The sequence below is a fragment of the Streptococcus sp. Marseille-Q3604 genome (genome assembly GCF_916619785.1).
Lineage (GTDB): Bacteria > Bacillota > Bacilli > Lactobacillales > Streptococcaceae > Streptococcus.
The window spans coordinates 230,685-461,370 of record NZ_CAKAKM010000002.1 but is presented as its reverse complement, the minus strand read 5'-3'; the positions used below and the strand labels follow the sequence as shown (position 1 = coordinate 461,370).

Sequence of the window (230,686 nt, the reverse complement as noted above, 5' to 3'; positions counted from 1 at the left end):
ATTCAGTGGGTGAGACAGGGCGTTACGGTGCACCAGGTCGACGTGAGATTGGTCACGGAGCCTTGGGTGAACGTGCCCTTGCTCAGGTTCTCCCAAGTGTCGAAGAGTTCCCTTATGCTATCCGTTTGGTAGCAGAAGTCTTGGAGTCAAATGGTTCTTCCTCACAAGCTTCTATTTGTGCAGGAACCTTGGCTCTTATGGCTGGTGGTGTACCGATTAAGGCACCTGTTGCAGGTATTGCCATGGGACTTATCTCAGATGGTACTAACTACACTGTCCTAACTGATATTCAAGGTTTGGAAGATCATTTTGGAGATATGGACTTTAAGGTAGCTGGTACACGTCAAGGAATTACAGCTCTTCAGATGGATATTAAGATTTCGGGTATTACACCGGCCATTCTCGAAGAGGCTTTGGCTCAAGCAAAGGTAGCTCGTTTTGAAATTCTTGATGTTATTGAGTCAGCAATCGCTGAGCCACGTCCAGAATTGGCACCAACAGCACCTAAGATTGATAGCATTCAGATTCCTGTTGACAAGATCAAGGTTGTCATCGGTAAAGGTGGCGAAACTATTGACAAGATTATCGCTGAGACTGGTGTCACAATTGATATTGATGAAGAAGGTCTTGTTCAGATTTTCTCTAGTGATCAGGATGCCATTAACCGTGCTAAAACCATCATCTCTAATCTTGTACGTGAAGCTAAGGTTGGTGAAGTTTACACTGTACCCGTTGTGCGTATTGAAAAGTTCGGTGCCTTTGTCCACCTTTTCAATAAGACAGATGCTCTCATCCATATCTCAGAACTAGCTTGGGAACGTACTGAGCATGTCGAAGATGTGGTTAAAGTTGGGGGTACGGTAACTGTTAAGATTATCAAAATCGATGAAAAAGGACGTATCGATGCCTCAATCAAGGCCTTGCTTCCTAAGCCTGAAAAACTTGAGGATGGGGAAAATGGAGGAGAGTATCGTCACCGCCGTCGTTCTCATCATAAACCACGCCACCATAATGAAAGTGGTGAAGCACCGAAAAATCCTGATAAATCAGAAACGAAAGAACAGGCAGAAGAATGACAGAAAATCAAGAATTGCAAGCTTTTGATGAAACTCTAAAAGAATTTTTAAAGGAACCAGACCACTTTTTGACTAGTCTGGCTTTGGTTAATCATCTACAACGTACTCCCGTCTTGGCTGCCCAAGACCTCTACGCAGTTGAAGTGGAAGGAAAGAAGGTTGTTCCTGTCTTCACCAACGAACAGGACCTACAATCTTTCAAATCTACTCAAGAGAGTGCTCGAGAGCAAACTTGGGTAGAACGTTCGAGCTTAGATGTTTTAACACAACTGGTTCAGGCAGAGCTTTTTGGTCTTGCTTTCAATTTAAAAGAGGATGGTGACTTCTCGAATACCACTCTTTTTGCAAGCAGTGAACTCATCCAGTTTATCAACTATTTCACTCAGACCCTTAATAATCTTTTGGGCGAGGAAAATCAAAAGGCAGATCCTAAAGATAAGATTTATCTTGTTCCAGCCTTCATTCATAAACGTGAGGAAGATGGCCAGGATGACCGTCTCTTTGCGACCATGTCGAATGCAGAGGGACAGAGTTATGTGCCTGTGTTTACGAACTTAACGAGCTTTGCAAAATGGTACGGGAACGAGACTTTTGGCCTACCTTTCCGTAAGGCTAAAGGGACGATTTTGCAATGGCCACTGTCAGAAATTTATCAGCCTTCAACAGGTGAAAATGAGTTGGATAAGGTTCAAGGTATTGTCATCAATCCGTTTGATGAGCAGCCTGAGTTAGTCGACTGGTCTTATTTTGAAGGGGATAGCGAGTAGACCTAGTGTTGGTAGCTTTCCACTTTAAAGAATAATAGGCCACAGCAAACAATAATAACAATAATGATGTAAGGAGTGACCTAAATGGGTTGGTGGAAAGAAAGTATTGATATAGTAAAGAAAAATGACCCGGCAGCTCGGACGAGTCTAGAGGTTCTTTTAACCTACCCTGGATTAAAAGCCTTGGCTGCCCATCGTATCTCACATTTTCTCTGGCGCCACCATTGTCGACTCTTAGCGCGTATGCATAGTCAGTTTTGGCGCTTTTGGACTCAGATTGAGATTCACCCAGGGGCTCAGATTGCTGAAGGTGTCTTTATTGACCATGGCTCTGGCCTTGTCATTGGTGAGACAGCTGTTGTGGAGAAGGGGGCTATGCTTTACCACGGTGTCACTTTAGGTGGTACTGGTAAAGATGTCGGAAAACGTCACCCAACCGTTCGTGAGGGTGCCTTGGTTTCAGCCCATGCTCAGGTCATAGGCCCTATTGAGATTGGAAAGAATGCTAAGGTGGGGGCGGCAGCCGTGGTTGTTGCGGATGTCCCAGAAGATGTTACAGTCGTTGGTGTTCCTGCTAAGGTTGTGCGTGTTCATGGTCAAAAGGATGAAGAAGTTATCCACGATATTGAAGAAGGCCGTGAATACTATAGTGAAAAGCTAGAAGACCTTCTAAAAGCAGCTAGCTTCCACTCATCACGTCTATAAGGAAAGGAAACGATGAAACTCTTTAGTTCAAAGGTGACTCGATTGACGGTTGTGGGTCCTCTTGCTCTTGTTTACATTGCTTTACATAGAGCAGACTATAGCATGGCCGCCTTATGGTTTTGCATTGCTCTTTTATGGGCCGGTCTGGTTTTTAAGCAACGACACAAGTGAGATTTGAGTAATGAAAAAATTCTTCAAGGACAATCCTTTTTTGGTCTTCTATATAGTTGGGAGTTTTCTTTCAGCTATGTCTCTCTTGGCTCAAGGTCAGCTAGTTGCGGCTATTTGGATTATCATTCTCGTTATACTCTTGTGTTTGTACCTAAACCATATCAAGGATAAAAAATAGTTTCCAGTTAATTGAAAGGAATCTCAAGTGATTAAAATTTATGATACGATGACGCGTTCGCTCCGTGATTTTGTACCTTTGACAGAAAATGTTGTCAATATGTATGTCTGCGGACCAACAGTTTACAATTATATTCATATCGGAAATGCCCGTTCAGCAGTAGCTTTTGATACTATTCGTCGTTATTTTGAGTATTGTGGCTATACAGTCAACTATATTTCCAACTTTACGGATGTAGATGATAAGATTATCAAGGCAGCTAATGAAGCTGGTATTTCAACTAAGGAATTGTCGGACAAGTTTATCGCGGCCTTTATGGAAGATACCGGACAACTTGGCATCAAACCAGCGACACAAAATCCTCGTGTTATTAACTATATGGATGAAATCATTGCATTCGTGTCGACCTTGGTTGACAAAGGATTTGCCTATGTCTCTGAAGGTGATGTTTACTTCCGAGTAGCTAAGTCAAACAACTATGCTAAATTGGCTAACAAGACCTTGGAAGATCTTGAAATTGGTGCAAGCGGACGTACGGATGCTGAAACAGAACGTAAGGAAAATCCTCTGGATTTTGCCCTTTGGAAAGCTGCCAAAGAGGGAGAAGTTTCTTGGGACAGCCCATGGGGACCTGGTCGTCCTGGTTGGCACATCGAATGTTCTGTAATGGCGACTGAAATCCTTGGAGATACTATCGATATTCATGGTGGAGGGGCAGACCTTGAGTTTCCACACCATACCAATGAAATTGCCCAATCAGAAGCCAAAACTGGCAAGACCTTTGCTAACTACTGGATGCATAATGGTTTTGTCAATGTGGATAATGAAAAAATGTCAAAATCCTTGGGTAACTTCGTGACCGTTCACGATATGCTTCAAACGGTTGATGGTCAAGTGCTTCGTTTCTTCCTAGCGACACAACAGTATCGTAAACCAATTAACTTTACAGAAAAAGCTATCCATGATGCTGAAGTTAATCTTAAGTATTTGAAAAATACCCACAGTCTTCCGTTGACAGAACAGGTGAATCAAGCTGAGTTGCAAACTTATCTTGACACCTTCCAAGAAGCTATGGATGATGACTTTAATACGGCAAACGGAGTGACTGTTCTGTTTGACATGGCCAAATGGATTAATTCAGGCAATTATGATCAAACCGTTAAGGATGCTTTTGAAAAAATGCTCCAAGTCTTCGGTATTGTTTTCGAAGAAGAAGTCCTTGATGAAGATATCGAAAAACTCATTGAAGAGCGTCAAGCGGCGCGTGCTAACAAGGACTTTGCGACTGCAGACCGCATTCGTGATGAGTTAGCTGCTCAAGGTATCAAACTTCTTGATACCAAGGAGGGCGTGAGGTGGACACGTGACTAAACATCTTGATGTCAACCTTCTTAACGGCATTGCTCTCGCCTTTGAGGGAGATGCTGTTTATTCCTTGTACATTCGCCGTCACCTGATTTTTCAAGGTCAGACCAAGCCAAATCAACTGCACCGTCTAGCTACACGCTATGTTTCAGCTAAGGCCCAGGCTAGTCTCATTGAAAAAATGCTAGAGCAAGAGCTTTTGACTGAAAAAGAGCTAGACATCTATAAAAGAGGGCGTAATGCGAATAGCCATACCAAGGCTAAAAATACAGATGTTATTACCTATAAAATGTCAACAGGCTTCGAAGCAGTCATGGGCTATCTTCATATGACAGAGGATATCGCTCGCTTAGAGGAACTGATTGCTTGGTGTATTGACGAAGTTGAAAAAGAAATCTAAAAATTCTGCCGAGAGCAGGATTTTTGTTATTGTCTTACGAAAACCACTAGCTGTGCTAGTGGTTCCGAAAAGCTTTTAGCGATGTATCAAAAAAAGTCCCCCTAAAGTGTTATATTAGATAAGGTTTCCCGACCACTAACTAATATACTAAAGGAGGACCCCTGATGAGACAGGATAATAATAGTTTAGCACATACTACATGGAATTGTAAGTATCATATTGTTTTCGCCCCAAAATATAGACGTCAGATAATCTATGGGAAATACAAAGCAAGTATTGGTCAAATCTTACGATTATTATGTGAAAGAAAAGGTGTTGAAATTCATGAAGCAGAAGCTTGCCCAGATCATATTCACATGTTAGTGAGTATACCACCGAAACTAAGTATTTCTTCATTTATGGGATATTTAAAGGGCAAAAGTAGCTTAATGATATTTGATCGACACGCAAATTTAAAGTATAAATATGGGAATCGCAAATTTTGGTGTCGAGGCTTTTATGTTGATACGGTTGGGCGAAATCAGAAGCGAATTGAAGAATATATTCGTAATCAATTACAAGAAGACGTGGTAGCAGATCAGCTTAGTCTGTTTGAGGAGTATGATCCGTTTACAGGTGAGAAGAATAAAAGAAAGTAATCTTAAAGAGACCCGCTAGACGGGTCAGCTAGCAAAGGTGGTGCTGAAGGGAAACCATTCGGTAGGCCTTTAGGCCTCGGCCGGTAGCAGAGGCTTTCAGCCGAAGAGCAAGCCACCCGTTCTCACGGGTGGTTTTGACTTAAAGGCTATAAAAATTGTAACAGTTAGCCAGAGTTTTAACATTTAGATTATTTGAGAATCAAAGTAATTCAGCGTCTTGATAATGAAAAATAAGATGAAACTAATATTTAGCACCTTGAAAATGAGAAAGTTAAGGGGTGTCTGACACGTGTAAAACCCCGATATTATAGCGTTTTTTAATAAAACTAATTTGACAGAAAGTAAAAAAAAAGTCTATAATATTAATAAATGAGGCCATCTAAAAAATGAGGAGGTGAATGGAAATAGCTAAGAAAAAAGTTTTCTATACAACTTTTGCTGCTTTGATTTTATCTAGCTTTACGCTTCAAACAGGTAAAGCAGATGAAGTTCAGGTAAAACCTGATGAAGCTAAAATAGATTATGTTAATAGTGAGGCACCGGCTCCAGTTGCTCCTCAGGCTGATTTTTCATCAGTAGGAGCTAAGGCAGAGCCAGCGAGTCAAGTAGGTTCAGTAGTGACCTCAACATCACTGATGGTTGTCTCTTCAAGTGAGACAGATGAGGGGCTTCTTGAGGTACATTCTCAAGTTGATATCGTGGAGACTAGCGTTTCTACGACGACACCTCATTCAGAAGAGGCTCGTGCCCAGGCTTTTGGTGAGGATCGATCAGTAGCGGCATCTGAACGAGGAGATGCAAACCCAACATCTGATTCTGAACAAGCAAAACCAAATATTGTGCTTACTTATGATAAGTCTCGTGAGGCTACAGCGACTGCAGAGTCTCAAGCTGTGACTTCAATGTATAAGAGTGAAAGCACCCTATATACATCTGAACTTGCTGGAAATACACATGCAGTTATTGAAAAATCAGAGTATTCTTCACTGGATTCTCATACGACATCTGTAAGTGCGACTCCTACTAGCCAAGCTATTGCAACTTCTGAAGTCGCTTCTGAGTCTGCAAGTACTGCAAGCTCTCTTGCATCTACGGCTCCAGAAACGAGTCAGTTAAATAATAATTCAGAAGATAGCTTAACTGTCCTTACGGTTGGCTGGAAAGATTCATCATCAACTTCTGAGGTCTTTAAAACTTCTGAAGTGGTTTCTATGTTGCAAAGTGAGAGTTTGACCTATTCGTCAGAGGTAACCTTTACGGATGGACTCATCTCAGAAATCTTAGCGACTCCAATCACTTCTGAAGTATATACCGTTGTTCCAAAACGAGACAGTACTGGAGCGCTTCTTGAAGATCAACCTGCTGTTACAGGGAATACAGATATTCTTTATTTAGCACGTGGTGAAATCTTTAACGTCAACTTTGATGTTAACAAGATGGAAGGTAAGAAGATTAAGGGCCTTAATCTAGTCCTTGATGGCAAACAAATTCATCATAGCTACTTTGTTGAAGGAACTCTGGATGAGGTCAATGCTGGTTTGAGTGCCTACCATTTGGCAGAGCAAACGACTGGTATTCATAAAATGACCTTTGAGTTGATTGATACGAATAACAATATTCATTACCTGACACAGACTTTTAGCGTCTTCAATGAAGGCGAGCGTCCAGTGACACCGGATAGTTACCGTAGGAATCAGTATTCATCAACAACGACAACAACGACTGTACCGGTTACTTATAATACCAGTGCAAATAGCTACACTGAAACCGCCAATCATATACAAGCTACGGCTGTCAATGAGTTGGCTGAGACAACTAGAGCGCTAACACAGCAATTGGCAGAACAAATTGCTGAGGTTTTGAGTGGTTGGTCTTCAGCGATTTCTGGAAATAGTTCAACAAGCACAGGTTCAATTGATATCTTCCAAGCAGCAGGTAAAACCATTACTCAAGCTGCGAGAAAGATTGCAGAATCAATCTCAGATCCAGATACAATTGGTAAGCAAGCTTTGGCTGCTGCAACTGTTGTTCTCGTTCTTCTAGTGCTTTACCTAGCAGCAATTACATTTATTTAACATGCTTTGCCCTCGTAAGAGGGCTTTTTTTATGATAGAATTAGCTTATGAAAACAACTAAAGAATTAAGTCTAGACATTGTTTATGGTGTGCATGCCGTAACAGAGAGTCTGGAAGCAAATACTGGAAATAAACTCTATATTCAAGATGATCTTCGAGGAAAAAATGTTGATGCCATTAAGGCCTTGGCAGCTGAAAAGAAGGTTTCCATCTCTTGGACACCTAAGAAAACCTTGTCTGATATGACAGGTGGAGCTGTGCATCAAGGTTTTGTTCTTCGTGTGTCAGAGTTCGCTTATTCTGAGCTCTCAGTTATTATGGATAAGGCTGAACAAGAGGAGAATCCTCTAGTCCTCATTTTAGATGGACTCAACGATCCTCATAACTTTGGTTCTATCCTACGTACAGCTGATGCTACTCAGGTGACAGGAGTTATTATTCCTAAGCATCGTGCTGTGGGGGTAACACCTGTCGTTGCCAAGACATCAACAGGGGCTGTGGAGCATATTCCCATTGCCCGAGTGACCAATCTTAGCCAAACTCTTGATAAGCTTAAAGAAGCAGGCTTCTGGGTATTTGGTACGGATATGGATGGCACCCCATCTCATAAATGGAACACAGCTGGAAAGGTTGCCCTTATCATTGGTAATGAAGGTAAGGGAATCTCTGCTAACATCAAGAAACAAGTGGATGAGATGATTACTATTCCTATGAGTGGTCATGTGCAGAGCCTTAATGCCAGTGTGGCAGCTGCAGTTCTCATGTATGAGGTTTATCGAAACCGATTGTAACTATGAAAAAAAGAATACTTCTAGTTGATGGTTATAATATGATTGCCTTTTGGCAAGAAACCCGTCAACTCTTTAAGACCAATCAGCTTGATCAAGCTCGTGAAACCTTGCTTCGTAAGCTCAATCATTATGCTAACTTTGAACATATTGATATTATCTGTGTGTTTGATGCTCAGTTTGTTCCAGGGAGTCGTCAACGTTATGATCAATATCGTATCAGTGTCATTTTTACTGAGGAAGATGAGACAGCAGATAGCTATATTGAGCGCGCAGCATCTGAGATGAATACTGTTCAAAATCTAGTTGAAGTAGCAACTAGTGACTTAAATGAACAGTGGGCTATCTTTTCACAAGGAGCTTTACGTGTTTCGGCGCGTGAGTTGGAAGAGCGTGTCAATACCGTTAAGTCTGATCTAGACAAGATGTCGGCACATATTGACTTAAAGACACCAAAACTACGTCCATGGGACGATGCGCAATTAGGGAAATTACAGGACCTTTTAAATGAAATAGAATAGAGGGACATATGACATTTAACATTTTGACAGATTCCACAGCAGATCTAGATGAAAAATGGGCTCAGGAGAATAAGATAGAGCTCGTTGGTTTGACCATTACGCTTGATGATATTGCCTATGAGACCGTTGGTCCTAACCGTTTAACGAGTGACCGTCTCTTAGAACGTATGCAAGAAGGCAGTCAGCCAACCACAAGCCAGGTGAATGTTGGTCAATTTGAAGAGGTTTTTCGTCGTCATGCTAAAAATGGTGATGCTCTTCTCTATATTGCCTTCTCATCAGTGCTTTCAGGTACTTATCAAAGTGCTGTTATGGCACGTGACATGATTTTGGATGAATACCCAGAAGCTATCATTGAGATTGTAGATACTCTGGCGGCAGCAGGTGGGGAAGGTTATCTCTCTATCTTGGCGGCAGAAGCTCGTGACCAAGGTAAGAGCTTATCTGAAACAAAAGCCATGATTGAGGACATTCTGCCACGTTTACGGACCTATTTCTTAGTTGATGATCTCTATCATCTCATGCGTGGGGGTCGCCTTTCTAAGAGCTCAGCCATTATTGGTAGTTTGATTAATATCAAACCCCTTCTTTGGTTGGACGCTTCAGGCAAGTTGGTTCCTCTGGCCAAAATCCGTGGACGCAAAAAGGCCATTAAAGAAATGGTCCTACAAGCTACCCAGGATATTGGACATAGCACAGCAATTGTTGCTTATGCCAATGATATTGAAGCGGCGGAGAATCTAAAAGAACAATTGTTAGCAGTTGACGGTATTGAGCAAGTTCTCATTATGCCACTTGGACCAGTCATCTCTACCCACGTCGGACCAGATACCTTAGCCGTCTTTACGATTGGTAAAGAAGCTAGATAGAAAAAGTGTCAGATAGGATTTCCTATCTGATTTTTTGTTTTCGGAAATGATATATTAATAGAAAATAAAAAGATAATCCATACAAAATGAATGATATATTTGACATGGTGTAAAATAATGCTATAATAAATCTAGAAAATGGAGGAAACAAAATGAAAAAGTCACAGAAAAAAGTAGCTAGCACGATGGATGAGCGTGCTCAGTTGATCAGCGGAGAATCTTCTGCTAGAGGTTATTGGGTAGCCATGCTTGGTATATTTGTAACGATTATGGTTGCTAGCAAGACACACTCCGTCGAATTAGTGCAGTCACTATTAATCATCACTTTCTTTGGTTCTATGTGCCTAGTATTAGTTCACAGCGTATCACGTAATGGGCATCCATGGTTGCTAGACAAAAAACTTGAAAAGAAGATGTTCGTATTATCCTGGGGCATGCTACTTATTGGCATTTTTATGTCGCTAATTGGTCTATTAAGTTTAGTACAATCGTTTAAGATGGGGAAGAATCTTATAAGTAGTGTGGCATTTATGACATTGGGTTTGACTCTTATTTGTGACGGATGGGTTATCATTAAAAGAATCAAGAAGAACCGTCTGGAAGAACTAGAAGACGAAGAATAGGATTTTTGAATGAAAAATTTAAAAATGAAGTCGGCACGTGTGGCAAAAGACCTCACTCAACAAGGCTTGGCAGATGCTATTGGAGTATCTCGTCAGACCATCTCAGCTATTGAAAAAGGTGATTATAACCCTACTATAAATCTGTGTATTGCTATCTGTAAGACGCTAGATAAAACCTTAGATCAGCTTTTTTGGGAATCTGAGGATTAGTTTTGATCTCTTTAGTGGTTATTTAGGCATGATTTCTAGTCTTACACCTTATAAAATGAGAGACTAAAAAAATACAAAAAATAAAAGAAAAACACCTCCAAATGACTTGCCTTGGACGTGTTTTTTTGATATTATGTTAAACGGTATTGTTTACCCCATTTGAAAGGCCCCGGAACCTTCCAAATACTTTTCGATGGGAAGGAACACCCATCACTCGTAAACAAAAATCGAACTATATATAGGAGAAATCATGAACAAAACAACATTTATGGCTAAACCAGGCCAAGTTGAACGTAAATGGTATGTCGTTGACGCAACTGATGTGCCACTTGGACGTCTTTCTGCAGTAGTTGCTAGCGTACTTCGCGGAAAAAACAAACCAACTTTCACACCACACACTGATACAGGTGACTTCGTAATCGTTATCAATGCTGAAAAAGTTAAATTGACTGGTAAAAAAGCAACTGATAAGATCTACTACACTCACTCAATGTACCCAGGTGGATTGAAACAAATCTCAGCAGGTGAACTTCGTTCTAAAAATGCTGTTCGTTTGATCGAAAAATCAGTTAAAGGTATGCTTCCACACAACACTCTTGGACGCGCACAAGGTATGAAATTGAAAGTCTTCGTTGGCGGTGAGCACACTCACGCTGCACAACAACCAGAAGTACTTGATATCTCAGGACTTATCTAATTCTAAGAGGAAAGGAGCACTAATATAATGGCACAAGCACAATATGCAGGTACAGGACGCCGTAAAAACGCCGTTGCACGCGTACGTTTGGTTCCAGGTACTGGTAAAATCACAGTTAACAAAAAAGATGTAGAAGAATACATCCCACACGCAGACCTTCGTCTCGTTATCAACCAACCTTTTGCAGTTACTTCAACTGAAGGTTCATACGACGTACACGTTAACGTTGTAGGTGGTGGATACGCTGGTCAATCAGGTGCGATCCGTCACGGTATCGCTCGTGCACTTCTTCAAGTAGATCCAGATTTCCGCGATTCATTGAAACGCGCTGGACTTCTTACTCGTGATGCACGTATGGTTGAACGTAAGAAACCAGGTCTTAAGAAAGCTCGTAAAGCTTCACAATTCTCAAAACGTTAATCAATACGATTATATCAACGTTTCAAGACATTCAAGAGATTTCTCTTGGATGTCTTTTTTTAGCCTAAAAACTAAAGTTCACCCCAAAATTCACCCCATATTCACCCCATATTCACCCCATCATTATTTTAAGCTACGAAATGCGATGTCACCTACAGTCTGATTGACGGTATCTTTAGTATTAACATAAATCTTTGTAATTTCTTTGTCACTATGAGTTAGGGCTTCTGAAATTATTTCTAACGAAACCCCAGCTTGTTTTGCGAGTGTCGCACCAGTATGTCTTAGTTTGTGTGGGGAAGCTGGTGCTAGTTCAGGGTGCCTGCGTCTGACTGATTTCATTCTATAATTCAGATAATCTATATGGAGTGGTAAGTTAATATTGTTTGAACGATCATTATAGGTGAAAACAAACTGTTTTTGATTTTGTCGTAGACCAAATAGCTTAAGTTCTTCTTGTTGCTTCACTTTCCAATTTGCTAATAATTCCATCAATTCAATTGGAGCCTTAAAGAGAGTTTTTTTGTTGCCTTTTGTTGATTTTATATTACCAAAACGGTCTAAAGCCTGTTCTATGAGTATTTCTCCAGTAGAAAAATTAATGTGTTTCCATTGTAGAGCATAGCTTTCTGATTTTCTATCAGATAAAAAGAATGTCGTATAAAAGAGAGTGTAGTCTTTTAGGTCAACAAGTCCTTTCTCTAAGTCTGTGTCAAAAGCTTGTAGCCATAATTTCAGCTCTTCTTTATCGAGAGAAAGATCCTCCTCTCTTTTACTCTCTCTAAGGAGAATCTTTTTATTAGCTTTAATTCTACTGATTGTTTTTCGGAGTTTATTTGATGGAATATATTCAAGTTCCTCAGCCCAATCGAAAACAGAATTTACATAGCTCCTAATTACCTTGAAATTAGCATAGCTATTTGCCTTGGGAGTAAGTAGTGATAGTACAAGTTGTTTATTATTAATTAAATATTCTATTGAGTAACTTCCTAAAATTGGAATAATATGTAATCTGAATAGATTTTCTGTCTGAAATACAGTTGCTTTGGTTGGAGGTTTTAGAGTAGTAGTAGTTTGACCTGCTTTATATGGTTCTAGCCAAATTTCTTGGTAAAAGTCTTTGAATAATATACTTCCTTTATCTTTAGATAAAGTAGGTGTTTTACCCGCTCGTGCATTTTCAATATCAATAGCTAACTTTATTTCTGCTTCTTTTGCTTCTCTACGAGTTTTAAACCGTTTCTCGTACCGTCTTCCCATACCAAGTTTTCCTTGGACTTCGTCAGGAATGTAGACCCTAAGCCTATATGAACCATTCTTTGTTTTCTTTATAGACATATTTACCTCCTTATGCGCTGATTTCTAATCTTGTCATCCATTGATTGATACTTTCCTTGTTAAAACGAATAGATTTTCCAATTCGGATATAGGGCAGTCCCATTGCGATCCAAATATCAAGTGTATTATTAGAGACTCCTAGATAGTTACAAGTCTGTTTTTTGTTTAGAAAAGGGCTATCAGCCCCAATATCTTCTTTAAAATGATGAATTTCATTCTTTAATAGTGTTGCAATCATTTGCTGAATTTCTTTTGTTTGTTCTTGTGGTAATTGTACTAGCATATATTATTCTCCTCTCAAAAATAAAAAAGAAGAGTAAAATACTCTTCTACTGTCAAAAAGATTAATTCTTTTTATCTGTTTGTGTTTTGATAAGACCTAGCAAAGCAAGCCCAGATATTCCGAGTGCCCATTGTTTGCATGTATTACGACATGAATCACAAATTGGTATTCTTGTAGGTGATGAGATTGTTTTTTTACAAGTTTTACATTCCTTCGTTTTTAGTGTCATTTTTTTTCTCCGTTTCGATTTTTGCTGTTTCAGTATTACTTAAATTAATGTTACTAGCTTGTTGGAATTCAATTAATTTAGTATTTACATTAATAAATAAGTCCCTATTGTTTTTTGAGTAGCTGTAATGATTATGAATTAATTCTAACAAACTTACTTTTGGGATACTATTATTCTTTATCCATTTTGATTCTTTTACATAAGGAAGTTTTTTTGCTAGTTCTTTCAAAGAATTTGTTTTGTATGGAATATTTTGTTTAGAAACTAATTCCATCGAACCTTGAAAAGATAGTAGCCGATCATGGGCCATCCCCTCATTATTTAGTGTTAAATCGATATAAATTTGTATACCAACAATTTTAGTCATAATTTCTATGTCGTGAAGTAAAAAATCAGCATGCTTTTGTAAAGAAGATTGAAGGTATGTCGGTTGGTTGATTTTCTTAATAATTTCATCTCTATTTGAAATTATATCGGATTTAATAGCACTTACTGATTCTTCAAATAATGTATTTGCCTTCTTTAGTAACTTAACTTTTTCTCTGAAATCTTTGCTATTGTTAGCTTCTATAACTTTTGTTCGAGCTGAAAAAAATGGACGTAGTATACTATTGTTTCGATCCCATCTAATCTGATAATCTTGACTTTCTTTGATATCTAACAGTAAGTTATAGATTTGTTTAAGTTGAGCTTGAGCGATTAAATCATTAGGAACTAGATTTTCGTTGTTATTGGTCGCTTTCCTTAATGTCAAATCTTCAACACGATTCTTATGATCAGTTGTGTCTACAATTACAGCCCTAAGATTTCCCTCTACTTTTCTAGATTCACCAATTTTATAAGTGCCGTCTTGAAGTTTTGCTTTGGTCTCAGGAGTTAGACTGTCAAAGTCAACCTCATATAGAGTAGCATTATTGGAGTCTAGTATTTTAGTGTTAGGATTAAGATATTGGTTTGAAAAGTTGAATAAGGCGTTTCCCTTAGTATCAAATAAGTTTGAGATATCAAAGGGGAAACTTTCATCAATTATGTTGGGGGGAGCTTGTTCAAAAGGGCTGCTTATTTCAAAGATATTATGTGATTTGATATCTGTCTTATTTTTAAATAAATCAAAAGATTGTAAATTTTTTTTGATTGATTCTTCTTTTTGTTTTTCTGATTTAGCAACTTCGTTCATTAGATCACCTAGTCATTTTTGTATTAATTATAACATTTAGTATTGATTTTACACGTATCTACACTAAAAATATTAAAAATTAATATTATTAAAACTATCATTAGTGTCCAATAACATAACTAAATTGTTTTGCTGTTTCTGCATCAAAAGTGCGGTAGCTAACGACTCCTAGTCCCTTGACGTTTGATTCAGAGATAAGAATGGAGCCATCTGATTTGACTTGTTCCACAAAGGCAATGTGACCATAGGTTGGATCTGCCCCAGCTTGTCCTGGGCTAAAAGATAGTGCGGAGTGTTCGGTTGGGGTATGAGTTGTCTGATAACCAGGGGCATTCATCCATTGGCCACCATTTCCCATATATTCTCCAAAGCTAACACCGACCTCTTTTCCTCGGTTATAGACAAACCAGGTACATTGTCCCCAGGGATAAGACAGTCCTGTATAGCTTGAGGTATTGATTTCTTTGGTGAGGCTATAGTCTTGTGGGACATCCCCAGTTGTGACACCGCCTCCGTCTCTCGTTTTTCCTGTCGTTTGTTCAGGGGCTTTTGGTGTGCCACCATGCTCATCGATATAAGTATCGAGTTTTTGCATGGCTTCAGCACGCCTTTTTCCTGAGCCAGAGGTATCGGTGAAGTAGACTCCACCATCTGTTGACGTATTGAGAGAACCGCTCGCAAATTTTTGCGCTTTGTCATCTTGGACTTTGAAGGTTTCATTTTTATTGCCAATGATGGTCTGATTGGTGAGTCCAACAACGGCTACTTCATCGTTAAAATTATTGGCGTTTTCTGGATTAGAGTCAAATGCCCCAAAACCAAACATGTTGGAACCAGGATTTGTCGCAACTCCAGCTGTTCCAAGTGAGCTTTCATTTAAGGCAATCGCTACAATGGCACGAACATCTAGATTAGACTTAGCCTCCCAATCTAGGAGCTTTTTTCCATTGATGCGTTTCTTGTCATAGGAAATTCCTAAAGTATCTAAAAAACCGTCCAATTGCTCTGCTTTAATACCATAGCGATGAACGAGTAAATTATGGGTATAGGGGTCTCCATTTGACCAGTGGTCCGTGTAGGTTGCCCCATTTGGTGATTGAGAAGAGCCACCAGTGCTACCTCCTCCGACGGCTCCCATAATGATGATAATGATAAAGACAGGAAAAAAGAGAGGAATAAGACTAGATAATAGATACCATTTTAGTTTTTTCATTGGCTCTCCTTTCTACTTAATGTCTGATATAGGCTGTAAATAGAACAGTCCCAAAGCGCCATTTGGCATCTAAGACGACGGAATGGGCTTTTGTTTGTGCAATGATTTGGTCTTTATCTTTTTTTGAGACTGGAAATAAAAGAAGGAAATCGACGGAGCGTTTCCCTTCTTGGTAAGCCTTAAAAAGTGTTTCTTCAAGCATTCTTGGAAAGGCTGTTCTTGAGCGTATTTTAGTATTCATTCTATTCTCCTCTCAATTGGTTTAGGCGTTGTGTTAAACGATCTCGTCGCTCGATATTGGCTCTTATTTTATCGTCTCGTGTCATGGTCTTACGATAAGCACGGGTGAAGGCATTGGAACCTTGGGCTTTATACATGGCTTGAGGATCCTTGTAAGCATCCAATCTACGTTCTAGGGTATTGATACGGTGTTGTTTGAATGGCGAAATCCACTCTTCTTTGAGCGTTTGGAATTCGTCTTCTGAACTAGGTATTACTTCTGACATGATTGGTGAGTCACTTGGAGGTGTTGGGCTCTCTTGTTCAATTGGCTTGAAGTTATCAGGTGGTGTCTGTGTTGGAGGAATGATTGGTTCTGGAGATTCTGGCGTTATTGGAGCTTCTGTTGGACCAGCTGGCATGACTGTCTCTGGTTGGCTTGGTTCTTTACGTGTGAAGAAGGAGCCTGCATTTTGGAAATGGCTCTTGGCATTCATCATTACTCCAGTCCCAAAACCAGCACCAGCCAATGTAAAGTTTCCCAGGTGTTGAGCTGTCGCAAGGCTTCGTGTTGGGACCTGTGAAGCAACCTCTTTGGTCTTTGTGACGCCATGTTCCACTTTAGTCCCAATATCTGTCGCAACCATTCGAGCTTTGGAGCCAAGAATAAATTGGAGGAGTTGTCCTTTAAATCTCCAAATGAGGAAATAAATGACACCTTTAGAAACTACCGATACTAAGAGTTTGAAGACAAGACCAAATAAGAGAAGGGAAGGTAAGGTTTTTAGAACACCATCAAACCCATTTGTGACCAGGTTTTCTATCATTTTTTCAATATAGAAAATAAGGAGTGTTAAGAGAGTTGTCATTGCTGGAAAAATCAAGCCTCCAAACATAACTTTAAGCACCCCAAAGACCAACTCTTGCATCCTTGGAACGAAAGACATGAGAAGGACTACTGGAAAAAGTAGAATCATGGTGAGGACAAGGATTTGAGCCACCACATTTAAGAGCTGGATAAGAATAATGGGGACGGCTAATACAAAGGCTTCTACAATTTTAAAAATCACATAGAACATCCGAGTGAAGATGAAGTCTGGCATAGCTGATACCCAACGGTTCTTTTCACCATCATCGTTGGCTCCGTCTCCTAAATCATCTAAATACTTGGAACGGTCTTTGGCTTTGACTGCCTTAAAGTTGCCATTCTTATCACTAGTCCCAAGAACTTTACTATCGTCAAAGGCTTCTTCTTTCCCATCTTGACTGTTCTTGTATTTTCCATTTTCTTGGCCAGTATTGACAAAGACATAGGCTTTATAGGACGTTTCTGCAATGTAGCTATCTGACATCGATTTTCCAATTTTAATGGACTTGTCTTTGGCATAGTCCACCTTAATGCCTGCAATCTTTTTGGTAACATCTTTAGAGACGTTATTAACGGTATCAAGGAGATAGAGACCACCAGAAGTTCCAGCAACAGTCCCAAAGTACCCCAGAGCTAATAGGAGTACTAGACAGACGTGGAGGAGTGTTCTTGAAAAAGAGCCTTTTGAGAAGAAATACTGATAGAACAGGTAGAAAGCTAAAACCAAAAGCAAGGTGCCTACAAGTGATTTGTTGGTAATGTTACCAGTATTAGAGCCCGTAAATCCGTGCCAAATACTGCTTGCTCCATGAAAGACATAGGTTTTATAGGTGGCGTAGAGATCAATCTTTTCTAGAATACGAATGAGGAGGGAAAAGAAGCCAACGACGGCATTGAGAATGAAAAAGAAGAGGTTAACGAAGAGTTCATTAATCAGAACCCAAGCTCCATTAAAGGAGCCAAAGTTGGTTGGTTCCATGTAGGACTTTAGGGAGAAGATATCCACTCCCTTTAGCTTGGCAAAAGCTTCTTGCATTGGTTCACCTCCTAACTAGCGTATTTATTTTCAAGACTTGAAGAGACTGTTGCTTTCATAGGTTTTAGAAGCATATCAATATCTTCAAAGAGATTGTGGACGGAAATCATATTGAGATTACCGTAGACATCGTAGTAAAGGCACTGACCAGAAATCATATTATCAATCCATTCGAGGTTACTTTCAGTGACTTCAAGATTGACGTGTCTGAGGATATCTTCACGTTCAGATTTTTCATAGAAGGCAAAGATGGTCCCAAATCCAGTCGTGTCATCGTCATTTTCTGCATCATGCACAGATTGTGTAATCAGTGCTAGGGTATTGTTTTTAGAGCGTCCAATACGTCTCATATTTTTGATAACGGCTTTTCCCTCTGCGGACTTCATGAGAATCCAAGCTTCGTCAAAGAACTCAATGGTATCTTCATTTTCATTGCGTTCGCCAAAGTGGGTACAGAAGGCCCCAAGCGCAAACATGAGAGCAATGGAGTTTCGTTCGTGGTCTGAAATCTTTGTGGAGTCATCCTTTGGGAGCTTGAGGTTATTGACTTCTAGGATAGTGACTCGGGACTCATAGTTAAGTCCTGGGGTTGTGCCATCTGAGAAGGCGAGTTCCAAGATGGAGTTTGTCACAATGGACGTCAGATAGCGCCCAACGGAGGCAATCTCAGAAGAGGAAGCCTTTCTTAAGACTTCTAGGACATGTTTAAACCCGACGTTCTCACCAGCTACTCGACGTTCCACGATAGCATTGATGGCTTCTGTGATGGCTGTTTTCTGGTCCATCGTCACGTCATCGACAGCTTGTAGTAGAAACTCGAGCATGTTCTTTGCGACCTCTACAGCTTGTTCCTTATCAAGAACCACAATGGGGTCTAGGACTCCGTGGTTTGATGGCAGTGAGCTATCTAGTGTTACAAAGTTAAAGTGTTCAATCTGTTTTTTTCGTTCAGGGTAGCGTCGTGCAAATTCAGGAGAGTTGATTACTTCCTGATAGTGATTTCTGAGTTCTCGTTTGGGGTCAATATAGAGGGTTTTGACATTTTGTAAAGCCACACTTAAAAAGATAATCTGAGCGAGGAAAGATTTTCCTTGTCCTGTCGCACCCGTAATAATGATATGTGGGTTCTTGGTAATCTTTCCAGCGATATCTTCTTTATTACCGACTGTGGCATTGTAGAGGACGATGTTTTTAGAGGAATCAATGGCTTTAGCGATAGAGTCCCAACGTCCCGTCCAGTTATCCACTCGGCCGATATACCAACCGATACGGTTCCCTGAGGATGTATTGGTAAAGGGCATAAGTTCTGAAAATCCACGAGCTGTGACCATATGTGTCCAAGTGCGTGTTTTCTTTTGGAGGTTTTCCCCGTAGAGTAGGGCTTGAAAGAGGTAAGGACCATCTTGAGAGGCTTCACTGATTTCAACACCCATATCATCAAAATAGTTGAGAACTACTTGTCGTCTTTGACGAAGTTGATTGACACTAGAAGCAGAGACGATGAGATAGGCGCCATATTCGATGATATCTTCCTTGTTTCCGACTTTCTTCATCAAATCTTTTAAAGAGATAGAGCCCATAATGATTTCATCTTGTTGGACGGTGTCTGTGTTTTCAGCTTCTTCCATGATGTTTCGATAACGGGTATTGGAGCGTCCCATTCTCCCCTTGATTTTGTTGGTATCAATAAATTCTGCTTTGATACGCAGTTCTACGGGAAAGTTCAAGCGTTGGACGAATTCGCCTAGGTGAAAGCCGTTGAATTGCACAGGAAACTTTCCAACAGGAAGAATGGTCACAAAGGAAGACCCATAAGGACTTTCGAGCTTGAGGAAGCCTCCTTTTAGGACTTTAATTAGGGTATCTGTGATGTTAAATTGGGAGCGATTAGCGAGGACCTCCTTCTTGTAGTGGGGAATGTAGCGGAGGTATTGCATCCGCTGGTAGTAGAAGAGCTCTTCATTGGTCAGACGTTTGGCACGTAGGACGGAAAAAGCTTGGAAAATAGTGAATTCGTCACTTCTGTAATCGTCATACCAGGTAGGACTCAATGCGTATTCGTAGCCAAGACCTTTTGCGATTTTCTCCGAGAACTCATTAAAACTCTCATAGGCCAAGTCTTTCACCGTTGCCCCTTGATTTTGTTTGCGTAAGATCACGCCCACAACCCAATCAAACTGATAAGGAATTTCCATTTCATCTGTGAGACGGTCAACCGTGTAAAGAAGGAGCTCTTCTCCCAGTTCACGGCTATCATCTGCCAATGCTTCCGAAAAGTCCCTCATTTTCTCTTCTAAGAGATAGTCTTTGGGAATGAGTGAAATCTCAAAGAACTTGTTTTTCTGGAGCTTTTTCATCATCTGAGCAACTGTAATCTTGTGTTTGCCCTTTTTCTCTTCATCTGTAATGGTGATGGGAGTATTGGGAATACGGTAATAGGCTACCACCGTTCGATCTTTTTTGAGGGCTAGATTTTCATGGGTTTCCCTAATAGGATAGGTTAAGGTAATACTCATAGGACCTCCTCTTCTATAGATTTGTTTTTTCAAAGACAATTTCTTCTACAGGCTCTATGCGGTCTTCATGGTAGATCGCTTTTTTATTGAGCTTGAAATCCCAGAAGTAAATCAGGTAGTCTCCGATGAAAACGTGCATCTTCTTACCGTGTGGTTCGTACTCGGTGTAGAATTTAGCAAGTTTATAGGGGAGGTACCAATAGAGCAGTAGTGAAATAGAGTGTGTGAATTTTGCGAGGGGAACCAGGATGAATCCTCCAAAGAGCAACATCGCTACAAAAACGAAGGTAAAGACAATGAAAAAGGACAATTGCATCGGTGTTGCGAAGTACCAGAGGCGAGTCCCTTTTTTTGTCTTGATTTCCTGGATCCAATAGGGGGCGTTTAAGCCCTTACTGTAGTCATAGAGTCTTTCGTCAGCCATACTTAAAGTCCTGAATCAATACCAAAGAGTCGTAGGAACCAGCCGACCACTTTTAGGATATCTTGTCCTTTTGCGATTGAGACGATGACGGCGTAGAACCCAACAACTGAGAAGAGTTGAAGCCAAGAACTGTTTCGCCAAGCTTTGATAGCTAACAAAACAGCGATAGCGGTGAGAATCCAAATCCCATCGCCTTGGAGGAAGGTACGTAGATTGTCTGTATTCATAGAGTTCTCCTAATCTTTATCGTTTGCGTAGTTGAGAGGAATGGTGTGTTCTAGTTTTGTGACATAGTAGCTCTTGTCTTTTTCTGAGAGGGTGAAGGTGAAGTTTTCAGAGTGTGTTGTTCCTCCTACCTCAAAGGTTGCTTGGACATAGGCAATGAGACTAGCCCCATCTTTCTTAAGATAGGTATAGTCAATCGTTTTAAAGGTGGTGTTGGCTACGATAGCAACGTTCTTGGCAATGAGGTTGAGGTTGTCTTGGTTAGTGGTATAGTTGGTAAAGAAAACCTTGAGAAACTTTTCAACCTTCTTGTGTTGACTGTCTGAGACGTGGTCATTAGCTGTGAGTTGGAGTTGATCGTCTTCGCTAAAGTGTCCAGCTTGTGAAGAGTCAATGGCTGAGAACCAAGGGAGTCCAGAAACGTAGTATTTCCCTTCTTTTTCATCAAAGGGAATATTAAATCCCGTTACCAGTTCTTTTTCCTCGGTGTCTTTGTCATGTTGGATGATTTCCTTGTATTTGACCTTGTAGGTGGCTACCTTGCCTTCTACCGTGACTAATTGTGAGTAGAGCAAGGTACTTGGATTACGCACTTGGCCTTGTGCTTTGACATCTGGGACGAAATTATAAAAGCTGTTAAGGTGTTCGACTTGTGCTTGTTGTTTATCCCCTTCTTGTGGTAGGGTGAAGTAGGCGTAGACATAGTCATTGAGGTAATACTGGAGCTTGTAGTCATACTTACGATTGGCGTCCACAGGTTGTGTTTTCTGTTTTTGACTTGCTTCCACTTGAGCTTGTAGTGTTCCCACTTTATTTGAGAGCGTGATGGCACGGATGGCACCCGTAAGACCAACAAAAAGGAGGAAAGCAATTCCTCCGATAACAACTAGATTGACGGTCTTTTTCGTAGTGACTTTTAGCTTTGGTGGGCCACCCTTTTTCTCCACCTTTTTAAAGTTTGAGAGGTATTCCCTTGCTTTTAGTAAGTATCGTTTAGCTTTTATCATAGGTCCTCCTTCTAGAGACTAGCGAGTTCAATGAGTTTGGAACCTTTGGCATAGAGGCGCTTATTAGCCTTTTCAATCTCACTGTTGATGTAGTAGTAGCCTCGTAACTCATTATGGAGTTGTTCGACTAACTCAGGTTTTAGGTCTTTGGCTTCTTCTTTTTTAAGAAGAGCATTTAGTTCTCCAGCCTTGGTCCAAGCTTGTTTGTAGTCTTTCTTTTTGAGTAATTCTCCGAGTTCGTTGGTAACTTGTCCAACTTTGGTTTCAAAAATCGTTTTAGTAGCCATATCAATTTCCTTTCTAAATGTGTCGTGATTGTTTTTGATGGTCTGTTGAATATAGGCAATGAGAGAAGGACGCATCCGTTTATTGAGAGTCAGAACCTGACCGTCTAGTGTGAAACAGGCATGTTCATAGTCGTAGAAGCCCCTATCATCTGGAAGTTTTTCGGTACATCTTCCAGCACATTCATAGTAGAAGTCCTTCCCTTTCCTAAGGAGGATATACATTTTCCAGAACTCCTGATCAGGAAGAAGGAGGAAGTCTGCTTGATAGATTTTTTTGAGCATGAATTAGCCCTCTAGGAGGTCCTCGTAGCCTAGTGCCTGGTAAATAAAGTCTGTATCAAACCAAAGCCAATCATTAATTTGAGTGTCGGTGGGGGTATCCCCGGAAAAGAGGTCTTCACAGATAGTGGTTAGGGTATCTATCCCACCACGTTCACGGACAGTGTTTAAGGTACTTAGTCCACCAGACCAGGCTTTAAAGTTGTTTAGTGAATTGATTTCGACTTTGTATTCCATAAGGGATTTCCTTTCTAGTGTTCATAGTGTTTGTTGGTTTTGAGGAGTCTTAAGATAGCCTCCCCACGATCAGTAATTTCACCGCTATTTTGAATCATCTTCATGTATTCTGTTTGCATGATTTTGTCTGCTTCAGAAACGAGTGCAAGAGAATTTGCGACTTGATAGGTTAACCAGCGAATGGTCCGTTCGATACTATAGGGCTGTGGACTGGTTGAGAGTTTCAAGGGTTCGACCCCTCCAAAGAGTCTTTGCCATTTTTCATCGGGCTTATAGGCTCCAAAACGGGTGACACCATCATAGACTTGGATTTCCTTGTTCACGATACCTCTTGCGATTTCTCCGAGATCCACACCGTTGATGTATTCCTCCACAACCCCTTGGGCTTTCTGGTCTGAAAAGCGTAGTTCGTAGCGGTTCCAGATACCAAAAATCTCCAAGGATTCTTCCAAGGAGATATTTTCCATACGAGCGATTTCGTATCGCTTTTCATAAAAGTTGAAGTAGAGCTGACTTTGTCGGCTCCCAAAGTAAAGGGAAAGACCGTGATTGGCTTCCATGTCCTCGTTATCGGTGAAGGATCCCCCACCTGTGATATTCCATTTTCGAATGGTATCTAGGACAATTTCTTTGGCATAGAGCTTCTCAATGAGCTTTGGGATTTGGACATGTTCCTCCTCGTGCCCATAGCCTTTATAGAGTTCGTCTAGAGCGATATCGAGGCGTTTTACCCTGACATCCTGGTAGGCATAGAGAATAGTTTGAAGAAAGGTTTGCCAAGAAATCCCCTTGTGTTCTAAGAGGAGTTCCATCTCCCGACAGCCCTGACCAGAGAGTTGAAGACACGTTTGGTAGTTATTGGTCGCAGACTTATCAAAGAAATCGAAAATCCAAATGTTTCCTCGTTGCCACAAGTGGGTATAATTCATGAGCCGTGTTTCTTGGTCGGTAAATTCGCTTAAGTGACAAAAAAGAAAGTTCTCACAGAAAGCCTCTAAATCTCGTAGACTTGGGAAGGCTAATCGTAAATAGTCGATGTGAGCCCTGAGATTGTTTTTGTGACACTCCTGATAGTAACCAAGTTTTTCTTTGAGTTCTCGGAACTTGTCAATGGTGAGTCCTCTTTCTCCTGATTCATAGGAGCGGTAAGTTCTTACGGGTAAGTCAACGGCTTGTGCAAAGGCTTTTTGGCTGAGGCCTGTTTGTTTTCTGAAGTTTTTGATCTGAAAGGGACTCATTTTAGTCATTCATGGGAACACCTCCTTTTGATTAAGTGACACACTTTTTGGACCAAAGTGACACACTTTCTAAATCTTGAAAACTCAACTCCCACAAGGAATGAGGAGGGGTGGACGTGGCACTTTGGCCAAATGTAACCCCCCTATTAGAAATCGGGGGTTGAAGTCTCATCATGGCCTAGGAACTTCGGGCTACGGTCTGCGCCTGACCTGTGGTCAGGCTTGCCCTTGCCCTTGTCCTAGCCCATGATGACTAAGCACCGCTTCAACGGCTCTTGGATAAGATTTGCGTCCCTCCTCCTCAAAGTGGATAAGAATTTCAAGAAGGAGCTCTTCTTGAAAAGGGTCGACTAGAATGGCAGAGTCCGATCGTTCAAAATCAATCCCCTGTTCTTGTAAGAGATAAACGATCTTTCGAAGTGTCGCCATTTTAAGGTCCTGTTCCTCCGCAAATTCTTTGAGCGGACGTTGGTTAGTATCAGTGTTTAGAGTATCTTCATCCTCTATTGATTCAATCGTTTCTGGTTGAGGTCGGACTTCTTCAAAAACTTCAAATTCTTCGCCATCATATTCCATAATAGGGATTTTTGCGTAGGCATCATAGAAAGAGAAGCCTTGATCAAGTGGCACGTAAGGGGAGAAGAATTCGCCAGCCAAGTCGCCATTATTAGCGATATAGCCTCGACCTTTAACCTTGACGCCATTGATTTCATCGAGCTTTTTAAATTCTTTGGTTTTGTTAGCATCTCCAAACATCATGTCGTAACCCGTTGATTCCAAGTGACCAACTGAGAGACGCTTCATAAAGTTATCTCGAAGAGCTGTTTTGATAAATTCTCCATCAGGCCGTTGCATGGCAAAGATGATAAAGACGCCAGCTTGACGCCCTTCTAGGACGAGCTGAGAGAGGTATTCCATGAGTTCCGACTGAAGGCTATAGTCACGGTCAATCTTGGCCATAAGGGCTGCCCACTCATCGACAAGGATGAATTTGGGTGTCATGCCGTAGTGCGTAAAGTTCTTCCCAGCTTGAAATTTGGGTGAGGTAGACATAAGCTCGTAGCGTTTTTCCATGAAGGCGACGTTTTCTTTAAAACATTGGATGATATCTTCTTTGCTTGTATAGACACGACCATGAAAGACGGGAATCTTTTTGAGTCCAGCTAGGTCAGAGTTCTTTGGATCACAGATATCAACAAAGCCAATCTTAGCGAGTGCATAGATAATAGTCATAAGGACTACGGTTTTACCGCCACCAGTTCCTCCACCAATGAGTAGGTGAGGCTCTTCAATATAGTCCCAAGTGACGTCTGTCATAAGTTGGAGTTTAGATCCCTTGACCTCGACCTCGTTAATGGTGATACGGCTATCAATGCGGTTGATAGCAATGTCATAGGTGATAAACCGTTTATCGAAGGTTTTATTACGAAAGTCCCCATTAAACATGACTTCAAGAGTCGACCCAAGATTGAGAAAACGGTCCTGAAATTTATTGCCTTCTAGAATAAAATGGACTTCAATCTTGTAGCGAGACTGTTTTAAATATACTTGAGGAAGGATAATCTTTTCAATCGTTTTGTTTTCACGCCTGATATTTTTAATCAAATAGAGGTTGTTTTCGATCAGGAAGCGAGACAAAATCCGTAGGCTATTGAGCTTTTGGAAGAAGACGATTTTCTCGTAACACATGCGATTCAGTAGGTAAGCCACCAAACAAGAAGCAACAAGGACACCCCCGATAAAGTAAACTTGTGGTAAGGGATGGTCCTTCAATTCTTCTAGGTTAAGATAGCAATAATGTCCAATAGCTAACAAAGAAGGGAACCACCAGATAAACCAGGTAATTCCCCTAATATGACGATAAAAGGCCCTAACTCTTATCCCACGATAGGTAAAGAGTTTCATAGTGCATCACCTCCTAATTATCCTTTTTGTTGTCTAGAGGTTTGTTTTCCTTGATAGGTGTCCCTCCATTTTTTTTCTTGATTTTAGAAGCAAAGAGCTTATAAATATCATTGCGGTTAACGTGAGTATGGGTGATCACAATATCTTCTAGCTCTACCTCTTCTCGGTATTTAATCCCAAGGTCTTCAATTTCAGACTGAGCCATATCAGCAATGGTGAAAAAGAGAGTTTCGTGCTGGACAGAAGAATGAATTGCCACAACAATCCCACGGATTTCTCCAGTGTTAACTTGAACAAATGAGCCATCAGGGTTGCGTTGGGTACGGTCTTCTTCAAAGATGATATCAGGGCCTTCAATGCCACGGAAAGATAGTTTTCCAAGGACTTCAGGCACATTAAGACCATCTGTAATGACACGATAGGTCTTGTCTGCAATTTGTAGTTTTTCTCCGTAGTTTAATCCGATTTTAGCCATATGTATTTCTCCTTTACTTTCTTATTTTTTTAGGACTAATTTTTCCGCAAAGACATTGAGAGCTGGGGCAACTGAATTACCGTTTAGAGCCGTATCTGAGAGAAAAATCGGATTGATTGCTTCTACGAGAGCATCTTCTGGGAAGACCGTTGTAGAAGCAGGTGTGATAACGTGGAAGGCCCCATGTTTTTCGCTATTAAGAATATGACGTTGGTATTTACCTTCTTTGCCAAAGATAAAGCGAGGGGCATTCCCTAGTTTTTCATAGTAAGCAGGGCCGATAAAGTCAGGTTTCATGACAAGTGTTTCTGGAATCATAGATTTTTCCTTTCTGATTTTGAGCAAAAGAAAAAGAGTTAAGCTAGTTGCTTCACTCTTGAGTAATAGTGGGTAAATAATTTACGTTTAAACTGTCGACTATAGAACTGAATATCACCGCTAGGATAGCTATTTCTACGGGCTTCTTGAACTAAATGGTCTAAGTCAAGAAGAGCTTGTGTATAGAGTTTAGCTTGTAGTTTAGGCGAGTAGCTAAACATGCCATAGGTGAATTCATAGTTATCGTAGAGGCGTTTACATTGTAATGCGAAAAAAGTTTGTCATAGGGTTCTCCTTTATTGTAAGCGTAAAAAAGCTACTAAGATAAAAAAGACTTAGTAGCTTGAGAGTAAGTCCATCTCAAAAGATAGACAGCAGTAAAGAAAAGTTGTTTGGTTGGAAAGATTCCTCTTTCCACGGTGGCAACGTTTAGCAAGGTGCTTTGCGTCAATTACCATCGCTTGCCCGGCCAATCTCTTCAGGTAGTCATTATCATGCCCATAAGATTCTCTTACGCCTTTTGGTGAAGCCAGTTCACTTTACTATTCGGAAAAGTGCTAAAGTCCGAAATGCGTGTGGATCCACAAAAATAGTTATTTTTTGTTTTATATCCCAACTTCAACCATGAACGGACTTGACTTTACCTATCAAATAGATTACAATAAAGATACGAAGTTTAGTGTAGTTTGATAGTCAGTCCTCTGGTTGTCAGACGCACTTTTTTATTCAATTTTCAATGATCGTAATGCCTTAGTTGATTGGCGTTATTATTTTTAAAACCAATATAACTAATAGCTATATTTAGATTATATAACCATAGGTTATATTTGTCAAGGGATTATTGGAAAAAATTTAAATTTTTTGAGGAAGTAAATATGGGGTTCTCGGAACGCTTAAAAGAATCACGAAAACAAGCTAGATTGACCCAAGTTGAAATAGCTGAAAAACTAGGAATTTCGCAACCAGCCTATGCTTCTTGGGAACGTGGGACTAAAAAACCAACCCAAGAAAATCTTGTTAAGATTGCTCAAATTTTAAACGTAACAATTGATTATTTAGTTGGTAACTTTGATGAAGAAATTACGAATAATAAGTTAGAGGATATTGAAATCCTCTTCCGTAAAAATTCAGAAGGCTTAACTGATGAAGAGAAATCTCTTTTCAGACAAGAGTTAATTGCCTTTATGGAGGAACGGAAAAAGCTCTTTGAAAAGGATGACTAAAGACAATGGGACTAAAAGAATTGAGAAAAGCAAAAGGAATTACAGGAATACAGCTGGCAAAAGAACTCGGAGTCTCTGAAAGAAGTATCATAAGATGGGAGAAAGAGGGACTTAGAAACGCTAGTTTTAAACATGTTGTGAAGATATCGCAGTTATTCGAAGTGGATTTGAATGAACTAGGAAATAGGAGTGAAATCAATGGGTAATGATAGATTTTATGAGAAGATTTCTGAAAGAATATCTCAGTCAGATGAGTACTTGAACTTACGAAATACTTTAAAAGAGTTGACTCAAGAAATTGAGGGGACTATTTATGTTATTGAGAACCCCCTATATAGTTTGAATGGTCAACAATCAGAAGATTCATCTGGATCGTTCTCTATTTTAATACCGAAAACGAATATTATCTTTACACATTTGAGTAATGTAAATGAAGATGATTTTGATGACTACGTTGGTAATTATATAGATTCTATAACAACTCTTAGTGAAATGTTTGAATTTAAAAAGAAAGTAGGGAATAGCCGTAGATGGAATCATCTAATTACTGATGATTTGGAGATTTCACAAATAACAAAGCAAGTAATAAGTGATTATTGCGTCGAAGGTGATGATAATGACACTTTAAAGATTTTAGTATCCTTGATTACAGGATCTATCAATACCCCTGATAAGGGAGGACCTGTTGAAAATTTACTAGATGCTGTAAAGAAAAGAATTGTACAATTTGATGGGGATCAGACAAGATTTGTTTATGATAATCTGAAGAAAAAAAGAATTTCAATTCAAGGACTAGCTGGAACAGGTAAGACGGAACTTTTGTTTCATCGTCTAGTGAATTTGTATACGCAGACAAAATCAAATATAGCCTTCACATGTTATAGTAAAGTACTTGCAAATGATATTGCTAAACGAATTCCTGTCTTTTTTGATAGAATGAAAATATCAGAACGTTCAGATATTGATGAACGTGTTAAAGTTATGAGTAGTTGGGGATCACTGTATAATCCAAATTCAGGTTTTTATCGTTATATTTGTGCAAAGTATAAAATTGATTTTATCAATTTGAATGATTCAGGTTATATGGGGTTTGATGGTGTTTGTAGACTTGCTGTTGATCAAATAAAGAAACTACAACAATTGGGAGATTTTGAACCGTGTTTTGGTTATGTGCTAGTAGATGAAGCACAGGATTTTCCGGATTCTTTTTTTGAACTCTGTCAGTTGGTTGCCTCGGAACAAGTAATTCTTGCAAGTGATATTTTTCAAGAAATATTTAAACGCAAATCAAAAACGATACAAAAACCTGACTTTACACTAAATAAAGTTTATCGTACTGATCCGAGAAATTTTATGTTTTCACAGTTTTTAGGTTTTGGGATAAAAGATAAACCAATAATAAAATGGTTGGAAGATGATGCTTGGAAAACTTCTGGATATACGATTAAAAAAGATGAAGAAGGCAAGAATCAGTTTTATAATTTTAGCAGAGAACCACTTAATCGATTTAGCGATATAAATAGTGATACTGTTGTTCCCACTAAATTATTTTTAAAGAAAGATAATGATTCAATAGTTTCTTTAGTGAAGCAAATTATAGCTGATATAAAAATAAAATTTCCAAATGTCGAACCTGGCGATATTGGTATAGTTTTCTTATCAAAACAAAATATTGGGTATGAATTAGCCAATATGGTTAGTACAATGATTATAACCGAATTTGGTTGGAGAACTCAAAAAATTTATGAAAGTAAAGATAGGACTCGACGACAAAAGAGGGTTTTTATAAGTAACCAAAATAATGTTAAAGGGTTAGAATTTTCATTTTTAATTGGAATTGTACTTGACAAGATAACTGATGATGTAAATGTTCGAAATACAGTATACATGATGATGACAAGATCATTTCTAACTTCATATTTAATTCTAGGTTCATCAAACAGTCAAATATATCAAGAGTATAGTCCATTATTAGAGGAGATTTTAACTACAGGAACAGCAAAAATAAAAAAACCATCTTCAGAAGAAGTTATCAATGAAGAAGATTTAAAAAATATGGTTGAGAGTTCATTGACATTTGAGCAGAAGGTAGAAAAAGTTCTAAATGAGCTTGGTTTGTTAAATTCAGTTAACCTAAAACAAGCGAAGAATCTTGTAGCTGTTTTAAATGGTGATACAACAGCAACAGTAAATGAAATTCAAGAAATAATCGAAACTAATAGGAAACATTTTGAATGAGTAAATGTTGTACATTCTATATTGATAGAGAATTAAGTTATTTATTATCAAAGCCATTTCGGAATAGGAAAGATATAATACTGATTCTTCTAAAAACTGTCGAAAAATTACTGACACCTAATTCTCTTACCTTGCAACAACGCATAACTACAGAAGAGTCAAGAGATGTTTTTAAAGTGTTTCAACCTGATACGAGTGGGGAGAGTCAGCAAAGAGTATTCTATTATAATCTATATGAAGATGATAGCTATGCAGAAATGTATACAATACATTCTTTTCATTTTCCATTCACGATCAATGTAGAAGATGATCCTATTTTAATACGTTACAAACACTCGAGTATTGATAAGGAAATTAATGCCTATTTTCTATCAAGGTTAACCTTTATAATTAATCTAATTGATAGTGGCGACTATGACTGGGGAGATACTTGGTTGAATGAAATGTTGGAAATATATTATTCTACAAACGGAGAAGATAATAGAGATCTCTTTTATATGGTTAATGATTTACTATCAATGGATTTTGGATATATTCGTTATGATAATGATCCCAAGCATGAGAAAGAAAATCATCCTAGACATCACTTTGATATAAATCTGGATAAAAGAGTAACATTTAAGATAGGTCTAACCGAGTCGCTAAATATCGATAATTTTGCAAAAATAATTGATAATAATAGTGAAGTGAAATCAATTAGATAATTTATACTGTTTTTGAAGTGAAAGTAGACATTCGTCTACTTTTTTTATATAATAAATTTAACTAAATGGTTAAATTTTGTATTTCCAGAGAAAAAAGGAGGTACAAGTTGGAAGATTTGTATGTAGAGACTCAACAAAGAGCTAAGCAACTACTGTATCAATTGATAAAGAATAAAGATATTCCTTTACTGAATTATACCTTTCGCTTTTTCTTTGACTATTATGTAGGAGAAAATGAAATCTTGGTGCTTCCCCACCACTTTTCAGGTCGAAAAATTGAGGGATTGACAGTCATTGATGAATTGGGTGTTAGTATTTCTTACGAAGCAGAAAACCCAATTACAAAACAAAATTTTACGCTTTGTCATGAGCTGGGACACTTCCTTTTAAAACATGAAGGTGGCTATTTTGCAGAGTCAGTTGATAGTAAGGATAGTCAGATTGAGAGAGAAGCTAATATCTTTTCAGCGTTTATACTTATGCCAGATATCGTTCTTCTTTCTAAAATTTATTATGCTTGCCATACTTTTGAAGAAGTCCAAATCTCATTAGGAGTGTCTAAAGAGGCTCTTTCTTACCGTCTTATTGATTTGCTGAGAGAATATCATCTTGGATTGGAAGCAGAAATTAGAAGAGCAGTCGACGAGTACATTGGTGGTCAAAATACCAGTATTCACCATTGTTTTCACAAGATAAAAGATCAGATTGCGGATGACTTTAATCAGTACCACACCTCTCCGATTGAGTCAGTTATTCAGAAATTGAGCAAGAGTGGTTTTGTAACCAGTGAGGAAGTTTCTGAGCTATTAAATCAAGATTTGTGGTCAGAGATTATAGAAAAGGAAAAGTATGTCAAGATTTGGTTGCTGTACAACAAAGGAAAAAGTATTGCTTATGCTTGGGATAAGAGCAAGTTATCTGAAGAACAAGCCAAAAAGAAAGCAGAGTTTAAATTATTATTGATGTGAGGTGAGAGTATGTATCAGCCAGAGAAATTAAAAGCAAGGCGAAAAGAGTTGAAAATGACACAGCTTGATTTAGCCAATAAACTCGGTATTTCTATTCCAGCAGTATCATATTGGGAGCGTGGAGTAAAGGAACCGACTGAAGATAATATGAAACTATTGGAGAAAATATTAGAGGTACCCAAGGGCTATTTCACTGAGATTGATATTGTCCGTTATTACAACATCCTGTCCCCCGAAAACAAAGAAAAGGCAACACACTACGTCAAAGCTCTAGCAGAGAGTGAGCAGGAAAAAATTGTTTCTATCACAGAAAAGCGGATTGCCTATCGTGTATACGAAGAAATGTCAGCTGGTATTGGATCTGCAATCTATGACGATAAAAATTATGATATGGTTTATTTCACCGAAGAGTTAGCCCATGACTTTGCTTCTTGGGTGTCTGGAGACTCTATGGAACCTAAGTATGAAAATGGTTCAGTGGCCCTAATTCGAGAAACAGGTTTTGATTATGATGGAGCTGTCTATGCAGTTGTTTGGAATGGTAAGACCTATATCAAACGAGTTTATCGTGAAGAGGAAGGGTTACGGTTGGTTTCTATCAATCCTAAGTATAAAGATATGCTAGCTCCTTATAAAGATGAACCACGTGTTGTCGGTCTGATTGTGGGAAACTTTATGCCTTTGGAGGATTAGGTTATGGGGTACTTTGATTACTCGAGAGAACCTCAAAGTGATATTGCCTTTATTGATATGAAGTCCTTTTATGCCAGTGTTGAGTGTGTAGAGAGGGGTTTGCACCCTCTAAAAACGTCTCTATGTGTTATGAGTCGAGCAGATAATTCAACAGGGCTTATTCTAGCATCTTCTCCCATGTTCAAAAAGGTCTTTGGAAAATCCAACGTAGGGCGTTCCTATGACTTACCTTTTGATATTCAGACAAGAAAGTTCTCCTACTATAATGCCAAACGACAAGGATTACCAACAACCCCTGAATACGTTCGCTATATTGAAGAATGGGCGAAAGTGACAGTAATTGTACCACCACGAATGGATGAGTATATCAAGGTCAATATGCAGATACAAGAAGTCCTAAACAACTACGGTAGCCCAGAGGACATTTATCCCTACTCTATTGATGAAGGCTTTGTAGACTTGACCTCATCCCTAAACTACTTCATTCCTGATAAGAATATATCCCGTAAACATAAATTAGATATGGTGTCTGCTAAAATACAAAAGGATATTTGGCGAAAAACTGGTATCTACTCCACAGTGGGGATGTCTAACGCAAACCCTTTATTAGCCAAGTTGGCTTTGGATAATGAAGCTAAAAAGACTCCAACTATGCGTGCTAACTGGTCTTATGAAGATGTTGAGTCCAAAGTCTGGGCTATCCCTAAAATGACTGATTTTTGGGGAATTGGAAATCGTATGGAAAAACGTCTAAATAATCTAGGTATCTATTCAATCAAGGATTTGGCTAATTTTAATCCCGATATCTTGAAAAGTTCATTAGGTGTTGCAGGAGTGGATCTTTGGTTTCATGCTAATGGTATTGACGAAAGTAATGTTCATAAGCCATATAAGCCTAAATCAAAAGCATTAGGGAATTCACAGGTTTTACCACGTGATTACACAAAGCAAAGAGATATTGGAATTATCATGCGTGAGATGGCGGAGCAAGTCGCTATCCGACTTAGAAGAGCCCACAAGAAAACAATGTGTGTCTCAATCTCTTTAGGCTTTTCAAAATCGGAAAACAGGCGTTCGCTCCAGGCACAGATGACTGTTGAACCAACTAATAATACAGATACATTGATAAACCATGTCTTGGAATTATTCCATAAAAAATACACTTCGGGAGCAGTCCGAAGTGTAGCCGTTAACTATTCAAAGTTTGTAGATGAGTCTTTTGGGTTCATCTCCCTATTCGATGATGTCGAACAAATAGAAAAAGAAGAAAGGCTCCAATCAGCGATTGATAATATCCGAAATGAGTTTGGTTTCACTTCCCTTTTACGAGCTAATGCTTTAGAAGAAGCATCCAGAAGTCGAGCACGAAGCAAACTCATTGGTGGACATTCAGCTGGTGGATTAGATGGTTTGAGATGATTGATAGAAGTTATCTCCCTTTTCAATCTGCTAGGGAGCACCAAGACAGAGGTATGGCTAAATGGATGGGTTTCTTCCTATCTGAGCATACAACTTCACTTGTAGATGAACGTAACAAGGTAGATTTATCAACTGACCTGACCATGGCAGATAAGCTCATGCTACTAGGTCAACTCTATGTAGGCAAACTCAGAGCTAGATTAGTTGTCAAAAGTAAGCAACAAAGGCTTTCACTGTATGGCGAAGTTGTCGGAGTATCGTCATCAGATATTTCCTTTAAAACTAAGGATGGATACCAACGAATCAATATTGATGATATCCTGCGTATCAATCTAACAGAAGAGGTTGAGTATGAGTAGAAAAGAATTGTATGAAGATAAATTGCAAATTGACTACTTCTCAGATAGCTATATCAAGTTTGAAGAAGATTTCCAAAAATATTCAGCTATGAATACTCCACTTACTTTTCTCATTGATGACATACTTCGAACCATGGCGATGAATCAGACAAACTACTTCAGGTTGAATAAGGAAAATGCCAAGGATGGACGAGATCATTATTTTTATTTTGAAGTGAGAGTAGAAAATCAGTTCAATCAGGTGAGATTTTTTAAGTATATTCGACATGAATTTATTAGAATATAAAAATTCAGAAAAAAGAAGAGGTTTTGCCTCTTCTTTTTATTGAAACATGTTAAAATAGTTATAAGTTTTGAATATTTTGTAAAGAATAGTAAACTGCTCTTGCAATATGCCAAGCCATGACAGGAGGGACAGCGTTACCAATAGCTTTATAGGCTGAAGATGCACTAGTGGTAAAGTTGAATGAGTCAGGAAATGATTGCAATCGAGCACACTCCCGGACACTCAGTCTTCTCCAGGTCTCCATATCATCAGAATGGAGTTCACCATTTATATTACGATAGTGTGCTTCTATGTTACCATGATGTTCAGCTCTAATGGTTGGAGAGGGTCTATCTGGAGAAATTTGATTGTTTCCTTGCATTTTTTTACCTGGGTAGAATTTTGCCTTGGATATATCTCGTATTGTATGATTAGGGATAGTAGGATCATTGATCTTATCCCAAATATCATCAATCCCATCTAAAGAAGTTCGCCATGGACGACCAGTCTGCGTCCCTGTTTCATCAAATAATTGTAAGGGATAGTATTGAGACGATAGGTCACCTAGGTCACTTCGTATTCCGAATATTATTACACGTCGTCTATTCTGTGGAACTCCAAAATCAGCTGCATTTAGAACTTTATATTGTACTGTATAGCCGTACTGTGTAAAATCATCTAAGATTGTATCCAATGCAGATTTATCAACATCTTCTCCGATTTGATTTTTACGTGAATTTCGTATACCGTCCACATTTTCGGCTACAAAAAACTTTGGTCTATAATAATCCAGGACTTTTATCATTTGCAAATATAATTGTCCTCTTGGGTCGCTAAGCCCTCCTCTTTTCCCAGAGTAGCTGAATGTTTGACATGGAAATCCTCCTAAAAGAACATCTATCTCAGGAACTTCTAGGGAATTAGCATTCTCTTTAATTTTGCGGTCGATATCACTTTTATTAAGATCAACAATACTTTTTCTTTCAACACTATGTTCAAAATTTGTTTCATAAACATCTACGGCTTGTTTAAAAATATCATTTGCGAATAATAGATTGAATGGATTTTGAGAATAGACTTCATTTAAGAATTGAAATCCTCCACGAAATCCCAAATCCATTCCCCCAGCACCTGAAAATAAGCTAAGTACATTAAACTTCGGGGTATCATCTGCAATTTGAATATCAAGTGTATTAATTGTATTGGTATTGTCGTGAAAATAAGTCATAGTCATGTAAGTTCTTTCTAAAAAGGAGTATGATAATGAAAATAATCAAACTATTAGACCGTCTATCAGAGGAATTAGAGAATAGACAAAATCTTACAAGTAAGTATACAGTTAGCAATGGCACTAACAACGGCTTTGAAAAGCTAGTCCCAGAGGTGTTAGATACTCTTAAAGATGAGTTAGAGTTTTCATATAATATTTTTTATGGTCATCACTTTCCAGACTTAGAGATTGTGATTGGAAATGAAAAATATGGCCTTGAGTTAAAAAGTAGGAAGAAATCACAGTGGACAACTAATGGAAACTCTGTCTTTGAAAGTATTACAGATGAAGATTATTCGGAAATATATTTATTGTTTGGTAGCTTAAATAATGATGAATCAGCTTATCAAGTGCAATACAAGCCTTATTGGGAAGTTACAACTGGTATTGCTGTTACCCATAGTCCACGATTTAAAATAGATATGAGAGCAGAAATAACCGACTCAGTATTCAAAGATTCAGATGAATATTTCAAATTAAGAGAAATGACAGAGCCTGAGCGTATTGCCTTTTTGCAGGAATATCTAAAAAGAAGTACGGATAAGGCCAAGTGGTATATTCCACAAGAAACTGAATCTGTTAAACCTATCCAGTTTAAAGATTTGACGGAGGAAGTTAGAAATCAGGTGTTGGCCGAAACTTTTGTTTTATTCCCCCATGATTTAATTAAGCGTTATCCTAGTGGGACATTTAGGGGGGAATATGGAAGAAGTACAGAGTATCTACTGGGAGAGTATTTTTACTTCACACCTTCTTTGCGCGATTCATACTCTGCTGGTGGAAGCTTTGAATATAATTCAACTATTTTTCCTAAAGTTATTGAGAAACTGTTATCCTTGAAGGAGAATATAGAGTATATCCTTGACAATGCTAGTCACGATTTTCAAGAGTTAGCATATGATACCTGGGAAGAGCTTGGAGTTGATTTAGACAGGAGTATTTTTCGTAAAAACTATTACCTAGTATTGGATAGGATTGGACAAAGCCATCTAAAAGATGAACTTCAAGAAGCAAACTTGAATAGTCTTTCTGTACTTTATCAACTATATTAATTGTAACAAAAAAAATATGGCGCGTCAATTTACGCGCCGTATCATTTAGATGAAAAATGAAAAAAATATTAAATAATAAAGTGAAGTATCTAAATAATGTACGTTTCTTAACTATCAGTGTATATTCTTGGATAGTGCTAGCTCTTGATATTTCTCTAGGTATTTTAGCTGTTCTCTCATCGAAATCTGGATTTAATTTGGATGGATGGCAACTACGGTTAATGATTGGCATTACAGTAATTGATCTCATTATGAAATATTACAAGGAACATTTGGAAAAGAATACTATTAGCGAACTCAATACTAAATTTTTAGAACAAAAAAAGGAAAATGATTTCATAAAAAAATGGAGGGTATCTCCAGAAGTTATATTTGAATACTTTTGCGATTATATTGAACTTCAAGGGAAATTAAAAGCCACGTTATATGTAGTTGAAGATGAAGAGGTATTTCCTGTCAACAATGGTGTAACTAAGTTGGATTCTCTAAGGTGCGAGTTGGAGATGTCCTATCCAAGAAACCATCTAATACCCGCTTTGGATATAGATTCGTTTGATTTTTTCAAATTAAGACGAAAAGAAGGTTTATATTATCAACCCTTAGAAGACAAAATTGGTTTTTCGAAGGACTTCTCTTCTAAGCATAAAATTGATTCATATGTTTGGTTTGTAAAAATTATTAGAAGTAAGTCAAAGCCAGAAGCTGTGCTATTAATTGAGTCTCAAGAAGAAACGTTTACTTATCACAATAGTGAGGAAACAATCACGGTTGATGTAAATGATAGAGAAAGCGCAGAGCATTTTAGTAATTACATAGATCAATTAGGGGTGTTGGAAACTATAGCTCAAAAAGAGTAATGTATTTTATAATTAAAAAATGGTTTTCATTAATTTTTTCAAGGTACTACGTCACGAGTTTGAACCTCACTCAAAAATAAAATTTATTGTCTAGCTTTGTGTGAGATTCAATTTTTACTCTCTTTTATTCAAAGGTAAGTAGTTCACTTTTTGTTGGCTCGATAATGTCTCGGAAGAAAGATTCGACCTGGCTAATCAGGTAGGCTTTTGCTTGATTTTCTACCTTATTGAGTAGTTCATTAAATGAATTCAGATTCATTAGGTCTGATGCTGTGATATTGAATTTTTTCGATTTACAAAGAGAGATGATTTCATTCCCAAATACCTTTATTTCATCGGTATATTGGTTATGAAAGACATTCTTTTGAATCAGGATTTCGAAATTTCTGACGAAAACATAAAGATTTTCGTATAGATCATCTAAGTTTGTCATTATTATATCTCCTTTTAGTTATATCCATTTTCTTTTAAAGCTTTATTGTATGCTTCGCTATCTTTTTTATAATAGGTTCGTTCAGTACCAGTCAAATTAGTAGTGATCGTGCTATTTTTGAGCTCATATTTTACTGTAGAGTTAGAGACATCACTTCCCGATAACTCAAAGGTACTGTTTGCTTCATCTACTGTAAAAGTGTCCGCTTCTCCTCTTTGGATCGTACCCTTACCGTCTTTAATAGTAAAGGCAGGTTCGTTTCGTTCACTAGAGATCCAATAATAGTCCCCATCTAAAGATTGTTTGTTTTGACTAGAGCAAGCGACTAAAATGATTGTAGTTAAAGCTAAAAGAGTAATACTTATAAATTTCTTCATGATAAAATCTCCTTTCTTTCAATTTTATCAAGGTAGTATTACAAGAGCGAAACAACGAGTTTCCATTATAGTGGTAAAAGTGGAAAATATCTATTATAACGGAATTCGAGTTTCGAGAAAATAAGTATTTTTCGGAAAATCGTTGTTATGGTGAAGATTATTTATCTAAATTGGTTGGAATATTCAAGTAACTTAATATAGGTTGGTAGCCTGTGAACCTCAATTTTTTCTAGGTATTTAAAGCCTGCAGGGGTGAATGTGAATAGAATGAAATAGTCGTTACATTCGGTAACGATATATGATTCAAATTTTGGAACAGAGCGACTTCGGTACATTGCTAATTCAATAAAGTCATTTTCTAGAGCTTCTTTGACAACAAGTGTTAATCCATCTTGCTTTATTTCTTGTTTAGTAGAGAACCTATAAGGGAAGAAAAGTAGTAAATTTTTTTCTGTTTCTATTGTATTCAAGACGTCTAGAATATCAATTTCATCACTTAGAGGTTTTTTGTTTTGATTTGCTCGTAAATACAGCATATCATCGAGTGTTAAGGATCTAAATATTTTATGAATCTCGCCAACTCTAAAATTTTTATTCGGTTCTCTAGGTGAGCTGTAAGCTGTTACACCTTTGCATGGAACTGATACGTTTGGGCCAGCTAATCGCAGTCCTCTGAGATAGGATCTTGAAGCTAGAAGTTTAAAGTCAATTTCGTAAGAAGGTGAGGTTGCATCGGGTTCAGAATTGCTTTCACTTAAAGGGTGTTCATATACATGATGTTCTGATTTTTTTTGAAAGAATAGGGATTGATTGAGATATTCCATTAGGAAGTACTCATAGTTTGAATAACTTTCGTTATCAACAAAGTTATTTAATAAAACCGTTGCAGGCATAATATTAGCCTTTAGTTCTTCATATATCATTATTGACCTCCGTTTTCTTCTATTATATACTATAAATATTAGTATTAGTAACGTTTTAGGGGCAAATGATACATTAGTATAATGTGAAGTGATAATTTCCCTGATTCAAACTGATTCATTCAAATTTATTGAAATCTTTTCCGATAGTGGTATTAAAGAATGTTGTGATAGAAGCTTTTTGAAATTAAAAGAAAAGAGTCCTTGTCAAACCAGGTCTTAAGAAAGCTCGTAAAGCTAGCCAGTTCTCAAAACGTTAATTCGTTACTGGACAGCAGAGTACAAACGAAAACACTTTGCAACTTGCAAGGTGTTTTTTTGTATGAGAATTAGCGGTGCGCAATTAGGATAGCTCTAGCGACTTTAGTCGCATAGAGATATGCTATGCACAGTTGCCCCAAGAAAACAAGCGAAGCTATGTTTGATTGGGTGGCAACCACTGCACTCAAAACGTTAATCAATACGATTATATCACCCTTTCAAGACATTCAAGAGTTATCTCTTGGGTGCCTTTTTTTATCAAAAAATCTATAGTTTCCCTGAAATTTCCCTGACCTAATTTTTAAGATTCCTAAATGCAATTTCACCAACAGTTTGATTTACTACATCTTTAGTATTAACATAAGTCTTTGTAATTTCTTTGTCACTATGAGTTAAGGTTTCAGAAATTGCTTCTAGTGGAACCCCAGCTTGTTTTGCGAGTGTAGCAACAGTATGTTGCTTGTGAGGTGTAGCGTGTTTTATCCTAGGATGCCGTCGTTCAACTGACTTCATTTTGTTATTCAAGTTTAAACTCAATGGGCATCAGTGACTCTCCGTCTCTAATACTAAGATGTTTCCTTAAATCAAGGTGATTTTTCAAATTAATATCTCCTACGATAAAAGTTTCATCTTCTTTTTTGATGATTCCAAAACAAGCGAACCAGTCTCCATAACTAGAAATGGGAATCATTTCATCATTAAAAAATGCCTCTATATTTTTTCCATGAAGTGTGTGACGTGGATCAGCAATAACGAGAATATCATGACCAAAAATGAATTCAAATTCTTGTCCTTTTGCTATGTGTTCATCTAGCACTGGGAAAACGATGTCTGTATCTGAATAGTCCAAAATAATATCTTCCGCAATGATATTTTCTTTATTAGTTTGAATTAATAAAATATGAGGATTGTTCATAAAACCTATTTGTGCCATATTGGTTACTCCTCTATTAAAACCTTAGCTATTACAGCCTTATGGTCTGATTCAATAAAATTTTCATGTATTGCTTCTATAACTTGTTGATTTGTCAAAATGTGATCAATATGAGTTCCGCATTTAGGTAGTGTAATTTTACTTCCTTTGGATATCTCTGCAATATTCCAAGCGGAGTATTTATTGACTACATTTTTCCATTTAGTACGAAGGCTGTCCCAATTATATTGTGAAGAAAAATCTTCCTGATAATCGTAAAAGAATCTTTCTGCATCACAGTTTGTATCCCCCAGTAGTATTTTTACTTTGTTACTTGAAAAGAAATTAGTAATTTTTTCCAGAGCAATTTCTTTGTTCCATTGATTAGGTGAACCAGTAGGGATATATACTGAGCAAATTTCAATATTAGAACCTGTTAAGTAACAATTTCTATATTGAAGGGGATTCTCAGAAAGAAAAGGTTGGGACTGTTTAAGACTATATTTTTTTACTATTGATTTTTTAATAAGCAAAGCTGTTGTGATTTGCTTAAAAGAAATATTTTTTAAAGCTAATGGACTAAATAATTTATAGTTTTCCGTATGCTGAAGTTTAGAAAGGTTGTAATTCCAAATCTCTGATATTGAGATAATATCAAAGTCATGATTCAATAGTTTTAGAATATTAGTAGTGTTATTTTGAGCAGAACAATAATCGTTAAAATTTATTTGTATTATTTTTAGCATAAAGTCTCCTTTTATAATTTATTAATCAATAGTAATTCTATTTTTTATAACACCTCCAAACTATCAATGAAATACTATATACTTGATAGTCAAAGGAATAAAATAATATGATAGTATTACTATCATTATTATTTTATTCCAAGTACAGGACTGGAAACATTAGTTCTATAAACATAAGTTTTTTTATCTTCTAGCTGATGTCTATTGAGCATACCTTTATTAAACATAGCTATTAATAATCTAGCAACATTAGGAGATTGCCAACCAAGGTGAGCACCAATCTCTTTAGAAGTATGCTCCGATTCATAGCAAAAAATAACAACATTCATTTCAGATTTGCTCAGATTATTATTTCGCGACAAGCTTCTATAAAGTTCTAGTTCGGTCATTTAAGTTTCATCCTATAATTAATATCAAGTTGATACTATCATATTAAAACTAATAAAGGTATTTGTCAAGTGATAATACTAAAAGATTACTAAATTTATAAGATTATCATTTTAAACAATAGGGCAAACTTGGATATTTTGACTCGATTTATATATTATAATAGGAAGAGTTTGCCCTATTTAGATAAAATACTCTAAAAATAGATGAAAATTTGTTAGCTATGTACTGGTAGAAAATCAAAAAGAAATGGTATTCTGAAGACTATAGAGATTTAGGCAGTTCAAACCAGGTCTTAAGAAAGCTCGTAAAGCTAGCCAGTTCTCAAAACGTTAATTCGTTACTGGACAGCAGAGTACAAACGAAAACACTTTGCAATTTGCAAGGTGTTTTTTTTGTATGAGAATTAGCGGTGCGCAATTAGGATAACTCTAGCGACTTTAGTCGCATAGAGATATGCTATGCATAGTTGCCCCAAGAAAATAAGCGAAGCGACGTTTGATTGGATGGCAACCACTGCACTCAAAACGTTAATCAATACGATTAAATCAACGTTTTAAGCTCATCAAAGCTTTGCTTTATGGCTGCCTTTTGGTAAGGGATTCTGAAAAAAATGACTTAAATGTTATTTGTGTTTTGTCTTCATCTTGAAATTCTTATAACAATGTGATATATTTATAACAGACAGGGTGTGATATATTTATAACATACTAAAAAGAGGTGACTAAAATGAAAATGTCGAAGAACTTAAAGATAATCCTTTATATCGCTAGCGTGCTTATTGTTGTATGTTTAGTATTATTGCTGGGGAATCACCTACCGATTCTAGCGAAAGGTGCTATTATGACGACGGCTTGGCTTCCTTCGTATTTGGTTTGTACGATGCTATCGGTCCTCTCAAAATCAACCTATCAAAAGAAAGAGAAAAAAATGTTTGGGATTACTGCAAAATTATATACAGTGCTTGTATTTCTCTCGTCCTCAATCTATACTATTGGAGTTTGGCTTCTAACTCCTGGTTCTTTGATTAAGAATATAATGTTAGGAATTGGATTAAGTGTTCAATTGTTATTAATGTTTTACTTCTTATTCAAGAGAATTAATGAAGAACCTGATGAACGATTCTATAGAAATATTGCAAAGTCCTCTTCCATTTTGTTTACAATAGCAATCTTTATATTATTGGGAATTGCAACATTGATAGCCGTCTGCAAAGTTTTTGTTTTAAATGCTGGATTTCTTTATATTTTGGTGGCTTTTTTACTCTTATTATTTGCCATTACTTACTTTATCACTGAAAAAAGGGGATGAGATATGGCGAAAGAAAGTAAAATAAAGACTAACTTGAAAGAAGTAAGGGAAGCTTATGGTATGACTCAACAAGATTTAGCAGATCAAGTAGGAATACGGAGAGAAACGATTGTTCACTTGGAAAATAACCGCTACAACCCTTCGTTGGAAATGGCTTTAAAAATAGCACAAGTCTTAAATAAACAAGTGGAAGAACTATTTCGTCTGAAATAAGAGAAGTAAAACAATCCAATTGATTTGTGTATCAGTTTTTGGAAACTTGTTATTCTGAGACGAGGTATTGATAAGAAAGAGTATTTTCAAAGGAGTTATTTTTGACTACATCTTAATTAAAACGCTTTCAAAAATAAGATAATAGTTTATTTTTCAAGCATTTTAACCCAATAATAGAACTTTTTAGGCGGAAATGCTCTCAAAAACGCTAATGTTTCTCTAATTTATTCAGGTTTGAGGTCCTGTATATTATGTAGTTGTCATACAAAAACGCTAAAAGTGCATGAATACATTTATTTGAAAGATAATATTGTTATATACTTCAAACATATTATCAGTAAAGGCTTTTATACGTCTATTAAATATCTTTTGATTTTTAGTCAAAAAACTGCACATAATAATGAATGTATATTTTACAAATTATGCTTTTATATATGATTTGTATTTGTATTTAAACTTAGCAGAGGACATAATAAATTACCTAAAATAACATTAAAATTAAAAATGATTAATTATTACTATTTGGTAACACACCTCAAACCCCCTTTGTTTGTAGGAATTGTAGGATATATTAAAAATTTAAAAAAGTTTTTAAAAATTGTTGACATATCTCTAAATAGTGTTATAATCTATAGATGTCAGGGAGGTCCTGATACTAAATATATAATAATCCATTAGAGGAGAAACAATTATGAAAAAAGTATTGCTTACATCAGCTGCAGTTCTTGCAGTATTCGCCGCAGCAGCTCCTGCATTCGCTAACAACGAAGGTAACGTTCACACAGGAAACCTTGATAACAAAACAGAAGTAACTGGTAAAGACTTCTTCTCAAACGAGACTGATGGTCTTACTCAAGCTGCTAAAGATGGTCTTAACAACGTTGATGCAGATTCAACTAAACAAAAATTTGAAGATGCTGGTGAACACATCGAACCAAAACGTGATGCTAACGGAAACATCATCAAAGACGAATTTGTAGTTACTGATAAAGCTAACGCTAACAAAGACGCTAAAGAAGAAGCTAAAGCTGTTAAAGCTGCAGAACAAAAAGCTCCAGCAGCAGCAAAAGCTGACGCTAAAGCTCTTCCAAACACAGCAGCTGTTAAATAATTAACTGCTATTGCTAAAAAGAATATCACTGGGGCTAGGGCTTCGGTGATATTTTTCTATGGATAAAGAAAAGGATTTGACATTTCATGAGTAATCATAATCGTAAATCTACTGGATCTCGCAAAAAACTGATTGCTGGGATTTCGGCCTTAGTCATTGCTGCTTTGGCTATCTTCCTTGGCTTCCAGTTTATGTCACCAACAGCATCATCCTCTAATGGTGTTAAGAGTGTTTTAACGACTAAAAAAGCAAACACTTATAAAGTTTCAGATGAGGAGAAAGCCTACCTCAAAAATAAATTTGATGGTCTTGAGGCGACAAACCCTGATACTATAGCTTATGTCTATGCACCAGGGACTAAATTGGATGAGCCAGTTGTTCAAACAACGGACAATTCAACCTACTTAGATAAAACATTTGATGGAGGAAACGTTCCATATTTGGGAACGGTCTTCATGGATACAGACAATAAGAAAGATTTTAGCGATCGTTTGACTTGGCTCTTCGGTCATGCTCGAGGAAGTAAGGTTGCTGATAGTCGTATGTTCAACGATGTTAACTACTATAGTGATCAGTCATTCTTTGACAAACACAAATATGTTGTTATTGAGACGCCTCAACGTAAGTATTATTATGAAGCGCTTGCTATGGTAATTGTGCCTGAAGACACAGCTTTCTATCGTACATCATTTGAAAGCGATAAAGACTTTAAACAACAGTTGGATATTATCTATGATCAAGCAAGTGTTAAAAACAAGGATTTGAAGGTTAGTGCTTCAGATAAATACCTCGTTCTTTCTACTTGTCGTGAGGAAGATGAAACGATTCGTGCCAATCTCTACTTGCGTCAAATTCCAGATTCTGAAATGTCTGATTTTGTAGCTAAACATGGTAAAGATTTGGAATACACACCAACACGTTAATCATTAACAGAACTCTACTTCAGTATGAAGTAGAGTTTTTATCTTGTCTAAGAAAACTGACCTTTTCAATCGTCGTGGAATTGAGATGTAACCGTTTATTAATCTTTTTTATCATCAATGGATAAGTTTTTTTGGTACACTAGAAGTATGAAAAAGGAGAGTATTATGAAACAGAGCCAGGCTAAAAAGCGTGACAATGCGATGACTAATAAGATTTTGATGGGGTTAATTGCTCTTGTCTTAGGTTTGCTTTTTCTTGAGATTTTAATTGTTCATAGTAAGAACGAACAGCAAAAGAATGCCTCGAACCAGGTACAGACAGCACGTATCATGGCTAATGGGGACTTGCTCTATCACGACGGTCTCTATATGAGTGCCCTGCAGGCAGATGGTAGCTATGATTTCACGGAGAATTTTACTTATGTGAAGCCGTGGTTAAAGCAGGCTGATTTGGTTTTGGGTGATTTTGAGGGAACTATCAATCCTGATTATCCTTTGTCAGGCTATCCTCTGTTTAATGCTCCTCAATCAGTGACCGCAGCTATTAAGGATGCTGGCTATGATGTTATGGATTTGGCTCATAATCATATCTTGGATTCTGGTTTAGAGGGAGCTTTTACAACAGCTGATGCTTTTAAAAAAGTAGGAATTGATCCTGTTGGTGTTTATGAAAAGCCGGTGCGTGATAAGGCACCACTCCTCATCAAGAATGTTAATGGTATCAAGGTTGCAATACTTTCCTATGCTTATGGTTACAATGGCCTAGAGTCGAACTTAACGGATAAAGAGGTTGCAGACCACTTATCGAATTTGGATGAAAAACGTATGAAAGCTGAGATTCAGCGTGCGGAAAAAGAAGCAGATATCACGGTTATCATGCCTCAGATGGGTGTTGAGTATCGTTTGGAACCGACAGATGAACAGGTTAAACTCTATCATAAGATGATTGATTGGGGTGCCGATATTATCTTTGGAGGTCACCCCCATGTGGTTGAGCCTTCAGAGGTGGTTAAAAAGGATGGGCAGCAAAAACTTATTATTTACTCAATGGGGAATTTTATCTCTAACCAGCGCATAGAGACTATGGATGGTGTGGATAGTGCAGAGTGGACAGAGAGAGGTGTCTTAATGGATGTGACCCTTGAGAAAAAGAATGGTCAAACCACGATTAAGACAGCTCAAGCACATCCGACTTGGGTTAACCGTACGCCTAAAGGAACAACTTCACCAGAGGGGTATCCTTTGTATACTTACCAAACTTATATTTTAGAGGATTTCATTAAAGGTGGTAAATATAGAAATAAACTAGATGAAGAGACCAAAGAACGTATCGATACTGCCTATAAAGAAATGAATGCCCATGTTAATTTAAAATGGAAATAAAGCTAAGATATCGCCTAAATTTGGCGGTATTTTTTGTTTATCGACAAGTTACCAACAGACTTATCCACAGGTGTGGATAAGTCTGTTAACTGTGTTGAATATTGATTTTTCAAGGTTTTAAAAGAAGGAAATTATTTAGGTTGTGAACAAGTTTATCCACAGGTAGTTGGGTCAAAGAGAGGATGTTTTTATAAACAATAATGATTAAATGTTGCTGAAACATTCGTCTTTTTCAAGAAAAAAGAGGCATTTTTCATAAAAAATAGCATTTTTAATCAAAATATGCTAAAATTATACAAAATAAAATGATGGAGGCTTCTCATGAAAGCAATTATTACAGTTGTAGGTAAGGACAAGGCAGGTATTGTTGCGGGTGTTGCGACTAAGATCGCAGAACTTGGTTTGAATATTGATGATATCACTCAAACAGTCCTTGATGAATTCTTTACCATGATGGCGGTTGTATCATCGGAAGATAAGAAAGATTTTACACACCTACGTGCTGAATTAGAAGCTTTTGGTGAATCATTGAACGTCAAAATTAACATCCAAAGCTCAGCGATCTTTGATGCGATGCACAACTTGTAAGATAGGAGTAGTTTAAAATGGATATTAAACAGGTTACAGAAACCATTGCCATGATTGAGGAACAGAATTTTGATGTTCGTACCATTACCATGGGAATCTCACTCCTAGACTGTATCGATTCAGATATCGATAAGGCAGCGGAAAAAGTATATAACAAGATTGTATCTAAGGCTAAGGATTTGGTAACTGTTGGCGACGAGATTGCGGCTGAACTAGGTATTCCGATTGTTAATAAACGTGTATCTGTTACTCCGATTTCAATCATCGGTGCGGCAACAGATGCTACAGACTATGTACCTTTTGCGAAGGCGCTTGACCGAGCAGCTAAGGAAATCGGCGTTAACTTTATTGGTGGTTTCTCTGCGCTCGTTCAAAAGGGTTACCAAAAAGGTGATGAGATTCTTATTAATTCTATTCCACGTGCGCTTGCAGATACTGATTTTGTCTGTTCGTCTGTCAACATTGGTTCAACAAAGACCGGTATTAACATGACAGCAGTACGTGACATGGGACGTATCATCAAAGAGGCTTCTGAGGCAGATCCAATGGGCCCAGGTAAATTGGTGGTCTTTGCTAATGCGGTTGAAGATAATCCATTTATGGCAGGTGCCTTCCACGGTGTTGGTGAGGCTGATGTTGTAATCAATGTTGGGGTTTCAGGTCCAGGTGTTGTGCAACGTGCAGTTGAGAAAGTTCCAGGCGAAAGTTTTGATGTTCTAGCTGAAACAGTTAAGAAGACCGCCTTCAAAATCACACGTGTTGGTCAGTTAGTTGGTCAAATGGCCAGCGAACGTCTTGGTGTCGAGTTTGGTATTGTAGATTTGTCTCTTGCGCCAACACCAGCAGTTGGTGATTCAGTAGCCCGTGTACTTGAAGCGATGGGTCTTGAAGTTGTTGGTACGCATGGTACTACTGCAGCTCTAGCTCTTCTTAACGACCAAGTTAAAAAAGGTGGTATCATGGCATGTAACCAAGTTGGTGGTTTGTCAGGTGCCTTTATTCCAGTTTCTGAAGATGAAGGTATGATTGCTGCGGTTCAATCTGGTCATATCAACCTTGAAAAATTGGAAGCCATGACAGCTATCTGTTCTGTTGGTCTAGACATGATTGCTATTCCTGCTGATACGCCAGATACAACAATCGCGGCCATGATTGCTGATGAAGCAGCTATCGGTGTCATTAACCAGAAAACAACAGCTGTTCGTATCATTCCTTATGGTAAGGAAGGTGACATGTTGGAACTTGGAGGTCTTCTTGGTTATGCACCAGTAATGAAAGTAAACAAGGCTTCATCGGCTGATTTCATTGCGCGTGGTGGTCAAATCCCGGCTCCTGTTCACAGCTTTAAAAACTAAGCGGATGATAAATGCTTTGCCAATTGGTAAGGCATTTTCTGATGGTCTCGCTGGCTAGATAGTCGAGGGGATTTGTGCTATAATGAATTCAAAAATGACGGAAAGAAGGGGCGCTATGAGTAAGGTTAAGTTGTATATTGCTAGACACGGCAAAACGATGTTTAACACCATTGGTCGTGCACAAGGTTGGTCTGATAGCCCTTTGACCCCGTTCGGTGAAGAAGGTATTCGTGAATTGGGGGTAGGTCTGAAAGCAGCAGGTATCCCTTTCAAGGCTGCATATTCTAGTGATTCAGGTCGAACGATTCAAACTATGGATATCATTTTACGTGAGACGGGTTTAGAAACTATTCCTTATAAACGTGACAAACGTATTCGTGAGTGGTGTTTTGGTAGTTTAGATGGTGGCTATGACGGTGAACTTTTCTACGGTGTGCTACCGAGAACAGATGCTTTTCAAGGTAAGGATTTGCATGAGGTAACTTATCCTGAGCTTGCACAAGGTATCCTTGATGTGGATACGGCTGGTTGGGCAGAGCCTTGGGAAGTGCTCAGAAAACGTATTATAGAAGGGTTTACAGCTATTGCTGAGGATCTTGAGAGGTCTGGTGGTAATGCTATCGTTGTTAGTCACGGTATGACCATTGCAACCTTTGCTTGGTTAATTGATCCTTCTGTCGAGCATCCTTCATTGGACAACGGTTCGGTTACTGTTGTTGCTTATGAAAATGGTAAATTTACATTAGAAGCACTTGGCGATATGACTTATCGTCAGGTTGGGCGAGAGATAATAGAAAAAGAAAATGGTAAAAAATAACTATCCAAGTCGCCGTCAGGCGAAAAAGCAGACCAACTGGTTTTTGGTTATCAGTAGTGTCTTGATTGCAGTTCTTTTAGTTGTAGCAGGACTTTATTCAGTATTTGGTGTCAGTCGTACAGTCCAACAAACCGGTGGATCGTCAATAACAAAAAGTAGTAAACAAGCTACCGATGCGACTCGAAGCAAGGATGCAAAGGGACTACCTGATGTATCGCCTAAAGACTGGCAATTGCTTTTGGTAAATCGAGATAATAAGTCTAAAGAACTTAATCCTGAGATTGCTGATGTCGATGGTGTTTCTGTAGATGCGAGAATTGCTAAGAATGTTAAGGAGTTTTTAGCAGCTGCTCAAGAAATTGATCCAAGTTACCACTTGATATCAGGTTATCGTAGTGTTGCTTATCAGACAGAACTTTATAACAGTTATGTTCAGCAGGAAATGGCTGCTGACCCAAGTTTGACGGAGTCTCAGGCGGAGAAAAAGGTTCAAACCTATTCACAACCACCAGGAGCGAGTGAACACCAGACGGGTCTTGCGATTGATATGAGTACTGTAGATAGCTTAAATGAAGCAGATCCAGATACAGTAGCTAAAGTTAAAGAGTTAGCGCCGAAATATGGCTTTGTTCTTCGTTTTCCAGATGGTAAAACATCGTCAACAGGTGTAGGTTACGAGGATTGGCATTTCCGCTATGTTGGTAAAGAGTCAGCAGAGTATATGACTGAACATAATCTTACTTTGGAGGAATATTTGGCATTATTAAAGGAGAAAGCTAAGTGAGACGACGTTTTAAACTAAAAGCCTTCATAACCTTAGTTGCTGTTTTCGCTTTAGGTATTGTCTTACCTTTGATTCTTCATGTCTCTACAGATGATAATGCTCGTTCGGTAAAGGTTGCTTACACGCAGCAAGAGTTTATTGAGACCTTAGCTCCAACAGCTCAAAAGATGTCCAAAAACTATGGTGTGCCTGCGTCTATTCTCCTTAGTCAAGCTGCATATGAGTCGAATTATGGTAGCAGTCTTTTATCTGTTAAATACCATAACATCTACAGTCTGGCAGCTCAGCCGGGTCAAGAACGTATTCGTTTAAAGGATAGTATCTACAGTAAAGGGAAATGGCAATACCAAAAGGTGGATTTTGCAGTTTTTAAGGATTGGTCAAGTTCTATGATGACTTATTTAGAAGAACTTCGTCAAGGAACGTGGGGCGAGTCAACCTATAAAGAGGTGGCAGGAACGACTAGTTATAAAGTTGCGGCAGAAAAACTACAAGCTGCGGGTTTTAGCAGTGATCCAGATTACGCCAAACACCTCATATCTATTATTGAGACCTATCATTTGTCAAAATATGATCGATAAGATTAGAGCACCTCGGAGGTGCTCTTTTTTGCTTCTCTAGGTCTTGAGATGTATTTTTAGCACTCTCTCAAAAAGAGTGCTAATTTTTGTCTTACGAAAACCACTAGCTGTGCTAGTGGTTCCGAAAAGCTTTTAGCGATGTATCAAAAAAAGTCCCCCTAAAGTGTTATATTAGATAAGGTTTCCCGACCACTAACTAATATACTAAAGGAGGACCCCTGATGAGACAGGATAATAATAGTTTAGCACATACTACATGGAATTGTAAGTATCATATTGTTTTCGCCCCAAAATATAGACGTCAGATAATCTATGGGAAATACAAAGCAAGTATTGGTCAAATCTTACGATTATTATGTGAAAGAAAAGGTGTTGAAATTCATGAAGCAGAAGCTTGCCCAGATCATATTCACATGTTAGTGAGTATACCACCGAAACTAAGTATTTCTTCATTTATGGGATATTTAAAGGGCAAAAGTAGCTTAATGATATTTGATCGACACGCAAATTTAAAGTATAAATATGGGAATCGCAAATTTTGGTGTCGAGGCTTTTATGTTGATACGGTTGGGCGAAATCAGAAGCGAATTGAAGAATATATTCGTAATCAATTACAAGAAGACGTGGTAGCAGATCAGCTTAGTCTGTTTGAGGAGTATGATCCGTTTACAGGTGAGAAGAATAAAAGAAAGTAATCTTAAAGAGACCCGCTAGACGGGTCAGCTAGCAAAGGTGGTGCTGAAGGGAAACCATTCGGTAGGCCTTTAGGCCTCGGCCGGTAGCAGAGGCTTTCAGCCGAAGAGCAAGCCACCCGTTCTCACGGGTGGTTTTGACTTGGTTTTTTGGGTTGACATGTTCAAGTTTAGGTGTATAATAGAATCATAAGTTAGCAGTCGATGCATTAGAGTGCTAACGAATAGAAATGAGGTGACATCGTGATTACGCAAAGGCAAAACACTATTTTGAATTTGATAGTTGAGATGTTCACTCGTACACATGAACCGGTTGGTTCTAAAGCATTACAAGAATCAATTGATTCGAGTTCAGCGACTATTCGTAATGACATGGCCAAGCTAGAAAAAATGGGCTATCTTGAAAAAGCTCATACTTCTAGTGGGCGTATGCCAAGCCGAGCAGGTTTCCAGTATTTTGTCGCTAATTCTTTGAATCTTGATACGATTGATGAACAAGATGTTTATCAAGTGGTTAAAGCTTTTGACTTTGAAGCTTTTAAACTTGAAGATATCTTGGATGCAGCGGCAAAGCTGCTGGCAGAAATGACAGGATGCACAGCAGTGATTCAAGATGTGGAACCGACACGACAACGTCTGACTGGATTTGACATTGTTCATCTATCCAATCACGACGCTTTAGCGGTTCTTACTCTAGATGAATCTAAGCCTGTGACAGTTCAGTTTGCTATTCCAAAGAATTTCTTGTCTAGTGATTTGGAAATTCTTCATAAGCTTGTTCAAGAACGTTTTTTGGGAAACACTGTCTTAGATATCCATTACCGATTGAGAACTGAGATTCCTCAGATTGTGCAAAAGTATTTCAAGATAACAGATAATGTTCTAGATTTGTTTGATTATATCTTTTCACAACTTTTTAAGGAATTGATTTTCATCGAAGGTAAGGTTGCATCACTGACCTATGCCGACTTAAAAACCTATCAATTTTTGGACAATCCACAACATGTGGCACTTGAGCTTCGATCAGCTATCTCCGATGATGAAGTGACCAAGATTTCGGTTGCAGAATCAACTGAAGAAGCGCTTGCAAATGTCACAGTTATGAGTCATAAATTCCTGATTCCTTATCGTGGGATGGCGCTCATGCATGTGATTGGCCCAGTTGAAATGGATTATCGTCGCATGGTTAGTTTGGTCAATGTTATTAGTAGAGTTTTGGTTATGAAGTTGACGGATTATTACCGTTACCTCAATAGTAACCATTATGAAGTTAGCTAAGATATAACATTTAAAAAGTATAGAAAGAGGTGTATGCCTTGACTGAAGATATTAAAAAAGAAGAAGTGAAAGAAGAGGAAGCTACGGGGACAACTGAAGAAGTTGTAGAGGAAGTAAGCGAACCTTCTGAACTTGAAGAAGCCCAAGCGCGTGCCGAAGAATTTGAAAACAAATACCTTCGTGCCCATGCAGAAATGCAAAACATTCAGCGCCGTTCTAATGAAGAACGTCAACAATTGCAAAAGTATCGTAGCCAAGATTTGGCAAAAGCAATTTTGCCATCACTTGATAACCTTGAACGCGCTCTTGCCGTTGAGGGCTTGACTGATGATGTCAAAAAAGGTTTGGAAATGGTGCAAGAAAGTTTAGTGCATGCTCTTAAAGAGGAAGGGATTGAAGAAATTCCAGCAGATGGTGATTTCGATCATAACTTCCACATGGCTATTCAAACAATGCCTGCAGATGATGAACATCCAGCAGATACGATTGCACAAGTTTTCCAAAAAGGGTATAAACTCCACGAACGCGTCTTACGCCCAGCTATGGTAGTTGTATATAATTAATTGAAAACTTGTCCGAAATGACAGAAAACTATGAATGAAAGATAAAAAAGCAAAATAGAAATTAAGTAAAAAGGGGAAAAACATATGTCTAAAATCATTGGTATTGACTTAGGTACAACAAACTCAGCAGTAGCAGTTCTTGAAGGAACTGAATCAAAAATTATCGCAAACCCAGAAGGTAACCGCACAACTCCATCTGTTGTGTCATTCAAAAATGGTGAAATCATCGTTGGTGACGCTGCAAAACGTCAAGCAGTAACAAACCCAGATACAATCATCTCTATCAAATCTAAGATGGGTACTTCTGAAAAAGTTTCTGCAAACGGTAAAGAATACACACCACAAGAAATTTCAGCAATGATTCTTCAATACTTGAAAGGTTATGCTGAAGATTACCTTGGTGAAAAAGTAACCAAAGCTGTTATTACAGTTCCTGCTTATTTCAACGATGCTCAACGTCAAGCAACTAAAGACGCTGGTAAAATTGCTGGTCTTGAAGTAGAACGTATCGTCAACGAACCAACAGCAGCAGCCCTTGCTTATGGTTTGGATAAGACTGATAAAGAAGAAAAAATCTTGGTATTCGACCTTGGTGGTGGTACATTCGACGTCTCTATCCTTGAACTTGGTGACGGTGTCTTTGATGTATTGGCAACTGCAGGGGATAACAAACTCGGTGGTGATGACTTCGACCAAAAAATCATCGACCACATGGTTGAAGAATTCAAGAAAGAAAATGGAATCGACTTGTCAACAGACAAGATGGCTCTTCAACGTTTGAAAGACGCAGCTGAAAAAGCTAAGAAAGACCTTTCTGGTGTTACTTCAACACAAATCAGCTTGCCATTCATCACTGCTGGTGAGGCTGGACCTCTTCACTTGGAAATGACATTGACTCGTGCGAAATTCGATGATTTGACTCGTGATCTTGTAGAACGTACGAAAACTCCAGTTCGTCAAGCCCTTTCAGATGCAGGTTTGAGCTTGTCAGATATTGACGAAGTTATCCTTGTCGGTGGTTCAACTCGTATCCCTGCCGTTGTAGAAGCTGTTAAAGCTGAAACCGGTAAAGAACCAAACAAATCAGTTAACCCTGATGAAGTAGTTGCCATGGGTGCTGCTATCCAAGGTGGTGTTATCACTGGTGATGTCAAAGATGTTGTCCTTCTTGATGTAACTCCATTGTCACTTGGTATTGAAACAATGGGTGGAGTCTTCACAAAACTTATTGACCGCAACACTACAATTCCAACATCTAAGTCACAAGTCTTCTCAACTGCAGCAGACAACCAACCAGCCGTTGATATCCACGTTCTTCAAGGGGAACGCCCAATGGCAGCAGATAACAAGACTCTTGGACGTTTCCAATTGACTGATATCCCAGCTGCACCTCGTGGTATCCCACAAATCGAAGTTACTTTCGATATTGATAAGAACGGTATCGTATCTGTTAAAGCTAAAGACCTTGGAACTCAAAAGGAACAAACAATTGTTATCCAATCTAACTCTGGTTTGACAGATGAAGAAATTGAAAAGATGATGAAAGACGCTGAAGCAAATGCTGAAGCAGATGCAAAACGTAAAGAAGAAGTAGATCTTCGTAACGAAGTTGACCAAGCTATCTTTGCAACTGAAAAGACAATCAAAGAAACAGAAGGTAAAGGCTTCGACACAGAACGTGATGCTGCTCAATCAGCCCTTGATGACCTTAAGAAAGCTCAAGAATCAGGCAATCTTGATGACATGAAGGCTAAATTGGAAGCTCTTAACGAAAAAGCTCAAGCTCTTGCAGTTAAACTTTACGAACAAGCTGCAGCAGCACAACAAGCTCAAGCAGGAGCAGAAGGTGCACAAACAGCAGATAATTCAGGCGACGACGTTGTAGACGGAGAGTTTACGGAAAAATAAAATAGTCCACTGGACTATTTTATCCCGAGCTTGAAAATCAGGAGAGCGAGGTAGTTAAGAATGACTAATTACTAAAGTGATTGTCATTCTACGGCAATCGCTATGGCGACTTGCCTAAACGCCCCACTAGTTCAAAAACAAAGTATAATCGACTTTGTTTTTGAACGTCGTAATGATAAAAAGAAATCCAGAGGTTGCAACCCAGCCTCTGTTTTTCGGTAAAATAGAGGATGTTGCGTATGAAAAAAGTACTTTGTATCATTTATCCTAATTTTTCTCTTTATGAGATAACCACTTTAACAAGTACTTTAGCCCTGTCTTTTGACGTAACAATTGATTATGTGGCTTCAGAACATTCGATAGTTATATCTGAGGATGGCTTACCCTGTCAACCGACCAAAACATTGGATCAAATCCGTATAGAAGAGTATTCTTGTGTGATTTTGCCAGGAATGGTTAATATTGGACCTGCTCTACAGGATGAAAAATTGATATCGTTTTTGAGGGAGCTTGGTGAGCAAGATGTCTTAATTGCAGCCATTTCTTCAGCCTCCCTTTTATTAGCCAAAGCAGGCTTGTTGAAGGACGCGAAATTTACAGGTGGAATTTGGCAAAACTTCTTTGACTATTTTGAATTTCTTCCTCGTGAGAATTTCCAACCGAAAGTGGTTGTGCAAGATAAACAGATCATTACGGCTATAGGATTCGCACATCAAGAGTTTGCAAGGAAAGTGATTCTAAGTCTAGGGTTGGCAGAAAATACGGGCAACTATTTTAAAGAAAAAAACGAGTACTCTGAAGAGGATTTGTTATTTACTCTATCAGATGAAGAGTTTGATCAAGTGAAGCGAAGTATAGAAAACACCCTCTAAAGATTTACATAAAAATTATAGAAAGGAACAAAGAGTGTTCGAGAAATTGAACACGAGCGGAAAGCTTGGAAATTAGATAAACCTCCTAAGAAATCAGGATTTCTTGTCGGTTTCCTAAATTTCAGTCGCTTTCTGTTCGCTCTTAGTATCTTGTATGAACAATACCGAATATTACGATCGTCTTGGGGTATCTAAGGATGCCTCTCAAGATGAAATCAAACGTGCCTATCGTAAGATGTCTAAAAAATACCACCCAGACATTAATAAAGAACCAGGTGCGGAAGAAAAATATAAAGAGGTCCAAGAGGCCTACGAAACTTTAAGTGACGACCAAAAACGTGCAGCCTATGACCAATACGGACCAGATGGTGCGAATGGTTTTGGTGGTCAAGGAGGCTTTGGTGGCTTCGATGGTGGTGCAGGTTTTGGTGGTTTTGAGGATATCTTCTCTAGCTTCTTTGGTGGTGGTGCTACTCGTAACCCAAATGCTCCACGTCAAGGTGATGATCTTCAGTACCGTGTCAACCTAAGCTTCGAAGAGGCGATTTTTGGTGCCGAAAAAGAAGTGCACTATAATCGTGAAGCGACATGTAAGACATGTTCAGGATCTGGTGCAAAACCTGGAACAAGCCCTGTAACTTGTGGTCGCTGTCATGGTCAAGGGGTTATCAATGTTGATACGCAAACACCACTTGGTATGATGCGTCGTCAAGTAACCTGTGATGTCTGTCATGGAACAGGTCAAGAAATTAAAGAGCCATGTCAAACTTGTCATGGAACAGGACATGAAAAACAAAGCCACAAAGTATCTGTCAAGATTCCAGCAGGTGTTGAAACAGGTCAACAAATCCGTCTTGCTGGTCAAGGTGAAGCTGGTTTCAATGGTGGTCCTTATGGAGACCTCTTTGTAATCATCAATGTTAATCCAAGCGATAAATTTACGCGTGATGGATCAACAATTTACTATACACTTAATATTTCCTTTGTCCAAGCAGCCCTTGGTGACACTGTCGAAGTACCAACGGTTCACGGAAATGTTGAGATGACCATCCCAGCAGGAACTCAAACAGGCAAAACTTTCCGTCTAAAAGGAAAGGGTGCTCCACGTCTTCGAGGAGGTTCACAAGGAGACCAACACGTTACAGTTAAGATTGTAACTCCTACGAAGCTAAATGATGCTCAAAAAGAAGCTCTCCTTGCATTCGCCAAAGCAAGTGGTGATGAAAAAATCGCACCACAGAAAAAAGGTTTCTTCAATAAAGTAAAGGATGCCTTAGAAGATTTATAAAGGAAGGACGCTTGATGCGTCTTTTTCTTTACGCCAAAAACTGTATGGGGTCAGTTGGCGATTGACCTACTTTTTATCCTTAAAAAAATCTGATATGATAATTCTATGGTTAGATACAAAGCGACAATTTCCTATGATGGTACACTTTTCTCAGGTTTTCAAAGACAACCAAATGCACGTTCCATTCAAGAAGAACTTGAAAAGACTCTCTTACGGTTAAATAGCGGTACACCTGTCACCGTTCATGGAGCGGGTCGTACAGATGCAGGTGTTCATGCCTATGGACAAGTTATCCACTTCGATTTGCCTCAGGAGCGGGATCCAGAGAAGTTACGTTTTGGTTTAGATACGCAATGTCCAGATGATATTGATGTTGTTAGTATCGAACTTGTATCGGAGGAATTCCATGCACGATACAACAAACATAGTAAAACTTATGAGTTTCTAGTAGATGCAGGGAGACCTAAGAACCCCATGATGCGTAATTATGCCACCCACTATCCTTATCCTTTGAGTTTAGCTCCTATGCAGGAGGCTGCTAAGGATTTGGTTGGTACACATGATTTTACAGGCTTCACAGCTTCAGGAACTTCTGTAGAAAATAAAGTACGCACAATTACACAAGCTAGTGTATCTATCGATGAGAAAACTGGATTTTATATCTTTACTTTTTCTGGTAATGGTTTTCTCTATAAGCAAGTTAGAAATATGGTGGGTACCTTGTTAAAGATTGGCAATGGCCGCATGCCTGTTTCACAAGTGAAGACAGTGTTGGAAAGTCGTGACCGTAATCTTGCAGGACCAACGACAGCTGGTAATGGTTTGTATTTAAAGGAGATAAGATATGAGTGATGAATTGATTTTAGCGATTTCGGGGAATGATATTTTTAGTGGTGGTGGACTTCATGCAGATTTAGCGACATTTACCACAAACAAACAGCATGGATTTGTGGCCCTTACCTGTCTAACAGCTATGACTGAGAATGGTTTTGAGGTCATTCCGGTTGATGCTAATGTTTTTAAACAACAACTTGATTCACTAAAATATGTCCCCTTCTCAGCAATTAAAATTGGTTTGTTGCCTAACGTTGAGATTGCAGAATTAACGTTGGATTTTGTTAAAAATCATTCTGATATTCCAATTGTCTTGGATCCCGTTTTAGTATGTAAGGAGACTCATGACGTTGAAGTTTCTCAACTACGTGATGAATTGGTTAAATTTTTCCCTTATATCACGGTTATCACTCCGAACTTACCTGAAGTCGAACTGCTTATAGATAGAAAGGTCAAGACTCTTGATGATATGAAGCATGCGGCTAGCTATCTCAATGAATTAGGAGCTAAGACTGTCGTTGTCAAAGGTGGAAACCGCTTGGATGGTAATAAAGCGATAGATGTCTTTTATGATGGAGCAGATTACAAATTGTTTGAGGAAGTTGTGTTGGATAAAAACAATACCGGTGCAGGATGTACATTTGCTTCAAGTATAGCTAGTGAATTAGTTAAAGGATGTTCAGAAACAGAAGCTGTAGCAAATGCTAAAGCCTTTGTTTATGAATCAATTAAACAATCAAATGAATTTGGAGTAGTTCAATATGCAAAATAAGAAAACAAAAGAGCTAACATTATTAGCTATCTTAACGGCTTTATCAGTGACCTTTGGATTCGTAGCTAAAATTCCGACTCCAACAGGACTTTTAACTTTGGTAGATGCAGGAATCTACTTCACAGCCTTTTATTTTGGGAAGAAAGAAGGGGCAATTGTGGGAGGACTATCTGCATTTTTGATAGATTTGCTATCATCTGCTCCGCAATGGATGTTTATCAGTTTATTAATTCATGGTGCACAAGGTTATTTTGCTGGCTTTAAAGGGAACTATCGTATCCTGGGCCTTCTGATTGCAGCAGTTGTGATGGTGGGTGGCTATGCACTTGCTTCGGTATTTATGTATGGAACAGGAGCTTCAATCGCAGAAGTAATTCCTAATTTCTGCCAGAATGCCCTTGGCGTAGTTGTTGGATGGGTATTGTATCAAGGATTCAAAAAAGTTCAATCTAAAAAAGGTCAATAGATTTACTAAAACCCTATTGACAATCACTAAATTGGGTGTTAAGATATAAAAGTTGTCTTAACAGACTTGCCACAAACTTGAAAAGGTTCCAAAACTTTAAAAAAGTTATTGACAAGATAAGTCAGAGATGATATTATAAATAAGCTGCTTCGGAAGGGGCGGCGAACACGAGAAGTAAAAAACTTCGAAAAAGTGTTGACAAGTTATTCTAGATTTGCTAGAATATAGGAGTTGTCTTAACAGAGACAAAGACCTTTGAGAACTGAATAAGAAACCAAGTGCAGGGTTATGATAGAAGAATTATAACCTGTCAATTTACAAGAATAAATCGTCAGACGACGGTAATGAGTTAACGCTCGAACAATTATTAAAGATTTTAATGAGAGTTTGATCCTGGCTCAGGACGAACGCTGGCGGCGTGCCTAATACATGCAAGTAGAACGCTGAAGAGAGGAGCTTGCTCTTCTTGGATGAGTTGCGAACGGGTGAGTAACGCGTAGGTAACCTGCCTTGTAGCGGGGGATAACTATTGGAAACGATAGCTAATACCGCATAACAATGGATGACACATGTCATTTATTTGAAAGGGGCAATTGCTCCACTACAAGATGGACCTGCGTTGTATTAGCTAGTAGGTGAGGTAACGGCTCACCTAGGCGACGATACATAGCCGACCTGAGAGGGTGATCGGCCACACTGGGACTGAGACACGGCCCAGACTCCTACGGGAGGCAGCAGTAGGGAATCTTCGGCAATGGGGGCAACCCTGACCGAGCAACGCCGCGTGAGTGAAGAAGGTTTTCGGATCGTAAAGCTCTGTTGTAAGTCAAGAACGAGTGTGAGAGTGGAAAGTTCACACTGTGACGGTAGCTTACCAGAAAGGGACGGCTAACTACGTGCCAGCAGCCGCGGTAATACGTAGGTCCCGAGCGTTGTCCGGATTTATTGGGCGTAAAGCGAGCGCAGGCGGTTTGATAAGTCTGAAGTTAAAGGCTGTGGCTCAACCATAGTTCGCTTTGGAAACTGTCAAACTTGAGTGCAGAAGGGGAGAGTGGAATTCCATGTGTAGCGGTGAAATGCGTAGATATATGGAGGAACACCGGTGGCGAAAGCGGCTCTCTGGTCTGTAACTGACGCTGAGGCTCGAAAGCGTGGGGAGCGAACAGGATTAGATACCCTGGTAGTCCACGCCGTAAACGATGAGTGCTAGGTGTTGGATCCTTTCCGGGATTCAGTGCCGCAGCTAACGCATTAAGCACTCCGCCTGGGGAGTACGACCGCAAGGTTGAAACTCAAAGGAATTGACGGGGGCCCGCACAAGCGGTGGAGCATGTGGTTTAATTCGAAGCAACGCGAAGAACCTTACCAGGTCTTGACATCCCGATGCTATTTCTAGAGATAGAAAGTTACTTCGGTACATCGGTGACAGGTGGTGCATGGTTGTCGTCAGCTCGTGTCGTGAGATGTTGGGTTAAGTCCCGCAACGAGCGCAACCCCTATTGTTAGTTGCCATCATTCAGTTGGGCACTCTAGCGAGACTGCCGGTAATAAACCGGAGGAAGGTGGGGATGACGTCAAATCATCATGCCCCTTATGACCTGGGCTACACACGTGCTACAATGGTTGGTACAACGAGTTGCGAGTCGGTGACGGCAAGCTAATCTCTTAAAGCCAATCTCAGTTCGGATTGTAGGCTGCAACTCGCCTACATGAAGTCGGAATCGCTAGTAATCGCGGATCAGCACGCCGCGGTGAATACGTTCCCGGGCCTTGTACACACCGCCCGTCACACCACGAGAGTTTGTAACACCCGAAGTCGGTGAGGTAACCTTTTGGAGCCAGCCGCCTAAGGTGGGATAGATGATTGGGGTGAAGTCGTAACAAGGTAGCCGTATCGGAAGGTGCGGCTGGATCACCTCCTTTCTAAGGAAAAACGGAATGTACTTGAGTTTCTTATTTAGTTTTGAGAGGTCTTGTGGGGCCTTAGCTCAGCTGGGAGAGCGCCTGCTTTGCACGCAGGAGGTCAGCGGTTCGATCCCGCTAGGCTCCATTGAATCGAAAGATTCAAGTATTGTCCATTGAAAATTGAATATCTATATCAAATTCCATATGTAATTAATTACATATAGATAGTAACAAGAAAATAAACCGAAACGCTGTGAATATTTAATGAGTTAGGTCGAAAGACCAAAATAAGGTTAAGTTAATAAGGGCGCACGGTGGATGCCTTGGCACTAGAAGCCGATGAAGGACGTGACTAACGACGAAATGCTTTGGGGAGCTGTAAGTGAGCAATGATCCAGAGATGTCCGAATGGGGGAACCCGGCAGGTAATGCCTGTCACTCATTACTGTTAAGGTAATGTAGAGGAAGACGCAGTGAACTGAAACATCTAAGTAGCTGCAGGAAGAGAAAGCAAAAGCGATTGCCTTAGTAGCGGCGAGCGAAACGGCAAGAGGGCAAACCGAAGAGTTTACTCTTCGGGGTTGTAGGACTGCAACGTGGACTTAAAGAGTATAGAAGAACTACCTGGGAAGGTAGGCCAAAGAGAGTAATAGCCTCGTATTCGAAATAGTCTTTATACCTAGCAGTATCCTGAGTACGGCGAGACACGAGAAATCTCGTCGGAATCTGGGAGGACCATCTCCCAACCCTAAATACTCTCTAGTGACCGATAGTGAACCAGTACCGTGAGGGAAAGGTGAAAAGCACCCCGGGAGGGGAGTGAAATAGAACCTGAAACCGTGTGCCTACAACAAGTTCGAGCCCGTTAATGGGTGAGAGCGTGCCTTTTGTAGAATGAACCGGCGAGTTACGATATGATGCGAGGTTAAGTTGAAGAGACGGAGCCGTAGGGAAACCGAGTCTTAATAGGGCGCATTAGTATCATGTCGTAGACCCGAAACCATGTGACCTACCCATGAGCAGGTTGAAGGTGAGGTAAAACTCACTGGAGGACCGAACCAGGGCACGTTGAAAAGTGCTTGGATGACTTGTGGGTAGCGGAGAAATTCCAAACGAACTTGGAGATAGCTGGTTCTCTCCGAAATAGCTTTAGGGCTAGCGTCGATGTTAAGTCTCTTGGAGGTAGAGCACTGTTTGGGTGAGGGGTCCATCCCGGATTACCAATCTCAGATAAACTCCGAATGCCAACGAGATATAATCGGCAGTCAGACTGCGAGTGCTAAGATCCGTAGTCGAAAGGGAAACAGCCCAGACCACCAGCTAAGGTCCCAAAATATATGTTAAGTGGAAAAGGATGTGGGGTTGCACAGACAACTAGGATGTTAGCTTAGAAGCAGCTATTCATTCAAAGAGTGCGTAATAGCTCACTAGTCGAGTGACCCTGCGCCGAAAATGTACCGGGGCTAAAACATATTACCGAAGCTGTGGATACCTTTATAGGTATGGTAGGAGAGCGTTCTATGTGCGAAGAAGGTGTACCGTGAGGAGTGCTGGAGCGCATAGAAGTGAGAATGCCGGTATGAGTAGCGAAAGACAGGTGAGAATCCTGTCCACCGTAAGACTAAGGTTTCCAGGGGAAGGCTCGTCCGCCCTGGGTTAGTCGGGACCTAAGGAGAGACCGAAAGGTGTATCCGATGGACAACAGGTTGATATTCCTGTACTAGAGTATATAGTGATGGAGGGACGCAGTAGGCTAACTAAACCAGACGATTGGAAGTATCTGGCCAAGCAGTGAGGTGTGATATGAGTCAAATGCTTATATCTATAACATTGAGCTGTGATGGGTAGCGAAGTTTAGTAGCGAAGTTAGTGATGTCACACTGCCAAGAAAAGCTTCTAGCGTTAATTATACTCTACCCGTACCGCAAACCGACACAGGTAGTCGAGGCGAGTAGCCTCAGGTGAGCGAGAGAACTCTCGTTAAGGAACTCGGCAAAATGGCCCCGTAACTTCGGGAGAAGGGGCGCTGACTTATGGTCAGCCGCAGTGAATAGGCCCAAGCAACTGTTTATCAAAAACACAGCTCTCTGCTAAATCGTAAGATGATGTATAGGGGGTGACGCCTGCCCGGTGCTGGAAGGTTAAGAGGAGTGCTTAGCGTAAGCGAAGGTATGAATTGAAGCCCCAGTAAACGGCGGCCGTAACTATAACGGTCCTAAGGTAGCGAAATTCCTTGTCGGGTAAGTTCCGACCCGCACGAAAGGCGTAATGATTTGGGCACTGTCTCAACGAGAGACTCGGTGAAATTTTAGTACCTGTGAAGATGCAGGTTACCCGCGACAGGACGGAAAGACCCCATGGAGCTTTACTGCAGTTTGATATTGAGTATCTGTACCACATGTACAGGATAGGTAGGAGCCTATGACCTCGGGACGCCAGTTTCGAGTGAGGCGTTGTTGGGATACTACCCTTGTGTTATGGCTACTCTAACCCAGATAGGTTATCCCTATCGGAGACAGTGTCTGACGGGCAGTTTGACTGGGGCGGTCGCCTCCTAAAAGGTAACGGAGGCGCCCAAAGGTTCCCTCAGAATGGTTGGAAATCATTCGCAGAGTGTAAAGGTATAAGGGAGCTTGACTGCGAGAGCTACAACTCGAGCAGGGACGAAAGTCGGGCTTAGTGATCCGGTGGTTCCGCATGGAAGGGCCATCGCTCAACGGATAAAAGCTACCCTGGGGATAACAGGCTTATCTCCCCCAAGAGTTCACATCGACGGGGAGGTTTGGCACCTCGATGTCGGCTCGTCGCATCCTGGGGCTGTAGTCGGTCCCAAGGGTTGGGCTGTTCGCCCATTAAAGCGGCACGCGAGCTGGGTTCAGAACGTCGTGAGACAGTTCGGTCCCTATCCGTCGCGGGCGTAGGAAATTTGAGAGGATCTGCTCCTAGTACGAGAGGACCAGAGTGGACTTACCGCTGGTGTACCAGTTGTTCTGCCAAGAGCATCGCTGGGTAGCTATGTAGGGAAGGGATAAACGCTGAAAGCATCTAAGTGTGAAGCCCACCTCAAGATGAGATTTCCCATGATTTTATATCAGTAAGAGCCCTGAGAGATGATCAGGTTGATAGGTTAGAAGTGGAAGTGTGGTGACACATGTAGCGGACTAATACTAATAGCTCGAGGACTTATCCAAAGAAAGTAACTGAGACATATTGACAACGATTTGGTTTCTTGATACAGTATAGATATTCAATTTTGAGTTGAGAATACTCAGAGTTAAGTGACGATAGCCTAGGAGATACACCTGTTCCCATGCCGAACACAGAAGTTAAGCCCTAGTACGCCTGATGTAGTTGGGGGTTGCCCCCTGTTAGATACGGTAGTCGCTTAGCGTTTATCCGCCATAGCTCAGTTGGTAGTAGCGCATGACTGTTAATCATGATGTCGTAGGTTCGAGTCCTACTGGCGGAGTATAATTCTCATTGCTAGACCTAGGTCTAGCTTTTTTTGTTTTACGAAAACCACTAGCACAGCTAGTGGTTTCGAAAAGCTTTTAGCCGAAGAGCAAGCCACCCGTTCTGATATGCCCCCTGTCAAGTAGACAGGTTAAATATCTAAAAAGTGTCTGTTTTTGAAGGTCAGTCGTACAAAATAAATGTACGGCTGTTTTTTTATGCAGACCACTTAGACTTGTACTTTTCAATTTTGTTATTCTTAGCGATTGGGTATGACAAAGGATGTTCTGATGATAAGGCAACGTTTCTTACTTCTAGAGGCGTTTTACAGTCATACCTACTTTGTGGACTCTCTTGACAGTAAAATCGGATATAGTCTTTGATGGCATATCGGAGGGAGGCCTCATCTGAAATCTCATACATCTGATACATTTCCGATTTTATAATTCCCCAAAAACCTTCTATTGGTCCGTTATCAATACAATGGCCTACTCTTGACATGGATTGAACCATATCAGTATCTTTCAGCTTTTTTTGAAAGTTCTTATTGGTATATTGAAACCCTCTATCGCTGTGAAATATAGGCTTAGCTGTGGGATTTTTTTCAATAGCTTTGTTAAATGTTTTGAAGACTAGCCGATTGTCATTTCGACCACTTATGACAAAAGCAATAGGATAACGGTCATATAAATCAAGTATGGCACTAAGATAGAGTTTCTTATGAGAGTTAGGAATCTTAAACTCTGTAACATCTGTTACCCATTTTTTGTTCGGAGCAGTTGTATAGAAGTTTCTTGCTAACTTATTTTCTACAGTCTCTTCAGGCTTAGCAGTCTTGTATTTTTTCTTTTTCTTACGGATAATGGCGTGAATATCGAGTGTTTTCATAATTCGGTGAATTCTCTTTCTCGAGTAATTCGTATGATTGAAATGATTGATCCATTCTGTCATTCTTCGATATCCCAAGATATGCGAGAAACGTTCGTCATATTCTTTAATTAATTCCGCAATTTCGCTGTTTAATTGTTCTTGTTCTGGAACTATTCTATGTTTCCATTTATAAAATGCAGACCTCGTAATGCCGAGCTGATGACACATCCAGCTAATGCTCCACCCTTTATTGGTGTTGAAGTCTTCGATCGCTAAGTATTTTGATTCGTGGCGCTGTTTGCCTAGCCTCACATCCTTCCGAATTCTTTCACTTTTTTTAAGAGTTCAACAGCCATATCCTTTTCTTCTAACTGACGTTTTAAGCGCACATTTTCTCTTCGTAAACGTTCTAATTCATCAACCTCATCATCTAGTTTGTGATGACCCCTTTTGTCAACTAAACCTTCTTCACCATCACTATCATACTTTTTCACCCACGAATACACTTGGCTATAAGAAACATCATAAAGTGACGCCGTTTCCTTATAATTGCGATTGTGTTCAATACAATAGTTGACAATCTCTTTGCGTTCATCAATAGTGGTTTTACGTCTTGTTTTTGCCATATAGACCTCCCGTTTTGGATTGTAATCCTTAAGTTCTATATTGGCATTATACATCCTAATCCACTTTCTTAAAAGTCCTGAAGAAATATCATACTGATGACCTAAATCAATAGATGAAGCCTCACCACTAATACATTTTTCTACAAGTTCCATTTTAAATTCTTTTGAATAGGAACGGTTTTTTGTTTTCTTTGTGAATCCTAAAATCCCATATTTTTTATAGATGGCAGCCCAATCTTGAATCGTCCTTGTGGAAATATGGAGACAGTTACATATCTCAGATTTGGAACGATTACCATTAATATAATCGAGACAAGCTTGTTCTTTCTCGTATGGGGTGAACCTTTCTCTTCTAGACATAAAAATACCTCTTAAGTAGATTTTAGGTATTTACCTTGTCTACTTAAGAGGTATCATATCATTCTCACGGGTGGTTTTGACTGATCTGTTTGTCAACTGTAGTGAGTGGCGAAAAGCTAATATCTAGAGAGGATATAGTGGTATAGGGTAATCTAGTTTTGTTTAAATCTGGAAATGAGTGACAGTTTCAAAAACAAGGGAAACCTTAATATTTTACTCTTTATTTCCGATTAATTCTGTGGTATTCTTAATAAGTCTTATAAGTTCTTCCTAATGATGGTTTGGTCGCTTTTCATTATAGTTCTTATGGGTTTTTTGTGTATACTCAAAAAGCTCTATAATCTCTACAGTGGTTTTTATCCACTTCAGAAATTATAGAGCCTATCATTTTTATAGTGACATATATGTCGCTATTTTATTTCTTATCTATCTCTTATAATAGGTTTTGTAATTAATTTAATTACAAAAATTATATCTATTAATAGGAGGTTTAATGGAACAAGAAGTTTTTGTTCACGCATATGAAGTTGTAAGGCCGATTGTACTTAAGGCTAGTAGACAATATTTCATCCAACTTTGGGACCAAGCTGATATGGAGCAGGAAGCAATGATGACACTTTATCAGCTTTTAAAAAAGTTTCCTGAGTTAGCGTCTGATGATGATAAGCTTCGACGTTATTTCAAAACTAAGTTTAGGAATAGGTTGAATGATGAGGTTAGAAGACAGGAGTCTGTAAAACGACAAGCTAATAGACAATGTTATATCGAAATTTCAGATATTGCTTTTTGTCTTCCGAATAAAGAGTTAGATGCGGTAGATAGGCTTGTTTATGATGAGCAGCTTAATGCTTTCCGTAATCAGTTGTCTTCGGAAGATGCTACTAAGTTAGACCGTCTGCTAGCTGGAGAATGTTTTAGAGGTCGAAAAAAGATGATCAGGGAGTTAAAATTTTGGATGGTAGATTTTGATCCTTACAATGAAGATGATTAATTCTTAATATAGAACCTTGACTAGCATTATTGATTAATATGAATAAAAAACACTTCGAAAGTAGATTTATCTTATCTATCTTTTGAAGTGTTTTTAATGTAATGAATTTATTTTACTGCTATAGGGTTTCCAATGAATCTTGGAAGTTCAATGTTTTCTTTGATTAGAGCTTCTTGGTAAAGTTTTAAGAAATCAGCATAGATATGAGTTTGTTGTCCATTTTTCGTAAAAATATCAATACGAAATACTAGTTGTCCAGAAGGAGTTGTGCTTAATCCAATGATATTTGGAGCTCCACAGATTTGAGGATAGTTTTCAATGTTTTCTCGATTTACTTCTTGTATGATGCTTGTCACCTTATTGATATCGGTTGACGGATAGACTGGGATATCAATTTGAGCTCTCATGTCCCCTCGAGATTTGTTAGATACAATTGTGATATTTCTGTTAGGTATAAAATGGAGGGTTCCATCAAATCCTCGAATTTGAGTAGTTCGAATACCTACGGTTGAAACAAGGCCTGTAACGGCTCCTACTTCAACTGCGTCACCGACTTCAAATTGGTTTTCTAACAATATGAAAAAACCATTAACGACATCAGATAGGAAGCCTTGAGCTCCTAGACCAAGAGCAACCCCAGCAAGTCCTGCCCCAGCAAGGAGGCTAGATACTGGGACCCCAAGGATACTAAGAAGACAGTAAACAAGGAAGAAGTATAGCACGTAGTTCATGCAATTGTGTAGTAATCGTTCAATGGTTTTTTGTCGAGCAGGCGTTTGAATTGTCCAAGCTAGAGAGCGTCCCACTGTATGTTTAAAAAGGAAGTTGATAATCTTCTTACTAAGAAGAAAGATGATGAGGAGAATAAGGAGTTTAATCCCTTTCGTAATGAGTACCATTAGGGTCTCTTCAAAATTAAATTGTTGGATGTATCTTTGTAAAATATTCATAGCTCTAGTTTATCAAAATTTTGATAAAGTAGCAGTTTCTAACGATTTTCTTGTGATTAAATTGGATAAAAAAACTTTTAAAAGGCTTTGAAATATGGTAAACTAAACTGTATCTATAAAAAATTTTAAGGAGAATGACTACATGTCTGTATCATTTGAAAACACAGCCACTAACCGTGGTGTGGTGACATTCACTATCGGTCAAGATAAAATTCAACCAGCTTTGGATCAAGCATTTAACAAGGTTAAAAAGAATTTGAACGCTCCAGGCTTCCGTAAAGGACACATGCCTCGTGCCGTATTTAACCAAAAATTTGGTGAAGAAGCTCTTTATGACGATGCTTTGAATGCAATTCTTCCAGCAGCTTATGAAGCAGCGATTGCTGAACTTGGTCTTGATGTTGTTGCACAACCAAAAATTGATGTAAAATCAATTGAAAAAGGTCAAGATTGGACACTTACTGCAGAAGTTGTTACAAAACCTGAAGTAAAACTTGGTGCATATAAAGATCTTGAAGTTTCAGTTGAAGCTTCTAAAGAAGTTACTGATGAAGAAGTTGATGCTAAGCTTGAAAACGAACGCAAAAACTTGGCTGAATTGGTTGTTAAAGAAGGTGCAGCTGAAAATGGCGACACTGTTGTTATCGACTTTGTTGGTTCAGTAGACGGTGTTGAATTTGATGGTGGTAAAGGTGAAAACCACTCTCTTGAACTTGGTTCAGGTCAATTTATCCCAGGTTTCGAAGACCAATTGGTTGGAGCAAAAGCTGGTGATGAAGTAGAAGTTAAAGTAACTTTCCCAGAAGACTATCAAGCTGCTGACCTTGCAGGTAAAGCTGCTGTATTTGTTACTAAAGTTAACGAAGTTAAAGCTAAAGAAGTTCCAGCTCTTGATGATGAGTTGGCTAAAGATCTTGACGATGAAGTTGAAACTCTTGACGAGTTGAAAGCTAAATACCGTAAGGAACTTGAAGCAGCTAAAGAAATCGCATTTGATGACGCTGTTGAAGGTGCTGCACTTGATTTGGCTGTTGAAAACGCTGAAATCGTTGAATTGCCAGCAGAAATGGTTGAAGACGAAGTTCACCGTGCTATGAACGAATTCATGGGTAACATGCAACGTCAAGGTATCTCTCCTGAAATGTACTTCCAAATCACTGGTACAACTCAAGAAGATCTTCACAAACAATATGAAGCTGACGCTGACAAACGTGTGAAAACTAACCTTGTTATCGAAGCTGTTGCTGCTGCTGAAGGATTCGACGCTACAGAAGAAGAAATCCAAAAAGAAATCAACGATCTTGCAGCTGAGTACAACATGGAAGTATCACAAGTTTCTGCACTTCTTTCACCTGAAATGCTTAAACACGATATCACTATGAAGAAAGCTGTTGAAGTTATCACAAGCACAGCAAAAGTTAAATAATATGACTAAAATCAAGTTTCTGTTGAGACTTGATTTTTTCTTCTATAAATACTTTGACTATTGACTCTTTTTAGCGTAAAATAAAAGGTAGCGAAAAATTGATTGCTGAGCTATTTCTGATAGAAACTAGCTTGAGTAAGAATGAAGGAGAACCACTTTGGAACTAGACGTATTTGCTGGACAAGAAAAAAGTGAATTATCAATGATTGAAGTGGCCCGTGCTATCTTAGAAACACGTGGTCGTGATAATGAAATGTATTTCAATGATTTGGTCAATGAAATTCAAAATTACTTAGAAAAATCGGATGCTGATATCCGCAATGCTTTGCCATTCTTTTATTCAGATTTGAATACGGATGGAAGTTTCATTCCACTAGGTGATAACAAATGGGGCTTGCGTTCATGGTATGCAATTGATGAAATCGATGAAGAGGTCATCACATTGGAAGATACTGATGAAAATGCACCAAAACGTAAGAACAAGAAAGTTAATGCCTTCATGGATGGTGATGAAGATGCCATCGATTATAATGACGATGATCCAGAAGACGAGAACTTTACACCTGATTCTGATAGTCTTGAATATGACGACGATAGCGAAGATGATGAGAAAGCCGAAGTGGAATCTTATGACTCTGAGCTGAATGAAATTATTCCAGATGATGATTTGGATGATGTTGAGTTGTCAGAAGAAGATGATGACGATGACTATGAGGATGAGTCAAACGACTAAGTTTTCATTGACAAATGGTCTTGGATAGTTTAGACTATTTATCGGGCACCTCTTTTGAAGAGGTCATGATTAAGGCTCCCAGAGTAAAACTCTTGGGGGTCATTTTTGTTTTCAGTCATTTACTGGACTTGTCTAAGGTGAGGTACTTTGTACGGCTCCCATCAGGTACTAGGGAAGGACTATCGTGATTATCTGAGTGGGTAATCAATCTGCTATCTGTAGTTGTTTTGAATTATATTATAAGGAGTTAACATGACAAAATATATTTTCGTCACTGGTGGTGTGGTATCTTCAATTGGTAAAGGGATTGTAGCTGCAAGTCTTGGGCGTTTGCTTAAGAACCGTGGTCTTAAGGTTACGATTCAAAAATTTGATCCTTATATCAATATTGACCCAGGAACAATGAGTCCTTACCAACACGGTGAAGTTTATGTCACTGATGATGGTACTGAAACTGACCTTGACCTTGGTCACTACGAACGTTTTATTGATATCAATCTTAATAAATACTCTAACGTGACTACTGGTAAGATTTATAGCGAAGTTTTGCGTAAGGAACGTAAAGGAGAGTATCTTGGTGCGACTGTTCAGGTGATTCCGCATATCACAGATGCTTTGAAAGACAAGATTAAGCGCGCAGCGACAACAACTGATTCAGATGTCATTATCACTGAAGTTGGTGGTACGGTTGGTGATATTGAAAGTCTTCCATTCCTTGAAGCTCTTCGTCAAATGAAGGCTGATGTGGGCTCTGACAACGTTATGTATATCCACACAACGCTTCTTCCTTATTTGAAGGCTGCTGGTGAAATGAAGACAAAACCAACGCAACACTCTGTTAAGGAATTGCGTGGTTTGGGTATCCAACCAAATATGTTGGTTATTCGTACAGAACAACCTGCTGGTCAGGGAATCAAGAATAAATTAGCTCAATTCTGTGATGTTGCACCTGAGGCTGTTATCGAATCACTCGACGTGGAACATATCTATCAAGTGCCACTTAATATGCAGGCTCAAGGTATGGATCAAATCGTTTGTGATCATTTGAAACTGGATGCTCCAGCTGCAGATATGACAGAATGGTCTGCTATGGTTGATAAGGTGCTTAACCTTAAGAAAACAACTAAAATTGCTCTTGTTGGTAAGTATGTGGAGCTTCACGATGCTTACTTGTCAGTAGTTGAGGCACTTAAACACTCAGGTTTGGCAAATGATACTGCCATTGATATTGACTGGGTCAATGCTAATGATTTGACTGCTGAAAATGTTGCTTCTCGTTTGGCTGATGCTGATGGTATTATTGTTCCTGGTGGTTTCGGTCAACGTGGTACTGAAGGTAAGATTCAAGCTATTCGTTATGCACGTGAAAATGATGTGCCAATGTTAGGTGTCTGTCTCGGTATGCAATTGACATGTATTGAGTTTGCTCGCCACGTTCTTCACTTGGATGGCGCTAATTCAGCTGAGCTTGATCCAAATACAAAATATCCAATTATCGATATTATGCGTGATCAAATTGACATTGAAGACATGGGTGGTACTCTTCGTCTTGGTCTTTACCCATGTAAGTTGAAACCAGGTTCTAAGGCAGCTGCAGCTTATGGCAATCAAGAAGTTGTTCAACGTCGTCACCGTCACCGTTATGAATTCAATACTAAATTCCGTGAACAGTTTGAGGCTGAAGGTTTTGTATTCTCAGGTGTGTCACCAGATAATCGTTTGATGGAAGTTGTAGAACTCCCAGACAAGAAATTCTTTGTGGCAGCGCAATACCACCCAGAATATCATAGCCGTCCAAACCATGCTGAAGAACTTTACAGTGCCTTTGTGACAGCAGCGGTTGAAAATGCTAAATAATTATCTAAGACAGAGTGGGATAGCCTACTCTGTTTTTTATTGGCTCCTTTTATGCTAAAATAAAGGGAATAATAAGAAAGAACGAGGAAAACAAATGGCTAAATTTGGCTTTTTGTCAGTATTAGAAGAAGAACTGGATAAGCACTTGGACTATGATTTTGCGATGGACTGGGATAAAAAGAATCATGCTGTGGAAGTAACGTTCATCCTAGAAGCGCAAAACAGTAGTAATGTCGAGACTATTGATGATAAGGGTGAAGTGTCTGATGAAGATGTCATTTTTGAGGATTACGTGCTCTTTTACAATCCAGCAAAATCACGTTTTGATGAAGAGGACTACCTAGTGACAATTCCATATGAACCTAAGAAAGGTCTATCTCGTGAGTTTCTGTCCTATTTTGCGGAGACCTTGAATGAGGTGGCAACAGAAGGATTGAGTGACTTGATGGATTTTCTATCTGATGATGGACCTGAGGAATTCGGTTTGGTTTGGGACAAAGAAGCTTTCGAAAAAGGGAAAGCTCAACTTGAAGAGAAGGAATTTTTTGCTTATCCAAGGTATTAAAGGGAGCGAAAAGGGATGGATGCTTATTTAAAAGATCAGTTCGATTTTACAGGTGTTAAGGCTGCCTTACTCGTAGAGCAAAATATTTTGGTCATTCTCAGAGATAATAAGCCAGATATTCCTTGGCCAAATACATGGGAGTTGCCAGGTGGTGGAAGAGAAGGTCAAGAAACACCACTTGAGTGTCTTCAACGCGAAGTCTGGGAGGAGCTGGGATTGGCTCTGAAAGAGGAATCGATTATTTGGTTGAAAATCTACCCTAGTATGTTGGATAAAGATAGGTCAGCTGTTTTTGTGGTTGGTCAAATTAGCCAAGAGCAGTATCGTGAGATTCGTTTTGGTGACGAGGGACAGGGATTTAAACTAATGCCTATAGAGGATTTTATAAAAGCAGAAGGTGTCATTCCCCAGTTGCAGGAACGCTTTAAAGACTATTTAGTAGGAAAGGAAACGGAGAAATAAATGGACAAATGGCAAGAATTAACGATTGAAGTTAATCGTGAGGTCGAAGAGGCGGCATCTAATATTTTAATTGAGTCTGGGAGCCAGGGTGTGGCTATTGATGATAGTGCAGATTATTTGGAAAATGCGGACCGTTTTGGGGAACTTTATCCTGAGGTTGAGCAGGTTGAAACGGTTAAAATTACGGCTTATTATCCAGAGTCAGCAGATATCGAGGCCATTACTAAGCAGGTTAATGAGCGTTTGGCTGAGTTGACGGATTTTGGTCTTGAAACGGGAGATATTCACTTGGCTACTCAAGAGTTGGTTGAAGAAGATTGGGCTGAGAATTGGAAAAAATACTATGAACCAGCACGAATTACCCATGATTTGACCATCGTACCGTCATGGACGGATTATGAGGCATTAGAGGGGGAAAAGATCATTAAGTTGGATCCTGGTATGGCCTTTGGGACAGGAACACATCCAACGACTAAGATGAGCCTCTTTGCCTTGGAGCAGGTGCTTCGTGGTGGTGAGACGGTGATTGATGTGGGGACTGGTTCAGGAGTCCTCTCGATTGCCAGCTCTCTGCTTGGTGCCAAGGAAATCTACGCTTATGACCTTGACGATGTAGCGGTTCGAGTGGCACAGGAAAACATTGATATGAATCCTGATATGGAAAATATCCACGTTGCTGCGGGAGATCTTTTGAAGGGTGTGACGCAAGAAGCTGATGTTATCGTGGCTAATATTTTGGCGGACATTCTCATTCATCTGACGGAAGATGCCTACCGTTTGGTTAAGGATGAAGGTTACTTGATTATGTCAGGGATTATCTCTGAAAAATGGGATATGGTGCGTGAATCGGCTGAGAAAGCAGGTTTCTTCCTAGAAACTCACATGGTTCAGGGAGAGTGGAATGCTTGTGTCTTTAAGAAGACAGATGATATTTCAGGTGTGATTGGAGGCTAAATGCAACAGTATTTTATAAAGGGGAAGGTTGAAAATCCAGTAATCATCAAAGACAAGGATACTGTGAAGCATATGTTTAACGTTATGCGTTTAACAGAGGATGATCAGGTTGTCTTGGTTTTTGAAGACGGTATCAAGCGTCTTGCGCGTGTGACTGACCGTGAGAATCACGTCTTTGAAGTGATTGAAGATTTAACTGATAATGTCGAGATGCCTGTATCTGTAACCATTGCCTCAGGTTTTCCCAAGGGAGATAAACTGGAGTTGGTGACACAAAAGGCAACAGAGCTTGGAGCTCAGGCTATTTGGGCCTTCCCTGCCGACTGGTCTGTGGTTAAGTGGGATGGTAAGAAGCTAGCCAAGAAGGAAGATAAGCTTGCCAAAATTGCTCTAGGAGCTGCAGAACAATCCAAGCGTAATCGTGTGCCAGAAGTCAGATTGTTCGAGAAAAAAGGGGAATTTCTATCAGAATTAGATAATTTTGATAAGATTTTTATCGCCTATGAGGAAACAGCCAAAGCAGGTGAGTTGGCTACTCTAGCTCGTGAGTTGGCTCAGGTAGAGAATGGTCAGAAAATTCTCTTTATCTTTGGACCAGAAGGTGGTATTTCTCCGTCTGAGATTGATGCATTTGAAGAAGCTGGTGGCGTTAAAATTGGCCTTGGACCGCGCATTATGCGGACGGAAACCGCTCCTCTCTACGCTTTGAGTAGTGTCAGTTATGCCTTGGAATTGAATAAGTAAGAGAAAGTTGGCCTTGTTCCAACTTTTTTTGTATTTGACACTTTTAAGCTAAGATTGCATCGAGCCATTAGTTTTGTATGACAAATCGAGCATTTCTAAAAAAGTTGATAATCTTATTTAGATTTAATATAATTGTACTATCTTTATAAAAGGGGAAGATTTTTAATGAAAACGAATCGTTATGTGACTCAATCTGCCGTGGTTTTGGGCCTTTTTGCTCTTTTGACTGTGCCACAAGTCCTAGGTCAAGCTGATGAGGCAACGGCACCAGTACCAACTACTTCTACAGAAACTGTGACAGATAGTGGAGCTGCTACCGTATCAGTACAAGGAACTGCGGGAACAGCTGTTCAAGGAGGAACAGAGACTGTATCTCCTACATCAACAACAGTAGCGACAAATGCATCTGCAGAGTCATCAGCTAATACCTCGACGGCCCAATCAAGTCAAGAAGCCAGTGCTGTTTTGACGAATGCCAATCAGGTGACACCAGCGGTGCCAGTACAGGCTGAAACTGTTACAGAGCCTGCTCATGAGGGGCAGACCGTTGATATGCAGATTTTGTCAACAACAGACCTTCATACCAACTTGGTTAACTATGATTATTATCAAGATAAGCCGTCTCAAACAGTTGGTTTGTCTAAAACTGCTGTCCTTATCAAAAAAGCCCGTGAAACTAATCCCAATACGGTCTTAGTGGACAGTGGGGATACGATTCAGGGAACTCCTTTTGGGACTTATAAGGCTTTGATTGACCCTGTTGCCCAAGGTGAGACTCACCCTATGTACAAAGCCTTTGAGATGCTGGGCTACGATGCCGAAACACTTGGAAACCACGAGTTTAACTATGGTCTAGAATTTTTGGATCGTATGGTTAAGGCTGCTAAGATTAACATTATCAATGCCAATGTGCGTAATGCTCAGACAGGTGACTACTATTACAACCCTTTTAAGATTGTTAACAAGACCTTTACTGATACAGATGGCAAACAGGTAACGCTAAAAATCGGTATTACAGGTGTCCTTCCAACACAGATTTTGGTTTGGGATAAGGCCAATCTTGAAGGTAAGGTAACTGTTGACGATCCAATGGAGGCTGTTAAGGCTATCGTTCCTAAGATGAAGGCTGCAGGAGCTGACTTTATCCTTGTTGCTGCTCACTCTGGTATTGGTGACAATGAATACACTAAGAATGAGGAAAATGAAGGTTACCAAATTGCTGGTATCGAAGGTGTTGATGCTGTTGCGACAGGGCATTCTCATGCGGATTTCCCAAATGGGGATGGTACAAGTTTTTATGCGAAATACCCTGGTGTAGATGATGTCAATGGTCTCATCAATGAGAAACCTGTGGTTATGGCTGGTAAATTCGGAGATCATCTAGGCATCATGGATGTCAAATTGACTTACACGGATGGTAAATGGAAAGTTGTTAACAGTAAGGCCAAGCTTGAAAAGATTGATACTAAGTCAGATGTTGCGGACAAGGATTTAATTAATATGGCTGCTCATGACCATAATGGAACAATCAACTATGTTCGTAAGGAAGTTGGTGAGACTACTGCACCAATCACTAGCTACTTTGCTCAGGTTCAGGACGATCCATCTATTCAAATCGTTAATAATGCACAACTATGGTATGCTAAAAAACAAGTAGCTGGAACAGCAGATGCGAATCTTCCACTCCTCTCAGCTGCAGCACCTTTCAAGGCGGGGACTCGTGGGGATGCGACCTACTATACCGATATTCCAGCAGGACCATTAGCCATTAAGAATGTCGCGGACCTCTACCTCTACGACAATGTTACTGCCCTACTCAAGGTGACTGGTGCACAAATAAAAGAATGGTTGGAAATGTCTGCAGGACAGTTCAATCAAATTGATCCTAATAGCAAAGAGCCACAACAACTCATTAATAGTAGCTATCGCTCATACAATTACGATGTGATTGATGGGTTGACTTATAAGTTTGATTTGACACAACCTAACAAATACGATCGTGAAGGTAAGTTGGTTAACCCAGATGCTAGTCGTGTTCGTGACTTGACTTATCAAGGTAAACCCATTGATTTGAATCAGACTTTCCTTGTCGTGACTAACAACTATCGTGCGACTGGTAACTTCCCTGGTGTTAAGGATGCTGCAGAAAAACGTCTCCTCAATCTTGAGAATCGTCAGGCAATCATTGATTATATCGTTAGTGAGAAAACGATTAACCCAACTGCTGATGGAAATTGGAGTTTCGTTCCTAATATTACGAATGCAGATATCCGTTTTGCCTCATCTGACAATGCACGTGCCCACCTTGCTGGTCAGGATGCCATTAGTTATGTAGGACCATCAACACAAGCAGGATTTGCAGAGTACCGCTTGGTTGTTAAGGAAAAGGCAAATCAAGTTGAGGATACGACTAAGAAAGAATCGGAGAAGTCACCAAAAGGTGTTGAGATGGCAGACCAAACTAAGCATGTGAAGCCAAATGATACTGCAGTCACCAGCGTGGCTAAACCTGCTCCAGCTATCCAGTTGTCAAACACTCAAGTCGTTATTTTGCCTCAAGCTCAAGTACAAGAAACTCAACCTTCCAGCTCAGCCAAGAGCTTGCCAAACACTGGTTCAGACGAATCTATGTCAGCAACTTTAACTGGTATGGTTCTTATGACCTTGGCTGGATTCTTTGGAATCAAAAAACACGAAAAAAATTAAGCAAAGGAAAAAGCCCCTATTAGGGCTTTTTTGCTGTAGTTTTAGAGTTGGTTAAAGTTCTTTTGTGCTTCTAGAATAATAGGTGCCAGACGTTCGATATCAGACTGTGTGCCACGAAGCTCAAAGTCTCCCAACATTGGGAAGCCAAAACGTTGACTGTACTGTTTGGCAGTTAGGCAGTACTGGTTATTGAAGTTACGGTTACCAGAACCGATGATACCAAAGCAACGTTTGTGGTTATCATGGGCTGCGATAAAGTCACCCAGTGGATTGGTTAGGATTTCGACATCTCCATTGTCCACGCCATTTCCACCTTCAAGGTAGGTTGGCAAGAGTGCGACAAAGGGTTCATCTACTTGGAAGGTTTCATGATTAAGCTCTTTAATATTGATTTGGCGACATTCAATCCCGTGGTTGAGGGATAGGTAGTCAGACATACGTTTGACAAAGCTTTGGGTATTGCCACTTAGACTAATATAAACGAGGGTAAGTTGAGACATAAGCGTCCTCTTTCTATCTATATCTTGTGTTTGCTCAATCATTCTAACACAAGATGTTGTGTTTTTCAAGTTGGCTCCTTGCAGTTAATAATTGCCTAACTAGCTCTTTTTCTTTACTTGTAAAAGTGATAAAATAAAGGTTATTAAAAGAAGCGAAGGAAGAAATCATGGCTAAAGATAAAAATGTAACAGGAGAAGAAATTTTAGACATTTGCTCGGCCTACATGTCAGCAGATGATTTGAAATTAGTTGAAAAAGCCTGGCATTATGCGACAGATGCTCATAGTGGGCAATCTCGTCAGTCAGGAGAACCTTATATTATTCACCCTATTCAAGTGGCAGGTATCCTGGCAGACCTTCATCTTGATGCAGTGACAGTAGCCTGTGGTTTCTTACACGATGTCGTTGAAGACACCGAAAAAACGCTCGATGATTTGGAAACGGATTTTGGTACGGATGTACGAAATATCGTAGACGGTGTTACTAAGCTTGGTAAGGTTGAGTACAAGTCCCACGAGGAGCAGTTGGCTGAAAACCACCGTAAGATGCTTATGGCCATGTCTAAGGATATCCGTGTCATCTTGGTTAAATTGGCCGACCGTTTACACAATATGCGTACCCTAAAGCATCTTCGTAAGGATAAGCAAGAGCGCATTTCTCGTGAAACCATGGAAATCTATGCTCCTTTGGCTCACCGTCTGGGTATCAGTCGTATCAAATGGGAATTGGAAGATATGTCCTTCCGTTACCTTAATGAGGTGGAATTCTACAAGATTTCTCACATGATGAAGGAAAAACGTCGTGAGCGTGAGGCACTTGTGGACGAGATTGTCGATAAAATTAAGACCTACACAGCTGAACAAGGACTTGTTGGTGATGTTTATGGTCGTCCAAAGCATATCTACTCTATTTATCGTAAGATGCGCGACAAGAAAAAGCGCTTCGATCAAATTTATGATTTGATTGCCATCCGTTGTGTCATGGAGACGCACAGTGATGTTTATGCCATGTTGGGATACATTCATGAGCTCTGGCGCCCCATGCCTGGCCGTTTCAAAGACTATATTGCCAATCCTAAATCCAATGGTTACCAGTCTATCCATACAACGGTTTATGGACCAAAAGGACCTATTGAAATCCAAATCCGTACCAAGGAAATGCACCAAGTTGCCGAATACGGGGTTGCAGCTCACTGGGCTTACAAGAAAGGGATCAAGGGCAAGGTAGATTCGAAAGAGTCCGCTTTGGGAATGAACTGGATTAAAGATCTTGTTGAACTTCAAGATGCCTCAAATGGTGATGCTATGGGATTTGTAGACTCTGTTAAAGAGGATATCTTCTCAGAGCGTATTTATGTCTTTACGCCAAATGGTGCTGTTCAGGAATTACCTAAAGATTCAGGACCTATTGACTTTGCCTATGCTATCCATACCCAAGTTGGAGAGAAGGCTACAGGTGCTAAGGTTAATGGTCGTATGGTTCCCTTGACTGCCAAACTTAAGACAGGTGATGTGGTTGAGATTGTCACTAATGCCAATTCTTTTGGTCCTAGTCGTGACTGGATTAAGATGGTCAAAACAACTAAGGCCAGAAATAAAATTCGACAATTCTTTAAGAATCAGGATAAGGAAGCCTCTATTACCAAGGGTCGTGAGCTTTTGATTGCCTACTTCCAAGAGCATGGCTATATTGCCAATAAGTACCTAGACAAGAAACATATTGAGGAAATTCTCCCTCGTATGAGTGTGCGTAGTGAAGAAGCTCTCTATGCCGCTGTTGGCTTTGGCGAAATTAGTGCTGCTGCTGTTTTCAATCGTCTGACAGAAAAAGAACGCCGCGAGGAAGAGCGTGCTAAGGCAAAAGCTGAAGCTGAAGAGCTAATGAACGGTGGCGAAGTTAAGACTGAGAAGAAAGAAGTTCTTAAGGTTAAGAGTGAAAATGGCGTCATCATTCAAGGTGCCTCTGGTCTCCTCATGCGTATCGCTAAGTGCTGTAACCCAGTACCTGGAGATGAGATTGAAGGTTACATCACCAAGGGCCGTGGAATTGCTATTCACCGTTCAGATTGTAATAATATCAAGAGTCAAGAAGGTTATGAACAACGTTTAATCGAAGTAGAGTGGGATGAACGTAATGCTAATAAATCTTATTTGGCTGAGATTGACATCTATGGCCTTAACCGTTCTGGTCTGTTGAATGATGTTCTTCAAATCTTGTCAAATACGACCAAGAGCATTGCTACGGTCAATGCACAACCGACTAAGGACATGAAGTTTGCCAATATTCACGTTAGCTTTGAAATTGCAAACCTTATTGAATTGACTGGTCTTGTGGATAAGATTAAAATTATCCCTGATGTTTACAGTGTTAAACGTACGAATGGTTAAGGAGTTACTGCGATGAAGATTGTAATTCAGCGTGTGCAAAGTGCCTCTGTGGTTATTGAGGATTGTACAGTTGGCGCTATTAAGCAGGGACTCTTACTCTTGGTTGGAGTTGGTCCCGAGGACACCAAAGAGGACCTAGAGTATGCAGTTCGTAAGATTGTCAATATGCGCATTTTTTCAGATGAAGATGGCAAGATGAATCTTTCTGTTAAGGATATTGGCGGCCAGATTTTGTCGATTTCTCAGTTTACGCTTTTTGCAGATACGAAAAAGGGGAATCGACCAGCATTTACGGGTGCTGCAAAGCCCGACATGGCTAGCCAGTTCTATGACGATTTCAACCAATCCTTGTCAACTCACGTTCCTGTAGAAAGAGGACGCTTTGGTGCAGATATGCAGGTTAGTCTGGTTAATGACGGACCTGTGACCATTATTTTAGATACTAAAAATCGATAAACAAACCATTTCTCGCCTTGTGTGAGAGGTGGTTTTTTAACTCTCATCGTATGGGCAATTTAGGTGCTCGATTTTCATTATTTGGGATTTATTTTTGTTATTTTAAGTAGGCTTAACCAAGTGAATGTTTAATGAAATTAGAAAATGTTGTTCTCAAATTTCTGAAAAAACCGACCATTCATGATGAAAAAATTACCGTTTACGAGGATTGCCGGAAATTCCCTTGTCTTACAAAAAAGATTAAGTTAACATTAGTTTCATAAGAAACACCAAGCGATTTTTATGAAACTAAAAAATAACTCGAGTTTACAGCATGCAAATACAAATAGTGATAATTTGAAACGCCGAGGTGATTTAAACTTTTTTAGAGGGATAGAGAGATGTCAAAGAAAGTAGCGTCAAATAAATTACTATCAGGTTTGTTTGTAGCCGGCGGTGTCCTAGGGATGAATCATGTCGCCAAGGCAGATAACATGGTCAGTTCAGAAGCAACAAAACCAGTCATTACGACTGAAGCAGATAACTTGGTGGTGGTACCAACGGAGACAGTTGCTCCAGTTGCGACAACAGAAGTAGGTCCATCATCTGCCGCTGTTGCGACAGATACTGCAACAACAGCAACAGCTTCTACAATATTTTCACAAGCTGTGTCAGCAGAGAGTGCTAGCTCAGAAATGCTTGTAGCCAGTGAAGCACTAGCTCCTGAGTCAGCTGCTGTGGAAACCATCACATCATCATCTGATAATGCTACTGAAGCAGGACGCCATTCAACTGCTCAAGTGACACCAGTTACAGAAGTGACAGAGCAAAACTTAAATGGTGATGCTTACTTGACAGATCCAGAAACAACAAAAGCTGCTTATAGCAAGACAGATGGTGATATTAACTATTCTGTTGTTGTGTCTAATCCAACTGCAGAAACTAAGACGATGACTGTCAACTTGACACTTCAACATGCTTCGGAGATCATCGGTCAAGATAACGTTGACCTTACGCTAGCGGCAGGAACCTCAGCTAAGGTTTCAAACTTGACAGTAGCGTCAGAGTGGTTGACAAACAATACAGGTTACTTGGTGACAATCAGTGTCAACGATAAATCAGGTAGTACTTTGTCAAGCAAGCGTGCTGGCTTGTCTGTTGAAGATGATTGGACAGTTTTCCCACGTTACGGTATCGTAGCAGGTTCGCCAACGGATCAAAACAGTATTCTTGTTAAAAATCTTGAAGCCTACCGTAAAGAGCTTGATCTCATGAAGTCTATGAATATCAACTCATATTTCTTCTATGATGCTTATAGTGAAGCTACAGATCCTTTCCCAGAAGGTGTTGATAGCTTTGTTCAAAAATGGAATACCTGGAGTCATACTCAGGTTGACACTAAGGCTGTTAAAGAATTGGTTGACCAAGTTCATAAGTCAGGTGCTGTTGCCATGCTTTATAACATGATTTCAGCAGATTCAAATCCAAAGAATCCAGCCCTTCCACTTGCTGCTTTGGCTTATAACTTCTACGATAGCTTTGGTAAGAAGGGTGAGCCGATGACTTACACTATCGGTGATAACCCAACTCAAGTTTACTATGATCCGGCTAATCCAGATTGGCAAAAATACATTGCGGGTGTCATGAAATCAGCTATGGATCGTATGGGCTTCGATGGTTGGCAAGGTGATACAATTGGTGACAACCGTGTGACTGATTATGAGCACCGTAACAGCTCAGACGAGGCTGACTCATACATGATGTCTGATTCATATGCGTCATTTATTAATGCTATGAAAGACCTCATTGGTGAAAAGTACTACATCACAATCAATGATGTCAATGGTGGTAATGATGATAAATTAGCCAAGGCACGTCAAGATGTTGTTTATAATGAGCTCTGGACAAACGGTGGTTCAGTTATTCCAGGACGTATGCAGGTTGCCTATGGCGATTTGAAAGCACGTATCGATATGGTACGCAATAAAACTGGTAAATCACTTATCGTTGGTGCCTACATGGAAGAACCAGGTATTGATTATACTGTTCCTGGTGGAAAAGCAACTAACGGTGCTGGTAAAGATGCCCTTGCTGGTAAGCCATTGCAAGCTGACGCGACTCTTCTCGTAGATGCGACAGTAGCTGCAGCCGGTGGCTATCACATGTCCATTGCAGCCCTTGCCAATGCTAATGCAGCCCTAAACGTCCTTCAAAGTGCCTATTACCCAACTCAATACCTCAGTGTGGCTAAGGACACTATTCGTAAGCTTTACAATTACCAACAGTTTATCACTGCTTATGAAAATCTTCTCCGTGGTGAGGGTGTGATTAACAGCACTCAGTCTGTGTCTACCAAGAATACTGCTGGTGAAATCCTTTCTAAGGATGCTCTAGGTGTGACAGGAGATCAAGTTTGGACATTTGCTAAATCAGGAAAAGGTTTCTCAACTGTTCAAATGATTAACATGATGGGCATCAATGCGGGCTGGCATAATGAAGAGGGTTATGCGGATAATAAAACACCGGACGCTCAAGAAAATCTCACAGTTCGTCTTAGTCTAGCAGGTAAAACAGCCCAAGAAGCAGCTAAAATTACTGATCAAGTCTATGTGACGTCACCAGATGATTGGGCAACTTCAAGCATGAAGAAGGCACAAGCAAGTCTTGAAACAGATGAAAATGGTCAACCAGTACTTGTCATTTCAGTTCCTAAACTAACGCTTTGGAACATGCTCTATATCAAGGAAGACACAACAGCAACACCGGTAGAACCAGTTATCTTGAAACTAGTTACTAACCAAGCTGGTAAGAAAGCAGACAATACCGTAACATCTGAAGCAAGCTCAGAAACAGCTAAATCCGAAAATACAACAGTAAACAAAGGTTCAGAGGCTCCAACTGATACGAAACCATCTGTTGAAGCTCCTAAACTAGATGAAATAACTAAACCAGCACCAACAGTTGACGAGTTAGTAAACTCAACAGCCTCATCAGAAGTAGCAGAAAGCACAACAGTGTCATCGAAGGTCTCAGAAACTGATATTATCTCAGAAGCATCAACTTCCGAGACTTCAGCATCTGAATCAGAGAATTCAATCAGCACAGTCGTTTCAGAATCAGAAGTAGTTAAAGAACCAGCTGTTTCATTGACAGAATCAGAAAGTCAAGTGAGCACTTCAGAAGTGACTTCGGCAATTTCAGAAACAGTGAGCACGTCTGAGGAAGTCATCCTTGATGGACTATCAGAAAACATCAATAGTTGGAATAGACTCTCTGCAGCTCCTCGCGTCTCAGAAAACTTACCAAGTACTTCTGAAACGATTACAGAAGCAGCGTCACTCTTTAGCAATTATGCAAGATATTCAGAAACAGCAAGCTCAGAATCTCACTCTATGGTAGCAGCTTCTTCAGCAGCTTCTATTGAAAAATTAGCAGTATCAATCTTGAAAGATACTGAGGGTGGCTTGTACGATGCAACTACAATCAGAAATATTGTTGAGATGATTGATAGCATTACAACAAATGTTAGCTATACTCGCAGTAGCCGTCAAGACCTTAACAATACAGCTTCGTCAGATAACACTTACAGTGGTAGTCAAGATCTTAACCTTGCAAGTAAGACAACGACGCAAGCAGGTGAAAAAGGAACAGCTGAAGATCTTAAGGCTACAATTGCTAAAACAGCAAAATCTCACAAGTGGGGAGAACATGCTGTAGCTATCCTTACAGCTATTGTCCTTGCAGGTGCGGCAACCCTTGCAGCTCTTCGTAACTTCTTGATGTCAAAAAAAGTTGATAAATAATAAGTAGAACTCTTTGTGTAAACAAGGAGTTTTCTTTATACTGGCTGCTATTTTTTCTGAAAATTGTGATACAATAGAAATAGTTTGAATATTGTGTCAAAGGAGAGCCAATGATTACTGCAAATGATATCGTAAAGGCTAATGAAGTCTTAAAAAACGTGGTGGAACGCACACCACTAGATTTTGATCGCTACTTATCTGAAAAATACGGGGCGACTATTTATATTAAAAAAGAAAATATGCAAAAGGTACGCTCTTTCAAATTGCGAGGAGCCTACTATGCTATTCATCAATTGAGTGATGAGGATAAGGCGCGTGGTGTGGTTTGTGCATCAGCCGGAAACCATGCTCAAGGGGTTGCCTACACTTGTAACGAGATGAGAATTCCGGCAACCATCTTTATGCCAGTAACAACGCCTCTCCAAAAAATTGGTCAAGTCCGTTTCTTTGGTGGCAAGTTTGTAACAATCAAATTGGTGGGAGATACCTTTGATGCCTCTGCTCAAGCAGCACAGGAATATACCAAGTCTGAAGGCATGACTTTCATTGATCCATTTGACGATTATAATGTCCAAGCGGGTCAAGGAACAGTTGCTTATGAAATTTATGAGCAGGCTCAAGAGGAGGGTGTTTCCTTCGATAGTATCTTGGTTCCAGTAGGTGGTGGAGGCCTTATCTCAGGTGTGGCTACTTATATCAAGGATGTGGCACCATCTATGGAAGTTATTGGTGTTGAGGCTAGTGGTGCTCGTAGTATGCGTGCTGCCTTTGACCGTGGTTATCCTGTAAAACTCGAAGAAATTGATAAGTTTGCGGATGGGATTGCTGTTCAAAAGGTAGGTGTCAAGACCTATGAAGTTGCACGTAAATATGTTGACCGTCTCTTGGGAGTTGATGAAGGCTTGATTTCAGAAACCCTAATTGATATGTACTCTAAGGTTGGTACCATTGCAGAACCCGCAGGTGCAGCATCAGTAGCAGCTTTGGAAGTGATTAAAGATGAGATTAAAGGAAAAACCATCGTCTGCATCATTTCAGGTGGTAACAATGATATTAACCGTATGCCAGAGATGGAAGAACGTGCGCTTATCTACGATGGCATCAAGCATTACTTTGTGGTTAACTTCCCACAACGTCCTGGTGCCCTTCGTGAATTTGTAAATGATATCTTGGGACCAAATGATGATATCACTCGTTTTGAGTACATCAAACGTGCTAATAAAGGAAAAGGTCCAGTTCTCATTGGTATCGCTCTTAGTGACAAGAACGATTATGATGGACTTCTCGAGCGTCTTTCAGCCTTTGACCCAAGTTATATCAACCTTCACGGTAACGAAACACTTTACAATATGCTTGTCTGAGGACAGGTTTACATAATGAAAAAAGAACTGACAAAGTCGGTTCTTTTCTACTTTAACTCAGCTATACGGAGGCACTAAGGCCTTATCTTCAACTTAAAACCTCAGTAGCAATACTGAGGCTTTCTTTATTCGATAATCAAGAGTCCATCTTTAATGGCGAATGGATTGTCTTTATTGATGCGGTCGTAGAACATGATACCGTTAGTATGGTCGATTTCATGTTGAACAACAATTGAGTTGTACCCACGGAGCTTAACACGTTGCTTTTCGCCCTCTTTGTTGTAGTATTCAACAGTTACTCGAGCATGACGAACCACATAACCAGGAACGTCGCGGTCGACTGAGAGGCATCCTTCTCCATCACCCAAAGCAGCATCCTGAACAGAATGGGCAACTACTTTAGGGTTGTACATGATTTCTTGAAGGCTATATGCTTCTTTTGGTGGATTACCTTCAGCGTCTTCAGGGTTTGGAACGAGAACCGCGATAATGCGTTTTGAAATATCCAATTGTGGGGCTGCAAGACCGACTCCCCCACGAAGCCCCATTTTTTCAGCAATAACAGGATCTTGTGAATTACGAAGAAACTGCATCATTTTTTCACCTAGGATAATGTCTTCGTCTGATAGTGGGAAGGTTACATCTTCAGCGACAGCACGCAAGGTTGGGTTTCCTTCGCGAATGATATCATTCATATCAATCATATGGCTGGCGCGGATAATTTTGGTTTGAGCGTCCATTTGTTTACCTCTATTTTCTTTGATTTACTTGTTTATAACTATAGCACAAAAGGGTTGAAAATTAAACCATCAAGGGTTAAAGTGAGGCTTTTTCTAATCGATAAAAGCCAGTTTTTCCAAGGTTTGTCGTTGCAAAATACGATAGGTCTTAAAAGCTTCTTTTTCAATAATTCCTTGATCGATAAATTGTTTGATGACTCGTTGCACATGGCGATAGCTAGTCCCAAAACTGGCAGCTAGGATAGATGGTGATAGTTGAAAAACACCTTCTTCCTCAATACTCAACATATGAGTAGCCAGACGCTCTTTGACAGAGTAGCTTGCATTTGTTGAGGCAGTAATACCCTGTTTATGCAGTGCCATGGCTAGGTTATGCCCAATTTGATAGAGAAAAACGGGATCTTTGAGGAGCTCTTCTTTATTATTTAAAGGGAGCTGAACTGCTTGAACCTCTTCTAAAGCAATGACTGATGACCCTGCTGGTTGATTGGTCATGAGTTCTACATCTCCAAATATTTGTGGTTGGTTAAGCATTTCTAGGATATGTTCTTTACCATTGAAGAGAGAACGCACAATTTTTACCTTTCCTGACAAAATGTAGGTTAGCTCTGTGATAGCTTTTCCTTGGGTACAAATATAATCATTCTTTTGAAAGGTGACTTTCTGTAATTGGTAGAGGTAGGGGGGTGGAAAGACCTGATCAAGTTGAGGTCTTATGGCATGATTACGCATACATCTCCTTTTTTAGGACCTAGGTCCTATTTTTTAAAGTCTCCTTAGATTATAATGAAAAAATAACTATCAGACAAGTAAGGAAAGGATGTTCTAATCCCTATATTATGACACGAATTTTAGAAAAAATGAGCCTACTTGGGCTATCCTTGCTCTTGATTTCGGCCTTTTCGATTTCAACAGCGCTACCACCTATGTTGGACTACTATAGCCCAACCTTTTCTGCCGCGCAAGTGGAGCTTTTAGTATCTGTCCCTTCATTTTCCGTAGTAGCGATGCTCTTACTTAATTCATTTATTGACAAAAGGTTAAGTGATAGACAGCTAATTGTGACTGGATTGCTTTTACTTAGTAGTGCTGGGATTTTTCCTTTTTTTGTACAAGCCTATCCTCTTGTCTTACTGTCACGTATTGCTTTTGGGATGGGGATTGGCCTTATCAATGCTAAGGCGATTGCCATCATCAGTCAACGTTTTCAAGGTAAAGAACGGGTTCAGATGTTAGGTATTCGTGGCTCCATGGAGTTGATTGGTGGAGCTTCGTGTTCTCTTTTGGTTGGTCAACTATTGAAAATCCATTGGACCTTTGCCTTTCTTATTTATGGTCTTGGTTTTGTGATTCTGACCATGTACCTCCTTTTTGTGCCAACGATGGATCAGGTGGAGAGGAAGCAGATTACAAAAAGTAAACAAGGTCTAAACAAAAAAGACCTTAGTATGATCCTTAGCATGGCCCTTTTAGCAGGATTTGTCATCTGTATTAATTCTTCGATTAGTTTGCGCGTGCCTCTATTTCAGGTTGCTGGTAAGACCATTGCGAGTGGGCAATCAGCTTTAGTACTTAGTTTAGAGCAGGGAATTGGAATTGTAGCTGGACTAAGTTTCGCTTCTCTTATAGGATATTTTAAGAATCATCTTTTGCATATAGTGATGTTTTTATTGGCGGTTTGTCTCTTTGGGATGTCAGTGGCTAGTAACTTACCGATTTTGATTTTATCCTCAGTTGGTGTTGGTTTCTTCTATAGTACTGTTTTGACAATTATCTTTAACCGACTTTCTGAGCGTATTGCTAGAAATCTGTTGAACAAAGCGACAGCCTATGTCCTCTTGGGGTGTAACCTAGGGTCTGCCCTCTCTCCTTATGTTTTGAAATTATTGGCACTTGTATCTCCAAGTTTTAGTTGGATTTTCCTAGCCTATGCTATAGTAAGTTTCCTACTTTTCCTTGGGTTTTTGATGAAATCAAGAATGACAAAAAAAGTCTAAGATGTAGAAATCTAAACAGCGAATCTTGTGATTGACAAAGATTAGTAGATAAGCTAAAATAGAGAGGTCGTAAAGACAAACCAACTCTTTCTTGGTTTTAGGAGAGCCAATCCTAAGACTCGGATGGAGCAAAAAAAGGAGAAAAAACATGGCAATCTCAAAAGAGAAAAAAAATGAAATCATTGCTCAATACGCACGTCACGAAGGTGACACTGGTTCAGTAGAGGTTCAAGTTGCTGTCCTTACTTGGGAAATCAACCACCTTAACGACCACATTAAACAACACAAAAAAGACCACGCTACTTACCGTGGTTTGATGAAAAAAATTGGTCACCGTCGTAACTTGTTGGCATACCTTCGCCGTACAGACGTTAACCGTTACCGTGAGTTGATCAGCTCACTTGGACTTCGTCGTTAATTCAAGATACAAGTGCTTAGGCCTTGTTCAATTGAATACACGAAAATAGAACTGCTCTATGATGGGTCAGTTTTTCTTTTTCACTAGGATTTTAGCCCGAGTTCAGAACAGCTCTCTAGATTTAGAGGGCTGTTATTTTTTTGGTTTATGTTCAATCCCCAAGATACAAAGGCCGTCAAAAGTACAAAGCAAAAATAGGAAAATTGACGAAGAAATTTTAGCTTCTAGGAGATTTTATCTTTTTTGCCAAGTGCTTAGGCCTTGTTCAATTGAATACACGAAAATGGAACTGCTCTATAATGGGTCAGTTTTTCTTTTTCACTAGGATTTTAGCTCGAGTTCAAAACAGCTCTCTAGATTCAGAGGGCAGTCTTGCGGTATTCATCTAAGAATTCCTTATGATGATTGATCTATAGAGCCAGTAAAAGACCTCCAGATTTAATTCTGGAGGCTTCTCTATCTTAAAATCTTTTTGATAACTGTTTGAAATTGAGGGAGTTGATGGATAGCGGTTCCGACAAGGATACCTAGCATATTTAAGGCGATATCTCCTAAATCAAAGACTCCCAAATGTCCAAAATACTGAATGGATTCGACGGTGAAAAGGGTCAGGAGACAAAGTAGGAGATTACTCAATCGTGAAGAAAAGAGGAGTCCCAGAGGAATGAACATTAATAGGTTCATGGTGGGAACGAAGTGGCTTCCCCAGTATAATTCCCGAGCGAAGGAAAGGGGATTAAGTGAGAGACCTTGGGTACCAATGTTTTTCAAGAAAAGTAGGTAGAAGAGAGCAAGAAAGTAAATGAAGTAGAGTAGGAGCAGTGTCTGTTTTTTCAGCTGTCTGGTAAGAAGGAGTTTCAAAAAAGCATAGACAAAGTAACTAAGTAGGACTATGATGACTAGGTTGAGTAAGACTTGGAAGTAGGAGCCATAATGGGCGATGTAATGAACGTACTGTTCGAGATGACCCCTATAAAACCAATAAGACAAGCACAGTGATAGGCTTCCTAGTAAGATATTACTCAATGTTTTTAATGTTTTTGCCACTTTGCTCCTCCATTTGCATATGATGAGTACACATTATATCAAAAAAACGTTTAAAGAAAGTTAAGAAACTGTAACGAAGTTTTGATAGAATGGAAAGATAAGGCAGAATCAAAGACTAAAAAAGGACTTTGAAACAGCAACTCTACTTTTGACTAACAATTTAATGGTTTTTGTAAACAGGCTATGAAAGCTTATAAAATAATTAAATTTAAAAAATTAGGAGTCAGCATCTTGTTTCAGGATTATTAAAATGTTATTATATAGTAGTGAATTTTTAACATAAAAAGGAGTTCGTCTTATGAATAAAAAGGTTTTGGCGACAGCTGGAATTGCAGCACTTGCAGTTTCTGCTACAGTTGCTAAAGCTGATGAGGTAACGACAAACGATCAAGCCTCAACAACAGCATCAGTATCATCGACAGCTACACAAGCTGTCCCAACTCAAGCCCAAGTTGAAGCGGCTAGAGAACAAGCCAGCGCTGCAAATCAAGCAGTATCGCAACAAGAGTCAGTAGTTGCTAATCATGAAGCAGTTGCCAACCAGGCTCAAGCAAATCTAGCGACAGCAGATGCTAACTTGCAAAAGGCACAAACAGCAGCCGATGAAGCAAGCCCAGAAACTATTGCTGCCGCTCAAGGTCAAGTAACTACTGCAGAAAATGCGGCTAAGGAAGCTAAGTCAGCAGTCGAAACAGCTCAATCAGCAGAAAAAACTGCCAAAGATGCAGCAGACAAACAGCAATCTGTCGTTAATACAGATCAAGCTAATGTCAATGCTAAAGCTAGTGAAGTTGCTAATGCTCAAAAATCAGTAGATGCTGCTAAAGCAGCTCTTAATGGTTCTAGCGCTTCTGAGGCAGCTTCTAACCAAGCTAAAGCACAATCAGTTTTTGACGCTGCAACAGTAGCTGAGAAAAAAGCTCAAGAAGAATTGGCAGCCGCTCAGGCAGCTGATAAAGAAAAAGCTACTGCTATTTCAGCTAAAGAAGGTCAATTGACTGTAGACCAAAATGCAGCAAACCAAGCTAAAGCAGCCTATGAGACTGCTCAAACAGTAGCTAATGAAAAGGCAGCTGCTCTTGCAGCCGCTGAAGCAGCTAAGAAAAAAGCAGAATCTTCAACAACTTCAACAGCTAATGTTCGTCAAAAATTCTCAGTATCACAAGAGTATGTTAATGCCCTTAAGATTCATGAGTCTAAAACAGCGACAGCAGCAGAAATAGCTCAAGCTGAACAAGTCTTGAAGAACGTCAATAAACGTGATCGTGGTAACAATAGTTATCAAGACAATGAAGCAGATAAAAATGTTAAAATTAGTGATTTGAATAATCTTAGTGAAGCTCAAATTACAGATTTGTCATTGTATGCTTCAAGTTTGATTAACCAAATTCGTACAGCCTTTGGTACAACTCAAACATCTGTTTCAAAAGGTAGTGTTCTTGCAGCTGATCGTGTTTCAGATGGTTATGTAGCAGATAACTGGGGTTGGGAAGCTATTACCCATAAACGACATGATAGTGCGGCCCTTGACCGTGCTGGTAAGTCATTTAATAGTGTAAGTATTGGTGAAAACCTTAATACATGGCAAGGGTTGACAGGACCATTTACACTTAACGACATTAAGAAATATGTCTACGAAGCTATGCTTGACTTCATGTTTAATGGTAAAGAGTGGAACCATGCTCGTTCTATTTCTGGACTTACAGCAGATGGTGGTGAGGCCTACATTGGTACAGACATCAGTGTTGTTGCCGGTGCCTTTAACGTTCATGTAAACAATGTCAATAAAAATTCTATCGCTTCTGATAGTAGCTTTGACACAACTAAGATTGCTAACCCATATGTAGGTAACTCATCTCAACCATCTCCAAATGCAAACCTAGCAGCTGCAAAAGCCGCTTATGAAGCTGCTAAACAAGCTAACGATCAAGCTCAAAGTGATTTGGCTAGCAAGAAATCTGCTTCTGAGTCAGCAACTCTTAAACTTAAGAATACTCAATCAGAACTTGCAGCTCTTAAAGCGACTGCAAGCAAGTTGGCAGCTGCTCAGAATAACCTTTCTGAAAAACAAGCAGCCCTTGCAACTGCTAAATCAGAATTGGAAAAAGCTAATGCTGCAGTTGAAAATCTTAATGCTAATGCACAAGAAAAAGCAGCAGCCCTTAGCAAAGCTCAAGCAACTCTTGATGAAAAACAAGCAGAGCTTCAAACAGCTAAAGATAAACTTGCGACAAGTTCTGCGACCTTGCAACGTTTGACAAATGCATACAACGCTGCTAAGCAAGATACTGCTAAGAAACAAGTAGCATTGACACAAGCTAACCAAGCTTTGGCTTCTGCTAAGAACCGTGTAGCAGCTCTTACAAATGCTTCAGCTAACCTAGCTAAGGCTAAGGCAGAACGTGCAACGGCCTTTGCTAAATTTACTGCGGCGAAAGGTGCTCTTTCAACTGAACGTGCGAAACTGGTTGAATTGTCTGCTAAACGTGATAAATTAACGAGCGAATACACGACTGTTCAAACAGCTTTCGATAACTATATGAAAGCTAAGGCAGACAAAGAGCTTCAAACACAATTGGCTAAAGAGTATGCTAACATCATCTCTAAAGGTCTTACACCAGTACCTGTTTACGATGTAGATGGTAAAGTTGTTGCTTTCACAACACAAGAAAAAGCAGCTCAAACGGTGGCTCAAATTCCTGTAAATTATGGTCAAGCAAAAGCAGAGAAACAAGCTCCTGTACAAGAAACAGACAGCTTGCCAGAAACAGGTGAGTCAACTGCAGTAGGATTCAGTCTTGTAGGTCTCTTTATGACACTATTGGCCTTCCTTGGTTTTGTTGACAGACGTACACGTCGTAACTAATCATAGACAAAAAAACGGCAGATGCCGTTTTTTTATATATTTGAGAATCTAAAAAAAGTTAAGGTCGAAACCTTAACTTTTTCGTTTTTAACCCAAGAAACGTTTGAGGAATTCCTTGGTACGTTCTTCTTTAGGATTTTCAAAGATTTGTTCTGGGCTACCTTGTTCAGCGATTACTCCTTTATCCATGAAGATGACACGGTCTGAAACATCACGTGCGAACTCCATTTCATGGGTAACGATAATCATGGTCAAACCAGTTTCAGATAGCTCCTGCATAGTCTTGAGTACTTCCCCTACCATTTCTGGGTCAAGGGCTGAAGTTGGCTCGTCAAAGAGGATGGCTTCTGGATCAACAGAGAGGGCACGGGCAATGGCCACACGTTGTTTTTGTCCCCCTGAGAGTTGTTTTGGTTTAGCTTTCCAGTATTGTTCCCCCATACCAACTTTCTCCAAGTTAGCTTTGGCGATACTCTCAGCTTCTTTACGGTCACGTTTGAGAACGGTTGTTTGAGCTACGATAGCATTTTCCAAAACATTAAGGTTTTCAAAGAGGTTGAAAGATTGGAAAACCATACCGAGTCTTTCACGATAGGTAGTGAGGTCGTAACCTTTTTCAAGGACATTGTCTCCATGATAGAGGATTTCACCACCTGAAGGTGACTCGAGTAGGTTAATAGAGCGAAGGAAGGTTGATTTCCCTGAACCTGAAGAACCAATAATTGAGATAACTTCACCTTTCTTGACGCTGAGGGAGATATCTTTGAGGACTTCGTTTTTTCCGTATGATTTTTTGAGGTTTTTAATTTCTAAAATCGTTTCAGTCATTAGTGAACCCCTCCTTGTGTGTAAGTATCTTGATCCAAACGGCGTTCTACATAACGCAAGATGCGTGTCACTGTGAAGGTGAGGACAAAGTAGATTGCTGCGATAACAAAGAATGTTTGGAAGTATTGATATGTTTGACTTGCAACAGTGTTACCTGCGAAGTAAAGTTCCACAACAGAGATAACGTTCAAAACAGAGGTATCCTTGATATTGATAACGAACTCATTACCAGTAGCTGGCAAGATGTTACGGATAACCTGTGGAAGAACAATCTTACGCATGGTTTGACCATGGGTAAATCCAAGAGCAGTTGCAGCTTCAAATTGTCCTTTATCTACAGCGAAGATACCACCACGAACGATTTCACTCATGTAGGCTCCGGTGTTGATAGAAACGATGAAGACAGCTGCTAGGGTACGGTCAATGTTGATACCAAAGGCCTGGGCAGTACCGTAGTAGATAACCATAGATTGTACAATCATTGGCGTACCACGGAAAACTTCGATATAGACATTAAGAACCCAACCGAAGAGTTTTTGGAGCAAGGCTACAAATTTATTAGCAGCTTTAGGAGCTGTGCGGTAAACACCAATCATAAGACCGATGAAAGTACCCACAACTGTACCAATAATTGAGATAAGAAGGGTAATTCCTGTACCACGTAAGAATTGTGGCCAGTTCTTAGCGATGATAGCGCTCATCTGACTAAAGAAGTTTCCTTTTTTAGCCTCATCAGTCTTATCTGCAGGTTGGATGGCAATGATGTGATCCATCAGTTTGACACGTTCCTCTTGGCTGATTCCAGCAAGGACCTTATTGACTTGTTCCATCTGCTGGCTGTCTCCTTTACGAAGACCGACGGCCAAGGATACGTCATCGTCTGAAACCTGGAAACCACCATCTTTAAGCGTAATCATCTTATATTTTGAGCTAGCTTCTTCGGCAGTTTTTGCTTCAGGACGCTCTGAAACATAACCATCGATGATACCAGATGCAAGGGCTTGGCGCATAGCACCGAAGTCTCCCATAGCTGTTTGTTTGCTGACGTCTGGGATTTGGTCAATCAAATTATAGAGATAAACCCCTTGTTGAGCTGTGATTTTAGCATCCTTGAAGTCTTTGAGACTCTTAGCGTTGGCATAATCACCATCAGAGCTAACAACCATAACAGGCTCACTTCGGTAGTAGCTATCTGAAAAGTCAATTTCTTGACGACGTTCAGCTGTTGGACTCATACCAGCGATAATCATATCAATCTTGCCAGAAGTGAGGGCAGGAATCAAACCTGTCCAAGCTGTTTTGACCACCAAGGGTTTCTTACCTTGGGCTTGAGCAATTTTTTTAGCGATTTGCACGTCATAACCGTTGGCATACTGTTTAGTACCTTCGATTGGAACGGCTCCGTTTGAGTCATCGTCCTGCGTCCAGTTGAAAGGTGCATAGGCAGCCTCCATACCGACACGGAGATACTCGTCTGCTTGAGCGCTTGATACCCCACCAAAAACGAGGAGGAGCGCTGCAAAGCAGGCTACAATAATTTTTTTCATTGAAACAATGTCTCCTATAAAAATGTCATACCTTACTATTTTACAGGAAATTAGGACCAATGACAATAAGTTGGGATTAGAAAAACAATCTCTATATCAAGATTGTCTTCAAATACAAGTTGTAATTTGATATAATGGGAAGGACAATTTGGAGCCCTGATCATTTTTGGTGTGATGGGGCTAGCATTTTAAAACGGAGATAATTATGCAAACGGCACAATTTATTATTGAATTACTAAAAGCAGTCTTTCTTGGGATTGTCGAAGGAATCACAGAGTGGCTACCTATTTCATCTACAGGTCACTTGATTTTGGTTAATGAATTCTTGAATTTGAGACAGAGTAAAGATTTCATTGATATGTTTAATATCGTAATCCAACTTGGTGCTATTCTTGCGGTTATGGTCATCTACTTTAAACGCTTGAATCCCTTCCAACCTGGTAAGACGGCACGTGAAGTGCAGTTGACTTGGCAACTTTGGCTTAAAGTGGTCATTGCCTGTATTCCTTCAGCCTTCTTTGGGCTTCTTTTAGATGACTGGATGGAGGCTCATCTCAGTAATTTCTTTGTAGTAGCTATCATGTTGGTGGTCTACGGGATTGCCTTTATTTGGATTGAGGACCGCAATCGACGTGTAGAGCCTAAGGTAACGGATTTGGCACGTATGTCATACAAGACAGCTTTCTATATTGGTCTTTTCCAAGTCTTGAGTATCATTCCAGGGACAAGCCGTTCAGGTGCTACTATTCTTGGAGGTATCATCGTTGGTACTAGTCGTAGCGTAGCTGCTGACTTCACTTTCTTCCTTGGTATTCCAACCATGTTTGGTTACAGTGGCCTTAAGGCAGTTAAGTACTTCATTGACGGAAATACTTTGACAGGTGGACAAGTAGCTATTCTCTTGGTAGCTAGTGTGACAGCCTTTGTTGTCAGCTTGTTCGTGATTCGCTTCTTGATGAATTACATTAAGAAACATGATTTTACAGTTTTCGGAAAATACCGTATCGTACTTGGTATTATTGTGCTTCTCTATGGAGCTGTTAAACTTATTTTTGGATAATTACTTTTAAGTAAACTGAAAAGGACTTCAATTGGAGTCCTTTTTATCTGGTTTTGAAATCATTTGTGGATAAGTTTTCCAAAGATGAGATAAGCCAGCAACCATAGGACTAGTCCACAAGTTAAGAAGCTAGCTAGGATTTTCAAGAAGTCCACGACATTATGCAAGGGATACCATCCGGACAAACAGAGGATTGGAAGGATGGTAACACACATGATAGAGAAGTGGAGCAGTGATTGCTGTTTGAGCGATAAACGGTTATCGTCGTAAATGGGAGCAGTTGCTAGTATGATGGCGACAATTAGCCCCGTAAGAAAGGTAGATTTGTTTACTTGATGAGGTTGCCCCGACAAGTAGAGAAGGAGCGTCAATAAACTCGATATTCCCCCAGCAATGCTAGCTCGTAGCCACCCTTTTTTGTAGGCAGTCATGGTCATCACCTCCACGTATAGGTTCACTTTTATTATACAACTTTCTGGGGGAGATGACAGGTATTAATAGGGAAATACAAGGTTTTGTTAGCATTGAGAAGTTTTTAGAAACCCTATCCTAAATAAGACGCAAACTTGCTCAGAAATTGCTATCTCTTGGCTTTTCTAGTATAATGAAATAACTACTCGTGCGAGGTTTTTTACATATGGAAATGAAACAAATAAGCGAGACAACTCTAAAAATCATGATTACCATGGAAGATCTTGAAGAACATGGTATGGAATTGAAAGATTTCTTGATTCCCCAGGAAAAAACAGAGGAATTTTTCTACACTGTCATGGATGAGTTGGACTTGCCTGATAACTTTAAAAATAGCGGGATGCTGAGCTTCCGTGTCACGCCACGCAAGGACCGTGTGGATGTCTTTGTGACTAAATCAGATCTTAAGGAAGACCTTGATTTCAACGATTTGTCAGATATGGACGACTACTCAGGGCTTTCTCCAGAAGAGTTCCTCAAGGCTCTTGAAGGTAACTTTATGGACAAGGGGGATATCGAAGCACACCATAAGCTCGAAGAACTTGAGAAGACCTTGGAAGAAGTTGATAAGGCTATGACAGAGCCTACCAAGGAAGTGGCTGAAGAAAATATTCGTGAAGACTATACCCACTATGTCTTGGCTTTCTCTGACTTTGATCAAGTAGTGACCTTTACACAAGGGCTGAAGGATGTGCCTGTTGAAGGTTCTGAGCTTTATAAACTTGGGGATGTCTACTATATGACAATCCTTCTTTACTTAGCTGATGAGCCTGATTATTACGCGAACAATATGTATGCGCGTTTTCTTGAATATGCGAATGTGGCAGACCGAACACGTGCCTACCTGCAAGAGCATGCAACAATTTTGATGGAAGAGGACGCCTTACCGGTACTACAAGCAACGAAATGGAGCTAAGACATGCCTTGGACCATTAACTATATATTCGTTTTGATTGGGACCTTTTTGATCGCCATTGTGGCGACCCCTTTGGTACGCTCTTTGGCCTTACGTGTCGGAGCTGTTGACAATCCCAATGCAAGACGTATCAATAAAAAGCCAATGCCTAGTGCTGGTGGTCTAGCTATTTTGTTGGCCTTTGTACTAGCGACCTTGGTCTTTATGCCTATGATTATTCATAAGGATATCTGGCATGTTTCCTACGTCAGGTACATCTTGCCGGTTGTTGTGGGGGGATCTGTCGTAGCTCTGACTGGCTTCATTGATGATATCTTGGAATTAAAGCCTCTACCTAAGATGCTTGGTATTGTCATTGGAGCTGTCATCGTTTGGGCTTTTACAGACTTCCGATTTGATAGCTTTAAGATTCCATTTGGTGGTCCCATGATTCATTTTGGGCCGGTCTTGACCTTGATTTTAACGGTGTTATGGATTGCGGCCATCACCAATGCCATTAATCTGATTGATGGTTTGGATGGCTTAGTTGGAGGAGTTTCTATCATTTCCCTTATGACTATGGGGGTGATTTCTTATTTCTTCCTCTATGACACTGATATTTTCTTGACCATGACTATCTTTGTCTTGGTGGCTGCCATTGTGGGATTTTTCCCTTACAATTATCATCCAGCGATTATCTATCTAGGTGATACAGGGGCGCTCTTTATTGGCTTTATGATTGGTGTCTTGTCATTGCAAGGGTTGAAAAATGCGACAGCAGTGGCTATTTTGTCACCTGTTATTATCCTTGGAGTACCTATTGTTGACACAGTGGTGGCTATTGTCCGCCGTAAGTTGTCAGGGCGCCCAGCTATGGAAGCTGACAAGATGCATTTGCACCATCGCCTCCTAGCTATGGGCTTTACTCATCGTGGAGCGGTTCTAGTGGTCTATGCCATCGCTATCCTCTTTTCATTGATTGCCCTCTTGTTAAATGTTTCTAGCCGTCTTGGTGGTATTCTCTTGCTCTTGAGTTTACTTTTGGGAATGGAAATTCTGATTGAAGGGCTTGAGATTTGGGGCGTTGGTCGAACACCTCTCTTTAACCTCCTGAAATTTATCGGAAATAGTGATTATCGCCAAGCAACCCTGTTAAAATGGAAGCAAGGGCGAAAAAATTAAACATTTGAAAAGCCAAGTAATGGCTTTTTTGTTATAATGATTCTAATTAAGGAAAATGGAAGTTCTATTTTTGTTTTCCAGAAAATAGCAAGACTATTTTCAAAAAAAATAATGCAAATTAGCGAGCGACTGCTCGCTGTATATATGAAAAAGGAGTATACAATGTCTGTACTTGAAATCAAAAATCTTCATGTTTCTGTTGAAGATAAAGAAATCTTGAAGGGTCTTAATTTGACTCTTAAAACTGGTGAGATTGCTGTTATCATGGGTCCTAACGGAACTGGTAAATCTACCCTTTCAGCTGCTATCATGGGTAATCCAAACTATGAAATCACAGAAGGGGACATCCTTTTTGATGGTGAAAGTATCCTTGACTTGGAAGTTGACGAACGTGCACGTCTAGGTCTTTTCCTTGCTATGCAATACCCAGCTGAAATCCCAGGAATCACAAATGCTGAGTTCATCCGTGCGGCTATGAACGCTGGTAAAGAAGATGACGAAAAGATTTCTGTTCTTGATTTCATCACTAAATTGGATGAAAAGATGGAATTGCTTGGTATGCGTGAAGAAATGGCTGAGCGTTACCTTAACGAAGGTTTCTCAGGTGGTGAGAAAAAACGTAACGAAATTCTTCAACTGCTCATGTTGGAACCTAAGTTTGCTCTTCTCGATGAGATTGACTCAGGTCTTGATATCGATGCCCTTAAAGTGGTTTCAAAAGGGGTTAACGCTATGCGTGGCGAAGGCTTTGGTGCCATGATTATCACTCACTACCAACGTCTCTTGAACTACATCACTCCAGATGTCGTACACGTGATGATGGAAGGTAAAGTGGTTCTTTCAGGTGGTCCTGAATTGGCTGCTCGTCTTGAGCAAGAAGGTTATGCGAAAATCGCTGAAGAGCTCGGTTACGAGTACCACGAAGAAGCGTAAGTCTGTTACTCGAAATAACTAGAAAAGGAGTAACCTATGTCAAAAGAATCTATTATCGCTTTTTCACAAGCAAAAGCAGAGCCACTTTGGTTGCAAGACCTTCGTCAAGCAGCCTTTGATAAGCTTGAAAGTTTGGCTCTTCCAAAAATTGAGCGTGTAAAATTTCACCGTTGGAATCTCGGTGATGGAACGATTACTGAAAATGAACCATCAGCAAATGTACCTGATTTTACAGCGCTTGGAAACAACCCTAAATTGGTCCAAGTAGGAACAAATACTGTACTTGAACAATTGCCAGCTGACTTGATTAGTCAAGGTGTGGTCTTCACAGACCTGACGACTGCTCTTGAGGAAATCCCAGAAGTCGTTAAAGCCTTCTTTGGTAAGGCTGTAGCCTATGATGAGGACAAATTGGCAGCTTATAACTATGCCTATTTCAACAGTACAGCGGTCCTTTACGTACCAGATAATGTTGAAATTGACTTGCCAGTTGAAAGCTATTTTTACCAAGATGGAACTTCAAATGTTCCATTTAACAAACACGTTTTGATCGTGGCTGGTAAAAACAGTAAATTGACTTACCTTGAGCGCTTTGAAACGCTAGGTGAAGCGACTGAAAAAGCTAGTGCCAACATTTCAGTTGAAGTCATTGCTCAAGATGGTGCACAAGTTAAGTTTGCTGCTATTGACCGTTTGGGCGAAAACGTCACAACTTATATTAGTCGTCGTGGTCGTATCGGTCGTGATGCCAGCATTGACTGGGCTCTTGGTATCATGAATGAGGGCAATGTTATTGCTGACTTTGATAGTGACTTGATTGGTAATGGAAGTCATGCCAATCTTAAAGTTATTGGTCTTTCATCAGGGCGTCAGGTTCAAGGAATTGATACTCGTGTAACTAACTATGGTAACAACTCCGTGGGACATATCCTACAACATGGTGTTATTTTGGAACGTGGTACCTTGACTTTCAATGGTATTGGTCACATTGTCAAAGGTGCTAAGGGTGCTGATGCACAACAAGAAAGCCGTGTTCTAATGCTTTCTGACAAGGCACGTTCAGATGCGAACCCAATCCTTTTGATTGACGAAAACGAAGTTACGGCAGGGCATGCTGCTTCAATCGGTCAGGTGGATCCAGAGGATATGTATTACCTCATGAGTCGTGGACTTGATCAAGACACTGCAGAACGTTTGGTTATTCGCGGTTTCTTGGGAGCGGTTATTACCGAAATTCCAGTTAAAGAAGTACGCGATGAAATGATTTCTGTAACTGATACAAAACTAAACAAACGTTAGGAACTATCGACGCAGATAGTCTAACCTATAATATATCTAGATAGGGAGATAAGATGTCAGCTTTAGATGCCTATAAGATTCGACAAGATTTTGCCATTTTAGATCAGGTAGTTAATGATGAACCTTTGGTATACTTGGATAATGCAGCAACGACCCAGAAGCCTCAAGTCGTTTTGGACGCTCTCATGGCTTACTATCATGAGGACAATGCCAATGTTCACCGTGGTGTACATACCTTGGCTGAGCGTGCAACAGCTACTTACGAAGCTAGTCGTGAAAAGCTTCGTCAGTTTATCAATGCTAAATCAACCAAAGAGGTCCTTTTTACCCGTGGAACGACGACAGGTCTTAACTGGATTGGTCGTTTTGCAGAGCAGGTTCTTGAGCCAGGAGATGAGGTGGTTATTTCAATTATGGAACACCACTCGAATATCATTCCTTGGCAGGAAGCTTGTAAGAAGACGGGGGCTAAACTTGTTTACGCCTACTTGAAAGATGGCCAATTGGATATGGAAGATTTGGCCAACAAGATTACTGAAAAGACAAAATTTGTCAGTCTAGCTCAGGTTTCTAACGTTTTAGGCTGCATCAATCCTGTCAAAGAAATTGCCAAGCTCGCCCACCAAGTTGGTGCCTATATGGTGGTGGACGGTGCCCAATCGGCGCCCCACATGGCCATTGATGTTCAGGATTTGGATTGTGATTTCTTCACCCTTTCTGGACATAAGATGTTAGGTCCAACAGGGATTGGGGTTCTTTACGGCAAGGAAGAGATTCTTAACCAGATGAAACCTATTGAATTTGGTGGTGAAATGATTGATTTCGTTTATGAACAGGAAGCCACTTGGAAGGAATTGCCCTGGAAATTTGAGGCTGGTACACCTAACATTGCGGGGGCTATTGCTCTTGGTGCTGCTGTGGACTACCTCTCTGCTTTAGGTATGGAAAATGTTCATGCTTACGAGCAGGAGTTAGTAGACTATGTTTTGCCTAAACTTCATGAGATTGAGGGATTGACAGTCTACGGTCCAGAGAATCCTAGCCAGCACGCAGGTGTTATTGCCTTTAACATTGATGGGCTTCATCCTCATGATGTGGCGACTGCCCTTGACTATGAAGGAGTAGCAGTGCGTGCAGGTCACCACTGTGCTCAGCCTTTAATCAATCATTTAGGTATCTCATCAGCTGCCCGAGCAAGCTTCTATATTTACAATACTAAAGAGGATTGTGACAAGCTTGTAGAGGCAATTCTTGCGACGAAGGAGTTTTTCAATGGCACTCTCTAGACTAGATAGTTTATATATGGCTGTTGTGGCCGATCACTCTAAGAGCCCTCACCATCATGGTGTTCTACCTGATGTGGAGCAACTTCAACTGAATAATCCGACTTGTGGAGATGTTATCAATCTGTCAGTAAAATTTGATGGTGACGTGATTGAAGACATTGCCTTTGCTGGAGATGGTTGTACTATTTCTACAGCGTCATCAAGTATGATGACGGATGCGGTTATTGGTAAAACTAAGGCAGAGGCTTTGGAACTAGCGGAGATTTTCTCTCTTATGATTCAAGGAGATCATAAAGATGAAGATAAGCTAGGTGAGGCTAAGCTCTTGGCGGGGGTTTCTAAATTTCCACAACGTATCAAATGTGCAACACTCTCTTGGAATGCCCTTAAAAAAGCTATAGAGAGAAGTGAGCTTTAGGAAGTCAAGGAGCAGTCAGTCTCCTTGCCCAAGCAAAAAGGAAAACGAATCAAACCTTTAATAAAGGAAAATACTATGACTGAAACAAATGAAAAAGTAGAACCAAAACCCATTGATTTGGGAGAATATAAATACGGTTTCCATGATGATGTGACACCAGTCTTTTCAACCGGAAAAGGAATCAGTGAAGACGTGGTCCGTGCCATGTCTGCTGAAAAGGGGGAACCTGAGTGGATGCTTGAATTCCGCTTAAAATCATTGGAAACCTTTAACAAAATGGCCATGCAAGAGTGGGGTCCAGACCTTTCTGGTATTAACTTTGATGACCTGACTTATTTCCAAAAGGCATCAGACAAACCTGCTCGTGACTGGGAAGATGTTCCTGAGAAAATCAAGGAAACTTTTGAACGTATTGGTATCCCAGAAGCAGAGCGTGCTTATCTTGCTGGAGCCTCAGCTCAGTATGAATCAGAAGTGGTTTACCACAATATGAAAGAAGAGTACGACAAGTTGGGGATTATCTTTACAGATACGGATTCAGCTCTTAAAGAGCATCCAGAACTCTTCAAGAAGTACTTCTCAAAACTGGTTCCGCCAACAGATAATAAATTTGCAGCCCTTAACTCAGCCTTCTGGTCAGGTGGTACCTTTATCTATGTCCCTAAAGGCGTTAAGGTGGATATTCCGCTTCAAACCTACTTCCGTATCAATAACGAAGCAACTGCTCAGTTTGAACGTACTCTTATCATCGTTGATGAAGGTGCCAGCGTTCACTATGTTGAAGGATGTACAGCGCCAACTTACACAACTGCCAGCCTTCATGCGGCTATCGTTGAAATCTTTGCACTTGATGGTGCCTACATGCGCTACTCAACTATCCAAAACTGGTCAGATAGCGTCTACAACTTGGTAACTAAACGTGCTACGGCTAAGAAAAATGCGACTGTTGAGTGGATTGATGGTAACCTTGGAGCCGAAGTAACTATGAAGTATCCATCTGTTTACCTTGATGGAGAAGGTGCGCGTGGTACCATGCTTTCAATCGCCTTCGCCAATGCGGGTCAACACCAAGATACAGGGGCTAAGATGATTCACAATGCACCGCATACATCATCATCTATTGTCTCTAAATCTATTGCTCGTAATGGTGGTAAGGTTGACTACCGTGGACAAGTCACTTTCAACAAGGATTCTAAGAAATCGGTATCTCACATCGAATGTGACACCATCTTGATGGATGATTTATCTAAATCAGATACTATCCCATTCAACGAAATCCATAACTCACAAGTTGCTCTTGAACACGAAGCTAAGGTTTCTAAGATTTCTGAAGAGCAACTCTACTACCTCATGAGCCGTGGACTTTCAGAACAAGAAGCAACAGAGATGATTGTCATGGGATTTGTGGAACCATTTACCAAAGAACTTCCAATGGAATATGCTGTTGAGCTTAACCGCTTGATTAGTTATGAAATGGAAGGATCAGTTGGGTAAAAACTCTGATAATCTAAAGGGACCAGACGGTCCTTTTTGTTTTGCTTGAAAAATCAAGAAATGAGCTCTAGATTAATGTTAGGAAGGGAGTAATTGTAATAATCAGAAAGCGTTTACAACTGATATTTAAAAAGATATAATAGATTTGAATAGTAAGTAATGGAGGGGACTAATATGGGAGTATATAACAGTGACTGGCTACTCAATCAGATTCGTGGGACAGCTAATGTTGTCAGTAAGGCTTTTAAATTTGAGACTCTAGATATTGATTTAGGTCAGGTGGAGGACGAGCAAGGTCGCACTATTGATGGAAATGACTACATTGACGACTTGTTAATCCATGAACAGTATGATCAGGCAACTACCTTCATTCATAGTCAACTCAAGCGTTTGACGACTAATGACTATAATCTCCTTGTCAGTGTCTATATGGAGTATTTGGAGAATTTGCCACCTGTAATAAGGCAGAAACACCATTTTGACGAGAGGAAAATAGCAAGTTTGAGGGAAAAGCTGTCCGAATTTTCATGGTAATTTGCTAGAGAGAGTGGGAGAGGAAACGCCAAGCGTTTACGACTTTTCCACCCTCTTTTTTGTGTTATAATAGAGTCACTATGGATAAATTAATAAAAACAATTTCAGAATCAGGTTCTTTCCGTGCTTATGTTCTTGATAGCACAGAAACAGTTAGAACCGCACAAGAAAAACACAATACATTATCATCATCAACAGTTGCTTTGGGGCGTACCCTTATTGCCAATCAAATCTTGGCTGCTAACCAAAAAGGTGAGAGCAAAATTACGGTTAAAGTTATCGGGAACAGCTCTTTTGGGCATATCATCTCTGTAGCTGATACCAAAGGACATGTTAAGGGCTACATCCAAAATCCAGGTGTGGACATCAAGAAAACAGCAACTGGTGAAGTCTTGGTGGGTCCTTTCATGGGACAAGGGCAGTTTGTTTCTATCATCGATTATGGAACTGGTAATCCCTACACGTCATCAACACCACTTATTTCTGGTGAAATCGGTGAAGACTTTGCCTACTATTTGACAGAATCTGAGCAAACGCCATCTGCTGTAGGTCTTAATGTACTTCTTGACGAAGAGGACAAGGTCAAGGTTGCTGGTGGCTTCATGCTTCAGGTCTTGCCAGGAGCTAGCGAGGAAGAAATCGCTCGTTACGAAAAACGCATCCAAGAGATGCCAGCCATTTCAACGCTTTTGGCGTCTGATGACCATATCGAAGCTCTCTTGAATGCCATTTATGGGGATGAACCTTTCAAACGTTTGTCTGAAGAGGAGCTTAGCTTTGAGTGTGATTGCTCACGTGAACGTTTTGAAAATGCCCTCTTGACACTTGGTAAGGATGAACTTCAAGCCATGAAAGACGAGGACCATGGTGCTGAAATCGTCTGTCAATTCTGCCAAACTAAGTATGAATTTTCAGAAGCTGACTTGGAGGAACTCATCAATGACTAAACTTAATTCGTCCTTCATGATTGGAAATGTAGAGATTCCTCATCGTACAGTATTAGCTCCTATGGCAGGTGTGACCAACTCGGCCTTCCGTACCATTGCCAAGGAATTTGGTGCTGGTCTTGTGGTTATGGAGATGATTTCTGAAAAAGGGCTCCTCTACAATAATGAGAAGACCCTCCACATGCTTCATATTGATGAGAATGAGCATCCAATGTCTATCCAGCTTTTCGGTGGTGATGCTGAGGGCTTGAAGCGTGCGGCTGACTTTATCCAGACCAATACAAAGGCTGATATCGTTGATATCAACATGGGTTGTCCGGTCAATAAGGTAGTTAAAAATGAAGCTGGTGCCAAGTGGCTCAAGGATCCAGACAAGATTTACCACATCGTCAAGGAAGTAACGTCAGTACTTGATATTCCTTTGACTGTTAAGATGCGTACGGGTTGGTCAAATAGTGATTTGGCTGTGGAAAATGCTCTTGCTGCTGAGTCTGCAGGTGTTTCTGCCCTTGCCATGCATGGTCGTACCCGTGAGCAGATGTACACAGGTCACTGTGATCATGAGACTTTGGCCCGAGTTGCTAAGGCTATCACTAAGATTCCGTTTATCGGAAATGGTGATGTTCGTAGCGTTCAAGACGCTAAGCTCATGATTGAAGAACTTGGTGTAGATGCCGTTATGGTTGGTCGTGCAGCCATGAATAATCCTTACATTTTCACGCAAATCAACCACTTCTTCGAAACAGGAGAGGAGTTGCCAGAACTTCCATTTGATAAGAAATTGGACATCGCCGAAGATCATCTCAAACGTTTGGTAGACCTTAAAGGTGAAAAGATTGCTGTCCGTGAATTCCGTGGTCTTGCACCACACTATCTTCGTGGAACAGCAGGAGCAGCTAAGGTTCGTGGCGAAGTCTCACGTGCCGAGTCTGTGGCTCAGGTCGAAGAAATCTTTGCGACTTTACGATAAATCTATATCTGATGAAAACTTAACCAGCTTGGTTAGGTTTTTATTTTACCTTTATTCTTCCTTGATAGTGATGATAGCCCATCACCAATCTTTTTCTTTGTCCTCCCTTGCAAAATCTCTGTGTTTTCGATATAATTAACTGGTTAAGTAAATGGAGAAAGCAATGCTAGAACTAGAAGAACAAGTCAATCAATTGATTAATCAAATCGTGCTCAAGTCTGAAAATCAGCATGAGCTCCTTATTGGGCAGTGCCGTAGTCAAGTCAAATTGACTAATACTCAGGAACATATTCTCATGCTTTTGGCTGAGGGTCGCAAGACTAATTCGGAGTTGGCAAAGACCTTAAATGTCAGTCAGGCTGCTGTTACCAAGGCTGTTAAAACCTTGGTCAAAGAGGGTATGTTGGAGGCTAAGAAAGACAAGGATGATGGGCGCGTGACCTACTTTGTCTTGACACAAGAGGCTCAACCCATAGCTCAGGAGCATGAGGAACACCACCAAGAGACCTTGGGGGTTTATCGGTCTGTATTGAATCAGTTTGATAATCAAGAGCGTCAGGTTATTGGACGTTTCTTGACAAAATTAGCAGAAAAAATTGAGGAATAAGATGCGCTATATTACAGTTGAAGGACTGAGCTTCCAGTATGATGCGGAGCCCGTTTTGGACAATATTCACTATCATTTGGATTCTGGGGAGTTTGTAACCCTGACTGGGGAAAATGGAGCGGCCAAGTCAACGCTTATCAAGGCTACCCTCGGAATTCTCAAGCCTAAGAAGGGAACTGTAACCATCTCTGAAACCAATAAAGATGGTAAAAAGCTTCGTATGGCCTATCTTCCCCAGCAAATTGCCAGCTTTAATGCAGGTTTTCCGAGCACGGTCTACGAGTTTGTGAAGTCTGGCCGTTATCCTCGTCAGGGGTGGTTTCGTCGTTTGACGAAGCACGACTTGGAACACGTTCAACGTGCCCTTGAGTCTGTAGGTATGTGGGAAAATCGTCACAAGCAAATTGGGCGTCTCTCAGGTGGCCAGAAGCAACGTGCTGTTATTGCTCGTATTTTTGCCTCAGATCCAGATATTTTTGTCTTGGATGAGCCAACGACGGGTATGGATGCAGGGACAGCTAATACTTTCTATGAACTCATGCACCACTCGGCTCACAAGCATGGCAAGTCGGTCTTGATGATTACCCACGACCCAGAGGAAGTCAAAGAGTACACAGACCGTAATATTCATCTGGTTCGTAATCAGAAATTGCCTTGGCGTTGTTTCAATGTTCATGAAAAGGATGGAGAGGAGCACAGACATGATTAGTGAATTATTAGCCTATGATTTTATGCAACGTGCTATTCTCGCCGTGATTGCTATCAGCATCTTTTCTCCGATTTTGGGGCTCTTCTTAATTCTTCGTCGTCAGAGTCTGATGAGCGATACCTTGAGTCACGTGTCCCTAGCTGGGGTAGCTGTTGGGATTTTCTTGGGACAATCAACCACTTGGATGACCCTTGTGGTTGTGGTTATTGCCGCTTTGGTTTTGGAATATCTCAGGGTCAGTTACAAGCATTATATGGAGATTTCAACGGCTATCCTCATGTCAATGGGATTGGCAGTGGCTCTTATTCTTAGTAACAAGGCGGGTAGCAGTAGCATGAGTCTGGATAGCTATCTTTTTGGTTCTATCATCACCATTAGCTCTGAACAGGTCTATGCCCTCTTTGTTATTGCGGCTATTGTACTGGTCTTGACCTTACTCTTTATTCGTCCTATGTATCTTTTAACCTTTGACGAGGACACCGCTCATGTGGATGGCTTGCCAGTTCGTCTCATGTCTCTCCTCTTCAATATTGTGACAGGGATAGCGATTGCCCTGATGATTCCAGCAGCAGGGTCACTTTTGGTTTCCACCATCATGATTCTTCCAGCAGCTATTGGTATGAAAATAGGTCAAACCTTTAAATCTGTCATTTTCTGGGCTATTGGTATTGGTTTGGTTGGCATGCTCTCTGGTATTTTTATTTCCTATTATTGGGAAACACCAGCTAGTGCCACTATTACCCTTATCTTTATCGCCTTCTTTGGTCTGGTATCAATCTTTGAACCTCTCTTAAAAGCAGAATAGATAATAGAAGAAAAGGGCTTGAGAAATCAAGCTCTTTTTGTGATATACTAAAATGGTTTTTGAGAGAAGTTAAAATAAGAATGGTAGCTTTCTAGGCAGAAATGATGATTATATTTCTCTGGTATCCATTATCATTTGTAATAGTAACAAAAAAGGAGAAAACATGGAAATCTTTCTAACGAGTATATCGGGAATCCTAGTCATTTTGGGTATGATTTTAGTGGGATTCGTAATGGGTGAAAAAGGCTGGTTTGACGACAAGTCACGTGGTCTTATAGCTAAGCTAGTCACTCAAATTGCCCTTCCTTGTTATATGCTCTATACGATTACACAGCGTTTCACAGCGGCAGACCTACTTAAAATGTTGCCGGAATTGCGTTTTCCTACACTTTCTATGGTGATTTTACTCGGGATTGCGACAGCGGTGGCTAGAATTTTTGCAGTGAAAAAGGAGCGTCGTGGTCTCTTTATTTCCATGTTTTTTAATTCGAATACCATTTTTGTGGGGCTCCCTATCAATCAAGCCCTCTTTGGCGATGCTAGTATCCCCTATGTTCTTATCTATTATATGTGCAATACAACCTTTTTCTGGACCTTGGGGACCTACCTCATCCAACGTGATGGGGAAGGAGACGCTGAATTTGATTTAAGAACAAGTCTGAAAAAAATCTTCTCCCCCCCTCTAATGGGCTTCGTGTTAGGCCTTATTATTGTTATCCTCCATATTAAATTACCAAGCTTTTTAGCCAGTGACTTGCAGTATTTAGGTAGTTTGACGACTCCTTTATCTATGATTTTCATCGGTTTGTCAGTATCCAATGCAGGTGTCAAGCAGTTGGTTCTTAAAAAGGACCAGTTACTGATTTTGCTGGGACGCTTTGTGGTTGCTCCTCTCTTGATGGCTACCATCGTATATTGGGCACCCCTCCCAACTTTGATGAAGCAAGTTTTTATCATCCAGTCGGCTATGCCTGTCATGACCAATGCTCCAGTTGTTGCTAAACTATATGGGGCTGATAGTGATTACGCTGCTGTCATGGTTACTGAGACTACCCTTGCTACCATGATTGTTATTCCAATTTTGATGGTTCTTATGGCTTAAAAAAAATCAAGTAACCCCGGTTTTTCTGAGTTTTTTTAAATTTGTAAAAAAATTCAAAAAAAGTTTACGAAAACGCTTTACAAATCATCAAAAGGTGCTATAATAATTGTATAAGTTATGCAAACGTTTGCATCAAACATAGGAGGAAATGAAATGAATAAGCTAAAAGAAAAATTTGGCTTTGAGTTCTGGCAAAAATTCGGTAAAGCCCTCATGGTCGTTATCGCGGTTATGCCAGCAGCAGGTCTCATGATTTCTATCGGTAAAACGATTGCCATGATTAATCCAAACATGGCACCACTCGTTATTACTGGTGGATTTCTTGAGCAGATTGGTTGGGGGGTTATTGGTAACCTTCACATCTTGTTCGCCCTTGCCATTGGTGGTAGCTGGGCTAAGGAACGTGCAGGCGGTGCCTTTGCGGCAGGTCTTGCCTTTATCTTGATTAACCGTTTGACTGGTTCAATCTTTGGTGTTACTTCAGATATTCTTGCTGATAAGGCTGCAACAGTTCACACCGTTTTTGGTCAATCAATTAAGGTGTCTGACTACTTCATCAGTGTTATGGAAGCTCCAGCCCTTAACATGGGTGTATTCGTAGGTATCATCTCTGGTTTCATCGGAGCTACTGCCTTCAATAAATACTATAACTTCCGTAAATTGCCAGAAGCTTTGTCATTCTTCAATGGTAAACGTTTCGTACCATTCGTAGTTATTCTTCGTTCAGCTATTGCAGCTATCGTTCTTGCTATCGTATGGCCAGTTATTCAATCAGGAATCAATGGTTTTGGTATGTGGATTGCCAGCTCAAAAGAAACTGCTCCAATCTTGGCACCGTTCTTGTTCGGTACATTGGAACGTCTTCTCTTGCCATTTGGTCTTCACCACATGTTGACTATCCCAATTAACTACACTCAATTGGGTGGTACTTATGAAGTCTTGACCGGTGCTGCAAAAGGTACTAAGGTATTGGGTCAAGACCCACTCTGGCTTGCTTGGGTTACTGACCTTGCAAACCTTAAAGGTTCAAACCCAGAGCAATATAAACACGTTCTTGAATCCGTTACACCAGCTCGTTTCAAAGTTGGTCAAATGATTGGTTCATTTGGTATCTTGATGGGTATGGTGGTAGCTATCTACCGTAACGTTGATGATGATAAGAAACATCAGTACAAAGGTATGTTGACTGCAACTGCGCTTGCAACATTCTTGACAGGGGTAACAGAGCCTATCGAGTATATGTTCATGTTCGTAGCTACTCCACTTTACATTATTTACGCATTTGTACAAGGTGCTGCCTTTGCAATGGCTGATATCGTTCACCTTCGTGTTCACTCATTCGGTTCTATCGAATTCTTGACACGTACACCACTCGCTATTAACGCTGGTTTGGCGATGGATATCGTTAACTTCATTTGGGTAACTGTACTCTTTGGTGTTATCATGTTCTTCATCGCAAACTTCATGATTAAGAAATTTGATTACGCTACACCAGGACGTAACGGTAACTATGAACAAAACGATGATGCTCCTGCAGAATCTGCTGGATCAGCAGGTGCTGGAACAAGCTCAGCAAGTTCACAAGTTATCAACATTATCAACCTTCTTGGTGGACGTGCTAACATCGTCGATGTTGACGCATGTATGACTCGTCTCCGTGTTACTGTTAAAGACGCTGAAAAAGTCGGAACTGAAGAACAATGGAAAGCTGAAGGAGCTATGGGTCTTGTCATGAAAGGACAAGGGGTTCAAGCTATCTATGGTCCTAAAGCAGACGTATTGAAATCTGATATCCAAGACGTTCTTGATTCAGGTGAAGTTATTCCTGAAACACTTCCAAGTCAAATGACTGCTGTTCAAAAAGCAGAAGCTAACTTCAAAGGTGTGACTGATGAAGTGCATTCAGTTGCTGATGGTCAAGTTATCAACATCGAAGATGTTAAAGACCCAGTATTCTCACAAAAAATGATGGGTGACGGCTTCGCTGTAGAACCAGAAAACGGTAAAATCGTTTCACCAGTAGCTGGTAAAGTGACAAGCATCTTCCCAACTAAACACGCTCTTGGTTTGGTAACAGATAATGGTCTTGAAGTTTTGGTTCACATCGGACTTGACACTGTTAGCCTTGAAGGTAAACCATTCGACGTTAAAGTTACTGAAGGTCAAACAGTTGCTGCAGGTGATCTCTTGGTTGAAGCAAACCTTGATGCTATCCGTGAAGCAGGTCGTGAAACATCTACAGTTGTTGTCTTTACAAATGCAGATGCAATCAAATCAGTTAAAGTAGAACATACAGGTAAATTGGCTGCTAACGCTCCAGTTGCAGAAGTAGAACTTTAATTTGCTAAACGATAAACAAGCAGACAGCCCTTGGGCTGTTTTGTTTGTAAATGACCCTATGTCATTTCTAGATGCAAGTCAGAAGAGGGATAAACTTATGAAATTTCTAACTTTAAATACCCACAGTTGGATGGAAGAAGATGCTGAAGGAAAATTCCAAACCTTAAAGGAACAGATCCTAAAGGCTAAGTATGATATTATTTGCTTCCAGGAAGTTAACCAAGAAATAGAGACTTCTGTTGTAGACACGGATGCTTACTATCATGCACTTCCATCAGCAACACCAATCCACCAAGATCACTTTGTCCGTCTTCTTGTGGAAAAGTTGGCTGAAGAAGGGCTTCAATACCATTGGACTTGGGCCTATAATCACATTGGTTATGATCACCTTAATGAAGGGGTTGCCGTCTTGTCACGTCAACCATTGACAGCGAGTGAAATCTTGGTTTCAGATGTTGATGATCCAACTGACTACCATACACGCCGTGTAGCAGTTGCTGAAACTACTGTAGATGGCCGAGAAGTTGCTGTTGCTAGTGTTCACCTTTCATGGTGGGACAAAGGTTTCCAAGAAGAGTGGGCACGTATTGAGGAACGTTTCAAAGCTATTGGGAAACCGCTCATCCTAGCAGGTGACTTTAATAACCCAGCAGGTCGCGAAGGGCATCAAGCCATCTTGGCTAGCTCGCTCAATCTTCAAGATAGTTTTGAAGTAGCTAAAGAAACAACTGGTAGCTATACAGTTGGACCAGGTATCGATGGCTGGAAGGGCAATGAAGAGCCTTTACGTATCGATTATGTCTTTGCAAGCCAAGATTGGACAGTAGAGCGCCTTAGTGTGATTTTTGACGGCAATAATCAACCTTTGGTAAGTGACCACTACGGTCTTGAAGCAGAATTAACATTTAAGTAGAACTGTATCCTATTATGACCTAATAAGGGTAAAAAACATTGTCAAAAGACAAATAAAAGAGTAAACTAGAAGCTATAATTGAATTTTTATAAGGAGAGACTAATGGCTCATATTACATTTGATTATTCAAAAGTTTTGGATAAATTTGTAGCACCACACGAAGTGGACAACCTTCAAGCACAAGTAACAGTAGCAGACGAAATGATTCGCAAAGGAACTGGCCCAGGGGCAGACTTCCTTGGATGGCGTGACCTTCCAGAAAACTACGATCGTGAAGAATTTGATCGTATCTTGAAAGCTGCTGAAAAAATCAAAGAAGAAAGCGATGTTTTGGTTGTTATCGGTATCGGTGGTTCTTACCTTGGTGCCAAAGCAGCCATTGACTTCTTGAATCATCACTTTGCTAACCTTCAAACAAAAGAAGAACGCAAAGCACCACAAATTGTTTACGCTGGTAACTCAATTTCATCAACTTATCTTGCAGACTTGCTTGAGTATGTTGAAGATAAAGACTTCTCAGTTAACGTTATCTCTAAATCAGGTACAACAACTGAACCAGCTATCGCTTTCCGTGTTTTCAAGGAACTCCTTGTTAAGAAATACGGTCAAGAAGAAGCAAACAAACGTATCTACGCAACAACTGACCGCCAAAAAGGTGCAGTTAAAGTTGAAGCAGATGCTAACGGTTGGGAAACTTTCGTTGTTCCAGATGACATCGGTGGACGTTTCTCAGTATTGACAGCTGTAGGTCTCTTGCCAATCGCAGCTTCAGGTGCTGATATCAAAGCCCTTATGGAAGGTGCTAACGCTGCACGTAAAGAGTATTCTTCATCTAAAATCTCTGAAAACGAAGCTTACCAATACGCTGCACTTCGTAACATCCTTTACCGTAAAGGTTACACAACTGAAATCTTAGCTAACTACGAACCATCACTTCAATACTTCTCAGAATGGTGGAAACAATTGGCTGGTGAATCTGAAGGTAAAGACCAAAGAGGTATCTACCCAACATCAGCAAACTTCTCAACAGACTTGCACTCTCTTGGACAATTTATCCAAGAAGGTACACGTAACCTCTTTGAGACAGTTGTTCGTGTGGAAAAACCACGTAAGAACGTGATTATCCCTGAATTGGAAGAAGATCTTGATGGACTTGGTTACCTCCAAGGTAAAGATGTTGACTTTGTTAACAAAAAAGCAACAGACGGTGTTCTTCTTGCACACACAGATGGTGATGTGCCAAACATGTTCATCACTCTTCCTGAACAAGATGCCTTTACATTGGGTTACATCATCTACTTCTTTGAAATTGCTATCGCCCTTTCAGGTTACTTGAATGCTATCAACCCATTCGATCAACCAGGTGTAGAAGCATACAAGAAAAACATGTTCGCCCTTCTTGGTAAACCAGGATTTGAAGAACTTGGAGCAGAACTTAACGCTCGCTTGTAATTCTCAGATAAGATCAGCTTTGGCTGGTCTTTTTTTATCCATTTGTAAGCTAAAACTTTCCATTGATTATTTCTTGTAGGTTAATTTACGAATTTTTATTTTAAACGTTTTGGACTGGCTAGTTGGGCTTTGTGGCTCTTTAATTTAGAAATGATTGCTGTTATAATTAGTTCAAGCATAGGAGGATGGATCATGATTGGACCTGTTGAAATGGGTGCTTTGTTGAAAAAAATTCGTTTATCAAAGAATTTGACATTGAAAGAACTTGCTAGTGATTATTTATCAGTATCTTTCCTATCAAAATTTGAACGTGGAGAATCTGATATCTCATTATCTAGATTTTTTCTTTTGTTAGATAAATTGGATGTCAGTATTGAAGAGTTCTATGGTATTTTATCTCAAGATAATCCAACTCATACTGAAAAGTTATTAGAAAGTGCTAGTAAGGCTTATTATCAAAACGATATTTTATTGTTACAGAAGTACGCTGGAGAAGAGCGTCATAAATTTGAGCTCACACAAGACAAATCATTTCTCTATAACAGTATTATGCTAGAATCTTTTTTGGTAAGTGTTTCAAATAAAGAAGTTGATGAAAATAAGGTAAGGGAATTAACAGACTATCTTTTTAGCATTGAACAATGGGGAAAAAGAGAGTTAATCATATTAGGAAATAGTATGTCGTTTATTTCCACCCAGACACTTAATGTTTTGACCAAGGAGATCGTGTATAGAACTAGACTTTTTGGAAAGAGCGACTCAAATCAAAGAATTCGACTTAGTCTTCTTATTAATGCAGCTTATGAATTTTTACGACGTGATGAATTAGATTCTGCGAAATACTACTTAGATTTAGTCAATGATAGTGGAATTCCTGAGGTCCTCTTATATGAAAGACATGAGTTGATATTTGTAATGGGAACCTACTTGATAAAGTCAGGTGAAGTTACTGAAGGGAGAAATCTAATTGAGGGGTGTTTAGAAACTCTTAGGACTTTAGGTGCGGAAAATTTATTGCTTACTAAGGAATCAGAGTATCAAGAGTTGCTAAATTCCACTATATGACAATTTTATAGAGTGAGTTGAAAAATAGAATAAACTAAAACCATAGTACAATATCACTATGGTTTTTAATTTTCAATGGATATATGGAGTTCCAATGTATTCAATTTATCCAACTGACTAAATACCAAGGTGATTTAGATTGTGAGGAAATCTATGAGAACCTATATTCTTAAATACAAATATGAAAATTTAGTTCATATCTTACTGCTAGCGTTGAATGCTGCTATTTTCGTGAGTGCTTCGGTAACCTTGGCTTTAATGACTAATCAGCTGGTATCGAAGCGAATCCAATCCTTTTTAGCTTTATTAGGTTTAGAGGTAGGGCTTTACGTTATTTATTTAGTTTTAAATTATATTATTGCTGTAAATCAAACAAAACTAATCCAGAAAATGACTTTGTCTATTCGTCAGTCTTATCTTAGTAAAATTATTCACCATTCTTTTAGTGAATTCAGAAAGAGTGATATTGGAGAGCATCTCTCTGTATTAAATAATGATATTCAATTGATTGAATCAAATGGCTTTACAAGTATTTATACCCTTTGTTCAACAGTATTCACTACTTTGTTTTCAATTATTGCCTTATTAAGTTATGATGTAAGGATTGTTCTGTTAGCCATTTTTTTAACTTTGTGTCTGACCTATCTTCCCAAACCATTTACCAATAAAATGCAGAAATCAATGGAGAAATTTTCCCAAGCGAATGAGGAACTTGTTTCTGGAGTAAGCGATCAGTTATATGGATATGCGGATGTTTATTATGCCAGTCGTAAACAGATATTTCTTAGACAAGTAAGGTCCATTGTTGAGGAATATATTGTACAAAAAATTATTTTTACAAAAAGAAATACTAGCACTGAGACGCTGATGGCTTTATTTTCAGTTGCCGCTCAGATGTTGATACTTCTTCTAACTGGCTTGTTAATTATTTTTGGGAATATTGCCGTAGGTACCATTGCTTCTGTGGGTCAGATATCAGGTAATATTTTTAACTCTCTATCTACCATTAATCAGCTGCAAGTGACAATTAAGTCTGTCGATCCTATCTTAAAAAAATTTCACGATTATCCAGAGGATCCAAAGACTTGCATAGCGACTATTCAGGATGTTCGTTTTGAGAATGTAAGTTATCATTTTGGAGAGAAGGGTATTATTAAGGGATTCACTCAAACCTTTAAAGAGGGAGGTAAGTACGCTATTACTGGATGCTCAGGAAGTGGGAAGTCCACCCTGCTTAATATGCTCCTAGGAAATCTTAAAGATTATAAGGGAAAAATCTTGTTTGAGAAATTGGAGTTAAAAGAGATTGATGAGAACTCAATCGTATCTAATTGTGCCTATGTTGGGAGTCAAACTCATATCTATAATGACACCTTGAGGAACAATCTAACTCTTTGGAATGAAGCCATTACTGATACGCACATCAAGGAAGCTCTTGAAAGAGTTAATCTTTTATCTTTCCTAAGTCGTATAGATGAGCAAGTAAGTGACGGTAGCTTTTCGGAGGGTCAAAAACAAAGAATAGGCCTGATAAGAGCGTTTTTAAAAGGAAGTTCGGTTGTGATTTTTGATGAAGCCACTGCAAATCTTGACCATAATAATGCTACTCGTATTGAGCACCTATTATTAAGTGATCCTAATATCACTTATATCACAGTTACCCACCATCTAATAAAGGGAAATGAACCATATTTTGATGAGATTATTTGCTTGGGAGAGGACGCTGAGTAAATGTTTGATATGATAAATGCTTAGGATTTATTTCAATTTTACTAACGGCAGTCAAAGTGCTATAATGTAAGGGATTGTGAATTTAGCGTGTTTTGCTATTTTCAAAAAAGAAAAAAACAAATCAGAGATGTCAGAACATCTCTTAGAAGAGGTGAATCCCATGGGACGTAAATGGGCTAATATCGTTGCTAAGAAAACTGCTAAAGATGGTGCAAACTCAAAGGTGTACGCTAAGTTTGGTGTTGAAATCTATGTAGCTGCTAAACAAGGTGAACCAGATCCAGAATCAAACTCAGCTTTGAAATTTGTTTTGGAGCGTGCTAAACAAGCGCAAGTACCAAAACACGTTATTGATAAGGCCATTGATAAGGCTAAAGGTAACACAGATGAAACTTTCGTTGAAGGACGTTATGAAGGGTTTGGGCCAAATGGTTCTATGATCATCGTAGATACTTTGACTTCAAACGTTAACCGCACAGCTGCTAACGTACGTACTGCCTTTGGTAAAAATGGTGGTAACATGGGTGCATCAGGTTCTGTTTCATACATGTTTGATAAAAAAGGTGTTATCGTTTTTGCAGGTGAAGATGCAGACGCAATCTTTGAACAATTGCTTGAAGCTGATGTAGAAGTTGAAGATGTAGAAGCAGAAGATGGTACTATCACTGTTTATACTGAGCCAACAGATCTTCATAAAGCGTTGGAAGCTCTCCGTGCTAACGGACAGGAAGAGTTCCAAGTGACTGAACTTGAAATGATTCCACAAACTGAGGTTACTCTTGAAGGTGAAGACCTTGAAGTTTTCGAAGGACTTATTGATGCGCTTGAAGCAGACGATGATGTTCAAAAGGTTTACCACAACGTAGCAGATATGTAGTCTCATTCAACACTTTCCTCACGATGGAAAGTGTTTTTGTGTGGTCTGTCTAAGGATTTGTCTTGCTTGTCCTGACTTAATCTGATATAGTAGTAGCCAAGTGAATTATTGGAGGAATACGAAATATGAATATGATGCTAGTTTTGGCCATTTATGTGGTCGCTATTGTTGCTTATGTGGCTTTCAGCCGTCGTCGCCAAGCAAAGGCACAGGAAGACCGTTTTGCAGGCCTTGCTAAGGGTGCTGAAGTTGAAACAATCGGTGGTTTGATTGCTATTGTTGATGAGATTGACAAAGAGAATAACCGTATCGTTTTGGATGCAGAAGGTGTTTTCTTGACTTTTGATTTGAGTCGTTCAATCATGAAAGTGATCACACCAGCACCAACTACAGAAACAGCAGAAACAACTAAAAAGACAATTATCGAAGAAGATTCAGCAATTGAGTCTTCTGATGAAAAGTAAGATGTGTATTTGAGACTAGGTTAAATCCTGGTCTTTTTGCGTTTTCTAATCTTATCGGTATTAAAAGCTGTTCAGAACCCCTGAAAATGTGGTAAAATAAAGGGTAAACTATATTTAGAGGATATTCCATGTTTAAATTTAGAAAAAAATCTCATCAAGAGGTTCTAGACAATATTCCCAACCATATTGGTATTATTATGGATGGAAATGGCCGTTGGGCTAAAAAGCGTCTACAACCACGTGTGATGGGGCATAAGGCTGGGATGGACGCCTTGCAAAAGGTAACTATCGAAGCATCACAACTTGGAGTTAAGGTATTGACCGTCTATGCCTTCTCAACTGAAAACTGGTCACGCCCACAAGATGAAGTGAAATTCATCATGAATTTGCCAGTTGAATTTTTTAACAAGTATGTACCAGAATTAGACAAAAACAATGTTCGTATTTTGACAATCGGAGATAACAGTCGTTTGCCTAAGGAGACTTTAGATGCTCTTGAAAAGGCAGTTGAGCAGACGAAACATAATTCCGGTTTGGTTCTTAATTTTGCACTGAACTATGGTGGTCGTGCGGAGATTGTATCTGCTGTTCAAGCGATTGCTAAAGAGGTTGAAGCAGGAAAACTCAGTCCTGAAGCTATTGATGAAGATCTCATTGCTAAGCATTTGATGACAGATAAATTGCCTTACCTCTATCGTGATCCAGATTTAATTATCCGTACGAGTGGCGAGCTTCGTCTTAGTAATTTCTTACCTTGGCAATCTGCCTATAGTGAGTTTTACTTCACAGATGTTTTCTGGCCAGACTTTGACCAGCAGGGGCTACGTCAAGCCATCTCTGACTACAATAAACGTCACCGTCGCTTCGGTGGTGTCTAGAAAGGACCTCTCATGCAAGAACGTTTAATTGGTGGGGGTGTGGTAGCAGCCATTTTCCTCCCATTGCTCTTTATCGGCGGTCTTCCTTTCCAACTTTTAGTTGGGGCTATGGCCATGGTTGCGGTGTCTGAGATGCTTCGCATGAAGCACTTGGAGATTTTCTCTATCGAGGGTATTTTATCAATGGTGGCAGCCTTTATCTTGGCTGTACCGATTGATCGGTATTTTATCAGTCTTCCAACAAATGCTAGTGTGACAGGTTTCGCTGTTATTTCATTTTTGATTCTAGCGGGGACTGTCCTTAATAGCGACCACTATTCTTTTGACGATGCAGCTTATCCAATCGCATCTGCCTTTTATGTTGGTTTTGGTTTCCAAAATCTCATTGTAGCACGTTTGGATAGTTGGGAAAAGGTTCTCTTTGCCCTTTTTATTGTTTGGGCAACGGATATTGGGGCTTACCTCTTTGGTCGTCAATTTGGTCAAAATAAGTTATTGCCAAAAGTATCACCAAATAAGACTATTGAAGGTAGTGTCGGTGGTATCTTATCAGCAATCATTGTGGCTCTTATCTTTGGTTTGATTAACCACGGAGTTTATGCCCCTCATAACTTCTTCTGGTTGCTTATCTGTACGATTCTCTTTAGTATTTTTGGTCAATTTGGTGATTTGGTTGAATCAGCTATTAAACGTCACTTTGGCGTTAAAGACTCAGGCAATCTCATTCCTGGGCATGGTGGTATTTTGGATCGTTGTGACAGCTGGATCTTCGTTTTCCCAATCATGCACTTCCTAGGACTTTTTTAAGAGTGGGGGTGTCTAGATGAAAGCTATTATTACCTTTTTACTGATTTTCTGTGTGATTGTCGTTTTCCATGAGTTTGGTCACTTCTTTTTCGCCAAACGTTCAGGAATTTTGGTTCGTGAATTTGCCATTGGTATGGGACCGAAAATTTTTGCACACACTGGTAAGGATGGTACCGTTTATACTATCCGTATTCTCCCTTTGGGTGGTTATGTCCGTATGGCTGGTTGGGGTGAAGATACAACTGAGATTAAAACAGGTAGTCCTGCTAGTCTAACGATTGGATCAGATGGTAAGGTAAGACGTATCAATCTTTCGGATCGCCAGGTTGACCAGACGGCTTTACCTATGAACGTCACTGCCTATGATTTGGAAGATAAGTTAACCATTACAGGTCTAGTCCTAGATGAGACCAAGACCTATGAGGTTGACCATGATGCCACTATCGTTGAGGAGGATGGTACAGAACTTCGTATCGCTCCTAAGGATGTCCAATATCAAAATGCTAGCATTTGGGGACGCTTAATTACCAACTTTGCTGGTCCTATGAATAACTTCATCCTTGGGGTGCTTGTCTTTATTATCTTAGCCTTTGTTCAAGGTGGTGTTCAAGACACATCAACCAACCGTATTCAGGTGGCTGATGGTGGTGCTGCTCAGGTAGCAGGCTTGAAAAATGGTGATGCCATCGAGGCTATCAATAAGGACAAGGTTACTGATTGGGACAGCTTGAAGGAAGCATTGACAGAGAATACTCAAAAATTCTCCAAAGGTGACAGCCTTTCTGTGACGGTTAAGAGAAGTAACGGTCAGGAAGAAACGGTCTCTGTTAAACCTAAGGAGAGTCAAGGTAGCTACTTTTTGGGTGTTTCTCCTGCCTTAAAAACAGGTCTAAAAGATAAGATTTTTGGTGGTTTCCAAATGGCTTGGGAAGGGGCCTTCAAAATTCTCGTGGCACTCAAGGGGCTTATCACCAACTTTAGTTTGAATAAACTTGGTGGACCAGTTGCCATGTTCCAGATGTCTGCCCAGGCTTCAGAAAGTGGCTTGATTTCCATTCTTAACCTTATGGGGATGCTCTCAATTAACTTGGGAATTTTCAATCTTATCCCAATTCCAGCCCTTGACGGTGGAAAAATTGTTATGAATATTATTGAAGCCATTCGTCGTAAACCACTTAATCAAGAAATTGAAAGCTATATTACACTTGCAGGTGTTGCTATCATGGTTGTTCTTATGATTGCAGTCACTTGGAATGATATTATGCGTGCTTTCTTTTAATTAGAAACAAAGAAACGAAAGGAAGTCTAAGGGACTTGACCCAAGGGCCAGCCTCCTTAGTATGTAAATGATGAAACAAAGTAAAATGTTGATTCCAACACTTCGTGAAATGCCAAGTGATGCTCAAGTTATCAGTCATGCTCTTATGGTACGTGCGGGTTACGTGCGTCAGGTCTCTGCTGGTATCTATGCTTATATGCCATTGGCAAATCGTGCTATCGAGAAATTCAAAACTATCATGCGTGAGGAGTTTGAAAAAATCGGTGCGGTTGAAATGTTGGCGCCAGCGCTTTTGACAGCAGATTTGTGGCGTGAGTCAGGCCGTTATGAAACTTACGGTGAAGACCTTTATAAACTAAAAAACCGTGATAAATCTGACTTTATCCTCGGTCCAACTCACGAAGAAACGTTTACAGCCTTGGTTCGTGATGCAGTTAAATCATACAAACAATTGCCACTTAACCTCTACCAAATCCAATCAAAATACCGTGATGAAAAACGTCCTCGTAACGGTCTTCTTCGTACACGTGAATTTATCATGAAGGATGCTTATAGTTTCCACCAAAACTATGAAGATTTGGATGTAACCTATGAAGACTACCGTAAAGCTTACGAGGCTATCTTTACACGTGCTGGCCTTGAATTTAAGGGAATCATCGGTGATGGTGGTGCCATGGGTGGTAAGGATTCTCAAGAATTTATGGCGGTTACTCCTGAGCGTACAGATCTCAACCGTTGGGTAGTTCTTGACAAGTCAATTGCTTCATTGGATGAGATCCCAGAAGATGTCATGGAAGAAATCAAGAAAGAATTGACATCATGGTTGGTATCTGGTGAAGACACAATTGCCTACTCTACAGAGTCAAGCTATGCAGCTAACCTTGAGATGGCAACAAACGCCTACACACCAGCGACTAAGGTTGTGACTCAAGAAGAAGTGACTCGAGTTGAAACGCCAGACTGCAAGTCAATTGATGAAGTCGCTGCTTTCTTGAATGTTCCAGAAGAACAAACCATCAAGACTTTACTTTTCATCGCTGATGATGAACCAGTAGTGGCTCTTCTCGTTGGTAATGATCAGGTTAACGATGTGAAGTTGAAAAACTACCTTGCAGCTGATTTCCTCGAACCAGCTACGGAAGATGAAGCACGTCAAGTCTTTGGTGCTAACTTCGGTTCCCTTGGTCCAGTTAACCTTCCTGAAAATGTTCGCATCGTTGCGGACCGTAAGGTTCAAGATGTGGCTAATGCGGTTGTTGGAGCTAACGAAGATGGTTACCACTTGACAGGAGTTAACCCAGAGCGTGACTTCAAGGCAGAATACGTGGATATTCGTGAAGTTAAAGAGGGTGAAATTTCTCCAGACGGTCAAGGTGTCCTTCAGTTTGCGCGTGGTATCGAGATTGGTCATATCTTTAAACTTGGGACACGTTACTCTGAAAGTATGGGTGCTAACGTTCTTGATGAGAATGGCCGTGCTGTTCCAATTATCATGGGATGTTACGGTATCGGCGTTAGCCGTATCTTGTCAGCTGTGATTGAACAACATGCACGTCTCTTTGTTAACAAGACACCAAAAGGTCAATACCGCTATGCATGGGGAATTAACTTCCCTAAAGAATTGGCTCCATATGATGTTCACTTGATCACAGTTAACACTAAGGATGAAGAAGCCAATGCTTTGACAGAACGTTTGGAAGCAGCTCTTATGGCTGAAGGTTATGATGTCTTGACAGATGATCGTAATGAGCGTGTCGGTTCTAAATTCTCTGATAGTGACCTCATTGGACTTCCAATCCGTGTTACAGTTGGTAAAAAAGCTTGCGAAGGTGTTGTTGAAGTTAAAATCAAGGCAACTGGTGATACTATTGAAGTTAATGCCGATAACTTGATTGAAACACTTGCTATCTTAACAACAGAACAAGATGCTTAAGATTAAAAAATCTTTTCTTGCTGGAGCAGGAAGAGATTTTTCTTTTGCAGTGATAATGATAAATTGAGAGAAAAGAGAGTAAATTCCAATTTGACAGAATTGTCTAAATAGTGTAAACTTAAAACTATCATAACTACGGAGGCATCACATGCTTAATAAAGCGACCCATTTGGGAAATCTTAAAGCTTTTTATTACTTTAGTTTCTTTAGATAGGACGTTTGTGTTTCAGGATACAAGCGTCAGTCAGTTTGTATCTATGAAGCTAAAGCATTTTGTGATGGATTAGCCGATTAGATGAATAGGTCTAACCGGTGACATAAGCTAGCCTATGCTAGTCAAGATGCAGAAAACCAGTTGGGCCTGTCCTAACTGGTTTTTTCATACCGTGGTCTATTTTTAGTTTTCTTTTGACCTTTAGATGTCTAAAAAATGGTGAATTCTAGCCGACTTTTTATAAGGTCAAAAGGTGATGGTCTTTGGACGACGGACTTTAGGATCTGATGAAGCGATGTAAGGTCTAATTTGCTTGCTTTTGACCCTATCGTCTCGGAAAAAGCATAAAAGAAAATTGGAAATAGATAGAATAAAAAATAGAGGTATACAAGATGAAGAAATTCTTGGTCAGTATGATGGCTGTTATCACAGCTGTCCTCTTGGTAGCATGTTCCAATGCTTCTAATAAAGATTTGGTTCACGTCGGTGTGCTCCAATATGTTGAACATCCTTCCTTGTCAGCGACACGTAAAGGGTTCATTGAAGAACTCAAAGAGGAAGGTTACGTCGACGGTAAGAACATCAAAATCGATTATCAGAATGCACAAGGAGATCAGTCTAACTTGCAGACGATTTCTCAGTCGCTTATTGAAGATAATGATGTCATGTTAGCTATCGCAACCCCAGCAGCCCAGTCTTTGAGTAGTTTGACAAAGGACAAGCCAATTCTCTTTACAGCTGTTACAGATCCAGTTTCAGCTAAATTGGTTAAGTCTATGGACAATGTTGGAGGAAATGTGACAGGGACAAGCGACATGTCACCAATCAACAAACAAGTCGAGTTGTTGAAAAAGGTCCTTCCAAATACTAAAAAAGTTGGGATTATGTACACGACCAGTGAGCGTAACTCAGAAGTTCAGGTTGAAGAAGCCAAGAAATACTTCAAGGAAGCTGGTATTGAAACGGTTATCAAAGGAATTTCATCAACCAATGATATCCAAGATACAGCCAAGAGCTTGATGAGTCAGACCGAAGTCATCTTCATCCCAACTGACAATACCATTGTTAGTGCTATTAATACCTTGGTAGATCTTTCTAAAGAGACTAAGGTTCCAGTTGTTGGTAGTGACGCTGGTAGTGTAGAAAAAGGTGTCCTGTTCACTTATGGAACTAACTATGAAGCGCTTGGACGTCAAACAGGTAAGTTGGCAGGCCGTGTTCTCCGAGGTGAGAAGGTCAAGGATGTCGATGCAGAGTATCCTAAAACACTTAATGTTGTGGTAAACCATGACATGGCTAAAGAACTTGGCATTGATGTTTCTAGCATTAGTGACGAGGAATCTAAAGCATCAACGCAAGATGACAAACCAATTTCTAAAAAAGATAAGGGTGTCATTAAGATTAAGGTCAATAAGTCTTCTAAAAAAGGATTTTCAAATGTGGTGCTAACAGCCATCTCTCAGGGACTTCTCTGGGCTATTATGGCTATTGGGGTCTTCATTACCTTCCGTATTTTGGACCTTGCTGATTTGACAGCTGAGGGGGCCTTCCCACTTGGTGCTGCTACGACAACTATCATGATTATCCGTGGAATCACCCCAATCTTTGCGACTCTAGGTGGTTTTGTTGCTGGTATGCTTGCCGGAGCGGTGTCTGGCTTTATGCATACGAAAATGAAGATACCAGCACTTTTAACGGGGATCATTACCTTAACAGGGCTCTATTCAGTTAACCTTTTGGTTCTTGGAAGTGCCAATGTCTCTCTTTCAGGACACAACACGCTGGTGACTATGGTGATGAATCTTGGTCTATCTAAGCTGAATGGTGTGATTCTATTAGGACTGATTTTTGTTAGTCTGGTAGTACTTATGTTGGTTGTTCTCCTTAATACACAGGTTGGACTTGCTCTTCGTGCAACAGGTGATAACCTTGCCATGGGTGAAGCCAATGGTATCAAGGTTGACCGCATGAAGATACTTGGCTACATGATTTCTAATGGTTTGATTGCCCTATCAGGTGCCCTCCTAGCTCAAAACAATGGCTATGCGGATATGAATATGGGTACTGGTACAATCGTAAATGGCTTGGCTGCAATCATCTTAGCCGAAGTTATCGTCAAGTATCTACCACTTGGCAAACGCCTCTGGTCAATTGTCGTAGGTGCTGTTCTCTACCGTTTGGTCTTGGTTATTATCCTTGCCATGAACGTTGATGCTCAAATGTTGAAATTGGCTTCAGCCATCTTGCTTGCTATCATCCTTTATGTGCCAGAAGTACGACAAAAATTGAAAATTAGACCTAACAAATCCTTGACTCTAGGAGGTGACAAGTAATGGCTTTACTTAGTTTACAACAGATTCATAAAACCTTTGAAAAAGGCACGGTCAATGAAAATCACGTCCTTCGTGGTTTGGATCTCGACATTGAGCAGGGAGATTTTATCTCTGTCATCGGGGGAAATGGTGCTGGTAAATCAACCTTGATGAATTCAATTGCAGGTGTTCTTAGCATTGATGAGGGGGATATCTTGTTAGAGGGGCAATCTATTAAGAAAGCATCTGTAGATGAGCGCTCTAAAGACATTAGCCGTGTTTTCCAAGATCCTCGAATGGGGACAGCGACAAACCTTTCTATCGAAGAAAATATGGCGATTGCTTATCGTCGTGGTAAGAAACGTAGCTTTTTTAAAAAGTCTATCACTGAAAGCGAACGTCAAGTCTTCAAGGAAGCCTTGGTAGATCTTGGTCTTGGTCTTGAGAATCGTATGAAGACCGATGCTAATTTCTTGTCAGGTGGACAACGTCAGGCCTTGACACTTGCTATGGCAACCTTGGTTCGTCCAAAAATCTTGCTTTTGGATGAACATACAGCAGCACTAGATCCTAAGACAAGTGACATGGTCATGAATTTGACACGTAAGATTGTTGAAGAACAAGAATTGACAACCCTTATGATTACCCATAATATGGAACATGCTATCGAATATGGGAACCGTCTGGTCATGCTCTATCATGGAAAAATCGTCGTCGATGTGCGAGGTGAAGAAAAGAAAAATCTCACTGTTGCAGAACTTATGGACCTCTTCCACAAAAATAGTGGACAAGTCCTCAATGATGATGCCTTGGTGCTCGGTTAACAAACAAAAAAAGAAACTATCCAAAGTTCAGATTTTGGGTAGTTTTTTCTTGACTATTTTTGACCAAGTGCTAAAATAAATATATAGATTAGCACTCGTGGTTTATGAGTGCTAAAAATAACGTTTCACACGTTACTAATAATAAATAACATTTGGAGGTAATTGGTATGGCATTGAAACCATTGGGCGATCGTATCGTTGTCCGTTTTGAAGAAACAGAAGAAAAAACAGCTAGTGGCTTTGTATTGGCAGGAGCTAGTCATGAAGCTACAAAGACTGCTGAGGTTTTGACAGTAGGTGAAGGAATCCGTACTCTTACTGGTGAATTGATTGCACCTAGTGTTGCAGCAGGCGATAAAGTTCTTGTTGAAAATGGTGCAGGTATCAATGTTAAAGACGGAGATGATTCCGTTTCAATTATCCGTGAAGCAGATATTTTAGCAGTCCTAGCTTAGGTCTATGCTAATCAGATATAAAGTAAGATAAAGAAGGAGTAACTATGGCAAAAGATATTAAATTTTCATCAGCTGCACGCGCAGCAATGGTCCGTGGTGTTGATACTTTGGCTGATACAGTTAAGGTAACGCTTGGTCCTAAAGGTCGTAACGTGGTTTTGGAAAAAGCTTTTGGCTCACCTCTTATCACTAATGATGGTGTGACAATTGCTAAAGAAATTGAACTCGAAGATCACTTTGAAAATATGGGTGCTAAGCTCGTCAGCGAAGTGGCTTCAAAAACGAACGATATTGCCGGTGACGGAACAACTACAGCCACTGTTTTGACACAAGCTATTGTCCGTGAAGGTCTCAAAAATGTAACGGCTGGTGCTAATCCAATCGGTATACGTCGTGGGATTGAAGCAGCTGTAGCTACAGCCGTGGAAGAGCTTAAAGCCATTGCACAACCAGTTGCTAACAAGGAAGCCATTGCTCAAGTCGCAGCGGTTTCATCACGTTCTGAAAAAGTTGGTGAATACATTTCAGAAGCTATGGAACGTGTGGGTAATGATGGTGTTATCACTATTGAAGAGTCTCGTGGTATGGAGACAGAACTCGAAGTGGTTGAAGGTATGCAGTTTGACCGTGGTTATCTTTCTCAGTACATGGTTACTGATAATGAAAAAATGGTCGCTGACCTTGATAATCCATTTATCCTTGTGACTGACAAGAAAATTTCAAATATCCAAGATGTCCTTCCACTCTTGGAAGAAGTGCTTAAGACAAGCCGTCCACTTTTGATTATTGCTGATGACGTGGATGGTGAAGCTCTTCCTACACTTGTTCTTAACAAGATTCGTGGAACTTTCAATGTAGTTGCTGTTAAGGCTCCTGGATTTGGTGACCGTCGTAAAGCCATGTTGGAAGACATTGCCGTATTGACAGGAGCAACTGTCATTACTGAAGATCTTGGTCTTGAACTTAAGGATGCAACTATGGCAGCACTTGGTCAAGCTTCGAAAGTAACTGTGGATAAAGATAGCACAGTTATCGTTGAAGGTGCAGGAAGCGCAGAAGCGATTGCTAATCGTGTTAACCTCATCAAGTCTCAATTGGAAACAACAACATCTGAGTTTGACCGTGAAAAACTTCAAGAACGTTTGGCTAAATTGTCAGGTGGGGTTGCAGTTGTTAAGGTTGGTGCGGCCACTGAAACAGCCCTTAAAGAAATGAAACTTCGTATCGAAGATGCTCTTAACGCTACTCGTGCCGCTGTTGAAGAAGGTATCGTAGCAGGTGGTGGTACAGCACTAGTTAACGTCATTGCTAAGGTTGCTGAACTTGATCTTGAAGGTGACGATGCTACAGGACGTAACATTGTCCTTCGCGCCTTGGAAGAGCCAGTTCGCCAAATTGCCTATAACGCTGGTTATGAAGGATCAGTTATCATCGATAAATTGAAAAACAGCCCTGTTGGTACAGGATTTAACGCTGCTAACGGTGAATGGGTAGATATGGTTGAAGCAGGAATCATTGATCCAGTTAAGGTAACACGTTCTGCCCTTCAAAATGCTGCTTCTGTAGCTAGTCTTATCTTGACAACTGAAGCAGTCGTTGCCAACAAGCCTGAACCAGAGGCTCCAGCAGCGCCAGCTATGGATCCAGGAATGATGGGTTACTAAGAGTTTAAAAGCAAAAGAAAAAACCTAGGAAAAGTTGAGAAACTTTTTCTGGGTTTTCTTTTTTCAATTAATTGTTCCTAATTACTGAAAAGGGTTAAATGTATTAGAACTTCCTTGTTGACCTGCCATTTGCATCATCATTTGTTGCTGTTTGATACGTTCTGCTTCCTTATTCATATTGATAGAAACAACAAGAAGGATGACCCAACCGAGGAATGTCCAGTTTAGGAGGATAGATAGGACGAAGATTAGCCATTTCTTGTCTGTTTTATTGAGGAGGGCTGGCAAGATAAGAAGTGCTATAGACGGTAAAAGAATAATTAGACTTACACAAGCTGAAAACAGCCCCGCCACAACATTGTCATCAAGAACTCCAAGAAGAAGTAATCCAAGGGCCCAAAAGATGGCTGGGATGCTAGCAATGGCTAACATAATGAGATTGGTTTGGGTTTTCTTGTCTTGTTTCTTCCAAGTTTCGTTTAGATTTTTACTTGCTTGTTGGAAAGTTTCACCAGTTTGATTTGCAAATTGGTTAACAGTCTGACTGGCTGTTTCTACAACAGGTTTAATTTGTTCCTGGAAGGTATTTGATTGATTTTCTTGAGCTAGGTTAGTCGCTTGAAAAGTCCCTTCTTCATCTACCGCAGTGTTAGCGAGTGGTTCTTCAGCAACGTCATAGCTGTCGACCTCTTTTTCGGTAGTTTCTACAACCTCTTTTGATGGTACGGGTTCTGCGGGCTCAACAACTTCTGAGCCGTTCGTTGTCTCAACAGTTTCTTTTTGTGATACGGTTTCTGTTACTTCGACATTTGGTTTGGGAGTTTCTCGGACAAACTCACCTTTTTTAGCTGCTTCAGCCATTTCTTGAATACTTGGATTACGACCATTAACTGCTTGGAAAAAATCAATCCAATCTTGTTGATTCATGTGTATAACCTCCGTTGATTTTGATTATAAATTTTGACAATTACAATTATAGCAATAGTGTAAGGAATCCGCAATGGGAGTCGAATAGAAGTGTTTACTTTATTTTCTGATAATCTTCTTATCACTAAAGATGGGAAAGAGAAAGAAATAGGTTAGGACATAGACCACTAGAGGATATATCAGTGGATTATAGTCCCAGGCTCCTTGCCAATCTAGGTGTAAGAGTCTAACACTAGCGCGTGTTAGGCCTGTGCTCCAAGCTTTAAGGCCAAATGGTCTTAGGATTAAACTGAGTGGTGTTGGCAGATGTAGTAGGTAGACACCGTAGATAGTCACTAAAAGTAAGAGATACAATCTAAAAAAACGCTGGTGGTAGAGCCACAAGCGTGTAAAATAGTTTTTCATTAGCCAATAACTGCAAATAGTTTTTGAGCGTTTGATTGGCGAGTAGCATCCATGATAAGGAACCAGTCGACGATAGTCCAAATACTACAACCACCAAGTGTTACGAGTTTACCAACACCAAGACCAACTTGTCCCAATATAAAGCGGTCGATTCCAAGAGAACCACCAAAAAGTGAGATGACAAGCATCATTGTAGGATCTTGGAAGCTGATTGAGTAAAGCATTGAAAGTTGTTGTTCAGGAAGTGCCTCAAGACGTTGGCGGATGTACTGAACTTGTTCTGTTGGGAAATACTTGGCGTTAATTGCTAGCCATTGATCGACTGGATTCATAAATTAAATACCCCTCAAATTTTAAATGATATGTAAAGGATAACATAATGTCCAGGGATATTCAAGGTGGTCAAGGCTTTTGAAGTTAATAAAAGCAACTTATTTGCAAGCTTCCACTGTGTCATAACTAGAGGATCATTAGGATAATCCTTTCGCACTATGCTTGAGAATGAGCCTACTTCTATTATTTGTGATTTCTTAACCCTTGTTCAAAACTGTCTGAGCTCGCCTTAACAGTGATTTTGTCGAGTGTTAAGGGATGGGTGAAACTAAGAGTGTGAGCGTGGAGCATGAGTCGAGATGCGGGGCGGTGGCTATAAAGAGGGTCCCCCAGAATGGCATGCCCATGGTGGGCCAGATGCACACGAATTTGGTGGGTCCGGCCGGTTTTTAGTTGACAGTTGACCAGACTAGCTCCTTTGAAGGCTTTGAGGCGCGTGATGGTTGTATAGGCAACCTGCCCTTTTCTAGGATCAACCACTCGTTTTCTACGGTCATGGCGGTCGCGTCCAATCTTGTCTTTGTACACAGTCTCCTTGGTCTGAAATTTACCTTCAGCCAATGCCCAGTATTGACGCTGAATCTTCTTATCTTCCAAGAGTCTATTGAGAATAGGGAGAATAAAAGGATTTTTTGCGAAAAGCACAGCTCCACTAGTTTCCATGTCTAGTCGATGAACGACGTAACAGGTTTGCCCACAATAGGCTGAAACATGGTTAAGTAGAGCAATTTCTGTGGGTTCATTACCATGCGTCTTCATTCCTTCAGGCTTATTGACCACGATGAGATGCTGATCCTCATAAAGAGGCTCTACCAGACTGGCATTTCCCATAGGGATAATTTTTTCAGGGTAGTCCTCTGTATCAAAGGTCAGGCTAATCTTATCGCCTTTTTCAACAGGACTCTGCCAATTAATAGCTTCTCCATTGATGAGGACGTGCTTTTTCGTGCGTAGGAAATGACGAATCTTACGAGGAATGAGGAGCTTAGTTTCTAGCAAGTCTTTGACAGTCGTTGCAGGATAAGGATTGATAATTTCTACGTGTAAAGTCATGGTTTCATTATATCATGAACGTTTAAAAGAGGACAGAATCTGTAAAAACTTGGTATAATAAGGTTATGACATTTTTTGATAATCTAAAAAACAAACTTTTTAAAGAAGAAACTAGCGGAAAGGGTAAGGAATCCCAGCCTGCTGGAAAATCGAAGGATTTACAAGATAAGATAAAGGGATTGTTCGCTAAGAAACCTGATGAGGTTGAACAAGCCGTTGAAGACTTGGATATGTCTCAGGAAAGTAAAGAGACGTCACGTTATCAACGTTCTAAGCAAAAGAAACCTATTGATACCACCAAACCCCTAGGTAAGGTTCAGGCCTTCTTGAGCAAGTTTACGCTTTCGCCAAGAAATCCTATTCGCCGTTTCTGGCGTCGCTATCATATTGGGAAAATTCTCTTTATCATGCTAGCTGTGCTAGTTCTGACAGTAGGTTCCTACCTTTTCTATATTGCCAAGACGACCAATGTTTCAGACCTTCAAGATGCCTTGAAAGCCACTACGGTTATCTATGACAAAGAAGGCAATCAAGCTGGTTCTTTGTCAGGGCAAAAAGGAACCTATGTGGAACTAGACGCTATTAGTGATAGCTTGGAGAATGCTGTCATAGCAACTGAGGATCGTACCTTCTATAAAAATAGCGGAGTTAACGTCAAGCGATTCCTCCTGGCTATTGTGTCCATGGGGCGCTTTGGTGGTGGTTCAACCATTACCCAACAGTTGGCTAAAAATGCCTTCTTGACTCAAGAACAGACTGTTACTCGTAAGGCCAAGGAATTCTTCCTCTCTTTGGAATTAACCAAGAAATACAGCAAGCAAGAAATCCTTACTATGTACCTCAATAATGCCTACTTCGGAAATGGGGTTTGGGGTGTTGAAGACGCCAGCCAAAAATACTTCGGGACAAGTGCTGCCAATCTAACTGTTGATGAAGCAGCGACCCTCGCTGGTATGCTTAAGGGACCTGAAATTTACAACCCAATCGATAATATCCAAAATGCGACCAACCGTCGAAATACTGTCCTCGCCAACATGGTTGATGACAAGAAGTTGAGCCAGGCCGATGCCGACAGTGCGGCAGGAGTTGATATGGCTAGTCGCCTGGATGATACCTATCAAGGGACTGGCGATGACTACAAGTATCCGTCTTACTTTGATGCTGTCATTGAAGAAGCTACGAAAACTTATGGTTTGAGTGAGGATGAAATCGTTAAAAATGGTTACAAGATCTACACAGAGATGGATGCCAACTCACAAGCTAATATGCAACAAACCTACGAAAATACCTATCTCTTCCCTACATCAGAAAGTGACGGTAGTACAGCTCAGTCCGCTAGTGTGGCACTTGATCCAACAACTGGAGCGGTACGTGGTCTAGTAGGTCGTGTGGGTGGTACTAGTGATACAACCTTCCGTAACTTTAACTATGCAACTCAAGGGAAGCGTAGTCCTGGATCGACCATCAAACCTTTAGTGGTCTATGCCCCAGCTCTGGCTTCAGGATGGAGCATCAATAAGGACCTTCCAAATAAACCAATCGACTATAACGGCTATACTCCAACCAACTACGGTGGTGTTGAGACAGAGGATGTGCCCATGTATCAAGCTTTGGCCAACTCCTACAATATCCCAGCAGTTTACCTCTTTAATCAAATCGGTATTAAAAAGGGGATTAGTTACGGTCAAAAATTTGGTCTTAACTTTGACAATGTTCCGGAAGAACTTGGAATTTCACTTGGTGGTGGTGTGACAGCCAGTCCTCTTCAAATGGCTCAGGCTTATGCGACCTTTGCTAATGGTGGTGAGATGAATACAGCTTATTTCATCACTAAAATTGAAAATGCCAGTGGTGACATTATTGCTACCCATAGTAAGAAATCTAAACGTGTTATCAGCCAGTCAGTAGCTAACCAGATGACCAGCATGATGCTTGGTACCTTCTCAAATGGTTCTGCTGTGAATGCCAACTACACAGGTTACACGATGGCAGGTAAGACAGGTACTGTTCAGGCTGAATTTAACAAGGATTTGACTAGTGACCAGTGGGTGATTGGTTATACTCCTGATGTGGTTATGACGACCTGGATTGGTTTTGATAAGACTGACGAGAGTCACTACCTAACAGGAGCTAGCTCGGGAACAGCTTCGACGATCTTCAGTTACATCGCTGCGGATGTTTTGCCAAATACACCAGGTACTGAGTTTACCGTTGAAAATGCCTATGCAGCTGATGGTCAAACACTAGACTATACGGCAGATCCAAATGACTCGCGCAATAGCAGTAACAAGTCATGGACAGACAAGGCATCAGACGTTGTGAATGACGTTAAAGATCAAGCAAGCAGCCTTTGGGATAAGATTACAGACTCCTTCTCAGGTCTATTCAGATAGCTTGTCAATTGCATTTAAAAGTGGTAAGATAAAAAGAACGGAGGCGTTATGGCACAGAAAAAAGCAAGCCTAGCGTGTGCTGAATGTGGGAGCCGAAACTACTCAATTAATGTGAGTAGCACTCCCAAACCAACACGGCTAGAAGTTAACAAATTTTGTAAACATTGTAAAAAATACACCTTGCATAAGGAAACAAGATAGGAGACACCGTGAGACAAACTGGAAGTATTTTCAAAGTCTTGAAAGACACGACTTGGCCAGACCGTAAACAACGCTGGCACGATTTTATTTCAGTTCTTGAGTATACTGCGTTCTTCACTGTCATCATCTATGCATTTGATGAATTGTTGAGTCGCGCTATGTCAGCACTGATTAACTTTTTCTAAAGAAAACACAAAAAGAGTGGGAATGCCTGCTCTTTTTTGTTATAATAAATGCAGATAAAAGCGAGAACGAGGGCCACCAGGCTTTTTTATTACGCTTTGAATTAAACCATAGACATTCATTGACATTTAACACTCGAAGCTAGAAGATAGCTAGCCGAAGGCCGAAGGTGTTTAAAGGTCATTTAGAAAAAAGAAAGGAATCCTAAAATGCTAGATTCATTCGACAAGGGCTGGTTCGTCCTTCAAACCTATTCAGGATACGAAAACAAAGTTAAAGAAAACCTTTTGCAACGTGCCCAAACTTATAACATGCTTGAAAATATCTTGCGTGTTGAAATCCCAACTCAAACGGTCAATGTTGAGAAAAACGGTAAAGTTAAAGAAGTGGAAGAAAACCGCTTCCCTGGTTACGTTCTTGTTGAGATGGTAATGACAGACGAAGCCTGGTTCGTTGTCCGTAATACTCCGAACGTTACTGGTTTCGTTGGTTCTCACGGTAACCGTTCTAAACCAACACCACTTTTGGAAGAAGAAATCCGTCAAATCTTGATTTCAATGGGTCAAACCGTTGATGTCTTTGATACTAATATCAAGGTTGGTGACGTGGTTCAAATCATCGATGGTGCCTTTATGGGTCAAGAAGGCCGTGTTGTAGAAATTGAAAACAACAAGGTTAAAATCATGATTAATATGTTTGGTTCAGAAACAGCTGCTGAACTTGAACTTTACCAAATCGCTGAACTTTAAGATAGACAAAAAGAGGTTGGGCTAAGAGACTTCAACCTTGGAAGACTATCTCATTAAACTTGAGGGGAGAGGATAGAAGCTAGATTTTTGAAATTTAGTTCTGTGTCACTCCCTTTTTTTCTAACGGATGATGATGAATTACAAACGATTTTACGATAGGATTAGCGCTCCTTTGCGTTCTTACGCTAAGGTTTTAGAAGAGTTGAATAAGCTTATAACTAGGACTTTTTACCTGCTTTTTCCTATATTTCTTATTTGGGTTTGGCTAAGGAATGGTTGGTTTGTTCTCTCTACGACAGTGCTTATTATGGGGGGAGGCTTTTTCCTTCTTTCTCTTGGTCGTAGCCTCTATAATCGACCACGTCCATACCAGACCTGGGCTATTCAACCCCTTATTAAGAAGGACAGTCTGGGTAAGTCCTTTCCCAGTCGGCATGTTTTCTCAGCGACTGTCATTGCTATGTTGGCACTGATGCTTAACCCCTGGCTAGGTGGGGCTATGCTTTTTCTGGCGGGGGCTCTAGCTTTTTTGCGCGTGCTAGGTGGTGTTCACTATCCTAGTGATGTTTTGGCAGGCTATGCCATTGGGATTCTTATAGGTCTCCTTCTTTATCTTTAGAAAATTTGGGTCTTCTTCGAGAGAGGAAGGCTTTTTTCGTTGAAAAAGGAAAGGCACCTCTAGGGCACCTTTCCTTTTGTTCTAAAATTTGAGTTGGCGATTAAAGGTTGTTCCCACCATTAGATATTAGCTTAGTTTAGGACATGTTTTCTAATAGCTTGAGCGACACCATGCTCATCATTTGAAGCAGTTACTAAGTTTGCAGTTTCCTTAACCCCTTCAGGTGCATTGCCCATAGCAATTCCTAGGCCAGCTAGAGCTAGCATAGGACTATCGTTGAAGTTATCTCCGATGGTCATGACTTGTTCAAGAGGAAGGTCATAATATTTGGCAAGCTCAAGGAGAGCATGTTCTTTAGAAACATGTTTGGCAGTGACTTCAAGGTAGTTATCTTTAGATAAGTAGAAGGCTGTCTGTGGAAAATCCATACTTAGGAGTTTTTGGTGGAGGTCCTGGATAACTTCAGGGTCATCAATCAACAATAGCTTGTGGATAGGTGGTTCTGAGTCTGAGACCGTGTCTTGCAGTTCCTTAATGATAGGAGATTCACCCGTGATACTTCCTTCCAACTGAGACCATTTGTCTAGTTCGTTGGTGATCCAGTCCTTGCCAGAGTAGATATTCACAGAGACACTTGGATAATCTGTGGATAAGTAGTTAAGAAGTTCTTGGATTTCAGCTTTATCCACAGGGTGTTGTATGATAGTACGATCCCCCTCAAGTACTAAGGCACCGTTGTAGCAAGCGATGGGATTGTCATGAAGTCCCAGTTTATGAGCAATTGGTTGCATCCCTAGTGGCGAACGGGCAGAAGCTAAAACAAAGGGAATATTTGCCTTTTCAAGCTCTGGCATTACCTCAATCAGTTGCTCATCCACCTGGTGGTTACTAGTGAGAATAGTGCCATCAATGTCACTGATAATCAAACGAATATTACTCATAATCGCTATCCTTTCCATCGTATAAAATCGTTACTTTATCTTTAAGAGACTCGACCAAATCAGGATCAGGTTCTTTATCTGTAATCCAGTAGTCAAAGTCTTCAATTTTGCTCAAGATATATTTGGAGTGCTTTTCATATTTATCAGATTCAGCAATAAGAATCTTGGTTCTAGCAGCTTGCATGGCCAGTTGTTTGACAGCAACGTCTTCTTCATCTTCATAGCTGACCACTCCTTGACTGAGACTAGCCGCTCCGAAGAAGGCTAAGTCAAACTGTAGATGTTGCAAGAGCTGAGTTTCGTGAAGCGAATAGTAGAAGCGGTTTTTGCTGTAAAATCTTCCTCCCAAGAGATGAAAGTCGATTCCTTCTTTGCCACTTAGGACCAAGGCATTGTCCAAAGAGTGGGAGTAGACAGTGACGCTTTTAGTCAATTTTTGTGAAACTTCAAGCATCAAGGTAGAGACATCGAAGAAGAGAAGAGATTGGTCTTTGACAAAGCTAAGCGCTAGGTCTGCCAATTTTTTCTTGTCTTCAGTGAGTTCTTCCTGACGTTCTTGGAAGCCAAGAACAGTGGTATTTTTAACTGGAAGAATGCCACCATGGGTACGCTGAGCCAAATTCCTCTGGCTGAGGCAGTCGAAATCTCTTCTGACGGTATCTTTGGAAACACCCAATGCGTCAACCATTTCCTTGACAGAAAGGCTTCCTCGCTCTTCCAAGAGTGTTAATATTTTCTCTAATCGTTGTTCCTGATACATGTGTCACCTTCTTTCTGATACTAGTATAGCATCTTTTTGCTTTTTTGCAACACAAAAACGCAAAAAAACTTAAAAAGAATGAAAAAGATGCAAAATAGGCTCAGGTGAATTTGCCTCTTAAAGTTCCCTTATCATCTTTAAAAATCCTTCAAAAATGCTATAATAGAAGCATTACGAATATTGGAGAGAAACCATGAGTTTTTACAATCATAAAGAAATCGAGCCTAAGTGGCAAAAATACTGGGCTGACAATCACACTTTTAAGACAGGAACAGATGCCTCAAAACCTAAGTTTTATGCGCTTGACATGTTCCCTTACCCATCTGGAGCGGGTCTTCACGTAGGACACCCAGAAGGCTACACAGCGACTGATATTCTCAGCCGTTTCAAACGTGCGCAAGGCTACAATGTCCTTCACCCAATGGGATGGGATGCCTTTGGTTTGCCTGCAGAGCAATATGCCATGGATACAGGGAATGACCCAGCGGAATTCACAGCAGAAAACATTGCCAACTTCAAACGCCAAATCAATGCACTTGGCTTCTCTTACGATTGGGACCGTGAAGTCAATACTACAGATCCGAACTACTACAAGTGGACGCAATGGATCTTCACCAAGCTTTACGAAAAAGGTTTGGCTTATGAAGCTGAAGTACCAGTAAACTGGGTTGAAGAATTGGGAACAGCTATCGCCAACGAAGAAGTTCTTCCTGATGGAACGTCTGAGCGTGGAGGCTATCCAGTTGTCCGCAAACCAATGCGTCAATGGATGCTTAAAATCACTGCCTATGCTGAGCGTTTGCTCAATGACTTGGATGATCTTGATTGGCCAGAGTCTATCAAGGACATGCAACGCAACTGGATTGGTAAATCAACTGGTGCCAATGTCACTTTCAAAGTAAAAGGGACAGACAAGGAATTCACAGTCTTTACGACACGTCCAGATACTCTTTTTGGTGCGACCTTCACTGTTTTGGCGCCTGAGCATGACTTGGTAGATGCCATTACAACACCTGAACAAGCTGAGGCTGTAGCTGACTACAAACATCAAGCCAGCCTTAAATCAGACTTGGCCCGTACAGACCTTGCTAAGGAAAAAACAGGGGTTTGGACTGGTGCTTATGCCGTCAACCCTGTCAATGGTAAAGAAATCCCAATCTGGATTGCTGACTATGTTCTTGCCAGCTACGGAACAGGTGCTGTTATGGCCGTACCTGCCCACGATGAGCGTGACTGGGAATTTGCAAAACAGTTTGACCTTCCAATCGTAGAAGTCTTGGAAGGTGGAAACGTTGAAGAGGCTGCTTACACAGAAGATGGCCTTCACGTCAACTCTGACTTCTTGAACGGTCTCAACAAAGAAGAAGCGATTGCTAAAATCGTGGCTTGGTTGGAAGAAAAAGGCTTTGGTCAAGAAAAGATCACTTACCGTCTTCGTGACTGGCTCTTTAGCCGTCAACGTTACTGGGGTGAACCAATCCCAATTATTCATTGGGAAGATGGTACTTCAACAGCTGTTCCAGAAAGTGACTTGCCACTTGTCTTGCCAGTAACCAAGGACATTCGCCCTTCAGGTACTGGTGAAAGCCCATTGGCTAACTTGACAGACTGGCTTGAAGTGACTCGTGAGGATGGTGTCAAAGGTCGTCGTGAGACGAATACTATGCCACAATGGGCAGGTTCAAGCTGGTACTACCTCCGCTATATCGATCCACACAATACTGAGAAATTGGCTGATGAGGATCTCCTTAAACAATGGTTGCCAGTAGATATCTATGTGGGTGGTGCAGAACACGCCGTGCTTCACTTGCTTTACGCTCGTTTCTGGCACAAATTCCTCTATGACCTTGGTGTTGTACCGACTAAAGAGCCATTCCAAAAACTCTTTAACCAAGGAATGATCTTGGGAACAAGCTACCGTGATCACCGTGGAGCTCTTGTGGCAACTGACAAGGTTGAAAAACGTGACGGTTCATTCTTCCATGTGGAAACAGGAGAAGAATTGGAGCAAGCACCAGCCAAGATGTCTAAATCCCTCAAGAACGTTGTCAACCCAGACGATGTGGTGGAACAATACGGTGCTGATACCCTTCGTGTCTATGAAATGTTCATGGGACCACTCGATGCTTCAATCGCTTGGTCTGAAGAAGGATTGGAAGGAAGCCGTAAATTCCTAGACCGTGTTTACCGTTTGATTACAAGTAAAGAGATTGTTGCGGAAAACAATGGCGCTCTAGACAAGGTTTATAACGAAACTGTTAAATCTGTCACTGAGCAAATCGAGTCTATGAAATTCAACACAGCCATTGCCCAACTCATGGTCTTTGTCAATGCTGCCAACAAGGAAGATAAACTCTATGTGGATTACGCCAAAGGCTTTATCCAATTGATTGCCCCATTTGCGCCTCACTTGGCGGAAGAACTCTGGCAAACAGTCGCAGAAACAGGTGAGTCTATCTCTTATGTTGCTTGGCCAACATGGGATGAAAGCAAATTGGTTGAAGATGAAATCGAAATCGTCGTTCAAATCAAAGGTAAAGTCCGTGCCAAACTCATGGTTGCTAAAGACCTTTCACGCGAAGAGTTGCAAGAAGTCGCTCTTGCTAACGAAAAAGTCAAAGCAGAGATTGATGGCAAGGAAATCGTGAAAGTGATTAGTGTCCCTAATAAACTCGTTAACATCGTCGTTAAATAACGAGTTTACTAGCTCTATCTGCCACCTTCAATAGTCCACTGGACTATTGAAGCCAACTAAACTCGTTAATATTGTTGTGAAATAAAAATAAATCCTTCGGAGCTTAGTTCTGGAGGATTTTTTAGGTTCAGCTTGACAGGAAATAGTAGTTTTGTTAATGTTATTAACAAAAAGAGGGACACTATGAATAAGAAAGAACTGCATAAGTTTAATAATCGTTTTAACAGCTTTGCTTTAGCTTTTGAACAGTTGAAAAAGGCTCAGCATAGGAACAGTATTGATAAATCAATCACTATTAATGAAGTCCATTTGATTGACCTAATAGGTCGCAATCAGCCTGTGAATCTAGTGAAATTATCTGAGTTACTTGAAGTATCTAGGAGTGCCATTACTCAGAGTGTTAGACGTTTAACCAAGAAAGACCTCGTTTCTTTTGAATTTGCACCAGATAATGAAAAAAATAAATATCTGATATTATCCCAAAAAGGGGTTGACGTTTTTAACATTCATAAAGAGCAGCAAGAACATATTGAGACAGCTATTTTTTCAGTTTTAAAAAACTATAGTGAGGAGGATCTTCAAATGGTTATGAAATTGATGGATGATGTTGAACAGGTATGGCAAGAATTACCGTGGTAAAAATCACGGTAATTTTAAAACTATATTGTTAATTTCATTAACAAAAAGAGGAAGATATGAATATAAAAATTGAACTGATCTCAGAGTATGATTTAGCAGACGAATCTTTTAATATTGTCATTAATGGTTTAAAACCAAGAGAAACCTATCGAGTCGAAATGTATTTATCCGATTATTATTGTATCAATGCTCCCATGCTTTTAGCTCATGATGTTTTATGGAAATCAACAGCGACTTTTGTATCAGATAAGAATGGTATTATTGATATTTCACAAACTCCATCTTGTTCTGGCTCTTATGAAGATATTGCAACAATGGGGTTATTCTTTAATGCCAAACCCTTGACCAATAGGAAAAAGAAACTTCCAAACTCTCTTTCTAAAATTCCCTTATTAGATCACTTTTTTGTGGAAATCAAAATTATACAAGGTAATACTGTCGTCGCAAAGAGAACTTTCACAAGACATTATATGAGTTCGCAAATTAGTCATCAAGATATTTACGGGAAACATTTTCAAGGGAGACTCTTTTATGATAAAAAGGCAATAAAAGCACCAGCATTGATTATTGTGAGCGGTAGTGAAGGAAGGATTGAAAAGGCACAGAATATAGCTCAGCTTCTATCTTCTAGAGGTTATATTTGCCTAGCAGTTGCCTACTTTGGTTTAGAGGGGTTGCCAAAACATTTGGAACGTATTCCTTTAGAGTGCCTTGTGGAAGCAAAGGATTATCTACGTCAGCATCCTCAAGTAGATAGTGAAAGAATTGGAATCTATGGACGGTCTAAGGGAGCAGAGTTAGTTTTAGCTGAGGAGAGCATTTTTAATGACGTTCAATGTTTGGTACTAAATTCACCCTCTGATGTGGTGTATGAAGGGATAAAAGGAAAATGGAACTCCCATACTTCTTCTTGGACGTATTTGCAAAAAGAACTTCCTTATCAAAAGTTTCGACTTAGAGATTATCTGTTCAGCAAACTTTTAAAAAAATCCTTCCCTAAAGATTGCTCTGCTAGGATAGATATTGGTCAAATGCACTCACCAATCTTATTGCTCGGAAGTACTGTTGATGAAATATGGGATGCCTCGTCAGCAATTGATGATATTGTTTCATATTATAAAGGACCCCACATTACATTTAAAAAATACCATGAAACAGGTCACATGTTGACAGTGGCTTATCAACCAAATCATCGCTATCGAAAAGATTGGCGTTTATTGATGAAAGAGAGTAAGGATTCTTGGTTGGCTACAATTCATTTTTTTGATAGGCATTTGAAGAAGCAATAACATAAGATTATAAATATGCTATAATAGTCCCAACTAAGATAAAAACACAGTTCTGGTTGGTAGTCCAGACGTAGGCAATCCTATCAGTAACCTTCCTCCTTGGTTGTCCATTCTTAGGGATAGATATAAGGAGGTGCTGTCGTGGAAACAATTTCAATTGGATTGACAGTTTATTTTGAAGATGGATTTTGGCATGGTTTGTTCGAACAAGTGTATCGAGAATCTTATCAAGTTTGTCGTGTGACATTTGGTCAGGAGCCAAAAGATGATGAAATTCTAGAGATTTTACAGACTCAGTTTACCCAATTATCTTTTAGTCCAGAGACTGCAGCTAAGCAACATGTAAAAATTAAGAATCCTAAACGATTACAGCGAGCTGTGAAGAAACAAGTAAATCAGAAAGTTTCTTCCAAGTCGAAAGAACTATTGCAGTTGCAGTACGAGGAAAGGAAAAAGATTTCAAAACATCAATCTAGTGTCCAAAAGCAATTGCTCAAACAAGAGAAATTTGAACGCAAACAGCAAAAACGAAGAGAGAAGCATAAAGGACATTAATGTGTTTCTCTTTAAAGAAACAGCTCTTTTCTAAATAGAAAGGAGCTGTTTTACTAGTATTGAAGAATAGATTTTAACTGTTTCCAAATCTAGTTACTTATCGCCAAAAGGTTTACCGATGATAGTTTCAAATTCAGGACAATACTTACTTGCCTCAAATTCAATGACATCATATTGGGCAACCTCATTTTGATAGAATGGATCGTGTATAATGATTTCTTGAACAGCTTCTTTATTTTTAGCTCTCACGAGAATGATACCGCCGGTTCTTGGATTTTTCCTTCCAGATGCGATAAATAGACCTTTTGCATAATACTGATTCAAAAAATTTATGTGTTTTTCTAAGTATTTTTCAACTGCATCAAGGGGCTTAATATAGGTAAGATTTACAATAAACATAAGTGACTCCTTTAAAATGAATGATAAATAGATTATAATACTCTACAAACAAATTGAATAGTAGGCACATTTTTGTAAGGAGAAAAAATGTTAACAAATAAAAACTGGAATTGCAGTATGTCTCGGGTCTTAGATGTGGTTGGTGGGAAATGGAGAATGAATATATTATGGGTTATAAACAAGCATAAGAAAGTTCGTTTCAATCAATTGAGAAGAGAAGTTGAAGGGATTACAACTATCAGTTTGACACGTGGACTAGATGTTTTAATAGAGAACCAATTGGTTGAGAAATATGATTTTGAAACTATGCCACTTCATACAGAATATGGGCTGACAGAAAAAGGCAAGTCACTGATGCCGATTTTAAAGGACTTGAATCAATGGGGAAAAGAATGGCTGCAATAAATTTTCTCCTCATTTTAATCTCTTCCATCTCGCCACTCATCTCTTCATTTTGACCACTTATCCCCAAAAGCCGTTTAAAAAACGGCTTTTTTGCTAGACTGGTTCTATCAAAAGGAGAGAGAACATGATATTACAAGCTAAAAACATAAGCAAACGGTATGGGAACCACCTTGTTGTTGATAATATTCAATTACAATTTAAAAGAGGGACTTTCAATGCGATTCTAGGACCAAATGGGGCGGGGAAATCAACGACAATTTCCATGTTGATTGGTTTGAAACAACCAACGCAAGGTGAAATCATCTATGAACCAGGGACTAAAATTGGTGTGGTCTTCCAAACCAGTGTTTTAGATGAGATGCTGACGGTTAGGGAAAATCTGACTATTCGTGCGAAACAGTATAAAGGCTTAAAACCCGATCGTGTGTCTGATCTCATTGGTCGGCTAGGGCTATCAGCTTTTCAAAAGCAGAAATATGGGACGCTTTCAGGTGGCCAAAAGCGTCGGGTTGACATTGCACGTGCTCTGCTCTCACAACCAGATATTCTGTTCTTAGATGAACCAACGACAGGTCTGGATATCCAAACTCGGAAGTCTATTTGGGATTTGCTCTATCAATTGCAGAGAGAAGAGGGAATGACCGTTGTACTGACCACGCATTATCTTGACGAAGCAGATGAAGCTGATCAGATTTATATTGTGGACCATGGGAAAGTGATTGCTCAGGGATCGGCATTAGATATTAAGAGCCAGTATGCAAAAAATATCTTGAAGATTCGTTTCAAGGAGATGCAGCAGATAGAAAGTCTTAAAACTTCGGGAATGTCAGTGGAGCGACAGGGACCATTAGAGTATGTTTTTCAACCTGAGAGTGAAAGGCAAGCCATTGATTACCTGGCGCAAGTTAGAGATAGAATAGCCCATTTTGAGTTTCGTCCAGGGACCATGGATGATGCCTTTATTGCACTTACAGGAAGGGAGGTTCGCTAATGCTAGCCTTACTAAAGCGAAATTTTCTATTGTACTTCAGGAATCGTTCAGGAGTTTTCTTCTCTCTGTTGGGTGCCTTGATTTCCTTTATTCTTTATATTATTTTTCTTCAAAAAAATCTAACAGATGCTTGGAATCAACTCCCCAATAGTGGTCCTTTGTTAAATAATTGGTTGATGAGTGGGACGCTGGCTGTGACAGGGATTACGACGAGTCTGGCTGCCTTGACTCAGTTGGTAAAGGATCGTGAACGTCAAGTAGATCAGGATCTTTATTTATCGGATCAAGGAAAGTGGCGGTTACCATTTTCGTATCTAACGAGCGCAATCATCATCTCTTTTTTCATGCAGGTCCTTATGTATGTGCTGATGTGTGGCTATTTTAGAGAAGTGCCAAAATTATCCATACTACCCGAACTTCTCCTCATTATGCTGCTTAGTAGCCTGCTTTCTAGCTTAGTGAATGCCATTTTTGTTTACTTTTTCCAATCCGTAGACAGTCTTGGAAAGTTTGCGACCATAGTGGGGACAGCTTCTGGTTTTTTGGTAGGAACTTATGTACCTTTGGGCGTTCTACCTGATTTTGCACAACTACTAATGAAATGTACCCCAGCAACTTATATTGCATCACTTTATCGGCAAGTACTCATGAAAGAAACATTAACCGAGACCTTTAAAGGTCAAGATAATCTTCTTCAAGAGTTTCAAGAAAAAATGGGCGTTCAGCTCAAGTGGCAAGGTTTGTTGACAAAGGAAAATACTTACCTTATAGTGTTAGGAGGTATTCTTCTAGCAAGTATTCTTTGGATTGTTTTAGTGAAAAGAACTAGTCAGAAAAAATAAGTGAGAGTTGGAATAGGAATGAAACTTCGTTTTGAAGAAAAATCGGATATTTCGGCAAAGGATCCCTGTGTGGTCATCCAAGCAGAGCGATTGTCTGATCAAGCACGAGAGGTAATGGATTATCTCGAACAATTTTCAGTTGTAAATCAAGTGGTGATTCCTATTAAAACGGATGATCATTTGGTTATGGTAAAAATTGATGACATTATCCTAGCTGAGATTGATAAGAATGTGTTAACGATTTATACCGTAAACAATACCTATACGATGAGAGAGACACTGACAAACTTTCAGCATCGCATCAATCGTCGAAGTTTTTTACAGATATCACGTCATGCTGTTATGAATATAGACCATTTGGAGTCCCTATCAGATAGTTTTTCTGGCAATATGATGGCTAAAATGACAGGTGGAGTGAAGTCCAGTGTCAGCCGAAAATATGTCAAATCTTTGATGGATTATTTAGGGGTCTAGGAGGAACCAATGAAACGTTTAATTGCTTATTTTGTATCCGGCGTGAGAACGGGATCGTTCTTTTACCTTGCATTCCTTTTACTTGGTCAATTATTTCCCCAGCTTATCTATCCCAAAGTTAATGTAGGAAATATTTTAGCCCTCTTTATGATGAGTGGTTTGATGGGAATGCTCTCGTGGATTTTGGAAGAGCTTGACCGCATATCGTATAGGCTTAGAATAATCTTGCATTTCTTGTTGACGGCGATTGTACTTACAGTGACTTGCCTACTATCAGGCTGGTATGAGGCTTTAACGAACCCTGCCATCTGGATTATTTTCATTTCCGTTTATAGTATTATCTGGCTTTATCTCATTTGGAAAATGCATATGAGAACACAGCGTATTAATCAAGCTTTACTGCATCGTCGAAGCCAGAAAAAGAAAGAAAAGTAATAAATTATAGTAAACTTCAAAAAAATACTATTTTTCCTCTTGACCCTCACGCCACGTCATAGCCTATACTCTTAATCAGAGAGGAGTTCTAATGAAATCTGTAAAAGAAGTGAGCCAACTATCAGGTGTCAGTGTGCGCACCCTTCATTATTATGACGAAATTGATTTGCTGAAACCGTCAGTTGTGGCTGAAAATGGTTACCGTTACTATAATCGCGATGCGGTTGTCCGTTTGCAAGAAATATTGCTTTACCGTGAGTTAGACTTTCCTCTCAAAAAAATTAAGGAAATCGTAGGTCAACCAGGTTATGATAAAGTTCAGGCGCTTAGGGATCAGATTAAGCTCTTAGAGTTGAAAAAGTCCCGTTTAGAAGCCGTCATAGCCCATGCCAAGGCCTTACAAATGGAGGAAGAAGAAATGTCATTTGAAGCGTTTGATCAAAAAGCTGTGGAAGCCTTTCAGGAAGAGGCTCAGGCTAGATGGGGTCAGACAGAAGCTTATCAAGCTTTTGCGGCTAAGGAAGAGGAGTCCTTCCCTGAAGTTACAAAAGAGATGACTGCAATCATGTCTACCTTTGGACAGCTCAAGGAGTATAATCCTGGTGATGATAGTGTTCAGGAGCAAGTAAAGGTGTTACAAGATTATATTAGTCAGCATTTTTATCCATGTGACCAAACGGTATTAGCTGGTCTAGGTCAGATGTATCAAACAGATAATCGCTTTTCTAGTTTTATCGATAAAGTCGGAGGAAGAGGTACTGCCGACTTTATCGCAGAAGCTATTCGTATTTATTGTCAATAAACTAAAGCCAAAGTCCCTAAGACTTTGGCTCTTTTCATGCCATAGTGACATTTATGTCACTATTTTTATAATCATTTAATGCTTATAATTAATGTATCGTTTTAGAAGGCGATTAGTTAACCGTTTCTGCTATTTTGCTTGAAATTTTCTTGCATATAAGCGGAGTAAAGTTAATCAAATTCTAATCCAAATCAAATTTACGGAGGAAATCATGTCCATTTTAACCATCGACCACATCTCAAAGTACTATAATCTCGACGGTACGAACCAAGAGCGCGCTTTGAACGATGTTACACTTGAGATTGCACCAGGAAAGATCACTGCTATCTACGGTCCATCTGGCTGTGGTAAGACCAGTCTGCTTAGTATTATTAGTGGTCTGGATAGTCAGTATCAAGGAAATCTTTATTTCAAAAATCAAAACATGCGAGATTTTTCAGAGCGTGACTTGACCTATTTTAGAAAGGCTCATATTGGCTTTGTCTTTCAAAATTTCAATCTTATCCCTCATCAATCAGTCCTTGAAAATGTCAAGATGCCTCTTTATGTTAAAAATATGACTGATAAAGAGATGGCCGAGATTGCGGAGAGGGAGCTTAGCCGTCTTGGAATCGGAGACTTTATCAAGAAAAATGTTAAGCAGCTTTCTGGTGGGCAAAAACAACGTGTGGCCATTGCCCGTGCCCTAGTCAATAATCCAGAAATGATTGTGGCTGATGAACCGACAGGTTCTCTTGATTCTCAGTCTCAGGAAAATGTTCTCGAAATTTTTAAAGAGCTAGCTGAGGCAGGTAAAACTGTGATTATTGTAACCCATAACCCTGAAGTGGCGGATTATGCGGATGTTGTCATTAAAATGAAGGATGGTGAAGTCGTTGAAACAATCGAAAAATAAGGGGTTGACCCTCAAGAATAAACTCAAATTGTCATTGAACAACTTTATGGAACGTAAGTGGCGTAATCTTTTGATTGCGACGGCAACTTCCATTGGTTTTATCGGTGTCTTGATTTCCTTTGGTTTGGGAAATGCTATTGTTGGTATGATTAATGACAGTACCGATGGTGGCAATATTCCATCCCAGATTCAGATCAGTCTTAGTGCTAAATCAGCAGCCAGAGGGGTTCTAAATGCGGATGACGAGAAGTTTATTCGTAGCCAGATTAAGAGTGATGACATTAAATATTTGGAGAGTCCCTTCGGAATGAATATGGCAAGTCTTACCCTTGATGGTAAGACCATGGATTTCAGCAAGGACCTTCCTAACTATTCTCAGGTTATTAGTCTCTACAAGAACACAAAAATCTCTACATCTCGCAATGATAAGGATAAAATTTCAGCTGGGAAACCTTTTAAATCTGAAGATGAAAAGGGCTTAACCCTTCCGATGAGTTTTGTCAAACGCTACAACCAAGAAACAGGGAAGAAGCTCAAGGCTAAAGACTTTATCGGTAAAGAGATTTCAGCTCAGATTGTTGAAAATACTTCTGAGGGAACTAAAGTAGCGGATGTCAAGACTAAGATTGTCCGTATTGTTGATGACAGCGAGGATGCTGAAGAGAGCAATAGCTATATGCCAGCTAAACAATTGGAAGAATTGCTCAAAGAAAATGGCTTTACCAAAACAGTCTCTTACATGCTTTTGGAGCTCAAAGATCCAGCCAAGACTAAGGAAGTCACTAAAAAATTGCAGAAAAACAAGAAGTATCTGGTTCTTTCACAGCAGGCCATCCTAGATATCATTATTAAATTCATCCGTGTGATCCAGGCCCTCTTGATTATCCTTTCGTCACAAGCTATCCTAGTTTCAGCTGTTATGATTGGAATTATCATCTATATTAATATTATGCAACGCTCAAAAGAGATTGGTGTTATGAAGGCTGTCGGTTATCTTAATCGTGACGTGAAAGCTATCTTTGTTTATGAGGCCCTATGGATTACGGGTATCTCACTAGCTCTTGCCCTCCTTGTATCGCAGGGTATTGGAAGCTTAGCCAACATGATTGTTTCACATCTCTACCCAAGTGTCAGCAAGGTGTTTGACCTAAATCTGACCTCAATTCTCATCATGTTTGGCTTCTCACTCTTGATGGGCTATGTGTCAGCCTACCTTCCAGCCCGTAAAATCAGTAAAATGGACCCTGTCGAGTCCCTAAGATATGAATAGAAATAAAGAGTAGTCTCCTCGGGCTACTCTTTTTTGTCAAAACAAGCATTAGAAAATTCGGAAAATCCAAACAATAATTAACTTTCTGAAAAGTGGAGACAATTGCTCAAAAATGCTATAATAGTCAACATATACAGGCTATTAATAACAAAAAAAGAAGTACCTATTCGATAGGAGGAATTCCATGTATAAAGATGACAGTTTAACCTTGCACACTGACTTGTATCAAATCAATATGATGCAAGTTTACTTCAACCAAGGTATTCACAATAAAAAGGCCGTTTTCGAAGTTTATTTCCGTCAACTTCCGTTTAAAAATGGCTTTGCTGTATTCGCAGGTCTGGAGCGTATTGTCAACTATCTTGAAAATCTGACTTTCTCAGAAACTGATATTGCTTATCTGAAAGATTTAGGTTATCCTGAGGATTTTCTGGATTATCTAGCCAACCTAAAACTCGAGTTGACTATCAATTCAGCACTTGAGGGTGATTTGGTATTTGCTAATGAACCGATTTTCCAAGTGGAAGGTCCCTTGGCCCAGTGTCAGCTTGTAGAGACTGCCTTGCTAAATATCCTCAATTACCAGATTCTTATTGCTACCAAGGCAGCTCGTATTCGTTCTGTCATTGAGGATGCTCCTCTGCTGGAATTTGGGACACGTCGTGCACAAGAGATGGATGCAGCAATCTGGGGAACACGTGCAGCCGTGATTGGTGGTGCTGATGCAACGTCAAATGTACGTGCCGGCAAGATTTTTGGAATCCCGGTTTCTGGGACTCATGCCCATGCTCTTGTTCAAGCCTATGGCAATGATTATGACGCTTTTAAAGCCTATGCATCTACTCATAAGGATTGTGTATTCCTTGTAGATACCTATGACACCCTTAAGATTGGTGTTCCGAATGCTATCCGTGTCGCTAAAGAGCTAGGTGATAAGATTAATTTCTTGGGTGTTCGTCTTGATTCAGGTGACTTGGCTTATCTATCGAAGCAGGTCCGTAAGCAACTGGATGCAGCCGGGTTCCCTGATGCTAAGATCTATGCTTCAAACGACCTTGACGAAAACACCATCCTCAACTTGAAGATGCAAAAGGCCAAGATTGATGTCTGGGGAGTAGGTACTAAGCTTATCACCGCCTATGACCAACCAGCCTTGGGTGCTGTCTACAAGATTGTTTCAATCGAGGATGATCAGGGAGTCATGCATGATACTATCAAATTGTCCAATAATGCTGAGAAGGTTTCAACACCAGGTAAGAAGCAAGTTTGGCGTATTACGAGTCGTGCTAAGGGCAAATCAGAAGGTGACTATATCACTTTCGCAGATACGGATGTTAATGCTTTAGATGAAATTAATATGTTCCACCCAACATATACCTACATCAATAAGACTGTTCGTGATTTTGATGCAGTGCCACTCTTGGTCCCAATCTACGACAAGGGGCAACTGATCTATGACTTACCAAGTCTTGATGAAATCAAGGCTTATGCGACTAAGGAATTGGACGAACTTTGGAATGAGTACAAGCGTGTGCTTAACCCTCAAGATTATCCAGTTGACTTGGCTAAAGATGTCTGGGATAACAAGATGACCTTGATTGATAATGTCCGTAAGAAAGCCCATGACTTGTCAGAGTAAAAGGAGAAATTATGACTTTGCAAGAAACTATTATTGCTCAACTAGGCGTTAAACCTAGCATTGATCCAAAGGAAGAAATTCGAAAATCCGTTGATTTTTTGAAGGCCTACATGCTCAAACATCCATTCCTTAAAACATATGTTTTGGGGATTTCAGGAGGTCAAGATTCTACATTGGCTGGTCGTCTGGCACAACTTGCGATTGAAGAGCTCCGTGCAGAGACAGGAAAAGACTATCAGTTTATCGCCATTCGTTTACCATATGGAGTTCAAGCAGATGAAGATGATGCCCAACGTGCTCTTGCTTTTATCAAGCCAGATGTGAGTCTTACGGTTAATATCAAAGAGGCTGTTGATGGTCAGGTTGCTGAACTTGCCAAGGCAGGTGTCACCGTTTCTGACTTCAACAAGGGAAATATCAAGGCCCGCCAACGTATGATAACCCAATATGCGGTTGCTGGTGAAAATAGTGGGGCAGTTATCGGGACAGACCACGCCGCTGAAAACCTTACAGGCTTTTTCACAAAATTTGGTGATGGTGGTGCAGATATCTTGCCACTCTTTCGTCTAAACAAGCGTCAAGGTGCAGCCCTTCTTGCAGAACTTGGTGCTGACAAGGCCCTATATGAAAAAGTGCCAACAGCTGATTTGGAAGAGGACAAACCAGGAATCGCTGATGAAGTGGCACTTGGAGTGACCTATCGTGAAATTGATGACTACCTTGAAGGTAAGGAAGTCTCAGCCAAAGCTCAGGAAACGATTGAGTCTTGGTGGCGTAAAGGTCAACACAAACGTCACTTGCCAATCACTATTTTTGATGATTTTTGGAAATAAGAGGAGAAATGAGTTATGATCAAAGCTTATATTGATTTTTGGAAGCGTGCCTTTGACTTTAGAGGCCGTTCGACTCGTCCAGACTACTGGTGGGCTTACTTGGTTAATGTCATTATTATTACTATTCTTACTGTTTTTTGTGTTCTTATTCCTTTCTTCAGTAATGTTGATCTTAGTGACCCAGCTCTGTTGAATAATTCGACTGAACTGCAAAAAATAATTATTACCTATGCTTGGCCACTAATGCTTTTTAGCTTAATTGAACTTATCCCTCAATTGTCTCTACAAATCCGTCGTTTGAGAGATGCAGGATTTCATCCGGCTTGGGTACTTCTAAGTTATATAGGTCTTATACCAATCTTGGCTATCTTCTCATTGATTGGAAGCATTGTCCTCCTTATCATGTCTTGTCAACCAACGAAACCAGCACCTGAAACGCAGTTTGATAAAGTGGAATAAGATTGTCATAACCCTAGGTTTAACCTAGGGTTATTTTTAAATTGAATTTTCAGAAATTAGTGATAAAATAGAGAGGAATAAGGCTTAAAAGGAGGAATCTTATGACTTCACTATCAACAGATTTCACAGATAAACTATTTGCAGACTATGAGGCCAATGCCAAATACAGTGCTATCGAAAATGCTGTAACTCACAATGGCTTGCTCAAATCTATCGAAACACGTCAATCAGAAGTTGAAAATGACCATGTTTTCTCAATCGATTTGACTAAAGATGAGGTGTCTAACCAAAAGGCTTCAGGACGTTGCTGGATGTTTGCGGCACTAAATACTTTCCGTCATAAATTAATCTCAGACTTTAAATTGGAAAGTTTCGAACTTTCTCAAGCCCACACCTTCTTCTGGGACAAATATGAAAAATCGAACTGGTTCTTGGAACAAATCATTGCTACAGCAGATCAAGAGATTGGCAGTCGTAAGGTTAAATTCCTTTTGGATACCCCACAACAAGATGGTGGACAATGGGATATGGTCGTATCACTTTTTGAAAAATATGGTGTTGTGCCAAAATCAGTTTATCCAGAATCTGTAGCTTCAAGCAATAGTCGTGAGCTTAATCAATACCTCAATAAGCTTCTTCGTCAAGATGCTCAAATCTTGCGTGATTTGATTGCTGGTGGTGCTGATCAAGCTGCTGTTCAAGCTAAGAAGGAAGAGCTTCTTCAAGAAATTTTCAATTATCTTGCCATGACTCTTGGTTTACCACCACGTCAGTTTGATTTTGCCTACCGAGATAAAGATGACAACTATCAATCTGAGAAAAATATCACACCACAAGCTTTCTTTGAAAAATATGTGGGTCTAAAACTCAGCGACTATGTGTCAGTCATCAACGCTCCAACAGCTGATAAACCTTTCGGGAAATCTTATACTGTTGAGATGTTGGGTAATGTAGTAGGTGCACCAAGTGTTCGTTATATCAACCTCCCAATGGACCGTTTCAAAGAGCTTGCAATTGCACAGATGAAGTCTGGAGAAACTGTTTGGTTTGGTTCAGATGTTGGTCAAGTTTCAGACCGTCAAAAAGGTATTCTTGCAACTAATGTTTATGACTTTACAGCTAGCATGGATATTAACTTGACTCAAGATAAGGCAGGACGTTTGGACTACAGTGAATCTCTCATGACTCATGCCATGGTATTGACTGGGGTTGATTTGGATGCCGATGACAAACCTGTTAAATGGAAGGTTGAAAACTCTTGGGGAGACAAGGTTGGACAAAAAGGTTACTTTGTCGCTTCTGATGCCTGGATGGATGAATACACTTATCAAATCGTTGTCCGCAAAGACTTCCTTACAGCTGAAGAATTGGCAGCCTATGAAGCAGAGCCACAAGTACTTGCTCCTTGGGATCCAATGGGAGCCCTTGCTTCAAAATAAGACAATACATGAAAACACTGGAAATTTTCCAGTGTTTTTTATAGTTTCTTTAAAATCTATCGGTAAAAAAAGAGTTATCCAATCAGATAACCCTTTTTATTTCTTATTCTTCTGCTGTAGCAGTGTTTGAATTTGAATGTTCAGAGCCATTAGAAGAGGCCGATGTCGATGGATTTGTTGAAGCATCAGGACCGTACTGTTGACTATCTTGTGAACTTGATGAGTCACTGCTTTGGCTTGAGTCTAAACTTGATGATGAGCTAGATGTTCCAAGTGATCCTGTGTAAACATTTGATGTTGAAGAACCAGTAAGGAAGACATAGCTACCATTATTATAAACACCGCTAGGCATATCGAAATCTTCAGAACCCGCACCATACATCTGGTTAAGGTAGCTACTTGTTACACCATAGATTTGTTTAGCGATATCAAGGTCTGAATCATGAAGTGGTGTTTTACGATTTTTATAACCTGTCCAAATCGCCATAGAATACTTGGTATTGTAACCAACGAAATTTTCATCTGGAACCATAAGATAAGCATAGACGCCACTTTCTTTTTGTACCTTGTAGTATTCATCGTCACCATAGTTAGATGTACCAGTCTTACCAGCATTGAATGTACCAGGGACATAAGCTTCAGTCGCTGTATCACCTGTCATTACTTGTTTCAACATGCTTGACATCATGTAAGCTGTTTGTGGCGACATGGCCTCGACACCTTTAGAATCAAATGATTTTGTTGAACCGTCTTCAAATTTGATTGATTTAATGTAAGATGGTTTATAGTAAGTACCGCCATTTGCAAAGGCTGCATAGGCCGCAGCCATTTTCTCGCTTGATGCACCATACTTAGAATCTGATGATGATGTTGAAGATGAGATGGCATTGGAGTAGAACATTTCTGGATACTCAATACCTAAATCCTTCAAGAAGGACTGGGCATAGTCCAACCCAACAGCTTGAAGAGCTTTAACGGCTGTTACGTTACGTGATTGTTGAATCGCATAAGTCAATGAAATGCTTCCGTAATACTTACGGTCCCAGTTGTAAATTGGTGTTGAAGAACCTGGGAAATTGTAAGGATTATCGTAAACAGTCGTACCAGTGTTTGTATAAACACCTTTTTCAATAGCAGGAGCATAGTCAGTGATTGGTTTCATTGTAGAACCCCAGTCACGGTCTGTTTGAACAGCTTGGTTGGTACCAAGTGCAATGTTTTCGTCTTGGTGACGTGAACCCAATTGGGCAACGACACGACCATTAGTAACATCAATAATAGTAGAAGCAACTTGGAGACTATCGTTTGGATAGTATACGTAGTCGTTAGTATTATAGACGTTCCAGATATATTTTTGAATATCTGGATTAAGGTTAGTGTAGACGTCGAGACCTGCTGAGTAAATATCAGCGTTGGCATCGGTAGATACTTGTTCAATAACTTGTTTGATGTAGTTATCTAAGTATGGCTCATAGCTAGCTTTCTTCGTAAGTGGAAGAAGGCCATCTGATACATCAGTTGCTTTAGCTTGCTCGTACTCTTCTTTAGAAATATTCTTGTCTTCATACATTTCGTCAAGAACAGTGTTACGACGTTCTTTGGCAGCATCTGGATTAGCATAAGGGTCATATTGTGTTGGTGCTTGTGGAATACCAGCAAGAAGAGCTGCTTGGGCAACAGAGAGGTCGCTCAAGTCCTTACCAAAGTAAGATTTAGCTGCAGTCTTCATACCGTAGTAACCATTACCCATATAAACCTTATTAATATAGAAGGTCAAGATTTCTTGTTTAGTGAATTGACGCTCCATTTGGAGTGACAACCAGATTTCTTGTGACTTACGTTTAAGGGTTTGGTCAGAAGTGTTAGTTGAGAAGTAAGCCAACTTAATCAACTGTTGGTCGAGTGTAGACCCCCCTTGGGTGCTGCTACGACGAAGGTTGTTAACAGCTGCCCCCATGATACGGTAGACGTCAATCCCACGGTGAGTGAAGAAACGTTTATCCTCGATAGAGGTGATGGCATTAACTAGAGTTGTTGGAATTTCATCTGTTGATGCACTCTCACGTTTCTCGGCTCCCAAGTCGGCAATAAGACTACCATTAGCGTCGTAAATCTTACTTGAGTTTGTTGATTGCAGTTTGTTCTCGGTAAGTTTAGGAACGCTGCTAACATAGTAGGCAAAGAGGCTACCACCAGCGATGACACAGACTACAAAGAAAGTAAGCAGTCCAATAAATCCGTATTTTGCAATACGCCAGCCCAAACTTTGGTCTGAAGCGGCAGAGCGTTTTCCTTTGCTATAGCGAGAAGAATCTGAACGCTTGACCTTGATGTTTTTAGCACGTTTAGTCAAACCGTTAAGTGATTCTTTAAAGTTGCTGAAATTAAATTTAGCCATTATGTGTTACCACCTAATAATTTTTCAATGATTTCTAAGTAAGGAACTTGAGGATAAGCTACTTCTGCAATTGCATAGCCTCTTTTTTTGATATAATCAAGAGGCATTGATTTCGTCCCTTTATCAATCTGATAAAAAGCGATTAAGTCTTTGGCAGGCAGAAGGTAGGTTTCCTTAAGCGTCGAGAAGTGAAGTAGCACGAAGCAGATCCCATCTTGACTGATGACCTGAGACATGTGCTCAATTTGATGCGCATGAAAGTTTTTCATAGGCATGGATGTCTTTTGTCGTGTCTCTTTGGCTTCAAAATCAATGTAGTATCCTTTGTAAACGCCGGAGTAGTCGGTAGTAGAAGCTTGTCTAAAGTAAGCTTCTACAATCTTCGCCCGTGAGCGTTTGGGATAATCGACTTTGACAATTTGAACAGGGGTAGGTTTTTTATGAATAACGGCTAAACCACGCGACAAATAGTAATCATTAGTCGCGTTAATAGCAGATTCAAAGCTCATCCCCCGATTGGCAAAGTCAACTCTATTTGATTTTTTAGGACGTACTTGTGCTATCTTACGAGATATCTGATGGGGATAGTTTACCATTTCTTTCCCTTCTTCTTTATAAGATATGCATAAAGACTATTTTATTATACCATAAAATGAATGAGGAAAACAACAAATGACATCACTACTGGTAACTGGCTATAAGAGCTTTGAACTGGGTATTTTTAAAGACAAGGATTCTAAAGTAACCATTATCAAGAAAGCAATCAAACGTGATTTGAAGCGTTTCTTGGATGATGGTGTGGATTGGATGATTTTTACTGGGAACCTCGGTTTTGAATTTTGGGCACTAGAAGTAGCCAAAGAACTTCAAAAAGACTATCCTTTGAAGTTAGCGACCCTCTTCCCTTTTGAAACGCATGGTCAGAATTGGAATGAAGCGAATCAAACAAAACTAGCGGCCTTTAAGCAGGTTGATTTTGTCAAGTACAGCTTCCCTACTTACCAATCTCCAGCACAGTTTAAACAATTTAATCAGTTTCTCATTGACAATACAGATCAAGCTTATTTATTTTATGAACCTGAAAATGAAACAAATCTGAAATATTTTTACGGTATGATGTTAGAAGCAAGGGGTTATCCCGTATCTAGACTGACTTTTGATGACCTCAATGAAGTCATGTCGGAATAGGATATAATTGAATTTTAAACTTGCATTTTTATCTTTTTTTCTGTATCATAAAAACATTAGACAGTAAAGTATTAGTAAGTTAGATAAGACAAGTATTGGAGAATAAAAATGGCTAAGATTAATTTAACGCCCAAGAAAATCTACGAACAAGAATTTAAAACAAGCATGCGTGGATACGATAAAAAAGAAGTTGATGAGTTTCTAGACGATGTAATCAAAGATTACGGTGTCTATATTGCTCTAGTTAAGGAATTGCAAGAAGAAAATGCAAAACTGAAGGCTAAGACTTCATCAGCTCCTGCTAGTCGCCCAGCATACGCAAGTGCGACAAGTGAGCCATCACGTGCGAATGCCAATGTTGCTTCGGCTTCAAACTATGATATCTTAAAACGTATCAGTCGTTTGGAGAAAGAGGTCTTTGGAAAACAAATCGTCGAATAAAACTGGTTTGTGCAATTTTTGGATAATCGCATGGTTGCTAGTCTTCCATGAGGAAAGTCCATGCTAGCACTGGCTGTGATGCCAGTAGTGTTTGTGCTAGGTGAATTAATAAGCCTAGGGACTTGATTTTCAAGTTACGGCGAGTGAACTGGCTAAGTCTTCGGATAGGTTTTAGTAGCTCTGAAAGTGCCACAGTGACGGAGTTTTTAGGGAAACCTAAAAAGTGGAACGCGGTAAACCCCTCAAGCTAGCAACCCAAACTTTGGTAGGGGCATGGGATGGCTGGAAACGAACGGACCATCCTGACTGCTTTGCAGTAGACAGATGATTATCGAAGGAAGTGGTACCTAGTCACTTCTGGAACAAAACATGGCTTATAGAAAATTGCATATAGGTGAGGCTGGGACACATGTCTCAGCCTTCTTTTAGCAGGAATTCTCTCTTTTACAACTATATCTTCTAAAGAAAAGAGTGGAAAAATAAGCCATCAGTTAAAAAAGTTTGTACTCTTAACAATGAGATAAAAGGATGACAATGAAAGAAACATTTACATTAGTAGCAACTGCAGCAGCAGGTCTTGAAGCTGTGGTTGGACGTGAATTGCGTGAGTTAGGTTATGACACTCAGGTTGAAAATGGTAAGGTGCGTTTCCAAGGCGGTGTTCGTGCAATTGCTGAAACCAACCTTTGGTTGAGAGCAGCAGACCGTATCAAGATTGTAGTGGGTGAATTTCAAGCACGTACTTTTGAGGAACTCTTTCAGGGAGTTTTTGCCTTAGACTGGGAAAATTATCTTCCGCTAGGTGCAAAGTTCCCAATTTCTAAAGCTAAATGTGTGAAATCAAAGCTTCATAATGAGCCATCTGTTCAGGCGATTTCCAAAAAAGCTGTCGTTAAGAAATTGCAGAAGTATTTCCACCGTCCAGAAGGAGTGCCTCTTCAAGAAACAGGAGCAGAATTTAAGATTGAAGTTTCTATTTTAAAGGATAAGGCTACAGTTTTGATTGATACCACAGGTGCTAGTCTCTTTAAGCGTGGCTATCGTACTGATAAAGGTGGGGCACCTATTAAGGAAAATATGGCGGCTGCTATCCTTGAACTTAGTAACTGGTATCCGGATAAACCGTTGATTGACCCGACTTGTGGTTCAGGGACCTTCTGTATTGAGGCTGCAATGATTGGTATGAACATTGCGCCAGGATTTAATCGTGATTTTGCTTTTGAAGCATGGAATTGGGTGGATAAAGATTTAGTACAGTTGGTACGTGATGAAGCAGATAGCAAGGCAAACTATGATGTTGAATTAGACATTATGGGTTGTGATATTGATGGCCGTATGGTTGAGATCGCAAAAGCCAATGCTCGTGAGGCAGGTCTTGAAGATGTTATTAAATTGAAACAAATGCGTTTACAGGACCTGAAAACAGATAAAATCAATGGTGTCATTATTTCAAACCCTCCTTATGGTGAGCGTTTGTTGGATGACAAGGCTGTGGATATCTTGTATAATGAAATGGGTCAAACTTTTGCGCCACTTAAAACTTGGAGCAAGTTTATCTTGACCAGCGATGAACAATTTGAAAGCAAATACGGTATGAAAGCCGATAAAAAACGTAAGCTTTATAACGGGACCCTCCGTGTTGATTTGTATCAATATTTTGGTGAGCGTGTTCGCCGTTCTGAGGCTAGAAAGGTAAATTAAACGTGTCAGAAGATAAAACACAAAATGGCTATGAAGGTAGCCAAGAGCTAGATTTCCAAGATGCCAAGGAAATGACAGTCGGTGAGGCTGTCCGCAAAGAAGCTGAGATTAATGCTGGTGTAACAGAAACAGATAGCATTTTGGATAAGTATATCAAGCAACACCGCGAAGAAGTTGCCTCACAAAAATTTTCAAAGAAAATTGAAGCTGATGGCGACACATCACCTTTGGATGCTTTTATTCAAAAGCAACGTCAGGAGTTTGCGGATTCAGGTTTGATTGGTCAATCAATGGCTAATGAGTCAATCAACTCAACAACAGCTACTGAAGAAGTAACACCGGTCACATTTGGTTTTGGTGCTACAGATAACAAGGCTGATGAGACTCAATCTCATATTGACAAGCAGTTGCCAAATGCTCCTGTTGAACCTGAGGTTATTGCAGAACCAGAAAGTCAAAGTTCTGAAGTTATCATTACGTCAACGAATGCTGATCGTTTCATCACGTCAGAAACAGAAAAATTTGACCTTGGTGATGCACTCGCTGATTCATCTACTTCAACTAATCAGCCAGCCTATAACGATGCATTGGTAGATAATATTGATGATAACAATCCTTTGATTGCTAACATTGATAATCCAGAACCAAAAAATCCTGCTGTTGCCAATATTGACGATACTGAGCCACAAGCTTCAAAACCTTTGTTGGATGATGCTGCTATTTCAGACACTATTGATTTGGCAGCTATTGCATCAACAGTGGCAGGGGTAACTGGAGCAAAAGCTGATGAAGAAAAGACAACACCAAAAGTGTCTATGGCAGTTAATCGCCCATCTGCAGAAGACAGAATCTCTTCAGAGTCTATTTCACCATCGCATAAGAGTGCCTTTGATGGTGACATTCCAGTTTACCGTCGTAAAGGTGTTGTTATCGGTGCTCTAGCAGTTCTTGCTTTAGCTATTATCGGTGGTAGCTATGCTCTTTATAAAGGAACACATAGCCAATCGGCGAAAACAACAAGCACAGCTTCTTCAGCAGTGACATCATCATCAAGCAAGGATACGTCAGCTGCTGATAATAAGGCCTTTGAAGAAATGTATAAGAATTTCTTCACAGATGACGAGCAAACAAAACTCGCTAATGATCAATTTGGTAAGTTATCAAATTTGGAAAAACTGCTCAAGAAATTGGAGAAAACCAAGTATTATGATGCAGCTAAGAAAAAATATGATAACTTGAAGAAACAAATTGAAGCTGTACAAAAGATTAACAGTCAGTTTGAGTCAGATGCTCTTGTAGATGGTAGCTATAATGCCTCTATCGCTGTTAAATCAGATGCCAACTTTAATAATCTTCCAGAAAGTGTAACAACAACTGGGAACGCGAGTCTCGATAGCACTATTCAAGAAGCTATTAAGGGTGGTAAGACTCAACTTGAAGAAAAAGCTAAGGCTGCGAGTGCAACGTCTGCAGCGACAGCTTCTGAAAGTGTTAATACTGCTAGTCCTGCTGCACCTTCAGGTGATAACGCATCTGGAGCAGCTTCTAATGGCGGTGGTGCGGCCGCATCAAATACTTCTGGAGCGCAAAATGGAGCAGCTAACTCAGCAGGTTCAGCAGGTTCAACTGGTGCGACTGGAGGAACTACTGGTGGCTCAGCTGCAGCTTCAACAGTTGTAACACGCGGAATCACAAATTATAACCCATCAATCCTTCAACGTGACCGCTCACGTGTGCCTTATAATGCAAACGTAGTAGCAGATACAAGTAACCCAGCTTGGACATGGGCTGATGGTGTTCTTGATAAGATCATCAATGACTCACATTCACGTGGTTACTTCTCAGGAGATAACTTCATTCTTGAGCCAGTTAATATCATCAATGGTAATGGTTACTACAACTTGTACCTTCCAGATGGAACTTATCTCTTCAGTATCAACTGTAAGACAGGTTACTATGTTGGTAATGGTTCAGGTCACTCAGATAAACTTGATTACGAATAATAATCTGCGACACTCCTTCGGGAGTGTTTTTTTGTTTTATCTTGGTGAAGGCCTAGTTTATAAGGATTTTGTGCTATAATAGAGGGATAAGATAGGGGTGAATACTATGGCAAAATTGATGCCGGGTAGAGTCCGTAATGAGGGTATTGAACTTTTTGAAAAGGATCTCATTACCATTCATCAGGTCTCAGAAACTCAGTTGGATACAACAGTTGACCAACATCATTTAATTTATGCACTCAACGATTCTGAAATCACGTGTGACTGTGATTATTTCTCTCAAAAAGGCTATTGTCCCCATTTGGCAGCGATTGAGTATTATCTAAAAAACGATAAAGAAGGCCAGCGTCTCTTGGCAGAATTGGAAGAGGAACAAGAGTCCTCTCAGGGCCAAGAGCGAGGTCACTCTTTTGGTGGCTTATTTTTAGAAGGTCTTTCCCTAAATGAGGATGATACTGTTAGATATAGCTTGATGGTAGAAGGAGAGGAATCGACCTTTGGTTCAGAGATTTGGTGGAGTATACGTTTACGTCGCTTACCAGATGAACGTTCTTATGTTATTCGAGATATTCCTGCCTTTCTCAAACTTGTAGAGGCTGAGGGTTATTATCAGATAGGTAAGAACTATTATGAACCCCTATCGCTTATTCAATTTGACCAGGCTTCACAGGCATTTTTAGACTTCTTAGGACGGATGATTCCAGATGAAGCCAAGACTAATTTAGACTTTATTTTACCGAATAATGCACGTCATCTTTGTCTCCCCTACGGTTTTTTTGAGGAAGGTTTGAGACGGATGCAAGATTTGGATGGCTTTAGGTTTGAATGGGAAGGAACCGAATATCACCGACTTTTGGTTGAGGATTTGACTGCTGATGCCCATCTCTTCTCGTTTGATATTTCTGTCGAGCCTAAGATGATTGAATTGACTGTTGCTGAGAAGAATAGTCAGGCCTTTTTTAATAATCGTATTCTCTTTTATCAAGGTGTTTTTTATCGTTTGAATCGAAAACAACAAAAACTTTTGGTTGGTTTACGCTCTCTTCCAATCGGAAGCGATTTGAATAAGCATGTCAGCTTTAATCTCGATGAACAAGCCATCTTGGCTGCTAGTCTTTTTGATTTTAGGACTATGGGACCAGTTAAAGCTCCTAAAGCCTTTAATATCAAGGATTTTACACCGAGATTTCACTTTGACCTGAAAGGTGACAGTGAGGTTATACTTACATTAGCCTTTGATTTTGATGGTTTCCTAGTCCATAATCGACAAGAGTTGAGTCATTTAGGATTTACGAGTAACTATCGTCATGAGCAGGCTGTTTTCCGTTTGATGGCTAAGCATGAATTCACCCCTGATTTTCAGTCATCTAAACGATTAAGTAGCAGTCAAGAGCTCTATGATTTCTTTACGAATACTCTAGCAGAATTTGAAAATACAGGGACGGTTCTGATTGGGCAGGAGTTGCGTGACTTACGGGTTGAACAGAGCCCACAGGTTCAGGTAGAGCGTCAGGGGAATTTATTAGATATTTCCTTTGATTTTTCAAGTCTTGACGATGAAGATGTGGATCATGCTTTAGCAGCTTTGATGGAAAGTTCGCCCTATTTTATCAATCGTAGTGGTCAGTTGATTGTTTTTGACGAAGCGACGCATCGTATTAGTGAGAGTCTCAAAACTCTAAGAGCTCGATATTCAGGGCAAGGTCACCTAGAACTAAATCAATTGACTGCCTATCAATTAATGGATGCTCTTTCAGAAAGTGATTCTGTTCGTTTTTCAAAAGATTTCCAACTCTTAACGCAACATTTGAGTAAACCAGAGACCTTTGATTTGCCAACTTATAAGGTAGAAGCTGACCTTCGTCCCTATCAGGAAAAGGGTGTTCAGTGGCTATCTATGTTGCATCACTATGGTTTTGGCGGTATCTTGGCCGATGATATGGGGTTGGGAAAAACCTTGCAGACCATTGCCTATCTCTCTGCACATTTAGAAGAAGAGCAACGAGTCTTGGTTTTGTCACCATCAAGCCTGATTTACAATTGGCAGGATGAGTTTAAAAAGTTCGCTCCTCAGTTAGATGTAGCGGTTTCTTATGGACTCAAGCCAAGACGTGATGACATCATTGCTGAAGACCACCAGATTATTATTACAAGCTATGCTTCCTTCCGTCAGGATTTTGATGCCTACAAGGCTGGTAAATATGACTATCTCATTCTCGATGAGGCTCAGGTCATGAAGAATACACAGACAAAGATTGCCCAATATCTACGTGATTTTTCTGTTCCACATTGCTTAGCACTATCTGGAACGCCTATTGAAAATCATTTGTTGGAGATTTGGTCTATTTTCCAAATTATTCTACCAGGACTTTTACCGGCTAAGAAAACTTTCCTTAAGTTAACACCAAAGGAAGTGGCTAGGTATATTTCTCCCTTTATTCTAAGACGTAGGAAAGAAGAGGTCCTTCCTGATTTACCAGATTTGATTGAAATCACTCACCAAAGTGAATTGTCAGATGCTCAAAAGGCTATCTATTTAGCGCAATTGCAACAGATGCAGCAAGGTTTAATTTCTGCAAGTGATCAGGAAATCAACCGTCGTAAGGTGGAAATTTTGTCAGGAATTACCCGCTTACGACAAATCTGTGATACCCCAGCTCTTTTTATGGACTATGCTGGAGATAGCGGAAAATTAGATAGCCTAAGAGAGTTGCTTAGTCAAATTAAGGAATCAGACCACCGTGTTCTTATCTTTTCACAATTTCGTGGGATGTTAGATATTACAGAGGGGCTCTTACAAGAATTAGGTATTTCCTCTTATAAGCTAACAGGGTCAACGCCATCTGATAGTCGTCAAGAGATGACCAGAGCCTTCAATCAAGGAAGTCGAGATGCCTTTTTGATTTCTCTAAAAGCAGGAGGAGTGGGACTGAATCTAACTGGTGCTGATACGGTTATTCTGATTGACCTTTGGTGGAATCCAGCGGTAGAATTGCAGGCTATTAGTCGTGCGCATCGTATAGGTCAGGAACAAAATGTCGAAGTTTACCGTTTGATTACAAGAGGGACTATTGAAGAGAAAATTCTTGAGCTTCAAGAAGGCAAGAAGAACCTTGTAACAACCGTCTTGGATGGTAATGAAAGCCGTGCCAGCATGACCGTTGAGGATATTAAAGAAATTCTTGGTATTGCAATATCTTAATTTGTTACATTTGATATTTGAATACTAATACGTGAAAATGCTACTAGGCAAATCTTTTGAATTAGGCTATAATAGAATACTGCAAGACGTATCTTCACATTCCCGATTGTTTATATTAAGATACGCATCATCTCGAAAACGAAAGGAAGTCTTTTATGCATCGCCAAAGACGACAATTTCCGCTGATTCCAGACGGGGAATCTTGCTTGCAAGAACCGGTCTCTATGCGCCTATATGAAAATGAAGATTTAATCACAAATATCCGTGGCCCTTACCAAGATAAGGACTACAATGATTTGTTGCCGAACTATGATTTCTTGTCAGCTAAGCCTAGCAATCGTAAGCAGGCTTCAAAACGAGTGGAGACACAAGAAGCTGGCATGACTTATGCAGAGGAAGCCCGTGAAAAGGCTAAGCGTGATGTCCGTGAGAAACGCCAAAAATTCCTCCGCCAAGAAGTTCAACAAACCAAACATACTAATAGCCGTCAACTAACTGCTAAGCCTAAGGTAGAAGCTAAGCCAAGCTTTGAGGCTACTGTTGAGCCAGCTGCTGTAACAACGGATAAAGGGCCAGTGACAGCATCTATCTTGGGAGCTCCTGTAAGTGCTATCAAGCGAACTTTAGCACCTAACGGGAAACACTCAAAAATCCATCACTTGGCAAATCGTCTGCAACAGGATTCTTACATCTTGGCAGAAGTGGCTCCAACCTATCAACAGCCTAGTAACCCATCTCGTAAGAACGTCAAGAAAAATAGCTATGACTTCTTGAAACGTAGCCAGGTTTATAATTACCCAGAACGTCAAACTTACCGTGAACACCGAGTTGCTCAAGAATTAAATTTGACGCATTTAGAAGACGCAAACTAATCGCAGTGCGATTGTAAGGAGAAACTATGTCAAAAACTTATCATTTTATTGGAATTAAAGGATCTGGTATGTCAGCTTTGGCTTTGATGCTCCACCAAATGGGACACAAGGTTCAAGGTTCAGATGTGGAAAAATATTACTTCACTCAACGTGGTCTTGAGCAAGCAGGTATTCCTATCCTTCCTTTCGATGAAAAAAACATCACAGAAGATGTTGAATTGATTGCTGGAAATGCCTTTCGTGAAGACAACAACGTTGAAGTTGCTTATGCGATTAAAAATGGCTACAGCTTTAAGCGTTATCACGAGTTCTTGGGTCACTTCATGGATCAATTCACTAGCTTTGGTGTGGCAGGTGCACATGGTAAGACTTCTACAACAGGTCTCTTGTCACATGTTATGAAAAATATCACAGACACGTCATACCTTATCGGTGACGGAACTGGTCGAGGTTCTGCTAATGCACAATACTTTGTCTTTGAGTCTGATGAATATGAACGTCATTTCATGCCATACCACCCAGCATACTCAGTCATCACTAACATTGATTTTGACCATCCTGATTACTTTACAAGTATCGATGATGTGTTCTCTGCCTTTGATGATTATGCTAAGCAAGTGCAAAAAGGACTCTTTGTTTACGGTGAGGATCCACACCTTCGTAAGATTACAGCCAATGCGCCAATCTATTACTACGGTTTCGAAGAAAATGATGACTTTATGGCAACAGACATTGTTCGTACAACGACAGGTTCTAATTTCAAGGTAAAACACGATGGACAAATTCTTGGAGAATTCCATGTGCCAGCCTATGGTCGTCACAATATCTTGAATGCAACTGCGGTTATTGGGAACCTCTATGTAGCTGGTTTCGACATGGACTTGGTTGCAGAACACCTTAAAACTTTCTCAGGTGTTAAACGTCGTTTCACAGAGAAAATTATCAGTGGTACTGTTGTCATCGATGACTTTGCTCACCATCCAACTGAAATTATTGCAACGCTTGATGCAGCACGCCAAAAGTACCCATCTAAAGAGATTGTTGCTATTTTTCAACCACATACCTTCACACGTACCATTGCTCTTCTTGATGAATTTGCTGAAGCTTTGAACGAAGCAGATGCTGTTTATTTGGCGCAAATTTATGGTTCAGCGCGTGAAGTTGATCATGGTGATGTTAAGGTTGAAGATCTTGCTGCTAAGATCAATAAACCGGCCAAAGTGGTTACAGTTGAAAATGTCTCACCTCTCCTTGATCATGACAATGCTGTTTATGTCTTTATGGGAGCTGGGGATATCCAACTTTACGAACGCTCGTTTGAAGAGCTCCTAGCAAGCTTGCAAACACACATGTAATATATTAAGGGCTGTAGCGATTTCGCTCAGCTCTTTCTCTTAATAGAAAGGAATTTAGTATGCTTATTCGACATGCCCGAGAGGATGATTGGGCTGATGTTGTCCGTATCGAACAAGATAATTTTTCACCTGAAGAGGCTGCAACTCCAGAGGCTATTGCGGAGCGTTTAAAGACGATTTGTGATACCTTTCTAATTGCTGAAATTGATGGCGTTGTAGCTGGCTACATTGAAGGGCCTGTGATTGCGGAACGTTATCTTACAGATGACTTGTTCCATAAGGTGGTTCCTAATGCTAGTCAAGGAGGCTTTATTGCAGTTACTAGTTTGTCTATCTCCAAAGATTTTAAAGGGCAAGGGATTGGTACAGCCTTGATTGCAGCGCTTAAGGATCTAGCTATCGCCCAAAAACGCCAAGGTATTAGTTTGACTTGCCATGATTACCTGATTGCCTATTATGAGATGAATGGCTTCACTGATGAAGGAGAATCAGAATCAAATCATGGCGGTAGCACTTGGTATAATATGGTTTGGGAGAATCCAGAAACCCATTGAATTCAGTGTTACGTTACTGTGACAAAGGACCAATTGATTTGCATTAACTGACTTTTTAAGATATAATGGCGTTTGTTACTATAGAGGAGGTATGCCTTGACGGACAAGTTTAATGAACACTCGGAATCTGCTGAAGATAGCCTAAGCTTTAAAGATCAGATTCTTCGAGATTTACAAGAAGCAACATGGCTCCGTTCTCTTCGCGAGGAGGAGCATAATAAAAGTGCAACTATGCCCGAGACACCACGTTCAACGTCAGCTGAGAGCGCTACAACACATAGTACCTCAGCGTCCAATAAAGTAAGTAACCAAGATTTTAGTTCACATTCTGTTTCTCATAGTGCTTTCGCTAAATCTATGACTTCTGAGACGGCTCAAGATTCTCAACAAGATAGTGTTGGCTTGTTTTCTGTTTCTCAAGCTGAGTCTTTAGTGTCTGATGCTCATTCAAATGAAGCGTCTATTTCTAAAGAACCTATTGAGGAGGAGAAAAAGGTAAATATTCCTCAGGAGACTGAAACGTCGAAACGTCGTTTTAAACGTCCAGTTTGGGAAACTAGCCTTAACGAAGCATCTGAAGAGGAGTATATTCCTGCAGATGTTGCCAAGGAGCTCATTGAAGCTAAGTCTAACGAAGCTATTTATACAGACCCTAAAGAATTGGAGGCCAAATTGACCTCAGAACGTCAAAAAGAAGCATTCTTGCAGGAACATCATGCAACAAGTGACCAAGCGTCGCAAGAAAAGGTTCAATCAGAGCTAGTGGCTGATGGTAATGAGGATGATGAGAGTATTTCTCTAGAACCCTCTGGAAAACCTAAGAAAAAGAAAGGTAAGAAAGTGAAGAAGAAAAAGTCTTCGCCAAAAGATGTTAAACAGGCTGATATTGTCGACGAAGAGCCGATTTCACGTTCTAACCGAAATCACAAACGCAATAAAAATAACCGTCGTGCTGGTAAAATTGCAAGAAATATTATTATCTTCTTGCTACTTATCTTGTCAGTAGCTGCATTCTTTGGTTATCGTTATGTTAGTGATGCTGTTGGCGCAAAAGATGTTAATTCAACTAAGTTTGTTAGTGTTGAAATTCCTGAAAATTCAGGTAGCAGTTATATTGGTCAACTATTGGAATCAGCTGGTGTCATTAAGTCTGGTAAGGTCTTTAATTACTATACCAAGTTTAAAAACATCTCAAATCTGAAAAGTGGTTATTACAACCTTCAGGCTAGCATGACTATGGATGAAATTATTGAGGCACTTCAGAAAAAAGGAAGTGATAAACCTCAGGAGCCATCTCTTGGTACGGTCTTGGTCAAAGAAGGATACACCATTGATCAAATTGCTAAGGCAGTTGAAGTTAATTCCTCAGCGAAAAAAGGCAAAAAAACATCAACTGGACTTAAGGCAAAAGATTTCTTGAAGCTGATGAAGGATGATGCTTTCATTACTAAGATGAAAGCGAAGTACCCAACCTTGTTGGCCAACCTTCCGAATTCTACGGATGCTAAGTATGTCCTAGAGGGGTATCTGTTCCCAGCGACTTATAACATTCATGACGATACGACGGTGGAATCTTTGGCAGAGGAAATGTTGTCAACGATGGACACCTACCTATCACCTTACTATGCGACGATTTCATCTAGCGGGCACAATGTTAATGAAATTTTGACCCTAGCTTCTCTTGTGGAAAAAGAAGGAGCTACAGATGACGACCGTAAAAATATTGCGAGCGTCTTCTATAATCGTCTTAACTCAGACATGGCTCTACAAAGTAATATTGCAGTTCTTTATGCTCTTGGAAAACTTGGTCAGGAAACGACCTTGAAAGAGGATGCAACTATTGACACAAACATTGACTCCCCTTATAATGATTATGTTCATAAGGGGTTGATGCCAGGTCCTGTGGACAGTCCTAGTCTGTCTGCAATTGAAGCGGTTATCAATCCATCATCTACCAAGTACATGTACTTTGTTGCAGATGTAACTACTGGTAATGTTTATTTTGCTGAAAGCTATGAAGAGCATCAGCATAACGTTGAAACTTACATTAATAGCAAACTAAAAGATAAATAGTCTGATTGGCTCATTAAAATCAAGCAAACAAAGAGTGATTTTGAAAATAAAGCCAAGGGCTCAAAAAATAGGAAAGAGAAAAAAATGGCAGAAAAAACATATGTAATGACACAAGCGGAGAAAGAACAACTTGAAGCGGAATTGGAGGAGTACAAACTCGTCCGTCGTCCAGAAGTTGTAGAACGTATTAAGATTGCACGTTCTTATGGTGACCTTTCAGAAAACTCTGAGTATGAAGCAGCCAAAGACGAGCAAGCCTTTGTTGAAGGACAAATTCAAATTCTTGAAACAAAAATTCGTTATGCAGAAATCGTTGATAGTGATGCTGTTGCTAATGACGAAGTTGCAATTGGTAAAACTGTTGTTGTTCAAGAAGTTGGTACAAACGACAAAGATACTTATCATATCGTTGGTGCAGCCGGTGCTGATATCTTCTCAGGTAAGATTTCAAATGAAAGTCCGATTGCTCAAGCCTTGATTGGTAAGAAAGTTGGCGACAAAGTCGCTATCGAATCACCAGCAGGTAGCTACTCTGTGGAAATCCTTAGTGTAGAAAAAACAGCCTAGGTGACTGTTGGAATTAAGGTGTTCAATATTTGAAACTAGTGGGAGTGAGACAAAACAGTCGTTCTGTCGCACTCCTTTTTTGCTTGTTGGCGCTATTAGGAATTAGGTTAGTCTGAATTAGTCTATAAGAAAAGCACTTTTGGAAAATTCCAAGAGTGCTTTGTAGCTTATTTACGATTTTGCTTACCGGCGTTACGGTTTTTCTTTGGTTTGCTCGCAATTGCTTGAGTATTTTTTGGTGTCACATCTTTACGCTTGCTTGGTGTTGTACGAGGTGCTTTTGGAGGGTTCTTTTTGAACTCTTCAGCAACTTTTTCTTTCAAGCGAGGTTTGATGATGTAGTTGGTAATCAACTGTTGGATAATAGAGAAGATACCACCAACGAACCAGTAGAGGATTACGGCTGCAGGTGAGCTAATACCAAAGAAGATCATCATGATTGGCATACTGTACATCGTCGCTGCCATTTGTTTACGTTGTTCTTCAGGAACTTGTTGAATAGACAACCAAGATTGGAAGTAGTAAAGCGCTGCGATGATGATAATCAATGGGAAGTCACGGTGACCAAGGTTAAACCAGAGGAAGTTATCCTTGAGTACACCAGGAGTGTAACGTGCTGCATAGTAGAGTGCTGAGAAGAATGGGAACTGAATCAATAGAGGAAGACAGCCGACACCGCCCATCAAGCTTAGACCGTTTTCACGCTGAGCTTGCATGAGTTCAGACTGGGCAGCCATTTTTTCTTCTTGAGTTTCAGCGTTGCGCAAACGTTCGTTAATTGGTTCTAAGATAGGCGCAAGGTATTCACGTTTTGCTGCTTGGTAGGCTGCGCTACGAGATTGGTGAAGACCAAGTGGCAAGATAATCAAACGAACAATGATGGTTACGAAGATAATGCCAAGACCAAATCCCAGATTTAAATTATGTGCGAAGTAGGTGATGACGTGGCTCATAGGGCGACCAAGTAGGTTCCAAACCCAACCAGTAGGATTACCAGACTTATCAAGGCTCACACATCCTGATAGGAAGAGAAGCATGCTGGCAGCAAGTCCCATCAGGGCTAGACGTTTTTGATTTTTATTCACAATATCATTCCTTTTGTTTTTTAGTTATACTTGTCTATTTTACCTTTTTTTAAGGAAGAGAACAAGTTAAAAACGGAGCTCCGACCTTAATTAGCCATGCGAAAATCGCTGTAATTAGGGAAGTTAGCCATGGTCACATCGACATAGGTTACTTTAGACCATTTTGAAGGTCCCTTTCGAACTTCTTGAATAAATTTAGCTAACTTAGAAGGGTTATCTGACTGAGCTAGAATTTCAACAGTACCGTCGTCATTATTCCAAACCCGACCGCATATATCTCCAATATCTAGTGCTAGAGCATAGGTTGAATAACGAAAACCAACACCTTGGACTCTTCCTGAGACTAATAATCGTACTTTTTGCATGGTCCATGACCTCCTTTTGAAAGCTCTTTCTTTTAGTATAATCCTTGCTATAAAGTCGGTCAAGTCCAAGATTTATCAGGGGATTTCTGCTATAATGAGTGTATGGAAATCATTCAATCAAAGCAAAATGCTAGCATTAAGTCTGCTAGAAAATTATTGCAGCGTAAGCACCGTAAAACTAGCTATCTTTTAGAAGGATGGCATCTTTTTGAGGAAGCAAAGGCAAGCGGTGCCGAGATTCTTCAAGTTTTCGTACTTGAGGAAATGGCTGATCGTGTGGCTAATATGTCTAAGGTTAAGTTGGTTAGTCCAGAGGTGCTTAAGGAACTCTGTGAAACTCAGACACCTCAAGGGATTGTGGTAGAAGTTGCTAAACAATCTCAAGCCTTGCCAAAGTCTCTCTCAGGGAAGTATCTTCTCTTGGAGGATGTTCAGGACCCTGGTAATGTAGGAACAATGATTCGAACAGCAGATGCCGCAAGTTATGACGGAGTATTTTTGTCGGATAAATCAGCTGATATTTATAATCAGAAGACCTTGCGTTCTATGCAGGGAAGTCATTTCCACCTTCCAATCTATCGTGGACCAATTCTTGACATGGTTGAGGCTTGCAGAAAACAAGGTATACCCGTCTTAGCAACAACTCTTTCCGATGTTTCCGTTGACTATAAAGCAGTTAAGACAGATGGCAACTTTGCCCTAGTGATGGGAAATGAGGGGCAGGGAATTAGTCAGGAAATGGCTGAGTCTGCTGATCAACTCGTACATATTAGCATGCCAGGTCAGGCGGAGAGTCTGAATGTTGCTGTTGCAGCAGGAATTCTCATGTTTAGTCTCTAGGTCTCAAGGATGATTTTAGGAGAAAACAACTGACTTTTAAAGTAATTTTAAGTACTAGTGGTATAATGAAGAAGCATTAGAAACATTAATGAGGTATTATTATGAAACGACCAGAAGATGATAAAGAATTCATGGAAGTTGTGGGACATTTGATTTCTCATCCACGTTTTCAAAAATTGGATGGGATTGTACAACACCATCATTCGACACGTTTAGAACACTCGGTTAATGTTAGTTACACCAGCTATAAGATTGCTAAAAAATTTGGCTGGGATGCCAAGAGCACAGCTCGAGGTGGTCTCTTACATGACTTTTTCTATTATGATTGGCGAGTGACTAAATTTAACAAGAGTCATGCTTGGGTACACCCACGTATTGCTGTTCGTAATGCCAGAAAGCTTGTTAATCTGAATAAAAAAGAAGAGGATATTATCCTCAAGCATATGTGGGGAGCAACGATTGCGCCGCCGAAGTATAAGGAATCTTATATTGTTACTATGGTGGATAAGTATTGGGCGGTTAAAGAAGCAGCGACACCCTTACGAAATCGAATCAAAAATCGTAAGTTTTTCCGTCGCAAGACTCTACAAAGCCACCACCAATAATTCATTATTTTTAGGAGATAACTATGGAATCAAATGCAATTTATACAACTAGTGATGCGGGCTTGAACCGCTTTTTCGGAAAGATTTATGGTCTTGTCGGTATGGGAGTGGGACTTTCAGCAGTCATCTCTTATCTGATGCTCTTCCCTCTTTCGCATCTTTTTGTCAACATTCTCATGAATTATTCTTGGGTTTACATGGCGGCACTCTTTTTAGAGTTTGGTTTGGTCTTTTTGGCTAGTGGTGCTGCAAGAAGGAATACACCTGCGGCTCTACCTTTATTTTTGGTTTATTCTGCTCTGAATGGATTTACACTTAGCTTTATCATCGTACAATATACGCAAGCCATTGTTTTCCAAGCTTTCCTTAGCACTGCCATTGTTTTCTTTATCATGGCACTTATCGGAGTTACCGTTAAGCGAGATCTATCAGGCATGGCCAAGTTCCTTATGGCAGCCTTGATTGGGATTATTGTGGCTAGCTTGATTAATATTTTCTTTGCAAGTAGCATGATGAGTTTTGTGATTAGTATTGTATCAATTCTTATTTTCTCAGGTTTAATTGCCTACGATAACCAGATGATTAAGAAGGTATATTATGGTACCAATGGTCAGGTCACAGATGGATGGGCAGTTTCTATGGCACTTAGTCTTTACTTGGATTTCATTAACTTATTCTTGAATATCTTGCGACTCTTTGCTAGACGTAATTAGTAAAAAAATCAGCCAGATGGCTGATTTTTTTAATGTCTAATAGTTCTTTGTAAGTGTTCCTTGTTGCCCTGTGTATGCATAGAAGAGAGGGTAGTGTTCCCAATTTCCTACATAGTTTTCTTTATCTGGGAAGGCCCACTTGTCGTCTTTTTTGGTAAGCTCGACTGAGTAATTATCAAAGATATTTGTCCCTTCAGTCTTTGGTGCTGATGGGTTTACTTCTTTGATTGAATTCGGTAGGTAAGTTTCCATGTAGAATTGTCTTGTCAGTTGGTCGACATTTCCAGCGTTAGCACCATTGCTTTGTAGGTAGTTTTTAAGTTCGTCTGTGAGATTTGGGTGATTAGCACCATAGGCATCGTCTGCAGCTTTCATACTGATAGTTGACATGCTGACATTGAATTCTGCCTTATCTTTAGCGACGATAATGTTGTCAACAGTGTAGCTGCCGCGTTCACGGTTAGCTGTTTGAACCCAACCAAAAACTTTTGGAACTTCATCACCGGTTGGTTTGATGTTATCAGTTGCATCATAGCTGTATTGAAGGCTATCTGAGAAATATTGGTTAAGTTCGCCCTTAGCTTTGTCCAAGTCGTTAGAAACAAATTTGCTGTAGTCTTTGCTTTCGCCACCTAGAAGAACTGCGTTGAAATAAGCATCAACAGCCTTTTTAACATTGATAGTTGTTTTACCATCGAAATCTTTTAGGTTAGTAGAAACAGTTTGTCCTTCTGTCTTCTCATCCTTTGATTCAAAATAGAGTTTATAGCTTTCGTCGTTGTTAACTTCGAAAAAGAGTGAGACAGTTTTGTAGTCGTCAGCTTCAAGCTTTCCAAAGTCATCTGTAGCATCCTCTACGTTCTTATTTTTGTTGAAGAGAGTAGGGAGGTCACCCTTGTCGATCTTGCTTGCTGTGACTTTTTTACCATCTTTATCTTTGAGGTAGAATTGTTTAGCAGATGTTTTGAGCTCATTTTCCATATCTTCCGAAGTATTCTCGAGTTTGAATGAGACTTCGACTAGGGTTTGGTCATCCTTGAGCTTGAGGTCGCTTCCTGACATATAGACAATATCGTTAACAGAAAGCTTAGCATCAAGTTTTGGCTTGGCACATGCTGAGAGCGTTAAGATGGCTGCTAGAGCAAGAGCCCCAGAGTAAAGATATTTTTTCATAAATAATCCCCCGTTATTTTATTTAGGTTATAGGTCTATTGTATCATGAAATATGCCTTGAGATTATTAGAAAATTGGGTTTCAAGCCTTTTCTTATGCTATAATAGGATTACTATTGTAAAAAAAATGGAGAATAAAATGACAAAAACACCTTTTATTGCAGCTGATAAACTTGAACAAATCACTGCAGAATTTCCCACACCTTTCCATCTTTACGATGAAAAAGGTATTCGTGAAACAGCAAGTGCAGTTAATGCAGCTTTTTCGTGGAATCCAGGTTTTAAAGAATTCTTTGCTGTAAAGGCCACACCTAATCCAGCAATCCTCAAAATTTTGAAAGAAGAAGGGTGTGGTGTCGATTGTGCGACCGATACAGAGCTTGTCATGAGTAAGAAAATTGGTTTTGATAGTAGCGCGATTAGCTTTACATCTAATGATACACGTGCTGAAGAGTTTGTTTACGCGCGTGATATTAATGCGACAATTAACCTTGATGCTTACGAAGATATCTTTTTCTTGGAAGAGGCTGCAGGGCTTCCTGAAACCCTTTCTTTGCGCTTTAACCCAGGAGGTGTCTTCTCTCTTGGTACTGATATCATGGATCATCCTGAAGAATCAAAATTTGGGATGACTAAGGAACAACTCTTCAAAGGTTATGCCTACCTTAAAGAAAAAGGAGTGAAATCATTCGGTTTGCATGCTTTCCTAGCGTCAAATACAGTAACGAATGAGTACTATCCAACCTTGGCTGCTCAACTCTTTGAATTGGCGGTAGAAATCAAGAATGAACTTGGAGTTAGTCTTGACTTTATCAATTTATCAGGTGGTGTTGGGGTAGACTACACACCGGCTAATAAGCAAAATGACATTGCTGTTATTGGTGAAGGGGTTCATGCTAAATTTGATGAGATCCTTGTTCCGAATGATCTTGGACATATCAGTATTTACACTGAACTTGGACGTTTCATGACAGCACCTCATGGCCTTGTTGTTACTAAGGTTCTTCATATTAAGGAAACTTATCGTCGTTATGTTGGTGTAGATGCTTCTGCGGTTAACTTGCTTCGTCCAGCTATGTACGATGCCTACCACCACATCACGAATATGACTAATCCAGATGGTGACATTCAAGTAGTTGATGTGACAGGTTCTCTTTGTGAAAATAATGATAAGTTTGCTAAGAACCGTGAATTGCCAGAAGCTCGTATTGGAGATACCTTGGTTATCCACGACACAGGTGCACATGGTTTCTCAATGGGTTACAACTATAATGGACGTCTTCGTTCTGCAGAAATTCTCTACCAAGAAGATGGAACGGCTCGTATGATCCGCCGTGCAGAGACGATGAATGATTACTTTGCTACTCTTGATGGTTTTGATTTTGACATTTAACAAAAAATAAGCTAGGCCTTAAAGGACCTAGCTTATTTTACTTTAATGATTACAGCTTCAAGAATGATATCGGCTAACTCCTCAGGGGATTCGACACAGCCTTCTCTGAGCCAGAGTGTTAAAATGGTAACAATAGTGCTAACATAAATCTCCAATGAATATTTGGCAGGAATATGATAGCTTTGTTCCATGAGCTCTGTAACATTTTCGATATCAGAGTTAAGGATGGTCTCGATAATGAATTCACGAATCATCTCATTGATGTTTGGAATGTGTGTCATTAAGGTGAGACAGAGTTTTTGATTTTCCTTAAGATATCCTAGCATTTCAGTAACAACACCCTCTTGGTAGGTCATGTCTTCCTGAAGAATACTTGAAACTTTATCTAAAATCTTTGAGAAGGTTGTTTCAACCAAATCTTCTTTATTTGAATAGTAGTAGTAGAAAGTTGGTCTGCTGAGATTTGCCTTCTTGATGATGTCTGTGATGCTGATTTGTTCGAGTGAACTCTCTTCTAAGAGTTCAATAAATGCGTTGACAATTTTTCGTTCGGAAATAGTTGCTTCCTTGAGCATAAATAAACCCCTTTATATAAACATAATAATAATTCCACAACTTATATAATAACCTATTTTTTTTCTAGAAATCTTACAAGTCCTTTACAGTTGTAAGTGAAAAATACTGAAACTCTCATTTTATCGATATTTTAAACGAAAAAACTATTTTTCTATACGTTTTTAAGAACCAACGTCTTATTTGTCAGTAGGGTCCATTTTTGCTATAATATAAGGTAAATCAACGTTATAGGAGAATTAAATTTATGAACACCGTCCTTTGGATTATTCTTGTTTTTGTAGCCCTTTTAGGTGGTTTTTATGGAGGCGCATACTTTGCCCGCAAACAAATGGAGAAAGAATTGGCTGAAAATCCTCGTTTGAATGTGGACGCTGTTCGTACCATGATGTCGGCTGCGGGTCAAAAGCCAAATGAAGCAAAAGTGCGTCAAACATATAACCAAATTATCAAACAACAAAAACAAGCACTTGCAGATAGCAAGAAAAAGAAAAAATAATGGTGGGGAGCTGGGACGTGAATCTCAGCTTTTTACATGTAACCTAGGGGATAAGGAGGCAAGATGGATAATCGACCTATAGGATTTTTAGATTCTGGTGTCGGAGGACTGACGGTGGTACGTGAACTTAAACGTCAGTTGCCTCACGAGTCTATTGTTTATATTGGTGACTCTGCTAGGGCGCCATATGGTCCTAGACCAGCAGAACAAATCAGAGAGTATACCTGGCAGTTGGTTAAATTTCTTCTGACCAAAGATGTAAAAATGATCGTTATTGCTTGTAATACGGCAACAGCAGTAGTTTGGGAGGAAATCAAAGGAGCCTTGGATATCCCAGTGCTAGGTGTGGTTTTGCCTGGTTCTAGTGCTGCCATTAAGTCTAGTCAATCGGGTCATATTGGCGTCATTGGGACTCCTATGACGATTGCCTCTAACATCTATGAACAAAAAATTAAGCATCTGGCACCACAAATGAATGTCTTGAGTTTATCTTGTCCTCGCTTTGCTCCTATTGTTGAATCCAATGAAATTAACTCAAGTGTGGCTAAAAAGATTGTTTATGAGAGCATGGCACCTTTAGTCGGTAAGGTAGATACCTTGGTTTTAGGTTGCACCCATTACCCGCTTTTACGTCCTATCATCCAGAATGTAATGGGGCCAAGTGTCAAGCTAATTGATAGCGGAGCTGAAACAGTTCGTGATGTTTCCGTTTTGCTCAATTATTTTGAAATTAATCGTAGCCGTGAAGTCGAAGACAAGACGGAAGAATATTACACCACAGCTAGTGTGCTTGGTTTTAAAGAAATCGCAGAACAATGGCTGGGTGAAGAAGTTGCTGTCCAACATGTCGATTTGGACAAGGAGTTAGAAAATGACTAAATCAATTTTAGAATATAAAGACGAACAAGACTGGTATTTGGCTAGTTTTGGAAGCTACAATCACTTGACTTGTTTTGGTGGTGATGATGCCTATGAACAATTTGTTGACCTTTTCCAAGCCTTGACTAACGTTTTGGCTGTTAGTGGTTTCCAGTTACATATTGCTAAACATTCTTCAGACCTTCGCTTGGTATCCTTTATTTTGGATTGCTTGAAAGAGCAAACTGGTCATGACTTAGCTGTTACGCAACATCAAGGGGCCTTGGTAGTTAGTGAAGGAGATAAGCTTGTCTATGTTCATGTGCCTAGAGAAGGTGTCACCTTGAGTGATTTCTTTGGTTCTGATAACAAATCAGATTTTGGTGATGTCCTATTGATTGCGACACGCAATGAAGGAAAAACTAAGGAATTTCGTAAACTGTTTGGAAAACTAGGCATTAAGGTAGAGAATCTTAATGATTATCCAGACCTTCCTGAAGTTGCTGAAACAGGTATGACCTTTGAGGAAAATGCACGCTTGAAGGCGGAAACCATTTCTGAATTAACTGGTAAAATGGTCCTCTCAGATGACTCTGGTTTGCAGGTAGATGTTCTTGGAGGTTTACCAGGCGTTTGGTCTGCACGCTTTGCAGGCCCTGATGCCACAGATGCTGAAAATAATGCTAAATTATTGCACGAGCTCGCTATGGTGCTTGATGATAGCAAACGTACGGCGAACTTCCATACAACCCTAGTTGTTGCAGCACCTGGACGTGATAGCTTGGTTGTTGATGCCGACTGGAAGGGTTATATTGGCCGAGAACCTAAAGGTGACAATGGTTTTGGTTATGATCCTCTCTTTTTAGTTGGTAATACGGGTAAAACAGCAGCAGAGCTTTCTGCAGAAGAGAAAAATGAACAATCTCACCGTGGACAAGCTGTTAAGAAACTTATGGAGGTCTTCCCAACATGGCAGAACAAACAATAATCGTAATGAGCGACTCCCATGGAGAACGTGATATTGTAGTAGATATAAAAAATCGTTATCAAGGGAAGGTAGATGCTATTTTCCACAACGGAGATTCTGAGTTAGAATCAAGTGATCCTGTTTGGGACGGTATCCATGTGGTTCGTGGTAACTGTGATTATGATTCAGGTTATCCAGAACGTTTGGTCGTTAAACTTGGTGATGTGATTATTGCACAAACACATGGTCATCTTTATGGCATTAATTTTACCTGGGACAAGTTGGATCTTTGGGCGCAACAAGAGGATGCAGATATTTGTCTCTATGGCCACTTGCATGCGGCAGCAGCTTGGCGAAATGGTAAGACGGTGTTTATCAACCCAGGTTCTGTTTCGCAGCCACGTGGGCCTATCCATGAGAAACTTTATGCTAAGGTGATTATAAATAGTGCAAAAATTCGTGTGGAATATTATACACGTGACCATGAACTTTATTCAGAACTTACACAGGAATTTGAACGATGATTGCTAAAGAATTTGAAGATTTTTTGTTGGCTCATTTAGATAATTATTTAATTCCATCAGATCAGGTTGCTATTTTTATTGATAGTCATAACGCTAATCATGTGGTTTTGCTTTTGACGAGTAACGGTTATTCGCGCGTTCCCGTTTTGACTAAGGATAAGCATTATCTTGGGACCATATCTTTGACAGATATTAAGCGTTATCAAGATGAACATAACTTGCAAGAGTGGGAGATGGTTAACCGTGATATCGGGCCGATGACATCAGATGTCGTGGAAACAGTGGAAGATAATGCTAATCTAAACGAGGTAATGCATAAACTAGTTGATAATCCTTTCCTTCCTGTGGTTGATAGCCAAGGTATTTTCAAAGGAATTATCACACGAAAATCGATTCTAAAGGCGGTTAATAGCCTCTTACATGACTTTACACATGACTATATCATCATTCCAAAAACAACTGACAACTCAGATCACTGATTTTCTGGCTACTAAGGTCATTTCAGAGAGTTCAAAGCAAGCTTATACTTATGATCTTAAGCAGTTTGCAACTTTGATTTCAGGACAAATTGATGAAACCACTTTAAAGCTCTATGAAAACCAACTCAAGGAATGGAAGCCATCTGTACAAAAACGTAAGCGCTCTGCGGTCAATCAATTTTTGCTATATCTCTATCAAAAGGGTGAATTAGCGAAATTTTTCAAACTATCAGAGATGGTAACGCCACCTTCTCAGGAGGATAAGTTGCAGATACTGGATCTTTCGTCGCTTTACGAGGGACGTGAAGGGGCTGGGAAACTGGCCTGTCTGCTGATTCTAGAGTTGGGGCTCTTGCCTTCAGAGATTTTGGAGTTGGACTGGTCCGATATCGACTTGGATTTTGGTGTTGTAACTGTGGCCAAGGGAACAACTAAGCGTGTTCTTAGACTTGAAGCAGGTTTGAAACAGTATTTGTTGGCTATTAAAGATGTGAACAGTCAGGGATTGCTTTTGGGTAAGGTCTATACTCGACAATGGCTGTATAAGCAAATCCAGACTTATGTTAGTGACTGTGGCTTATCGAATGTGACTGCTCAAGTCTTGCGTCAGCAATTTATTCTTAGACAAATTGAAAAGGGAACGGGCGCCTTTGAACTTGCTCGTTTACTGGGACTAAAAAGTCCAGTGACCTTGGAGAAATACTATAAAATCTAATGGATATTAAGTTAAAAGATTTTGAGGGGCCACTGGATTTGTTGCTCCATCTGGTTTCTAAGTATGAGGTAGATATTTACGATGTCCCCATTGTTGAGGTGATTGAGCAATACTTGGCTTATTTGGCAACCTTGCAAGCCATGAAGCTTGAAGTTGCTGGGGAATATATGCTTATGGCTAGTCAGCTCATGCTGATTAAGAGTCGTAAGCTTCTGCCGACAGTGGTGGAAGCTGAGCCAGAAGCAGATGATCCAGAACTAGAGCTCTTGAGTCAGTTGGAAGAATATGCACGCTTCAAAGCAGCTAGTCAAGAGTTGGCTAAGCAGCATGAAGTGCGGGCTCAGTATTTTTCAAAACCAAAAGTTGAATTAGTTTATGAAGATGTGACGCTGAATCAGGATAAGACCATTCAAGACATTTTCTTGGCTTTTTCAAAAATCATGACTGAAAAGCAAGAAGAAATTCGCCGAAACCACACGACCATTGCGCGTGACGATTATAAAATTGAAGACATGATGCTGATTATTGAGGAAGCATTTGGCTCAAAAAATGAGCTATATCTGGATGAACTTTTCACAGATGCTAAAGATATGAATCAAGTAATCACCCTCTTTTTGGCAACTCTTGAATTGATTAAGGTACATCGCATATCAGTACAACAGGAAACAATTTTTGGCACAATCACACTAAGAAAGGAATGGACGAATGAGTAGTCACTTAGCACGATTAGAAGCTTTACTTTTTGTGGCTGGTGAAGATGGTCTTAGTCTACGTACTATGGCACAGCTTTTGGAAATGCCAGTGACGGGTCTGACTCAGTCTTTGGAGAAATTACAAGCTAAGTACGAGGCAGATGAGGATTCAGCTCTGTGTTTATTGGAATCATCAAATACCTATAAGTTAGTGACTAAACCAGATTTTGCAAGTCTCCTTCGTGACTATTCTAAAACGCCTATTAACCAGAGTTTATCACGAGCGAGTCTTGAGGTCCTCTCTATAGTTGCGTATAAACAGCCCATTACTCGTGCTGAAGTCGATGACATTAGAGGTGTTAATTCGAGTGGCGCTATTGCTAAACTTCAGGCCTTTGATCTTATTCAAGAGGCTGGTAAAAAGGATGCTGTCGGTCGTCCTAACCTATATGCGACTACTGATTATTTCCTAGACTATATGGGCATTAACCGTTTAGACGAGCTTGTGGCGATTGATCAACTAGAACTTGAAGATCAAGAAACGAGTCTCTTTAGGGAAGATGCTTCAGAGGAGCTTGAGGACTTGGACAATTAAGAGTAAAACTTGTTGAAACTAATCATTAAAAATAAAGAAACATAGCAGAGATGCTAGGTAGAAAGGATATAGCTTAAGCTGTAGAAAAAGAATGCGAATTAATAAATATATTGCCCACGCTGGTGTGGCCAGCCGTCGTAAGGCTGAGGAACTGATTAAAGAGGGCCGTGTGACCTTAAATGGTAAGACCATTACGGAATTGGCAACAATTGTCAAAAATGGTGATATTGTAGAGGTAAATGGTAGCCCAATTTATAATGAAGAGAAGGTCTATTATCTTCTTAATAAACCACGAGGGGTTATTTCTTCGGTATCTGATGAGAAAAATCGTAAGACGGTGATTGACCTCATGCCCCACGTTAAGGAACGTATCTATCCTGTTGGTCGTCTTGACTGGGATACGACGGGGCTTCTTATTTTGACTAATGATGGTGACTTTACCGATAAGATGATTCACCCACGTAATGAGATTGACAAGGTTTATTTGGCGCGTGTCAAAGGTATTGCAACCAAGGAGAACCTTCGTCCTTTGACTCGTGGTGTTGTCATTGATGGTAAGAAAACAAAACCAGCACGTTACAATATTATCAAAGTAGACCATGAAAAGAACCGTTCAGTTGTTGAATTGACAATTCATGAAGGGCGTAACCACCAGGTTAAGAAAATGTTTGAATCAGTGGGCTTGCTTGTTGATAAGTTGTCACGTACGCGTTTTGGTACCCTTGATTTAACAGGGCTTCGCCCAGGTGAATCACGCCGTCTGAATAAGAAAGAAATCAGTCAGCTTCATAACGCTGCTGTCAATAAGGTTAAATAATGAAAAGATTTCTGATTGCCTTAGTAAGGGCTTATCAGAGATGGATTTCTCCCCTATTTCCACCCTCTTGCCGTTTTCGTCCAACTTGTTCGGTTTATATGATCCAAGCAATAGAAATGCACGGTTTAAAGGGAGTTCTTATGGGAGTTGCCCGTATCTTAAGATGTCACCCTTTATCAGAGACTGGCGATGATCCGGTGCCAGATTATTTTAGTCTAAAACGTAATAAAACTCCTTTGGATAAATGAATCCAAAGGAGTTTTTCTATGCTTAAGTTTTTGACCAAGTTTTTGGCAGGAAGAGGAGTAGTAAAGGATAAATTTCCAAACGTCCTGCAATCATAGCAAATCCCATGATAAGCTTAGACAAAGGACTGAAAATAGCAAAGCTATCACTCGTTCCAAGTAAAGGTCCAATATTGTTAAAGGTTGAAGCAGCAGCGCTTGTCACAATCAAGAGGTCTTGATTATCCAGTGACAAAACAGTGACTAAACTTAGTATAATGAGTACATATACAGCTAGATATTTAAGAACACTGTGCTGGGTTTCTTTATCGAGAACACTTCCATTAATATGAAGTGACAGGATACGATTAGGATAGAGGCTAGCCAGAGTCTGATTTCGTGCAATCTTAGCAATAATCATAGCACGGATAACCTTGAAACCACCGGCAGTAGAACCTGCTGATCCCCCGATAAACATCAGGAGGAGTAGGATATACTGAGAAAAGAGTGGCCATTTGGTAATATCCGTTAGACCAAAACCGGTTGTTGTGATGATAGTTGACACTTCGAAAAATGAGTATTTGAAAGAGTCAGCCAAATTGTGGTAAATCCCAAAAATATTGAGGAAAATCAAACCTGTTGAAATAGCCACAATCGCAAAGTAGGTACGTAGTTCTTCATCTTGGAAGAAAAACTTGATTTTGCGAAGGAGGATATAGAAATAAAGGTTGAAGTTAACTCCAAAGAGTAGGGTACCAACAGTAACCACATAGGTAATCAGATCACTGTGGTAATGGGCGATAGAGTCATTATAGACAGCAAATCCCCCAGTACCTGCGCCCCCCATAGCAGTGATGATACTATCAAAGATTGGCATACCGCAAAGCCAGAGAATAACAGCAAAAATAACAAACATAGTCAGATAGATGATGTAAAGAATCTGAGCTGTATTTTTGAGCTTGGCAACGACTTTACCAAATACTGGACCAGGCACCTCTGCACGCATAACCTCATGGTGACCATTTTTACTGTTGTTCATGATGGCTAGGGCAAAGACCAATACCCCCATCCCTCCAATCAAGTGGGCGAAGCTTCGCCAGAAAAGTAGGGAGTGGGTAAGTACTCCAGTATCTGTAAGAATAGTAGCCCCCGAGGTTGTGAAACCAGAGCTCATCTCGAAAAAGGCATCAATGACACTTGGGATCTGACCAGCAAAGACGAAGGGCAATCCTCCAAAGAAGGACCAGAGCACCCAACAGAGGGCTACAATAAGCATTCCTTCTTTGGTGTAAATATGGTAGTTCTTTGGTTTAAAGAGAGTACCAAGCATCCCGAGAAAGAGGAGAATCCCCATCGTACCCAAGATGCTGGCAAATACTTTAGCATCTTCTTGATAAATAAGAGCGACGATAAGTGGTACAACCAAGAGAGCAGCCTCAATCAGTAGGAGCTTGGCAATAAGAAAACGGACAATAGATCGATTCATGGCAACTTACCTCTTCAACAAGTCGTAAATGTGAGTTACATTTTGTAAGAGTGTAACGACCACGATTTTATCCCCAATAGCGAGTCTGTCTTCTCCCGTTGGGAAAATAGATTTTCCATTGCGGATAATAGCAGCGATAAGGACACCGTTAGCAAATTCAAGCTCAGAAAGTTTCTTTCCGGCGATTTTGTTATTTTCCTTAATTTGGAATTGCAAGGTTTCGATACGACCATTAGCCACATGGTGAAGGGCATCAAGACTAGAGTCTTTGGCATTAAAACGCCCGCGTACAAAGTGCATTACAGTGTCAACAGCGATACTCTTAGGAGTGACAATTGTTGTTGTCTCACGTGGATCGATAATCTCTAAGAGACTAGTACGGTTAACCTTAGTAATATTCTTGTGAATACCAAGGCTTTCAAGGAACATAGAGGTAATGATATTTTCTTCATCTACTCCGGTTAGGGTAGCTACGGCATCATAACTGGCTGCACTTTCCTCGAGAAGAAGGTCTTTAGCAGTACCGTCACCTAAGATAACAGAAACTTCAGGGAAGACCTGACTAAAGGTTTGCGCACGGTCCATTTTTTGCTCAATCAATTTGACCTTAATACGATTGTTTTTCAAGATATTGAGCAAGTAGTAGGAGATGCGCCCAGCACCAATCAACAAAAGTTTTTTGATGCTTTTTGGCTTGATGTAACTGTGGAAAAGTGCCATATCAACACGTTTACCAGTGACATAAATCTTATCCCCAATTTGCATAGTAGCATTTCCATCTGGAATGATGAGTTCACCCTGACGGTGAATCGTACAAACTAGAATATTGCCGAATTTCCTACGGAATTGTTCCATTGTCATACCAGATAATTGGCTATTTTCAGTAACTTTAAATGCCATAAGAATAACGCGTCCATTAGCAAAAGTTTCAACTGATAGGGCGTTTGGAAATTCAACTGTATTGGCAATATAGCGAGCTGTTAAAAGTTCAGGGTTAACTACTAATGAGAATCCAAGAAAGTTCTTGTCTTTGAAATAAGCATTAGAGTATTCTGGGTTACGTACGCGAACAACAGTTTCTTTGGCACCCATTTGTTTAGCCAGAACCGCTGAAATCATGTTCACTTCATCTTTATCGGTCATTGCGATAAAGACGTCACAGTTGCTAACCTCGGCTTGTTCCAAAATTTTAAAATTAGCCCCATTTCCAGCAAAGCCCATAACATCATAGCGTTTGCTGAGGCGTTTGAGGACCTCTTCCTTTTCTTCAATTAAAATAACATCGTGCTTCTCTTCAACAAGAGAACGACAGAGTGCGGTACCGACCTTACCGGCACCTACGACAATAATACGCATGAGTTACCTCCAAATAATCATTACTATGATACTCTATTTTAGAGGAAAAATCATCCTTTTCAGCTAGCTTTATCAACTATTCCTATTTAAGTAAATAAAGGTGAAATTTTTCTTTAAATAGTATTGACTTTTAGACCAGAAGTGCTAAAATATATTCAAAGATTCGTTATTTTAAATCTAACCTGTCATGATTTAAGCTAATGAACGTCCACAACCATGTCGTCTGCTGAGCTTGACTCCGGGCGACATGGTATTTTTTATGTCTAGGAGAATTGAGATGTCACGTAATCATATTGTCTTGTTTGAACCTCGTATTCCACAAAACACCGGAAATATTGCACGTACCTGTGCAGCGACTAATAGCCCTCTTCATATCATCCGTCCTATGGGCTTTCCAATTGATGACAAGAAAATGAAACGTGCAGGTTTAGACTACTGGGATAAGCTTGACATCACTTATTATGACAATTTGGCAGATTTCATGTCTAAAAATCGAGAGGGGCGTTTGCATTTAGTCACGAAATTTGCGGATAAGACTTATTCAGAAGAGGCCTATGCCAATAGTGAGGACCACTATTTTATGTTTGGTCGTGAGGATACAGGCCTACCTGAAGATTTTATGCGTGAGCATCCTGAAAAAGCTATTCGTATTCCGATGAATGATGAACATGTGCGTAGTCTAAATGTGTCCAACACTGTTTGTATGATTGTTTATGAAGCGCTTCGTCAGCAACAGTTCGAGGGGCTAGAGCTGAGTCACCGTTATCAGCACGATAAATTAAAATAGATACTTCATTTTGTTTTAAAAGAATAATTATAGTCATTGACTATCAACAGATTAGAAATCCATAATTTGAAAACCTTGTCACCAAGGTTTTTTTATGTTATCCTTAAAAGGTCTTCAGGGCAGGGTGAAACTCCCGACCGGCGGTGATTCTTTGGATAAGTCCGCGAGCGCAAGCTGATGAGGTGTGATTCCTCAACCGACAGTATAGTCTGGATGGAAGAAGACCAGTCTTTTTGCGTAGGCTTTTTTTGGCATGGGCAAATCCATTGGGAACTTCTTTCAAATTGTTAAAATTTGGAGGAATTTTTTTATGATAAACACACGTAAATTGGCTTACATTGCCATTTTATCTGCAGTTTCATTCTTGTTGCTTTATTTTTCATTTCCATTGATTCCAGCAGCAGATTTTTTGAAGGTTGATTTTTCAATCCTTCCTGTTCTTATTGCCTTGGTCATCTTTGATTTTAAGAGTGCCATCGGTGTTCTCTTGCTTCGTTCATTGTTGAAGCTCTTGCTAAACAATGGTGGTCCAGGATCAATGATTGGACTTCCTATGAATTTTATTGCTCTAGGCGTCTTTGTTTGGGGCCTAAGCTATTTTTGGAAGAAAAATCAAACAAGCAAGAATTATATTCTTGGTTCTGTTTTAGGAACTGTTTTGCTTACAGTTGCTATGGTTATTCTTAACTATATTTATGCAGTACCACTCTATGCTAAATTTGCCAACTTTGATATTGCGCAATTTATAGGTCTCTATAAATACCTTTTCGCTATGGTAGTACCTTTCAATTTACTTGAAGGATTGATTTTTGCGCTAGTCTTTGCTTTGATTTATGCTCCACTTAAGTCTATTCTAGTAAAATTATAAATATGAAACACAAACACACACATTATATTTATGCTTCTTTTGCCTTATTGTTATTTGTTGCTCTCGGTTATATGGTTAAGTTCTATCCTGAAGCCTTGACAGGATTTGATAGCAACATTCAAACTTGGGTTCGAGGAGGCTTACCAGCAGGATTGACACGCTTTTTTAAAACTATTACCATACTTGGGAATACGCCTGTACAGGCTATTATTGCAATCGTAGCAGTCATCTGGCTTTATCTACGTCAGTATAAATCAGAAGCTATCTTTGTGGGAGCTAGTGGGCTTCTCGCTAGTATCTTGATTGTAAGTTTGAAGTATATTTATCAGCGTCAGCGTCCATCAATTACGCATTTAGTGCATGCTAGTGGTTATTCTTTCCCTAGTGGTCATTCTTTGGGAACTTTTATGATTCTTGGAGCAATTGCCATTGTCCTTGCTCAGCGTTTGGAGAAAAAAGAATCTAAAATAGTAGTTTATGCTATTACTGGGCTTCTGATTTTCCTTGTTGGACTTTCGCGTATTTATGTAGGAGTTCATTATCCAACAGATGTTTTAGCTGGCTTTACCTTAGCCTTTGGTTTGCTTAATGCGATTTATCCAACTTATGATCGCATTCGCTTTGAATGGCGATTCCAAAGTAAACAGAAATAAAAAAACATGTAGTTTTAAACTGCATGTTTTTTTGGTACAAAGGAAGGTCTTTCCTATATAAAATGTATAAAAATAGCTTATTTTCACTATTGTTCTGTTAAAAATGCATTAACTGTATATTAATTATATTACAATTATGATATAATGTTTTTAAAATTTCGAAATAAAGGAGTGTCTCTTGAACATAAAAGACAGCATTGGACTAAGAATCAAAACTGAGCGTGAACGCCAGCAGATGTCACGTGAAGTGCTATGTTTAGATGGTGCGGAATTGACTGTTCGTCAGTTAATTCGCATTGAAAAAGGGGAGTCGCTCCCGTCTTTGGATAAATTATCTTATATTGCAAAACGTCTAGGAAAAAATATGACCGATTTATTGGATCATGATAATATTACTATCCCTGACGAATACTACGAGATGAAGAATCGTCTGATTAAGTTTCCAACGTATAGAAATCCAGAAAGAATAAAGGCTAAACTTGCCTTAATTGAGGAGGTCTATGAGAAATTCTTTGAACTTCTCCCAGAAGAAGAATTGTTAACTCTAGATATTTTGGAAAATATTTTGAGTTTTACTAGTTGGGAAGAGAGTCCTAAAGTTGAGGAGATATATGAAGACTTGTTTGAACAAGTCAAAAGGAAGAGGAAATTCTCAACTAACGATTTATTAGTTATTGACTACTATTTCTTCCATCTTTATGGAAGAAAACAGTATGATAAAAAACTTTTTGAAAGAATCGTAAAGAGAGTATTAAATCAGGAAATTTGGACAGATGATGTCTATAATATTGTTTTATTTAACGATTTGATGGCTATCGCTGCTTTGAAGATTTTTCACAATTCCTTCTCAGACTTCTTAACAGTTGTGGATAAAGCCTTAGCTGTTATAGAAAAATCACAATTCTATAGCTATAAACCTAATGTTTTTGTTCTCAAAGCCAAATATGAACTTCTGCATAAAGGAAACAAGAAAGAGGCTGCAGAAAATTACGATAAGGCCATAATGTTTGCTTCCGTTTTAGAAGACTCGGTACTAGAAGAAAGTATAAAGGCAGGTAAAGCGGCAGATGGTTTATAGAAATGGTGGTGACATAAATGTCACTACTTTTTTAATGGTTAAATGTTTACTATAGAAACATAAATAACAGTTAAAAGGAGTTTTATTTTGAAAAAACTAAAATTATTTACACTATTCTCACTACTTATCACTATCTTGCCTTATTTTGCAGGTTGTCTTTAATAAGGAGTCACCATGTCAAAATATCCATATATTTCACAGGTTGATCAGCGTGATTGTGGTGTCGCTGCCTTGGCCATGATTCTTAAACACTATGGTTCATCTTATAGTTTAGCTTATTTGCGAGAGTTGGCTCAGACTTCTCGTGAAGGTACTTCTGCGCTTGGTTTGGTGGAAGCGGCTAAGCAGTTGGGTCTTGAAACTCAGGCTATTCGTGCGGATTTAGACTTGTTTAAACAAGAAAACCTATCTTATCCTTTTATTGTACATGTGGTTAAAGAAGGTGGGCTGCAGCATTATTATACGGTGTTTGGTCAAATCAAGGGGCAGCTTGTTATTGGTGATCCAGATCCTAGCAAGAAGGTCATTAAAATGCCCTTAGAGGAATTTGCCAAAGAGTGGACGGGAGTTGCTCTCTTTTTTGTTCCAGGAGAAACCTACACTAAATACAAAGAAGACGTGCCGGGGCTTCTTTCATTTTTACCAATTTTGTTTCGTCGTAAGGGATTGATTGCAGTCATTGTCTTGCTGAGTTTTCTAGTGACCCTTGTTAATATTATTGGTTCTTATTATTTGCAAGCTATTATCGACCGCTTGATTCCTCAGGGGGCATATAATCTTCTGACCATGATTTCGCTAGGCTTATGTATCTCTTATCTTGCTCAACAAGTTTTTACTTTTTTCAAAGATTATCTTCTACATCGATTGGGTAATTACCTGTCCATTGCTGTCATTCTTCCTTATATCAAGCATGTCCTTTCCCTGCCTATTAGTTTCTTTAGTTCACGTCGTACTGGTGAAATCACGTCACGTTTTGGGGATGCTAACACTATTATCGATGCTCTAGCTTCAACGATTTTATCGATTTTCCTAGATGTGACCATTGTGATGACTCTAGCTGTGGCTCTTATTGTACAAAATCAGTCACTTTTTTTGATGACTCTCACGGTAGTTCCTCTTTATGTTTTAATCATTGTGGCATTCTATAAGCTTTTTGAGAAAGAAAATTATCAATTGATGGAGGCAAATAGTCAGGTCAATACCGCTGTTATTGATGATTTGCGAGGTATTGAAACCTTAAAATCCTTGAGGGTTGAGGAAAGACGCTATCGGGAAATTGAGGTGAAATTCCATGACTATTTGAAGAAGTCCTTGTCTAAGGCCAAGTGGCAATTAACGCAGGATGGGTTAAAGACAGGGGTTCAGTTAGTTTCCAATGTCTTTATCCTCTGGTATGGGGCACAATTGGTCATGGAAGGGCAACTATCTGCAGGTCAGTTGATTACCTATAATATGTTGCTGAATTATTTTACAACTCCTTTAATTAATATCATCAATCTCCAATCTAAAATTCAGCAAGCCAAAGTCGCCAATAATCGTCTTCAAGAAGTTTATGTTGTGGACAAGGAAGAAAAAGGAAAACTTAAAGAGTTATCTTTTAAACAACTTGCTTTTAAAGGAGTCAGTCACCGTTTTAGTTATCAGCAAGAGACTCTTAGTAAGATTGATTTAACGATTCATAAGGGTGAGAAAATCGCCCTCATGGGTAAAAGTGGATCTGGAAAAACGACCTTAGCTAAAATGTTGTCAGGTTATTATACGAAATCTAGTGGTCATGTAACCCTAGATAAAGATGCTATTAGCCATGCGGAGTTGCGTCAAATGGTGACTTACGTTCCCCAGCAGACCTATGTGTTTACGGGGACGATTTTAGAGAATCTTCTATTAGGATTTGAAGGAGAAGTTGACGAGAAAAAGCTTATTAAAGTTTGCCAACAAGCTGATATCTTAGAGGATATTCAAAGAATGCCACTAGGCTTTCAGACCCAAGTATCTGAAGACGGTGGTTTGTCTGGCGGTCAAAAACAAAGATTAGCTATAGCAAGGGCTCTATTGTCCAAACAACCTATCTTGATTTTTGACGAAGCTACCAGTGGTCTCGATAGTGATACTGAAAGCAGGGTCATGGCTAATCTTGCTAAGATTAAACGAACAATGATTTTTATTGCTCACCGCAATAGTGTACGTCAACATGTCAGTCGTGTAGTGACCATGGTGAGTGGCCAGATTGAGTCAGACAGTGCTAATTTCAATCCATTCCAGTTTATTTAAAATAATCTTCCTATTATATATGTAGATAACTTAAGAAGTCTAAATTTTCACATCTTGCACCTATCTTATTAATATAGTATACTGGTAACAGACTATTAAGAGGTGTAAACATGTTAGAGGCATATAAAAATTTTTGGTTAGGCTATCTCGATTTTTATGGTCGTACAAAACGATCAGACTATTGGTGGGTTGTCTTGATTAATGGAATTATCGGTAGTTTGATTTTCCTACTGATGGACTTACTTGGGGAAACAAGAGCTGCTGGCTTTACATTGACAGCTTTCATTCTATTTATAGTAGCAACGGCGCTTCCGACCATTTCTATGCAGATTCGTCGTCTACGTGATGCCAATTTCAATGTTGCTTGGATTGTATTAAAAGCGACACCACTACTAGTAGTACTTTGGGTGATGTATGCCTTTCCTACAAGAGATTCAAAATAACTCCAATATAAAAAGGGTGAAACTAGTTAATCTAGTTCCACTCTTTTTTCTTATAAAATAAAGCTACCTAAGAGGCTAACCAAGGTGAAGCTGATAGTTGCATAAAATACAGCGAGACGGGTCGCCTGGATAGGTTTATAAAGTCTAATAAGTGTTAGGACACACCAAATAAAGAGTACTGTGACAAACCAACCTGATAGTAAGCGACGTGGCGTTACACCATAGAGTGCTATATAAACGCCAAAGAGTTTCCAGCCGGCGATAAGGGCAAAGAGGCTAGCAAAAGTAAAGAGTAGGGTACTCAACAAACGAAGCCCCTTGTGGGTGAAGAAGTTTTCTTTAGAAAAAATGTAAAGTCCAGCTAGGATTCCCAAGTTAAGAGTAGAGACTCGAATTAATTGCCAGAAGCCCTGAACAGCAATATGTGAGGCTTGATGAGCTGGAATGTTGACTTGGTTGAGAGAAAGGAGTTCTCCCATTTGACTAGTGGCAGTTAATATGAATAGGGCATAAGTAAGGCAGAGGCTTCCGAGTACGATATAAGCTGCTACTTTTGGAAACTGACGGGTTGTTTTAAGACGGCCTTCAAATCGTTTTTGACTAAGTGGCTTTTCTTTTGCCAAATAGGTTGCACCGAGTTGAGCAAAAAGTCCTAGAGCCAGAGGGATACTGGTTATTAAACGAGAGAACAATAATCCGTTATCCTTGAAGGTGATAGTGAAATCAAGTAGAGTAGCAAGTGTCTGGAAGAACTGTTGCCAAAGTTGTCCGAAAGAAGGCAAGACCTGACTAAGCTGACTAGCAGCGAATACAGTCAGTATCAAGGCAATCATGATACTAATGAGAATCATCCATTTGTGGTTCTGAACTGCGTGCTTTTCTTCTTCAGAAAGCTCTTGTTTAGGTGCTGTTTTATAGAGTAGTGTCCAGGCTCCGATAAAGAAATATTTCAGTGGGAAGATGCAGCTAGTGTATATGAGGTCTAGCCAAACCATAATTCCCAAACGGTCTTGACTACTTTGTCCAGTACGTGCCATTAAGTAAAGGAGGATACTCGCATGAAGGCAAAGAATCTGAGCGCTCCCCCAGTTGTCGTGCAGACCCCAAAGACTAATTTGTAAACCTTGTAGTAGACTAGTGACCATAAACATTGCCGATTCAAGTCGCATTCCCTTTGCTTTTCCACCTAATAGACGACAGCCCAGTTCAATCGTACTTATCAAGACAACGGTTGCTGGAAAGGCAAAGGAAAAATGGGTCAAGTAAGTGACATATAGGAAGCAGGTCACGAGACAGGCGACAATCAGTCCCTTAATTTTCCAAATGTCTTTTGGTGAAAAATATTCCAAGAGTTTCTTGGTTTTGGTTTGAAGACTAGTCTTTTCGTCGGAATATTCCTGGGAGACTAGCTGTAAATTAGTAGTATAGTTATTTGTTTCCATCATAATTCTCCTTTTGGATGTTAGTCCAAAAAAGACTTTATCATAAAAAATGTTCGATTTTGACACCAAACTGTAAAATTACTAAAAATAGGTCTATGGACTTAGGTCTGGAGAATGAGTTGGAAAAATAGGTGAGTAAAAAATATTATGCTCACATTGAATGATAGATTGTACGGGCTATATTGTCAGAAACTGTCAAATGCTAAAGATAGTTTTTTAGAGATTAACTGTTTGTTTATCTGGGATTGAGCAAAGGACTTCTATCGAGAATCACCAAAGGTGATGTCATTTTTTGACACTATATGTTAGATTGCCTACCATCTAAATGTTGCAAAATTTCTGAAAATTCGTTGACATGTGTTTTCAAAGTAGTATGATAATAACATAAAAAAACTTAGGAGGTTCTTATGTTAGGTGTCATCCTACTCTATGTTGGTATGGTTTTGATGAGTAATGGACTCCATCGTTTAGAGGGTATTCCTGATAAATCAAATGTTGTCATGAATATCTTTACGGGTGGTCTGGGTTTGATTCTCAACATTATTGTCATTGCTTACGGAGCTTGTACAGGGCAAGGCGCTGAATGGTTTTATGGTAGCGCTACTGGTCTTTTATTTGCTTTCACCTATCTTTACTCAGCGATCAATACGATTTTCGATTTTGATCAACGTTTGTATGGGTGGTTTAGTTTATTTGTGGCAATTAATACGCTACCAGCAGGGATTCTTTGCTTAACATCTGGATACGGTGGTAATGCTTGGTATGGTATTATTTGGTTCTTGTGGGGTATCCTATGGCTAACTGCCTTTATTGAAATTAATCTTAAGAAGAATCTAGGAAAATTTGTCCCTTACCTAGCTATTTTTGAAGGAATTGTAACAGCTTGGATTCCAGGGCTTTTGATGCTTTGGGGCAAGTGGTAAGCATTGATTTAAGGAGGAAAAACGATGCAATTGACAATGCGCGAGCAGGAAAAAATGATGATTAGCCTTGCGGCTATGATTGCTCAACGACGTAAAGACAAAGGAATCAAATTGAATCATCCAGAAGCAGTTGCTTTAATCACTGACTATGTGCTTGAAGGTGCAAGAGAGGGTAAAACTGTTGCCCAACTGATGGATGAAGCTCGCAATCTCTTAACACGTGAAGATGTTATGGAAGGTATTGCAGAAATGATTCCAATGATTCAAGTTGAAGCTACTTTTACGGACAGTACAAAACTGGTTACTGTTCATGATCCTATTCAGTAAGGAGAAGTGTAATGATTCCAGGTGAATACCATGTGGCGAGTGAGCCAATTGATTATAACGGTGGTTACGAAGCCATTAGTCTTGAAGTGAAAAATGTGGGTGACCGTGCTGCTCAAGTGGGTTCTCACTACCATTTTTATGAAGCAAACGAAGCTGGTCTTCAATTTGATCGTGAAAAGGCGCGAGGCAAACGTCTAGATATTCCAGCAGGTACAGCCATTCGTTTTGAGCCAGGTGAAACGAAAACAGTACAACTTATTGACTTTGGAGGGAAACGTCGTATTTTTGGTTTCAATAACAAGGTCAATGGTTTCTTAGACTAGAAAGAGGACAAATCGATGAGTTTTAAAATGGATCGTGAAGAGTATGCTCAACACTATGGACCAACTGTAGGGGATAGCGTACGTCTTGGAGATACCAATCTTTTTGCAGCCATTGAAAAAGACTTTACTGTTTATGGACAGGAATCTAAGTTCGGTGGCGGTAAAGTTTTGCGTGATGGTATGGGTGTTAGTGCTACGGAAACACGTGACAATCCATCAGTTGTTGATACCATTATTACAGGTGCAACCATCATTGACTATACAGGTATTATTAAAGCAGATATCGGTATTCGTGATGGTAAGATTGTTGCTATTGGTCGCGGTGGTAACCCAGATACAATGGACAATGTGGACTTTGTTGTGGGTGCTAGTACAGAAGCCATTGCTGCAGAAGGTTTGATTGTGACTGCTGGTGGTATTGACCTCCACGTACATTATATTTCTGCTGACCTTCCTGAATTTGGTTTGGATAATGGAATTACGACCCTCTTTGGTGGTGGTACTGGTCCCGCTGACGGTAGTAATGCAACAACATGTACACCAGGTAAATTCCATATTACTCGTATGTTGCAAGCTGTTGATGATATGCCTGCTAACTTTGGTTTCCTTGCCAAAGGTGTTGGTTCTGAGACTGAAGTGGTTGAAGAGCAAATTAAAGCTGGTGCAGCAGGAATTAAGACACACGAGGACTGGGGTGCGACTTACGCAGGAATTGATAATTCCCTTAAAGTTGCGGATAAATACGATGTATCTTTTGCGGTCCACACCGACTCTTTGAATGAGGGTGGATTTATGGAAAATACTTTGGAATCTTTCCAAGGTCGTACCGTTCATACCTTCCATACCGAAGGTTCTGGTGGTGGGCACGCTCCAGATATTATGGTCTTTGCAGGTAAGGAAAATATTTTGCCATCATCAACTAACCCAACTAACCCATATACTACAAATGCTATTGGTGAGTTGTTAGATATGGTTATGGTTTGTCACCACTTGGATCCAAAAATCCCAGAAGACGTATCTTTTGCCGAATCACGTGTTCGTAAACAAACTGTGGCTGCAGAAGATGTTCTTCACGATATGGGAGCCCTTAGTATCATGACTTCAGATGCCATGGCAATGGGACGTGTCGGTGAAGTAGCAATGCGTTGTTGGCAACTAGCTGATAAGATGAAGGCTCAGCGTGGTCCACTTGAAGGGGATTCAGAGTTTAACGATAATAACCGTATTAAACGTTACGTGGCTAAATATACAATTAACCCTGCCATCACCAATGGTATTGCAGACTATATCGGTTCTGTAGAAGTTGGTAAATTTGCAGATTTGGTTATCTGGGAACCAGCTCAATTTGGTGCAAAACCTAAGTTGGTGCTTAAGGGTGGTATGCTAACTTATGGTGTTATGGGTGACGCTGGTTCAAGTCTTCCAACACCTCAACCACGTATCATGCGTAAATTATATGGTGCTTACGGTCAAGCGGTTCATGAAACAAATCTTACATTTGTTTCTCAATATGCTTATGATCACGGTATCAAAGAAGAAATTGGTTTGAATAAGATTGTTCTTCCTGTTAAGAATACGCGTAACTTGACTAAGCGTGATATGAAGCTTAATGACTACGCTCCAAAAACAATCCGTATCGATCCACAGACCTTTGATGTCTTTATTGATGATGAGTTGGTTACTTGTGAACCAATCCATACGACATCATTGTCTCAACGTTATTTCTTGTTCTAAGGAAGACGCTATATAAATGAGGCTGGAATTTTTCCTCCAACCTCTTTTGTATTTTATAGCCATAACGTTTTTAGTGCTTTATTAAGTTGCTATATGAGTTTGATGCTAGATTTTTAAAATGTAATAGAAAAGGAAAAAGTATGATTTTTACAAAAGTAGATGCTCTTGTTAAAGATATCGATGTGGACAAATACCATATTGAAACAGTCATTCTTTCGAGCGATGACCTTAACAAAAAAATTATTCGTGTGAAGAGTGATCATGGGAATGAATTTGGTATTCGTCTTGATAAGGGACAAAAATTGCAAAATGGCTCTGCCTTTTTTATCGATGATCACCATGTCCTAGCTATTGGTGTTGAGTCACAGGATTTGATTGTCATTTCACCTAAAGATATGGATGAAATGGGAATCACAGCTCATATTCTTGGGAATACTCATAAACCGATTGAGGTGAAAGATGCCAAGATTTATTTAGAGGTTGACCCAGTTGTAGAGCAAGTCTTGACTCAAAAAGAGATTGCCTACACGATTGAAGAAGTGGTCCTTGATAAGCCCCTACGCCATGTGAATTTAACTGCCCATGAACATTAATCCTTTTGCTAATGTGTCTTTGCAAGATTATCTTGAAATTGTGCAAATTGTCGATTCAACCTTTCCAATTGGATCGTTTAACCACTCTTTTGGGATGGAAAATTATCTGCGCGAAGACACTGTAACAGATGATAAAGGTTACGAAGAGTGGCAAGAAGCCTATTTAGCTAGTCAGTTTAAATATGGTGAAGGTCTTGTAATCAAACTGGTTTATGATGCTATGGCTACAGACAACTTAGAGCAGGTTTGGCATTATGATAATGTCTTGACAGTTTCGACGCAAGCGCGTGAAACAAGACAGGGGACTAAAATGATTGCTAAGCAAATGCTTCGACTCATTCAAAGGCTCCATGCTATTCCGGTATTGGATGACTATCAGTCCAAAATACGTAAGGGTGAGGTCTTTGGCAATCCAGCTATTGTCTTTGCGCTCTATGTCTTTAACAAGGGCTTGGGATGTAGTGAAGCTATTGCACTTTATGGCTATAGCGTGATTTCGACGATGGTTCAAAATGCTGTTCGTGCCATTCCACTTGGACAGTTTTCTGGACAAGAGATTGTTTTACGTAGCTTTTCACAATTAGAAAAAATGACACAAGAAATTCAAGAACTGGACGCGTCCTACCTTGGGGCCAATACGCCTGGTCTTGAATTAGCTCAGATGAAACATGAAACACAGGTATTCCGCCTATTCATGTCCTAAAATATCAACAAGGTTGAGAGGAAAAAACAATGACAAAACGTACTGTAATTATTGGAGTTGGTGGACCTGTTGGTTCAGGTAAAACCCTTTTGCTTGAGCGTCTTACACGACGTATGTCCGACTTAAATTTAGCAGTTATTACTAACGATATCTATACAAAAGAAGATGCTCTTTTCTTGGCTAAAAATTCAAGCTTAGATGAAGACCGTATCATTGGTGTAGAAACTGGTGGATGTCCTCATACTGCTATTCGTGAAGATGCTTCTATGAACTTTGAAGCGATTGAAACTCTTCGAGAGCGCTTTAACCATGATTTGGATGTTATTTTCCTTGAAAGTGGTGGGGATAACTTGGCTGCGACCTTCAGTCCTGATTTGGTTGATTTCACCATTTATATTATTGACGTTGCTCAGGGTGAAAAAATCCCACGTAAGGCTGGTCAAGGGATGATTAAGAGTGATTTGTTCTTGATCAATAAGACTGACCTTGCTCCTTATGTTGGAGCCAACCTAGACCGTATGCGTGAAGATACCCTTCATTTCCGTAACGAAGATTCTTTCATTTTCACAAATTTAAATAATGATGACAATGTTAAGGAAGTGGAAGAATGGATTCGTAAGAATTTCCTACTAGAGGACTTGTAAGATGACACAAGCATACGATGGCTTTGTCCATCTTGGATTTTCAAACCGAAATGGTCGTACAATTTCCCACAAGAAATACCAAGAAGGTAACTCTCGAGTATCAGCGGATAATTCAGATGCCAATGGTGTTCCTTACTATTTCCTGATTAATATGGGTGGGGGCTTTGTCGAGGGTGAGCAGTATCAAGTGACCATTGATGTTAATAAAGATGCTCATGCCTTGGTAACAACCCAAACACCTACCTATGTTTACAAGTGTGAAAGAGGACAGTTGACGCAACAACATACGTCCATCACACTTGAAGAAAATAGCTATTTGGAGTACATGGCTGATGAAGTCATTCCCTATTTGAAATCACGCTATTTCCAAACAAGTCGTATTGATATGGATAAGTCTGCCCACTTGATTTATTCAGATGGTGTGACGGCAGGTTGGTCTCATGAGGATTTGCCGTTTCAATACCATTATTTTCGTAATTTGACACAAATCTACCAAGATAATGAGCTTGTTTATAGCGATCAGACCCTCTTAGAGCCTCAGAAACAAGATATGTTTAAACTTGGTTATTTTGAAGGCTGGCGAAATTATAATAGTTTGGTAATGGTGTCACCAAATATTGACGAGGCTTTTGTTAAGGCTTTGCAGAAGCACTTAGAAGATCTGAATTTAGAGTCTGATTTTGCTATTTCATCCTTAGATATCCCAGGTCTGGTGTTACGTATCTTAGGAAAAACTGCTGAGGATAATCGTCGCGTCATTTATGCCTGTGCAGACTATTTTAGACAAGAAATACATGGATTAACCCCTTTGAATTTGAGAAAAAATGATATGAGGAGATAAAAAATGCATATTCCTGAAAATTACCTAAGCCCTACGACTTGTGCGGCAATGGGGGCAGTTATGTTGCCTATTTGGTATAAGGCCGTCAAGGAAGTAAAGGTTAAAGTTGATACGGATAAAAAAACGATTCCTATGTTGGGAATCGGGACTTCCTTGTCCTTCCTTATCATGATGTTTAATCTTCCAGCCCCAGGTGGAACGAGTGCCCATGCTGTTGGAGCAGTGCTAATTGCTATATTGTTAGGGCCTTGGGCTTCCTGTTTAGCAGTTAGTGTGGCCCTGGCTATGCAGGCCTTGCTCTTTGGTGATGGTGGAATCTTGGCCTTTGGTGCTAACGCCTTTTGTATGGCCGTTGTTATGCCATTTGTAGGTTATGCTGTTTATAAACTCTTGAATAAGTGGACAAAGAACAGGATAATTGCCAGCTTTTTTGGAGGTTATATTGGGATTGTAGCTGCAGCTCTGACTGTTGCAGTTTTACTAGGAATTCAGCCCATTCTCTTTAAAGATAGTAGTGGTAATCCGCTTTACAACCCATACCCTTTGAGAGTGACACTTCCAGTAATGGGCTTGACTCACCTCCTCATCGGTCTGGTAGAAGGATTCTTCACAGCTGGTGTTCAAGAATTCATTGAACGTTTGAATATTGATAATACTCAGGAACTAACGACTAAAAAACTACGTCCTTTATTGCTCTTTATCCTAGCCTTGATTATCCTAACACCACTTGGTTTATTGGCGACGGGAACAGCTTTTGCGGAATGGGATGTCAAAGAGTTGGTAGAAAAATTGGCTCATTATCATGTGGAAGCCCAAGCGCCAAAAGGAATGTTGAATGGTTTCTCATTCAATGCCCTCTTCCCAGATTATAGTATCGCAGGTGTTCCAGAAGTCTTGGGTTATATCCTGAGTGCTGCTTCTGCTGTTTTGATTTTCTTCATCCTCTATCGCTTGATTTTCGGTAGAAAGGTTGAAAAATGATTCTGCCAGAATGGATGTCGGAAGAGCGCCCTGTAGTCACTAAAGTCGGTAGAAATAACTTTCTTATACGGAATCGTCACCATCTGGAAGCTCTTCTTCAAAAGTTTGAAACGCATCCTTTAAAAGTAGTATCAGTCTTTCATCCAACAGCTAAGGTTTTACTTCTCTTTTTCTTACTTATTTCAGTGGGAATTAGCCGAAATCTCACAGTTTTGTGGATTCTAGACTTGTTTTTAGGAGCTGGGGTGGCTTTTCTGCCACATTCTATTTTAGTAAGAACCTTGAAAAAGACCGTAGTGTTGTTGATTTTTCCTTTAGTTCTTTATCTACCACATCTCTTACTTAGCGGAGGTCAATCGCTCTTTCTTTTTAGACTTCCTTTGATTGCTGTAGCCATTGCTTATTATTCAGAGACGAGTACAATAAGTGAGATGTTAGCGGCATTAAAAGGGTTGCATTTTCCGGATCTTGTTCTGCTCCAGTTAGATATCACCATAAAATATATTGATGTCTTTGGAAAACAATTGATGGATTTGCTCAAAGGGATTGAAGCGCGAAGCTTTGGTGGCAATCATCGTTTCCGGATTGGAAGTAATATCTGGGGAATTTTATACCTTAAAGCTATTCGCTATGGTGAGGAACTGACTCAAGCCATGGAAGCACGTTGCTTTGTTGGTGAGTATGTCAAGTCATCACAGTCATTCATATGGAAAGACTGGCTGGCCTTGATAAGTCTAGTAGCAGTGATTTTAGGACAGATTCTGTTAGGAGGATGAGATGTTTCAATTGAATCAAGTGGCCTGTGCCTATGAACAAAAAAAGGTCTTTACTGGTCTTGATTTGGAGATTAGACAAGGGCAATATGTGATGTTGATGGGGGAAAATGGAACTGGAAAATCAAGTCTTATCAGTTTATTAACCGGCTTTAAGCAGGCAGAATCTGGACGCATTCTTTTCTTAGGTAAGGACCTCAAAGAATGGCTGAAGGACAAACGTCAAAAACGAGATTTTTATAGCCGCCTCGGAATCCTCTTTCAGGATGTGGATAGTCAATTATTTAATAGTACTGTCTATGATGAGATTGCTTTTGGTCCTCGTCAGCTAGGTCTGACCGAAGAAGAAGTCTCACAGCGGGTCCAAGATACACTATCCCTGCTGAAAATTGAAGATTTAAGGGATCGCGTTCCCTATCAACTGTCTGGTGGAGAAAAGAAGAAAGTGGCCTTTGCCAGTATCATGGTAACGAATCCAGATGTTTATATTCTTGATGAACCCTTCAATAATCTTTCTAAAGAATATGAAGAATTTTTTAGGGAACTTCTACATGAACTTCATTCAGCTGGGAAAACTATTATCATGTCTGCTCATCACTTTAAGCACCTTCATCATGAAAAGGCTGATGTTCTTCTTTTTGAAGATGGTAAGGCTGATTTCTTTCCTGCCCAGGAAGTGCTCAATAACCAGCAAGTGATTGAGCGTTTGTCACATTATTAACAAATATAAGTAGAAAATCGTTATTGGTTTTCTGCTTTTTTCTTGTCAAACAATTGAAATTTTGAGGTGATAGTATTTTCTTATCACCTTGATTATGTTTAAGTATTAGTTAAGCTTGGTGAATTCTGTTACAATAAAAACAATCAATCTCAAAGGAGAGTATTATGAAACTTAAAAAAATTCTTGGAATTACAGGTGTAGCCATTGCTTCAGTAGCTTTGCTTGCTGCATGTTCATCTAAATCATCAAAAGAAGCCTCTAAATCTTCAGGTGCTAAAGAAACAATTAACTTTGCCACTGTTGGGACAACAGCACCATTCTCATATGAAGAAAACGGTGAATTGACTGGTTACGATGTGGAAGTGGCCAAAGCTGTCTTCAAGGACTCTGACAAATATGAAGTGAAATTCCAAAAAACAGAATGGTCTTCAGTCTTCACAGGTCTTGACTCAGCTAAATACCAAATGGCTGGGAACAATATCTCTTATTCAGAAGAACGTGACCAAAAATACCTCTTCTCATATCCAATTGGTACCACACCAGCTGTTTTGACTGTTCCAAAAGATAGTAATATTAAGAAATATGATGATATTGCTGGACATTCAACGCAGGTTGTTCAAGGAACATCGACAGCGACACAATTAACTGAATTTAACGATAAACATTCAGACAAGCCAGTTGAACTTAACTACACAAACGAAAATATTACACAAATGTTGACAAGTTTGAATGAAGGCAAGTACGACTTCAAGATTTTTGATGCACCAACTGTTAATGCAATCATCAAAAACAATAAATTGAGCAACTTGAAGACGATTGAACTTAAATCTGATCAACAACCATACATCTACTTCTTGTTCGCAGATAACCAAAAAGACCTTCAAAAATTTGTAAACAAACGTTTGGAAGAACTCCAAAAAGATGGTACTTTGGCTAAGTTGGCTGAAAAATTCCTTGGAAATAAAGATTATATTCCAACTAAAGATGCTTTGAAAGTTCCTAGTAAAAAATAATAAGGAAGGCTGGGAGTGATTCTCAGCTTTTTCATATAATTAAAATCTAGGGCGAGTTATAGTTAAAAACTATAGATATATACAATTATAAACAATTTGATACAATTCTCATCCTATGGGATAATAATTTTATACTTAAAACAATTAAAGGGAGTTCGTTATGAAACTTAAAAAAATTCTCGGAATTACAGGATTGGCAGTCGCTTCAACAGTAGCTTTGGCTGCTTGTGGTGCTGGTGGTAATAAATCAGCTAAAGATGATAAAACTTTGACAGTTGGTATCATGACTTTGGATGATACAACTGAGCCATTGTGGGATAAAGTCAAAGAATTGGCTAAAGACAAGGGTGTTACTATCGAGTTGAAAGAGTTCACAGACTACAACCAACCAAATGAAGCCCTTAAAAACGGTGAAATCGATGTTAATGCTTTCCAACACATTTATTTCTTGAACAACTGGAACAAAGAAAATAAAGGTGATGTTGTTGCGGCAGCTGACACACTTCTTAGCCCAATCCACCTTTTCTCAGGTACTGAAAACGGAAAAGCTAAGTATAAAGATGTTAAAGAGCTTCCAGAAGGAGCTACAATCTCAGTACCTAACGATGGTACAAACGAAAGCCGTGCTTTGACACTTCTTCAAACAGCTGGTTTGATTAAGTTGGATGTTAAAGATGGTGAATTGGCAACTATCAAGAACATTTCTGAGAATCCAAAGAAATTGGACATCAAAGAAATCTCAGCTGAACAAGCTGCCCAAACGCTTTCATCAGTAGATGCAGCGGTTGTTAATAACTCATACGCACAACAACAAAACGTTAACTATGATACAACTCTCTTCCAAGAAGAACCAAGTCAAGATTTGAAAGATTGGGTTAACGTCATTGCAGCTAATAAAGATTGGGAAAAATCAAATAAAGCTGATGCTATCAAGACTTTGATTAAAGCATACCAAAACGATGAAGTAGCACAAATCATCTATGATGCATCTAACAAGGTTGACCTTCCAGCATGGAAAGGTGCCCCAACACAAGATCAATTGAAAGCTAATTCAAAGAAATAAGCTAAAGACAGAGGGCGTGTGAGAGCACGCCATTTTGTCGTGTATGAAGGAGACGATTTGATGGCATTTTCAAGTGAAGAAGAGCAGTTACGAAAATTTCGTAACGATGAAATTGCTCAGCACTATTTTGAAGTCTTGCGGACTTTGATTTCTAAAAAATCTATTTTTGCTCAAAATATTGGTCTCTATGACGTGGCTGCTTACCTTGGTGAGATTTTCTCTGGTGTTGGTGCAGAGGTGACAATTGACGAGACCTATACGGCACCATTTGTCTTGGCAAAATTCAAGAGTCCAAATCCAGATGCGAAAACAATTATTTTCTATCAACACTATGATACGGTTCCTGCGGATAATGATCAGCCATGGACAGATGAACCTTTCCGTCTGACAGTTCGTAAGGGCTACATGTATGGTCGTGGTGTTGATGATGATAAGGGGCATATTACAGCTCGTTTGACAGCCCTGCGGAAATATATTCGAGAGGTTGGCGACCTTCCTGTAAATATTACGTTTATGATGGAAGGGGCTGAAGAATCTGCATCAACTGACCTTGAAAAATATTTGGAAAAATACCGAGATGACCTTCTTCCAGCAGACCTATTGGTTTGGGAGCAAGGAAATCGAAATAGTAAAGGTCAATTGGAAATCACAGGGGGCAACAAGGGGATTATTACCTTTGACTTGTCTGTCGAGAGTGCTGATGTTGATATCCACTCTAAATTTGGTGCAGTGATTGAATCGGCTTCGTGGTACTTGCTCAACGCTATCTCAAGCATGAGAGATGATCAGGGACGTATCCTTATCGACGGTATCTATGAAAAGATTGTCCAACCAAACGAACGAGAGATGGATCTTATTGAAACTTATGCCATTGAAAATGCAGATAGTCTTCGTAAGATTTACGGCTTAAAACTACCCATTTTAGAAAGTGACCGCCGAGCTTTCTTAAAAACTTACTATTTTGAACCTGCCCTTTCCATTGAAGGCATTTCAACAGGTTATCAGGGGCAAGGGGTTAAGACTATCTTACCAGCCCAAGCCAGAGCTAAGATGGAGATGCGTTTGGTCCCTGGCTTGACGCCTGAGTACGTTTTGGAGTGTATCAAGGCACACCTCAAAAAAGAAGGATTTGACCGTATCAAGGTGACCTTCACTCTTGGTGAAGAAAGTTATCGTAGTGATATGTCTGATCCAGCTATTGTCAATGTTATTGAGTTAGCAAAAGGCTTTTATGAAGAAGGCGTTGCTGTGCTTCCAACGGCAGCAGGTACAGGGCCTATGCATATGATTCATCAGGCTTTGGGTGTTCCTATGGCAGCCTTTGGTATAGGAAATGCCAACAGTCGTGACCATGGTGGGGATGAAAATGTCAGCTTAGCAGATTACTACACCCACATTGAACTAATTAAGGAGTTAATTGCAAGTTATGAGTAATGTCATTATTGATTTGAAAAATATTGATATCACCTTTACGCAGAAACGCCGCACTATTCAAGCGGTTAAGGATGTGTCTATCCAGATTGAAAAAGGTGATATTTACGGAATTGTTGGTTATTCAGGGGCTGGTAAATCTACCCTTGTGCGTGCGATCAATCTTTTGCAAGTGCCTACAGCTGGTAAAATCACTATCGGTAAAGATGTGACTTTTGCAGATGGTAAGGTCCAATTGTCGACAAAAGAATTGCGTCAGAAACGTCAAACGATTGGGATGATTTTCCAACACTTTAACCTTATGGCTCAAAAGACGGCTTATGAAAATGTAGCCTTTGCCCTTCGTCATTCTAAACTAAGCAATGAAGAGAAAGACAAAAAAATTCGCGGTCTTTTGGAATTGGTTGATTTGGCTGATCGTGCTGAAAACTATCCTGCACAATTATCAGGTGGTCAAAAACAACGTGTAGCGATTGCCCGTGCCTTGGCTAATGATCCTGAAATCTTGATTTCAGATGAGTCTACATCAGCTCTTGACCCTAAAACAACTAAGCAAATTCTTTCACTATTGCAGGATTTGAATAAAAAACTTGGGTTGACAGTGGTTATGATCACCCACGAAATGCAAATTGTTAAAGATATTTGTAACCGTGTTGCCGTTATGCAAAATGGTCAACTTTTGGAAGAGGGCAGTGTACTTGATATCTTCTCAAATCCTCAAGAAGATTTGACACAAGAATTTATTGAAACTGCAGCAGGGATTGAAGATGCCTTGGCTAAGATTAATGCACAACCTTTGGTAAAAAACTTACCAAGCTCAGCCCTTCTCGTTCAACTTAAATATGCTGGTTCTTCAACAGATGAGCCGCTCTTGACCGAACTTTTCAAAGAGTACGGAGTTTCAAGTAACATCCTTTATGGTAACGTTGAGATTCTAGGTGATACTCCTGTTGGTGAATTGGTCGTTGTCTTGGATGGTGAAGCGGATCAGGTTCTTGCTGCTCAAAAAGCGATTGAAAATGCAGGTGTCAGCTTGCAAGTACTTAAGAAAGGAGCCCAATAATGGCAGATTGGATTCAACAAAACTTTCCAGATATTTATCGTATCGGTATGCAGGGGGTTAACTCTTGGCCAGACGCCATCTATGCGACTCTCTACATGACGGTTATTTCCTTCATCATTGGGGGACTTCTTGGTCTTGTTATGGGACTCTTCTTGGTATTGACAGGTCCTCGTGGAGTTATTGAAAATAAATTTGTTTTCCAAATCTTGGATAAAATCACTTCAATCTTCCGTGCCATTCCTTTCATTATCCTCTTGGCGATTTTGAAAGGATTCACTTACTTTATCGTGGGGACTAACCTCGGTATGACAGCGGCCTTGGTTCCATTGTCAGCTGCAACTTTCCCATTCTTTGCACGTCAAGTACAGGTGGTACTTGCAGACCTTGACCGTGGTGTTATTGAAGCAGCACAAGCTAGTGGTGCAACACTTTGGGATACGATTAAGGTTTACCTTAGTGAAGGTCTACCTGAGTTGGTTCGTGTATCAACCGTAACTCTGATTTCCCTAGTCGGTGAGACTGCAATGGCCGGTGCTATCGGTGCCGGTGGTCTTGGTTACATCGCCATCTATTATGGATATAACCGTTCAAGTACATCAGTTACCATTTTGGCAACTTTCTTGATTTTGATTTTGATTTTCCTTATCCAATTCTTGGGTGATTTCTTGACTCGTAAATTGAGTCATAAATAGGATTTGAGAGCCTGTTTGCTACAGGCTTTTCTCATGTCTTGACGATTTCAGATATTTATCATAGTATGGAAGCTATCGAATGCTTTATGGTTGAGCTAACCATAAAAAAGGAGTTAATGAGTTATGAAACGTTTTATTTCAACTTGGAATAGAACCAGTCTAATTAAGCGTATTGCCATTGGTGTGGTAGTGGGTGCTGTGCTTGGTTTGCTTGTTCCTAAGTTTACGGTTATTGGTCTCTTAGGAGACATGTTTGTTGGTGGTTTGAAGGCAATTGCTCCACTTTTGGTCTTTGCCTTGGTTGCCAATGCCCTTTCCCAAACGCGAGAAGGTCAACAAAACAACATGAAGACAGTTATTGTTCTTTATCTCTTTGGGACCTTTGCGGCTGCTTTGACAGCTGTTATCTCTCACTATATTTTTCCAATTTCTCTGAAGTTGGGAGCAGAGGCGGCGACTAAAGCGACGGCACCTCAAGGTGTGGGAGAAGTTTTTAAAGATTTATTGCTTAAGATGGTGGATAACCCTGTCAATGCCTTGGCTCAAGCTAACTATATTGGTGTTTTGGTATGGGCAGTTGTCTTTGGTTTCGCCATGCGAACAGCTAGCAATCACACGAAAGATTTGCTTAATACCTTGGCAGAAGTGACGTCACAAATCGTTCGTTGGATTATCAACTTAGCCCCATTTGGTATCCTTGGTCTTGTCTTTAATACTATTTCTGAGAATGGTGTTGGTGTTTTGGCAGATTATGGTGTCCTAATCCTTGTTTTAGTGGGAACAATGGCCTTTGTTGCCTTGGTTGTTAATCCAATCATTGCTTTTGTGATGATGGGCAAAAATCCTTTCCCACTGGTTTTCCGTTGTTTGAAAGACTCTGGGATTACAGCCTTCTTTACTCGTTCATCAGCAGCCAATATTCCAGTTAACCTTCAACTTTGTAAGGATCTTGGTTTGAATCCTGATACCTATTCGGTTTCTATCCCTTTGGGGTCAACTATTAATATGGCTGGAGCAGCCGTGACAATCAATGTCTTAACGCTTGCTGCAGTAACGACTTTGGGAATTCAGGTCGACTTTGCGACAGCACTCATTCTTAGTGTGGTTTCAGCTATTTCTGCTTGTGGTGCCTCAGGTATTGCTGGAGGATCCCTCCTATTAGTGCCAGTAGCATGTAGCCTCTTTGGTATCTCAAATGATTTGGCCATGCAAGTTGTCGGTGTCGGCTTTATCGTAGGTGTCATCCAAGACTCTTGTGAAACAGCCCTTAACTCTTCAACAGATGTTCTCTTTACAGCAGTAGCAGAAAAGAGCCGTTGGAAGAAAGCATAGCTAATTGTATAAGGTCGGCCTATTTGGCTGGCTTTTTGATTTTAGAGAAAACATAGTCAAAGACTATAGCTAGCTCAAGAATCTATCATCTTTAAAAAGCCCTTAAAATATGGTAAAATAAACCGTTCAAAGAGAAAAGGTAAAACATTTATGACTAATAATTTATTGGTGCTTCAATCAGACTTTGGTTTGGTTGACGGTGCTGTTTCGGCCATGATTGGTGTGGCCCTTCAGGAAGAACCTAGTTTGGGAGTTCATCACCTGACACATGAGATTACTCCCTACAACACTTTTGAGGCTTCCTATCGTCTGTTTCAGACCGTTGAATACTGGCCTGAGGGGACAACCTTTGTTTCGGTAGTTGATCCGGGTGTAGGTTCCTCACGTAAAAGTGTGGTTGCCTTAACAAAGACGGGGCAATATATCGTCACACCAGATAACGGGACACTTTCTTATATCAAGAAGGTTGTTGGTATCGAGGCTGTTCGTGAGATTTCCGAGGTTGAGAATCGTCGTAGTAATACAGAGCTTTCTTATACCTTCCATGGTCGTGATGTTTATGCCTATACAGGTGCCAAATTAGCTTCTGGTCATATCAGTTTTGAAGAAGTTGGTCCTGAGTTACCTGTGGATAAAATTCTAGAACTTCCAGTGGTTGAAACCATCATAGAGGATAGTTTGGTTCGTGGGGCGATTGACATTTTGGACGTCCGTTTCGGCTCTCTGTGGACCTCTATCACACGTGATGACTTTTACGCGTTGGAACCAAACTTTGGTGATCGATTCGAAGTGACTATCTTTAACAATGATATGTTGGTCTACCAAAACCAAGTTACCTATGGGAAATCTTTTGCGGATGTTCGTATCGGTCAGCCAATTATTTATATCAATTCCCTCTATCGTGTTGGCTTAGCCATTAACCAAGGGTCTTTTGCCAAGGCCTATAATGTTGGTGTAGGGTCTAACTGGCACATTGAAATTAAACGTTTAGGAGATTAAAGTAAGATTATGAAAAATAATTCAATTCGTACAGTAGTTGCGACAGGTATTGGTGCAGCACTCTTTATTATCATTGGTATGTTTGTTAATATCCCTATTTTTGGGAATACTAGCATCCAACTTCAGTATGCTGTTCAAGCCCTATTCTCAGTGATTTTTGGGCCTATTACAGGTTTCTTTATGGGCTTCATTGGCCATGCGCTTAAAGATGGCATCCAATACGGAAATATCTCATGGGCTTGGGTACTTGCAAGTGCTATTACAGGTCTTGTAATTGGTCTATTCAACAAAAAATATGATGTGACAACTGGCAAGTTTTCTTTGATGAGTATGATTTGGTTTAACCTAGCACAAGCATTGGCCCTCCTTATTGCCTATGGTATCGTTACTCCTATTGGTGATAGACTCCAATTTGCACAAGCCTGGTCATACCTTTATGCACAAAGTTTTGTAGCTGGCGTAGCTAACTTTATTACAATTGCAATTGGAGGAACCCTCCTTCTTGCAATCTATGCTAGCTCACGTACACAATCTGGTAGTCTTACAAAAGACTAGCATGAATCATAGGAGAGTGGGACTGTCAGTTTGTTTTGATACCTCCTCTCTTTTTTAGTAGAAACATGGATAAATACATTAGTTTTAATCAGTTTACATTTCAATATGATGCGCAAGCAGAAGCGACGCTTAAAGATATTAGCTTTGATATTGCCAAGGGCGAGAAAGTCCTCATCTTAGGTCCTTCTGGTAGTGGAAAGTCGACCCTAGCTCAGTGTCTCAATGGTATCATACCTAATATTCATAAAGGTCAGGCACAAGGCCAGGTAAGGATAGATGGTCAGGATATTTTCAAACAATCTATCTATGATAAGTCACAGTTGGTATCGACGGTATTGCAGGATCCAGATGGTCAGTTTATTGGCCTAACAGTAGCCGAGGATTTGGCTTTTGCTTTGGAGAATGATTGTGCTGATCAAGGTGAGATGAAAGATAAGGTAGCCCTCTGGGCTGAGCGTCTAGACTTGACCTCTCTTCTGAATCACCGCCCTCAAGATTTATCAGGTGGCCAAAAGCAACGAGTCAGTTTGGCTGGAGTCTTGATTGATGAAAGTCCTATTCTTTTATTTGATGAGCCTCTGGCAAATTTAGATCCTAAATCAGGACAGGAAACCATTGACCTCATTGATAAGATACACAAGGAGGTAGGAGCTACGACGATTATTATTGAGCATCGCCTAGAAGATGTTCTTTATCGTCCCGTTGACCGCATTTTATTGGTCAATGATGGAGAGCTCCTCTTTAATGGTAGCCCAGATGAGCTTTTATCGAGCACACTCTTGTTAGAAAATGGGATTCGCGAACCTCTATATGTGACGGTTTTACGTCAGTTGGGATTTAACACAAGGAGTACACAAAATCTTAGTCAATTAGATGCTTTAGACTTATCTGACCTTGCTCTGCCAGACAGAGTTTTGAAAGATAAAAGAGACAGTTCGAGCGATTCTATTTTGAAGGTTGAGGGGCTTAGTGTTTCCTATGGGGATAATCCAGCAATCATAGAGGATCTGTCCTTTAGCTTGAAAAAAGGTGAGCGACTAGCGATTGTCGGAAAAAATGGGGCTGGGAAGTCGACGCTTGCCAAGGCTCTATGCGGTTTTGTTCCTAGTCAAGGAAAATTAACTTACAAGGGGCAGGATGTTAGTCAGGATAGCATCGCTGAGCGTTCAGAACGTATAGGCTTTGTTCTACAAAACCCAAATCAGATGATTAGCCAAACTATGATTTTTGATGAGGTGGCTCTTGGTTTGCGTTTGCGAGGAATTGAAGAGGCTGAGGTTGAAGAGCGTGTTCATGAGGTCTTGAAGACTTGTGGTCTCTATAGTTTTCGTAACTGGCCCATTTCTGCGCTTTCCTTTGGTCAGAAAAAGCGCGTGACCATTGCATCTATCTTGGTTTTGAAACCTGAAATCATTATCCTGGATGAGCCAACGGCTGGTCAAGATTACAAGACTTACACAGATATCATGAATTTCTTGGACAGTCTTCAGAAGCAAGGTCATACGATTGTGATGATTACCCATGACATGCAGCTCATGTTGGAATATAGCGACCGTTGTCTCGTTGTGGTTGAGGGGAAAGTCATTGCAGACGACAACCCTGTTACAATTCTTAATCAGAAGGATTTACTAGAGTCAGCTAATCTCAAGCAGACCTCTCTTTATACTTTGGGTCAGAAATTGTCAAGTGATCCAGTAGAAGTAACCCAGTATTATATCGAAAAAGGAGGCCCTAATGTCTAATCGTTTAATTGGTTATCAGTCAGGTCAAGGTTTCCTCTATGATTTGTCTGGGGCAAGTAAGATGCTTTTCTTTATCTTGGTTTCAGTTGCCTGTATGGCAACCTATGACCCCCGCTTTATCCTAGCAGTAGGCGTACTTTCCATTTATCTCTTTTATTTGGCTAAGATTCGTTGGCGAGATATTTCTTTCGTTGTTAAGATTATTGGATCCATTGCTCTCTTTAATTTACTTATGGTCTACCTTTTCGCACCCGGTTATGGTGAAGAAATTTACGGGGCTAAGACAGTTATTATTGAAGGCTGGGGACGTTTCTATCTAACCAGTCAGGAGCTTTTTTACCTTGCAAATCTATTGCTTAAATATTTTTCAACGGTTCCTCTTGCCATCCTATTTCTCATGACTACCCATCCGAGTCAGTTTGCGGCTAGTCTTAATCAGATTGGGATTCCTTATAAATTTGCCTATTCCGTTAGTTTAACCTTGCGTTATATTCCAGATGTCCAAGAAGAATTCTTTACGATTCGTAAGGCTCAGGAGGCTCGTGGTTTGGATTTGTCGCAAAAGGCGGGACTGGTCAAACGTATTCGCGGGAATCTCCAAATTGTTCTTCCACTAATTTTTTCATCTCTCGAACGAATTGATACCATATCGACAGCCATGGAGTTACGACGATTTGGTCGCTACAAAAAACGTACATGGTATGTTCATAAATCTTTGATGAAACAAGATTACCTTGTCATCCTATCAGCTATCGTTATATTGGGGATTAGTATTGGATTAATTTTCTTCAATCATGGTCGTTTTTATAATCCATGGGGATAATGTTCTTAGCATAGAGAGAATCTGCCATTAAGCATAATAAAAAACGTTCCCGTCTTGTCCAGATGAACGAGATTGGAACGTTTTTTTGTTATTTCAAATAGCCTAAATAATCAAATTTTTCTAGTGTCCGATTGTCGGCGACAACTAGGATGATTCCTTCGTCAGGTAGTTTCTTACTTGGGTCAAAGTGAGTGTTTAACTTGCCATTTTGCTCATCTCTAAAACCAATAACGTTGACGTTATAATTTTGTCTTAGATTTAATGTATGCAAAGACTTTCCAGCCCATTCTTTTGGAATTTTAAGTTCAATTAAAGCCACGTCGTCCTCTAAATGAAAAACATTTGAAATGTTATAACGGAGGATGTTTGAAGCCAAGTCTTTTGCTGTGCTACGCTCAGGAGTGATGACCCAGTTGGCCCCCATTCCGTAAAGGACTTCCTCATAATTGTTATTCATAGCTTTAGCAATAATATTTGTAATGCCAAGTTTTTTACATTGCAGGAGCGCCAGTGCAGAAGATTCTAAGTGTTCTCCAGTTGCAATAATGACCGTATCGCAAGTATCAATACCAGCAGAACGTAGAAAGTCAATGTCAGTAATGTCACCAACAGCGGCCTTAGTCACCTGATCAGCAAGGGAATCAATTGTTGTAGAGTTATTATCTAAGGCGATAACGTCTTGTCCAAAAGAGGAGAGTTCGGTTGCAATGGTTTGTCCAAAGATTCCCAAACCGAGGACCCCAATAATTTGTGTTTTCATATAAAATCCTTTCAGAATATTGTCAATGAATAAAATTGTTTAGCCAACTGAAATATCAGTTGGGGCATAAGAGACATGCTTTTCTTTTTTGGTCATCAAGCTCAAGAGAACAGTGATAGGTCCAACACGGCCAATGAACATCAGAGACATGATAACGAGTCGTCCTAGAGTATTTAGATTAGGGGTCAAATCCATTGAAACACCAACGGTAGCAATGGCTGACACACTCTCAAAAAGTAGGCCTAGGGGCGATAGTGTAGGATTAGTCTCCAGCAAAATAACATAGCCGACAAAGAGCATTGTTAGGAAAAAGAGGATAACTGTGAATGCTTGCAAAACAGTCTTATTAGATATAATACGATTTCGAAAAACAACGCTCGAGTTACCAGATAGCTCTGACTTAAAAAGCAGGAACATGATAGTGGCAGTTGTCACCTTGATACCACCCGCAGTTCCTCCAGGACCACCCCCAATAATCATTTGAATCATAAAAAGAAGATTTGTGGAGAAATCGACATTGGTATAGGAAATAGTTGCAAAGCCAGCGGTACGCATGGTTACAGTCTGAAAGAAACTCACCAGAAGTTGTTGCCAGACATTGAGAGTACCGATTGTCTTAGAGTTATCCATTTCCAGTAACCAAGCAAGTAGTGTTCCTCCCAAGAGGAGACAGCCTGTACTTATAAGAACAAGACGGCTTTGATTGCTGAAAGGTCTACAAGCTAATTTCCAATTCCTTGGACGATCTTTAATATAACGTCGCAATAGTTGAATCAAATCAATCCAAACTGCAAATCCCAAACTTCCAGACATAATGAGAAAAGCTACAGCAAGGTTAATGGTTGGATTGGTTGCATAATCCTGTAAACTGTTAGAACCTAAGTTGTCAAATCCAGCATTACAAAAGGCAGAGACAGCTAGAAAGAGACTATTAAAAATGCCGTGACCAAGTCCAAAACGAGGAATGAAATCAGTCATAATCACAAGTGCTGCTAAAGCTTCAATAGAAAAAGTAATTTTATAGACCTTAAAAAGATAAGCTTTCAAATCTTTTTGGTTATCCCTGCTAAGTGCGGATTGAAGGAGATCTTGATCACTCAGTCCTAATTTATTTTTCAGGGTATAGGTGCTAAAGGCTATAAGAGAGACGAGCCCAAGTCCTCCCGTCTGCATGAGAAGCATAGAGAAAATTTGACCGAGACCATTGTAAGCCTTACTGACCGGGACAACAGAAAGTCCAGTTACACAGACCATTGACACAGTATTGAAGAGATGATCCAGGTAGCTTGTTTCTGGACTATTAGCATAGTGGCTTATGGGAAGGCTAAGTAAAATACTTCCCACTATAATGACAAAGACAAAGCTGAGCACCAGCTTTTGCGTGACAGAAAGACGATTGATCAATGAAAACCTCCGAGTTATCATAAGAGTAAATAATAATCCAAGGAGTAAGACACCTCCTTGGATAAACGTTATAGCGGCTTCTTGTTAGGAATTCCAGCACGACGTGGGTACTTATTAGGGGTTTCTTTTTTCTTATCGACAATAGTGACATTACGTCCATCCCCATTTGGCAGTCTGTAGTTCTCGTTGAGAATAGGCTTGGCAAAAAGCGAGTTCAAGGCATTTTTAGCATCGGCTAACTCTTCATCAGCTGCTGCAGCTTTAAGTGCAATAAGTTGTCCACCAACCTTCAAGAAAGGAATGGTCAATTCTGAGAGAACCTGCATGCGTGCGACGGCACGGGCAGTAACAATATCAAACTGAGCACGGAAGGCCTTGTCTTGTCCAAAATCCTCTGCACGTCCATGATAGAAGTGAACACCGCTGAGCTCAAGTTCATCAGCCAAGAGATTGAGGAAATTGATGCGTTTATTAAGAGAGTCGATGATAGTCACATCAAGCTCAGGGCAAAGGATTTTCATAGGGAGACTTGGAAATCCAGCTCCAGCTCCGATATCCAGAAGTCGAATACTTTGATTTTTAATATGCCCTTGAAGAACAGGAGCCAAAGAATCATAGAAATGTTTGAGGTAGACCTCGTCTCTTTCTGTGATTGCAGTAAGGTTGATCTTTTCGTTCCATTCTACCAAAAGTTCAAAGTAGCGTTGGAATTGGTCTTTTTGTTTTTGGCTGAGATCGAACCCCAGTTCTTTCAGAGCCTTGTAAAAATCTTCAGGTGTCATTATATATTCCTTTTATCTAGTTTCAATGCTCTTATTTTACCATAATTAAGAGCTTTCATCTAACTCTATAGGACAGATGGAAACTGGGTCCGAGTAAGTTCCTCATTAGCTTTGAAAAAAGTTCTAAGTTTAAGAAATATGTAATATTAAAGGTGTTATTTTTTCTTAAAAATTTGATATAATACTAATTAAGTCTAAAATCATAATCATGCTCTCTAATGAAAAGTGAATGTAGGGGATTATGGTCTTGTGGATTGAAAATAGATCCCTATGGGGAAATTTAAATTGAGGATTAAGAATGATTTATCTTTCAGAAGTTAGAAAGTCTCCAGAGGGGCTCGCCTTTACCGAAGCACCTTCTTTGTTGGAGTCTATTAAAGAACGCTATGATCAAGTTTTAAATCTTGAACAGATTCAAGCAAGTGGTCAGGTAGCCTATGATAATGGCTTGTACCTTTTGGACTATCAACTTAGCTATGATATTACCTTGCCATCTAGCCGTTCACTTGAACCTGTGACACTTAGCTTTAACTATCCGGTTTCAGAAACCTTTATACAAGAGGCAGATGCAGCTCTTCAAAAGGAATTAGTCGAAGAAAATCTAGTTCTTATCTTGGATGGGGATACCATTAATCTTGATGAGAGTATTCTAGATAATATTCTTCTTAATATTCCTTTGAGAGTACTAACACCTGAGGAAGAATCAGGACAAATTTCGCTCTCAGGTAATGACTGGGAAGTCTTGTCAGAAGAGGATTTTGCCGCACTTCAACAGGAGAAAAAAGAAGCAAGTAATCCCTTTGCCCAATTGAACGGTCTATTTGACGAAAATTAATTCAAAAAAATAAACTAAAAATGTTTGACAATTTTAAAAAACTGTATTATTATATCATTAGAAGTTAATTTTCGGATTTATTTATAGGGTAAATCTACAGACTTTTTAAGGGAAATAGAAGTCAAAAAATTTTAAGAAAGTGGTAAATACTTATTATGAGCAAACGCATTTTGATTGTTGAAGATGAGAAAAACCTTGCTCGTTTTGTCTCTCTTGAACTTCAACACGAAGGATACGACGTTGTGACAGCAGACAACGGACGTGAAGGACTTGAAATGGCACTCGAGAAAGATTTCGATCTTATTCTCTTGGACCTTATGTTGCCTGAGATGGACGGTTTTGAAGTAACACGTCGTCTCCAACAAGAAAAAGATACTTATATTATGATGATGACAGCCCGCGATTCAATCATGGACATTGTTGCTGGTTTGGACCGTGGTGCTGATGACTATATTGTAAAACCTTTTGCGATTGAAGAACTATTGGCACGTATTCGTGCAACCTTCCGTCGCCAAGATATTGAAGCTGCTAAGAATGCACCAGCTAAAGCGTCAACTTATCGTGATTTGAAATTGGATGTTCAAAACCGTACAGTTGTTCGTGGTGATGAAGCAATTCCATTGACAAAACGTGAGTTTGATTTGTTGAACACACTTTTGAGCAATATGAACCAAGTGATGACCCGTGAGGAACTCTTGCTTCAAGTTTGGAAATATGATGATGCAATCGAAACAAACGTTGTAGATGTTTATATTCGTTACTTGCGTGGAAAAATCGATGTTCCAGGTAAGGAATCATACATTCAAACAGTGCGAGGAATGGGTTACGTTATCCGTGAAAAATGAGTAAATTACAAGATAAATTATTTGGTAAAGTAACCATTAGAAAAAAGTTGACCATGACAACTGCTGTGGTCTTCTTTCTTGTATTGTCGATGTTCACTCTGGTTGTTGTTTTCTCGGCCAATACGCTTCTTTTGCAACGTGAACGTCAAAATGTAAATAACACAATTTCGAAAGTTGTTACTTATATCGAAAAGGACTGGGATTCTGATGAAGAGTTGAGTCCAGAACCGCTTTTAGCGGCCCTTTATTCGCCTAAAAATATCTATGCATCAATCATTAATGGTGTGCTTTCTGAAAAGCACTCTTTGGATGGTCAAGTTGCAATTTCTAATAAATTATTTTCTAACCAATCTGTTTTTGTTTATGACAAAAAGGGAACGTTTATCTTTACTTCTGAGGAAAACACAGACTCTCCTCCAGGCATGTCTGAAGTAAACAAACTGAAGTCAGTGTCCTATAAAGGAAAGCGTGGTTTCTTACTACAAGTTCCAATTTACGGTAAGGATAAAAAGACCATCGTTGGTTATGCCCAGATTTTCCATGATTTGGAATTCTACTATGCTCTGAAAGAGCGTTTGATTTTCTTATTGATTTTCCTAGAAGTGGGGATGACGGTCCTAGTTATCGCAGCAACTGTGGTTGTCTTGACATCTATTCTTCGTCCGATGAGACAGTTGCACGAAACGATGGGAGTTATCACCGATTCGCCAAGTGATTTGGAACTTCGTTCTAAGATTGAAAGTCACGATGAAATTGGTGATTTGGCGGTTAACTTTAACCGTATGATGGATAAAATCCAAGAAAATAATCAGATGCAGATGCGTTTCTTGAGTGACGTCAGTCATGAATTACGTACGCCGATTGCGGTTATCAAGGGCCATATGGACCTCTTGCAACGTTGGGGTAAAAATGACCCTGAGATTCTTGAGGAGAGTCTTGAGGCTGCAAGTCACGAGGCCAACCGTATGACGATTATGATTAATGATATGTTGGATTCTATCCGTGTCAAAGGATCATTTGAAAATCATAGAAATGATACGTGTGATTTGAATTCTTCAATCCGTACGGTTATTGGTAACTTCCGTGTCTTGCATGAAGATTACCAATTCTATCTCAATGATTTTGAGAGCTCAGAGCGTCCAGCACAGATTTACAGCCAACACTTTGAACAGGCGATTACTATTTTGATTGATAATGCGGTCAAGTATTCTCCTGTTAACAAGGAAATCCAGGTTACAATTAAGGCTCTAGAAGATGAAATGTTGGTACAAGTACAAGATAATGGTGAAGGGATTTCTAAAGAAGATATTGAGCATATCTTTGAACGTTTCTATCGTTCAGATAAGGCACGTAACCGTACGACAACGCAATCTGGTGTCGGTATTGGTTTGTCAATCCTTTACCAAATTGTGGAAGCTTATCGCTGCCGTATCGATGTTAGTTCTGAACTTGGTGTTGGAACACGTTTCGACCTTTACATTCCATTTGCGGATGGAGAAACGACGACACCTCAACTTGAGCTTTAAATCAATTTATAAGAGTCTTAGAGTGATTCTTGGTCGTGAGCGCGCCTCGTTTAGAGCGTGCTTTTTGTGTGTTTTTATGGTAAAATAGAGTACCGAATTTCAAAGATTGGTGGTGAAGTGCATGCGTTGTCCAAAATGTCAACATAATAAATCTAGTGTTATCGATAGCCGTCAGGCAGAGGATGGGAATACCATTCGTCGTCGTCGTGAGTGTGATTCTTGTCATGCTCGTTTTACAACTTTTGAGCGTGTGGAAGAAGTTCCACTTTTGGTTGTCAAAAAAGACGGTACTCGTGAACAATTCTCTCGCGATAAGATTTTCAATGGTATCTTGATGAGTGCTCAGAAGCGTCCGGTTTCTAGTGAGGATATCGAAAATGCCATCACCCGTATTGAGCAAAATATTCGCCGTAACCATGATGGAGAGGTTGATAGTGATGTCATTGGGAATTTAGTGATGAAAGAACTCGCTGACCTTGATGAAATTACTTATGTACGTTTTGCTAGTGTCTACCGTTCTTTCAAAGATGTTGATGAGATTGAAGAGTTACTTCAAGAAATCACCAAGACTGTACGTGCGAAAAAAGAGTCTAAAAAATGAGACCTATTGAAGAATTTGTCTATGTTGGTAATCAGGTTATCGTTCCCGATCAGGCAAGTTTAATGCGTTGCTATTATCCCATTATTGGGAGTGAGGGATACGCTCTCTACCAGTATTTCGTGGCTTTTTATGACAATGGTAATCGCCGCCATAAGTTTGCGGCTATTCTGAATCACCTTAACTTTGGAATGCAGCCCCTTCAAGAAGCACTGGCGGTTCTGACAGCAGTAGATCTCTTGGCCTTTTACCAGTCACCTCAAGGGTTTTATGTGATAGAGCTTAAGTCTCCCTTAACAATTGAGCAGTTTCTAAAACATGCCGTTTATAGTTCACTTCTCGAGCAAAAGATTAGTGAACCAGCAGTAGACGCTTTGAAACCGGTAGGTCTCCAAGGATTGCAAGATTTATCTAAACGTTTTTCGGATGTTTTTACCGATGAGCGTTTGGCTCAAAAGTCTGTGTCTGAAATCAAGCCTAAAAATTCATTTGATTTAACTAGTTTTAGGAATCGGATGCAGGCCGATGGTCTTGTCTTTACAGATGAAAAGACAGATGTGCCTGAAATATATAAATTGTCTGAGACTCATGGCATGAATTGGTATGATACCTATCTCTTAGCTAAAAAGACAGCCGTCAACCACCAGATTATTGTCAAGCGTATGCAGGTGCAATTAGAGCAGGCACAAACTCAAAAATTGGGTGGTGACTCTGCTTTGACGGAGACTGAGAAAAAAATTCTTAAAGCGGTTAGGTCCGAAAAGCCTATAGATTACTTACAGGGTGCCAAAGGTCCAAGCGGGACTGTTACTAATTCTGAGAAGCAGATTCTCACGGATTTAGCACAAAGAGGCTTTATGGATGAGGTTATTAACCTCATGGTTGCTTACAGTTTGGGACGGACACGTTCGACGAATGTGAATCGAGAGTATATCTCTAAACTTGCTAACGACTTTGACTTTAAGAACATCCTCACTGCTGAACAAGGGCTTTTAGCTTTGCGTAGTGGTTACGACAAGAAATCACAACAAGCAAAAGTTGATTCTAAGAAGAAAACAAATGTGCCGAGCTGGAGTAATCCAAATTATGATAATCAAACCAGTCAGGCTGATCAGGCTAAGTTGGATGAAATTCGACGTCGGGCTTTGGCAAAACTAGAAAAAGGAAAGGAGTAGCCTATGGAAAGAGTTGGACAAACCCTAAACCGAACAGGGCATCATGGGTCTGGCAATGCAACAGATTTAACGAAGCAAATTTTGGCGGATCCAAGAGTGGTTAGCTTTATTCAAGAGCATAGCCTAAGCCAGGATGAAATCAAACGTAGTCTTCCTAAGTTTAATCAATTCCTGGTGGAATGCCGTAAGGTCAAAGAAGGTGATGCCTCCTATATTGCTAAAGGGTATGAGCCGATTCTGACCATGAATGAAGGCTACGCTGATGTGACCTATAAGGAGACGCGTCAGCTCAAAGAGCAACAGGAACAACAGGCTATCGCTAAACGGATTAATTTGGTGAGTCTGCCTCAGTCTTATCGTAAGATTACCTTTGCGGATATTGCTCTAGATGATGTGGCGCGTGTGAATACCTTTGAGAGTCTCGTGGATTTTGTGGCGAATTACCCTAGTCCAGACCAGAAAGGCCTCTACATCTACGGGGACATGGGGGTTGGAAAATCCTTCATGTTGGCTGCTATGGCTCATGAACTTTCCGAAACCAAGAAGGTTGCGACGACCATTATTCATTACCCATCTTTTACCATTGATGTTAAAAATGGAATTAAGGACGGTTCTGTCAAGGAACAAATAGACGCTGTCAAACAAGCAGAAGTTTTGGTTCTAGATGATATTGGTGCAGAGCAATTTTCTTCTTGGATTAGGGATGATGTTTTGCAAGTCATCCTCCAGCATCGTATGATTGAAGAGCTGCCTACTTTCTTTACGTCTAACTATAGTTTTGCGGATTTAGAAGCTAAGCTATCCAATGGACGTCAAGGAGACGAGACTTGGCAGGCCAAACGTGTGATGGAGCGTATTCGTTTTCTTGCCAAAGAGGTTCACTTGAAGGGTGTTAATCGCCGCTAAGTTGAATCTCATAATGATAAAGAATAAGAGAGTTTGCTTCCCTTGGTGGAAGTGAGACTGCTAAATGAAGAAAGGAATCCCTATTTTTATCAGGGACTTAAACATATGACATTACCTACAGTTGCTATCGTGGGTCGCCCAAATGTTGGGAAATCGACCCTATTTAACCGAATTGCGGGTGAACGTATCTCTATCGTCGAAGACGTTGAAGGGGTAACACGTGACCGTATTTATACCTCTGCTGAATGGCTTAATCGCCAGTTTAGCTTGATTGATACTGGTGGTATCGATGATGTTGATGCACCATTTATGGAACAAATTAAGCACCAAGCTGACATCGCCATGACTGAAGCTGACGTTATTGTCTTTGTCGTTTCAGGTAAGGAAGGCGTGACAGATGCGGACGAGTACGTTGCCCGTATTCTTTATAAGACCAACAAGCCAGTTATCTTGGCGGTAAATAAAGTGGATAACCCTGAGATGCGTGCAGATATCTATGATTTCTATTCTCTTGGTCTTGGTGATCCCTATCCAGTTTCATCTGTTCACGGTATCGGTACAGGGGATGTTCTCGACGCTATCGTTGAAAATCTCCCAACAGAAGTTGAAGAAGAAAATCCAGATATCATCCGTTTCAGTTTGATTGGACGTCCAAATGTCGGAAAATCAAGTTTGATTAACGCCATTTTGGGGGAGGACCGTGTAATTGCTAGCCCAATTGCTGGTACGACTCGCGATGCCATTGATACAAACTTTGTGGATAGTGAAGGTCAAGAGTATACCATGATTGACACCGCTGGTATGCGTAAATCTGGTAAGGTTTATGAAAATACAGAGAAATACTCTGTCATGCGTTCTATGCGTGCTATTGACCGTTCTGATGTTGTCCTTATGGTTATCAATGCCGAGGAAGGTATCCGTGAGTATGACAAGCGTATTGCTGGTTTTGCCCATGAAGCCGGTAAAGGGATTATCATCGTAGTTAACAAATGGGATACGATTAAGAAGGACAACCATACTGTTGCTAACTGGGAAGCGGATATCCGTGAGCAGTTCCAATTTTTGAGCTATGCACCAATTATCTTTGTATCGGCTGAAACTAAACAACGTCTTAACAAGTTGCCAGAGATGATTAAACGCATCAGTGAGAGTCAAAATCGTCGTATTTCATCGGCTGTCTTGAATGATGTTATCATGGATGCCATTGCCATCAACCCAACACCAACTGACAAAGGAAAACGCCTTAAGATTTTCTACGGCACACAAGTTTCGGTTAAACCACCAACATTTGTTATCTTTGTCAATGAAGAAGAGCTTATGCACTTCTCATACATGCGTTTCTTGGAAAATCAAATTCGTCAGGCCTTTGGTTTTGAAGGAACACCAATCCACTTGATTGCTCGTAAACGTAAATAAAAAAGAGACCAACCAGAATAGAATCTTTATGGGTTGGTCTTTTGTCATTGTAAGGAGAAAATGATGTTAGAAAATATTAAAGCTTATTTATCTAAACAAGGGGTTAAGTATATCAAACCTGAAAAAGCGGGTCCGCATCAAGAAGAGATGGAAGTGCTCAAGGCACTTGGTCAAGCAGCTCGTAAGGAAATGCAGACTTTGTCAAAAGTTTTAGAGGAGCGTTTGGCACCCCTTAAGATGGATCGTGTCAGTAATTGGGCCAATCAGGCACAAATATGTCGCCCACACTTTTGGTGCTATTATAGGGCCCCTGAGGACAGTTTAGACGATGTTGCCATGGCGATTCGCCTTTATGGTCAGCCTAAAAAATGGGGGATTTCAGTTGAGGTTAGCTTTGTCGAACGGAAAAAATCAGATACCACACTAGCGAAGCAACATAAGGTCCTAGACTTACCGATTGCCCCCTCTCTATACTATTTTGCCCAGGAAGATGGTGTCAGTCATCGTGTAGAAGGAACTGAAGAGAATCGTCAGATGCTTAAAGCAGCAGTTAGAGATGGTCGTATCCGCAAGGTATTGGTTAAGTATGATGTGGTAGTGACTACTAGTAAAACTATGGAAGAGTTAGTAGAAGAGCTTGCTGATGGATTTGATAAGTTGAAACCCTATTTCGAGAAAGCTAATAAAAACTAAAAAATCTCCAGGTTCTTTCTGGAGATTTTCCTTGTTATTTTGGTGCGATTACTTCAGCACCGCCCATATAAGGACGAAGAACTTCAGGGATAGTTACTGAACCATCTTCGTTTTGGTAGTTTTCAAGGATAGCAGCTACTGTACGTCCAACAGCAAGTCCTGAACCGTTGAGGGTGTGAAGAAGTTTTACTTTACCATCAGCTTCGTCACGATAGCGGATTTGTGCACGACGAGCTTGGAAATCTTCTGTGTTTGAACATGAAGAAATTTCGCGGTAAGTGTTTTGTGCTGGAATCCAAACTTCCAAGTCGTAGGTTTTAGCAGCTGAGAATCCCATATCGCCAGTACATAAAGTGATGACACGGTATGGCAAGTTAAGTTTTTGAAGGATATTTTCAGCGTTAACTACCATTTTTTCCAATTCATCGTATGAGCTTTCTGGTTTTGAGAATTTGACCATTTCAACCTTGTGGAATTGGTGAAGACGGATCAATCCACGTGTATCACGACCAGCTGAACCAGCTTCTGAACGGAATGAAGGGCTCATGGCTGTGAAGTAGATTGGCAATTCTTTACCATCAAGGATTTCACCGCGGTAGTAGTTTGTCAAAGGAACTTCAGCGGTTGGGATAAGGACGTAGTCAGTACCGTCAAGCTCGAAAGTATCTTCCTTGAATTTTGGATATTGACCAGTACCGAACATTGAGTCGTGGTTAACCATGTAAGGTGTGATCATTTCAGTGTAGCCTTCTTTAGCGTGCTCATCCAACATAAAGTTGTAAATCGCACGTTCCAATTTTGCTCCAAGTCCTTTGTAGAAAAGGAAGCGGGAACCAGTGACTTTAGCACCACGTTCCCAATCTAGGATACCAAGGTCTTCCCCAAGATCCCAGTGAGCTTTAACTTCAAAATCAAAGTCACGAGGTGTTCCCCAACGGCGAACTTCTACGTTTTCGTCTTCGTCAGCACCTACTGGAACAGAGTCGTTTGGTGTATTTGGGAGTGTCACAACGATGGCATTAAGCTTTTCATCGATAGCAGCAAGTTCGGCATCAATTTCCTTAATTTCTGCAGAAACTTTTTGCATGGCTGCAATTTGTTCTGAAGCATCTTCTTTGTTACGTTTAGCTTGAGCGATACCATCTGAAGCGATATTACGTTGAGCTTTGAGTTCTTCAGATTTGATAAGAAGCTCACGGCGTTTAACATCAAGCTCTTTAAGTTCATTTAAAGTTTCAGCAGCAACCCCACGTGTAGCCAATTTTTCGGCAAGGGCATCGAAGTCGTTACGAATACGTTTTACATCTAACATAAGTTCCTCCAAAAAGTAAAACACTCCAGTGAAAGTGTTGGAGTGACATGAGCCACGGTTCCATCCAACTTCACAGGAGTGCACTTGTTTATGTTTTTAATTATTAGAAACGGTAGAATTTCGTAGGTTAACCCTACCTGCTCGCAGCAACCGCAGGCTTTCTGAAAGGATCTAGCTAGTACTTATCCGTCTGTTATATTATACAAAAATTATGATTTTTTGGCAAATAAACCTTTGATACGAGCACCAATGGTTTGGATGAGAGTAGGTAATTTAACAACTTTTTCATTGCCAAGATGTTCCCTAGCAATCTTTAGAATCTTCCCAGAATCTTTAGAGGCAAAGAGGAATTTGCTCTTGTCGGTTAAAATTTCAAAATGACGGCTAACTTTACGCCCGGAGACATTGGCTCCAATTTGTTCAATTTCTTTCCATGGAATTTGGACGTAGTCTTCAACATTGGCATCTGCATAAAATTCGAAAGCAACATCCCCAACTAAAATTTTTCCAACCTTACCTCCAACACCTAGATAAGAGACTCCAGTGGTATGGAACTCAACGGTTTTATTCTGCGATTGTGCCATGCTCTCCTCCTGTAACAATATTCATTTCATTATACCATAATAAAAAGAAGGTTTCGGCCTTCTTTTTATTGATCTTTACTTACATCAAGCCCGTAACGTGTGCCAAGACACCGATGACAAATAAAGCAATAATGATTAGGATTGGAGATACTTTCTTCTTAAGCAACCACATACAAGCAAAAGTAAGAAGCAATCCCATCAAACCAGGAATTAATGAATCCAAGTTATCTTGGAAAGTTGTTACTTTTGTAGGTGTTTGAGAAAGTCCTTGACCAACTTGAGCGAAGGCTTCTTGAATTCCTTTAAATCCATCAGGAAGTTTATCCCAGTGGATATAGGCTTTTTCGTCTAATTTGACAGAAGAAACATTGAAGACAAATTTAATAGATACCCAACGTTCTACCAAGACAGCAAGGATAAACATCCCGAGGATAGAAGCTCCTTTAGTGATGTCTTGCAAGATTCCACCAGACATATCTTTGGTAATTTCAGAACCTGCTTTGTATCCGAGTTCTTGAGTATACCATAAGAAGGCCATACGAATTGCATTCCATGCGAAGAAGAAGATAATTGGACCTAGGATATTACCTGACAAAGCAAGGGAAGCTCCAAGTGCTCCAAGGATTGGACGAACTGTGAACCAGAAGACTGGATCTCCGATACCAGCCAAAGGTCCCATCATACCAATTTTAACCCCTTGGATAGCAGCATCATCAATAGCAGCACCGTTTGCTTTTTCTTCTTCCAAAGCAAGGGTTACTCCAAGGATTGGTGCAGCAACATATGGATGAGTGTTGAAGAACTCCATGTGACGCTCAAGAGCAGCCGCTTGGTCTTCTTTGTTAGTATAAAGTTTTTTGATAGCAGGAATGAGTGAGTAAGCCCAACCCAAGTTTTGCATCCGTTCATAGTTCCAAGAACCTTGCAAGAAGGTTGAACGCCACCAAACTTTTTGACGATCTGATTTAGATAGTTGTAATTTTTCAGTCATGATAGTGTCACACCTTTCTTAATAGTCTTCGAGAATATCGCCGATTGGGTCGCCTGAACCAGATGAATTTCCGCCACCATTTCCGCCACCTTGTTTAGAAAGGTTGAGGTAGATGAAGGCAATAGCGACGCCGATAGCACCAAGAGCGATAAGTGTCAAATTACTAATAGCTGCAAGTGCAAAACCAATAGCGAAGAATGGCCAAACTTCACGGCTTGCCATCATGTTGATAACCATGGCATAACCAACAGCTACAACCATACCCCCACCGATTTGCATACCATCAGAGAGCCATTTTGGCATTGTTTCAAGAGCAGTTTTAACGGTATCAGCAGGGATCATCAACAAGAGAGCTGCAGGAATCGCGATACGAAGGCCTTGAAGAAGAAGTGCTACAAAGTGCGCACGTTCAACTCCTTTGATATCCCCTTTTTTAGCAGCGGCATCAGCAGTGTGAACCAAACCAACAGAGAGGGTACGCACGATCATTGTCAAGAAAAGACCGGCAACGGCAAGGGGGATGGCGACCCCTTGTGCAACAGCAATCCCTTTGGCAGTGAAGTCACCACCAAGAACCATGATAATTGCAGCAGCAACAGAGGCAAGAGCAGCATCCGGCGCAACTGCAGCACCGATGTTAGCCCATCCTAGTGCGATTAATTGAAGTGATCCACCAAGCATGATACCTGCAGTGAGGTTACCTGTAGCAGCACCGATAAGGGTACATGCAACAAGTGGTTGGTGGAATTGGAATTGGTCAAGGATACCTTCAAGACCTGCTAAGAAGGCAACAACAACCACTAATATCATAGAAATAATAGACATGTTAAAAATCCTTTCGTAAGTAATCGATTATTGAACGTTAGCTTTCTTGATAAGGTCAAACAAGTCTTTCTTAGAATCGTTTGGAACCTTACGGACGTCAAATTCAACGCCAAGGTCACGTAATTTTTCGAAGCAAGCAACATCGTCTTTATCCATAGACAAAACGTTGTTAACCATTGTTTTACCAGTTGAGTGAGCCATAGAACCAACGTTAAGTTCTTTGATTGGTACGCCACCTTCGATAGCACGAAGTGCGTCTTGAACAGTTTCGAACAAGATAAGCGCATGTGTGTTACCAAAACGTGGGTCTTTAGAAGCATCAATCAATTTTTGAATTGGGACAACATTTGCTTTCACACTATTTGGTGCCGCTTGCTTAATCAACTCTTTGCGAAGTTCATCTTTAGCAACTGAGTCTGAAGCAACGATAATTCGATTTGCTTTTGAATCAGGAGTCCAAGCAGTAGCGACTTGTCCATGAAGTAGACGAGTATCGAGACGAGCAAGGTTAATCTTGAGTTTACCATCTCCGATGACTGTTCCTTCTGGAATAGCTCCTTGAGGTGCAGCAGCTTCCGCAGGAGCTGCAGTTGTTTCCTCAACTGGATTTAGCTCCTCTGGAAGTGCCTTGATACCACCCTTAGCTTCCTTGATGATATTAGCAGCAACTTGCTCTGCAGTAGCGTTAGCATCCATCATACGTTCAGTGTATGCTTGGATTAGCATTGGCAAGTTTAGTCCTGTGATGATAGCAATCTTGCGATCTGGATTTTCTCCAGCAATTCGGCTGGCTTGGTTAAATGGTGAACCAGACCAAAGGTCAGCCAAAACAAGAATTTCATCATCAGCATCGAATTGTGCAATGGCGTCGTTGAAGTGAGCGTACAAATCATCAGGACCTTCACTTGGCATGAAAGTTACGACTTGAACTTTCTCTTGGTCTCCAAAAATCATAGAGCCTGATTGGTGGATTCCTTCAGCGAACTTACCATGGCTGGCAATAATAATACCGATACCCATTCGTGTTCTCCTCCTTATAAATTATTTTTTCCTAGGCTTAAAAAGACTATCTCCGATTTTTTTCAAGACGCTAAAAAAAGCGTCTCTCAATCTTTTTAAACATAAGAAATCAAGAACAATTATATTGTAAAACGCTTTCACGTAAATGTCAATAGCTAGTGAGATAAAATTTCAAAAGAAGTCAATTTCTTTCAAAAATGAGCAAAATATTATAAAAAGATTGCCCAACCATTAGATTGGGCAATCTTTTTATAATATTCGGAGATTATTTCTTCTTGACAATGAGTCGGAAAAGATTCTTAAAGCCTTGTTTGAGAACAACGATGAAGCTAGGTGCTTTTCTTAAACTTTCTCGAGGAATTCTTTTTTGAATTTCTTTCAAAGTTATTCGGCTTTTTCGACTGGCAAAACGGAAACGTCCATTTTGCTTAGTACGGATTTCAAAGCGTGGGATGAATTTACCACCGAAGTAGACATCGGCAATCACATAAGTGATTTCATCCCAAGGAATTTGAACGTAGTCTTGTAACTTCGTATCATTGTAAAATTCGAAAGCCTTATCTCCGACCATGATATTTCCGTAAATAGGCCCTTCACGAAACCAAGTTCCCTTAGTTGTGTGAGCCATTTCGGTATTGAGCGATTTAACCATACCTTGCTCCGATTAGAGTACACCAATAATGTGGAGCACAATAGCTAGAACAAAGATACCCAAAATGATAACGATTGGAGAAACTTTTCTCTTAAGAAGGTACATACAGAGGAAAGTCAAACCAAGGGCAGCAAGACCAGGAATCAATTGGTTCAAGTTATCTTGCAAGGTTGTCACCTTGTTGGCTTCGAGTGATTTACCAGCAGCTTGTTCTAGGAAGGCTGCTTTAACACCGGCAATACCTTTTGGAAGTTTATCCCAATCGATATAAGCACCTTCTTGTTGTTTAACAACAGAGACAACTGGTGTGAAGGTAATGCTTACCCAACGTTGGATAAGAGAACCGATAACGAACATCCCCATCATTGATGCGCCACGAGTTACTTGTTGAAGAAGGTTACCTGACAAGTCGTCTGTAATCGCAGTACCAGCACGGTAACCGAATTCTTGAGTATACCATTTAACGGCAGCTACCATAACGTTCCAGAGAACGAAGAAGACGATTGGGCCTAGGACGTTACCTGAAACAGCCAAACCTGCTCCTAGTGAAAGGAA

229 protein-coding genes, 2 tRNA genes, 3 rRNA genes, 1 other RNA gene, 1 pseudogene and 1 riboswitch (2 of these 237 only partly in view) are annotated in these 230,686 nt (G+C 39.9%); of the genes and pseudogenes, 176 read left to right on the top strand and 60 right to left on the bottom strand.

Translation table 11 applies throughout. The annotated features are described in order from the left end of the window. The 14 genes from pnp to rpsI all read left to right on the top strand — a co-directional run. Positions 1–1,076: the final stretch of a polyribonucleotide nucleotidyltransferase gene (gene pnp, locus LG375_RS06575; protein ID WP_225745531.1), read on the top strand. The gene continues 1,162 nt to the left of window position 1, outside the view; only the last 1,076 of its 2,238 coding nucleotides appear in the window; its start codon lies off the left edge, out of view; it ends in the stop codon at positions 1,074–1,076. Next, entirely contained in the window at positions 1,073–1,843 is a 771-nt protein-coding gene (locus tag LG375_RS06570) for an SseB family protein (RefSeq protein ID WP_002889625.1), read from the top strand. The genes pnp and LG375_RS06570 overlap by 4 nt, the downstream gene beginning before the upstream one ends. A gap of 84 nt (positions 1,844–1,927) precedes the next feature. Next, positions 1,928–2,548: a serine O-acetyltransferase gene (cysE, locus tag LG375_RS06565; protein WP_002886354.1), complete on the top strand. Its 621-nt coding sequence runs from the start codon at positions 1,928–1,930 to the stop codon at positions 2,546–2,548. 376 nt (positions 2,549–2,924) lie between these two features. Further along, positions 2,925–4,268: a cysteine--tRNA ligase gene (gene cysS / locus LG375_RS06560; protein ID WP_014633787.1), complete on the top strand. Its 1,344-nt coding sequence runs from the start codon at positions 2,925–2,927 to the stop codon at positions 4,266–4,268. Beyond that, the gene (locus LG375_RS06555; RefSeq protein ID WP_048790652.1) at positions 4,261–4,662 is read left to right on the top strand and encodes a Mini-ribonuclease 3; all 402 of its coding nucleotides are present in this window, start codon (positions 4,261–4,263) and stop codon (positions 4,660–4,662) included. Before cysS ends, LG375_RS06555 begins: the two co-directional genes overlap by 8 nt. Before the next feature lie 164 nt (positions 4,663–4,826). Further along, positions 4,827–5,300, top strand: coding sequence for an IS200/IS605 family transposase (tnpA, locus tag LG375_RS06550; protein WP_013990678.1), 474 nt, complete (start codon positions 4,827–4,829; stop codon positions 5,298–5,300). A gap of 398 nt (positions 5,301–5,698) precedes the next feature. Continuing rightward, positions 5,699–7,375: a hypothetical protein gene (locus LG375_RS06545; protein WP_004182169.1), complete on the top strand. Its 1,677-nt coding sequence runs from the start codon at positions 5,699–5,701 to the stop codon at positions 7,373–7,375. A 47-nt stretch (positions 7,376–7,422) separates the two neighbouring features. Further along, complete coding sequence (rlmB, locus tag LG375_RS06540; RefSeq protein WP_004182149.1) at positions 7,423–8,166, top strand: 23S rRNA (guanosine(2251)-2'-O)-methyltransferase RlmB; 744 nt, start codon at positions 7,423–7,425, stop codon at positions 8,164–8,166. Between the two features lie 2 nt (positions 8,167–8,168). Continuing rightward, the gene (locus tag LG375_RS06535) at positions 8,169–8,684 is read left to right on the top strand and encodes an NYN domain-containing protein (protein WP_225745530.1); all 516 of its coding nucleotides are present in this window, start codon (positions 8,169–8,171) and stop codon (positions 8,682–8,684) included. Positions 8,685–8,692: 8 nt separating this feature from the next. Then, a complete protein-coding gene (locus LG375_RS06530) occupies positions 8,693–9,553 on the top strand; it encodes a DegV family protein (RefSeq protein ID WP_225745529.1) in 861 nt (286 codons plus the stop codon). Positions 9,554–9,705: 152 nt separating this feature from the next. Then, on the top strand, positions 9,706–10,176 hold the full coding sequence (locus LG375_RS06525; protein ID WP_225745528.1) for a hypothetical protein: 471 nt from the start codon (positions 9,706–9,708) through the stop codon (positions 10,174–10,176). A gap of 9 nt (positions 10,177–10,185) precedes the next feature. Continuing rightward, positions 10,186–10,386 carry a helix-turn-helix transcriptional regulator gene (locus tag LG375_RS06520; RefSeq protein WP_002886373.1) on the top strand — a complete coding sequence of 67 codons (201 nt, stop codon included), beginning with the start codon at positions 10,186–10,188 and terminating at the stop codon, positions 10,384–10,386. Between the two features lie 250 nt (positions 10,387–10,636). Beyond that, positions 10,637–11,083, top strand: coding sequence for a 50S ribosomal protein L13 (rplM, locus tag LG375_RS06515; protein WP_002886374.1), 447 nt, complete (start codon positions 10,637–10,639; stop codon positions 11,081–11,083). A 27-nt stretch (positions 11,084–11,110) separates the two neighbouring features. Continuing rightward, positions 11,111–11,503: a 30S ribosomal protein S9 gene (gene rpsI / locus LG375_RS06510; RefSeq protein ID WP_002888293.1), complete on the top strand. Its 393-nt coding sequence runs from the start codon at positions 11,111–11,113 to the stop codon at positions 11,501–11,503. A gap of 123 nt (positions 11,504–11,626) precedes the next feature. Here rpsI and LG375_RS06505 read toward each other — a convergent pair whose 3' ends face one another. From LG375_RS06505 to LG375_RS06430, 16 genes are all read right to left on the bottom strand, one after another. After that, complete coding sequence (locus tag LG375_RS06505) at positions 11,627–12,841, bottom strand: tyrosine-type recombinase/integrase (protein WP_225745527.1); 1,215 nt, start codon at positions 12,839–12,841, stop codon at positions 11,627–11,629. Between the two features lie 10 nt (positions 12,842–12,851). After that, positions 12,852–13,124, bottom strand: a complete 273-nt coding sequence (locus LG375_RS06500) for a helix-turn-helix domain-containing protein (RefSeq protein WP_225745526.1) — start codon at positions 13,122–13,124, stop codon at positions 12,852–12,854. A gap of 203 nt (positions 13,125–13,327) precedes the next feature. Then, entirely contained in the window at positions 13,328–14,530 is a 1,203-nt protein-coding gene (locus tag LG375_RS06495; protein WP_225745525.1) for a hypothetical protein, read from the bottom strand. A gap of 100 nt (positions 14,531–14,630) precedes the next feature. Next, on the bottom strand, positions 14,631–15,743 hold the full coding sequence (locus tag LG375_RS06490; protein WP_225745524.1) for a CHAP domain-containing protein: 1,113 nt from the start codon (positions 15,741–15,743) through the stop codon (positions 14,631–14,633). Positions 15,744–15,759: 16 nt separating this feature from the next. Then, the gene (locus tag LG375_RS06485) at positions 15,760–15,984 is read right to left on the bottom strand and encodes a hypothetical protein (RefSeq protein ID WP_225745523.1); all 225 of its coding nucleotides are present in this window, start codon (positions 15,982–15,984) and stop codon (positions 15,760–15,762) included. Between the two features lies 1 nt (position 15,985). After that, positions 15,986–17,866, bottom strand: coding sequence for a conjugal transfer protein (locus LG375_RS06480; RefSeq protein WP_225745522.1), 1,881 nt, complete (start codon positions 17,864–17,866; stop codon positions 15,986–15,988). 11 nt (positions 17,867–17,877) lie between these two features. Then, the gene (locus LG375_RS06475) at positions 17,878–20,382 is read right to left on the bottom strand and encodes an ATP-binding protein (RefSeq protein ID WP_225745521.1); all 2,505 of its coding nucleotides are present in this window, start codon (positions 20,380–20,382) and stop codon (positions 17,878–17,880) included. A gap of 13 nt (positions 20,383–20,395) precedes the next feature. Then, positions 20,396–20,806, bottom strand: coding sequence for a conjugal transfer protein (locus LG375_RS06470; RefSeq protein ID WP_175062245.1), 411 nt, complete (start codon positions 20,804–20,806; stop codon positions 20,396–20,398). Positions 20,807–20,808: 2 nt separating this feature from the next. After that, positions 20,809–21,033 (bottom strand): hypothetical protein, encoded by a 225-nt coding sequence (locus tag LG375_RS06465; protein ID WP_021144863.1) that lies wholly within the window; start codon positions 21,031–21,033, stop codon positions 20,809–20,811. Between the two features lie 9 nt (positions 21,034–21,042). Next, on the bottom strand, positions 21,043–22,038 hold the full coding sequence (locus tag LG375_RS06460; RefSeq protein ID WP_225745520.1) for a conjugal transfer protein: 996 nt from the start codon (positions 22,036–22,038) through the stop codon (positions 21,043–21,045). 11 nt (positions 22,039–22,049) lie between these two features. After that, positions 22,050–22,607: a conjugal transfer protein gene (locus LG375_RS06455; protein ID WP_225745519.1), complete on the bottom strand. Its 558-nt coding sequence runs from the start codon at positions 22,605–22,607 to the stop codon at positions 22,050–22,052. A 3-nt stretch (positions 22,608–22,610) separates the two neighbouring features. Beyond that, positions 22,611–22,841, bottom strand: a complete 231-nt coding sequence (locus LG375_RS06450) for a hypothetical protein (RefSeq protein ID WP_070655027.1) — start codon at positions 22,839–22,841, stop codon at positions 22,611–22,613. A 14-nt stretch (positions 22,842–22,855) separates the two neighbouring features. Next, the gene (locus LG375_RS06445; RefSeq protein ID WP_225745518.1) at positions 22,856–24,088 is read right to left on the bottom strand and encodes a replication initiation factor domain-containing protein; all 1,233 of its coding nucleotides are present in this window, start codon (positions 24,086–24,088) and stop codon (positions 22,856–22,858) included. A 207-nt stretch (positions 24,089–24,295) separates the two neighbouring features. Further along, positions 24,296–25,984: an FtsK/SpoIIIE domain-containing protein gene (locus LG375_RS06440; protein ID WP_225745517.1), complete on the bottom strand. Its 1,689-nt coding sequence runs from the start codon at positions 25,982–25,984 to the stop codon at positions 24,296–24,298. A gap of 13 nt (positions 25,985–25,997) precedes the next feature. Continuing rightward, entirely contained in the window at positions 25,998–26,459 is a 462-nt protein-coding gene (locus tag LG375_RS06435; RefSeq protein ID WP_061455631.1) for a hypothetical protein, read from the bottom strand. Positions 26,460–26,480: 21 nt separating this feature from the next. Next, entirely contained in the window at positions 26,481–26,777 is a 297-nt protein-coding gene (locus LG375_RS06430; RefSeq protein WP_002948327.1) for a hypothetical protein, read from the bottom strand. 875 nt (positions 26,778–27,652) lie between these two features. Between LG375_RS06430 and LG375_RS06425 the strand changes: the two genes are divergently transcribed. The 9 genes from LG375_RS06425 to LG375_RS06385 all read left to right on the top strand — a co-directional run bounded on the left by LG375_RS06425 (position 27,653) and on the right by LG375_RS06385 (position 34,667). Beyond that, entirely contained in the window at positions 27,653–28,000 is a 348-nt protein-coding gene (locus LG375_RS06425; protein WP_225745516.1) for a helix-turn-helix domain-containing protein, read from the top strand. A 5-nt stretch (positions 28,001–28,005) separates the two neighbouring features. Further along, entirely contained in the window at positions 28,006–28,206 is a 201-nt protein-coding gene (locus LG375_RS06420) for a helix-turn-helix transcriptional regulator (protein WP_225745515.1), read from the top strand. Continuing rightward, a complete protein-coding gene (locus tag LG375_RS06415; RefSeq protein ID WP_225745514.1) occupies positions 28,199–30,238 on the top strand; it encodes an AAA family ATPase in 2,040 nt (679 codons plus the stop codon). Before LG375_RS06420 ends, LG375_RS06415 begins: the two co-directional genes overlap by 8 nt. Continuing rightward, complete coding sequence (locus LG375_RS06410; RefSeq protein ID WP_225745513.1) at positions 30,235–30,942, top strand: hypothetical protein; 708 nt, start codon at positions 30,235–30,237, stop codon at positions 30,940–30,942. The genes LG375_RS06415 and LG375_RS06410 overlap by 4 nt, the downstream gene beginning before the upstream one ends. Before the next feature lie 107 nt (positions 30,943–31,049). Then, positions 31,050–31,910, top strand: coding sequence for an ImmA/IrrE family metallo-endopeptidase (locus tag LG375_RS06405; RefSeq protein ID WP_225745512.1), 861 nt, complete (start codon positions 31,050–31,052; stop codon positions 31,908–31,910). 9 nt (positions 31,911–31,919) lie between these two features. Continuing rightward, positions 31,920–32,603, top strand: coding sequence for a helix-turn-helix domain-containing protein (locus LG375_RS06400; RefSeq protein WP_225745511.1), 684 nt, complete (start codon positions 31,920–31,922; stop codon positions 32,601–32,603). A gap of 3 nt (positions 32,604–32,606) precedes the next feature. Next, positions 32,607–34,022, top strand: a complete 1,416-nt coding sequence (locus tag LG375_RS06395) for a Y-family DNA polymerase (RefSeq protein WP_225745510.1) — start codon at positions 32,607–32,609, stop codon at positions 34,020–34,022. Next, entirely contained in the window at positions 34,019–34,381 is a 363-nt protein-coding gene (locus LG375_RS06390; RefSeq protein WP_225745509.1) for a hypothetical protein, read from the top strand. The genes LG375_RS06395 and LG375_RS06390 overlap by 4 nt, the downstream gene beginning before the upstream one ends. Beyond that, on the top strand, positions 34,374–34,667 hold the full coding sequence (locus tag LG375_RS06385) for a DUF5960 family protein (protein ID WP_225745508.1): 294 nt from the start codon (positions 34,374–34,376) through the stop codon (positions 34,665–34,667). Before LG375_RS06390 ends, LG375_RS06385 begins: the two co-directional genes overlap by 8 nt. A 58-nt stretch (positions 34,668–34,725) precedes the next feature. On the opposite strand, the gene LG375_RS06380 is transcribed toward LG375_RS06385, so the two are convergent. Beyond that, complete coding sequence (locus tag LG375_RS06380; protein ID WP_225745507.1) at positions 34,726–35,874, bottom strand: DNA cytosine methyltransferase; 1,149 nt, start codon at positions 35,872–35,874, stop codon at positions 34,726–34,728. A gap of 35 nt (positions 35,875–35,909) precedes the next feature. On the opposite strand from LG375_RS06380, the gene LG375_RS06375 reads away from it, so the two are divergent. Together LG375_RS06375 and LG375_RS06370 are read left to right on the top strand one after the other, a co-directional pair. Further along, complete coding sequence (locus LG375_RS06375; protein WP_225745506.1) at positions 35,910–36,968, top strand: hypothetical protein; 1,059 nt, start codon at positions 35,910–35,912, stop codon at positions 36,966–36,968. Positions 36,969–37,024: 56 nt separating this feature from the next. Next, entirely contained in the window at positions 37,025–37,825 is an 801-nt protein-coding gene (locus tag LG375_RS06370) for a hypothetical protein (protein ID WP_225745505.1), read from the top strand. A 124-nt stretch (positions 37,826–37,949) separates the two neighbouring features. Here LG375_RS06370 and LG375_RS06365 read toward each other — a convergent pair whose 3' ends face one another. The 7 genes and pseudogenes from LG375_RS06365 to LG375_RS06335 all read right to left on the bottom strand — a co-directional run bounded on the left by LG375_RS06365 (position 37,950) and on the right by LG375_RS06335 (position 41,864). Further along, positions 37,950–38,258 (bottom strand): hypothetical protein, encoded by a 309-nt coding sequence (locus tag LG375_RS06365; protein WP_225745504.1) that lies wholly within the window; start codon positions 38,256–38,258, stop codon positions 37,950–37,952. A gap of 14 nt (positions 38,259–38,272) precedes the next feature. Further along, positions 38,273–38,635: a hypothetical protein gene (locus tag LG375_RS06360; protein WP_225745503.1), complete on the bottom strand. Its 363-nt coding sequence runs from the start codon at positions 38,633–38,635 to the stop codon at positions 38,273–38,275. A gap of 161 nt (positions 38,636–38,796) precedes the next feature. Next, a complete protein-coding gene (locus LG375_RS06355; protein ID WP_225745502.1) occupies positions 38,797–39,558 on the bottom strand; it encodes a hypothetical protein in 762 nt (253 codons plus the stop codon). Positions 39,559–40,110: 552 nt separating this feature from the next. After that, a pseudogene (locus LG375_RS06350) lies at positions 40,111–40,341 on the bottom strand (site-specific integrase); the annotation flags it as partial. Next, the gene (locus tag LG375_RS06345; RefSeq protein WP_225745500.1) at positions 40,334–40,750 is read right to left on the bottom strand and encodes a hypothetical protein; all 417 of its coding nucleotides are present in this window, start codon (positions 40,748–40,750) and stop codon (positions 40,334–40,336) included. The pseudogene LG375_RS06350 and the gene LG375_RS06345, both read right to left, overlap by 8 nt. Positions 40,751–40,755: 5 nt before the next feature. Then, entirely contained in the window at positions 40,756–41,475 is a 720-nt protein-coding gene (locus tag LG375_RS06340; protein WP_225745499.1) for an endonuclease/exonuclease/phosphatase family protein, read from the bottom strand. Between the two features lie 128 nt (positions 41,476–41,603). Further along, positions 41,604–41,864, bottom strand: coding sequence for a hypothetical protein (locus LG375_RS06335; protein ID WP_225745498.1), 261 nt, complete (start codon positions 41,862–41,864; stop codon positions 41,604–41,606). 727 nt (positions 41,865–42,591) lie between these two features. Here LG375_RS06335 and LG375_RS06330 point away from each other — a divergent pair. The 24 genes from LG375_RS06330 to LG375_RS06215 all read left to right on the top strand — a co-directional run bounded on the left by LG375_RS06330 (position 42,592) and on the right by LG375_RS06215 (position 64,975). After that, positions 42,592–43,173: a hypothetical protein gene (locus LG375_RS06330; protein WP_070654585.1), complete on the top strand. Its 582-nt coding sequence runs from the start codon at positions 42,592–42,594 to the stop codon at positions 43,171–43,173. A gap of 3 nt (positions 43,174–43,176) precedes the next feature. Continuing rightward, complete coding sequence (locus tag LG375_RS06325) at positions 43,177–43,386, top strand: helix-turn-helix transcriptional regulator (protein ID WP_070654583.1); 210 nt, start codon at positions 43,177–43,179, stop codon at positions 43,384–43,386. Between the two features lie 691 nt (positions 43,387–44,077). Beyond that, complete coding sequence (locus LG375_RS06320; RefSeq protein ID WP_049545169.1) at positions 44,078–44,497, top strand: LPKTxAVK-anchored surface protein; 420 nt, start codon at positions 44,078–44,080, stop codon at positions 44,495–44,497. 86 nt (positions 44,498–44,583) lie between these two features. Continuing rightward, positions 44,584–45,420, top strand: a complete 837-nt coding sequence (srtB, locus tag LG375_RS06315; RefSeq protein WP_014633795.1) for a class B sortase, LPKTxAVK-specific — start codon at positions 44,584–44,586, stop codon at positions 45,418–45,420. 165 nt (positions 45,421–45,585) lie between these two features. Beyond that, entirely contained in the window at positions 45,586–46,803 is a 1,218-nt protein-coding gene (locus tag LG375_RS06310) for a CapA family protein (protein WP_060973120.1), read from the top strand. A 321-nt stretch (positions 46,804–47,124) separates the two neighbouring features. Continuing rightward, entirely contained in the window at positions 47,125–47,391 is a 267-nt protein-coding gene (locus LG375_RS06305) for an ACT domain-containing protein (RefSeq protein ID WP_107372462.1), read from the top strand. Positions 47,392–47,408: 17 nt separating this feature from the next. Then, positions 47,409–48,746: a PFL family protein gene (locus tag LG375_RS06300; protein ID WP_107372463.1), complete on the top strand. Its 1,338-nt coding sequence runs from the start codon at positions 47,409–47,411 to the stop codon at positions 48,744–48,746. A gap of 115 nt (positions 48,747–48,861) precedes the next feature. Beyond that, on the top strand, positions 48,862–49,563 hold the full coding sequence (locus tag LG375_RS06295) for a histidine phosphatase family protein (protein WP_107372464.1): 702 nt from the start codon (positions 48,862–48,864) through the stop codon (positions 49,561–49,563). Continuing rightward, positions 49,550–50,347: a M15 family metallopeptidase gene (locus tag LG375_RS06290; protein WP_107372465.1), complete on the top strand. Its 798-nt coding sequence runs from the start codon at positions 49,550–49,552 to the stop codon at positions 50,345–50,347. The genes LG375_RS06295 and LG375_RS06290 overlap by 14 nt, the downstream gene beginning before the upstream one ends. After that, positions 50,344–50,928, top strand: a complete 585-nt coding sequence (locus LG375_RS06285; protein WP_107372466.1) for a glycoside hydrolase family 73 protein — start codon at positions 50,344–50,346, stop codon at positions 50,926–50,928. The genes LG375_RS06290 and LG375_RS06285 overlap by 4 nt, the downstream gene beginning before the upstream one ends. 221 nt (positions 50,929–51,149) lie before the next feature. Beyond that, a complete protein-coding gene (gene tnpA / locus LG375_RS06280) occupies positions 51,150–51,623 on the top strand; it encodes an IS200/IS605 family transposase (RefSeq protein ID WP_013990678.1) in 474 nt (157 codons plus the stop codon). Between the two features lie 240 nt (positions 51,624–51,863). After that, on the top strand, positions 51,864–52,898 hold the full coding sequence (gene hrcA / locus LG375_RS06275) for a heat-inducible transcriptional repressor HrcA (protein ID WP_110981016.1): 1,035 nt from the start codon (positions 51,864–51,866) through the stop codon (positions 52,896–52,898). Between the two features lie 38 nt (positions 52,899–52,936). After that, a complete protein-coding gene (gene grpE, locus LG375_RS06270) occupies positions 52,937–53,461 on the top strand; it encodes a nucleotide exchange factor GrpE (RefSeq protein ID WP_064525640.1) in 525 nt (174 codons plus the stop codon). Positions 53,462–53,545: 84 nt separating this feature from the next. Then, the gene (gene dnaK / locus LG375_RS06265; RefSeq protein ID WP_002886397.1) at positions 53,546–55,369 is read left to right on the top strand and encodes a molecular chaperone DnaK; all 1,824 of its coding nucleotides are present in this window, start codon (positions 53,546–53,548) and stop codon (positions 55,367–55,369) included. 239 nt (positions 55,370–55,608) lie between these two features. Next, positions 55,609–56,241: a DJ-1/PfpI family protein gene (locus LG375_RS06260; protein WP_175063578.1), complete on the top strand. Its 633-nt coding sequence runs from the start codon at positions 55,609–55,611 to the stop codon at positions 56,239–56,241. A 154-nt stretch (positions 56,242–56,395) separates the two neighbouring features. Next, positions 56,396–57,529 carry a molecular chaperone DnaJ gene (dnaJ, locus tag LG375_RS06255; RefSeq protein WP_002886399.1) on the top strand — a complete coding sequence of 378 codons (1,134 nt, stop codon included), beginning with the start codon at positions 56,396–56,398 and terminating at the stop codon, positions 57,527–57,529. A 105-nt stretch (positions 57,530–57,634) separates the two neighbouring features. Further along, a complete protein-coding gene (gene truA, locus LG375_RS06250; protein ID WP_175063579.1) occupies positions 57,635–58,381 on the top strand; it encodes a tRNA pseudouridine(38-40) synthase TruA in 747 nt (248 codons plus the stop codon). Continuing rightward, a complete protein-coding gene (locus LG375_RS06245; protein WP_175063580.1) occupies positions 58,374–59,135 on the top strand; it encodes a bifunctional hydroxymethylpyrimidine kinase/phosphomethylpyrimidine kinase in 762 nt (253 codons plus the stop codon). Before truA ends, LG375_RS06245 begins: the two co-directional genes overlap by 8 nt. Next, positions 59,125–59,601 carry an ECF transporter S component gene (locus LG375_RS06240; protein WP_195436063.1) on the top strand — a complete coding sequence of 159 codons (477 nt, stop codon included), beginning with the start codon at positions 59,125–59,127 and terminating at the stop codon, positions 59,599–59,601. Before LG375_RS06245 ends, LG375_RS06240 begins: the two co-directional genes overlap by 11 nt. Before the next feature lie 375 nt (positions 59,602–59,976). Next, positions 59,977–61,524 (top strand): 16S ribosomal RNA (locus LG375_RS06235). A 54-nt stretch (positions 61,525–61,578) separates the two neighbouring features. Next, a tRNA-Ala gene (locus LG375_RS06230) sits at positions 61,579–61,651 on the top strand. A gap of 146 nt (positions 61,652–61,797) precedes the next feature. Further along, a 23S ribosomal RNA gene (locus tag LG375_RS06225) occupies positions 61,798–64,697 on the top strand. A gap of 83 nt (positions 64,698–64,780) precedes the next feature. Next, positions 64,781–64,896: ribosomal RNA gene (gene rrf, locus LG375_RS06220) — 5S ribosomal RNA — on the top strand. The 16S, 23S and 5S rRNA genes sit together here with 2 tRNA genes alongside, the layout of an rRNA operon. Before the next feature lie 5 nt (positions 64,897–64,901). Then, positions 64,902–64,975: transfer RNA gene (locus tag LG375_RS06215), tRNA-Asn, on the top strand. A 200-nt stretch (positions 64,976–65,175) separates the two neighbouring features. Here LG375_RS06215 and LG375_RS06210 read toward each other — a convergent pair. Beyond that, a complete protein-coding gene (locus LG375_RS06210; protein ID WP_225745497.1) occupies positions 65,176–66,141 on the bottom strand; it encodes an IS3 family transposase in 966 nt (321 codons plus the stop codon). Next, complete coding sequence (locus tag LG375_RS06205; RefSeq protein WP_049545350.1) at positions 66,138–66,815, bottom strand: helix-turn-helix domain-containing protein; 678 nt, start codon at positions 66,813–66,815, stop codon at positions 66,138–66,140. Before LG375_RS06205 ends, LG375_RS06210 begins: the two co-directional genes overlap by 4 nt. Before the next feature lie 493 nt (positions 66,816–67,308). On the opposite strand from LG375_RS06205, the gene LG375_RS06200 reads away from it, so the two are divergent. Next, positions 67,309–67,806: a sigma factor gene (locus LG375_RS06200; protein ID WP_060972338.1), complete on the top strand. Its 498-nt coding sequence runs from the start codon at positions 67,309–67,311 to the stop codon at positions 67,804–67,806. Positions 67,807–67,913: 107 nt separating this feature from the next. Here the strand turns inward: LG375_RS06200 and LG375_RS06195 are convergent, their stop codons facing one another. Continuing rightward, a complete protein-coding gene (locus LG375_RS06195) occupies positions 67,914–68,756 on the bottom strand; it encodes a mechanosensitive ion channel family protein (protein WP_225745496.1) in 843 nt (280 codons plus the stop codon). A 142-nt stretch (positions 68,757–68,898) separates the two neighbouring features. On the opposite strand from LG375_RS06195, the gene tig reads away from it, so the two are divergent. The 8 genes from tig (at position 68,899) to LG375_RS06155 (ending at position 78,203) form a co-directional block, all read left to right on the top strand. Next, the gene (gene tig, locus LG375_RS06190) at positions 68,899–70,182 is read left to right on the top strand and encodes a trigger factor (protein ID WP_002889721.1); all 1,284 of its coding nucleotides are present in this window, start codon (positions 68,899–68,901) and stop codon (positions 70,180–70,182) included. 157 nt (positions 70,183–70,339) lie between these two features. Then, positions 70,340–70,915, top strand: coding sequence for a DNA-directed RNA polymerase subunit delta (gene rpoE / locus LG375_RS06185; protein WP_002885605.1), 576 nt, complete (start codon positions 70,340–70,342; stop codon positions 70,913–70,915). A gap of 252 nt (positions 70,916–71,167) precedes the next feature. Then, complete coding sequence (locus LG375_RS06180; RefSeq protein WP_049545134.1) at positions 71,168–72,772, top strand: CTP synthase; 1,605 nt, start codon at positions 71,168–71,170, stop codon at positions 72,770–72,772. Positions 72,773–72,866: 94 nt separating this feature from the next. Then, entirely contained in the window at positions 72,867–73,337 is a 471-nt protein-coding gene (locus LG375_RS06175) for a DUF3013 family protein (protein WP_037598883.1), read from the top strand. Positions 73,338–73,352: 15 nt separating this feature from the next. Beyond that, a complete protein-coding gene (locus LG375_RS06170; RefSeq protein ID WP_225745495.1) occupies positions 73,353–73,799 on the top strand; it encodes an NUDIX hydrolase in 447 nt (148 codons plus the stop codon). Further along, positions 73,800–74,753, top strand: coding sequence for a 50S ribosomal protein L11 methyltransferase (gene prmA, locus LG375_RS06165; RefSeq protein ID WP_198463528.1), 954 nt, complete (start codon positions 73,800–73,802; stop codon positions 74,751–74,753). Beyond that, the gene (locus LG375_RS06160; protein ID WP_198463527.1) at positions 74,754–75,497 is read left to right on the top strand and encodes a 16S rRNA (uracil(1498)-N(3))-methyltransferase; all 744 of its coding nucleotides are present in this window, start codon (positions 74,754–74,756) and stop codon (positions 75,495–75,497) included. Positions 75,498–75,662: 165 nt separating this feature from the next. Continuing rightward, positions 75,663–78,203, top strand: coding sequence for a bifunctional 2',3'-cyclic-nucleotide 2'-phosphodiesterase/3'-nucleotidase (locus LG375_RS06155; RefSeq protein WP_225745494.1), 2,541 nt, complete (start codon positions 75,663–75,665; stop codon positions 78,201–78,203). A 41-nt stretch (positions 78,204–78,244) separates the two neighbouring features. Here the strand turns inward: LG375_RS06155 and nrdI are convergent, their stop codons facing one another. Beyond that, the gene (gene nrdI / locus LG375_RS06150; RefSeq protein WP_073949410.1) at positions 78,245–78,703 is read right to left on the bottom strand and encodes a class Ib ribonucleoside-diphosphate reductase assembly flavoprotein NrdI; all 459 of its coding nucleotides are present in this window, start codon (positions 78,701–78,703) and stop codon (positions 78,245–78,247) included. A gap of 167 nt (positions 78,704–78,870) precedes the next feature. On the opposite strand from nrdI, the gene LG375_RS06145 reads away from it, so the two are divergent. From LG375_RS06145 to ilvA, 4 genes are all read left to right on the top strand, one after another. Beyond that, complete coding sequence (locus tag LG375_RS06145; RefSeq protein ID WP_145517016.1) at positions 78,871–81,090, top strand: RelA/SpoT family protein; 2,220 nt, start codon at positions 78,871–78,873, stop codon at positions 81,088–81,090. Between the two features lie 12 nt (positions 81,091–81,102). Beyond that, entirely contained in the window at positions 81,103–81,546 is a 444-nt protein-coding gene (gene dtd, locus LG375_RS06140; protein ID WP_002886426.1) for a D-aminoacyl-tRNA deacylase, read from the top strand. Positions 81,547–81,926: 380 nt separating this feature from the next. Next, positions 81,927–85,328: a glycoside hydrolase family 66 protein gene (locus LG375_RS06135; protein WP_198463524.1), complete on the top strand. Its 3,402-nt coding sequence runs from the start codon at positions 81,927–81,929 to the stop codon at positions 85,326–85,328. 110 nt (positions 85,329–85,438) lie between these two features. Further along, the gene (gene ilvA, locus LG375_RS06130; RefSeq protein WP_045769201.1) at positions 85,439–86,689 is read left to right on the top strand and encodes a threonine ammonia-lyase IlvA; all 1,251 of its coding nucleotides are present in this window, start codon (positions 85,439–85,441) and stop codon (positions 86,687–86,689) included. Positions 86,690–86,814: 125 nt separating this feature from the next. On the opposite strand, the gene def is transcribed toward ilvA, so the two are convergent. Beyond that, positions 86,815–87,429, bottom strand: coding sequence for a peptide deformylase (gene def / locus LG375_RS06125; RefSeq protein WP_003095026.1), 615 nt, complete (start codon positions 87,427–87,429; stop codon positions 86,815–86,817). Between the two features lie 93 nt (positions 87,430–87,522). Continuing rightward, the gene (locus LG375_RS06120; RefSeq protein ID WP_198463523.1) at positions 87,523–88,161 is read right to left on the bottom strand and encodes a Crp/Fnr family transcriptional regulator; all 639 of its coding nucleotides are present in this window, start codon (positions 88,159–88,161) and stop codon (positions 87,523–87,525) included. Between the two features lie 107 nt (positions 88,162–88,268). On the opposite strand from LG375_RS06120, the gene LG375_RS06115 reads away from it, so the two are divergent. Then, positions 88,269–89,426, top strand: a complete 1,158-nt coding sequence (locus tag LG375_RS06115) for an MFS transporter (RefSeq protein ID WP_225745493.1) — start codon at positions 88,269–88,271, stop codon at positions 89,424–89,426. 148 nt (positions 89,427–89,574) lie between these two features. Next, a complete protein-coding gene (gene rpsO / locus LG375_RS06110) occupies positions 89,575–89,844 on the top strand; it encodes a 30S ribosomal protein S15 (protein WP_008535715.1) in 270 nt (89 codons plus the stop codon). Between the two features lie 456 nt (positions 89,845–90,300). Here rpsO and LG375_RS06105 read toward each other — a convergent pair whose 3' ends face one another. Next, positions 90,301–90,891, bottom strand: a complete 591-nt coding sequence (locus LG375_RS06105) for a VanZ family protein (protein ID WP_198463521.1) — start codon at positions 90,889–90,891, stop codon at positions 90,301–90,303. 298 nt (positions 90,892–91,189) lie between these two features. On the opposite strand from LG375_RS06105, the gene LG375_RS06100 reads away from it, so the two are divergent. Further along, positions 91,190–93,757: an SEC10/PgrA surface exclusion domain-containing protein gene (locus LG375_RS06100; protein ID WP_225745492.1), complete on the top strand. Its 2,568-nt coding sequence runs from the start codon at positions 91,190–91,192 to the stop codon at positions 93,755–93,757. 87 nt (positions 93,758–93,844) lie between these two features. Here LG375_RS06100 and LG375_RS06095 read toward each other — a convergent pair whose 3' ends face one another. Continuing rightward, positions 93,845–94,585 (bottom strand): amino acid ABC transporter ATP-binding protein, encoded by a 741-nt coding sequence (locus LG375_RS06095; RefSeq protein ID WP_002886432.1) that lies wholly within the window; start codon positions 94,583–94,585, stop codon positions 93,845–93,847. Next, complete coding sequence (locus LG375_RS06090) at positions 94,585–96,132, bottom strand: ABC transporter substrate-binding protein/permease (RefSeq protein WP_037597348.1); 1,548 nt, start codon at positions 96,130–96,132, stop codon at positions 94,585–94,587. Before LG375_RS06090 ends, LG375_RS06095 begins: the two co-directional genes overlap by 1 nt. A 205-nt stretch (positions 96,133–96,337) precedes the next feature. Between LG375_RS06090 and LG375_RS06085 the strand changes: the two genes are divergently transcribed. Next, a complete protein-coding gene (locus tag LG375_RS06085) occupies positions 96,338–97,192 on the top strand; it encodes an undecaprenyl-diphosphate phosphatase (RefSeq protein ID WP_002883622.1) in 855 nt (284 codons plus the stop codon). 59 nt (positions 97,193–97,251) lie between these two features. Here LG375_RS06085 and LG375_RS06080 read toward each other — a convergent pair whose 3' ends face one another. Continuing rightward, a complete protein-coding gene (locus LG375_RS06080; protein ID WP_225745491.1) occupies positions 97,252–97,623 on the bottom strand; it encodes a DUF3021 family protein in 372 nt (123 codons plus the stop codon). 206 nt (positions 97,624–97,829) lie between these two features. Between LG375_RS06080 and mecA the strand changes: the two genes are divergently transcribed. From mecA to groL, 29 genes are all read left to right on the top strand, one after another. Next, complete coding sequence (mecA, locus tag LG375_RS06075; RefSeq protein ID WP_021143484.1) at positions 97,830–98,579, top strand: adaptor protein MecA; 750 nt, start codon at positions 97,830–97,832, stop codon at positions 98,577–98,579. 3 nt (positions 98,580–98,582) lie between these two features. Further along, positions 98,583–99,740 carry a glycosyltransferase family 4 protein gene (locus LG375_RS06070; protein WP_002889771.1) on the top strand — a complete coding sequence of 386 codons (1,158 nt, stop codon included), beginning with the start codon at positions 98,583–98,585 and terminating at the stop codon, positions 99,738–99,740. 162 nt (positions 99,741–99,902) lie between these two features. Further along, the gene (sufC, locus tag LG375_RS06065; RefSeq protein ID WP_225745490.1) at positions 99,903–100,673 is read left to right on the top strand and encodes a Fe-S cluster assembly ATPase SufC; all 771 of its coding nucleotides are present in this window, start codon (positions 99,903–99,905) and stop codon (positions 100,671–100,673) included. A gap of 36 nt (positions 100,674–100,709) precedes the next feature. Next, positions 100,710–101,972 (top strand): Fe-S cluster assembly protein SufD, encoded by a 1,263-nt coding sequence (sufD, locus tag LG375_RS06060; protein ID WP_037598910.1) that lies wholly within the window; start codon positions 100,710–100,712, stop codon positions 101,970–101,972. A gap of 53 nt (positions 101,973–102,025) precedes the next feature. Beyond that, complete coding sequence (locus LG375_RS06055; protein WP_225745489.1) at positions 102,026–103,258, top strand: cysteine desulfurase; 1,233 nt, start codon at positions 102,026–102,028, stop codon at positions 103,256–103,258. After that, on the top strand, positions 103,245–103,676 hold the full coding sequence (gene sufU / locus LG375_RS06050) for a Fe-S cluster assembly sulfur transfer protein SufU (protein WP_002883658.1): 432 nt from the start codon (positions 103,245–103,247) through the stop codon (positions 103,674–103,676). Before LG375_RS06055 ends, sufU begins: the two co-directional genes overlap by 14 nt. A gap of 75 nt (positions 103,677–103,751) precedes the next feature. Continuing rightward, positions 103,752–105,170, top strand: a complete 1,419-nt coding sequence (sufB, locus tag LG375_RS06045; protein ID WP_002883666.1) for a Fe-S cluster assembly protein SufB — start codon at positions 103,752–103,754, stop codon at positions 105,168–105,170. Positions 105,171–105,344: 174 nt separating this feature from the next. Continuing rightward, on the top strand, positions 105,345–105,704 hold the full coding sequence (locus LG375_RS06040) for a hypothetical protein (RefSeq protein WP_037597357.1): 360 nt from the start codon (positions 105,345–105,347) through the stop codon (positions 105,702–105,704). An 80-nt stretch (positions 105,705–105,784) separates the two neighbouring features. Next, entirely contained in the window at positions 105,785–106,651 is an 867-nt protein-coding gene (gene hslO / locus LG375_RS06035) for an Hsp33 family molecular chaperone HslO (RefSeq protein WP_048790378.1), read from the top strand. Then, the gene (gene dusB, locus LG375_RS06030; RefSeq protein WP_070576221.1) at positions 106,644–107,621 is read left to right on the top strand and encodes a tRNA dihydrouridine synthase DusB; all 978 of its coding nucleotides are present in this window, start codon (positions 106,644–106,646) and stop codon (positions 107,619–107,621) included. Before hslO ends, dusB begins: the two co-directional genes overlap by 8 nt. Positions 107,622–107,784: 163 nt before the next feature. Continuing rightward, positions 107,785–108,228, top strand: coding sequence for a zinc-dependent MarR family transcriptional regulator (locus tag LG375_RS06025; RefSeq protein ID WP_225745488.1), 444 nt, complete (start codon positions 107,785–107,787; stop codon positions 108,226–108,228). Between the two features lies 1 nt (position 108,229). Continuing rightward, entirely contained in the window at positions 108,230–108,937 is a 708-nt protein-coding gene (locus tag LG375_RS06020; protein WP_037597367.1) for a metal ABC transporter ATP-binding protein, read from the top strand. Then, the gene (locus LG375_RS06015; RefSeq protein WP_037598920.1) at positions 108,930–109,742 is read left to right on the top strand and encodes a metal ABC transporter permease; all 813 of its coding nucleotides are present in this window, start codon (positions 108,930–108,932) and stop codon (positions 109,740–109,742) included. The genes LG375_RS06020 and LG375_RS06015 overlap by 8 nt, the downstream gene beginning before the upstream one ends. Positions 109,743–109,905: 163 nt before the next feature. Beyond that, positions 109,906–110,844 (top strand): AEC family transporter, encoded by a 939-nt coding sequence (locus tag LG375_RS06010; RefSeq protein ID WP_225745487.1) that lies wholly within the window; start codon positions 109,906–109,908, stop codon positions 110,842–110,844. A 153-nt stretch (positions 110,845–110,997) separates the two neighbouring features. Continuing rightward, complete coding sequence (locus LG375_RS06005) at positions 110,998–113,184, top strand: PTS transporter subunit IIBC (protein WP_225745486.1); 2,187 nt, start codon at positions 110,998–111,000, stop codon at positions 113,182–113,184. A gap of 97 nt (positions 113,185–113,281) precedes the next feature. After that, positions 113,282–114,097: an endonuclease/exonuclease/phosphatase family protein gene (locus LG375_RS06000; RefSeq protein ID WP_021143492.1), complete on the top strand. Its 816-nt coding sequence runs from the start codon at positions 113,282–113,284 to the stop codon at positions 114,095–114,097. Between the two features lie 102 nt (positions 114,098–114,199). Further along, positions 114,200–115,549 (top strand): glucose-6-phosphate isomerase, encoded by a 1,350-nt coding sequence (locus tag LG375_RS05995; protein WP_002883580.1) that lies wholly within the window; start codon positions 114,200–114,202, stop codon positions 115,547–115,549. A gap of 192 nt (positions 115,550–115,741) precedes the next feature. Next, on the top strand, positions 115,742–116,614 hold the full coding sequence (locus tag LG375_RS05990; RefSeq protein ID WP_048790380.1) for a helix-turn-helix domain-containing protein: 873 nt from the start codon (positions 115,742–115,744) through the stop codon (positions 116,612–116,614). 153 nt (positions 116,615–116,767) lie between these two features. Continuing rightward, positions 116,768–118,345, top strand: a complete 1,578-nt coding sequence (locus LG375_RS05985) for an ATP-binding cassette domain-containing protein (RefSeq protein ID WP_107372491.1) — start codon at positions 116,768–116,770, stop codon at positions 118,343–118,345. A 160-nt stretch (positions 118,346–118,505) separates the two neighbouring features. After that, positions 118,506–119,222: a YebC/PmpR family DNA-binding transcriptional regulator gene (locus tag LG375_RS05980; RefSeq protein WP_002883635.1), complete on the top strand. Its 717-nt coding sequence runs from the start codon at positions 118,506–118,508 to the stop codon at positions 119,220–119,222. A gap of 125 nt (positions 119,223–119,347) precedes the next feature. After that, the gene (locus LG375_RS05975) at positions 119,348–119,686 is read left to right on the top strand and encodes a preprotein translocase subunit YajC (RefSeq protein WP_013989990.1); all 339 of its coding nucleotides are present in this window, start codon (positions 119,348–119,350) and stop codon (positions 119,684–119,686) included. Between the two features lie 128 nt (positions 119,687–119,814). Beyond that, a complete protein-coding gene (locus LG375_RS05970; protein WP_002886457.1) occupies positions 119,815–120,564 on the top strand; it encodes an isoprenyl transferase in 750 nt (249 codons plus the stop codon). A 12-nt stretch (positions 120,565–120,576) separates the two neighbouring features. Next, positions 120,577–121,371 (top strand): phosphatidate cytidylyltransferase, encoded by a 795-nt coding sequence (locus LG375_RS05965; protein WP_073690039.1) that lies wholly within the window; start codon positions 120,577–120,579, stop codon positions 121,369–121,371. Positions 121,372–121,387: 16 nt separating this feature from the next. Next, positions 121,388–122,650, top strand: a complete 1,263-nt coding sequence (rseP, locus tag LG375_RS05960; RefSeq protein ID WP_073685732.1) for an RIP metalloprotease RseP — start codon at positions 121,388–121,390, stop codon at positions 122,648–122,650. A 70-nt stretch (positions 122,651–122,720) separates the two neighbouring features. Then, positions 122,721–124,583 carry a proline--tRNA ligase gene (locus LG375_RS05955; protein WP_142236163.1) on the top strand — a complete coding sequence of 621 codons (1,863 nt, stop codon included), beginning with the start codon at positions 122,721–122,723 and terminating at the stop codon, positions 124,581–124,583. Positions 124,584–125,189: 606 nt separating this feature from the next. Next, entirely contained in the window at positions 125,190–127,130 is a 1,941-nt protein-coding gene (locus LG375_RS05950; protein ID WP_225745485.1) for an ABC transporter substrate binding protein, read from the top strand. Beyond that, on the top strand, positions 127,130–127,933 hold the full coding sequence (locus LG375_RS05945; protein WP_002883592.1) for an ABC transporter ATP-binding protein: 804 nt from the start codon (positions 127,130–127,132) through the stop codon (positions 127,931–127,933). The genes LG375_RS05950 and LG375_RS05945 overlap by 1 nt, the downstream gene beginning before the upstream one ends. A gap of 167 nt (positions 127,934–128,100) precedes the next feature. Beyond that, positions 128,101–128,388 (top strand): co-chaperone GroES, encoded by a 288-nt coding sequence (groES, locus tag LG375_RS05940; protein WP_225745484.1) that lies wholly within the window; start codon positions 128,101–128,103, stop codon positions 128,386–128,388. A gap of 44 nt (positions 128,389–128,432) precedes the next feature. Next, positions 128,433–130,052 (top strand): chaperonin GroEL, encoded by a 1,620-nt coding sequence (gene groL, locus LG375_RS05935; RefSeq protein ID WP_225745483.1) that lies wholly within the window; start codon positions 128,433–128,435, stop codon positions 130,050–130,052. Between the two features lie 81 nt (positions 130,053–130,133). Here the strand turns inward: groL and LG375_RS05930 are convergent, their stop codons facing one another. The 4 genes from LG375_RS05930 to LG375_RS05915 form a co-directional block, all read right to left on the bottom strand. Further along, positions 130,134–130,979, bottom strand: a complete 846-nt coding sequence (locus LG375_RS05930) for a superinfection immunity protein (protein WP_225745482.1) — start codon at positions 130,977–130,979, stop codon at positions 130,134–130,136. Between the two features lie 99 nt (positions 130,980–131,078). After that, on the bottom strand, positions 131,079–131,384 hold the full coding sequence (locus LG375_RS05925; RefSeq protein ID WP_225745481.1) for a DUF2752 domain-containing protein: 306 nt from the start codon (positions 131,382–131,384) through the stop codon (positions 131,079–131,081). Then, positions 131,384–131,716: a TM2 domain-containing protein gene (locus tag LG375_RS05920; protein WP_225745480.1), complete on the bottom strand. Its 333-nt coding sequence runs from the start codon at positions 131,714–131,716 to the stop codon at positions 131,384–131,386. The genes LG375_RS05925 and LG375_RS05920 overlap by 1 nt, the downstream gene beginning before the upstream one ends. 184 nt (positions 131,717–131,900) lie before the next feature. Continuing rightward, entirely contained in the window at positions 131,901–132,770 is an 870-nt protein-coding gene (locus tag LG375_RS05915) for an RluA family pseudouridine synthase (protein WP_225745479.1), read from the bottom strand. 65 nt (positions 132,771–132,835) lie between these two features. Here LG375_RS05915 and pbp2a point away from each other — a divergent pair, with 65 nt between their 5' ends. The 5 genes from pbp2a (at position 132,836) to LG375_RS05890 (ending at position 136,915) form a co-directional block, all read left to right on the top strand. Next, positions 132,836–135,163 (top strand): penicillin-binding protein PBP2A, encoded by a 2,328-nt coding sequence (gene pbp2a, locus LG375_RS05910; protein WP_073689659.1) that lies wholly within the window; start codon positions 132,836–132,838, stop codon positions 135,161–135,163. A gap of 48 nt (positions 135,164–135,211) precedes the next feature. Further along, on the top strand, positions 135,212–135,364 hold the full coding sequence (gene rpmG / locus LG375_RS05905) for a 50S ribosomal protein L33 (RefSeq protein ID WP_002886472.1): 153 nt from the start codon (positions 135,212–135,214) through the stop codon (positions 135,362–135,364). Positions 135,365–135,372: 8 nt separating this feature from the next. Then, complete coding sequence (gene secE, locus LG375_RS05900; RefSeq protein WP_002883656.1) at positions 135,373–135,549, top strand: preprotein translocase subunit SecE; 177 nt, start codon at positions 135,373–135,375, stop codon at positions 135,547–135,549. 207 nt (positions 135,550–135,756) lie between these two features. Further along, positions 135,757–136,296, top strand: a complete 540-nt coding sequence (gene nusG, locus LG375_RS05895; protein WP_002883644.1) for a transcription termination/antitermination protein NusG — start codon at positions 135,757–135,759, stop codon at positions 136,294–136,296. Between the two features lie 130 nt (positions 136,297–136,426). After that, positions 136,427–136,915, top strand: a complete 489-nt coding sequence (locus LG375_RS05890; RefSeq protein ID WP_225745478.1) for a phosphatase PAP2 family protein — start codon at positions 136,427–136,429, stop codon at positions 136,913–136,915. 131 nt (positions 136,916–137,046) lie between these two features. On the opposite strand, the gene LG375_RS05885 is transcribed toward LG375_RS05890, so the two are convergent. Both LG375_RS05885 and LG375_RS05880 read right to left on the bottom strand, forming a co-directional pair. Continuing rightward, on the bottom strand, positions 137,047–137,856 hold the full coding sequence (locus tag LG375_RS05885) for a Cof-type HAD-IIB family hydrolase (protein WP_225745477.1): 810 nt from the start codon (positions 137,854–137,856) through the stop codon (positions 137,047–137,049). Then, positions 137,849–138,616, bottom strand: coding sequence for a DeoR/GlpR family DNA-binding transcription regulator (locus tag LG375_RS05880; protein WP_037610690.1), 768 nt, complete (start codon positions 138,614–138,616; stop codon positions 137,849–137,851). The genes LG375_RS05885 and LG375_RS05880 overlap by 8 nt, the downstream gene beginning before the upstream one ends. A 193-nt stretch (positions 138,617–138,809) precedes the next feature. Here LG375_RS05880 and leuS point away from each other — a divergent pair, with 193 nt between their 5' ends. The 4 genes from leuS (at position 138,810) to LG375_RS05860 (ending at position 143,794) form a co-directional block, all read left to right on the top strand. Next, a complete protein-coding gene (gene leuS, locus LG375_RS05875) occupies positions 138,810–141,311 on the top strand; it encodes a leucine--tRNA ligase (protein WP_049527380.1) in 2,502 nt (833 codons plus the stop codon). A gap of 183 nt (positions 141,312–141,494) precedes the next feature. Then, the gene (locus LG375_RS05870; protein WP_049527382.1) at positions 141,495–141,950 is read left to right on the top strand and encodes a MarR family winged helix-turn-helix transcriptional regulator; all 456 of its coding nucleotides are present in this window, start codon (positions 141,495–141,497) and stop codon (positions 141,948–141,950) included. 56 nt (positions 141,951–142,006) lie between these two features. Beyond that, on the top strand, positions 142,007–143,239 hold the full coding sequence (locus LG375_RS05865) for an acyl-CoA thioesterase/BAAT N-terminal domain-containing protein (protein ID WP_192573954.1): 1,233 nt from the start codon (positions 142,007–142,009) through the stop codon (positions 143,237–143,239). 141 nt (positions 143,240–143,380) lie between these two features. Continuing rightward, positions 143,381–143,794, top strand: a complete 414-nt coding sequence (locus LG375_RS05860; RefSeq protein WP_049554241.1) for a YjdF family protein — start codon at positions 143,381–143,383, stop codon at positions 143,792–143,794. Positions 143,795–143,887: 93 nt separating this feature from the next. Here LG375_RS05860 and LG375_RS05855 read toward each other — a convergent pair whose 3' ends face one another. After that, complete coding sequence (locus tag LG375_RS05855) at positions 143,888–144,193, bottom strand: YciI family protein (protein WP_080611155.1); 306 nt, start codon at positions 144,191–144,193, stop codon at positions 143,888–143,890. An 87-nt stretch (positions 144,194–144,280) separates the two neighbouring features. Between LG375_RS05855 and LG375_RS05850 the strand changes: the two genes are divergently transcribed. The 12 genes from LG375_RS05850 (at position 144,281) to pepC (ending at position 154,677) form a co-directional block, all read left to right on the top strand. Beyond that, positions 144,281–144,598 carry a winged helix-turn-helix transcriptional regulator gene (locus LG375_RS05850; protein ID WP_060972206.1) on the top strand — a complete coding sequence of 106 codons (318 nt, stop codon included), beginning with the start codon at positions 144,281–144,283 and terminating at the stop codon, positions 144,596–144,598. A gap of 124 nt (positions 144,599–144,722) precedes the next feature. Further along, entirely contained in the window at positions 144,723–145,589 is an 867-nt protein-coding gene (locus LG375_RS05845) for an ATP-binding cassette domain-containing protein (protein WP_107372499.1), read from the top strand. After that, positions 145,589–146,431, top strand: a complete 843-nt coding sequence (locus LG375_RS05840) for an ABC transporter permease (protein ID WP_107372500.1) — start codon at positions 145,589–145,591, stop codon at positions 146,429–146,431. Before LG375_RS05845 ends, LG375_RS05840 begins: the two co-directional genes overlap by 1 nt. 18 nt (positions 146,432–146,449) lie before the next feature. Further along, the gene (locus LG375_RS05835) at positions 146,450–146,905 is read left to right on the top strand and encodes a LytTR family DNA-binding domain-containing protein (RefSeq protein WP_002886486.1); all 456 of its coding nucleotides are present in this window, start codon (positions 146,450–146,452) and stop codon (positions 146,903–146,905) included. Positions 146,906–146,914: 9 nt separating this feature from the next. Next, complete coding sequence (locus tag LG375_RS05830; RefSeq protein ID WP_107372501.1) at positions 146,915–147,340, top strand: DUF3021 domain-containing protein; 426 nt, start codon at positions 146,915–146,917, stop codon at positions 147,338–147,340. Positions 147,341–147,431: 91 nt separating this feature from the next. Continuing rightward, on the top strand, positions 147,432–148,142 hold the full coding sequence (locus LG375_RS05825; RefSeq protein WP_107372502.1) for a MerR family transcriptional regulator: 711 nt from the start codon (positions 147,432–147,434) through the stop codon (positions 148,140–148,142). A 211-nt stretch (positions 148,143–148,353) separates the two neighbouring features. After that, positions 148,354–149,037 (top strand): ABC transporter ATP-binding protein, encoded by a 684-nt coding sequence (locus tag LG375_RS05820; RefSeq protein WP_014633851.1) that lies wholly within the window; start codon positions 148,354–148,356, stop codon positions 149,035–149,037. Beyond that, entirely contained in the window at positions 149,006–150,307 is a 1,302-nt protein-coding gene (locus tag LG375_RS05815; protein WP_107372503.1) for an ABC transporter permease, read from the top strand. The genes LG375_RS05820 and LG375_RS05815 overlap by 32 nt, the downstream gene beginning before the upstream one ends. 184 nt (positions 150,308–150,491) lie before the next feature. Beyond that, positions 150,492–151,946: a nicotinate phosphoribosyltransferase gene (locus tag LG375_RS05810; RefSeq protein WP_037597395.1), complete on the top strand. Its 1,455-nt coding sequence runs from the start codon at positions 150,492–150,494 to the stop codon at positions 151,944–151,946. 11 nt (positions 151,947–151,957) lie between these two features. Continuing rightward, positions 151,958–152,779, top strand: coding sequence for an ammonia-dependent NAD(+) synthetase (nadE, locus tag LG375_RS05805; RefSeq protein WP_002889841.1), 822 nt, complete (start codon positions 151,958–151,960; stop codon positions 152,777–152,779). A gap of 15 nt (positions 152,780–152,794) precedes the next feature. Continuing rightward, complete coding sequence (locus tag LG375_RS05800) at positions 152,795–153,238, top strand: DUF805 domain-containing protein (protein ID WP_225745476.1); 444 nt, start codon at positions 152,795–152,797, stop codon at positions 153,236–153,238. Positions 153,239–153,339: 101 nt separating this feature from the next. Further along, positions 153,340–154,677 (top strand): C1 family peptidase, encoded by a 1,338-nt coding sequence (gene pepC / locus LG375_RS05795; protein WP_225745475.1) that lies wholly within the window; start codon positions 153,340–153,342, stop codon positions 154,675–154,677. Between the two features lie 103 nt (positions 154,678–154,780). On the opposite strand, the gene pbp1a is transcribed toward pepC, so the two are convergent. Continuing rightward, complete coding sequence (gene pbp1a, locus LG375_RS05790) at positions 154,781–157,075, bottom strand: penicillin-binding protein PBP1A (protein ID WP_073689386.1); 2,295 nt, start codon at positions 157,073–157,075, stop codon at positions 154,781–154,783. After that, entirely contained in the window at positions 157,075–157,671 is a 597-nt protein-coding gene (gene recU / locus LG375_RS05785; RefSeq protein ID WP_070838895.1) for a Holliday junction resolvase RecU, read from the bottom strand. Before recU ends, pbp1a begins: the two co-directional genes overlap by 1 nt. A gap of 76 nt (positions 157,672–157,747) precedes the next feature. On the opposite strand from recU, the gene LG375_RS05780 reads away from it, so the two are divergent. The 11 genes from LG375_RS05780 to greA all read left to right on the top strand — a co-directional run bounded on the left by LG375_RS05780 (position 157,748) and on the right by greA (position 171,031). Beyond that, entirely contained in the window at positions 157,748–158,263 is a 516-nt protein-coding gene (locus tag LG375_RS05780) for a DUF1273 domain-containing protein (RefSeq protein WP_225745474.1), read from the top strand. Positions 158,264–158,371: 108 nt separating this feature from the next. Beyond that, a complete protein-coding gene (gene gpsB / locus LG375_RS05775) occupies positions 158,372–158,704 on the top strand; it encodes a cell division regulator GpsB (protein WP_002883687.1) in 333 nt (110 codons plus the stop codon). Between the two features lie 14 nt (positions 158,705–158,718). Beyond that, positions 158,719–159,086: RNase P RNA component class B (gene rnpB / locus LG375_RS05770), an RNA gene on the top strand. Positions 159,087–159,238: 152 nt separating this feature from the next. Next, complete coding sequence (locus tag LG375_RS05765) at positions 159,239–160,405, top strand: THUMP domain-containing class I SAM-dependent RNA methyltransferase (protein ID WP_175057051.1); 1,167 nt, start codon at positions 159,239–159,241, stop codon at positions 160,403–160,405. A 2-nt stretch (positions 160,406–160,407) separates the two neighbouring features. After that, positions 160,408–162,408, top strand: coding sequence for a cell division site-positioning protein MapZ family protein (locus LG375_RS05760; RefSeq protein ID WP_225745473.1), 2,001 nt, complete (start codon positions 160,408–160,410; stop codon positions 162,406–162,408). A 106-nt stretch (positions 162,409–162,514) separates the two neighbouring features. Beyond that, positions 162,515–165,610 (top strand): DEAD/DEAH box helicase, encoded by a 3,096-nt coding sequence (locus LG375_RS05755; protein WP_225745472.1) that lies wholly within the window; start codon positions 162,515–162,517, stop codon positions 165,608–165,610. A gap of 155 nt (positions 165,611–165,765) precedes the next feature. Further along, positions 165,766–166,482, top strand: coding sequence for a hypothetical protein (locus LG375_RS05750; protein ID WP_002886515.1), 717 nt, complete (start codon positions 165,766–165,768; stop codon positions 166,480–166,482). Between the two features lie 26 nt (positions 166,483–166,508). Further along, positions 166,509–167,837 carry a UDP-N-acetylmuramate--L-alanine ligase gene (gene murC / locus LG375_RS05745; protein ID WP_225745471.1) on the top strand — a complete coding sequence of 443 codons (1,329 nt, stop codon included), beginning with the start codon at positions 166,509–166,511 and terminating at the stop codon, positions 167,835–167,837. Between the two features lie 59 nt (positions 167,838–167,896). Further along, positions 167,897–168,391: a GNAT family N-acetyltransferase gene (locus LG375_RS05740; RefSeq protein WP_002886517.1), complete on the top strand. Its 495-nt coding sequence runs from the start codon at positions 167,897–167,899 to the stop codon at positions 168,389–168,391. 96 nt (positions 168,392–168,487) lie between these two features. Next, positions 168,488–170,464: an endolytic transglycosylase MltG gene (gene mltG, locus LG375_RS05735; protein WP_107372508.1), complete on the top strand. Its 1,977-nt coding sequence runs from the start codon at positions 168,488–168,490 to the stop codon at positions 170,462–170,464. An 84-nt stretch (positions 170,465–170,548) separates the two neighbouring features. After that, positions 170,549–171,031, top strand: coding sequence for a transcription elongation factor GreA (greA, locus tag LG375_RS05730; RefSeq protein ID WP_002883697.1), 483 nt, complete (start codon positions 170,549–170,551; stop codon positions 171,029–171,031). A 167-nt stretch (positions 171,032–171,198) separates the two neighbouring features. On the opposite strand, the gene yidC is transcribed toward greA, so the two are convergent. Both yidC and LG375_RS05720 read right to left on the bottom strand, forming a co-directional pair. Continuing rightward, positions 171,199–172,116 (bottom strand): membrane protein insertase YidC, encoded by a 918-nt coding sequence (yidC, locus tag LG375_RS05725; RefSeq protein WP_037598962.1) that lies wholly within the window; start codon positions 172,114–172,116, stop codon positions 171,199–171,201. An 86-nt stretch (positions 172,117–172,202) separates the two neighbouring features. Beyond that, positions 172,203–172,481, bottom strand: a complete 279-nt coding sequence (locus tag LG375_RS05720) for an acylphosphatase (protein ID WP_037597401.1) — start codon at positions 172,479–172,481, stop codon at positions 172,203–172,205. 102 nt (positions 172,482–172,583) lie between these two features. Between LG375_RS05720 and LG375_RS05715 the strand changes: the two genes are divergently transcribed. The 3 genes from LG375_RS05715 (at position 172,584) to LG375_RS05705 (ending at position 174,639) form a co-directional block, all read left to right on the top strand. Further along, positions 172,584–173,321: a TrmH family RNA methyltransferase gene (locus tag LG375_RS05715; RefSeq protein WP_073685707.1), complete on the top strand. Its 738-nt coding sequence runs from the start codon at positions 172,584–172,586 to the stop codon at positions 173,319–173,321. Between the two features lie 101 nt (positions 173,322–173,422). Continuing rightward, positions 173,423–173,926, top strand: coding sequence for an HD domain-containing protein (locus tag LG375_RS05710; protein ID WP_002883682.1), 504 nt, complete (start codon positions 173,423–173,425; stop codon positions 173,924–173,926). 23 nt (positions 173,927–173,949) lie between these two features. Beyond that, complete coding sequence (locus LG375_RS05705; protein WP_107372510.1) at positions 173,950–174,639, top strand: Bax inhibitor-1/YccA family protein; 690 nt, start codon at positions 173,950–173,952, stop codon at positions 174,637–174,639. 36 nt (positions 174,640–174,675) lie between these two features. On the opposite strand, the gene LG375_RS05700 is transcribed toward LG375_RS05705, so the two are convergent. Continuing rightward, positions 174,676–175,812: a DUF5105 domain-containing protein gene (locus tag LG375_RS05700; protein ID WP_107372511.1), complete on the bottom strand. Its 1,137-nt coding sequence runs from the start codon at positions 175,810–175,812 to the stop codon at positions 174,676–174,678. A gap of 138 nt (positions 175,813–175,950) precedes the next feature. Here LG375_RS05700 and LG375_RS05695 point away from each other — a divergent pair, with 138 nt between their 5' ends. Further along, positions 175,951–177,204, top strand: a complete 1,254-nt coding sequence (locus LG375_RS05695) for a diaminopimelate decarboxylase (protein WP_107372512.1) — start codon at positions 175,951–175,953, stop codon at positions 177,202–177,204. A gap of 32 nt (positions 177,205–177,236) precedes the next feature. Here LG375_RS05695 and LG375_RS05690 read toward each other — a convergent pair whose 3' ends face one another. Beyond that, positions 177,237–177,779, bottom strand: a complete 543-nt coding sequence (locus LG375_RS05690) for a TetR/AcrR family transcriptional regulator (RefSeq protein ID WP_225745470.1) — start codon at positions 177,777–177,779, stop codon at positions 177,237–177,239. Between the two features lie 245 nt (positions 177,780–178,024). On the opposite strand from LG375_RS05690, the gene LG375_RS05685 reads away from it, so the two are divergent. The 10 genes from LG375_RS05685 (at position 178,025) to yidD (ending at position 184,171) form a co-directional block, all read left to right on the top strand. Beyond that, positions 178,025–178,276, top strand: a complete 252-nt coding sequence (locus LG375_RS05685) for a YneF family protein (protein WP_002883695.1) — start codon at positions 178,025–178,027, stop codon at positions 178,274–178,276. Positions 178,277–178,339: 63 nt separating this feature from the next. Continuing rightward, the gene (gene racE / locus LG375_RS05680) at positions 178,340–179,155 is read left to right on the top strand and encodes a glutamate racemase (protein WP_037598968.1); all 816 of its coding nucleotides are present in this window, start codon (positions 178,340–178,342) and stop codon (positions 179,153–179,155) included. Beyond that, positions 179,148–180,122: a nucleoside-triphosphate diphosphatase gene (locus LG375_RS05675; RefSeq protein ID WP_225745469.1), complete on the top strand. Its 975-nt coding sequence runs from the start codon at positions 179,148–179,150 to the stop codon at positions 180,120–180,122. The genes racE and LG375_RS05675 overlap by 8 nt, the downstream gene beginning before the upstream one ends. After that, a complete protein-coding gene (locus LG375_RS05670; protein ID WP_014633871.1) occupies positions 180,104–180,625 on the top strand; it encodes a metallophosphoesterase in 522 nt (173 codons plus the stop codon). The genes LG375_RS05675 and LG375_RS05670 overlap by 19 nt, the downstream gene beginning before the upstream one ends. Next, positions 180,622–181,104, top strand: a complete 483-nt coding sequence (gene cbpB, locus LG375_RS05665) for a cyclic-di-AMP-binding protein CbpB (protein ID WP_225745468.1) — start codon at positions 180,622–180,624, stop codon at positions 181,102–181,104. The genes LG375_RS05670 and cbpB overlap by 4 nt, the downstream gene beginning before the upstream one ends. Further along, complete coding sequence (gene xerD, locus LG375_RS05660) at positions 181,058–181,819, top strand: site-specific tyrosine recombinase XerD (protein ID WP_225745467.1); 762 nt, start codon at positions 181,058–181,060, stop codon at positions 181,817–181,819. The genes cbpB and xerD overlap by 47 nt, the downstream gene beginning before the upstream one ends. Beyond that, positions 181,819–182,532, top strand: a complete 714-nt coding sequence (locus LG375_RS05655; RefSeq protein WP_064525555.1) for a segregation/condensation protein A — start codon at positions 181,819–181,821, stop codon at positions 182,530–182,532. The genes xerD and LG375_RS05655 overlap by 1 nt, the downstream gene beginning before the upstream one ends. Beyond that, positions 182,525–183,106: an SMC-Scp complex subunit ScpB gene (scpB, locus tag LG375_RS05650; protein WP_139724619.1), complete on the top strand. Its 582-nt coding sequence runs from the start codon at positions 182,525–182,527 to the stop codon at positions 183,104–183,106. Before LG375_RS05655 ends, scpB begins: the two co-directional genes overlap by 8 nt. Before the next feature lie 91 nt (positions 183,107–183,197). Beyond that, positions 183,198–183,923 carry a pseudouridine synthase gene (locus LG375_RS05645; protein ID WP_225745466.1) on the top strand — a complete coding sequence of 242 codons (726 nt, stop codon included), beginning with the start codon at positions 183,198–183,200 and terminating at the stop codon, positions 183,921–183,923. Next, positions 183,923–184,171 (top strand): membrane protein insertion efficiency factor YidD, encoded by a 249-nt coding sequence (yidD, locus tag LG375_RS05640; protein WP_002886534.1) that lies wholly within the window; start codon positions 183,923–183,925, stop codon positions 184,169–184,171. The genes LG375_RS05645 and yidD overlap by 1 nt, the downstream gene beginning before the upstream one ends. A 22-nt stretch (positions 184,172–184,193) precedes the next feature. On the opposite strand, the gene LG375_RS05635 is transcribed toward yidD, so the two are convergent. Both LG375_RS05635 and trkA read right to left on the bottom strand, forming a co-directional pair. Continuing rightward, the gene (locus LG375_RS05635; protein WP_037598977.1) at positions 184,194–185,633 is read right to left on the bottom strand and encodes a TrkH family potassium uptake protein; all 1,440 of its coding nucleotides are present in this window, start codon (positions 185,631–185,633) and stop codon (positions 184,194–184,196) included. A gap of 6 nt (positions 185,634–185,639) precedes the next feature. Then, on the bottom strand, positions 185,640–186,989 hold the full coding sequence (gene trkA, locus LG375_RS05630) for a Trk system potassium transporter TrkA (protein WP_037598979.1): 1,350 nt from the start codon (positions 186,987–186,989) through the stop codon (positions 185,640–185,642). Positions 186,990–187,266: 277 nt separating this feature from the next. Between trkA and LG375_RS05625 the strand changes: the two genes are divergently transcribed. The 6 genes from LG375_RS05625 (at position 187,267) to LG375_RS05600 (ending at position 193,089) form a co-directional block, all read left to right on the top strand. Further along, positions 187,267–187,776, top strand: coding sequence for a tRNA (cytidine(34)-2'-O)-methyltransferase (locus tag LG375_RS05625; protein ID WP_225745465.1), 510 nt, complete (start codon positions 187,267–187,269; stop codon positions 187,774–187,776). A 106-nt stretch (positions 187,777–187,882) separates the two neighbouring features. After that, positions 187,883–188,005: riboswitch (FMN riboswitch) on the top strand. Between the two features lie 81 nt (positions 188,006–188,086). Beyond that, the gene (locus LG375_RS05620; RefSeq protein ID WP_225745464.1) at positions 188,087–188,644 is read left to right on the top strand and encodes an ECF transporter S component; all 558 of its coding nucleotides are present in this window, start codon (positions 188,087–188,089) and stop codon (positions 188,642–188,644) included. A 2-nt stretch (positions 188,645–188,646) separates the two neighbouring features. Beyond that, the gene (locus LG375_RS05615; RefSeq protein WP_107372520.1) at positions 188,647–189,297 is read left to right on the top strand and encodes a phosphatase PAP2 family protein; all 651 of its coding nucleotides are present in this window, start codon (positions 188,647–188,649) and stop codon (positions 189,295–189,297) included. A gap of 178 nt (positions 189,298–189,475) precedes the next feature. Further along, positions 189,476–190,375, top strand: coding sequence for an XRE family transcriptional regulator (locus LG375_RS05610; RefSeq protein WP_225745463.1), 900 nt, complete (start codon positions 189,476–189,478; stop codon positions 190,373–190,375). A 174-nt stretch (positions 190,376–190,549) separates the two neighbouring features. Continuing rightward, positions 190,550–192,646 carry a peptide cleavage/export ABC transporter gene (locus LG375_RS05605; RefSeq protein ID WP_225745462.1) on the top strand — a complete coding sequence of 699 codons (2,097 nt, stop codon included), beginning with the start codon at positions 190,550–190,552 and terminating at the stop codon, positions 192,644–192,646. Between the two features lie 110 nt (positions 192,647–192,756). Continuing rightward, complete coding sequence (locus tag LG375_RS05600; RefSeq protein WP_225745461.1) at positions 192,757–193,089, top strand: DUF805 domain-containing protein; 333 nt, start codon at positions 192,757–192,759, stop codon at positions 193,087–193,089. A 50-nt stretch (positions 193,090–193,139) separates the two neighbouring features. On the opposite strand, the gene LG375_RS05595 is transcribed toward LG375_RS05600, so the two are convergent. Further along, positions 193,140–194,531, bottom strand: coding sequence for a DUF4153 domain-containing protein (locus tag LG375_RS05595; protein WP_225745460.1), 1,392 nt, complete (start codon positions 194,529–194,531; stop codon positions 193,140–193,142). A 407-nt stretch (positions 194,532–194,938) separates the two neighbouring features. Between LG375_RS05595 and LG375_RS05590 the strand changes: the two genes are divergently transcribed. The 21 genes from LG375_RS05590 (at position 194,939) to LG375_RS05490 (ending at position 213,807) form a co-directional block, all read left to right on the top strand. Continuing rightward, positions 194,939–195,454 carry an AmiS/UreI family transporter gene (locus tag LG375_RS05590; protein ID WP_002886548.1) on the top strand — a complete coding sequence of 172 codons (516 nt, stop codon included), beginning with the start codon at positions 194,939–194,941 and terminating at the stop codon, positions 195,452–195,454. A gap of 24 nt (positions 195,455–195,478) precedes the next feature. After that, entirely contained in the window at positions 195,479–195,781 is a 303-nt protein-coding gene (locus tag LG375_RS05585) for an urease subunit gamma (protein ID WP_002886558.1), read from the top strand. A gap of 11 nt (positions 195,782–195,792) precedes the next feature. Further along, positions 195,793–196,104 (top strand): urease subunit beta, encoded by a 312-nt coding sequence (locus LG375_RS05580; RefSeq protein ID WP_002886559.1) that lies wholly within the window; start codon positions 195,793–195,795, stop codon positions 196,102–196,104. Between the two features lie 15 nt (positions 196,105–196,119). Beyond that, a complete protein-coding gene (ureC, locus tag LG375_RS05575) occupies positions 196,120–197,838 on the top strand; it encodes an urease subunit alpha (RefSeq protein ID WP_002886560.1) in 1,719 nt (572 codons plus the stop codon). A gap of 140 nt (positions 197,839–197,978) precedes the next feature. After that, positions 197,979–198,431, top strand: coding sequence for an urease accessory protein UreE (gene ureE / locus LG375_RS05570; protein WP_002949549.1), 453 nt, complete (start codon positions 197,979–197,981; stop codon positions 198,429–198,431). After that, positions 198,421–199,134, top strand: a complete 714-nt coding sequence (locus LG375_RS05565) for an urease accessory protein UreF (protein ID WP_214252762.1) — start codon at positions 198,421–198,423, stop codon at positions 199,132–199,134. Before ureE ends, LG375_RS05565 begins: the two co-directional genes overlap by 11 nt. A 29-nt stretch (positions 199,135–199,163) precedes the next feature. Further along, positions 199,164–199,778 (top strand): urease accessory protein UreG, encoded by a 615-nt coding sequence (gene ureG / locus LG375_RS05560; RefSeq protein ID WP_225745459.1) that lies wholly within the window; start codon positions 199,164–199,166, stop codon positions 199,776–199,778. 1 nt (position 199,779) lies between these two features. Further along, positions 199,780–200,619 carry an urease accessory protein UreD gene (locus LG375_RS05555; RefSeq protein ID WP_008535853.1) on the top strand — a complete coding sequence of 280 codons (840 nt, stop codon included), beginning with the start codon at positions 199,780–199,782 and terminating at the stop codon, positions 200,617–200,619. Positions 200,620–200,622: 3 nt separating this feature from the next. Continuing rightward, positions 200,623–201,600, top strand: a complete 978-nt coding sequence (cbiM, locus tag LG375_RS05550) for a cobalt transporter CbiM (RefSeq protein WP_045768777.1) — start codon at positions 200,623–200,625, stop codon at positions 201,598–201,600. Next, positions 201,597–202,376: an energy-coupling factor transporter transmembrane component T gene (locus tag LG375_RS05545; protein WP_225745458.1), complete on the top strand. Its 780-nt coding sequence runs from the start codon at positions 201,597–201,599 to the stop codon at positions 202,374–202,376. The genes cbiM and LG375_RS05545 overlap by 4 nt, the downstream gene beginning before the upstream one ends. Before the next feature lies 1 nt (position 202,377). Next, on the top strand, positions 202,378–203,094 hold the full coding sequence (locus LG375_RS05540) for an energy-coupling factor ABC transporter ATP-binding protein (protein WP_225745457.1): 717 nt from the start codon (positions 202,378–202,380) through the stop codon (positions 203,092–203,094). Positions 203,095–203,258: 164 nt separating this feature from the next. Next, positions 203,259–204,107, top strand: coding sequence for an amino acid ABC transporter substrate-binding protein (locus tag LG375_RS05535; RefSeq protein WP_014633606.1), 849 nt, complete (start codon positions 203,259–203,261; stop codon positions 204,105–204,107). A gap of 160 nt (positions 204,108–204,267) precedes the next feature. Beyond that, entirely contained in the window at positions 204,268–205,170 is a 903-nt protein-coding gene (locus LG375_RS05530; RefSeq protein WP_002886572.1) for a MetQ/NlpA family ABC transporter substrate-binding protein, read from the top strand. 60 nt (positions 205,171–205,230) lie between these two features. Further along, a complete protein-coding gene (locus tag LG375_RS05525) occupies positions 205,231–206,604 on the top strand; it encodes a M20/M25/M40 family metallo-hydrolase (RefSeq protein ID WP_002883790.1) in 1,374 nt (457 codons plus the stop codon). Continuing rightward, positions 206,597–207,664 (top strand): methionine ABC transporter ATP-binding protein, encoded by a 1,068-nt coding sequence (locus LG375_RS05520; RefSeq protein WP_013990051.1) that lies wholly within the window; start codon positions 206,597–206,599, stop codon positions 207,662–207,664. The genes LG375_RS05525 and LG375_RS05520 overlap by 8 nt, the downstream gene beginning before the upstream one ends. Then, the gene (locus tag LG375_RS05515; protein ID WP_013990052.1) at positions 207,664–208,356 is read left to right on the top strand and encodes a methionine ABC transporter permease; all 693 of its coding nucleotides are present in this window, start codon (positions 207,664–207,666) and stop codon (positions 208,354–208,356) included. Before LG375_RS05520 ends, LG375_RS05515 begins: the two co-directional genes overlap by 1 nt. A gap of 123 nt (positions 208,357–208,479) precedes the next feature. Further along, complete coding sequence (gene sstT / locus LG375_RS05510) at positions 208,480–209,688, top strand: serine/threonine transporter SstT (RefSeq protein ID WP_225745456.1); 1,209 nt, start codon at positions 208,480–208,482, stop codon at positions 209,686–209,688. 150 nt (positions 209,689–209,838) lie between these two features. After that, on the top strand, positions 209,839–210,687 hold the full coding sequence (locus LG375_RS05505; protein ID WP_225745455.1) for an S-adenosyl-l-methionine hydroxide adenosyltransferase family protein: 849 nt from the start codon (positions 209,839–209,841) through the stop codon (positions 210,685–210,687). A gap of 9 nt (positions 210,688–210,696) precedes the next feature. Next, positions 210,697–211,242: an ECF-type riboflavin transporter substrate-binding protein gene (locus tag LG375_RS05500; RefSeq protein WP_002883774.1), complete on the top strand. Its 546-nt coding sequence runs from the start codon at positions 210,697–210,699 to the stop codon at positions 211,240–211,242. A gap of 65 nt (positions 211,243–211,307) precedes the next feature. Continuing rightward, complete coding sequence (locus tag LG375_RS05495) at positions 211,308–212,984, top strand: ABC transporter ATP-binding protein (RefSeq protein ID WP_225745454.1); 1,677 nt, start codon at positions 211,308–211,310, stop codon at positions 212,982–212,984. Beyond that, on the top strand, positions 212,977–213,807 hold the full coding sequence (locus LG375_RS05490) for an energy-coupling factor transporter transmembrane component T family protein (RefSeq protein WP_225745453.1): 831 nt from the start codon (positions 212,977–212,979) through the stop codon (positions 213,805–213,807). The genes LG375_RS05495 and LG375_RS05490 overlap by 8 nt, the downstream gene beginning before the upstream one ends. An 88-nt stretch (positions 213,808–213,895) precedes the next feature. Here LG375_RS05490 and LG375_RS05485 read toward each other — a convergent pair whose 3' ends face one another. The 3 genes from LG375_RS05485 to rsmG form a co-directional block, all read right to left on the bottom strand. Continuing rightward, on the bottom strand, positions 213,896–214,567 hold the full coding sequence (locus LG375_RS05485) for a potassium channel family protein (protein ID WP_104020636.1): 672 nt from the start codon (positions 214,565–214,567) through the stop codon (positions 213,896–213,898). 39 nt (positions 214,568–214,606) lie between these two features. After that, complete coding sequence (locus tag LG375_RS05480; RefSeq protein ID WP_269780036.1) at positions 214,607–215,971, bottom strand: TrkH family potassium uptake protein; 1,365 nt, start codon at positions 215,969–215,971, stop codon at positions 214,607–214,609. Positions 215,972–216,039: 68 nt separating this feature from the next. Then, entirely contained in the window at positions 216,040–216,753 is a 714-nt protein-coding gene (rsmG, locus tag LG375_RS05475; RefSeq protein WP_048673867.1) for a 16S rRNA (guanine(527)-N(7))-methyltransferase RsmG, read from the bottom strand. A 298-nt stretch (positions 216,754–217,051) separates the two neighbouring features. On the opposite strand from rsmG, the gene LG375_RS05470 reads away from it, so the two are divergent. The 8 genes from LG375_RS05470 to LG375_RS05435 all read left to right on the top strand — a co-directional run bounded on the left by LG375_RS05470 (position 217,052) and on the right by LG375_RS05435 (position 224,747). Beyond that, positions 217,052–217,588, top strand: coding sequence for a DUF177 domain-containing protein (locus LG375_RS05470; protein WP_037600313.1), 537 nt, complete (start codon positions 217,052–217,054; stop codon positions 217,586–217,588). Positions 217,589–217,743: 155 nt separating this feature from the next. Then, positions 217,744–218,433 carry a response regulator transcription factor gene (locus tag LG375_RS05465; protein WP_002883757.1) on the top strand — a complete coding sequence of 230 codons (690 nt, stop codon included), beginning with the start codon at positions 217,744–217,746 and terminating at the stop codon, positions 218,431–218,433. Then, positions 218,430–219,959 carry a HAMP domain-containing histidine kinase gene (locus LG375_RS05460; protein ID WP_002889963.1) on the top strand — a complete coding sequence of 510 codons (1,530 nt, stop codon included), beginning with the start codon at positions 218,430–218,432 and terminating at the stop codon, positions 219,957–219,959. The genes LG375_RS05465 and LG375_RS05460 overlap by 4 nt, the downstream gene beginning before the upstream one ends. A 121-nt stretch (positions 219,960–220,080) precedes the next feature. Next, positions 220,081–220,560 carry a transcriptional regulator NrdR gene (gene nrdR, locus LG375_RS05455; protein ID WP_002883820.1) on the top strand — a complete coding sequence of 160 codons (480 nt, stop codon included), beginning with the start codon at positions 220,081–220,083 and terminating at the stop codon, positions 220,558–220,560. Further along, complete coding sequence (locus LG375_RS05450; protein WP_225745452.1) at positions 220,557–221,732, top strand: DnaD domain protein; 1,176 nt, start codon at positions 220,557–220,559, stop codon at positions 221,730–221,732. Before nrdR ends, LG375_RS05450 begins: the two co-directional genes overlap by 4 nt. 3 nt (positions 221,733–221,735) lie before the next feature. Beyond that, on the top strand, positions 221,736–222,638 hold the full coding sequence (gene dnaI / locus LG375_RS05445) for a primosomal protein DnaI (RefSeq protein ID WP_225745451.1): 903 nt from the start codon (positions 221,736–221,738) through the stop codon (positions 222,636–222,638). Positions 222,639–222,743: 105 nt separating this feature from the next. Then, a complete protein-coding gene (der, locus tag LG375_RS05440) occupies positions 222,744–224,054 on the top strand; it encodes a ribosome biogenesis GTPase Der (RefSeq protein WP_037597430.1) in 1,311 nt (436 codons plus the stop codon). A 63-nt stretch (positions 224,055–224,117) separates the two neighbouring features. Beyond that, positions 224,118–224,747 (top strand): hypothetical protein, encoded by a 630-nt coding sequence (locus tag LG375_RS05435; RefSeq protein WP_037600318.1) that lies wholly within the window; start codon positions 224,118–224,120, stop codon positions 224,745–224,747. Between the two features lie 34 nt (positions 224,748–224,781). On the opposite strand, the gene serS is transcribed toward LG375_RS05435, so the two are convergent. From serS to LG375_RS05400, 7 genes are all read right to left on the bottom strand, one after another. Further along, on the bottom strand, positions 224,782–226,059 hold the full coding sequence (serS, locus tag LG375_RS05430; protein ID WP_037597435.1) for a serine--tRNA ligase: 1,278 nt from the start codon (positions 226,057–226,059) through the stop codon (positions 224,782–224,784). 209 nt (positions 226,060–226,268) lie between these two features. Then, on the bottom strand, positions 226,269–226,643 hold the full coding sequence (locus LG375_RS05425) for a DUF956 family protein (RefSeq protein ID WP_037600321.1): 375 nt from the start codon (positions 226,641–226,643) through the stop codon (positions 226,269–226,271). A gap of 79 nt (positions 226,644–226,722) precedes the next feature. Continuing rightward, complete coding sequence (locus LG375_RS05420; protein ID WP_037600324.1) at positions 226,723–227,634, bottom strand: PTS system mannose/fructose/sorbose family transporter subunit IID; 912 nt, start codon at positions 227,632–227,634, stop codon at positions 226,723–226,725. A gap of 18 nt (positions 227,635–227,652) precedes the next feature. Beyond that, a complete protein-coding gene (locus tag LG375_RS05415) occupies positions 227,653–228,459 on the bottom strand; it encodes a PTS mannose/fructose/sorbose transporter subunit IIC (RefSeq protein ID WP_037600328.1) in 807 nt (268 codons plus the stop codon). Between the two features lie 27 nt (positions 228,460–228,486). After that, entirely contained in the window at positions 228,487–229,479 is a 993-nt protein-coding gene (locus LG375_RS05410; protein ID WP_037600330.1) for a PTS sugar transporter subunit IIB, read from the bottom strand. 265 nt (positions 229,480–229,744) lie between these two features. Continuing rightward, on the bottom strand, positions 229,745–230,131 hold the full coding sequence (locus LG375_RS05405; RefSeq protein WP_014633902.1) for a DUF956 family protein: 387 nt from the start codon (positions 230,129–230,131) through the stop codon (positions 229,745–229,747). 12 nt (positions 230,132–230,143) lie between these two features. Then, positions 230,144–230,686: the 3' portion of a PTS system mannose/fructose/sorbose family transporter subunit IID gene (locus tag LG375_RS05400; protein ID WP_002889984.1), read on the bottom strand. 372 nt of this gene lie beyond the right edge of the window; 543 of the gene's 915 nt are visible here — the last part of the coding sequence; its start codon lies off the right edge, out of view — the gene reads right to left on this strand; the stop codon is at positions 230,144–230,146.

Excerpts from the sequence above, each read along its gene's own strand:
- rpsO (WP_008535715.1), top strand. The coding sequence starts at position 89,575 with ATGGCAATCTCAAAAGAGAAAAAAAATGAAATCATTGCTCAATACGCA.
- LG375_RS05495 (WP_225745454.1), top strand. The coding sequence starts at position 211,308 with ATGGATAAATACATTAGTTTTAATCAGTTTACATTTCAATATGATGCG.
- LG375_RS05810 (WP_037597395.1), top strand. The coding sequence starts at position 150,492 with ATGTATAAAGATGACAGTTTAACCTTGCACACTGACTTGTATCAAATC.
- LG375_RS05625 (WP_225745465.1), top strand. The coding sequence starts at position 187,267 with ATGTCACGTAATCATATTGTCTTGTTTGAACCTCGTATTCCACAAAAC.
- recU (WP_070838895.1), bottom strand. The coding sequence starts at position 157,671 with ATGGTAAACTATCCCCATCAGATATCTCGTAAGATAGCACAAGTACGT.
- leuS (WP_049527380.1), top strand. The coding sequence starts at position 138,810 with ATGAGTTTTTACAATCATAAAGAAATCGAGCCTAAGTGGCAAAAATAC.
- LG375_RS06080 (WP_225745491.1), bottom strand. The coding sequence starts at position 97,623 with ATGACTGCCTACAAAAAAGGGTGGCTACGAGCTAGCATTGCTGGGGGA.
- dtd (WP_002886426.1), top strand. The coding sequence starts at position 81,103 with ATGAAGATTGTAATTCAGCGTGTGCAAAGTGCCTCTGTGGTTATTGAG.
- LG375_RS06480 (WP_225745522.1), bottom strand. The coding sequence starts at position 17,866 with ATGCAAGAAGCTTTTGCCAAGCTAAAGGGAGTGGATATCTTCTCCCTA.
- LG375_RS05865 (WP_192573954.1), top strand. The coding sequence starts at position 142,007 with ATGAATATAAAAATTGAACTGATCTCAGAGTATGATTTAGCAGACGAA.
- dnaI (WP_225745451.1), top strand. The coding sequence starts at position 221,736 with ATGGAAAGAGTTGGACAAACCCTAAACCGAACAGGGCATCATGGGTCT.
- LG375_RS06320 (WP_049545169.1), top strand. The coding sequence starts at position 44,078 with ATGAAAAAAGTATTGCTTACATCAGCTGCAGTTCTTGCAGTATTCGCC.
- LG375_RS05750 (WP_002886515.1), top strand. The coding sequence starts at position 165,766 with ATGCATCGCCAAAGACGACAATTTCCGCTGATTCCAGACGGGGAATCT.
- truA (WP_175063579.1), top strand. The coding sequence starts at position 57,635 with ATGGTTAGATACAAAGCGACAATTTCCTATGATGGTACACTTTTCTCA.
- rplM (WP_002886374.1), top strand. The coding sequence starts at position 10,637 with ATGAACAAAACAACATTTATGGCTAAACCAGGCCAAGTTGAACGTAAA.
- LG375_RS05635 (WP_037598977.1), bottom strand. The coding sequence starts at position 185,633 with ATGAATCGATCTATTGTCCGTTTTCTTATTGCCAAGCTCCTACTGATT.
- murC (WP_225745471.1), top strand. The coding sequence starts at position 166,509 with ATGTCAAAAACTTATCATTTTATTGGAATTAAAGGATCTGGTATGTCA.
- LG375_RS05595 (WP_225745460.1), bottom strand. The coding sequence starts at position 194,531 with ATGGAAACAAATAACTATACTACTAATTTACAGCTAGTCTCCCAGGAA.
- LG375_RS06475 (WP_225745521.1), bottom strand. The coding sequence starts at position 20,382 with ATGAGTATTACCTTAACCTATCCTATTAGGGAAACCCATGAAAATCTA.
- LG375_RS05980 (WP_002883635.1), top strand. The coding sequence starts at position 118,506 with ATGGGACGTAAATGGGCTAATATCGTTGCTAAGAAAACTGCTAAAGAT.
- scpB (WP_139724619.1), top strand. The coding sequence starts at position 182,525 with ATGAGTAGTCACTTAGCACGATTAGAAGCTTTACTTTTTGTGGCTGGT.
- dnaJ (WP_002886399.1), top strand. The coding sequence starts at position 56,396 with ATGAACAATACCGAATATTACGATCGTCTTGGGGTATCTAAGGATGCC.
- LG375_RS05840 (WP_107372500.1), top strand. The coding sequence starts at position 145,589 with ATGCTAGCCTTACTAAAGCGAAATTTTCTATTGTACTTCAGGAATCGT.
- LG375_RS05880 (WP_037610690.1), bottom strand. The coding sequence starts at position 138,616 with ATGTATCAGGAACAACGATTAGAGAAAATATTAACACTCTTGGAAGAG.
- LG375_RS05545 (WP_225745458.1), top strand. The coding sequence starts at position 201,597 with ATGATTCTGCCAGAATGGATGTCGGAAGAGCGCCCTGTAGTCACTAAA.
- trkA (WP_037598979.1), bottom strand. The coding sequence starts at position 186,989 with ATGCGTATTATTGTCGTAGGTGCCGGTAAGGTCGGTACCGCACTCTGT.
- srtB (WP_014633795.1), top strand. The coding sequence starts at position 44,584 with ATGAGTAATCATAATCGTAAATCTACTGGATCTCGCAAAAAACTGATT.
- sstT (WP_225745456.1), top strand. The coding sequence starts at position 208,480 with ATGAAACGTTTTATTTCAACTTGGAATAGAACCAGTCTAATTAAGCGT.
- LG375_RS06385 (WP_225745508.1), top strand. The coding sequence starts at position 34,374 with ATGAGTAGAAAAGAATTGTATGAAGATAAATTGCAAATTGACTACTTC.
- serS (WP_037597435.1), bottom strand. The coding sequence starts at position 226,059 with ATGTTAGATGTAAAACGTATTCGTAACGACTTCGATGCCCTTGCCGAA.
- LG375_RS05740 (WP_002886517.1), top strand. The coding sequence starts at position 167,897 with ATGCTTATTCGACATGCCCGAGAGGATGATTGGGCTGATGTTGTCCGT.
- LG375_RS06500 (WP_225745526.1), bottom strand. The coding sequence starts at position 13,124 with ATGCTAGTACAATTACCACAAGAACAAACAAAAGAAATTCAGCAAATG.
- LG375_RS05955 (WP_142236163.1), top strand. The coding sequence starts at position 122,721 with ATGAAACAAAGTAAAATGTTGATTCCAACACTTCGTGAAATGCCAAGT.
- LG375_RS06115 (WP_225745493.1), top strand. The coding sequence starts at position 88,269 with ATGACACGAATTTTAGAAAAAATGAGCCTACTTGGGCTATCCTTGCTC.
- LG375_RS06435 (WP_061455631.1), bottom strand. The coding sequence starts at position 26,459 with ATGGCTAAAATCGGATTAAACTACGGAGAAAAACTACAAATTGCAGAC.
- pbp1a (WP_073689386.1), bottom strand. The coding sequence starts at position 157,075 with ATGGCTAAATTTAATTTCAGCAACTTTAAAGAATCACTTAACGGTTTG.
- LG375_RS05945 (WP_002883592.1), top strand. The coding sequence starts at position 127,130 with ATGGCTTTACTTAGTTTACAACAGATTCATAAAACCTTTGAAAAAGGC.
- LG375_RS05540 (WP_225745457.1), top strand. The coding sequence starts at position 202,378 with ATGTTTCAATTGAATCAAGTGGCCTGTGCCTATGAACAAAAAAAGGTC.
- LG375_RS05580 (WP_002886559.1), top strand. The coding sequence starts at position 195,793 with ATGATTCCAGGTGAATACCATGTGGCGAGTGAGCCAATTGATTATAAC.
- tig (WP_002889721.1), top strand. The coding sequence starts at position 68,899 with ATGTCTGTATCATTTGAAAACACAGCCACTAACCGTGGTGTGGTGACA.
- LG375_RS05465 (WP_002883757.1), top strand. The coding sequence starts at position 217,744 with ATGAGCAAACGCATTTTGATTGTTGAAGATGAGAAAAACCTTGCTCGT.
- LG375_RS06340 (WP_225745499.1), bottom strand. The coding sequence starts at position 41,475 with ATGCTAAAAATAATACAAATAAATTTTAACGATTATTGTTCTGCTCAA.
- LG375_RS06155 (WP_225745494.1), top strand. The coding sequence starts at position 75,663 with ATGAAAACGAATCGTTATGTGACTCAATCTGCCGTGGTTTTGGGCCTT.
- LG375_RS06100 (WP_225745492.1), top strand. The coding sequence starts at position 91,190 with ATGAATAAAAAGGTTTTGGCGACAGCTGGAATTGCAGCACTTGCAGTT.
- LG375_RS05450 (WP_225745452.1), top strand. The coding sequence starts at position 220,557 with ATGAGACCTATTGAAGAATTTGTCTATGTTGGTAATCAGGTTATCGTT.
- sufC (WP_225745490.1), top strand. The coding sequence starts at position 99,903 with ATGTCTGTACTTGAAATCAAAAATCTTCATGTTTCTGTTGAAGATAAA.
- LG375_RS06020 (WP_037597367.1), top strand. The coding sequence starts at position 108,230 with ATGCGCTATATTACAGTTGAAGGACTGAGCTTCCAGTATGATGCGGAG.
- LG375_RS06135 (WP_198463524.1), top strand. The coding sequence starts at position 81,927 with ATGTCAAAGAAAGTAGCGTCAAATAAATTACTATCAGGTTTGTTTGTA.
- LG375_RS05435 (WP_037600318.1), top strand. The coding sequence starts at position 224,118 with ATGTTAGAAAATATTAAAGCTTATTTATCTAAACAAGGGGTTAAGTAT.
- LG375_RS06365 (WP_225745504.1), bottom strand. The coding sequence starts at position 38,258 with ATGACAAACTTAGATGATCTATACGAAAATCTTTATGTTTTCGTCAGA.
- LG375_RS05975 (WP_013989990.1), top strand. The coding sequence starts at position 119,348 with ATGAATATGATGCTAGTTTTGGCCATTTATGTGGTCGCTATTGTTGCT.
- cbiM (WP_045768777.1), top strand. The coding sequence starts at position 200,623 with ATGCATATTCCTGAAAATTACCTAAGCCCTACGACTTGTGCGGCAATG.
- LG375_RS05755 (WP_225745472.1), top strand. The coding sequence starts at position 162,515 with ATGGCAAAATTGATGCCGGGTAGAGTCCGTAATGAGGGTATTGAACTT.
- LG375_RS06005 (WP_225745486.1), top strand. The coding sequence starts at position 110,998 with ATGAATAAGCTAAAAGAAAAATTTGGCTTTGAGTTCTGGCAAAAATTC.
- cysE (WP_002886354.1), top strand. The coding sequence starts at position 1,928 with ATGGGTTGGTGGAAAGAAAGTATTGATATAGTAAAGAAAAATGACCCG.
- LG375_RS06120 (WP_198463523.1), bottom strand. The coding sequence starts at position 88,161 with ATGCGTAATCATGCCATAAGACCTCAACTTGATCAGGTCTTTCCACCC.
- LG375_RS05965 (WP_073690039.1), top strand. The coding sequence starts at position 120,577 with ATGCAAGAACGTTTAATTGGTGGGGGTGTGGTAGCAGCCATTTTCCTC.
- LG375_RS05525 (WP_002883790.1), top strand. The coding sequence starts at position 205,231 with ATGGCATTTTCAAGTGAAGAAGAGCAGTTACGAAAATTTCGTAACGAT.
- LG375_RS06370 (WP_225745505.1), top strand. The coding sequence starts at position 37,025 with ATGAAAAAAATATTAAATAATAAAGTGAAGTATCTAAATAATGTACGT.
- groES (WP_225745484.1), top strand. The coding sequence starts at position 128,101 with ATGGCATTGAAACCATTGGGCGATCGTATCGTTGTCCGTTTTGAAGAA.
- LG375_RS06010 (WP_225745487.1), top strand. The coding sequence starts at position 109,906 with ATGGAAATCTTTCTAACGAGTATATCGGGAATCCTAGTCATTTTGGGT.
- dusB (WP_070576221.1), top strand. The coding sequence starts at position 106,644 with ATGACTAAACTTAATTCGTCCTTCATGATTGGAAATGTAGAGATTCCT.
- LG375_RS06415 (WP_225745514.1), top strand. The coding sequence starts at position 28,199 with ATGGGTAATGATAGATTTTATGAGAAGATTTCTGAAAGAATATCTCAG.
- LG375_RS05415 (WP_037600328.1), bottom strand. The coding sequence starts at position 228,459 with ATGTCTATTATTTCTATGATATTAGTGGTTGTTGTTGCCTTCTTAGCA.
- LG375_RS06245 (WP_175063580.1), top strand. The coding sequence starts at position 58,374 with ATGAGTGATGAATTGATTTTAGCGATTTCGGGGAATGATATTTTTAGT.
- LG375_RS05485 (WP_104020636.1), bottom strand. The coding sequence starts at position 214,567 with ATGAAAACACAAATTATTGGGGTCCTCGGTTTGGGAATCTTTGGACAA.
- LG375_RS05590 (WP_002886548.1), top strand. The coding sequence starts at position 194,939 with ATGTTAGGTGTCATCCTACTCTATGTTGGTATGGTTTTGATGAGTAAT.
- LG375_RS05825 (WP_107372502.1), top strand. The coding sequence starts at position 147,432 with ATGAAATCTGTAAAAGAAGTGAGCCAACTATCAGGTGTCAGTGTGCGC.
- LG375_RS05720 (WP_037597401.1), bottom strand. The coding sequence starts at position 172,481 with ATGCAAAAAGTACGATTATTAGTCTCAGGAAGAGTCCAAGGTGTTGGT.
- LG375_RS06395 (WP_225745510.1), top strand. The coding sequence starts at position 32,607 with ATGGGGTACTTTGATTACTCGAGAGAACCTCAAAGTGATATTGCCTTT.
- LG375_RS06180 (WP_049545134.1), top strand. The coding sequence starts at position 71,168 with ATGACAAAATATATTTTCGTCACTGGTGGTGTGGTATCTTCAATTGGT.
- LG375_RS05845 (WP_107372499.1), top strand. The coding sequence starts at position 144,723 with ATGATATTACAAGCTAAAAACATAAGCAAACGGTATGGGAACCACCTT.
- LG375_RS05685 (WP_002883695.1), top strand. The coding sequence starts at position 178,025 with ATGAACACCGTCCTTTGGATTATTCTTGTTTTTGTAGCCCTTTTAGGT.
- mecA (WP_021143484.1), top strand. The coding sequence starts at position 97,830 with ATGGAAATGAAACAAATAAGCGAGACAACTCTAAAAATCATGATTACC.
- LG375_RS06495 (WP_225745525.1), bottom strand. The coding sequence starts at position 14,530 with ATGAACGAAGTTGCTAAATCAGAAAAACAAAAAGAAGAATCAATCAAA.
- LG375_RS05830 (WP_107372501.1), top strand. The coding sequence starts at position 146,915 with ATGAAACGTTTAATTGCTTATTTTGTATCCGGCGTGAGAACGGGATCG.
- yidD (WP_002886534.1), top strand. The coding sequence starts at position 183,923 with ATGAAAAGATTTCTGATTGCCTTAGTAAGGGCTTATCAGAGATGGATT.
- LG375_RS06200 (WP_060972338.1), top strand. The coding sequence starts at position 67,309 with ATGGAACAAGAAGTTTTTGTTCACGCATATGAAGTTGTAAGGCCGATT.
- LG375_RS06570 (WP_002889625.1), top strand. The coding sequence starts at position 1,073 with ATGACAGAAAATCAAGAATTGCAAGCTTTTGATGAAACTCTAAAAGAA.
- LG375_RS05970 (WP_002886457.1), top strand. The coding sequence starts at position 119,815 with ATGTTTAAATTTAGAAAAAAATCTCATCAAGAGGTTCTAGACAATATT.
- LG375_RS05530 (WP_002886572.1), top strand. The coding sequence starts at position 204,268 with ATGAAACTTAAAAAAATTCTCGGAATTACAGGATTGGCAGTCGCTTCA.
- LG375_RS05460 (WP_002889963.1), top strand. The coding sequence starts at position 218,430 with ATGAGTAAATTACAAGATAAATTATTTGGTAAAGTAACCATTAGAAAA.
- LG375_RS05925 (WP_225745481.1), bottom strand. The coding sequence starts at position 131,384 with ATGAAAAACTATTTTACACGCTTGTGGCTCTACCACCAGCGTTTTTTT.
- LG375_RS05885 (WP_225745477.1), bottom strand. The coding sequence starts at position 137,856 with ATGAGTAATATTCGTTTGATTATCAGTGACATTGATGGCACTATTCTC.
- LG375_RS05505 (WP_225745455.1), top strand. The coding sequence starts at position 209,839 with ATGACTAATAATTTATTGGTGCTTCAATCAGACTTTGGTTTGGTTGAC.
- LG375_RS06525 (WP_225745528.1), top strand. The coding sequence starts at position 9,706 with ATGAAAAAGTCACAGAAAAAAGTAGCTAGCACGATGGATGAGCGTGCT.
- LG375_RS05470 (WP_037600313.1), top strand. The coding sequence starts at position 217,052 with ATGATTTATCTTTCAGAAGTTAGAAAGTCTCCAGAGGGGCTCGCCTTT.
- LG375_RS06300 (WP_107372463.1), top strand. The coding sequence starts at position 47,409 with ATGGATATTAAACAGGTTACAGAAACCATTGCCATGATTGAGGAACAG.
- LG375_RS06390 (WP_225745509.1), top strand. The coding sequence starts at position 34,019 with ATGATTGATAGAAGTTATCTCCCTTTTCAATCTGCTAGGGAGCACCAA.
- LG375_RS05780 (WP_225745474.1), top strand. The coding sequence starts at position 157,748 with ATGACATCACTACTGGTAACTGGCTATAAGAGCTTTGAACTGGGTATT.
- LG375_RS05490 (WP_225745453.1), top strand. The coding sequence starts at position 212,977 with ATGTCTAATCGTTTAATTGGTTATCAGTCAGGTCAAGGTTTCCTCTAT.
- LG375_RS06295 (WP_107372464.1), top strand. The coding sequence starts at position 48,862 with ATGAGTAAGGTTAAGTTGTATATTGCTAGACACGGCAAAACGATGTTT.
- ilvA (WP_045769201.1), top strand. The coding sequence starts at position 85,439 with ATGATTACTGCAAATGATATCGTAAAGGCTAATGAAGTCTTAAAAAAC.
- LG375_RS05405 (WP_014633902.1), bottom strand. The coding sequence starts at position 230,131 with ATGGTTAAATCGCTCAATACCGAAATGGCTCACACAACTAAGGGAACT.
- sufB (WP_002883666.1), top strand. The coding sequence starts at position 103,752 with ATGACTGAAACAAATGAAAAAGTAGAACCAAAACCCATTGATTTGGGA.
- LG375_RS05500 (WP_002883774.1), top strand. The coding sequence starts at position 210,697 with ATGAAAAATAATTCAATTCGTACAGTAGTTGCGACAGGTATTGGTGCA.
- LG375_RS05520 (WP_013990051.1), top strand. The coding sequence starts at position 206,597 with ATGAGTAATGTCATTATTGATTTGAAAAATATTGATATCACCTTTACG.
- LG375_RS05705 (WP_107372510.1), top strand. The coding sequence starts at position 173,950 with ATGGAATCAAATGCAATTTATACAACTAGTGATGCGGGCTTGAACCGC.
- LG375_RS05920 (WP_225745480.1), bottom strand. The coding sequence starts at position 131,716 with ATGAATCCAGTCGATCAATGGCTAGCAATTAACGCCAAGTATTTCCCA.
- LG375_RS06090 (WP_037597348.1), bottom strand. The coding sequence starts at position 96,132 with ATGAAAAAAATTATTGTAGCCTGCTTTGCAGCGCTCCTCCTCGTTTTT.
- LG375_RS05410 (WP_037600330.1), bottom strand. The coding sequence starts at position 229,479 with ATGGGTATCGGTATTATTATTGCCAGCCATGGTAAGTTCGCTGAAGGA.
- LG375_RS05615 (WP_107372520.1), top strand. The coding sequence starts at position 188,647 with ATGAAACACAAACACACACATTATATTTATGCTTCTTTTGCCTTATTG.
- LG375_RS05855 (WP_080611155.1), bottom strand. The coding sequence starts at position 144,193 with ATGTTTATTGTAAATCTTACCTATATTAAGCCCCTTGATGCAGTTGAA.
- rpmG (WP_002886472.1), top strand. The coding sequence starts at position 135,212 with ATGGCACAGAAAAAAGCAAGCCTAGCGTGTGCTGAATGTGGGAGCCGA.
- ureC (WP_002886560.1), top strand. The coding sequence starts at position 196,120 with ATGAGTTTTAAAATGGATCGTGAAGAGTATGCTCAACACTATGGACCA.
- LG375_RS05710 (WP_002883682.1), top strand. The coding sequence starts at position 173,423 with ATGAAACGACCAGAAGATGATAAAGAATTCATGGAAGTTGTGGGACAT.
- LG375_RS06095 (WP_002886432.1), bottom strand. The coding sequence starts at position 94,585 with ATGACTGAAACGATTTTAGAAATTAAAAACCTCAAAAAATCATACGGA.
- LG375_RS06465 (WP_021144863.1), bottom strand. The coding sequence starts at position 21,033 with ATGAATACAGACAATCTACGTACCTTCCTCCAAGGCGATGGGATTTGG.
- LG375_RS05670 (WP_014633871.1), top strand. The coding sequence starts at position 180,104 with ATGGCAGAACAAACAATAATCGTAATGAGCGACTCCCATGGAGAACGT.
- LG375_RS06470 (WP_175062245.1), bottom strand. The coding sequence starts at position 20,806 with ATGGCTGACGAAAGACTCTATGACTACAGTAAGGGCTTAAACGCCCCC.
- nusG (WP_002883644.1), top strand. The coding sequence starts at position 135,757 with ATGCTAGATTCATTCGACAAGGGCTGGTTCGTCCTTCAAACCTATTCA.
- tnpA (WP_013990678.1), top strand. The coding sequence starts at position 4,827 with ATGAGACAGGATAATAATAGTTTAGCACATACTACATGGAATTGTAAG.
- LG375_RS06305 (WP_107372462.1), top strand. The coding sequence starts at position 47,125 with ATGAAAGCAATTATTACAGTTGTAGGTAAGGACAAGGCAGGTATTGTT.
- LG375_RS06085 (WP_002883622.1), top strand. The coding sequence starts at position 96,338 with ATGCAAACGGCACAATTTATTATTGAATTACTAAAAGCAGTCTTTCTT.
- sufU (WP_002883658.1), top strand. The coding sequence starts at position 103,245 with ATGGCACTCTCTAGACTAGATAGTTTATATATGGCTGTTGTGGCCGAT.
- LG375_RS06330 (WP_070654585.1), top strand. The coding sequence starts at position 42,592 with ATGAAAATGTCGAAGAACTTAAAGATAATCCTTTATATCGCTAGCGTG.
- LG375_RS05690 (WP_225745470.1), bottom strand. The coding sequence starts at position 177,779 with ATGCTCAAGGAAGCAACTATTTCCGAACGAAAAATTGTCAACGCATTT.
- LG375_RS06530 (WP_225745529.1), top strand. The coding sequence starts at position 8,693 with ATGACATTTAACATTTTGACAGATTCCACAGCAGATCTAGATGAAAAA.
- pepC (WP_225745475.1), top strand. The coding sequence starts at position 153,340 with ATGACTTCACTATCAACAGATTTCACAGATAAACTATTTGCAGACTAT.
- LG375_RS06160 (WP_198463527.1), top strand. The coding sequence starts at position 74,754 with ATGCAACAGTATTTTATAAAGGGGAAGGTTGAAAATCCAGTAATCATC.
- rpsI (WP_002888293.1), top strand. The coding sequence starts at position 11,111 with ATGGCACAAGCACAATATGCAGGTACAGGACGCCGTAAAAACGCCGTT.
- LG375_RS05655 (WP_064525555.1), top strand. The coding sequence starts at position 181,819 with ATGGATATTAAGTTAAAAGATTTTGAGGGGCCACTGGATTTGTTGCTC.
- LG375_RS05820 (WP_014633851.1), top strand. The coding sequence starts at position 148,354 with ATGTCCATTTTAACCATCGACCACATCTCAAAGTACTATAATCTCGAC.
- LG375_RS06325 (WP_070654583.1), top strand. The coding sequence starts at position 43,177 with ATGGCGAAAGAAAGTAAAATAAAGACTAACTTGAAAGAAGTAAGGGAA.
- LG375_RS05555 (WP_008535853.1), top strand. The coding sequence starts at position 199,780 with ATGACACAAGCATACGATGGCTTTGTCCATCTTGGATTTTCAAACCGA.
- gpsB (WP_002883687.1), top strand. The coding sequence starts at position 158,372 with ATGGCTAAGATTAATTTAACGCCCAAGAAAATCTACGAACAAGAATTT.
- LG375_RS06175 (WP_037598883.1), top strand. The coding sequence starts at position 72,867 with ATGGCTAAATTTGGCTTTTTGTCAGTATTAGAAGAAGAACTGGATAAG.
- LG375_RS06440 (WP_225745517.1), bottom strand. The coding sequence starts at position 25,984 with ATGAAACTCTTTACCTATCGTGGGATAAGAGTTAGGGCCTTTTATCGT.
- LG375_RS06380 (WP_225745507.1), bottom strand. The coding sequence starts at position 35,874 with ATGACTTATTTTCACGACAATACCAATACAATTAATACACTTGATATT.
- LG375_RS06485 (WP_225745523.1), bottom strand. The coding sequence starts at position 15,984 with ATGAATACTAAAATACGCTCAAGAACAGCCTTTCCAAGAATGCTTGAA.
- LG375_RS05890 (WP_225745478.1), top strand. The coding sequence starts at position 136,427 with ATGATGAATTACAAACGATTTTACGATAGGATTAGCGCTCCTTTGCGT.
- nrdR (WP_002883820.1), top strand. The coding sequence starts at position 220,081 with ATGCGTTGTCCAAAATGTCAACATAATAAATCTAGTGTTATCGATAGC.
- LG375_RS06070 (WP_002889771.1), top strand. The coding sequence starts at position 98,583 with ATGCCTTGGACCATTAACTATATATTCGTTTTGATTGGGACCTTTTTG.
- LG375_RS05700 (WP_107372511.1), bottom strand. The coding sequence starts at position 175,812 with ATGAAAAAATATCTTTACTCTGGGGCTCTTGCTCTAGCAGCCATCTTA.
- LG375_RS06375 (WP_225745506.1), top strand. The coding sequence starts at position 35,910 with ATGAAAATAATCAAACTATTAGACCGTCTATCAGAGGAATTAGAGAAT.
- sufD (WP_037598910.1), top strand. The coding sequence starts at position 100,710 with ATGTCAAAAGAATCTATTATCGCTTTTTCACAAGCAAAAGCAGAGCCA.
- LG375_RS05645 (WP_225745466.1), top strand. The coding sequence starts at position 183,198 with ATGCGAATTAATAAATATATTGCCCACGCTGGTGTGGCCAGCCGTCGT.
- LG375_RS06520 (WP_002886373.1), top strand. The coding sequence starts at position 10,186 with ATGAAAAATTTAAAAATGAAGTCGGCACGTGTGGCAAAAGACCTCACT.
- prmA (WP_198463528.1), top strand. The coding sequence starts at position 73,800 with ATGGACAAATGGCAAGAATTAACGATTGAAGTTAATCGTGAGGTCGAA.
- LG375_RS05515 (WP_013990052.1), top strand. The coding sequence starts at position 207,664 with ATGGCAGATTGGATTCAACAAAACTTTCCAGATATTTATCGTATCGGT.
- LG375_RS05930 (WP_225745482.1), bottom strand. The coding sequence starts at position 130,979 with ATGAATCAACAAGATTGGATTGATTTTTTCCAAGCAGTTAATGGTCGT.
- LG375_RS05565 (WP_214252762.1), top strand. The coding sequence starts at position 198,421 with ATGAACATTAATCCTTTTGCTAATGTGTCTTTGCAAGATTATCTTGAA.
- LG375_RS05600 (WP_225745461.1), top strand. The coding sequence starts at position 192,757 with ATGTTAGAGGCATATAAAAATTTTTGGTTAGGCTATCTCGATTTTTAT.
- ureG (WP_225745459.1), top strand. The coding sequence starts at position 199,164 with ATGACAAAACGTACTGTAATTATTGGAGTTGGTGGACCTGTTGGTTCA.
- LG375_RS06505 (WP_225745527.1), bottom strand. The coding sequence starts at position 12,841 with ATGTCTATAAAGAAAACAAAGAATGGTTCATATAGGCTTAGGGTCTAC.
- LG375_RS06360 (WP_225745503.1), bottom strand. The coding sequence starts at position 38,635 with ATGAAGAAATTTATAAGTATTACTCTTTTAGCTTTAACTACAATCATT.
- LG375_RS06535 (WP_225745530.1), top strand. The coding sequence starts at position 8,169 with ATGAAAAAAAGAATACTTCTAGTTGATGGTTATAATATGATTGCCTTT.
- rlmB (WP_004182149.1), top strand. The coding sequence starts at position 7,423 with ATGAAAACAACTAAAGAATTAAGTCTAGACATTGTTTATGGTGTGCAT.
- LG375_RS06290 (WP_107372465.1), top strand. The coding sequence starts at position 49,550 with ATGGTAAAAAATAACTATCCAAGTCGCCGTCAGGCGAAAAAGCAGACC.
- greA (WP_002883697.1), top strand. The coding sequence starts at position 170,549 with ATGGCAGAAAAAACATATGTAATGACACAAGCGGAGAAAGAACAACTT.
- LG375_RS06450 (WP_070655027.1), bottom strand. The coding sequence starts at position 22,841 with ATGGAATACAAAGTCGAAATCAATTCACTAAACAACTTTAAAGCCTGG.
- nadE (WP_002889841.1), top strand. The coding sequence starts at position 151,958 with ATGACTTTGCAAGAAACTATTATTGCTCAACTAGGCGTTAAACCTAGC.
- hslO (WP_048790378.1), top strand. The coding sequence starts at position 105,785 with ATGGATAAATTAATAAAAACAATTTCAGAATCAGGTTCTTTCCGTGCT.
- LG375_RS06195 (WP_225745496.1), bottom strand. The coding sequence starts at position 68,756 with ATGAATATTTTACAAAGATACATCCAACAATTTAATTTTGAAGAGACC.
- LG375_RS05765 (WP_175057051.1), top strand. The coding sequence starts at position 159,239 with ATGAAAGAAACATTTACATTAGTAGCAACTGCAGCAGCAGGTCTTGAA.
- tnpA (WP_013990678.1), top strand. The coding sequence starts at position 51,150 with ATGAGACAGGATAATAATAGTTTAGCACATACTACATGGAATTGTAAG.
- dnaK (WP_002886397.1), top strand. The coding sequence starts at position 53,546 with ATGTCTAAAATCATTGGTATTGACTTAGGTACAACAAACTCAGCAGTA.
- LG375_RS05715 (WP_073685707.1), top strand. The coding sequence starts at position 172,584 with ATGGAAATCATTCAATCAAAGCAAAATGCTAGCATTAAGTCTGCTAGA.
- LG375_RS06445 (WP_225745518.1), bottom strand. The coding sequence starts at position 24,088 with ATGACTAAAATGAGTCCCTTTCAGATCAAAAACTTCAGAAAACAAACA.
- LG375_RS06455 (WP_225745519.1), bottom strand. The coding sequence starts at position 22,607 with ATGCTCAAAAAAATCTATCAAGCAGACTTCCTCCTTCTTCCTGATCAG.
- rsmG (WP_048673867.1), bottom strand. The coding sequence starts at position 216,753 with ATGACACCTGAAGATTTTTACAAGGCTCTGAAAGAACTGGGGTTCGAT.
- LG375_RS06310 (WP_060973120.1), top strand. The coding sequence starts at position 45,586 with ATGAAACAGAGCCAGGCTAAAAAGCGTGACAATGCGATGACTAATAAG.
- LG375_RS06015 (WP_037598920.1), top strand. The coding sequence starts at position 108,930 with ATGATTAGTGAATTATTAGCCTATGATTTTATGCAACGTGCTATTCTC.
- LG375_RS06425 (WP_225745516.1), top strand. The coding sequence starts at position 27,653 with ATGGGGTTCTCGGAACGCTTAAAAGAATCACGAAAACAAGCTAGATTG.
- nrdI (WP_073949410.1), bottom strand. The coding sequence starts at position 78,703 with ATGTCTCAACTTACCCTCGTTTATATTAGTCTAAGTGGCAATACCCAA.
- LG375_RS05695 (WP_107372512.1), top strand. The coding sequence starts at position 175,951 with ATGACAAAAACACCTTTTATTGCAGCTGATAAACTTGAACAAATCACT.
- LG375_RS06460 (WP_225745520.1), bottom strand. The coding sequence starts at position 22,038 with ATGATAAAAGCTAAACGATACTTACTAAAAGCAAGGGAATACCTCTCA.
- LG375_RS05535 (WP_014633606.1), top strand. The coding sequence starts at position 203,259 with ATGAAACTTAAAAAAATTCTTGGAATTACAGGTGTAGCCATTGCTTCA.
- LG375_RS05950 (WP_225745485.1), top strand. The coding sequence starts at position 125,190 with ATGAAGAAATTCTTGGTCAGTATGATGGCTGTTATCACAGCTGTCCTC.
- LG375_RS05420 (WP_037600324.1), bottom strand. The coding sequence starts at position 227,634 with ATGACTGAAAAATTACAACTATCTAAATCAGATCGTCAAAAAGTTTGG.
- LG375_RS05585 (WP_002886558.1), top strand. The coding sequence starts at position 195,479 with ATGCAATTGACAATGCGCGAGCAGGAAAAAATGATGATTAGCCTTGCG.
- LG375_RS05990 (WP_048790380.1), top strand. The coding sequence starts at position 115,742 with ATGATTGGACCTGTTGAAATGGGTGCTTTGTTGAAAAAAATTCGTTTA.
- LG375_RS06400 (WP_225745511.1), top strand. The coding sequence starts at position 31,920 with ATGTATCAGCCAGAGAAATTAAAAGCAAGGCGAAAAGAGTTGAAAATG.
- LG375_RS06025 (WP_225745488.1), top strand. The coding sequence starts at position 107,785 with ATGCTAGAACTAGAAGAACAAGTCAATCAATTGATTAATCAAATCGTG.
- LG375_RS06040 (WP_037597357.1), top strand. The coding sequence starts at position 105,345 with ATGGGAGTATATAACAGTGACTGGCTACTCAATCAGATTCGTGGGACA.
- LG375_RS05815 (WP_107372503.1), top strand. The coding sequence starts at position 149,006 with ATGGTGAAGTCGTTGAAACAATCGAAAAATAAGGGGTTGACCCTCAAG.
- LG375_RS06240 (WP_195436063.1), top strand. The coding sequence starts at position 59,125 with ATGCAAAATAAGAAAACAAAAGAGCTAACATTATTAGCTATCTTAACG.
- racE (WP_037598968.1), top strand. The coding sequence starts at position 178,340 with ATGGATAATCGACCTATAGGATTTTTAGATTCTGGTGTCGGAGGACTG.
- LG375_RS05915 (WP_225745479.1), bottom strand. The coding sequence starts at position 132,770 with ATGACTTTACACGTAGAAATTATCAATCCTTATCCTGCAACGACTGTC.
- def (WP_003095026.1), bottom strand. The coding sequence starts at position 87,429 with ATGGACGCTCAAACCAAAATTATCCGCGCCAGCCATATGATTGATATG.
- LG375_RS05675 (WP_225745469.1), top strand. The coding sequence starts at position 179,148 with ATGACTAAATCAATTTTAGAATATAAAGACGAACAAGACTGGTATTTG.
- LG375_RS05985 (WP_107372491.1), top strand. The coding sequence starts at position 116,768 with ATGAGAACCTATATTCTTAAATACAAATATGAAAATTTAGTTCATATC.
- LG375_RS06490 (WP_225745524.1), bottom strand. The coding sequence starts at position 15,743 with ATGAAAAAACTAAAATGGTATCTATTATCTAGTCTTATTCCTCTCTTT.
- LG375_RS05605 (WP_225745462.1), top strand. The coding sequence starts at position 190,550 with ATGTCAAAATATCCATATATTTCACAGGTTGATCAGCGTGATTGTGGT.
- LG375_RS06055 (WP_225745489.1), top strand. The coding sequence starts at position 102,026 with ATGTCAGCTTTAGATGCCTATAAGATTCGACAAGATTTTGCCATTTTA.
- pbp2a (WP_073689659.1), top strand. The coding sequence starts at position 132,836 with ATGACATTTTTTGATAATCTAAAAAACAAACTTTTTAAAGAAGAAACT.
- LG375_RS05425 (WP_037600321.1), bottom strand. The coding sequence starts at position 226,643 with ATGGCACAATCGCAGAATAAAACCGTTGAGTTCCATACCACTGGAGTC.
- ureE (WP_002949549.1), top strand. The coding sequence starts at position 197,979 with ATGATTTTTACAAAAGTAGATGCTCTTGTTAAAGATATCGATGTGGAC.
- LG375_RS06170 (WP_225745495.1), top strand. The coding sequence starts at position 73,353 with ATGGATGCTTATTTAAAAGATCAGTTCGATTTTACAGGTGTTAAGGCT.
- LG375_RS06345 (WP_225745500.1), bottom strand. The coding sequence starts at position 40,750 with ATGGCACAAATAGGTTTTATGAACAATCCTCATATTTTATTAATTCAA.
- LG375_RS06420 (WP_225745515.1), top strand. The coding sequence starts at position 28,006 with ATGGGACTAAAAGAATTGAGAAAAGCAAAAGGAATTACAGGAATACAG.
- xerD (WP_225745467.1), top strand. The coding sequence starts at position 181,058 with ATGACTATATCATCATTCCAAAAACAACTGACAACTCAGATCACTGAT.
- LG375_RS06145 (WP_145517016.1), top strand. The coding sequence starts at position 78,871 with ATGGCTAAAGATAAAAATGTAACAGGAGAAGAAATTTTAGACATTTGC.
- LG375_RS05620 (WP_225745464.1), top strand. The coding sequence starts at position 188,087 with ATGATAAACACACGTAAATTGGCTTACATTGCCATTTTATCTGCAGTT.
- LG375_RS06545 (WP_004182169.1), top strand. The coding sequence starts at position 5,699 with ATGGAAATAGCTAAGAAAAAAGTTTTCTATACAACTTTTGCTGCTTTG.
- LG375_RS05870 (WP_049527382.1), top strand. The coding sequence starts at position 141,495 with ATGAATAAGAAAGAACTGCATAAGTTTAATAATCGTTTTAACAGCTTT.
- LG375_RS05995 (WP_002883580.1), top strand. The coding sequence starts at position 114,200 with ATGGCTCATATTACATTTGATTATTCAAAAGTTTTGGATAAATTTGTA.
- der (WP_037597430.1), top strand. The coding sequence starts at position 222,744 with ATGACATTACCTACAGTTGCTATCGTGGGTCGCCCAAATGTTGGGAAA.
- LG375_RS05800 (WP_225745476.1), top strand. The coding sequence starts at position 152,795 with ATGATCAAAGCTTATATTGATTTTTGGAAGCGTGCCTTTGACTTTAGA.
- cbpB (WP_225745468.1), top strand. The coding sequence starts at position 180,622 with ATGATTGCTAAAGAATTTGAAGATTTTTTGTTGGCTCATTTAGATAAT.
- LG375_RS06430 (WP_002948327.1), bottom strand. The coding sequence starts at position 26,777 with ATGATTCCAGAAACACTTGTCATGAAACCTGACTTTATCGGCCCTGCT.
- rseP (WP_073685732.1), top strand. The coding sequence starts at position 121,388 with ATGAAAGCTATTATTACCTTTTTACTGATTTTCTGTGTGATTGTCGTT.
- groL (WP_225745483.1), top strand. The coding sequence starts at position 128,433 with ATGGCAAAAGATATTAAATTTTCATCAGCTGCACGCGCAGCAATGGTC.
- LG375_RS06410 (WP_225745513.1), top strand. The coding sequence starts at position 30,235 with ATGAGTAAATGTTGTACATTCTATATTGATAGAGAATTAAGTTATTTA.
- LG375_RS06205 (WP_049545350.1), bottom strand. The coding sequence starts at position 66,815 with ATGTCTAGAAGAGAAAGGTTCACCCCATACGAGAAAGAACAAGCTTGT.
- LG375_RS06000 (WP_021143492.1), top strand. The coding sequence starts at position 113,282 with ATGAAATTTCTAACTTTAAATACCCACAGTTGGATGGAAGAAGATGCT.
- LG375_RS06335 (WP_225745498.1), bottom strand. The coding sequence starts at position 41,864 with ATGACCGAACTAGAACTTTATAGAAGCTTGTCGCGAAATAATAATCTG.
- LG375_RS05835 (WP_002886486.1), top strand. The coding sequence starts at position 146,450 with ATGAAACTTCGTTTTGAAGAAAAATCGGATATTTCGGCAAAGGATCCC.
- LG375_RS05850 (WP_060972206.1), top strand. The coding sequence starts at position 144,281 with ATGTTAACAAATAAAAACTGGAATTGCAGTATGTCTCGGGTCTTAGAT.
- LG375_RS06260 (WP_175063578.1), top strand. The coding sequence starts at position 55,609 with ATGAAAAAAGTACTTTGTATCATTTATCCTAATTTTTCTCTTTATGAG.
- LG375_RS06355 (WP_225745502.1), bottom strand. The coding sequence starts at position 39,558 with ATGATATATGAAGAACTAAAGGCTAATATTATGCCTGCAACGGTTTTA.